General features: G+C 50.1%; 199 protein-coding genes, 2 pseudogenes and 4 riboswitches (2 of these 205 running past the window's edge). Of the genes and pseudogenes, 34 read left to right on the top strand and 167 right to left on the bottom strand.

Going from position 1 to position 230,686, the window contains the following annotated elements:
* From ppsA to JNUCC32_RS08455, 3 genes are all read right to left on the bottom strand, one after another.
* Positions 1 to 2,042, bottom strand: the 5' portion of a protein-coding gene (ppsA, locus tag JNUCC32_RS08465) for a phosphoenolpyruvate synthase (protein ID WP_192571652.1). 574 nt of this gene lie to the left of the window's left edge; the window shows 2,042 of its 2,616 coding nt (coding positions 1–2,042); the start codon lies at positions 2,040 to 2,042; its stop codon lies beyond the left edge, outside the window.
* Positions 2,043 to 2,265: 223 nt separating this feature from the next.
* Positions 2,266 to 2,730, bottom strand: coding sequence for a DUF8821 family protein (locus JNUCC32_RS08460; protein WP_009592531.1), 465 nt, complete (start codon positions 2,728 to 2,730; stop codon positions 2,266 to 2,268).
* A gap of 22 nt (positions 2,731 to 2,752) precedes the next feature.
* On the bottom strand, positions 2,753 to 3,232 hold the full coding sequence (locus tag JNUCC32_RS08455; RefSeq protein ID WP_192571651.1) for a GyrI-like domain-containing protein: 480 nt from the start codon (positions 3,230 to 3,232) through the stop codon (positions 2,753 to 2,755).
* A 109-nt stretch (positions 3,233 to 3,341) separates the two neighbouring features.
* Between JNUCC32_RS08455 and JNUCC32_RS08450 the strand changes: the two genes are divergently transcribed.
* Positions 3,342 to 4,304 carry a helix-turn-helix transcriptional regulator gene (locus JNUCC32_RS08450; protein WP_192571650.1) on the top strand — a complete coding sequence of 321 codons (963 nt, stop codon included), beginning with the start codon at positions 3,342 to 3,344 and terminating at the stop codon, positions 4,302 to 4,304.
* A 144-nt stretch (positions 4,305 to 4,448) separates the two neighbouring features.
* Here JNUCC32_RS08450 and JNUCC32_RS08445 read toward each other — a convergent pair whose 3' ends face one another.
* Positions 4,449 to 4,907, bottom strand: coding sequence for a DinB family protein (locus JNUCC32_RS08445; RefSeq protein ID WP_228468903.1), 459 nt, complete (start codon positions 4,905 to 4,907; stop codon positions 4,449 to 4,451).
* 203 nt (positions 4,908 to 5,110) lie between these two features.
* Entirely contained in the window at positions 5,111 to 5,734 is a 624-nt protein-coding gene (locus JNUCC32_RS08440) for a flavin reductase family protein (protein ID WP_192571649.1), read from the bottom strand.
* A 314-nt stretch (positions 5,735 to 6,048) separates the two neighbouring features.
* Here JNUCC32_RS08440 and JNUCC32_RS08435 point away from each other — a divergent pair, with 314 nt between their 5' ends.
* Together JNUCC32_RS08435 and JNUCC32_RS08430 are read left to right on the top strand one after the other, a co-directional pair.
* Positions 6,049 to 6,792 (top strand): EcsC family protein, encoded by a 744-nt coding sequence (locus tag JNUCC32_RS08435; RefSeq protein WP_096774010.1) that lies wholly within the window; start codon positions 6,049 to 6,051, stop codon positions 6,790 to 6,792.
* Positions 6,793 to 7,101: 309 nt separating this feature from the next.
* Positions 7,102 to 8,451, top strand: a complete 1,350-nt coding sequence (locus JNUCC32_RS08430) for a glycoside hydrolase family 64 protein (RefSeq protein ID WP_192571648.1) — start codon at positions 7,102 to 7,104, stop codon at positions 8,449 to 8,451.
* 164 nt (positions 8,452 to 8,615) lie between these two features.
* Here JNUCC32_RS08430 and JNUCC32_RS08425 read toward each other — a convergent pair whose 3' ends face one another.
* Both JNUCC32_RS08425 and JNUCC32_RS08420 read right to left on the bottom strand, forming a co-directional pair.
* Complete coding sequence (locus JNUCC32_RS08425; protein ID WP_096774011.1) at positions 8,616 to 9,020, bottom strand: nuclear transport factor 2 family protein; 405 nt, start codon at positions 9,018 to 9,020, stop codon at positions 8,616 to 8,618.
* A gap of 93 nt (positions 9,021 to 9,113) precedes the next feature.
* A complete protein-coding gene (locus JNUCC32_RS08420) occupies positions 9,114 to 9,581 on the bottom strand; it encodes a DinB family protein (RefSeq protein WP_096774012.1) in 468 nt (155 codons plus the stop codon).
* A 197-nt stretch (positions 9,582 to 9,778) separates the two neighbouring features.
* Here JNUCC32_RS08420 and JNUCC32_RS08415 point away from each other — a divergent pair, with 197 nt between their 5' ends.
* Positions 9,779 to 10,681, top strand: coding sequence for a LysR family transcriptional regulator (locus tag JNUCC32_RS08415; RefSeq protein ID WP_192571647.1), 903 nt, complete (start codon positions 9,779 to 9,781; stop codon positions 10,679 to 10,681).
* A 40-nt stretch (positions 10,682 to 10,721) separates the two neighbouring features.
* On the opposite strand, the gene JNUCC32_RS08410 is transcribed toward JNUCC32_RS08415, so the two are convergent.
* From JNUCC32_RS08410 to JNUCC32_RS08350, 14 genes and pseudogenes are all read right to left on the bottom strand, one after another.
* Positions 10,722 to 11,117, bottom strand: a complete 396-nt coding sequence (locus tag JNUCC32_RS08410; RefSeq protein WP_036660737.1) for a VOC family protein — start codon at positions 11,115 to 11,117, stop codon at positions 10,722 to 10,724.
* Between the two features lie 211 nt (positions 11,118 to 11,328).
* Positions 11,329 to 11,483, bottom strand: a pseudogene (locus JNUCC32_RS31835) (PLP-dependent aminotransferase family protein); the annotation flags it as partial.
* Positions 11,484 to 11,527: 44 nt separating this feature from the next.
* Positions 11,528 to 12,472, bottom strand: coding sequence for an MBL fold metallo-hydrolase (locus JNUCC32_RS08405; protein WP_430623463.1), 945 nt, complete (start codon positions 12,470 to 12,472; stop codon positions 11,528 to 11,530).
* 241 nt (positions 12,473 to 12,713) lie between these two features.
* Positions 12,714 to 13,262, bottom strand: a complete 549-nt coding sequence (locus JNUCC32_RS08400) for a TetR/AcrR family transcriptional regulator (RefSeq protein WP_228468902.1) — start codon at positions 13,260 to 13,262, stop codon at positions 12,714 to 12,716.
* Positions 13,263 to 13,365: 103 nt separating this feature from the next.
* Positions 13,366 to 13,761 (bottom strand): MerR family transcriptional regulator, encoded by a 396-nt coding sequence (locus tag JNUCC32_RS08395; protein ID WP_213578864.1) that lies wholly within the window; start codon positions 13,759 to 13,761, stop codon positions 13,366 to 13,368.
* Between the two features lie 56 nt (positions 13,762 to 13,817).
* The gene (locus tag JNUCC32_RS08390; protein WP_192572622.1) at positions 13,818 to 14,798 is read right to left on the bottom strand and encodes an aldo/keto reductase; all 981 of its coding nucleotides are present in this window, start codon (positions 14,796 to 14,798) and stop codon (positions 13,818 to 13,820) included.
* 407 nt (positions 14,799 to 15,205) lie between these two features.
* Positions 15,206 to 16,513, bottom strand: a complete 1,308-nt coding sequence (locus tag JNUCC32_RS08385) for an MFS transporter (RefSeq protein ID WP_192571645.1) — start codon at positions 16,511 to 16,513, stop codon at positions 15,206 to 15,208.
* Positions 16,514 to 16,661: 148 nt separating this feature from the next.
* Positions 16,662 to 17,339, bottom strand: coding sequence for an ArsR/SmtB family transcription factor (locus JNUCC32_RS08380; RefSeq protein WP_192571644.1), 678 nt, complete (start codon positions 17,337 to 17,339; stop codon positions 16,662 to 16,664).
* Positions 17,340 to 17,543: 204 nt separating this feature from the next.
* Positions 17,544 to 18,137 (bottom strand): YdeI/OmpD-associated family protein, encoded by a 594-nt coding sequence (locus JNUCC32_RS08375; RefSeq protein WP_192571643.1) that lies wholly within the window; start codon positions 18,135 to 18,137, stop codon positions 17,544 to 17,546.
* A gap of 77 nt (positions 18,138 to 18,214) precedes the next feature.
* Positions 18,215 to 19,324, bottom strand: coding sequence for a hypothetical protein (locus JNUCC32_RS08370; RefSeq protein ID WP_192571642.1), 1,110 nt, complete (start codon positions 19,322 to 19,324; stop codon positions 18,215 to 18,217).
* A 322-nt stretch (positions 19,325 to 19,646) separates the two neighbouring features.
* On the bottom strand, positions 19,647 to 22,061 hold the full coding sequence (helD, locus tag JNUCC32_RS08365) for an RNA polymerase recycling motor HelD (RefSeq protein WP_192571641.1): 2,415 nt from the start codon (positions 22,059 to 22,061) through the stop codon (positions 19,647 to 19,649).
* Positions 22,062 to 22,508: 447 nt separating this feature from the next.
* Positions 22,509 to 23,294, bottom strand: a complete 786-nt coding sequence (locus JNUCC32_RS08360; RefSeq protein WP_228468986.1) for a squalene/phytoene synthase family protein — start codon at positions 23,292 to 23,294, stop codon at positions 22,509 to 22,511.
* Positions 23,295 to 23,525: 231 nt separating this feature from the next.
* Positions 23,526 to 23,885: a DUF4181 domain-containing protein gene (locus tag JNUCC32_RS08355; protein WP_192571640.1), complete on the bottom strand. Its 360-nt coding sequence runs from the start codon at positions 23,883 to 23,885 to the stop codon at positions 23,526 to 23,528.
* A gap of 173 nt (positions 23,886 to 24,058) precedes the next feature.
* Positions 24,059 to 25,309 carry an MFS transporter gene (locus JNUCC32_RS08350; RefSeq protein ID WP_192571639.1) on the bottom strand — a complete coding sequence of 417 codons (1,251 nt, stop codon included), beginning with the start codon at positions 25,307 to 25,309 and terminating at the stop codon, positions 24,059 to 24,061.
* 374 nt (positions 25,310 to 25,683) lie between these two features.
* Between JNUCC32_RS08350 and JNUCC32_RS08345 the strand changes: the two genes are divergently transcribed.
* Positions 25,684 to 26,568, top strand: coding sequence for an aminoglycoside phosphotransferase family protein (locus tag JNUCC32_RS08345; RefSeq protein ID WP_192571638.1), 885 nt, complete (start codon positions 25,684 to 25,686; stop codon positions 26,566 to 26,568).
* Here JNUCC32_RS08345 and JNUCC32_RS08340 read toward each other — a convergent pair.
* The 9 genes from JNUCC32_RS08340 to JNUCC32_RS08300 all read right to left on the bottom strand — a co-directional run bounded on the left by JNUCC32_RS08340 (position 26,563) and on the right by JNUCC32_RS08300 (position 36,908).
* Positions 26,563 to 27,444 (bottom strand): ADP-ribosylglycohydrolase family protein, encoded by an 882-nt coding sequence (locus tag JNUCC32_RS08340; protein ID WP_192571637.1) that lies wholly within the window; start codon positions 27,442 to 27,444, stop codon positions 26,563 to 26,565. The genes JNUCC32_RS08345 and JNUCC32_RS08340 overlap by 6 nt on opposite strands.
* A gap of 169 nt (positions 27,445 to 27,613) precedes the next feature.
* Positions 27,614 to 28,030 (bottom strand): VOC family protein, encoded by a 417-nt coding sequence (locus tag JNUCC32_RS08335; protein WP_036660759.1) that lies wholly within the window; start codon positions 28,028 to 28,030, stop codon positions 27,614 to 27,616.
* A 165-nt stretch (positions 28,031 to 28,195) separates the two neighbouring features.
* Positions 28,196 to 28,705, bottom strand: a complete 510-nt coding sequence (locus JNUCC32_RS08330; RefSeq protein WP_192571636.1) for a GNAT family N-acetyltransferase — start codon at positions 28,703 to 28,705, stop codon at positions 28,196 to 28,198.
* 129 nt (positions 28,706 to 28,834) lie between these two features.
* Complete coding sequence (locus tag JNUCC32_RS08325; RefSeq protein ID WP_192571635.1) at positions 28,835 to 29,728, bottom strand: class I SAM-dependent methyltransferase; 894 nt, start codon at positions 29,726 to 29,728, stop codon at positions 28,835 to 28,837.
* A 436-nt stretch (positions 29,729 to 30,164) separates the two neighbouring features.
* Entirely contained in the window at positions 30,165 to 31,886 is a 1,722-nt protein-coding gene (gene cydC / locus JNUCC32_RS08320) for a thiol reductant ABC exporter subunit CydC (protein ID WP_192571634.1), read from the bottom strand.
* Positions 31,883 to 33,703, bottom strand: a complete 1,821-nt coding sequence (gene cydD / locus JNUCC32_RS08315; protein ID WP_192571633.1) for a thiol reductant ABC exporter subunit CydD — start codon at positions 33,701 to 33,703, stop codon at positions 31,883 to 31,885. Before cydD ends, cydC begins: the two co-directional genes overlap by 4 nt.
* Before the next feature lie 54 nt (positions 33,704 to 33,757).
* Positions 33,758 to 34,774 carry a cytochrome d ubiquinol oxidase subunit II gene (locus tag JNUCC32_RS08310; RefSeq protein WP_009592515.1) on the bottom strand — a complete coding sequence of 339 codons (1,017 nt, stop codon included), beginning with the start codon at positions 34,772 to 34,774 and terminating at the stop codon, positions 33,758 to 33,760.
* Positions 34,775 to 34,780: 6 nt separating this feature from the next.
* Positions 34,781 to 36,136 carry a cytochrome ubiquinol oxidase subunit I gene (locus tag JNUCC32_RS08305; RefSeq protein WP_192571632.1) on the bottom strand — a complete coding sequence of 452 codons (1,356 nt, stop codon included), beginning with the start codon at positions 36,134 to 36,136 and terminating at the stop codon, positions 34,781 to 34,783.
* A 343-nt stretch (positions 36,137 to 36,479) separates the two neighbouring features.
* Entirely contained in the window at positions 36,480 to 36,908 is a 429-nt protein-coding gene (locus tag JNUCC32_RS08300; RefSeq protein ID WP_176502411.1) for a disulfide oxidoreductase, read from the bottom strand.
* A 364-nt stretch (positions 36,909 to 37,272) separates the two neighbouring features.
* Between JNUCC32_RS08300 and JNUCC32_RS08295 the strand changes: the two genes are divergently transcribed.
* Complete coding sequence (locus JNUCC32_RS08295; protein WP_096774040.1) at positions 37,273 to 37,677, top strand: FixH family protein; 405 nt, start codon at positions 37,273 to 37,275, stop codon at positions 37,675 to 37,677.
* Between the two features lie 7 nt (positions 37,678 to 37,684).
* Here the strand turns inward: JNUCC32_RS08295 and JNUCC32_RS08290 are convergent, their stop codons facing one another.
* From JNUCC32_RS08290 to JNUCC32_RS31545, 12 genes are all read right to left on the bottom strand, one after another.
* A complete protein-coding gene (locus tag JNUCC32_RS08290) occupies positions 37,685 to 38,371 on the bottom strand; it encodes a sulfite exporter TauE/SafE family protein (protein ID WP_096774041.1) in 687 nt (228 codons plus the stop codon).
* Positions 38,362 to 40,572: a heavy metal translocating P-type ATPase gene (locus JNUCC32_RS08285; protein ID WP_192571631.1), complete on the bottom strand. Its 2,211-nt coding sequence runs from the start codon at positions 40,570 to 40,572 to the stop codon at positions 38,362 to 38,364. Before JNUCC32_RS08285 ends, JNUCC32_RS08290 begins: the two co-directional genes overlap by 10 nt.
* A gap of 272 nt (positions 40,573 to 40,844) precedes the next feature.
* On the bottom strand, positions 40,845 to 41,747 hold the full coding sequence (locus JNUCC32_RS08280) for an AraC family transcriptional regulator (RefSeq protein ID WP_192571630.1): 903 nt from the start codon (positions 41,745 to 41,747) through the stop codon (positions 40,845 to 40,847).
* 108 nt (positions 41,748 to 41,855) lie between these two features.
* Positions 41,856 to 42,224 carry an iron chaperone gene (locus JNUCC32_RS08275; RefSeq protein WP_096774043.1) on the bottom strand — a complete coding sequence of 123 codons (369 nt, stop codon included), beginning with the start codon at positions 42,222 to 42,224 and terminating at the stop codon, positions 41,856 to 41,858.
* A gap of 116 nt (positions 42,225 to 42,340) precedes the next feature.
* Complete coding sequence (locus JNUCC32_RS08270) at positions 42,341 to 43,045, bottom strand: FAD-dependent oxidoreductase (RefSeq protein ID WP_192571629.1); 705 nt, start codon at positions 43,043 to 43,045, stop codon at positions 42,341 to 42,343.
* Between the two features lie 14 nt (positions 43,046 to 43,059).
* Positions 43,060 to 45,315, bottom strand: coding sequence for an ATP-binding cassette domain-containing protein (locus JNUCC32_RS08265; protein ID WP_192571628.1), 2,256 nt, complete (start codon positions 45,313 to 45,315; stop codon positions 43,060 to 43,062).
* Positions 45,316 to 45,486: 171 nt separating this feature from the next.
* On the bottom strand, positions 45,487 to 45,885 hold the full coding sequence (locus JNUCC32_RS08260) for an SRPBCC family protein (protein WP_096774046.1): 399 nt from the start codon (positions 45,883 to 45,885) through the stop codon (positions 45,487 to 45,489).
* Entirely contained in the window at positions 45,882 to 46,211 is a 330-nt protein-coding gene (locus JNUCC32_RS08255) for an ArsR/SmtB family transcription factor (protein WP_009592507.1), read from the bottom strand. The genes JNUCC32_RS08260 and JNUCC32_RS08255 overlap by 4 nt, the downstream gene beginning before the upstream one ends.
* A gap of 395 nt (positions 46,212 to 46,606) precedes the next feature.
* Entirely contained in the window at positions 46,607 to 47,383 is a 777-nt protein-coding gene (locus JNUCC32_RS08250; protein ID WP_096774047.1) for a TerC family protein, read from the bottom strand.
* Positions 47,384 to 47,809: 426 nt separating this feature from the next.
* Positions 47,810 to 48,241, bottom strand: a complete 432-nt coding sequence (locus JNUCC32_RS08245; protein WP_096774048.1) for a hypothetical protein — start codon at positions 48,239 to 48,241, stop codon at positions 47,810 to 47,812.
* Entirely contained in the window at positions 48,231 to 48,704 is a 474-nt protein-coding gene (locus tag JNUCC32_RS08240; protein ID WP_192571627.1) for a MerR family transcriptional regulator, read from the bottom strand. The genes JNUCC32_RS08245 and JNUCC32_RS08240 overlap by 11 nt, the downstream gene beginning before the upstream one ends.
* Before the next feature lie 211 nt (positions 48,705 to 48,915).
* Entirely contained in the window at positions 48,916 to 49,020 is a 105-nt protein-coding gene (locus JNUCC32_RS31545) for a DUF6254 family protein (RefSeq protein WP_015735743.1), read from the bottom strand.
* A 290-nt stretch (positions 49,021 to 49,310) separates the two neighbouring features.
* Here JNUCC32_RS31545 and JNUCC32_RS08235 point away from each other — a divergent pair, with 290 nt between their 5' ends.
* The gene (locus tag JNUCC32_RS08235) at positions 49,311 to 50,183 is read left to right on the top strand and encodes a hypothetical protein (protein WP_192571626.1); all 873 of its coding nucleotides are present in this window, start codon (positions 49,311 to 49,313) and stop codon (positions 50,181 to 50,183) included.
* A gap of 106 nt (positions 50,184 to 50,289) precedes the next feature.
* On the opposite strand, the gene JNUCC32_RS08230 is transcribed toward JNUCC32_RS08235, so the two are convergent.
* Positions 50,290 to 51,210 carry an arginase family protein gene (locus JNUCC32_RS08230; protein WP_192571625.1) on the bottom strand — a complete coding sequence of 307 codons (921 nt, stop codon included), beginning with the start codon at positions 51,208 to 51,210 and terminating at the stop codon, positions 50,290 to 50,292.
* A 105-nt stretch (positions 51,211 to 51,315) separates the two neighbouring features.
* On the opposite strand from JNUCC32_RS08230, the gene JNUCC32_RS08225 reads away from it, so the two are divergent.
* The gene (locus JNUCC32_RS08225) at positions 51,316 to 51,657 is read left to right on the top strand and encodes a winged helix-turn-helix transcriptional regulator (RefSeq protein WP_096774052.1); all 342 of its coding nucleotides are present in this window, start codon (positions 51,316 to 51,318) and stop codon (positions 51,655 to 51,657) included.
* 23 nt (positions 51,658 to 51,680) lie between these two features.
* Here the strand turns inward: JNUCC32_RS08225 and JNUCC32_RS08220 are convergent, their stop codons facing one another.
* From JNUCC32_RS08220 to JNUCC32_RS08210, 3 genes are all read right to left on the bottom strand, one after another.
* Positions 51,681 to 52,520: a formylglycine-generating enzyme family protein gene (locus tag JNUCC32_RS08220; protein WP_192571624.1), complete on the bottom strand. Its 840-nt coding sequence runs from the start codon at positions 52,518 to 52,520 to the stop codon at positions 51,681 to 51,683.
* A 166-nt stretch (positions 52,521 to 52,686) separates the two neighbouring features.
* Positions 52,687 to 53,322: a glycoside hydrolase family 11 protein gene (locus tag JNUCC32_RS08215; RefSeq protein ID WP_009592475.1), complete on the bottom strand. Its 636-nt coding sequence runs from the start codon at positions 53,320 to 53,322 to the stop codon at positions 52,687 to 52,689.
* 307 nt (positions 53,323 to 53,629) lie between these two features.
* On the bottom strand, positions 53,630 to 54,370 hold the full coding sequence (locus JNUCC32_RS08210; RefSeq protein WP_430623455.1) for a DNA alkylation repair protein: 741 nt from the start codon (positions 54,368 to 54,370) through the stop codon (positions 53,630 to 53,632).
* 669 nt (positions 54,371 to 55,039) lie between these two features.
* On the opposite strand from JNUCC32_RS08210, the gene JNUCC32_RS08205 reads away from it, so the two are divergent.
* A complete protein-coding gene (locus JNUCC32_RS08205) occupies positions 55,040 to 56,503 on the top strand; it encodes an Msr family ABC-F type ribosomal protection protein (protein ID WP_192571623.1) in 1,464 nt (487 codons plus the stop codon).
* Between the two features lie 122 nt (positions 56,504 to 56,625).
* On the opposite strand, the gene JNUCC32_RS08200 is transcribed toward JNUCC32_RS08205, so the two are convergent.
* The 29 genes from JNUCC32_RS08200 to JNUCC32_RS08060 all read right to left on the bottom strand — a co-directional run bounded on the left by JNUCC32_RS08200 (position 56,626) and on the right by JNUCC32_RS08060 (position 95,721).
* Positions 56,626 to 56,847 (bottom strand): helix-turn-helix domain-containing protein, encoded by a 222-nt coding sequence (locus JNUCC32_RS08200; protein WP_015735752.1) that lies wholly within the window; start codon positions 56,845 to 56,847, stop codon positions 56,626 to 56,628.
* A gap of 11 nt (positions 56,848 to 56,858) precedes the next feature.
* Complete coding sequence (locus JNUCC32_RS08195) at positions 56,859 to 57,341, bottom strand: DUF2975 domain-containing protein (RefSeq protein ID WP_096774057.1); 483 nt, start codon at positions 57,339 to 57,341, stop codon at positions 56,859 to 56,861.
* Between the two features lie 174 nt (positions 57,342 to 57,515).
* The gene (locus tag JNUCC32_RS08190; RefSeq protein WP_192571622.1) at positions 57,516 to 57,968 is read right to left on the bottom strand and encodes a hypothetical protein; all 453 of its coding nucleotides are present in this window, start codon (positions 57,966 to 57,968) and stop codon (positions 57,516 to 57,518) included.
* 342 nt (positions 57,969 to 58,310) lie between these two features.
* On the bottom strand, positions 58,311 to 60,929 hold the full coding sequence (locus JNUCC32_RS08185; RefSeq protein ID WP_192571621.1) for a family 16 glycosylhydrolase: 2,619 nt from the start codon (positions 60,927 to 60,929) through the stop codon (positions 58,311 to 58,313).
* Positions 60,930 to 61,360: 431 nt separating this feature from the next.
* Positions 61,361 to 62,572: an MFS transporter gene (locus JNUCC32_RS08180; RefSeq protein ID WP_228468901.1), complete on the bottom strand. Its 1,212-nt coding sequence runs from the start codon at positions 62,570 to 62,572 to the stop codon at positions 61,361 to 61,363.
* Between the two features lie 128 nt (positions 62,573 to 62,700).
* Positions 62,701 to 63,723: an ROK family protein gene (locus tag JNUCC32_RS08175; protein ID WP_192571619.1), complete on the bottom strand. Its 1,023-nt coding sequence runs from the start codon at positions 63,721 to 63,723 to the stop codon at positions 62,701 to 62,703.
* 152 nt (positions 63,724 to 63,875) lie between these two features.
* Positions 63,876 to 65,132, bottom strand: a complete 1,257-nt coding sequence (locus tag JNUCC32_RS08170) for an MFS transporter (protein ID WP_096774062.1) — start codon at positions 65,130 to 65,132, stop codon at positions 63,876 to 63,878.
* Between the two features lie 173 nt (positions 65,133 to 65,305).
* On the bottom strand, positions 65,306 to 66,523 hold the full coding sequence (locus tag JNUCC32_RS08165; protein WP_192571618.1) for an MFS transporter: 1,218 nt from the start codon (positions 66,521 to 66,523) through the stop codon (positions 65,306 to 65,308).
* A gap of 139 nt (positions 66,524 to 66,662) precedes the next feature.
* Positions 66,663 to 67,247, bottom strand: coding sequence for a TetR/AcrR family transcriptional regulator (locus tag JNUCC32_RS08160; RefSeq protein ID WP_096774064.1), 585 nt, complete (start codon positions 67,245 to 67,247; stop codon positions 66,663 to 66,665).
* A gap of 62 nt (positions 67,248 to 67,309) precedes the next feature.
* Positions 67,310 to 68,626: a CehA/McbA family metallohydrolase gene (locus JNUCC32_RS08155; protein WP_192571617.1), complete on the bottom strand. Its 1,317-nt coding sequence runs from the start codon at positions 68,624 to 68,626 to the stop codon at positions 67,310 to 67,312.
* A gap of 22 nt (positions 68,627 to 68,648) precedes the next feature.
* Entirely contained in the window at positions 68,649 to 69,515 is an 867-nt protein-coding gene (locus tag JNUCC32_RS08150; protein WP_192571616.1) for a carbohydrate ABC transporter permease, read from the bottom strand.
* A gap of 8 nt (positions 69,516 to 69,523) precedes the next feature.
* Positions 69,524 to 70,396 (bottom strand): ABC transporter permease subunit, encoded by an 873-nt coding sequence (locus JNUCC32_RS08145; RefSeq protein ID WP_192571615.1) that lies wholly within the window; start codon positions 70,394 to 70,396, stop codon positions 69,524 to 69,526.
* Positions 70,397 to 70,466: 70 nt separating this feature from the next.
* Complete coding sequence (locus tag JNUCC32_RS08140; RefSeq protein WP_228468900.1) at positions 70,467 to 71,909, bottom strand: extracellular solute-binding protein; 1,443 nt, start codon at positions 71,907 to 71,909, stop codon at positions 70,467 to 70,469.
* 13 nt (positions 71,910 to 71,922) lie between these two features.
* Positions 71,923 to 72,936 (bottom strand): LacI family DNA-binding transcriptional regulator, encoded by a 1,014-nt coding sequence (locus tag JNUCC32_RS08135; RefSeq protein WP_096774069.1) that lies wholly within the window; start codon positions 72,934 to 72,936, stop codon positions 71,923 to 71,925.
* A gap of 269 nt (positions 72,937 to 73,205) precedes the next feature.
* Positions 73,206 to 73,616 (bottom strand): DUF6157 family protein, encoded by a 411-nt coding sequence (locus JNUCC32_RS08130; protein ID WP_192571613.1) that lies wholly within the window; start codon positions 73,614 to 73,616, stop codon positions 73,206 to 73,208.
* Positions 73,617 to 74,002: 386 nt separating this feature from the next.
* The gene (locus JNUCC32_RS08125) at positions 74,003 to 74,887 is read right to left on the bottom strand and encodes an NAD(P)-dependent oxidoreductase (RefSeq protein WP_192572621.1); all 885 of its coding nucleotides are present in this window, start codon (positions 74,885 to 74,887) and stop codon (positions 74,003 to 74,005) included.
* A 55-nt stretch (positions 74,888 to 74,942) separates the two neighbouring features.
* The gene (locus JNUCC32_RS08120) at positions 74,943 to 77,279 is read right to left on the bottom strand and encodes a helix-turn-helix domain-containing protein (RefSeq protein ID WP_192571612.1); all 2,337 of its coding nucleotides are present in this window, start codon (positions 77,277 to 77,279) and stop codon (positions 74,943 to 74,945) included.
* Positions 77,280 to 77,389: 110 nt separating this feature from the next.
* Positions 77,390 to 79,489 (bottom strand): hypothetical protein, encoded by a 2,100-nt coding sequence (locus tag JNUCC32_RS08115; protein ID WP_192571611.1) that lies wholly within the window; start codon positions 79,487 to 79,489, stop codon positions 77,390 to 77,392.
* Between the two features lie 152 nt (positions 79,490 to 79,641).
* Positions 79,642 to 81,192, bottom strand: a complete 1,551-nt coding sequence (locus JNUCC32_RS08110; RefSeq protein ID WP_192571610.1) for an extracellular solute-binding protein — start codon at positions 81,190 to 81,192, stop codon at positions 79,642 to 79,644.
* Between the two features lie 157 nt (positions 81,193 to 81,349).
* On the bottom strand, positions 81,350 to 82,231 hold the full coding sequence (locus JNUCC32_RS08105) for a carbohydrate ABC transporter permease (protein WP_096774075.1): 882 nt from the start codon (positions 82,229 to 82,231) through the stop codon (positions 81,350 to 81,352).
* 56 nt (positions 82,232 to 82,287) lie between these two features.
* A complete protein-coding gene (locus JNUCC32_RS08100) occupies positions 82,288 to 83,265 on the bottom strand; it encodes an ABC transporter permease (protein ID WP_192571609.1) in 978 nt (325 codons plus the stop codon).
* Positions 83,252 to 85,369: a family 10 glycosylhydrolase gene (locus tag JNUCC32_RS08095; RefSeq protein WP_228468899.1), complete on the bottom strand. Its 2,118-nt coding sequence runs from the start codon at positions 85,367 to 85,369 to the stop codon at positions 83,252 to 83,254. The genes JNUCC32_RS08100 and JNUCC32_RS08095 overlap by 14 nt, the downstream gene beginning before the upstream one ends.
* Positions 85,370 to 85,759: 390 nt before the next feature.
* Complete coding sequence (locus JNUCC32_RS08090; protein WP_192571607.1) at positions 85,760 to 87,526, bottom strand: glycoside hydrolase family 2 protein; 1,767 nt, start codon at positions 87,524 to 87,526, stop codon at positions 85,760 to 85,762.
* A 37-nt stretch (positions 87,527 to 87,563) separates the two neighbouring features.
* Entirely contained in the window at positions 87,564 to 89,915 is a 2,352-nt protein-coding gene (locus JNUCC32_RS08085; protein WP_192572620.1) for a family 43 glycosylhydrolase, read from the bottom strand.
* A 122-nt stretch (positions 89,916 to 90,037) separates the two neighbouring features.
* Positions 90,038 to 90,874, bottom strand: a complete 837-nt coding sequence (locus JNUCC32_RS08080; protein WP_192571606.1) for a carbohydrate ABC transporter permease — start codon at positions 90,872 to 90,874, stop codon at positions 90,038 to 90,040.
* A gap of 11 nt (positions 90,875 to 90,885) precedes the next feature.
* Positions 90,886 to 91,779, bottom strand: coding sequence for a carbohydrate ABC transporter permease (locus JNUCC32_RS08075; protein ID WP_015735775.1), 894 nt, complete (start codon positions 91,777 to 91,779; stop codon positions 90,886 to 90,888).
* A gap of 93 nt (positions 91,780 to 91,872) precedes the next feature.
* Entirely contained in the window at positions 91,873 to 93,258 is a 1,386-nt protein-coding gene (locus JNUCC32_RS08070) for an ABC transporter substrate-binding protein (protein ID WP_192571605.1), read from the bottom strand.
* 135 nt (positions 93,259 to 93,393) lie between these two features.
* A complete protein-coding gene (locus JNUCC32_RS08065; protein WP_015735777.1) occupies positions 93,394 to 94,470 on the bottom strand; it encodes a GntR family transcriptional regulator in 1,077 nt (358 codons plus the stop codon).
* Between the two features lie 195 nt (positions 94,471 to 94,665).
* Complete coding sequence (locus JNUCC32_RS08060; RefSeq protein WP_192571604.1) at positions 94,666 to 95,721, bottom strand: GntR family transcriptional regulator; 1,056 nt, start codon at positions 95,719 to 95,721, stop codon at positions 94,666 to 94,668.
* Between the two features lie 131 nt (positions 95,722 to 95,852).
* On the opposite strand from JNUCC32_RS08060, the gene JNUCC32_RS08055 reads away from it, so the two are divergent.
* The gene (locus tag JNUCC32_RS08055) at positions 95,853 to 97,454 is read left to right on the top strand and encodes a hypothetical protein (RefSeq protein ID WP_192571603.1); all 1,602 of its coding nucleotides are present in this window, start codon (positions 95,853 to 95,855) and stop codon (positions 97,452 to 97,454) included.
* A gap of 192 nt (positions 97,455 to 97,646) precedes the next feature.
* Here JNUCC32_RS08055 and JNUCC32_RS08050 read toward each other — a convergent pair whose 3' ends face one another.
* Complete coding sequence (locus tag JNUCC32_RS08050; RefSeq protein ID WP_096774084.1) at positions 97,647 to 98,951, bottom strand: hypothetical protein; 1,305 nt, start codon at positions 98,949 to 98,951, stop codon at positions 97,647 to 97,649.
* A complete protein-coding gene (locus tag JNUCC32_RS08045; protein ID WP_228468897.1) occupies positions 98,944 to 99,510 on the bottom strand; it encodes an RNA polymerase sigma factor in 567 nt (188 codons plus the stop codon). The genes JNUCC32_RS08050 and JNUCC32_RS08045 overlap by 8 nt, the downstream gene beginning before the upstream one ends.
* A gap of 147 nt (positions 99,511 to 99,657) precedes the next feature.
* Here JNUCC32_RS08045 and JNUCC32_RS08040 point away from each other — a divergent pair, with 147 nt between their 5' ends.
* Positions 99,658 to 99,828, top strand: a complete 171-nt coding sequence (locus tag JNUCC32_RS08040; protein WP_228468896.1) for a hypothetical protein — start codon at positions 99,658 to 99,660, stop codon at positions 99,826 to 99,828.
* Positions 99,829 to 99,839: 11 nt separating this feature from the next.
* Entirely contained in the window at positions 99,840 to 100,019 is a 180-nt protein-coding gene (locus tag JNUCC32_RS08035; RefSeq protein ID WP_009592545.1) for an H-type small acid-soluble spore protein, read from the top strand.
* A 163-nt stretch (positions 100,020 to 100,182) separates the two neighbouring features.
* Here the strand turns inward: JNUCC32_RS08035 and JNUCC32_RS08030 are convergent, their stop codons facing one another.
* From JNUCC32_RS08030 to JNUCC32_RS07995, 8 genes are all read right to left on the bottom strand, one after another.
* On the bottom strand, positions 100,183 to 102,459 hold the full coding sequence (locus tag JNUCC32_RS08030; RefSeq protein ID WP_096774585.1) for a beta-glucosidase family protein: 2,277 nt from the start codon (positions 102,457 to 102,459) through the stop codon (positions 100,183 to 100,185).
* Between the two features lie 19 nt (positions 102,460 to 102,478).
* Entirely contained in the window at positions 102,479 to 103,720 is a 1,242-nt protein-coding gene (locus JNUCC32_RS08025) for a PTS sugar transporter subunit IIC (protein ID WP_192571602.1), read from the bottom strand.
* A gap of 206 nt (positions 103,721 to 103,926) precedes the next feature.
* Positions 103,927 to 106,422, bottom strand: coding sequence for a GH39 family glycosyl hydrolase (locus tag JNUCC32_RS08020; protein ID WP_192571601.1), 2,496 nt, complete (start codon positions 106,420 to 106,422; stop codon positions 103,927 to 103,929).
* Between the two features lie 209 nt (positions 106,423 to 106,631).
* Positions 106,632 to 108,221: a response regulator gene (locus tag JNUCC32_RS08015; RefSeq protein ID WP_192571600.1), complete on the bottom strand. Its 1,590-nt coding sequence runs from the start codon at positions 108,219 to 108,221 to the stop codon at positions 106,632 to 106,634.
* Positions 108,222 to 108,243: 22 nt separating this feature from the next.
* Entirely contained in the window at positions 108,244 to 109,989 is a 1,746-nt protein-coding gene (locus tag JNUCC32_RS08010; RefSeq protein WP_192571599.1) for a sensor histidine kinase, read from the bottom strand.
* Positions 109,990 to 110,153: 164 nt separating this feature from the next.
* Entirely contained in the window at positions 110,154 to 111,647 is a 1,494-nt protein-coding gene (locus tag JNUCC32_RS08005) for an ABC transporter substrate-binding protein (protein WP_192571598.1), read from the bottom strand.
* Positions 111,648 to 111,751: 104 nt separating this feature from the next.
* Positions 111,752 to 112,654, bottom strand: coding sequence for a carbohydrate ABC transporter permease (locus tag JNUCC32_RS08000; RefSeq protein ID WP_176502412.1), 903 nt, complete (start codon positions 112,652 to 112,654; stop codon positions 111,752 to 111,754).
* A gap of 17 nt (positions 112,655 to 112,671) precedes the next feature.
* The gene (locus JNUCC32_RS07995) at positions 112,672 to 113,598 is read right to left on the bottom strand and encodes an ABC transporter permease (RefSeq protein ID WP_076321666.1); all 927 of its coding nucleotides are present in this window, start codon (positions 113,596 to 113,598) and stop codon (positions 112,672 to 112,674) included.
* Positions 113,599 to 113,833: 235 nt separating this feature from the next.
* Between JNUCC32_RS07995 and JNUCC32_RS07990 the strand changes: the two genes are divergently transcribed.
* Positions 113,834 to 114,796, top strand: coding sequence for a metallophosphoesterase family protein (locus JNUCC32_RS07990; RefSeq protein ID WP_192571597.1), 963 nt, complete (start codon positions 113,834 to 113,836; stop codon positions 114,794 to 114,796).
* Positions 114,797 to 114,946: 150 nt separating this feature from the next.
* Here JNUCC32_RS07990 and nagA read toward each other — a convergent pair.
* The 29 genes and pseudogenes from nagA to JNUCC32_RS07845 all read right to left on the bottom strand — a co-directional run bounded on the left by nagA (position 114,947) and on the right by JNUCC32_RS07845 (position 148,225).
* Positions 114,947 to 116,097: pseudogene (gene nagA, locus JNUCC32_RS07985) on the bottom strand (N-acetylglucosamine-6-phosphate deacetylase).
* Complete coding sequence (locus tag JNUCC32_RS07980; RefSeq protein ID WP_192571596.1) at positions 116,097 to 116,882, bottom strand: DeoR/GlpR family DNA-binding transcription regulator; 786 nt, start codon at positions 116,880 to 116,882, stop codon at positions 116,097 to 116,099. The pseudogene nagA and the gene JNUCC32_RS07980 overlap by 1 nt, the downstream one beginning before the upstream one ends.
* 270 nt (positions 116,883 to 117,152) lie before the next feature.
* Positions 117,153 to 117,626, bottom strand: coding sequence for a GlcG/HbpS family heme-binding protein (locus tag JNUCC32_RS07975; protein WP_096774095.1), 474 nt, complete (start codon positions 117,624 to 117,626; stop codon positions 117,153 to 117,155).
* Between the two features lie 229 nt (positions 117,627 to 117,855).
* Positions 117,856 to 118,773 (bottom strand): prenyltransferase/squalene oxidase repeat-containing protein, encoded by a 918-nt coding sequence (locus JNUCC32_RS07970; RefSeq protein WP_192571595.1) that lies wholly within the window; start codon positions 118,771 to 118,773, stop codon positions 117,856 to 117,858.
* Between the two features lie 30 nt (positions 118,774 to 118,803).
* A complete protein-coding gene (locus JNUCC32_RS07965; protein ID WP_192571594.1) occupies positions 118,804 to 119,379 on the bottom strand; it encodes a sugar O-acetyltransferase in 576 nt (191 codons plus the stop codon).
* Positions 119,380 to 119,515: 136 nt separating this feature from the next.
* Positions 119,516 to 120,547, bottom strand: coding sequence for an ROK family protein (locus JNUCC32_RS07960; protein WP_228468895.1), 1,032 nt, complete (start codon positions 120,545 to 120,547; stop codon positions 119,516 to 119,518).
* A 298-nt stretch (positions 120,548 to 120,845) separates the two neighbouring features.
* Positions 120,846 to 121,202 carry a hypothetical protein gene (locus JNUCC32_RS07955; RefSeq protein ID WP_192572618.1) on the bottom strand — a complete coding sequence of 119 codons (357 nt, stop codon included), beginning with the start codon at positions 121,200 to 121,202 and terminating at the stop codon, positions 120,846 to 120,848.
* A 24-nt stretch (positions 121,203 to 121,226) separates the two neighbouring features.
* Complete coding sequence (locus JNUCC32_RS07950; RefSeq protein WP_192571593.1) at positions 121,227 to 121,901, bottom strand: hypothetical protein; 675 nt, start codon at positions 121,899 to 121,901, stop codon at positions 121,227 to 121,229.
* Between the two features lie 313 nt (positions 121,902 to 122,214).
* Entirely contained in the window at positions 122,215 to 124,488 is a 2,274-nt protein-coding gene (locus JNUCC32_RS07945; protein ID WP_192571592.1) for an FIMAH domain-containing protein, read from the bottom strand.
* A gap of 280 nt (positions 124,489 to 124,768) precedes the next feature.
* Positions 124,769 to 126,124 carry an extracellular solute-binding protein gene (locus JNUCC32_RS07940; RefSeq protein WP_192571591.1) on the bottom strand — a complete coding sequence of 452 codons (1,356 nt, stop codon included), beginning with the start codon at positions 126,122 to 126,124 and terminating at the stop codon, positions 124,769 to 124,771.
* 193 nt (positions 126,125 to 126,317) lie between these two features.
* Positions 126,318 to 127,247, bottom strand: a complete 930-nt coding sequence (locus tag JNUCC32_RS07935; RefSeq protein WP_192571590.1) for a dihydrodipicolinate synthase family protein — start codon at positions 127,245 to 127,247, stop codon at positions 126,318 to 126,320.
* Between the two features lie 40 nt (positions 127,248 to 127,287).
* A complete protein-coding gene (locus JNUCC32_RS07930) occupies positions 127,288 to 128,256 on the bottom strand; it encodes a phosphoglycerate dehydrogenase (RefSeq protein ID WP_192571589.1) in 969 nt (322 codons plus the stop codon).
* Complete coding sequence (locus JNUCC32_RS07925; protein WP_119847941.1) at positions 128,256 to 129,083, bottom strand: carbohydrate ABC transporter permease; 828 nt, start codon at positions 129,081 to 129,083, stop codon at positions 128,256 to 128,258. The genes JNUCC32_RS07930 and JNUCC32_RS07925 overlap by 1 nt, the downstream gene beginning before the upstream one ends.
* A 12-nt stretch (positions 129,084 to 129,095) precedes the next feature.
* Entirely contained in the window at positions 129,096 to 130,022 is a 927-nt protein-coding gene (locus JNUCC32_RS07920; RefSeq protein ID WP_096774104.1) for a carbohydrate ABC transporter permease, read from the bottom strand.
* 106 nt (positions 130,023 to 130,128) lie between these two features.
* Positions 130,129 to 131,457 (bottom strand): ABC transporter substrate-binding protein, encoded by a 1,329-nt coding sequence (locus JNUCC32_RS07915; protein ID WP_192571588.1) that lies wholly within the window; start codon positions 131,455 to 131,457, stop codon positions 130,129 to 130,131.
* A 201-nt stretch (positions 131,458 to 131,658) separates the two neighbouring features.
* Positions 131,659 to 133,305, bottom strand: coding sequence for a response regulator transcription factor (locus JNUCC32_RS07910; RefSeq protein ID WP_192571587.1), 1,647 nt, complete (start codon positions 133,303 to 133,305; stop codon positions 131,659 to 131,661).
* Entirely contained in the window at positions 133,283 to 135,019 is a 1,737-nt protein-coding gene (locus JNUCC32_RS07905) for a sensor histidine kinase (RefSeq protein WP_192571586.1), read from the bottom strand. Before JNUCC32_RS07905 ends, JNUCC32_RS07910 begins: the two co-directional genes overlap by 23 nt.
* Before the next feature lie 33 nt (positions 135,020 to 135,052).
* Positions 135,053 to 136,360: an ABC transporter substrate-binding protein gene (locus JNUCC32_RS07900; protein ID WP_192571585.1), complete on the bottom strand. Its 1,308-nt coding sequence runs from the start codon at positions 136,358 to 136,360 to the stop codon at positions 135,053 to 135,055.
* A 219-nt stretch (positions 136,361 to 136,579) separates the two neighbouring features.
* Entirely contained in the window at positions 136,580 to 137,521 is a 942-nt protein-coding gene (locus JNUCC32_RS07895) for a copper amine oxidase N-terminal domain-containing protein (RefSeq protein WP_192571584.1), read from the bottom strand.
* A gap of 151 nt (positions 137,522 to 137,672) precedes the next feature.
* A complete protein-coding gene (locus tag JNUCC32_RS07890; RefSeq protein WP_192571583.1) occupies positions 137,673 to 138,494 on the bottom strand; it encodes a GNAT family N-acetyltransferase in 822 nt (273 codons plus the stop codon).
* A 42-nt stretch (positions 138,495 to 138,536) separates the two neighbouring features.
* A complete protein-coding gene (locus tag JNUCC32_RS07885) occupies positions 138,537 to 140,027 on the bottom strand; it encodes an arylsulfatase (RefSeq protein WP_192571582.1) in 1,491 nt (496 codons plus the stop codon).
* 137 nt (positions 140,028 to 140,164) lie between these two features.
* Positions 140,165 to 141,010: a discoidin/SUN/FTP domain-containing protein gene (locus JNUCC32_RS07880; RefSeq protein WP_192571581.1), complete on the bottom strand. Its 846-nt coding sequence runs from the start codon at positions 141,008 to 141,010 to the stop codon at positions 140,165 to 140,167.
* A 118-nt stretch (positions 141,011 to 141,128) separates the two neighbouring features.
* On the bottom strand, positions 141,129 to 141,821 hold the full coding sequence (locus tag JNUCC32_RS07875; protein ID WP_192572617.1) for an aspartate/glutamate racemase family protein: 693 nt from the start codon (positions 141,819 to 141,821) through the stop codon (positions 141,129 to 141,131).
* A 243-nt stretch (positions 141,822 to 142,064) separates the two neighbouring features.
* A complete protein-coding gene (locus JNUCC32_RS07870) occupies positions 142,065 to 142,718 on the bottom strand; it encodes a M48 family metallopeptidase (protein ID WP_192571580.1) in 654 nt (217 codons plus the stop codon).
* A 62-nt stretch (positions 142,719 to 142,780) separates the two neighbouring features.
* A complete protein-coding gene (hprK, locus tag JNUCC32_RS07865; protein WP_192571579.1) occupies positions 142,781 to 143,698 on the bottom strand; it encodes an HPr(Ser) kinase/phosphatase in 918 nt (305 codons plus the stop codon).
* A gap of 112 nt (positions 143,699 to 143,810) precedes the next feature.
* The gene (locus JNUCC32_RS07860; RefSeq protein ID WP_192571578.1) at positions 143,811 to 145,184 is read right to left on the bottom strand and encodes a PD40 domain-containing protein; all 1,374 of its coding nucleotides are present in this window, start codon (positions 145,182 to 145,184) and stop codon (positions 143,811 to 143,813) included.
* 126 nt (positions 145,185 to 145,310) lie between these two features.
* Positions 145,311 to 145,640 (bottom strand): chaperone CsaA, encoded by a 330-nt coding sequence (csaA, locus tag JNUCC32_RS07855; RefSeq protein WP_119847928.1) that lies wholly within the window; start codon positions 145,638 to 145,640, stop codon positions 145,311 to 145,313.
* A 176-nt stretch (positions 145,641 to 145,816) separates the two neighbouring features.
* On the bottom strand, positions 145,817 to 146,692 hold the full coding sequence (locus JNUCC32_RS07850; protein WP_192571577.1) for an arylamine N-acetyltransferase family protein: 876 nt from the start codon (positions 146,690 to 146,692) through the stop codon (positions 145,817 to 145,819).
* A 108-nt stretch (positions 146,693 to 146,800) separates the two neighbouring features.
* Positions 146,801 to 148,225, bottom strand: a complete 1,425-nt coding sequence (locus tag JNUCC32_RS07845; RefSeq protein WP_192571576.1) for a MocR-like pyridoxine biosynthesis transcription factor PdxR — start codon at positions 148,223 to 148,225, stop codon at positions 146,801 to 146,803.
* Between the two features lie 257 nt (positions 148,226 to 148,482).
* Between JNUCC32_RS07845 and JNUCC32_RS07840 the strand changes: the two genes are divergently transcribed.
* Together JNUCC32_RS07840 and JNUCC32_RS07835 are read left to right on the top strand one after the other, a co-directional pair.
* Positions 148,483 to 149,007 (top strand): thioredoxin family protein, encoded by a 525-nt coding sequence (locus JNUCC32_RS07840; RefSeq protein WP_267132965.1) that lies wholly within the window; start codon positions 148,483 to 148,485, stop codon positions 149,005 to 149,007.
* 256 nt (positions 149,008 to 149,263) lie between these two features.
* On the top strand, positions 149,264 to 150,196 hold the full coding sequence (locus JNUCC32_RS07835) for an L-lactate dehydrogenase (protein WP_096774118.1): 933 nt from the start codon (positions 149,264 to 149,266) through the stop codon (positions 150,194 to 150,196).
* Between the two features lie 82 nt (positions 150,197 to 150,278).
* Here the strand turns inward: JNUCC32_RS07835 and JNUCC32_RS07830 are convergent, their stop codons facing one another.
* Positions 150,279 to 150,872 carry a LysE family transporter gene (locus tag JNUCC32_RS07830; RefSeq protein ID WP_192571574.1) on the bottom strand — a complete coding sequence of 198 codons (594 nt, stop codon included), beginning with the start codon at positions 150,870 to 150,872 and terminating at the stop codon, positions 150,279 to 150,281.
* 128 nt (positions 150,873 to 151,000) lie between these two features.
* On the opposite strand from JNUCC32_RS07830, the gene JNUCC32_RS07825 reads away from it, so the two are divergent.
* Complete coding sequence (locus JNUCC32_RS07825; RefSeq protein WP_145038126.1) at positions 151,001 to 151,558, top strand: helix-turn-helix domain-containing protein; 558 nt, start codon at positions 151,001 to 151,003, stop codon at positions 151,556 to 151,558.
* A 79-nt stretch (positions 151,559 to 151,637) separates the two neighbouring features.
* On the opposite strand, the gene JNUCC32_RS07820 is transcribed toward JNUCC32_RS07825, so the two are convergent.
* From JNUCC32_RS07820 to JNUCC32_RS07795, 6 genes are all read right to left on the bottom strand, one after another.
* Positions 151,638 to 152,414, bottom strand: coding sequence for an ABC transporter permease (locus JNUCC32_RS07820; protein WP_090908666.1), 777 nt, complete (start codon positions 152,412 to 152,414; stop codon positions 151,638 to 151,640).
* 15 nt (positions 152,415 to 152,429) lie between these two features.
* Positions 152,430 to 153,212 (bottom strand): ABC transporter ATP-binding protein, encoded by a 783-nt coding sequence (locus tag JNUCC32_RS07815; protein WP_192571573.1) that lies wholly within the window; start codon positions 153,210 to 153,212, stop codon positions 152,430 to 152,432.
* A gap of 13 nt (positions 153,213 to 153,225) precedes the next feature.
* Complete coding sequence (locus JNUCC32_RS07810) at positions 153,226 to 154,236, bottom strand: ABC transporter substrate-binding protein (protein WP_192571572.1); 1,011 nt, start codon at positions 154,234 to 154,236, stop codon at positions 153,226 to 153,228.
* Positions 154,229 to 155,683: an aryl-sulfate sulfotransferase gene (locus JNUCC32_RS07805; RefSeq protein WP_192571571.1), complete on the bottom strand. Its 1,455-nt coding sequence runs from the start codon at positions 155,681 to 155,683 to the stop codon at positions 154,229 to 154,231. Before JNUCC32_RS07805 ends, JNUCC32_RS07810 begins: the two co-directional genes overlap by 8 nt.
* 27 nt (positions 155,684 to 155,710) lie before the next feature.
* Positions 155,711 to 156,253 (bottom strand): MarR family winged helix-turn-helix transcriptional regulator, encoded by a 543-nt coding sequence (locus JNUCC32_RS07800; protein WP_192571570.1) that lies wholly within the window; start codon positions 156,251 to 156,253, stop codon positions 155,711 to 155,713.
* 505 nt (positions 156,254 to 156,758) lie between these two features.
* Complete coding sequence (locus JNUCC32_RS07795) at positions 156,759 to 157,739, bottom strand: glycoside hydrolase family 5 protein (protein ID WP_430623462.1); 981 nt, start codon at positions 157,737 to 157,739, stop codon at positions 156,759 to 156,761.
* Between the two features lie 252 nt (positions 157,740 to 157,991).
* Between JNUCC32_RS07795 and JNUCC32_RS07790 the strand changes: the two genes are divergently transcribed.
* The gene (locus tag JNUCC32_RS07790) at positions 157,992 to 159,191 is read left to right on the top strand and encodes an AGE family epimerase/isomerase (protein ID WP_192571568.1); all 1,200 of its coding nucleotides are present in this window, start codon (positions 157,992 to 157,994) and stop codon (positions 159,189 to 159,191) included.
* 138 nt (positions 159,192 to 159,329) lie between these two features.
* A complete protein-coding gene (locus JNUCC32_RS07785) occupies positions 159,330 to 160,334 on the top strand; it encodes a substrate-binding domain-containing protein (RefSeq protein ID WP_192571567.1) in 1,005 nt (334 codons plus the stop codon).
* 141 nt (positions 160,335 to 160,475) lie between these two features.
* Here JNUCC32_RS07785 and JNUCC32_RS07780 read toward each other — a convergent pair whose 3' ends face one another.
* The 5 genes from JNUCC32_RS07780 to JNUCC32_RS07760 form a co-directional block, all read right to left on the bottom strand.
* Entirely contained in the window at positions 160,476 to 161,639 is a 1,164-nt protein-coding gene (locus JNUCC32_RS07780; protein WP_192571566.1) for an MFS transporter, read from the bottom strand.
* A 63-nt stretch (positions 161,640 to 161,702) separates the two neighbouring features.
* A riboswitch (purine riboswitch) is annotated at positions 161,703 to 161,802 on the bottom strand.
* A 32-nt stretch (positions 161,803 to 161,834) separates the two neighbouring features.
* A complete protein-coding gene (locus JNUCC32_RS07775) occupies positions 161,835 to 162,260 on the bottom strand; it encodes a VOC family protein (RefSeq protein WP_009593736.1) in 426 nt (141 codons plus the stop codon).
* A gap of 113 nt (positions 162,261 to 162,373) precedes the next feature.
* Positions 162,374 to 163,066, bottom strand: coding sequence for a helix-turn-helix transcriptional regulator (locus JNUCC32_RS07770; RefSeq protein ID WP_228468894.1), 693 nt, complete (start codon positions 163,064 to 163,066; stop codon positions 162,374 to 162,376).
* Positions 163,067 to 163,262: 196 nt separating this feature from the next.
* Complete coding sequence (locus JNUCC32_RS07765; RefSeq protein ID WP_192571565.1) at positions 163,263 to 163,706, bottom strand: hypothetical protein; 444 nt, start codon at positions 163,704 to 163,706, stop codon at positions 163,263 to 163,265.
* The gene (locus JNUCC32_RS07760) at positions 163,707 to 164,927 is read right to left on the bottom strand and encodes an aminotransferase class I/II-fold pyridoxal phosphate-dependent enzyme (RefSeq protein WP_228468893.1); all 1,221 of its coding nucleotides are present in this window, start codon (positions 164,925 to 164,927) and stop codon (positions 163,707 to 163,709) included.
* Between the two features lie 151 nt (positions 164,928 to 165,078).
* Between JNUCC32_RS07760 and JNUCC32_RS07755 the strand changes: the two genes are divergently transcribed.
* On the top strand, positions 165,079 to 166,284 hold the full coding sequence (locus JNUCC32_RS07755) for an MFS transporter (protein ID WP_192571563.1): 1,206 nt from the start codon (positions 165,079 to 165,081) through the stop codon (positions 166,282 to 166,284).
* A 1,617-nt stretch (positions 166,285 to 167,901) separates the two neighbouring features.
* Here JNUCC32_RS07755 and JNUCC32_RS07750 read toward each other — a convergent pair.
* From JNUCC32_RS07750 to JNUCC32_RS07700, 11 genes are all read right to left on the bottom strand, one after another.
* Positions 167,902 to 168,231, bottom strand: a complete 330-nt coding sequence (locus JNUCC32_RS07750) for a four-helix bundle copper-binding protein (RefSeq protein WP_015735831.1) — start codon at positions 168,229 to 168,231, stop codon at positions 167,902 to 167,904.
* 236 nt (positions 168,232 to 168,467) lie between these two features.
* Entirely contained in the window at positions 168,468 to 169,121 is a 654-nt protein-coding gene (catA, locus tag JNUCC32_RS07745) for a type A chloramphenicol O-acetyltransferase (RefSeq protein ID WP_192571562.1), read from the bottom strand.
* A gap of 357 nt (positions 169,122 to 169,478) precedes the next feature.
* Complete coding sequence (locus tag JNUCC32_RS07740; protein ID WP_192571561.1) at positions 169,479 to 171,722, bottom strand: stalk domain-containing protein; 2,244 nt, start codon at positions 171,720 to 171,722, stop codon at positions 169,479 to 169,481.
* A gap of 289 nt (positions 171,723 to 172,011) precedes the next feature.
* Positions 172,012 to 172,638, bottom strand: a complete 627-nt coding sequence (locus tag JNUCC32_RS07735; RefSeq protein WP_192571560.1) for a histidine phosphatase family protein — start codon at positions 172,636 to 172,638, stop codon at positions 172,012 to 172,014.
* 30 nt (positions 172,639 to 172,668) lie between these two features.
* Complete coding sequence (locus JNUCC32_RS07730; protein WP_192571559.1) at positions 172,669 to 173,043, bottom strand: VOC family protein; 375 nt, start codon at positions 173,041 to 173,043, stop codon at positions 172,669 to 172,671.
* A gap of 84 nt (positions 173,044 to 173,127) precedes the next feature.
* Positions 173,128 to 173,568, bottom strand: coding sequence for a hypothetical protein (locus tag JNUCC32_RS07725; protein WP_192571558.1), 441 nt, complete (start codon positions 173,566 to 173,568; stop codon positions 173,128 to 173,130).
* A gap of 51 nt (positions 173,569 to 173,619) precedes the next feature.
* Positions 173,620 to 174,132 (bottom strand): GNAT family N-acetyltransferase, encoded by a 513-nt coding sequence (locus JNUCC32_RS07720; protein WP_096774138.1) that lies wholly within the window; start codon positions 174,130 to 174,132, stop codon positions 173,620 to 173,622.
* Between the two features lie 190 nt (positions 174,133 to 174,322).
* Positions 174,323 to 175,054, bottom strand: coding sequence for a class I SAM-dependent methyltransferase (locus JNUCC32_RS07715; RefSeq protein ID WP_192572615.1), 732 nt, complete (start codon positions 175,052 to 175,054; stop codon positions 174,323 to 174,325).
* A 161-nt stretch (positions 175,055 to 175,215) separates the two neighbouring features.
* Positions 175,216 to 175,491 (bottom strand): CD3324 family protein, encoded by a 276-nt coding sequence (locus JNUCC32_RS07710; RefSeq protein WP_015735839.1) that lies wholly within the window; start codon positions 175,489 to 175,491, stop codon positions 175,216 to 175,218.
* Between the two features lie 342 nt (positions 175,492 to 175,833).
* Positions 175,834 to 176,580, bottom strand: a complete 747-nt coding sequence (gene map / locus JNUCC32_RS07705; RefSeq protein ID WP_096774140.1) for a type I methionyl aminopeptidase — start codon at positions 176,578 to 176,580, stop codon at positions 175,834 to 175,836.
* 26 nt (positions 176,581 to 176,606) lie between these two features.
* A complete protein-coding gene (locus JNUCC32_RS07700; RefSeq protein ID WP_192571557.1) occupies positions 176,607 to 177,389 on the bottom strand; it encodes a TetR/AcrR family transcriptional regulator in 783 nt (260 codons plus the stop codon).
* A gap of 452 nt (positions 177,390 to 177,841) precedes the next feature.
* On the opposite strand from JNUCC32_RS07700, the gene JNUCC32_RS07695 reads away from it, so the two are divergent.
* Both JNUCC32_RS07695 and JNUCC32_RS07690 read left to right on the top strand, forming a co-directional pair.
* Positions 177,842 to 179,122 (top strand): XRE family transcriptional regulator, encoded by a 1,281-nt coding sequence (locus JNUCC32_RS07695; protein WP_192571556.1) that lies wholly within the window; start codon positions 177,842 to 177,844, stop codon positions 179,120 to 179,122.
* A 248-nt stretch (positions 179,123 to 179,370) separates the two neighbouring features.
* Positions 179,371 to 179,784 carry a hypothetical protein gene (locus JNUCC32_RS07690; RefSeq protein WP_096774143.1) on the top strand — a complete coding sequence of 138 codons (414 nt, stop codon included), beginning with the start codon at positions 179,371 to 179,373 and terminating at the stop codon, positions 179,782 to 179,784.
* A 42-nt stretch (positions 179,785 to 179,826) separates the two neighbouring features.
* Here the strand turns inward: JNUCC32_RS07690 and JNUCC32_RS07685 are convergent, their stop codons facing one another.
* A complete protein-coding gene (locus JNUCC32_RS07685) occupies positions 179,827 to 180,930 on the bottom strand; it encodes a threonine aldolase family protein (RefSeq protein ID WP_192571555.1) in 1,104 nt (367 codons plus the stop codon).
* A 253-nt stretch (positions 180,931 to 181,183) separates the two neighbouring features.
* On the opposite strand from JNUCC32_RS07685, the gene JNUCC32_RS07680 reads away from it, so the two are divergent.
* Positions 181,184 to 182,107 carry a cation diffusion facilitator family transporter gene (locus JNUCC32_RS07680; protein ID WP_192571554.1) on the top strand — a complete coding sequence of 308 codons (924 nt, stop codon included), beginning with the start codon at positions 181,184 to 181,186 and terminating at the stop codon, positions 182,105 to 182,107.
* A 414-nt stretch (positions 182,108 to 182,521) separates the two neighbouring features.
* Here JNUCC32_RS07680 and JNUCC32_RS07675 read toward each other — a convergent pair whose 3' ends face one another.
* The 6 genes from JNUCC32_RS07675 to JNUCC32_RS07650 form a co-directional block, all read right to left on the bottom strand.
* A complete protein-coding gene (locus JNUCC32_RS07675) occupies positions 182,522 to 184,309 on the bottom strand; it encodes an ABC transporter substrate-binding protein (protein ID WP_192571553.1) in 1,788 nt (595 codons plus the stop codon).
* Between the two features lie 180 nt (positions 184,310 to 184,489).
* A complete protein-coding gene (locus JNUCC32_RS07670) occupies positions 184,490 to 185,776 on the bottom strand; it encodes a histidine--tRNA ligase (RefSeq protein ID WP_096774148.1) in 1,287 nt (428 codons plus the stop codon).
* Between the two features lie 253 nt (positions 185,777 to 186,029).
* Complete coding sequence (locus JNUCC32_RS07665) at positions 186,030 to 188,099, bottom strand: catalase (protein ID WP_192571552.1); 2,070 nt, start codon at positions 188,097 to 188,099, stop codon at positions 186,030 to 186,032.
* 250 nt (positions 188,100 to 188,349) lie between these two features.
* Entirely contained in the window at positions 188,350 to 189,210 is an 861-nt protein-coding gene (locus JNUCC32_RS07660) for an RNA polymerase sigma-70 factor (RefSeq protein WP_192571551.1), read from the bottom strand.
* Between the two features lie 38 nt (positions 189,211 to 189,248).
* Positions 189,249 to 190,436 carry an NAD(P)/FAD-dependent oxidoreductase gene (locus JNUCC32_RS07655; protein WP_192571550.1) on the bottom strand — a complete coding sequence of 396 codons (1,188 nt, stop codon included), beginning with the start codon at positions 190,434 to 190,436 and terminating at the stop codon, positions 189,249 to 189,251.
* Positions 190,437 to 190,607: 171 nt separating this feature from the next.
* Positions 190,608 to 192,056, bottom strand: a complete 1,449-nt coding sequence (locus tag JNUCC32_RS07650; RefSeq protein WP_192571549.1) for an aminotransferase-like domain-containing protein — start codon at positions 192,054 to 192,056, stop codon at positions 190,608 to 190,610.
* A gap of 101 nt (positions 192,057 to 192,157) precedes the next feature.
* Here JNUCC32_RS07650 and JNUCC32_RS07645 point away from each other — a divergent pair, with 101 nt between their 5' ends.
* A complete protein-coding gene (locus JNUCC32_RS07645) occupies positions 192,158 to 193,075 on the top strand; it encodes a DMT family transporter (RefSeq protein WP_192571548.1) in 918 nt (305 codons plus the stop codon).
* A gap of 116 nt (positions 193,076 to 193,191) precedes the next feature.
* On the opposite strand, the gene gcvH is transcribed toward JNUCC32_RS07645, so the two are convergent.
* Positions 193,192 to 193,581 (bottom strand): glycine cleavage system protein GcvH, encoded by a 390-nt coding sequence (gene gcvH / locus JNUCC32_RS07640; protein ID WP_036660848.1) that lies wholly within the window; start codon positions 193,579 to 193,581, stop codon positions 193,192 to 193,194.
* Positions 193,582 to 193,750: 169 nt separating this feature from the next.
* Positions 193,751 to 193,873: riboswitch (glycine riboswitch) on the bottom strand.
* 185 nt (positions 193,874 to 194,058) lie between these two features.
* Positions 194,059 to 194,161: riboswitch (glycine riboswitch) on the top strand.
* A 3-nt stretch (positions 194,162 to 194,164) separates the two neighbouring features.
* Positions 194,165 to 194,270: riboswitch (glycine riboswitch) on the top strand.
* Positions 194,271 to 194,378: 108 nt separating this feature from the next.
* Between gcvH and gcvT the strand changes: the two genes are divergently transcribed.
* From gcvT to gcvPB, 3 genes are read left to right on the top strand one after another with little or no spacing between them, the layout of a single operon-like run.
* Positions 194,379 to 195,491 (top strand): glycine cleavage system aminomethyltransferase GcvT, encoded by a 1,113-nt coding sequence (gcvT, locus tag JNUCC32_RS07635; protein ID WP_192571547.1) that lies wholly within the window; start codon positions 194,379 to 194,381, stop codon positions 195,489 to 195,491.
* Positions 195,488 to 196,837, top strand: a complete 1,350-nt coding sequence (gene gcvPA / locus JNUCC32_RS07630; RefSeq protein ID WP_192571546.1) for an aminomethyl-transferring glycine dehydrogenase subunit GcvPA — start codon at positions 195,488 to 195,490, stop codon at positions 196,835 to 196,837. The genes gcvT and gcvPA overlap by 4 nt, the downstream gene beginning before the upstream one ends.
* On the top strand, positions 196,834 to 198,291 hold the full coding sequence (gene gcvPB, locus JNUCC32_RS07625) for an aminomethyl-transferring glycine dehydrogenase subunit GcvPB (RefSeq protein ID WP_192571545.1): 1,458 nt from the start codon (positions 196,834 to 196,836) through the stop codon (positions 198,289 to 198,291). Before gcvPA ends, gcvPB begins: the two co-directional genes overlap by 4 nt.
* 367 nt (positions 198,292 to 198,658) lie before the next feature.
* On the opposite strand, the gene JNUCC32_RS07620 is transcribed toward gcvPB, so the two are convergent.
* Positions 198,659 to 200,308, bottom strand: a complete 1,650-nt coding sequence (locus tag JNUCC32_RS07620; RefSeq protein ID WP_192571544.1) for a YcdB/YcdC domain-containing protein — start codon at positions 200,306 to 200,308, stop codon at positions 198,659 to 198,661.
* Between the two features lie 119 nt (positions 200,309 to 200,427).
* On the opposite strand from JNUCC32_RS07620, the gene JNUCC32_RS07615 reads away from it, so the two are divergent.
* A complete protein-coding gene (locus JNUCC32_RS07615; protein ID WP_192571543.1) occupies positions 200,428 to 201,210 on the top strand; it encodes an arylamine N-acetyltransferase family protein in 783 nt (260 codons plus the stop codon).
* Between the two features lie 44 nt (positions 201,211 to 201,254).
* On the opposite strand, the gene JNUCC32_RS07610 is transcribed toward JNUCC32_RS07615, so the two are convergent.
* On the bottom strand, positions 201,255 to 201,734 hold the full coding sequence (locus JNUCC32_RS07610; protein ID WP_096774159.1) for a nucleoside deaminase: 480 nt from the start codon (positions 201,732 to 201,734) through the stop codon (positions 201,255 to 201,257).
* Between the two features lie 220 nt (positions 201,735 to 201,954).
* On the opposite strand from JNUCC32_RS07610, the gene JNUCC32_RS07605 reads away from it, so the two are divergent.
* The 3 genes from JNUCC32_RS07605 to JNUCC32_RS07595 all read left to right on the top strand — a co-directional run bounded on the left by JNUCC32_RS07605 (position 201,955) and on the right by JNUCC32_RS07595 (position 204,673).
* The gene (locus tag JNUCC32_RS07605) at positions 201,955 to 202,299 is read left to right on the top strand and encodes a hypothetical protein (RefSeq protein WP_096774160.1); all 345 of its coding nucleotides are present in this window, start codon (positions 201,955 to 201,957) and stop codon (positions 202,297 to 202,299) included.
* Between the two features lie 62 nt (positions 202,300 to 202,361).
* A complete protein-coding gene (locus JNUCC32_RS07600) occupies positions 202,362 to 204,068 on the top strand; it encodes an ABC transporter ATP-binding protein (protein WP_015735862.1) in 1,707 nt (568 codons plus the stop codon).
* Positions 204,069 to 204,325: 257 nt separating this feature from the next.
* Entirely contained in the window at positions 204,326 to 204,673 is a 348-nt protein-coding gene (locus JNUCC32_RS07595; protein WP_015735863.1) for a hypothetical protein, read from the top strand.
* A 74-nt stretch (positions 204,674 to 204,747) separates the two neighbouring features.
* Here JNUCC32_RS07595 and JNUCC32_RS07590 read toward each other — a convergent pair whose 3' ends face one another.
* On the bottom strand, positions 204,748 to 205,407 hold the full coding sequence (locus tag JNUCC32_RS07590; RefSeq protein WP_096774162.1) for a response regulator: 660 nt from the start codon (positions 205,405 to 205,407) through the stop codon (positions 204,748 to 204,750).
* Complete coding sequence (locus JNUCC32_RS07585; RefSeq protein WP_192571542.1) at positions 205,404 to 206,231, bottom strand: sensor histidine kinase; 828 nt, start codon at positions 206,229 to 206,231, stop codon at positions 205,404 to 205,406. The genes JNUCC32_RS07590 and JNUCC32_RS07585 overlap by 4 nt, the downstream gene beginning before the upstream one ends.
* Positions 206,232 to 206,475: 244 nt before the next feature.
* Here JNUCC32_RS07585 and JNUCC32_RS07580 point away from each other — a divergent pair, with 244 nt between their 5' ends.
* Positions 206,476 to 207,321: a chemotaxis protein gene (locus JNUCC32_RS07580; RefSeq protein WP_145038061.1), complete on the top strand. Its 846-nt coding sequence runs from the start codon at positions 206,476 to 206,478 to the stop codon at positions 207,319 to 207,321.
* A 136-nt stretch (positions 207,322 to 207,457) separates the two neighbouring features.
* On the opposite strand, the gene JNUCC32_RS07575 is transcribed toward JNUCC32_RS07580, so the two are convergent.
* The 6 genes from JNUCC32_RS07575 to JNUCC32_RS07550 all read right to left on the bottom strand — a co-directional run bounded on the left by JNUCC32_RS07575 (position 207,458) and on the right by JNUCC32_RS07550 (position 215,201).
* Entirely contained in the window at positions 207,458 to 207,934 is a 477-nt protein-coding gene (locus JNUCC32_RS07575) for a GNAT family N-acetyltransferase (protein WP_192571541.1), read from the bottom strand.
* Positions 207,935 to 208,010: 76 nt separating this feature from the next.
* A complete protein-coding gene (locus JNUCC32_RS07570) occupies positions 208,011 to 209,867 on the bottom strand; it encodes an ABC transporter ATP-binding protein (protein ID WP_192571540.1) in 1,857 nt (618 codons plus the stop codon).
* Entirely contained in the window at positions 209,864 to 211,651 is a 1,788-nt protein-coding gene (locus JNUCC32_RS07565; RefSeq protein WP_192571539.1) for an ABC transporter ATP-binding protein, read from the bottom strand. Before JNUCC32_RS07565 ends, JNUCC32_RS07570 begins: the two co-directional genes overlap by 4 nt.
* A gap of 231 nt (positions 211,652 to 211,882) precedes the next feature.
* Entirely contained in the window at positions 211,883 to 212,131 is a 249-nt protein-coding gene (locus JNUCC32_RS07560; RefSeq protein ID WP_036660860.1) for a hypothetical protein, read from the bottom strand.
* Positions 212,132 to 212,344: 213 nt separating this feature from the next.
* Positions 212,345 to 212,827, bottom strand: coding sequence for a tetratricopeptide repeat protein (locus JNUCC32_RS07555; protein ID WP_096774167.1), 483 nt, complete (start codon positions 212,825 to 212,827; stop codon positions 212,345 to 212,347).
* Between the two features lie 136 nt (positions 212,828 to 212,963).
* Positions 212,964 to 215,201, bottom strand: a complete 2,238-nt coding sequence (locus tag JNUCC32_RS07550) for an MMPL family transporter (RefSeq protein WP_192571538.1) — start codon at positions 215,199 to 215,201, stop codon at positions 212,964 to 212,966.
* Positions 215,202 to 215,370: 169 nt separating this feature from the next.
* Here JNUCC32_RS07550 and JNUCC32_RS07545 point away from each other — a divergent pair, with 169 nt between their 5' ends.
* Positions 215,371 to 216,009: a TetR/AcrR family transcriptional regulator gene (locus JNUCC32_RS07545; RefSeq protein WP_192571537.1), complete on the top strand. Its 639-nt coding sequence runs from the start codon at positions 215,371 to 215,373 to the stop codon at positions 216,007 to 216,009.
* 103 nt (positions 216,010 to 216,112) lie between these two features.
* Here JNUCC32_RS07545 and JNUCC32_RS07540 read toward each other — a convergent pair whose 3' ends face one another.
* The 4 genes from JNUCC32_RS07540 to JNUCC32_RS07525 form a co-directional block, all read right to left on the bottom strand.
* A complete protein-coding gene (locus tag JNUCC32_RS07540; protein ID WP_090908614.1) occupies positions 216,113 to 216,754 on the bottom strand; it encodes a nitroreductase family protein in 642 nt (213 codons plus the stop codon).
* 122 nt (positions 216,755 to 216,876) lie between these two features.
* Positions 216,877 to 217,326 (bottom strand): RrF2 family transcriptional regulator, encoded by a 450-nt coding sequence (locus JNUCC32_RS07535; RefSeq protein WP_096774170.1) that lies wholly within the window; start codon positions 217,324 to 217,326, stop codon positions 216,877 to 216,879.
* A gap of 129 nt (positions 217,327 to 217,455) precedes the next feature.
* The gene (locus JNUCC32_RS07530) at positions 217,456 to 219,459 is read right to left on the bottom strand and encodes a Na+/H+ antiporter (RefSeq protein WP_192571536.1); all 2,004 of its coding nucleotides are present in this window, start codon (positions 219,457 to 219,459) and stop codon (positions 217,456 to 217,458) included.
* Positions 219,460 to 219,649: 190 nt separating this feature from the next.
* Positions 219,650 to 220,408, bottom strand: coding sequence for an SDR family oxidoreductase (locus tag JNUCC32_RS07525; protein ID WP_096774172.1), 759 nt, complete (start codon positions 220,406 to 220,408; stop codon positions 219,650 to 219,652).
* 222 nt (positions 220,409 to 220,630) lie between these two features.
* Between JNUCC32_RS07525 and JNUCC32_RS07520 the strand changes: the two genes are divergently transcribed.
* Complete coding sequence (locus JNUCC32_RS07520) at positions 220,631 to 221,239, top strand: TetR/AcrR family transcriptional regulator (protein WP_192571535.1); 609 nt, start codon at positions 220,631 to 220,633, stop codon at positions 221,237 to 221,239.
* Positions 221,240 to 221,427: 188 nt separating this feature from the next.
* Here JNUCC32_RS07520 and JNUCC32_RS07515 read toward each other — a convergent pair whose 3' ends face one another.
* Positions 221,428 to 221,844 carry an Lrp/AsnC family transcriptional regulator gene (locus JNUCC32_RS07515; protein WP_015735878.1) on the bottom strand — a complete coding sequence of 139 codons (417 nt, stop codon included), beginning with the start codon at positions 221,842 to 221,844 and terminating at the stop codon, positions 221,428 to 221,430.
* Between the two features lie 169 nt (positions 221,845 to 222,013).
* Here JNUCC32_RS07515 and JNUCC32_RS07510 point away from each other — a divergent pair, with 169 nt between their 5' ends.
* A complete protein-coding gene (locus JNUCC32_RS07510; RefSeq protein ID WP_192571534.1) occupies positions 222,014 to 222,994 on the top strand; it encodes an oxidoreductase in 981 nt (326 codons plus the stop codon).
* A 230-nt stretch (positions 222,995 to 223,224) separates the two neighbouring features.
* Here the strand turns inward: JNUCC32_RS07510 and JNUCC32_RS07505 are convergent, their stop codons facing one another.
* From JNUCC32_RS07505 to iolD, 7 genes are all read right to left on the bottom strand, one after another.
* Positions 223,225 to 224,235 (bottom strand): LacI family DNA-binding transcriptional regulator, encoded by a 1,011-nt coding sequence (locus tag JNUCC32_RS07505; RefSeq protein WP_176502415.1) that lies wholly within the window; start codon positions 224,233 to 224,235, stop codon positions 223,225 to 223,227.
* 136 nt (positions 224,236 to 224,371) lie between these two features.
* A complete protein-coding gene (gene iolB / locus JNUCC32_RS07500) occupies positions 224,372 to 225,172 on the bottom strand; it encodes a 5-deoxy-glucuronate isomerase (RefSeq protein WP_192571533.1) in 801 nt (266 codons plus the stop codon).
* A gap of 49 nt (positions 225,173 to 225,221) precedes the next feature.
* The gene (gene iolG / locus JNUCC32_RS07495) at positions 225,222 to 226,253 is read right to left on the bottom strand and encodes an inositol 2-dehydrogenase (RefSeq protein WP_192571532.1); all 1,032 of its coding nucleotides are present in this window, start codon (positions 226,251 to 226,253) and stop codon (positions 225,222 to 225,224) included.
* Positions 226,254 to 226,277: 24 nt separating this feature from the next.
* Positions 226,278 to 227,723, bottom strand: coding sequence for a CoA-acylating methylmalonate-semialdehyde dehydrogenase (locus tag JNUCC32_RS07490; protein WP_192571531.1), 1,446 nt, complete (start codon positions 227,721 to 227,723; stop codon positions 226,278 to 226,280).
* Positions 227,724 to 227,775: 52 nt separating this feature from the next.
* Entirely contained in the window at positions 227,776 to 228,789 is a 1,014-nt protein-coding gene (gene iolC, locus JNUCC32_RS07485; RefSeq protein ID WP_192571530.1) for a 5-dehydro-2-deoxygluconokinase, read from the bottom strand.
* A 250-nt stretch (positions 228,790 to 229,039) separates the two neighbouring features.
* Entirely contained in the window at positions 229,040 to 229,954 is a 915-nt protein-coding gene (gene iolE / locus JNUCC32_RS07480; protein WP_192571529.1) for a myo-inosose-2 dehydratase, read from the bottom strand.
* A 209-nt stretch (positions 229,955 to 230,163) separates the two neighbouring features.
* On the bottom strand, positions 230,164 to 230,686 hold the final stretch of the coding sequence (gene iolD, locus JNUCC32_RS07475; RefSeq protein WP_192571528.1) for a 3D-(3,5/4)-trihydroxycyclohexane-1,2-dione acylhydrolase (decyclizing). 1,343 nt of this gene lie beyond the right edge of the window; 523 of the gene's 1,866 nt are visible here — the last part of the coding sequence; its start codon lies off the right edge, out of view — the gene reads right to left on this strand; the stop codon is at positions 230,164 to 230,166.

Below are 230,686 nucleotides of genomic sequence, written 5' to 3'. Positions count from 1 at the left end.
CGATTAACCATGCCGTATTTCGGATACTCCCGATAACCAATGAAATTCCGGATAAGGTCGATCATTCGTTTGGTTTCTGCGGCTTTTTGTTCACCATCCGGCAATCGGCTTAATCGTTCCAGGAGTTCTTGTTCTTTGTTCAGCGCTTCCTGTCGTCCTTGCTCAAACTTTCGATGGCTGGCATTAGGCTCAAAGTTTTTGATGTTACCCAGAATCAACGGGACGAGCGTAGCGGGTTTTTCGCTCCAACGAGTTCTAGTGATATCGATTTCTCCGGCACATCGCATCCCGTATTTGCTGAGAAAATCACGAATCGCGTCTCGGGCTTCACGCCCGCCATCAAACGTAACCAGCTCATCCAAAAAGTCATCATGTTTGACTTTCTGCAAATAATCAATGACTTCCGGATAAGGACGAATCGCATCTGCGACATCGAGCAGCGCCAGACCCATTTCCGAAGTAATATTATGGGGTACAGACTGAGAAAGCGTGTCTGCTGCGTTTTTTTCACCTAGCCACTCGTTCATTTTTTCGTTGATCCATGATGAAGCATTCATGGCAGCCATAAAGACAGCCGAACTTTGCGGGTCGAACAGAATCTTCTTCAATTGCTGGATATCTTCCAGAATGAAATCAAATAAATCCGTCCCGGATTTCGTCCCGATGTTATGTTTTAACTCTTCGATCGATGTTTGACTTCGTTGAATCAGATCATTAACGATTGTCGGCTCGTTTTCGAATTGTGGGGGGGCACCGGCAGACGGCATAGCATTACTGCTTTTAACGGGACTCGCTTCTTTTTTATCAACGGGTAACGATTTTATAAAATCTCCTCGATCTATGATGGTCATAAGTGCGTCTTTCATGAGCGGATCGTGTTGTTCCATGCTATTTAATAAAAATTCTCTGCTGTTAGGCGATGCCAGATGATGTGTGACATCAACAAACAATCTTCCGCCGGCTTTGCGCATGGGTGCAGGAGTCGTTAGCAGGAAAAAAGACAATCCCAGCGGTTTCATGGGATCCGTCATCATTTGTTGATGACCAACAGAGATATAGACGCGATTTTCTTGATCACTCGCTTCAGGAATCGGGTATAACGTCGTGATCGGCCGGCTCTGAACGATATAAAACACGTCATCGGCCAGGCACCATTCGATATCTTGCGGCCGGCCGAAATAAGCTTCAATCTGTCTTCCGATGCGTGCCAGCCGTAAAATTTGTTGTTCGGTAAGGGTTTGGATCTTTTGCTGATCGGGGGCAATCGACTGGGTCTTTGTTCCGCCCTCCTGTCGTCCATAGATCGCCAATGTTTTGGCGGCTATCCTCTTATCGACGATGACCTCATCCTGTACTTTGTAACAATCGGCAGATACCAAACCGGAGACCAGCGCTTCTCCAAGTCCAAAGCTGGCATCGATGGACAGCAGCTTTCGATTGGATGTTATCGGGTCTGCCGTGAATAGTATCCCTGAAGCCTGCGGGAAAACCATCCTTTGAACGATCACGGATAAATAAACTTGACTGTGGTCAAATCCATTTTGCATCCGGTAGATCACGGCGCGATCCGTGAATAGGGATGCCCAGCATTTACTGATATGCTTCAAGACGGCCTCTGTCCCGATGATATTTAAATAGGTGTCCTGTTGACCGGCAAAGGAGGCATGCGGTAAATCTTCAGCTGTCGCACTGGAACGCACGGCATAAGCATGTTCCTCGCCATACCGAGAGAGATAATGAGTTACGGCTTTCACGACGTCGGCAGGAATCTCTGCGTCCATAATGATTTGCCTGATCTTCCTGCCGACTTCACCAATTCGCTCCCGATCCTCTGCTTTTAGCATGGCTAGCTGTCCCAGCAAATCATGATAGGTTTCGTTTTGTTCGATGGCTTTTTGATATCCCGCGGTTGTAACACAAAATCCTTCCGGTACGTGTATTCCTTCGATTTTTGCTAATTCTCCTAGATTCATTCCTTTTCCGCCAACGAGCAACAGCTGGTTTTGTTCCATGTCTTGAAAATCGAGAACCAAAGAACGCATTCAACATCTCTCCTAACCATTAATTTGAGAAAAAAACATTTGACAAGGGTATTTTTAGCGTGGTAAAATTAAATTGTAATATGAGATATTTATACCCTCACATCTGATTGTGCCGCATTCAGATTGTATCATCGTGTCTATGTAATTGCAATAATAAAGAACCTGAAATCAGAGGATTCAGGTTCTTTTTTGGGTTTTCGTTATTTATTTGACTTCTCACCGCTTAGTATTCCTTTTTAATTACAAAGAACGAGCCCCGAATGGTGCCGGCTAATTTGGACTTCTGCCTTGCAAACTTAAACTTCCCTTCCAACTCCTGCGGTACCTCCATCCCCTCCGAAAGCTTAAAACCGACAGCCCGCTTCTTAGGATCATCAACCGTATACATGACATTGACCGCGAGGCCATCCTCATAAAAGACGAAAGCCCACTGGATATTTTCCACTTGAAAACGCGACGTCTCCAAAGGTTTGGCCGCAAACTCAAGATCTCGTTCTTCTTTCAATATTCGGTTCACATAATCCAAAGTCTCCTGGCTATCGCCGGCTGGTACAACCGTAAATTCATGCTTATATTTGTTCATGAAGTAACGCGCCTCATTCGCTCGTAAACCAGCCAGCGCTTCCGCTGCGGGCGAAGACTCCAAACCAACCGTAGATACATTTTTAAAATCAACGATATAAGCCATGCCGCTTCTCCTTTGATCTTATTTATTTCCTTACGACGGGAATCCACAATTCGCCACATACGAAGCCGTCCCGCTCTTCCATCTCCACCGTTGCATTCGGCCCGCCGACATAGGCAAAATCCTTGGCTGACGGCAATACTTGACCAAAGGCAATGCCGGTAAGTTTATTGCTCAGCTCATCCGCCGTTTTCCCTTCCCCTTTTACAACGAGGTATTCCCCTTTAGGAAATTGAATAACTCTAGTGGCCTCTGGTAACGACTCCTCCGTCATGACGCCGGCATAATACATCATCTTGTTATTGACCGCCTCGTTTACGGCAAAAATGTAATCATTCGCAGCTATGGCCTTTAAGGTATCAAGCCTTCCATCTTGCTTCACCGACTCCCAAAATTCCGTTTTTTCCTTGTTGATGCCGGCATAATCCGTGTAATCGCTTTTAAGTTCGGTTCCAATACCTAATACGATAAAGCTGTCTTTTTCCTCAAGCGTATAATTCTCCATATTCAAAACCTTCCTTTTTTAAAATTTTTCAAATGATTTGTCTTTTCACTTGATAGGTTTATAATAACCTTAAATCATGTCAAAAAATGATACTGTTTAGGAGAGTCCGATGAAAAAAGTTGAGCGGATTAATACCATCATGCGGTATATCAACAACCGCGCCCACTTTACCATTTCTGAAATAATGCGCGAATTTAACATTTCTCGCTCGACGGCGATTCGAGATATTCGAGAAATCGAAGCCATGGGGATGCCGCTTGTCGCTGAAGTTGGGAGGGATGGGGGGTATTTTGTCATGAACAACTCCGTCCTGCCCACGGTCCGCTTTACCGACACTGAAATCAAAGCTTTGTTTATCGCCTTTATGGCCACTCGAAATCAACAGCTCCCTTATCTAAAGAGTCGCCATTCTTTGGCTGAAAAATTACTCGGCCTCATCTCGGAGAACCAACAAGACGATCTTGTTCTACTAAATCAAATATTGCTGTTTGAAGGAACCAATCCTCATAATCCCGACTTGCTTGATCTGTCCGACCTGCCCCATCCGATGTTAGAAAAACTCATCCAACTCCTTCTGCTGGACAACTATTTATTGGTTTCCATCCAGGAAGAGAAGGAATTAAAATCTTATCCCATTTATCTCCTGCACCTTTATCGTGAAAAAAGCTTATGGTTAATTGAAGGCTTTGACTTAGCGGAAGAAAAGAGACGGATTATTCCTGTCGACAATCTTTCTGACATAGAACGATTCCATACGAAAAAAAGAGTTGGCAAGAAAAAGATTTTAGAGCAGCTGAGTAAACAGGAAGAGCTCATCAACCTTGTCCTTGATCTTGGTCCAAAGGCGATTGCCCAGTTCAAAAAGTACCATCCTGTAAAGTTTTCCATTGCATATACGAATCCTTACCAAACCACAGCCGTTCTTAAGGCTTTTATCGATGTGAACAAGGTGGAAGAATTGACCGAAATCACGAATTGGCTGCTATTTCTAGGTGGGGATATCAAGGTTAGGGAGATACCCGAACAAGTCGTAGAAAGTTTGAAAGAAAGATTCAGCTTGTACTGCCCATAAACACCGCCAGTGAAACGATTAATTCAGTGATAGCCTTCCCGTGGCCTTTCATCGAAATGAGCAATAGGAGCTCCATCCAAAATTTGGCCCGCGACAATTAGCATAACTTTTGTTCCAGTTCGGCCTTCTGGAGCAGGTGGTATCTTATGATTCGTCCGCGCTCGGGCCATACATCCCCGGTACCGGTATGCCGAGCAGGCGGAGATAGACCGTCAACTGGCCCCGATGATGATAAACGTGGTTGAACATCAGCGTGCGCGCCATGTCGATCCGAGGCGCTTCCAAAACGGTCTCCCCCTTGCTGACGAGCCTCCAGGTATCTCTTAGACCGTCTTCTCCCCATGCCCGAAGCTTGGTCTCGGCGAGTGACATGCTATTTTCCAGTGCATCAAGCAATTCTTGCCGGTTAGTCGGCTCGGGCAATGGTACAACCGGAACCTCGCTGACCGAATCATCCAACAATATAGCCAGCCCTCCGGGTACTCCGGCAATATGCAGGGCAAGCTGCCCCAAAGACATCGATATCGGATGCGGTCTCCAAGAAAAATTGTCTTCCGGGAGCTTTTCGAGAAGCGCCCGTGTCGATTCGGCTTCCCTTTTCAATTCGCTGATCCATTCCTCAATTACGCTGATGGTGATCTCCTCCTCCGGCCTATGCCGTTCATCTCTTCCACCTTATCATCCCATGCGGGTAATCGTTTCTTACGGATTGCGGAAATCGCATTGGATCCCAGAGAACGCAAAGCTCCAAGCTGCGAGTAACGCACCTGTACGCGCATGATCAACGTGTCTTTTTTGAAAGCAGGCTATTTTACGGGATCCGGTCCGAATACCGGCGCCAATTTTGATGCAGACAATTGCTCGCTCAGTCCGAAATATTCGCAAAAATTCATAATCATCGGATTCCATTTCGCTGGATCGATATAATTGGGGGTACCAGTCACAAGAAGTTCTTCTTCAATATGGATTTTTTCTATTCGAACTTCAATGGCAACCAGCGAGCTGGGTTCTTCAAATGCATGGAGCTTCACAAGTTTGGCTTCCAGCTGCACTGGGCATTCTTTGACGCGCGGAGCCTGAACGATTAGGGATGGAAGTGGTGTTAAGCCAGCGACTCCGAATTTATCCGCCTCAAACCTGTAGCCCCTCTGTGCTTTAGAATCAGGGACTGGGTTGCTCCCCGTCAACAGCGTCAGCCGATCCACAGCAGGAATCAAGTCAACCGACGGAAGACTAAGTACGCACTCCCGTTCGCGGATCAAATTTTGAACCGTCTTCGATTTTCTGCTCATACCCAGCATACACGATTGGTTGAGCCACCAGGCTGACGACATCGGAGACAGGTTGGGCGTACCGTCTTCGTTCATTGTGCTGATTAACACAACCGAAGTCCCGAAGTAAAGGATTTTGGGTTCAATTACTTTATGCATGACAGATTCACTCTCCTCGATAATAAGCTTCAAGGGTAATGTATCACAAATTTCCGGATGTTCTGGGGAATATCGAGTAAGAGCACAAGATACTGAAATTATGGATTCACCGCAGATACGACTGCAAAACTTCTGACTTAAAAACCGCTTTAACAACCATTTATAAGTTATAAGAAAGCTGCGAACAGAACTTGCACCCTTAATGCAATTACGATACTGGACTTTAGTCGAGGTCTGTTACCTGCCGCGGTCTGTTCCGAACCACGAAGATATTCGTTACAATATAGCGAAGACGTTTAGAGGAGCGATTGATCATGAATTACGAGCATAAAGTACAGAGGGAGATCGCCGACTGGGAACACCAGATGTTCAAACCGCCGGGCTGGCTGGAAAAAACATCGAAAACCATCGGCAGCCGGATTAATCATTGGATTCCCCCGAAGGTGCACACCATTATAACGACCACCATACGATCGATCGTGCGTACGGCACTGTTCGGAGCAGAATATACGCCTAGCCGGCCGGTCCAGCGTTCTCTGGAACTGGAAGCTGCCGATCAAGAAGCGAAAGCGTTGTTTGCTCTGTACCAAAAAATCGCGGTTGCCGAAGGAGCTGGTACCGGAGCCGGCGGCATCATGTTCAGCATGGTAGACTTTCCGGCTTTAATCGCGATTAAAATGAAATTTTTGTTCGAGCTGGCGCATGTTTACGGTTATGACACCAAACACTTCTCGGAGCGGGTATTCATCCTCAAGGTATTTCAAATGACGTTTTCGGGGCCCGAAAACCGTGCCAGGCTGCTCGATTCCGTCAAGCGTTGGCATATTGAAAAGGAACAATGGCGCTCCGATACCGAATATGCCCGGAATATGGACTGGGAAACCTTTCAGGTCGAGTATCGAGACGCCATGGATTTCCGGAAAATGCTGCAGATGGTGCCCGGGATCGGCGCTTTTGCAGGCGCTTGGGCGAATTACACCATACTTGAGGAGCTGCGCGAATTCGCCATGAACGCTTACCGCCTGCGCAGATTGCACGATTTCGAGGGATTGGGTTAGCCCTATCCCTCCCCCTAAACATCTAAGGTACATGAACGAAGCATACCAAAAAGCAGCTCATCCATAGGATAGCTGCTTTTTGGGTGTTTCCATTGTCATTGCCACGCGCATACTTCCATTTCCGAAATGGCGAACCCCATCCCGAAATTCCGCTACTACTAAATTTTGGAAAACGGAATTATAATCTTTTTGTCATCGCATGGATTGACACTTACAGTCAGCCAACTATCACGCCAAAATAAAGGAGGGATGCCGTTTCAGTCCCGATTGCGAAGTTGTTTTAATCCTAAGTCCAAAGGAGGAAATTTGATGATGCAGAAGGGAATGCGTTACCTGCTGGTTCTGTCGCTGCTGCTGACCTGTTGGTCCGTTTTCGGTACGAGAGCCGAAGCTGCGGACTATACACAGGGGGTTGAATTATCCGGCAGCGCAGCCACCGTATGGTTCAAATCCGCCGTCAACACTAGCTGGGTCGATGTCCATTATCGAGTAAACGGCGGTGAACAGCAAAATTTCAGAATGTCTTACCATGCCGGAAAATCCCGATATGAGCAGGCCATCTCAGGCATTGCTGCCGGCCAAGTGATTACTTATTCGTTTACTTACAATAACGGGATCCCTGCCTATGACACAGGTGTATTTTCTTACACCGCCGGTTCCACGCCGCCTCCCTCTTCTTCCGGCTCCATATATGACATTCTTCCATCCACTATCCCCATGCCGCCAAACGGTGCCGTCTCGGTCAAGATCATGAACGGAACCCATGGCGCTTATACCGACCAGCAAATATACTGGGGCGTTCTCGGCATCAATCCCGTCAACAACCAGTGGAGCTATTTGGACCTTAACGGCAATCTGGTACCGATCTCCAGCGCCTTGAATGATGCGCCAGGCCATTTAACCAAGAACGGCATCAACTACGCCAACATTTATCATAAGGTCAGCGATGCTTCTTGGGTCACATTGCCCCAGATCACATCGGGCCGAATGTTCCTTAGCGTCGGCACTCCTCTGTACTTGAAGACCTTTAACGATGGATTCGCCGGCCCCGATCTGAACAATCCGACCGACCCGAACCGCGATATTTATTTTGATTTCGTTGAATTCACGATTGACGCCGCCGGCTATCACGGCAATACGACACGCGTCGACGGATTCGGTTTTCCCCTTCAGCATCGTCTGGTCAATAAATCCGGTTCCTTCGACCAGACTGTAGGCGAGCTGGAATCCGAAACCCGAAACGGAATCTTCGCCAAATTCCAGGCGGAAGTTCCTGCCGCCTTCAAATCGTTGGCCACGATTCAAGCACCGTATCGCATTGTCGCGCCGATTCACGGTTCTTTTGCCCAGGGTGGCGCGAATGCCAACTATTTCGGCGGGTACGCTCCGTACAGCACCCAGGATATTTTCCGGTGCGACGGCGCTTTAACGGATGCGGCAACTTGTGCCGCCATTCAACGTCATGTTTACAAGGCCAACGACTGGAATAACGTTTCGAATTACTATCAAGCCGCCCCGGCCAATTATTACGCAAAATTCTGGCACGACCACAGCATTAACCGCTTGGCCTACGGTTTTCCGTATGACGATGTCAACGGCCAGGCCGCTTACCTTGAAGTTGGCGACCCGAAAGGCCTGATCATCCGCATCGGTTGGTAAATCCCCCATGATACCTGAGTGACTGAGATTGGAAATAGCCTACTCGCTTTATCTATCATCTTTAGTGCAAAAAAGCCGCGATTTTGGCGGCTTTTCATTCGTTTATACCCAGTAAACCGGTTAGAAACCACATAACGCCGTGGAGAACAAGACCGGCCTGCCCATTAGGGAGCCTCATAGTTTTTTAACGGCATACCTACATATTCGCGGAAGGAGGCAATCCGCTCTCCCTCGAACTCGAAGACGATGGCAAGCTCATTACTAAAAGACCGGCCATTCAACAAACCTTCTGAGCGAAATACCACCATCCCGTGGTCCGCATTCTCAATCAAGACGAGCGGAATCAGCTGCATCTGAAATACGGAACGCTCGAACCTGACCAGCTCCTCGAACCGCTCTTTGCCTTGCTGCTTGTGATCCCACCCATCTAGCGGGAGCGGAACAAAGAAATGAAAACCATCTGTAACCTTATCGAGAAAATCCGCTGTATGCCCTGTTTCTAAAGCCTGCTTAAAAGCTTCAAAACTTTCAGTCGTTCGGGTTGATACGGAGTCTACGGATTTTTGCATGTAGGCTTCCTCCTTATGGTTAATCGTTAAAATGATAGCTCCATTCATGAAACTGTCGATCATTCGCCTTTGTTTACGTTTTCCAAGCTTTGATTAGCGTGTCTGAACCTTTAACTGGCTTGATATCGTTCCGAGGTGAATGGCTTCGTGAAGCAGCGCGAAGTTGAACAGGTCCCCAGCCGTACTGAATTGGAACGGTCCCATGACAAACGGAGTTGAAAGCTTCTCGTCGAGCATATCAGAATTCAGCCCAGATAGGCGTGAAAGCTGAGCTGTTAACATCTCGACCAGCTCTTTTTTCGATGGAGGAGCCACCTTCCATTCCGAGGGCTTGGTTCCGGAGTTAAACAGTAAAGCATACGAGTCCGGTATGTCTGATGGGGAACCAAAGCTCAGGGCAGTATACGTATCCATCCAATAAATGATATGGCCGACATTCCAACGGATGGTGTTGTTAAATCCTGCAGTTTGTATGTCGAACTGCTCCTCCGGTATAGCCTGCACCTGCTGCAGCACCACTTGACGTCCAATCTTCGCCGTATTGATTATCGCTTCGGACATGTTCATTTCCTCCTTTGTCATAATAAACGTTTGTTATGCTCCCAAGTATAGGTCGCACGGAACGTTACATCAATACAGTGGACATTACCGGAACGTTAAGTATAAGTTAACGATAATGAATTGACAGATCAGGAAGATAACGCCACAATAATCGTGAAACATCCATTCAATGATGCAAGGGAAAGCAGGTGTGCAGGATGGAGTTAAAACAACTGCAGTATTTTATGGCTATATGCGAAGAGCTTCACTTCTCGAGAGCAGCCGAAAAAATGGGAGTCAGTGCTCCCAACGTAAGCCAGCAGATCAGGAGATTGGAAGAAGAATTAGGGGTTCTGTTGTTCGATCGCGTGGGAAAAACCATTGTTCTTACGGACGCTGGAGCGATTCTTCATGAACATGCCGCCGCCGTGTTCGGGCATCTGCAGCAAGCGGGCGATGCCATTGCCGATCTGAAGCAGATGCAAGGTGGATCGCTATCGATCGGCGTCTTGCCCGGTGACGCGGATCTCATGTTTAATGCCTTGCTGCTGGATTTCCATCAGACCTATCCCACCATCTCGCTGTCCCTTCTGGAAACCATGAAGGTCACGGAACAGGTTCTGGACCGAAGCATCGATATCGGCGTAACCATCGGACCCGTTAACGATGAACGTCTTACGTCAATCCCCCTGTTTCACGAGGAATTCTCATTGGCTGTACATAGGAACGATCCTCTTGCAGGGGAGAACTTCATCCCATTGAACAGGCTGCGCTCCATGAATATGGTCATGTTTCCACCCGATCATCAATGCCGCAAGCTGATCGACCGCTTCTGCATGGACAACGGCTTTGCATTGCAGCCTCATATGGTGACCACAACATTATCCTCCCTCCTCCAGATGGTACAGAGCGGAGTTGGCGCGTGCGTTCTGCCGCGACTTCTACTGGATAATCTTCGCAATGCGGAGATCAAAGTCGTGCATCTAAGGAATCCTACGCCTTCTCAAGACATTTGTCTGATCTACCGCAGCGACAGATTCGTGGGATACGCCATGCGCACATTCATAAAAAATTTGAGGGCTTATATCGAGACAGCCATCCGTCATTCAAAGTCTTCATGAGATAGGGATCTTTCCGTGTTCAGTTGTGCACATAACTTTTTCAAATGATTTGCTGCGCGATCTCCCACACATGCCCTGCCGGATCTGTGAAGGCAGCGGTTCGGACACCCCATGGCCGATCCATTGGACCGTTAAGCAGGGTAACGCCGCGTGTTTTCAATTCGCTGCATACTGCATCTACATCATCCAACCGGATCGTAAACTGGAACCGAGATCCGGATTCACGGCTCGCGACTGTTCCAGGACGGATCAGACCGTGGGCTTCGGAGATATTCAGGAGGTTAATGCTCATATTTCCGAAATTGAACACCGCAGAAACATCGTCTTCATAAACGGCGGAAAAACCGAATACTTCTTGATAGAACACCTTCACATTGTGCAAATCCTCCACAAACAATGTAATTACATCGACATTCAACGACCCTAAAGACCTCATACATACACCCCTTCACACTCAAATCAACTCATATTCATCATAATAGAATTAAGGAATTGATATTTCTTTTTATTTGCTATGCCATTCCTATGAATATCTCATTGTTTCTTCATATCATATAAATTTCACTTGCGGAACTTTGTTAAGTTGCTCTTTTATAACGCGAGCTATGGTTTGGACTCCGATTTCGATGTGCTCCTCCTCTACCTGCGATACGCTTAAGCCTACTGACATGAGTAGGCTGTTCTACGCAGATATTTTTTTGCCATTAGGAAAGGGAAGCGAAATCAATAGACGAATCGCTTGCTGTGACCCGGATACCACGCAGATTCGGTCAGGAACCGTAAACACTTGCAGTTCTCGCAGACGCGGATTTTTTTATGTATGTTGACAAATTGCCGCTGTTTTTGTTATTTCCACCAAACGACAGCATGATCAGGCTCCGTAGAATATGCCGATGGAGCTATTACTACCGATTCCCCAATTTGAGGAGTGAGTATGTGCACATGTTTTTGTTTAGCAGCCATAGTCACGCGTTCGATCGGTTCATTCCAGTCATGCAAGGCCAACGTAAACCCTGCCCAATGGATCGGAATCAACCATTGCCCTTTCACATCCAGATGAGCCTGTACCGTCTCTTCAGGCATCATATGAATATTCGCCCAACGTTTGTCGTATTGACCACATTCCATGAGCGTCACATCAAATGGGCCGTATTTTTCTCCGATCTCATGAAAATGTGGACCATACCCGCTATCCCCGCTGAAATACACTCGACTCTTGTTGCTGATAATGACCCAAGACGACCATAAGGTCGAATCGCGGTCAAACAGGCTTCGCCCTGAAAAGTGTCTCGCTGGCGTGCAGATGAGTTGTAGACCGTCTAACCCGGATGCATCCCACCAATTATGTTCGGTAACGCTCGATTTCGAAATCCCCCAGCGCTCCAAGTGACCACCAAGGCCAAGCGGCACATAAAAATGCTTAGCCTTCTCCTTTAGCTTCTGAATGGAGCTGAAATCCAGATGATCATAATGATCATGTGACAAAACGACGGCATCAATGGGAGGAAGCTTGTCCAGATCAATAGGAATCTCCCTGCTATAACGTTGATTCCCAAAAACAGGGATTGGGGATGGAGACGTTCCTAACATAGGGTCGAACAGCAGCGTTTTCCCCTCGATTTCCAGCATGAATGCAGAATGCCCAAACCACGTTACACGTGTTAGCGCTTGTTGTTGTATACTTGCGGGATCTACTCGCTTTATCGGTAATGGAGAAGTCGGCTTCCGATTGGGATTCCGTTTCATGTAATCGCGTAACAGTGACATGAAGTCCGTTGTTCCCATCCTCATGGAGGTATGGATTGGATTCACAAAATGATTACGGTCGAAATTCGGGAGTTTGCGAAATTCGTTTCGTTTTTCCCTAGATACTCTTTGGCCGAATGGCGGATAATATCTCAGAAACAATGCAATGGATAGGATTAAAGCAGCGCATATTAAAAAAATGGTCATAGGGTTCTACCTCGATTTGTCCAATCTAGTCTAAGATAAAAGAATCGGATTACATAAATTGTAATGCTCCTTCTTACATTTAAGCTTTCACAGCATCCCAGCTCATAACGATAGCTGCTTCCAATTCCCGATTACCAAATCGGGTTCCGTTCTTCAGATGTGATTTCGCCAATTCGGCTACGGGTAAAATCGAATAAACGATCAACATATCCACATCTTCCGCTTTCAATATATTCTGCTTCTTTCCCGTTTCAAACATCTCGAAAATGGGTTGGAACAGGCTTGCGGTCTCGTCCAAACACCATTTCTGGGGCAATGGAGAATTCATGATTTGCTCTAAAAATAGAAAATAGTCTTTGTGCGTATGTATAAACTCCACATACTTCCGGATGATCGATTCAAAGCGTTCTTTAACCGATCGCGTATCATCGAATCCCTGTAACATGCTCTTACTCATCTTGCCCTTCACCTTTAAGTAAGTCTTAAGCAGCAGATCCTCCTTATTCTCATGATAAATATAGATCGTTGCAGCCGATACATTAGCCTTCTTAGCTATTTTGGATATCGACGTTTCCGCAAACCCAATCTCATTCACTAATTGAATCGTCGCGTCAAAAATGGCTTCCACTTTGTTATCGTCTCTATGTCTCATGAAACAATAATAAACGATCATTCGTTTATAATCAAGAAACCGGGCCGGGAACTCCTCCCGAAACCCGGTTTTTGATAAGTTAGTCTGCCTGCTTCTTGAGTGCATTTTCTGTTTTCATGATGGTATGTTCATATCTTGCGATTTTATCGTTCAAGCGTTCCAGTGTGTTCGTCATTTCTTCGATTTTGTCCCCCAGTCGATTGCGCTGTTCAATCAACAATCCCTTTCGCGTTTCAAGCGTGTCGTCGCCTTGTTGAAAAAGCGAAACATACTCGATCAGTACCTCGACCGGAAGCCCCGCGCTTTGACGCATGCATTTAACAAAATCAACCCATTTGATGTCTTCCTCCGAATAATCCCTGATACCATTTTTGTTCCGGTTTACTGGCGGAATCAACCCAATTCGCTCATAATAGCGCAGGGTATCCTGGGAAAGCCCGAACCTTTCGCTGATTTCTTTAATCGTCACCGTCATGTCTTGATTCACCTTCTCTGTTCAATACCGTTTCCTGAATAAGTCAGTTGTTAAAGCTATAAGGCGCCCACAACCCGGTGAGGTATGTACGGCTCTTCCAGGGAGGCCATCTCCTCCGGCGTGAGTTTGACCGTAAGCGCGGCTGCGGCATCCTCCAGGTGAGATATTTTGGTCGCGCCGACAATGGGCGCCGTGATCGGTTCTTTCTGCAGCAGCCAGGCGAGCGCAATTTGAACGCGCGGAATGCCCCGCTCATTCGCAATGCCTGCAAGCCGTTCCACAATGATCCGATCAGCATCCGCCGTGGCATCATACTTGGATTTCTGAACCATGTCCGTTTCGGAACGCTGCGTCGTCTCCGACCAGTCTCGCGTCAATCTTCCCGATGCTAGTGGGCTGTAGGGGATCACGCCGATTTTTTCGGATTGGCACAACGGCAGCATTTCGCGCTCTTCTTCGCGGTAAATGAGGTTGTAATGGTTCTGCATCGAAACGAACCGGGTCCAGCCATTCTTTTCAGCGGTATGCTGGGCCTTGAGAAACTGCCATGCATACATGGCTGAAGCTCCGATGTAGCGAACCTTTCCGGCTTTCACCACATCATGAAGGGCCTCCATCGTTTCTTCGATAGGCGTATCATAATCCCATCGATGAATCTGGTACAGATCGACATAATCGGTACCCAGCCGCTTGAGGCTCTTGTCGATTTCGCTCATGATTGCCTTCCGGGACAGCCCCATCCCATTGGGGCCCTCGTGCATACGGAAATGAACCTTTGTCGCCAGGACGATTTCGTCGCGATTCGCATATTCTTTCAAGGCGCGGCCGACAATTTCCTCGCTTGTACCGTCCGAGTAGACATTCGCCGTATCAAAGAAATTGATGCCAAGCTCCAATGCCTTTTTAATAATAGGACGGCTGCTCTCTTCATTTAACACCCATTGATGCACCCAGCGCTCTGCTACGCCAAATCCCATGCACCCAAGACAGATGCGGGAAACATCGAGACCGGTGTTCCCTAGTTTCACATACTCCATCATAATCCCTCCTTAGACTTAAGTTTATCACTTGGAGTTAACTCCAGGTCAATACGCAATAAACACTCATGATGTTCCGTTTGACGCTAACCTGCAAAAACAAAAACCCCGCGTTCATCACGGAGTTTTTGCTGCAGGATTATGTATTGCCAACTTATGAATCGCTTTGAACCGTGGATAACGAAACGAGGACTGGACCGGCAAAGTCCGAAGCTTCCTCGCTTTTTGGATTGTGGAGACGGAACAGAAATGCGTCACCCGTTTCAGACTTCTATACGATATAATCGATAATCCCTTTATCGCTTGAGGCTTGAAGGTATAGCTCGGCGGAGCCCAGCGGATGCTCGACGAGTTCTCCACTGTAATCGAGTTATTACCCAAGAAGTGGCAACGAAATCGGGTTCGCGTTAGAAAGAGATGGATTTTTCGTTTTTATCCTGACCTTGCCATAGCATAACCGGGATCAGAAGCAGAGCGAGTATGCTCCCGGCAAATGAAAGTGTGGCATAACTGGAATGAGCAACCACCATACCTGAAAGGGCCCCACCTGATGCCCCCGCGAGGGCAATCAATACGTCAACAGACCCTTGCACTTTCGCGCGGTTTGTTGAGGTTGTTGCATCTACGATCAATGCCGTTCCGCTGATCAAGCCAAAATTCCATCCCAACCCTAGAAGAGATAGGGCGACAATCAATACGGTCATGGAATCAGCCGGTGCCATGGCGGCAATGACCCCTGCAAGCAAAAGCGTAACTCCAGAAGCCATTGCCATTGCCTTACGTCCGATTTTATCGACCAGGATACCGGTTATCAAGGATGGAAGATACATCGATCCGATATGAAAACCAATGACAAGCCCCACTTCGCTTAGTCCATGACCATGATGTCTCATATGTACGGGCGTCATGGTCATAATAGCTACCATTATAATTTGCGTTAAGATCATAACCACAGCGCCGATTGCGATTCCACGCTTTCCTGATCCTGCAGTACCCATTTCTTTTGCAGAACCGGCATGCTCATCCCAATTTCCCTGCATGGCTATAGCATTCGCTACCAGCAAAGGATCGGGACGTAGAAAAATTAGCAAAACGATGCCTGCGAGAATATATGCCGCAGCTGCCAATAAAAAGGGGCCGGCCAAACTCGGTATCCCCACCGACAGGGCGAAATCGCCAGTGACATTGACTAAATTCGGGCCTGCTACTGCACCAAAGGTAGTGAATACCATGGCCGTACTGGCTGCGGTTGCTCGTTGCTTAGAGTTGGCCAGGTCCGTCCCGGCATAGCGTGCCTGCAAATTCGTTGCGGTGCCTGCACCATATATCAATAGTGAGATTAAGAGCAGAGTCAGGCTATTCAACACGGCTGCTAACACGACTCCAATCGCTCCTATGCCTCCCGCCAGAAAACCGAGTCCCAATCCCAAACTGCGTCCATATCGCTGGGAAAGACGGCCAACCAGCAAGGCCGCACCTGCTGAGCCTAACGTAAACAGTGCCGTTGGTATACCCGTAAAGTTGTCGGTTCCCAGCATATCCTGAGCCAAAAGCGCCCCTACGGTAATGCCTGCCGCAAGACCAGCGCCCCCGAAAATTTGTGAAACAACAACGATGTTCAGTGTCCGCCGGTACAATTTACGTTGTTTTTCGGGTGAATCCACATAGCCTTGCAGCGAAGCCGGCAGCTTCGTCATGTCTTTTTTCGAATACATTCAAATGACATCCTTCCGTAGAAATACGATATGAAGTTGCCCGTCTGATTACCTTGAATCGCGGCCGGTTCCACAGACCTTAAGCTCTCCAATTCGTCGTCGTATACCTTCATGATTGGGTGAATTGATAAATTGAAGGAAACTTGTTTCACGAAATGGCCTGCTCTTCGCTGTTTCGCTTATTCGTAAATGCTTCCCAGTCCTGAACCCTCTTGCTTAAGCGAGCCGCATCGATTCCTTTGGACTTTAGCATCTCGATGGCTTTGATAGACATTAAACAGTGAGGACCCCGGCAATAGGCTACGACTTTGGCCTTCGCAGGCAACGTATGTAGCTGTTCGGCCAGCTCTTCTATAGGTATCGAGATAGCGCCAGGAATATGAGCAGCTTCATATTCGTCCTTTGGACGAACATCGATCAGCGTTACTTCCCCTGCTTCCATGCGGCTCATGAGTTCTTCAAACGATACTTCTTCTATATCCGATAGCTGACCCAGGAATTCATTTTTAATATGCTGGACTTCAATAAGTCGTTTTTCAGATAAACCATACAGAGAATCTAAAAAGTGCAAGACTGCAGGATCAGCGATTTCATAAATAACGAAATTCCCTCGTTTCTTATAATCGACTAGTTTGGCATGATGGAGGGTCTGCAAGTGTTGAGAGACATTCGCTATAGACATGGATGTGATTTTCGATATAGCTTCTACGGATTTTGGTCCTTGTGTCAAAACATCCAGAATTTCTAAACGTTTTGGGCTGGAGAGGCATTTTCCAATTCGTGTATATTCCTTGTATAATTCGTCTTTAAGCTCTCTTTCGTTCATCGATTCAACCCCCCTGCAATAAACTATTCAATTGATATATTGAATAGTTTAAGTGGCATTCTGTCTTACGTCAATATTCTTTTGGCAAAGAAAACAGGCTGCCGGTTGAATGAACCAGCAGCCTGTTAACTTGGCGTGTATTCTTGTTTGGAAGAAAGAACTCCGCGGTTAGCGCAGCGTGTAATCCCCAATATGTAAAAACAACTAATCGTTTAATCCCTTTCCATTCAGGATATGCGTGATATATTTTTCAACCCTGGACTCTCGTGTTTTGGCTTGCTTGGGTGCGGAGAAATGCAGAATGTACGCTCTTTGCCGACCTGGCGTCAATGCTTCAAAAGCCTCTTTTAGGTTAGTCATTTCCTCGAACTTATTTTCCAGCTCTACAGGTATGGTGTAATCCGTATTCTTTTTAAAATTTACTTGCAGACCGGCTTTCTCCACTTCAATGGCTTCCGTAATATAGGCTCTCACGAGCAGTTGCATTTCATCTATATCTTGAGCATTGGTAAACCGAATCTGGCGTGCGGCCTGAACGTTCTCCGTTTGCTGGATCAGGATCCCATGGGGATCTTTTAATAATGCGCCTTTGTGAAACAGAAGCGCACAGTAATCCTTAAAACCGTGGATCAACACGATGTTTTTACCGTCGATCGTGTAACAAGGATGCATCCACTTAAAATCCTCGGTCAGCCCGCAGTCCAGCGCAATTTCTCTCAATAGCCCGAACTCTTCCTTCCACTTTTTAAGCTTATTAAAATACGGATCAATCTTTGTATTCCTTTCACCTTTTGTCATCAAGGTGCCTCCTCTGCTTTTGGGGGTTCTGGCTTGCTCGTTTGCGGTTCGATATATCGATCAGTACAATACGGATTCTAATGTACTGGCACAAGCCCCTTTGATCTAAGTAACTCTAATTTCACTAGAGGTATACTTTTTTCAAGTTCGCCATTTGTTACATCCAAGCCCTCACGATCGACAAACACAATAAAGTCTTCAGCAAGTATGAAGTTTTCGGACCAATTCGTTTCATTTAATGAATAGGCCACTTCCTGCCACAACTTCATACCTTCCTCCCACCAATCATCTGTATTATGCCAAAACATAATCAGATTTCTAAGTTTCTGAATTAGTTCTTGATCTGTAAGTTCTTGTTGGTACTTCACAGGATGCTCTCCCGAATTCCAGATGGTCTCATAGTCCTTTTTGTTATCCACTTGCTCATCTCGTATATTTTGCAAGCCAGGTTGGAAAATCGGCGAGTATACCGTATGAGCTTCATCATGTAGAAAGATGGCAAGAAAACAACAGCTTCTATCTACTAATACTCGGGACAAATTACCAATTATCTCTCTTAAAGCTGCTATTAGTCCTTTTTTAACTTCCTCTCGGAGAAGCGCCACCTCTTCAGCCAACATCATCACATAAATTACACCTTTTGTGCCATCTAATACTCGACTGAGAATGCCTTTCTCATCATACTCAAAATAGGTTCGGACTAGGTGATCAAAATAACCTGAATTACTTTCGTATTGAGGCTGATATACTTGGATCAACCGTTCACCCTCATATATGTAATCTTCGTACTGTAATTTATCATTCCGAGCAGAATATTCTATGCATCGCTTGATAAAACCATCGTATATCAAATATTCCTTTATAGAGTCCAATACTCCACGGACATATAATCTAGTGATGATTCGGTTTTCTTCGTAGACGGTATAAGCGTATCCATCAATTAATTCATCACAAGCTGAAATGCGAAGTCTATCATGATTATCGAATTCATAATAAGTGTCCGTCTCCTCTTCAGTAATTTCCCCTGGAACCGTACTTTGTCGCCCATACCAATACGGAGAAATATCATAACGTTTGCTTATGGTATATTCTCTCCTACAAATTGAAGACTCAGCCTCTTCTTTATAAAATTTATAATTATCTTGCGCTTCCTTACTTAATTTCAAATAATATTCTTTATCAACCATTTTGGGCTCCTTTTTACATTATGATTGACAAGCAATTCGACACAAAGCTAAATTTCACCTTTTTTGTCCTCTTGCCCTACAGTGATTATTCACAATCTTTTTTTGCTTGATTGTCATAACAAAAAAATAACCTTGGCCGACTTAAAGGCCAAGGTTATTGACATACGAGCAATTCGGAGACGATTCACGATGAGCGGAGGCTGCATCGTCCCTTCGGCTCCGATCGGTTTGGTTTTGAGTAAAGGGCTTGCGTTGCTCCCTTACCTATTTCTACTGCTCTCATCGTATTCTAGATGGTCTAATAGCCTGGTTAAAGAGCAAATTATGTTGTTTTCTCGTACAAATGCTCAGGCACTGCTTGCACGAACGGAGACCACTCGCCAGTCGCGTAAAGATACAGTCGGTGCATGGCCCGCGTACAGGCCGTATAAAGAAGCTTGCGTTCGTTTTCCCTGCCGTAGGCTTCTGACGAAGCATCATAGACCAAGACCGCATCGAACTCGATGCCCTTTGCGAGATATACGGGGACAACCATCACCCCGTTTTGATAGGTGACGGTCTCCTTCGTAATGAGCTGCAAGGCTTCGAATCCCTCCAACTGTAATGATTCCAATGCTTGTCGGCTCTCGGCCGCAGTCTTCGTAATGATGGCAATAGAGTCGATGCCGTCGGCTTTAAGTGCCGCGATGTCTTTAAGCAACTGCGCATCACGTCTCTCTCTGCCTTCAAACCTAGCAAGAACAGGCTTCGGTCCGCTCCTCTCAAAGGGTACGATGTCCGACTCATCGATAAGCAGTTCTTTCGTGAATTCCACGATCTCCCGTGTAGAACGATAACTGCGCACTAGACGAATCAAGCTTGTATCGGCTTCACCATAAAGCCGAAGCAGAGGCGAATCGTCCCCTTGCAGCTTTGTGGACTGCATGAAGATCGCCTGCCCGAAATCGCCGAGTACCGTCATGCGGGCACGAGGGAATAGTTTCTTGAGATACTCGTATTGAAACGGCGAGTAATCCTGTCCCTCATCGACGAAGACATGCCGAATCTCGGTGTTCGTCCGAACGCCTTCGATCAATTCTTTTAAATACAAATATGGAGTCGCATCCTCATAGAATAATTCGAGCCGATCCAGCTTTTCTTTGGTTTGCTTGCAGATTTCAGGCCACATAGCAGGGACATCGGATTCCTTCGTTTTTTCCCGATATGCAGCTACATCGCCGAATAATTGGACGTATAAGCCGTGGGCATCGATAAACGATAATTTCCTCACGGTTTGCCTCAGCGGTTTGAAACTCTTCTTCACGATCCGCTGGCTGAGCAATTCCTCTTCCCGTCCGGCGAAATCAAAGTCGCCTTCATCTCCCCGGCGTTTATTGCTTTTTATCTCGTTCACTACGGCGTAATGCTCGGCAATGTCAAAGACTTCCCGATCCTTGTGCAGCTCGCCGAACACTTCCGCATAGAGTTCTGTATCGAGGTAACTCAGCTCCTCGACTACCCAGGACGCCTTAAGCTCCTTGCGTTCCAGTAGCGATAGCTCCTTCAGCAGCCATTTCTGTAGCTGCTCGACCCGATTGGCCAAGCTCAAGGAAGGGTCGTAGCTGTAAAATTGGGTCCTCATTTGCTCCGCCGTAATCAGATCACGCTCCCGGAATCGAATGCCTTTGAATAGCATCCCTTCCCGGCCCAGCCACTGCGCATAATTCTGCAAGGCTTTCATGAAAGACTCCGATGCCTTGTATTGAATTCCCTGAAGACGTGTCTCGTAATTCGGGGTTGATTGTGCGGTCAGCACATATTCGATCTGATCAAAGGGATCCTCCAGTCGCAAGGATGGACCCAGCCAGTATTCGAGATATTCCTGCAGCGTCGTCTGCTGCATGTTCTCCTCGCCGAGCTCGGGAAGAACAGAGGATACATAGCTGTTAAAAATCGGGTTCGGCGAGAAAAGAACAATCTGGTCAGCCTTCAGCGAATCGCGGTTTTTGTACAGCAAGTACGCCACGCGCTGCAAGGCCGCAGAGGTCTTCCCGCTGCCGGCCGCGCCCTGTACGATCAGAAGCCGGCTGCGATCGTTTCGGATGATGGCGTTTTGCTCCCGCTGAATAGTGGATACGATGCTTTTCATCTGTGAATCTGCGCCCTTGGCTAGCATTTGCTGGAGCAGCTCGTCGCCGATCGTCAGGTTCGCATCAAACATATTTCGAATTTGACCATTGTGAATCTGATACTGCCGTTTCAGCTCCATCCTACCCGAAATCTGCCCCATCGGGGTGATGTATGAGGCCGCGCCTGGGGAGTGGTCGTAGTAAAGACTTGCGATAGGAGTACGCCAATCATACACCAGAAAGTTCATTCCATCTTCATCGATGAAAGATGATACGCCGATATAAATCTGCTCGCTCAGGTTCATGCCGTCTTCCAGAAAATCGACGCGCCCGAAGTAGGGAGAAGGCAGCAACTGATTGAAGTTCTTCCATTGCTGGGTCAGAAGCCGCTGCCGGCGTTCCCGTTCGGTTAATATCGCGGCCTGTTGTTTGATCGTATAGAATGTTTCTTCGAATTCTTCATCCGTGCTTGTGTTGACCGTTACTTCTTCCCAGAATCGTCTGCGTATCTCAGCAGCCTGATCGCTTAGCCCGGTAACCACAGGTTCCAACTCGCCAATCCTTGCTTTCAGCTTTTCCCTGACCTGTTCCAGCCGTTCTTGTTCTGTCTGCCATTCTTTTGCTTCCATGTTGTTCTGACACACTCCTTTTACCATTTTATGGGGATAAAAAAGAGCATTGACAAATCAGAGGTCACTGGTGTACAATCAAATTAGGAATAGTAATGATAATGCCAGTTAACTTGATTTTTTCAATAGCGCTATTGATTATAACATAGCGTATTTTTCATGTTCAATATTTTTTTATTGTCGCTTGGCTTATGGCCAAGCTTTTTTATTTCTCCATATGACGAACTTCTCCGCTCTCCCTCATAATTCCTTGTCCCTTCTCGTATCCACTTCTCACCAACGATCCATCCGTCCGTTTCATGGAGGAAATTTAATAGTACTTAACAAAAAAACAGCCGATTACGCGTCGGCTGCCTTCTTAATATGGATCTATCGGATTTCTTGCTGTTCATTCACTTGCCTGTGAATAAGTTACTATCATACCCGGTATACATATGAACAATGCGATTAGCCGGTTACGCGATTCACGATTTTCAGTACGGCATCCCTCGTTAATTTGCTTCCGCCAGCAGATATGAGATTTACTGTGGCATGAGCTAAGGATAATGGGATTTTGCAAAATTTCAATGCTGGACCATCCTTCAAATCGGCAATATATGAATCGGCAATTTGTAAATTTCGGCGTGTGTATTGCTGCATCTCCTTAAATCCCCAACCATCCGGATAGAAGTCGACGCCGCGATGAAGATCCTCTTCTCTATTGCGAAGGATATTTACCGCTTGCAGTCCTCTTCCGAAGGCAATTGCTTTGGTTGAATCAGACTGCGTCCCGTCATGCCAGAGCCAAAGCTCGGATAACATTTCTCCAACCATCCCAGCCACGCTATAAGTATATCTGTCCAAATCCTCTTCCGTGTGGATATTCCACCCGCTTTGAACCCACTGCGCCATATGTAACGACATCTTGGCGATGTAACGATATACGATCGGGGCGCCGGATGACGGACAAAGAAGCGCCCAGTCATCGATCTGCATCGTAACGTCCGGTAATATTTCTTGGTAAGGTGAGAGCAAATGTTGTGTTTGGGTTACCATCATATCCTCGGATTTGAATATATCATGAATGCCCAGCAGCAGTTTCACTTTCAATTCGTCCGTGAGTTCTTTATGATCCTCAATTTCGTCAATTGCCCTCATGCATAGATAGGCAGATGTAACAGCCTCCTTTAATCCCAGTTCCAAATAACTAATGGGTATATAAAAAGTCCGGCTCGTCTTCTTTAACATGATCATCGCTTCATTCAGGGTAACGTTACTAATGAGTATTCCCTCCAAGTATCAGGCTCAACTATATATTAATTATTACTATGATAACATACATAGATATGGTTAAAGCAAATTTGCTAACGTACATCGTTAAAACAAAAAAAGCCGCGGTTTCCACGGCTTTCTATGCATGTATAATCTTATCCTATTAAACACGGCGAACTTAGCAGCTTAGCGGATTCCGTTCTTCTTGTCTTGTTATGCAAATAGCTCCAGGCCAAGAAAGAGCAGCAAACCGCTAACACTTGCATAAGCACTGAGGAAATGTTGTTTGGTATCCTTCATATAGCGTCTTTCTACAAGGGAACGGAACGCATGCAGAATAGCAACAACAAGAATAATATCCTGATGAGCCCATACTCTCCATTCCAATACATATCTCATAACGAAAATGGCAATGAGGGCAGCGACTACAAGGATGAGCTCTCCAATTAAATGAAATCGATTGATATGCTTATACAGCAGTCCGTCTGACGAGGATACCTTCAGCTTTTTTTTGATCCAAACATACCCGCAAATGAAGATGATTACATACAATATGATTGTCATGAGGAACATTCTTGAGGTCCCCCTTTCAAAAAGTAGCAGTCATTATCAGCTTAACATCTTCATGATAGGTTTTCCACAATTACATGATTATGGAATAAGTTTGATTTGTAATGCTGAACACCAGATGTCAAAAAAAACCGGCCATGATCCTGGCCGGTTCTTCCGCATGAAAATGTTAAAGCTTAGGTTTGTTGTGCAAGATGTCCGTGATCCGGCGCTTTTTGATTCATGATCGGCACCATGACCAGTGAGCCAAGAAGAAATAATAGTCCTGCCCCGCTATAGATCGTGCTCAGTGAGAAGGCATCCTTTAACGCGCCGGCGAAAGACATCGAAATGACCATCATGCCAACGAACATCGGATTCAAAACCCCGTTCACCCGTCCGACGATGGAAGCATTGGACCATTTCAGAATCATCGTGCTGATCCCGATATGAATGCAAGGGAACACGAGTCCATTTAGAAATTGAACGGTCAGTGTCAGCGGAATGCTCGTCGAATACCCGACAATTGTCGTGCAGACGGCGCCTGACAGCATGCCTATGGCAAGAAGTAATTGCGGCGGTACCCGCTTCGCAAAGACGGCTACGATCCCGCCGCCGATCAGCATGGCTGCACCATTCACCATCAGCAGATATTGCAGGAACTCCTCGCTCCTGCCCAGCCGCTCGGTTACGATAAACAGGTTGAGGGCTTGAGCTACGCCAACCGCAAGTCCCGCGAGAACAAACGCGAGTCCAAGCATTCGCAGCACCTGGCTTTGCCACACATAGCGGAAGCCCTCAACGAAATCTCTACGGAACTGGCCTTTAGCCGCGATGGTCTGCGGCTTCATATTATCCTCCGGCAGACGAACAAGGACGAGTGCGGACAGCAGAAATACCGCGCCCATGATCGCAATCGATGTTTCAAGGCCGAACGTGCTGTAAACGAAGGTGCCAAGCATAGGGCCGAGCACCATGAAGATGGCCATCAACGATTGGAATAAAGCCATCCCTTGCTGCAGTTGTTCTTCTGCCACATGATACTTAAACAAACGCATGCTTGACGGCTGCGAGAATTGTGAAAGGATAGCCGAGATAAACGCAACGAGGTAGACGGAATGCCAAGAACCGTAATGTATGGTCAGAAGGACAACGAATACCGATACCGCGGATAACAAGTCGCACCAGATCATTGTTCGCTTAGGCCGCCAGCGGTCGGCAAATGTACCTCCGATGAACGAAAAAACAAAAATAGGAGCGAATTCTGCTACGCTGATTAACGAAATCGCATATGGATCATTATTCGTTCGATCCGCAACGTACAGGAGAATAGCAAAATTACGAACCCAGATCCCGATCTGCAGGAGCACGCTAGATAATAAAATCGTCTGCAGGAACCGATTGCGAAGCAGGCTTGGTGCTTGGGTGCTTTTATCGTGCCTAGTCAATCTTTTCTACCTCCAATTTGTCAATGAAAATGCATTTCTTGTGTAATGGAATGACTCTCCTTTCATGATCTAATTATACGGACCGCATCATCGTTCACCTCCTACTTAAGACTGAATTTTTACTTATGTAGTTCCGCTAAATTAAGTTCAATTACAGCTTTTTTTATACCCATTCTCTCCCTTGTACCCGTTCGGAATCGGGAATTATAATGATGGTACCACGCCAGCTCGTTGAATAAACTCCGTAAGCTTGCTTGCATCAATCGGCAGCTTCGGTGAATGGATGCCAACGAAATCCAGAATCTGAAACGGTGTGTATTGAATAAACCAACTGTTGACTTTTATAAAAATTCACCCTAGGAGGCGTTGAGCGTATGTTTGAAATTACCACCGAACTTGTACGCCGGTTAATCCATAGTCAATTCCCCCAATGGAAGGATTTAACTATCAACCCAGTGGAAAAAAGCGGACACGATAATCGCACCTATCGGCTGGGTAACGATATGACCGTTCGTCTGCCAAGTCACGAACGCTACGCTTCAGCTGTCGAGAAAGAGCTGACATGGCTCCCTGTCTTCAAACCCCATTTGTCCTTGCCCATTCCGGCTCCGGTTGCAAAAGGAGAGCCAACGGAAGAGTATCCTCTTCCATGGTCGATCAATCGCTGGATTGAAGGCGAAACCGTAACGCATGCCAACATTTCGGATGTTAACGAATTTGCCGAAGACCTCGCTGCATTTTTGAAGGAGCTGGAGGCGATCGACGCAAGCGGCGGCGTACCGGCGGGCACCCAAAATTTTCATCGCGGAGGAAACCTTGCCGTCTACGACAATGAGACCAGATCCATCATCGAAACGCTTTCCGACGAATACGATCAAGTGCTTTTAACGGAAATTTGGGAACTCTCCCTTACGACAAAATATCAATCCGCACCGATGTGGCTGCACGGCGATGTGGCGGTAGGCAATCTGCTCGTAAAGGATGGACGGCTGTGCGGCGTTATCGACTTCGGGACGATGGGTGTCGGCGATCCTTCAAGCGACCTCGTGATGGCATGGAACTTTTTTGACGACGACAGTCGCCGGATTTTCCTAAACCGCATGAATTTTGATGATAACACCGTTCATCGCGCACGAGGATGGGCCTTGTGGAAAGCACTCATCACCTTCGCTTGGAACGAGCATGGCTCCGAAGCCTCGAATTGGGGGAAGCACGTGATGGATGTCATTATCCGAGACTATAAAAAGCACGGTTTATGATGATGTTTTCAACTCATACAGCTGCGAAACCGTCCTGTCGAGCCGATCTTTAATGAGAATCGCTTCCGCATATCGGGCTGGTATGCCTTCATACCCGTAGTAAATACCCGCCAGCCCGCCGGCGATGGCGCCGATCGTATCGGAATCATTCCCTAAATTGGCCGCCTTCTGTACGACTCCTGCAAAATCTGATGTGTTGAGCAAAATATGCAGTACCCAGCGGAAGGTATGCACCACAAAACCGCTTGCCGGACAATCGGGCTCGGCTTCAATCAAGTGTTCGTATTCGCTTCCCGCCACCTCGGCCATGACGGCAGCCCTTAAGTTTTCACCCTGCAAAAGGCGCCACGCGATTCGGTTGTACATGAGGCAGGCATCGGCGCACCTTGGATCGTAATGCGTCATCCTCGACTGCAGAATCGTCACTCGTTCCATGTCCGCCGGATCCTTATAGGCCAGTGCCGCCGGCAGGCAGCGCATGAGGGATCCATTCCCCCCGCTTTGCCCCATATCCATATGCGCAACAAAAGCCGCTTCGAGCCAATCCCCTTCGTAGGTTTGAAAAACATGACGGATGATATTCCCGATGTCTTTGGGACGCGATTGATACCATTCCATAAAGAAACGCCCGATCGCTTCCATCGGCTCTGCAGGATTCTCGATAATGCCTGCCGCGACGCAAAGCGTCATCATCGTATCGTCGGTCACTTCTCCCGGTTCCAGATTCCAGACCCCGCCGCCGATGATTTCCGTCAAATAACCGTACTGTGCTTCGATCTCCCGCGTACTCATAAACTCTGTCGTCCCGCCCAAAGCGTCGCCCACGGCCACCCCGTATAGTCCGCCCTTGATGCGATCGAAATATTTGTTGTCCATGCAAACACCTCACATTCTGTCCGTGTAAAACCACTCGCAGCATTATATCAAAGTTATAGAGGCGGATGTCATCCCACACAAGCGATACTCTGTAAAAAGCAGTAAACCCAGCCTTGGTAACGGACTAGGTTTAGTACTTAAAGTCAGTTTCGCACTTCATGAAAAGGCATTAATCCTCAGTATAAATCTGGAAGGTCACGCCGAATTTATCGGTTACATCGCCAAAGCCTGGGCTAAAAGGGGCTTCCTCGAACGGCATATTCACTTGACCCTCTTGCTCCAAGGCTTCAAAAAATCGTTTGGATGTCTCCACGCTATTCGTTGAAATGCAGATGGTGACCTGTTTGCCTTTCGGAATCGAGGTGCCGGTCGGTGCATCCGAGAACATGAGTTCAGCTTCGCCAATCCGCAGCTTCGCATGTGCGACAAGCTGATTTAATGCATCCGTGTATGTGTTCGGCATTTCCGGCATGTCTCCGTAAGTAATGATGGAAAGGACTTCGGCATCTAAAGCTTGTTCATAGAAGCGGATAGCTTCCCTTGCATTCCCTTCCATATTTAAATAAGGGGTAAGTTTGACTGTCATCCTCAATCAACTCCTTTTTTTCAATCATAGCAAAACAACCAAGAATGGGTTTCTTATGGATTGCTATCTTGAAAATCAGGCTAGCCATCCCCTTTATAAAAGCAACCCAAGCGAATGGGCTTGGGTTGCATCGTTTTTTTCAGCATGGATATTAAGCCGTGCACTTTATGAAACCGAAATTTCCTTTTCCATTATATAATCGTCCATCACGAATCCATTCCCGATATCCGCGATTTGTTCCCTCACGGTCCGATAGCCTTTTTTCTCATATACGGCGATGCTGGATTCATTATGTCGATTGACCGTCAGCCAAATATGGCTCAAGCTTCGGTTCTTACACAGCTCTTCCAGGAACACCATCGCTTGACTGGCATAGCCGCGTCCGCGTTGCTCCTTGCTAATGTAAAACTTGCTCAGGAAGAGCTTGTCCTCTTCTTGTCTGACCGACATATAACCGACGGTGGAGGAGTCAGCCGAATGGATCAAGTAATATTCGTAGTCCTGATTCCGGATCTGATCCGTAATCGCCGGGACAGCTTGATATTTGCCGATCATATATTCGATCTGCTCCATAGAAATGATGGATACGTAATATTCGCGCCAAATTTCTGCCGCCAGTCTGGCAACCTCTGCGATTTCTTCCACCGTTTTCACTTGTGTAAATTTCATTTTCATGACATCTTCACGCCTCTCCCGGATCGTTGGTTCACGCACTACTACCATATCATCCGATCCCCGGCAGGTTCAAGAACGGTTGGTTGAGCCGGGAAAGATTGTTATCGTAATACTCATCAGGAAGATACCTTAAGTCCGTTCTCCCGAGTACATGCTTTCATCCTGCAATCGAACCAATACCTTGCCGTAACGCCCACTCTGCCGGATCGTGACGTTGCCGGACGGATAAGCTTGCTCTAAATAATCCGTTATCAATTTACGCTTCTGATCATCTGGGGCTTGACCATGACCGCGAAGCCAGTTCATGATTTCCTGCAGCGCAGCTTCGCTTGAGACTTCCGTCGTTTTCGTTTCCCGCGTTACAAGGGACTCGTAGGAATATCCTTTGAGGTATAGCAGGTGAAGCAAATACCCGAATTCCATATGTTTCGATCGGTAAGGCTGATCGGTGATGAGCGGCCGGATTTCATTCATCAGGCTGATCTCGGTGGAACCTGCGGGCATACTGATATAACAAAACTCCCGGGCGCATTGCAGTACCTTCTCTACGCTCTGCCAATCCACGATGACCGGGCACATCGAGAGAAAAACGAGATCGAACGCCTGGCTCCACCCTTTGGCCTGTACGTCAATATCTTCAAAACGTTCGGGAACGATCTTCACCTGATCCTGTGGAAAATTTGTTATATTCTCTTTCAGCAGATCGATCAAGGGCTGCGAAGACTCCACGGCCGTTACATCAGCCCCGCGCTCCGCAAACGGAACCGAAAACACGCCCGAAGCGGCCCCGATATCCAGAACGGAGGCATTATCGAATCGAACGCCTTGCCCTTCAAGCCAGTTCATGATGCGCGAAGTCCTTTTTCTCCCTTCTTCATTAAATGATTGCTCATTGAAAGTCCGGGCCTTATGATCAAATGCTCGGGCCGGTTCGATTCCGGCTTTTTTCATTTTGTTGATGACGCTGTCGCCATGTTCCTTCCAAGCTTGTTCCCATATGGCTTCATTAAAAAAATCGTTCAAGACATCCCTCTCGCTTTCCGTTATGGTTTATGGTGCATGGTATTACAGTTATGGATATTACATATCCATAATTGTCGCGCACGAAAAGTATATTACTTCCCGTTTCAGCATACTGACAAAAGTTAATTACGGATCTACGTTATCCATAATATATGATTCATTCCCCATTTGCAATGCCCTTTTTTGATTAATCTGCGGTTGGCACACTGCCGCTGGCAACATAGCTTAAAACATAGCCGCTCATAAAAAATGCTCGCCTATTCCACCAATCGTCTGAAATCAATATCTCCGTTAAAGTTATACAGCCGATCTTCCTCCGGAGGAAAATCGGCTGTGCTTCTGAAATTTACTTAGGGATCTTGCGTTGTTGTACTTTGCTAGCCTTACATGTCGGTGACGCGAAGGTAGAAATTCACCCGGCTCATCAATGGCAAGATCAGGCTTCGCTTATCATTTGCCGCTCAATTTGTTTCATTTCATAGAAGTAGCCCTTTTGCTCCATCAGCTGCGAATACGTGCCTGCTTCCAAGATCCTGCCTTGATCCATGACCACGATCCGGTCCATTTCTTCCAAGCCGGTCAGCCGATGACATATGAGAATAAGCGTATCATCCTGCGCTTGCTCCAGCAATTGTCTGAAAACGCGCTGCTCGGTGATGTAATCCAATGAAGACGTCGGTTCGTCCAAAAGCCACAAACGCCTTTTCCGAAGCATGGCTCGCGCCAAGGCCAGCCGTTGCTTTTCTCCGTCGGACAAGTTCTCGCCCTTCTCATCTACCGCAGCGTCCAGAGATTGATTCGGCAGTTGGACTTTATCCAGTATAGCGGACAACTCATGATCGTCGTGATGTTCGGCATCCAGCAGGAGGTTGTCTCGAATGGTTCCGCGGAAGAAATGACTGTGCTGCAGCACTACATTCGACGCTTCCCAAATGCTCGCTTCATCCAATTCCTGAATCGAAACATCATGCAAACGAATCTCGCCTTTTGTCGGTATGCGCAGCTTGAGCAGCAATTCGACGATCGTTGTTTTCCCTGACCCGCTCGGCCCGACAATGGCCGTTTTGGAACCAGCGGGAAAATGGAGGGATACGTTTTGGAGTGCAGGACGCCATTCATCTTCATATTGGAACGTAACCCTGCGCAGCTCCACCGAAACGGCTTGATTGACGGATAGCATGCCGCTCGGCTGCGGCGCCATCACATCGGCAGCATGAACGATTTCGGCGAGCCGCTTGGCCGCGTGCTCGCTGTCCTGCTTATAAGCCGGCAGCGTGGCCATTGGCGCCGCCTCTTCGAACACCGTAAGCGAAGCCATGACCAGCATGGCGAGAAACACGCCGGCAAGGGAGCCGTCCATGATCAGATAAGCTCCGAGAATGAGCACGCCCCAAGAAATGAGATACGTCACAAAAGTATGCAGCGATTGCCCTCGCAGCAGGTGCACGGCAGATGACTGCTGCTCCGCTGATAAAACTGCCGAGGCATGCTGCAGCAGCTCCTCTCGCTGCTTCAGCTGCCCATATACTTTTAAATCACGGAACCCGTAGAGCAGTTCGGTCACTTCCGTGGAAAATGCCGCCCGCTGCCGGCGAACGCGACCATGAATTCTTCTCTGTCCAAGCAATACCAGCGCTGGAACCACAAAAGCCGTTCCCAGCATCCCCGCCACAAACAAACAGGCAATCCAGATCGAGAAAGCGGAAGTAAACAACACCGTCGCCAAAAACACCATGACCACGATGATAGGGGGATAAGCAACGCGCAAAAAATAATGCTGCAGGCTTTCTACATCCCCGACGATCCGCGCGAGCAGCTCACCGCTCCGCTTCTTGCCCAGTATCCCTGGCGTTAACGGAACAAGCTTGGCAAAAAAAGACGTGCGCAAACGGCTGAGCAGAGAAAACGTTGCCCGATGGGAATACAAACGTTCTGCATAGCGGCTGCCGGCCCGCAGCAGACCCAGGATTTTCACCAGAGACGTCAGCACGATCAAGGTATAGAGCGGCGGGGCAAAAACCGTCTGCGAAATGAGGTATCCGCTAAGTGAAAAGAGACATACTCCTGCGATGCCGGCTATGAATCCGCCGATGATGGCCATGGCAATATCCTTGCGTTCCTCAATCATCGCTTTTGTTAGAATTGCCAGCTCTTTCATGCGAACCTCCCTTTCCGATGGGCATCCACCATTTCGGCGTATTGCGGCAGCCGAGCAAGAAGCTCTTCATGGCGCCCGCATCCAAGCAGGGCTCCGTTGTCCATAAACAGGATCTTGTCGGCATCTTTTATCGTATACAAGCGGTGCGCAACGGTAATCATGGTCGCTTGGCTTGCAAGCTCGGCAATGGACAGCTGCAGCACGCGTTCGGTGTGGAGATCCAATCCCACCGTGGGCTCATCAAACAAAATGACGGCAGGCCGCTTCAAAAAAGCGCGCGCCAGCGCAAGCCGCTGCTTCTCGCCGCCTGACAACCCCCTGCCCCCTTCGCCGACGAAGGTGTCATAGCCATGCTCGAGCTCGGCCGCAACCGCGGCAAGTCCGGCAGCTTCCGCCGCCTGCTCGACGTCAGTCCTAGAGACGTCCCTGCCCGCGCCAATCGCAATATTCTCGGCAAACGTGCCGGCAAAGATATAGGGATGCTGGGTAATGTAGCTGACATGATCAAACCATGAAGCCTCATCGTCTGAATTAAGCGCCCTTCCGTTCACCAGCACTTCACCTGATACCGGCTTCAGCAGCCCGGCCACGAGATGCAGCAAGGTTGTTTTGCCGGACCCGCTTTTACCGACAATCGCAATATGCTCTCCTGGTTCAAACGATATGGAACCCACCGCAAGCTCGAAGGAATCCGGCGCATACTGAAACCGGACATCCCTCAGCTCGATGGACGGGGGCATTTGAATGAACCCCCCACCGGCTGTCCCTGGCTTGTCCAACGCAATCGTCCAATCTAACTCGCCTGTTCCATCCCTATGATCAGCACCCTCACGTCGAGTGCTTAACGCTTCTTCATCTTGCGTTTCCTCAAGCATCTCTTCCACCTTACGGATCGCCCCCATACTGGTGCGGCCCCCGTGAAAGGCGGTTCCCGTGTTTTTTAACAAACTGTAAAACTCGGGTACCAGCAGCAGGATCAAAAAGGCGGTGTGGAAGGAAAGCGATTTGAAGACCAGGAGCTGAAGCGCCAGCTCAAGCGCAACGATGCCAATGCCCAGCATGACGATGGATTCCAGCATGAAGGTATTGGTGAACGCAATTCGCAAAATGTCCATCGTCGCATCCCGGTACCCCAGGCTGCTGCGTTCGATGTCCTGCTGATGATGGCGAGCACGGCCGAAGAGCTTCAATGAAACGAGTCCTTGCAGAGAGTCGAGAAATGTGCCGGAAAATTCAGCCAACTGCGCGAATTTCTCCTCCGATTTGTTCTTCGTTTTGAGCCCCACCAAAACCATGAATATCGGAATAAAGGGAGCGGTAACCAGCATAATGAACCCGGAATTCATATGCTGCGTAAATACTACGGCCAAGATCAGAATAGGAATGATGGCAGCTTCCATCATTCGCGGCACATACTGGCTGAAATAACTGTCCGCCTCATCCACGGCATCCAGCGCCACGCTCACCTTTCCGCCTGTTTGCCCGCGAAGCGCCATCGGCATGGAAGCCTTGGTCAGCTTTCGCAGCACGGCCGCTCGCATATCCGTTTTGGCCCGGGCAGCCATCTGCAAACCGATTCGTCCATTGCCATACGACAGCAGCGTACGCGCAGCCATGACGCCCAGCAGAATAACAAGAATGACGGCAACCGACGATAACGAAGCACGCTGCACAAATATCTTCTCCACCGATTCTGCGAGCAGCACGGCCTGGCCCACGATAGCGGCACCGAGCGCAAGCGACACGCCACCCATGAGAACAAGGGGTCTTCTTTGCGCGGACATTTGCTGGGAGATCAGTCCCGTTTTTTTCTTCATGATGACGTCCCTCCTTCATGCCGACCTCTGTATGTGATTTCACAACGCATCAGTTTATTTTTTGCCTTTTACATAATCCGCATCAAACAAGAATAGCCTGAAGACCAGGATAAGGGACGGAATCAGCAGACACAGTCCGCCGATAAAGGCGATCACCAGCGCAACGCCCATCGACTCGTGCGTGGCACCGCTTTGAATGGTGATATACGGATCCAGAATATACGGATATTGTCCGATGCCGTAAGCAAAAAAGGCACAGAAAAACTGAAGCATCACGCAAATAAAGGCTAGTCCGTAGCGCCGCCCGCTGTACAGAAGCCATACGGATATCATGAAAAAACCAACGGAAAGCGCCAGCAGCCACCATAAGTCCATCATGTTTTGAAAATGCCGCTCATTATGCTGAGAGAGATAAATGAATGCCGTTAGCGCGGCAATGATGGTTGGCATGCTCCAGAACAGGGCATAAGTCCGCATCAGCTTGAGCGCAGGCTGGTCGTCCGCCCGGGAAGCGTAATAAGACAGGAACGAACCACTGATAAACAGCACCGATACAATGGCCAATGCGACGATGCTCCACGACAACGGGCTTGTCATCAGCGACAAGTACTCTAAAGAAACGGCCCCGCCTTCCTCCACGATAAAGCCGCCCTCGGAAAGGGTCAGTGCCACCGACAACGATGCCGGGATCAGCAATCCCGTGGCCCCGTATAAAAACAGATACACGATGTTTTCTTTGGAGCCATAGTTCTCAAATGCGTAAAAGGACCCTCGAATGGCCAGCAAAATGACGGCGATGCTTCCCGGCACAAGCAGCGCAGAACCATAATAATAGGCCGTATCGGGAAAGAACCCGACGATGCCAACGAAGAAAAAGACAAAGAACACGTTCGTGATCTCCCAGACCGGCGACAAATAACGAGAGATCAAACGATTGAGCAGATGGTCCTGCTTCGTCAAGCGGGCATAGAAGGCAAAAAATCCGGCGCCGTAATCGATGGAGGCCACGATCAAATAGCCGTACAAAAACAGCCAAAGCACGGAAATGCCTATCAACTCGTAACTGATCATAACGGCTCACCCTTTTTCCATGGAATGAATTTGCTTCTCTTTGGACAGTTCTTCAAGCTCGGCTTCTGCCGGCTTGTTACGGAATAAGCGCCGCAGCACAAAAATACACATGACGCCCAGCACGATATACAGAAGGAGGAAAAGGAAAAAGAGAACCCTCACATTCGGCGAGGAGGTGGCAGCTTCCTCAACCCGCATGTATCCGCGGATAATCCACGGCTGTCTACCGACTTCGGCATAGAACCAGCCCAGCTCTACCCCTAAGAACGCCAGCGGCGCGCTAAGAACGATGGCCCGAAGCAGCCACTTGTTGAGCTCGTTCCGTTTCTTCCACATCACGAACAAGAAATACAAGAACGCAACGCCGAGCATCACAAAGCCGATGCCGGCCATCATATCAAACAAATAATGCACGAGCAGCGGAGGGCGCTCATCGAGCGGAAACTCCTCCAGCCCCTTCACCTCGGCATTAAAGTCGCCAAAGGCCAGGAAGCTGAGCGCCTTCGGAATGTGAAGAGCCCCCATGACCTTCTGCTCGGCGTTCAGCCATCCCAACAGGATCAAATCCGCGCCGCGTTCCGTTTCAAAATGCCACTCTGCGGCCGCCAGCTTCTCCGGTTGATGCTCCGCCAAAAACTTTGCGGACATATCGCCGGCAATAGTGGTCAGCATACTGAAGACCAGCACCGCGCCCATCATCAGCTTCAACGCTTTTTTGTAATACGCCGACGCTCCTTTTCTGAGGATAATATAAGCCGCAATGCCCGCCAGCAGGGCTGCCCCCGTCAAGTAGGCTGAGGATAATACATGGAACACCTTGGAGGGCGTTGCCGCATTAAACATCGCCTGCAGCGGATTAACCGCCGTAAAGTGACCGGCTTCCATCACAAAGCCTTCAGGCTGATTCATAAAACCGTTCACCGACGTGATAAAAAAAGCGGACATGCTTGCGCCAGCTACAATGGGTAACGTTAGCAGCCAGTGAACATACGGATTGCGGAAGCGATCCCACGTGTACAAATAAATGCCGAGGAAAATGGCTTCAAAAAAGAAAGCAAAAACCTCCATGAATAATGGAAGAGCGATCACGTTTCCTGCCAACTGCATAAAGTTCGGCCATACCAATGCCAGCTGCAGGGCAATCGCCGTTCCGGTTACAACGCCGACGGCCACGGAAATGACAAATCCTCTCGTCCATCTCTTGGCCATCAGAATGTAGTGCGCATCCTTCTTTCGTATGCCGACGAATTCGGCAATTGCAATCATTAATGGAACACCGACGCCGACCGTGGCGAATATGACATGAAATGCCAAGGTTAACCCTGTTAACCATCTGCTCCACAGCACCGTATCTACGACCATGCCAGAATGTCTCCTTTCAAACGCAATTCATTCGAATCGGGTCAGACCCTAACCTATACTTACCCGATATTCAAAGGCTATTATAACGAAGCATGATCACAATTGAATCACATCAGCGCTCCGTTCATGAAAGGATCGAATCTTTCTGACATCTCGGTGAAAAACAAGAAAACCACTCGTTCGAGCCATTGCATTGTCAGACGATACATGGTATTCGCGGCAGTGGTAAATTATCGAAAAAGAACCCCATTTCTAGCCCATGAGCGGGTCAAGAAACGGGGTTCTTACAACTACAATTCTTTTTGTGATGACGGATAACCATCCACCTGTTGATGTTACAAATTCATGCTTGAGCGGCTTCTTGTTTCTGCGAGCGCTTAGCCTGTAACAATGCAAAGGTTATGAGTATAAATGCTGCGAGTGCCAGCATCGGGATGGTCAACCAACCGAACCAATTCAAGTAGTCGTCCTTACAGGACACCGGCCCGCATGCCGCCGCGCTCAGATCGTGCGGAAGTTTTTGGATGACGATATGGTAAGTCGATATCCCTCCCCCAATGAGAACCAGTGGCAGGATGTACGGGACGATATCTGTCTTTTGCCGGTACGCTGCGATTCCCAGCACAATGACTAACGGATACATGAAAATCCTTTGGTACCAGCATAAGACGCAAGGCGTAAAATGCCAAACTTCACTTAGAAACAAACTTCCGCTAGTGGCCACTGTGGCGACCGTCCATGCAAAAAACAACCAGACTCCGGTTTTGTTCATGGTTTCAAACTTCGTCCCTTCTATTGTTGTTTCGACATCATATCGAAATGGATGTATCTTATGGTCAGCGACTCGGTCCCACACTTCCTTCGAGCTGATGACATTTCTCATTTTCGCTTAATTATAAATATAATAAAATGGCTCCTTTGGGCTATAAGCTGCTCTGGCCAGCTTGTTCTGCGAATGGACACATCATGTTAACGTATCAAGTAAACCAGCGAATAAAAAAAGATTTTGCCGCTGATAGGGACAAAATCTTTTTTGGTTTGTACACTCCATTGATGAATACCCACTTTGCATGTTCTGAGCTTTTGTTACATACCTATGAGGGAAACCTATGCTTTCAGGTGAAGGAAGGGATAGAATGAAGACCAGATGGGGGATAGCTCTGCTGATCTGCACGATCGCGGCCATCCTGATGTTTCGACAGGTTCAGGATCGTACTCCAACGGAGGATCTTTATACCGATGGACAGCTGCGTATGGAAATACAAACCGTTTCGTCTGCTGCTGAACCCATGCAGGAAACCGTTTTTGAGCTCTTCGTGACCGAGCTTCCCGAGAAGCCGATTACCGATGCTGACATTGAACTTCACATCGCGATGCCGGATATGTTTTGCGGCGTGTTCCCCGCAGAGGTCGTCGAATCCAAGCCAGGCGTTTACAGCGCGACGGCAATCCCTGTGATGCAAGGCCTCTGGGAAGCCGAAGCCGTTCTACGTTGGGAAGATCGCCATGTCGAAGTAAGGACGTTGTTCAAAGTTCGCTGAGCCCCTGTTACCATAACCACGGGTGAATGCCCGGTATCCATCCATTGGCGCTTAGTCCTTTTAAAATAGACAGGATTCCCATCAGAAAAGCTAGAAATCCGCCGAATTTCCGCATGCCCCTGCGCCATTTTTTCGTCAGGCTGCCGGCAGACATCGCCACCACGAACAGGATCGGAAATGTCGCAAGTCCAAACACCAGCATAATCATAATACCTTCCAGGCCGGAACCGGATGCCGCTGCATTCATCTGCATCGCATAGGTTAAGCCGCATGGAAGAAACCCAAGCAGAATGCCGGTTAAAAAAGTCGCAAGCATCTCATAACGCTGACCAAGCCGTGCCAGTTTCGCTTGAAAAAATGGATGTCTCGGCAGATGAGCGTTATATATGGGCAATGTGTAGCGGCGAATGGTCCAGAGCAGAATGAGCATTCCTCCAATGATGCTGGCTGCTCCTTGGAAACCGACAAAGCTGCCGGCCACATCCAGGAAGGAGCCCACCACTCCCATAAAACCGCCAATGGCCGTATAGGTGATAACTCTGCCCGCATTGTAGGCCAATACGGATTTCAGCGGAGAGCCTTGGTTTCCAAGTGCCAGAGAAGAAACGATTCCCCCGCACATGACCAGACAATGCGGCGCACCCATTAATCCCGCCAATGCCACTAACGGTAATCCGCTTCCGGTCAAGGCCATGCTCTCGCCCCCCGTTTTCCCCACAGTTGGAGCCGCAGCGAGTTGCCGACAACCAGCAGCGAGCTTGCCGCCATTCCAATACATGCAATGCGCGGGTCCAAATAACCGAATGCAGCCAAAGGTACGGTCAGGACGTTATATAATAGTGCAAAGAGTAGATTCTGATGAACATTCCGCATCGTATAACGACTCCAGGTGTAGGCTTCCGGAATTCGGGATAGCCTGCTTCCGATCAGGACGACGTCTCCTGCCTGTTTGGCTGCATCCGTTCCACCGCCCATGGCGATGCCGACATCGGCGGCGGCCAGCGCAGCCGCATCATTAATGCCGTCGCCGACCATGGCCACGGAACGACCTTGCTGCTGAAGCTCGCGTATGAACGCAAGCTTCTGTTCAGGAAGCATGCCGGCGCGTACCAGCTCAATGCCTGTCGCGGCAGCCACGGTCAGCGCCGTTCGCTCCTCATCGCCAGTTACCATCCACACTTCGGCTTTTTGCTTCAGCTCTTGTACGACGCCTCGCGCATCCCGCCTGAGTTTGTCAGCCATATCAAACGTACCGATACACGTCCCGTTCACGGCTATATAAAGTCTTATATGACCGGAGGCCGCTTCCTGATGAAATCCAAACCTTTTATTCTCCGAAAAGCGTATGCCCATTTCCTCCAGCCATTTCCGGTTCCCCACGCATACGTTGTTTCCTTCCACATCGCCTTCCATTCCCTTTCCCGGCCGTTCGTGGAACGAGGCTGCTTCCGGAATGGGGACCTGTTGGTCTTTCGCCGCTTTCACAATGGCTTGCGCCAGTGGATGCATGGACAGAGAAGCTAGAGCCGAGGTCAGGCGAAGTACGTCTGCGTCACGTTGTCCAGCCGCTTGGATGGCAACAAGCTGCGGCAAGCCTTCGGTCAGCGTTCCCGTCTTATCCAGCAATACGACATCGATTTGCCGCAGCCTTTCCAGGGAGCGCGCCTCTTTGAACAAAATGCCCTTTTGGGCAGATGATCCGGTTGCAATCAGGATGGAAATCGGGGTTGCCAGTCCAAGCGCACAGGGGCAAGCGACCAGTAAAACAGATAACGCGTGACGCATTGCGGTTTCAGAGAGATCAGGGCCATGGGAAAACAATAGCCATCCTGCAAATGTTATCGCCGCACAGCCCAGCATAACCGGTACAAAAACCGCCGCAATGCGGTCAACCGTTCTTTGAATGGCCGGTTTGCTCTGCTGCGCGGCTTCGATCAGTGCAATCATCTGGGAAAGTCGGGTTTCCTTATGCTTCTTATCGACCATGATATGCAGACTCCCGACCAAACAACGGGTTCCGGCATATACGCGGTCTCCGCTGCATTTGGTCACCGCCGTGCTTTCGCCTGTCATCATCGATTCATCCGCATCCGCCGTTCCCGAATGAACCACACCGTCAACGGATATCCATTCTCCGCTCTTCACCACAATGCGGTCCCCTGTTTGTGCCTGATCTGCCGTAATCCATTCTTCGCCATGCTGTCGCAACACCCGCACCAGCTTCACCTGAAGCGAATATAAGGCACTCAGTTGTTTCAGCGCTTTTCCCTTGGCAATGGTCTCCAGCCACTTGCCTAACAAAACCACGGTCATAATCATGGCAATCGTATCGAAATACAGGGTGGGGTGAGAGGTATCGTGTGCGGCATGAAACATCGCGTAGTGGCTGTAGAAGTAAGCAACGGACGTGCTGATGGCAACCAAGGTATCCATGTTTGCGCTGCGATGGATGAAGGCTTGATAAGCGCCGTAATAAAATGGATAGCCCACGCCAAACTGAAGAAACGTCGCAATCAGGAATTGAAACATGGGCTCCATGAATAAATTCGGCGTCCATGGTTGAAACCACACGAACATATGGGCCAGCATCGCCCACAAAAGCGGAATGGACAAACACGCAGCGATCGCGAACCGGGTGCGATAGGCGCGAGTTTCGGCTTCTATTCCTGCTTGGGGATGCGAGAGCTTGCCCGTTGCCTTATAGCCGAGCTTAGCAATTTTGGCGGTGATCGCCTGCATTCCAATTTCCCTCGGTTCGTAGTGAACGGTAGCCCGAGACAAAGCCAAACTGACATGAACAGCTTGAACCCCCTTCTCCTTGCGAAGCGCTTTTTCGATTCGGGTTGCGCAAGCCGCGCATGTCATACCACTTACTTGTAGTTGCTCCAGTTTCATATTCGCTCACCTCCGGCGCTCGTTCATGGGATCGCTCGTCCATAAATTGTATGAAGGTGTTCGAATATTAAGAATAGCTATAAAGAGCCATGCAAATTACACCTGTCCTATCAACATGGCAAAGGCGATCAATCACAAAGACTGGCCGCCATTAAAAAGATAGCTTTATTGTTCTTGAATCGAAAAAGCCGCGTATTACGTTACGCGACTTTTTTGAGTCATAATATGTTGTCTCATCTCGATCCATTATTTCCTTAATGACAGCTTAGAAATTAAATTAAAGCTATCTTCCTTACGGCGAACCATAGTTCAACGTAATTAAGACCGTCTCTGCCGCCGTAGATTTCAAATTCCATTCCATCGACTTGTTCATATCCCGCCGTAGGAAGCCACTCAGAGAAGAATCGTCGATATAACGTCTCGATGATCTCATCAAAGCTGTCCCATGTGAATGGATCCGACGAAAAAACAGCCCAAGTATGCGCGGGTATCGTTATGTTCGTGTATCCGTTTGCATTACTGGAGTCACTTTTAAAAGCGCACAACATGTACGGAAAAGAGTCATTTTCCGTTTTTCTGTAACTGCAAACCGCATGTACTTTATATAAATCCTTGTTTAAAAAAGAAGGCAAATCGCCTGCATGGACAGCAAGTCTTTCAACCTCGCCATTAGCATGGCTTTCCTTCCAGAATTCTGCGGGCGAAGCCACCGATTCGCCATCTCCGTTTATTGGAAACACTCTTTCGATTCCAAAGATCTGTAAGGCTTCCTTCGTTTCAATACGATAATTCATAGCCTCTGCCCCTTTGATTGAAATGAGGAAGGAAATCCGAGGATAGGCCTTTAGAGCGGTCCCTTCTTGACGAGCTATTGCTGGATTGACACCATGCAGCATGTGAAAAGCCCGCGAAAAAGAAACCGGTGATTCATAACCGTATTTCAGGGCAATATCAATGACTTTGGCGTCGCTATTCTGCAATTCAAAAGCCGCAAGGGTGAGACGTCTTCGCCGAATATATTCCGCAAGTGTCACATTCGTTATGAACGAGAACATTCTCTGAAACTGATGTGACGAACAGCAAGCTTTACGAGCCACTTCAGCCAACTCAATTTCATCGGATAAATTCATCTCGATGTAATCTAATGCCCGATTCATCCTCATAAGCCAATCCATGTGGTTCCCTCCTCTCAACCAAAGTATAGTTTTGCTATGGCATTGCAGCGCAACTATTTGTGCGCAGTAAAGTTTCGTCTTCTGTTTCTACGGCCTAGAGCTTTTTTCTCATCGCCAAAACGTCGTACAGTTTGCCTTATCCAGCATATTAAACTCGATCATTCTCTCCAGCAATGAGAAATCAACCGGACGATCCCACCGAATGCGGACTAGCTCCTTGGTGTGATCATAGCCGGCCTTGACGATTTCATCCGAAAACTGATGTATCCCTGCCTTTTCAGGGGCAACCGCCAAGTGAGGTTTGGCTACGCTAAAGCCAATGATAAATGTGCCGTGGTCGGTGAACATTGGCTGATTCCACGCCATTTTCGGCATCAGATTCGGAAATTTCTCAGCGACCCACCCCAAAACTTCTTCGGTTCGCGCCCGATGCTGCGGGTTTTCGATTTTCGCTAAAAAATCTGCAAAAACCTCCATGTTGTTTCCTCCTTCTAAGACGCCAGCTTATGCGGCGTTCATGCTTAAGCTATTCTCTATCCACGATTTCTTTGCTATGCATGGATTCCGCTCTCTACGATTAGTACATTCAATTGCTAATATCCAAAAAAAGCATCCTTTTTGATATTCCGCTTGGATACACCCTTACTTTGCAAGTACGCAGTAACCGACTCCACCATGGATTTCGGCCCAGCGACCAAATACTTGCCATGATCCTTATGCCGGGCGATGAACTTATCGATTTCCTGATCTAAATCATTTCTTGAATCAAGATAAGATACCTGGATCGAAGGATGGCTGGCTATTGCATCAAGTTCATCTTTATATAGATAGGACTTCTTGCTATCCATATAGAGAAGTTGTATGGGTTTCAACTCATTTCCGGCTGCCGTTATTTGTTTTAAAATTGACCGAAAAGGCGTCATTCCGATTCCGGCCGCGATCAGGAGCGAGGGACTTTGAGGATCCAAATGAAAGGACCCTACAGGACCGCTCATTTTCATATGCATGCCTGGTTTTAATTCCAGCAGCGCTCTTTTGAATTCGCTTGGGTTATCCCCGATGCGCGTTGTTATGTTAACGACGTTCTCTGTGGGAACAGAACTGATGCTGAATGGCTTTGTAGCATTCTTCATGGTTTTATGCGTAATGCTGAACAAACCGTATTGCCCTGCTTTCCATGTTAAATCTGGTCCTTTTTCGAACGAAAAAGTGTACACGTCTTCCGATTCTTTGCTGCTCTCTATAAATATCATTTCCCGCTTTTGGATTATGGATAGAAAATCTTTAATAAAACCCATGATCTCCCCCCTCGTTACATCAAATATCTTCCCGTAATCGACAGCTCCGCCTGAGTGATCTGCGCCGGCGTGCCCTCGAACACCACTTGCCCGCCCTTGCTGCCTCCGTCCGGCCCCATGTCGATGATCCAGTCCGCTTGGCTGATCACCTCGAGGTTATGCTCGATGACAATTACCGTATTGCCTGCGTCCACAAGACGGTTCATGATCTCCAGCAGGTGGCCGATATCCGACATATGCAGACCGGTGGTCGGCTCGTCCATCACGTAGATGCTGCCTTTCTTATGCAGCTCGCTTGCCAGCTTGATGCGCTGGCACTCCCCGCCCGAGAGCGTGCTGAGCGGCTGGCCGAGCGTAATATAGTTCAATCCCACATCGCTCATGGCCTGAAGCTTGCGAACAACCTCTTTGAGTTCAAAAAAGTCCAGTGCCTGCTCCACCGTCAACTCCAGCACTTCGGCAATCGACTTGCCGTTCAGTTTGTACTCGAGTACCTCATCCTTGAAGCGTCTCCCCCCGCACACATCGCATGGCAGCTTTACGCTGTCGAGGAAGGAAAGGTCCGTATACAATACGCCAAGCCCTTGGCAGTTCTCGCAGGCTCCCTTCGAGTTGAAGCTGAACAAACCCTGGTTCACCTTGTTCGCCGAAGCAAATGCTTTACGAACATCATCCATTATGCCCGTGTACGTTGCTGGATTCGAGCGCGTGGATACGCCTACCGCCGATTGATCGATGACGATTGCATCCGGATGCTGTCTGAGAAATACTTCGTTGATCAGGGTGCTTTTGCCCGAGCCGGCGACACCCGTAACAACGGTCAGCACTCCGGTCGGAATATCGACGCTCACGTTCATTAGATTGTGCAGCGTGGCATCCTTGATGGACAGCTTGCCGGATGGCTGCCTGCAGTCGTGCTTCAGCTGGAGCGGCCGCTTCATATGGGTCCCTGTTAAAGTAGCGGACTCCAGAAGTCCGGAGTAGCTTCCCTCATATACGATGGTACCGCCGCGGCTGCCGGCGTACGGCCCAACGTCGACGATATGGTCCGCCAACTTGATCACATCGGGATCATGCTCAACGACAATCACGGTGTTGCCCTTGTCGCGCAGCTTCTGAAGCAGTTCATTTAACCTGTGTACATCGCGGGGATGCAAGCCAACGCTGGGCTCATCGAAGATGTAAGTGACATCCACGAGGCTGCCGCTCAGATGCTTGACCATTTTGACGCGCTGCGACTCGCCGCCCGACAAGGTATCCGTCTCGCGGTCCAGCGTCAAGTAATCCAAGCCGATATCCACCAGATGCTGCAGACGCTCCGTTAACGATTTGATGATCGGTGCGGCGATCGGATCATCGATCTCGCGTATAACGCGGATCAGCTGGCCCACTTCCATGGCGGACATCTCCGCAATGTGGAGTCCATTGATTTTGCAGCTCAGCGTCGCTTGGCTGAGTCTTGCGCCGCGGCAGCTGGGGCACGGACCCTCCGTGATAAATGGCATCACGGCTTTCTGCGTGCGTTCGGACTTCGTTTTCACATCCTGCTTGATGTATTTGTTGGTGAACTTCTCAATGACGCCTTCCACCGTAATGTTCGTTGCCTTACCGGCGAAATCCATCTTTACTTTTCTTGCCTTGGCATACAGGAGATGCTCCAATTCCTCATCGGAATAATCGCTCAGCTTTTTGTCCGGATCAAAATCGCCCGATTGCAGTATCATGTTCCACTCCCAGCCGTTCACCGAATAGTCCGGCAGCATCAGAGCGCCTTCATTCAGCGACTTGGTCATGTCCACCGCCTTGCTCATGTCGACGCCAAGCTTGCGACCGATTCCGTTGCACTCCGGGCACATGCCTTGCGGATCGTTGAAGGAGAATAAATGCGCGGGTCCGATATGGGGCTGACCCACTCGGGAGAATAAAAGACGGAGAATGGGAGAAATATCGGTAATGGTGCCCATCGTGGAATGGGAACCGCCGCCAAGCCGCTTCTGATCCACGATAACGGCCATGCTCAGATTCTCGATTGCGTCCGTATCCGGCTGGGGAACGCGGGGCAGGAACGTACGAACGAACATGCTGAAGTTCTCATTCAGCAGTCGCGTGGATTCTGCGGCGATCGTATCGAAGACAATCGACGATTTGCCGGATCCGGATACACCGGTGAAGATCGTGATCTTCCGCTTGGGAATGCGCAGGGATACGTTCTTAAGATTGTTTTCCCTCGCACCCGAGAGCACGATATACTCCTGATTTGTTTCGCTCATGCATAACATCCTTCCGATATGGGTGATTTAAGCAATTTTTCAAATGAATCGTTCAAGACTTAAACCGGCTGCAAGCAGCATGCAGCCGGTTATATCGATGCGGGCCGGCAGGTTCAATCAACGTCCTCTATTCATTTAGCGCTTGGGTGCGTAACGTTAATATGGATGCGGTTAATCTGCCAATGCCTTTTCAAGCTTGGCGACCCATGCACTCCATCCATGCTTAGCCCCCTCGAGCCCATGAACGTTGGAAAATCCGATTTGTTCGAGATGGAGGTTAACCTTTCCGCCTCCTAAATCCTGCAGCGTCAAGGTAACCGTATGTCTTTCCTCACCGGTGGCCCAGGTATAGGATAGAAGATTAGGCTCGTCCACGATAAGCACTTCGCCTTCAACAATCCCATCCCACCATTCTGATGGCTCATGGCGAAACTGAAATCGGTGCCCTACGACGGGTTTAAAATCATTTTCCGTAATCCACTTGGCAAGCTGGTTTGAATCGGTGATGGCTAACCACAGCTTCTCGATCGATGTCTTGAACGGAAAATCCATAGACAATGATAAGCTCATTCATCTTCCTCCTCTAATAGCTGGCTTAAACGCAGCATGTTGGCATTCCAGTACTTGTTGTAAAAAGCCACCCAATCTTGAACTTCTCGGAGTGGCGAAGCGTTAAGCCTGAAACGCGTTTCTCTGCCGACTTTTCGGTCATGTACCAGATCGGCTTCCTTAAGTATTGTTAAATGCTTGGACACTGCAGTACGGCCCATGGGAAACTGTGCCGTTAACTCATGCAGCGGCAGCTCATCGGCTTCCGCCAACAGATGGATCAGTTGGCGCCTGGTCGGGTCTGCAATGGCGTTAAACACATCGCGAGACTGGTAGTTCTCGTTCACAACACCCTCTCCTCCATATTACTGCCGAGGGACAGCCGTTCATTTTCCATCCCTATAGAGTGCGGCCCTGCGGACGAGCGTTCGCGGGGCATGTCCTTGCGAATCGAAGCAGCAAATAAACGGCAAATTTAAAGCCCCGTATCCTGCCACGCGTCCATGAAATGGAGTTGTGTCCGTCTGATCAAAGTGTAACCCTATCATTGATAAGCTGCTCCTCGGTGCTGAATTTCTACATATTCGATATTTTTGATAATCGGACACCATTTAGTGACATTTTGATTATAGGTCACCATTTGGTGTCATGTCAATCCATCGGGCTCGGGATTTTTATGAACGAAAAAGTATAAAACGAGGCAGTGGAATTCGATTCCACTGCCTCGTTTACTTAGGTCAACCTAAAGCGGATCAGGTTGAGTGTGCCTTTTATTCGAGGGGGCAAACCAACCGAGAAGGGCGATGGCGACCAAGACCCCGTAGAAAACGATGGTCCAACCTGTGCTGTGCGGGAAATGATGAGCCAATACGCCAATATCTTCATGGGCCAGGGTGATCACAGCGAGCTTGACGCCGACCCATGCCACGATGGCATATGCCGTGGTCTCCAGTGCCGGCCGTTGAGCAAGCAGCTTCACAAACCATGTGGCCGCGAATTTGATCAGGACAAGCCCTGCGATCCCGCCAAGCACGACAACCAGGAATTGTCCTCCGTCCATCCCGCCGAAATCCGGTAGCGGCGAATCCGGGAGGCCCAGTGCCAGAGCCACAGCAGCAAGAATGGAATCAATCGCAAACGCGAGATCCGCAACCGCAATCTTTCCAACGGTCGGCCAAAAGCCTTTTCCCGCGGCATCTTTCTTTATGTCCTCGCGAATATTTTTGTTTTCCTTGCCAAAACGGGCTTTGATGATGTGCTTTAATCCGAGGTATAGGAGATAAGCCGCTCCAATCGCCTGTATTTGCCAGACGTTCGCGATAAACGATATCGCAAACAGGGCGGCGAAGCGAAATACAAAGGCCATGATGATTCCGTAATTGATGGCTTTCTTCTTTTGTTCCTCCGGTAAGTGCTTCGCGATAACCGCCAGCACAAGGGCATTATCCGCCGATAATAAACCTTCCAAACCGATAAGAATCAGTAATGCCCAGGCATACTCCAACCAAAGTGATTCCAACGGTACTTCCCCTCTCTTATGTTAGAATGTTCAGGACCCATTTGTTGCTTCAAGCTCCACGTTTCAGCTCTTGAATTTTGATTGCACCGCTGCTCCCTGTCGTTATTACGTTGTCAAGTAATGTCTCGTTTCATTCATTAGGCATCATAATGAAAAAAATTTTATAGGTTATGCTATTTTGAAACAAAACGCTTCGCATTATTCGGCGGGCCAAAACATCAAACCACATTTTGGGCTGATGGTAACATCACTTGATCGAACATGGATCGATATGCTCGGGGGTTATTACAACTGCACCCTATGGCTAATAACTACAGCCGGCCTTTGGGCCGGCTGCTGTGCAATGATTGATTTTATGAAAGAATACTGGAATCATGTTCAACAAAATCCAATGACCTCTCTCAATATGGTTATCTTTCGCTAGCGCTAATTTGATAGTAGCTTCGAATCCTTGAGCCCTTTTGGTTTCATTCTAATGCCCAATAGGATGAAGATGACATAAATTACGATGGCAACCGAATCGACTACCGTGTCCGTTAATGCCGAAACATTTTGAACTGCCGTTATGCCTAGAATGACCATCAGTCGTACGATCAGCAGCGATACGATCATCCATGCAACGGCCCGGATTTTCGATCGTTCGCGTTGGAATGCCATGCAAATGAACGCGATACCGAAGACCAGATTCTCCGCCGTGATGATATGCCAGACATACGTGAATATGATCTCGGAATCCAAGGCGATCTCGCTCGCGCGAAGTGTCGGCAGTACAGCGGATTGCCCGTTCCAAGCATGCGTAATGGCAAATAGCACGGCAAGGATACCGGCAATTAAATAATATGGATTCTTAATCTTCATGTCCAAAACATCCCTCCTCGGATATTCCATTCTCCTTCCTGCGAATCGTTTGGTATATCTCGCGAACGAACGCTGCCAGCCGCTGGTCGCTTTCATGATTAAGGTCCCTTAGCGTTTCGGCTGCTAGCTCAAGCAATTGACTGACCTTTTCCAGACGAGCAATCTTCTCGCGCGTTTCCGCATTCTTGGCATCAAGGAACGAAGCTACCTTCAGGCATTCTGCTGGGTCAACCTCCTCCATTCTGTGGAATCCAAACTTCCCCTTGATTTCGTTAAGCGACAAGTCAGCAAACTGCAGGATTTGAATATTCATTAAATCCATGAGGTCACTCCTCGAATACCTGCGGTACCGATTGTCTTCCCGGGCCGGCGATACGATTCCAATTCGGTCATAGTAGCGAAGTGTATCCTTGGGAATTCCAAGGATCTGCGAAACTTCTTGTATTGAATATAATGGTTTCATGCATTCAAAATAACATTGGAGTAAACTCCAGTGTCAAGTCGCTTTTTTACGAGATCACCATTGCCTTATGTCATATCTCATTTAGACCTACAAGTGCCACCATGATTAGAAGAACAAACAAACGTCGCGGAAAGGAGTGTTGAGGATAAAAAAGACTGCCGGTACCTTTCACCGGGCAGTCTTTTGATTTCCAAGTAGTATGCTCTCCAACCTATTCGCTGGACAGTTCCTTGAGCGATTTGATTTTACCATGGGGATGCTGTTCTTGCTTACGCGACTTCCAGGCAGCTTCTTTCCTTCTCTTCTGGTGAGCCATGACAGATATCCTCCTTTGGAAACAGAGATGTATACTACCATCTTATATTGTCATTCCCCGGCTTGGTTCATTCATGAAAATAGGATGCACAACACCACGCGTTATACTCGCGTGAAGCCCAGGACCTTCAAGGCATTATGAAGCTCATTGAATCGCTCATCTCTCGCTCAATTCCGCTTGGTCCTTTAAGCGCATGTCCTACGCTGCTTGTTCCGTTTATAATGGAATAATGACAACCCGTCGTTACCGGAAGAACGGATGCAACCCGCGTCGAATGAAAGGAGCAATCCATGGACAACAAACAAATGCGCATGTTGAAAAAGCTGTATCACCATACCAATTACAACTATGACCGGGAGCGTGAGGTAAGCGTATATAATACAGAAACGCTTACTGCGGCAGAGCAGGAGCTGCTGGAGGCCAGCGGATGGGTCGTAAACGATCTGCAGTATATTCGGCATGACGAAATCATAGGCCGACTGATCGAGCTGCGTTCGAACGTTCGCTTGACCTGGTCCAGCATAGGCAAGGCCTTTGTTGCTGGGGTGGGTGGAAGCTGGCCCCGAGGCATATCCACGCTGGCCAGTTATCACGCCATGATTCATGCACGCCCCCACGCTTACGAGGAACCCGAATGGCTTCGGGCTTGCAAGGTCTGTGGCTTCAGCCACAGCCATGAAGGCTGGGACAATCTGTCTTACATACGTTACGCGATGCATTTGGGCAACAATTACAGCGGATCAAGCTTCGGCGCATACGTGGATATGGCCGAGTTGGTCGAACTGCTGGAGCAAGAGCCCGTTGAGGCAACGGACAATGACAAGCACGCCTTCAGACAGCTGCTGCAGAGCTTGGACCGGGCCGAGGCTGGCGAAACGCCGGGGCAGTATGAGAAGCGGTTAACCGGCGAAAAAATCTTGAAGGGTCATGCGGGCATTCGCCGTGGCATGCTCCAGGCGCTAGCCAGGGTCGGCGTGCTCCCCAACCGCATCCTGGAGCTCTCTCCGGACCGCTGGACGGACACGGCAACCATCATCCATGCCGAGTTTGAACTGGACAACACCAAGGGCCGTTCCGACATGGAGATGCCTTGGGCTGGCTGGCAAGGCAGCTTGGGCGTCGATTGGAACAAAGCCCGCACGATTTTCGGCGATTGGGTTTGAATGTCGGTTCAGGAGGTTTCCTATTAAGTTTCGCAGGAAGCCTCCTTTTTGATCATGGCGACTTCTGTCCCGTATGATCCATCTATGATAAAACGGTTTATGGCTTTTAGTTATTTAAAATAGGCATCTCGCCCAGCAGTTTCTTCAAATAGATAGAATCCCATGGCAGATGCTCCGTGATCCCTAAACCCACGACATCGGTCTCTTCAGACAGTTCCTTCAGCAGATGAAGCAGTTGGGGCAATTGCATGGTTCCCTGGGGAGATAAATTAAAGGGTTCTTCAGGGTTCGCGAACAGCAAAGACCGGAATGCCTTGGGATCAAGCACGTCCAGATCGAGGTGAATCGCCAGGTGCTTAATGCCGCGTTCTTTAATCCACGCTTTAATAGGCGAAGCACTGTTCTTCAACTCCTCGGTGCCAGCAGTACGAATGCCCAGCCTCTGAATCATGTCCGTGTCCTGCTCCGCAAAACCGATGCCTAGCTTTTGGAATCCTTCCGAGATCACCTTGGCTTCTTGTTCGGTAGGCGTTGCTAATCCTGCAATAAAGACGTTTTCGGGTTTTAGAGGGATGTTCACATGTTTGGCAAACTCCTCATCCCCTTCTCCCAACAGATTCCCAAGCGGTACCGTATGCCCGTTGTCATAGCCTACATACCTCACCAAATCACTGTGAGCATCGATCCAGATTAAACCTAACTCCCCGTCGTATCTTTCGTTCAAATAGGCAAAAGGAGCTTGTTCGACCAAGCAGTCGCCGCCAAACATGACAATGCGATCCGGCTTATGTGCATGGATAAGATGATGAGCCGCCTTTAACTGTTCGAGCAGCTGTGTTCTGCCATTCATACCGTTCTCGTTTTCAAGAGGCGTTCCATCATAGGTTTGGACGGGAACATGGATAAGGGGTTGATCATTATCCGGAGCCAGCCAAGCAAGCAGTTCGGCTCCAAAAGAGTAGTTGGGGTTGTTCCCCCCTTGCCATTGCGGCATTAACAGGCGTATCGTTTTCGTTTTTTTAGTCATGCTGTCGTCTCCTTTACTTCAAAGTAAGGTTAGTATAGACTGAGCACAAATAAAAAAGTAGTACGCACTTATTTGAAAGGTACTACCCGAAAGGATAGTGTAAATATGAGCATGGCTGAATTTAAAGGTAAAGTTAAGAATATTCAAGATACGCCTTTTGGTTATACGGTGTCCGTGATCGGCGGCAAATGGAAAATGGTCATTATCTACCTTCTTGCAGAAAACCAAACGGTCCGCTTCAATGATCTGAAAAGACAGATCGGCGCCATTACTTACAAAACATTGAGTTCGCAGCTTAAGGAATTGGAGGCGGACGGACTCGTGAAACGGAAAGAATACCCTCAAGTCCCCCCTAAAGTCGAGTATAGCCTCACGGATAAAGCGGTAACGCTATTACCCGTTTTGGAAGGGTTATGCGAATGGGGAGTAAAGAATCAATACGAATAAAATCGGAACGGCTGGCTCCTTGACTACGCTCCGCGAACGACCCGAAACCCTTGATCCGGGCCAAAGCCATTGGCATCGAATTTGCCTCGGAACGAGATCTCGTTGTTGCTGACGTCGCCGATCCAGCCGCCGCCCTTCACCACCCGAAAGATGCCGCTCTGGCTGTTCGAGTCGCCGTACCAGTCCCAGCACCACTCCCTAACGTTGCCTGACATATCGTATATGCCTAACTCGTTGGGCTTCTGGGTGCCGATCGGTTTGGTTTGATTATGGTTGTTCTCGATGACGGGCCAGTTCCAATCTCCGGTTAAGTATTGATCTCCGGCGTTTCTCCAATACCATGCAACCTCGTCGGCATTATGGCTTCCGCTGTATGCGTAACCCTTGCTCACCTGGCCACCGCTTGCAGCATATTCCCACTCCGCTTCAGTAGGCAACCGGTAGCCGTCAGCTCCCTCATTGATCGTGACGGTCCATTTGATATGATCATTATCATTCTTATTATTTGCGTCTTTTTCATCCTTGTGGATGTTGTAATACGGTTCGAATCCTTCCTGTATGCTTCTTCGATTGCAGTACTCCACAACGTCATACCAACTCACCATTTCAACCGGCAATTGATCCCCTACGAATTCCGAGGGATTGCTCCCCATGACTTCTTCCCACTCTTTTTGAGTGACCTCATATTTGCCGATATAAAAGCTCGATAACGACACGCTTTGTCCAGCGTAGTTGGACTTGTCGTTCTTAATAGGCCCGCCTTCTACGAACACAAGATCTTCCTTCTTATCAGGTTTATCCTGCGAACAGGCGCCGATCACAAGCATTGCTGCTATGAAAAGAAACATGCATAGCTTTCTCATGGATAGATCTCCTTTAAGCTGATGGAAGAACCGATAAGTCATGCCCCGGTCTGCAACTCGCCTCCGGCAACGTCGAGGCCGCTGCTCAGACAGAGAACGGCCTGCAACGCATCCGGATAACGGTTTGGTTAGGATGACGGCTTACTTATGATTGATGGTCAGGAAGTTACCACACCGTTACGTTGGAGCTCCCGCTGCTTTGATAGCCCTCTGTCGCTAACACCTGGTAAGACCAGCTGCTTCCCAAATTCATTCCTTTGCTTGCCCATGCGTTCACGTGGTTGCTGAACGTGATGCTGGAGTTTACGCCTGTAGCTCTCTTCGATTGCCGAACGCTCCAATACTGGGCAAATGTTTGTGTGCCGTCAATCGAGGGCGCGTTGTATCGCATCGTTGTATAGATGTCATAGGTGCCCCCATCGCTGGTCACGGTGCCTTTATGCGTTCCGGTAGGCCGGTAAGTACCCCAGCTGTCAACGACGTAATATTCGATCAGCGAGTTTCTCGTCCAGCCGTAGAGCGTCAAATACCCGTTGCCGGAAGGCGCCCAGACGCCGGCATTGTAGTTAATCGTCCGGTTCGGCGATCCGGTATTCCAGCCTTTGCCGACAACGAAATTCCCGGTATTTTGCCACGTTACGCTGTAATTGCCTCCGGAGCCGTTAACGGCATTGACCGTGCCGCCGCCATCGGTCCAATTCTGCCAGTAGTCCGTCGCTGCGTTTGAGGTTGTTGCAAACAAACCAAAACTCATGGAAGCTGCCAGCACCAGCGTCATTACCTTTTTACTAAACTTAATCATAATCTACCTCCTCTTTTGTGTTTGCTCTGTACAACCGAATGTCGAATGATTCTCTTTTTTTTACTTTCACCTCCTTTCTAAACAAATTATAGGATGACAGCGGTTACATAAAAAATTAACAAATTAAATATGATGTCTAGATTATCTTGGTAATTATAGTAAGTAATGGGGCGATCAGGATTCGTTGATAACTTGCCGCTAACCTTGCCGATAACATAAACAAAAAAAGCCGCGTTTACCGCGACTTATGCATGCTTATATTTTGTCCCTATTCGATTGAGCTCGATTCTTCCTATTGCAGACGTTCCTAACACCTTACATATTTGCGTTTAAATCCGATCTTCCCTCTCTCGATCTCTTTTTGAATATTGTCGGAAGCCAGCAGGATGCTGCTCTTCTTCTTGTCCCTTTTGATTTCGACTGGTCCGACGGCCTTCGCGATTTCTACCGCCTTATCATGGCTTGGCAAATAAGAAACCCCTACGGTGTATATAAAATTGTTCATAGCGGATTTCGTTCGTTCAGGGGAGTCGTGGATCGTGTTTTTCACCTGTTCGAGCATGCTCTCGATCTTGACGGTATCAAATGCAGCGTCCGCACGGTTACCCAAAAGCCAGCAGTAGCAGCTCCAGCCTGCCGACATTTTAAGCTCTTCACCGCTAGCGATCCACTTATCGGCAACAGCTTGCGCAATTTCCGTTTCGGCCAAAGTCACGGCAACCACATAATCTGACAACATATAAAAATAAGCGCGATCCATCCAACGATCGAAATCGGCTTCCGTCATGATCATGGGGTCTGCAATAATGCCGGCAAAATACATCGCATCATAATTGCCGGTGGCGTAAAGCTGCTCTGCTAAAGGTTGATTTTTCTTGATTTGCTTTGCTAATGGCTTCATTGCGCCAGTAGCAACCCCAAAAAGCGGCTCCTGGGCACCATTGCTCATATAGGTTTTTTTAATCCGTTCCTTGCCGAGTGCCTCCAGTTCCTGCATAACCACGTCGAATTCCAATATAATCCACTTCCTTTTTTGTACAGTATTCATTCACAAATCACGTAGATATCCGGGTAAGGATGGAAATATATTAATTACGAAGAATTATATCATAAGTCGGCTTGTGCAGCCTTACCACCAAAGTTAACCATGTTGCTTCTTTCTCTTTAAAAACACCCCGCTTCTCCTTATGGTGGACTGACCCATCTTCATTGACAGGTATAGCCGTCAATGTTAGAATTCAACGTATCATTGATGAGGAGGCTCGTGATCTATGTTACATTCCATGCGTATAAGATAAGCTGGCAATCAAAAAGCGGATGTTCCAACCACAAATGTGGGCTTTTTTTGAGCTGCTTATTTCCTGCGTATGTAGACATAGATTGCGACACGGTTAGCTTTTTTGCTTTGCCTTTGTGTCGCCATCTTCTCTCGTTATCCATGCAGATTTAAGCCCCGTTGTGGACTCGGATCTGCATTTTTTATTGCCAAAAAACGGCCGAACATCGGACATGGTACAATCCAACCTCATGGGAAACGACATCCCTGCGATTTGGGCTGGACAGGCGTTTTTTTCTCTATCAGGCGTATGGTCAATAAAAACGTAAAGGGGCAAATCTTATGAGATCCATGCATTGGTTCTTCTTCATTTAATCCTCTCTTCTTCAATCGCAGGCGATCCTGCGAACAGAAACTGCGATTTTTGAAGGAGGAATCCATATGGGATTTTTGATAAAAGCAAAAGATATGGTTGTGGAATATTCGGGGCGCGATGTACTGGACATTGATGGACTGGAGCTTTACGACTATGACCGAATCGGTCTCGTAGGCGCGAACGGAGCAGGTAAAAGCACACTGCTAAAAGCCTTGCTGGGGGAAATTCCTTTGTCCCAAGGTACTGTCATTCGGGAAGGCAACTTCCGTTATATTCCCCAATTGGATGATGTCATTGTACAGGAGATTCAAGATTACGCTTTAATCGGCAAGCTGGGAATTGAGAGCTGTGAAGCGGAATATATGAGCGGCGGTGAAGAAACACGGCTAAAAATAGCACAGGCCCTCTCCGGAGAGGTGCACGGAATTTTTGCCGATGAGCCGACATGTCACCTGGATCGGGATGGCATAGACTTTCTGATCCACCAGCTTAAATATTATTCCGGCGCCTTGCTCATCATCAGTCACGACCGTTATTTCCTTGACCAAGTCGTCGATAAGATCTGGGAGTTGAATGAGGGGAAAATCACGGAGTACTGGGGCGGATATTCCGATTTCCTGCGCCAAAAAGAAGAGGAGCGGCATAGTCAGGCTGAAAAATACAAGCAATTTACTGCGGAACGGGAGCGGCTGGAGAAAGCCATTACCGAAAAGCTTAGCCAGGCTCGAAAAGTGGATCAAAAGGCCAAAGGCGCTTCACGAAAAAACAGCTCCGAAGGCGGCGGCCGCCTGGCTCATCAAAAATCGACGGGAAGCAAACAGAAAAAGCTCCATAATGCCGCTAAAAATATGGAGCATCGAATCGAAGCTCTTGGTGAGGTGAAACCTCCTGAAGCCATGCGATCCATCCGTTTTCGGCAAAGCAAAGCCTTGGAGCTTCATCATCCGTTTCCGATTACAGGGAAAGACATTTGCAAACAGTTTGAGGGCAAGGAAATTTTCGAGGAGGCCTCCTTCCAGTTTCCATTGGGCGCCAAGATCGCGGTCACCGGCGGGAATGGATCCGGGAAAACGACGCTTTTCAAGATGATACTCCATCGTGAGCATGGTATTTCCGTATCCCCTAAAGCGGAAATCGGTTATTTTGCCCAAACGGGTTACAAGTTTGACCCTGATCAAGGGGTTATGGAGTTCATGTTGGAAGACAGTGATTATGAAGTGTCGGACATCCGAGCCGTTCTGGCATCGATGGGATTTTCTCAACAGGACGTAAGAAAGTCTTTATCCGTGTTGAGCGGCGGAGAAATCATGAAATTGCAGCTTGCCAAAATGCTGTTAGGACGGTACAACATCCTGCTGATGGATGAACCCAGCAATTTTCTGGATCTTCCTGCGGTGGAAGCGCTTGAACAATTGATGAAGCACTATGCGGGAACGATCATATTCATATCGCACGATGTCCGTTTGATCGAGAATGTAGCCGATACCGTATATGTAATCGAGGACAAAAAAATCATTCAGAGGGCTTAATCACCGATCGCTCTTCAAGCGGATGATAGGGTATGTTGTTTCGCTGTGTAAACCGTTTGGCTTAGGGCAGCCTTTTATGGCGGGTCCTAAGCCTTTTTGCGTTTAATTAGGATGCTCCATTTTTATTCCAGCTGGTCTTCGTCCATTCGATATTCTAAAATATCTCCGGGCTGACATTCCAAAGCCTTACAAATCGCCTCTAATGTCGATAATCGAATCGCTTTCGCCTTTCCGTTCTTCAATATGGAGAGATTGGCCATCGTTATTCCAACCTTCTCCGAAAGCTCCGTAACGCTCATTTTTCGTTTAGCCAGCATCACATCGATATTGATTATTATGGCCATGTCGTTTCACCTCAGATTATTAAGTCGTTTTCCGATTTGATATCAATCGCTTCTTGTAACAGCCTTTGAAGGACGGCGGCAAAAACGGCAATCACCATGGAGGCGAAAATCAAGACCAATCCGATCAAGATGATGCCCGGGGCATCGTCTTTCTCCGCGACAAGATAGAACAGCGGCAGGCCAACCACGAACAAGCTGCTGATTGTGATTGCACAGTATTTTATACGCTTTAAAGCTCGTACAGACCATTCCGAGAACGCCTTGTTCTTATCAATATAACTTAAAAGCTTAAAGGCTTGATACAGCGCATAGTAAAACGGGATCGCCGCGGCATAAAAATCGATGAATACCAGATATTTAATATAACTCATATCCGGATACAGCTCGGCAGCAAAATTCGCGATCTCCGGCACCAAAAAGATGCACAAAGCAAGAATCGGAATACCGATAAGAATAACAGCCACCTTTAAAAAGAGCGTTGAAACTTGTTTCATCAAGAGCACCTCACTTCGATATTTTCATTTTTGACTTTAACATATAATTTATCGATTTACAATAAATCATTGTTGTTTTTGATTATATTATTACTGTTACTCGATTACACCTTGTATTCTGCAAAAGAAAAAAAGCATTCTTCAATACGAAGAATGCTTTCATCCAACAATTTGTCACCGGAACAGGGATTCAAGGATGCCTGGAGCAAAATCGCTCACGATTTTATACTCCTTGCCGTATCTTTTATGCTTGCTCGAATGGTTATAAATCAGTATATGGTCCGGACTATTAACGACTAGCGTGAAGGTCGGCCCGTTTTCGGTACTCAACAGGATCTCATATTCGTCGCCGCTGTGATCCCTTACGCTGTTCTTACGCAGTTTGAGATCCGAGAAGCCGTTCACGATGCGATCAATCTCCGCTTGATCCGTCATTTTCAGCTGCTGCTCCTTCGGGCGGTTCCGGTTTCTTACAATGTCCAGCTCACGGATCGAGCCGGACTCCTTCAGCTGATCAAGGACCAGCTCCTTGAACGAGGTACGGTTTTGACTTGCCGAATATACCGTCGCGCTAAGCAGCATCAGGACGCAAATTGCCAAAAAGACATACCAAAAGCGCTTGCTCATCCGCATCTCCTCCCTGGTGGCGGGTCATAAAATTACAAGATTGTTTTCGAGTGTTCGCGGCAGCTTCTTCCATAACTATATCAAAACACAAGGCTTATCGTTTGGTAAAGCGACTCAAAAAAATGGTTCCTGTTAAGGAGTTATTGAACCCATGCGTTTCTTCCCGATGTTTCAAGCCGAGTTGCAATACCCGCGTGATGATCTATAAGAAAAACAAAATAACAGACGGAGGAAAGTCGTAAGACTTCGCCCCCGTCTGTTAGAGGATGTGAATTGTACTCCTGCAACCGAAATAAATAACCGTATCTCCAGTTAATAGCAATGATCTGCCGAAGTATCGATTTACTCCGGCGTTCCTTGGGTCACGCCATGGATATAGGTGAGCCAAGGGGTATCCAAGGCTCCTTGTCCCGGGTTATAGGTGAAAAAGTACTCGACGGTGTCCCCTTGCTTGAGATTGTTTACAGGGTAAGTATAGTTGCCGTTCCCCGTTGGGGTCATGGCTACGTTCAGCTGCCCGCCGTTATTGATCTTGTAATGCAGATCGGCAAAGGTTGCGCCGTTGATATAGAACAGCAGGTCATTGCCGATTTTTTTCAGTCCCCTCACCTCATCGCCGATGACAATCACGCTGGATGGCGCCGGTACCACCGTGATCGTGGAAGAAGCGGTTTTCTGGCCATCGACGCTTGTAGCCGTAACGGTTGCCGTACCCGGAGCGAGCCCCGTCACGACGCCTTCCTGACTCACAGAGGCAACACTCGCACCCGAAACGGACCAAGTGACCTGCTTATTCGTTGCATTGGAGGGCGCTATGCCGGCGTTTAACTGAAGACTCTGCCCCACTTCCACTTGTCCGGAGGTTGGATTCAGCGTGACGCCGGTAACCGGCACATTTCCGGGATTTCCGCTGCCGTTTTCTTTATAAACCCGCACATAATCGACCTGCATCGTAGCAGGAATATCGGACGGATTCGGAGAAATGCCGCCGTCAAAATTTCCGCCGAGCGCCAGATTCATGATGAGGTAGAAAGGCTGATCGAAAGGTGCGTTCGGATTGTTCGGTGCCGCCAAGGAATACCATTGTTCATTCGTCACCTTGAAGAAGAACTTGCCATCCACATACCATTTGATGTTGTCCTCTTCCCATACGACGGAATAGACATGATAGTCATTGTTGATGTTCTGCCCTTCCGGGAAATGATATTCGCCAGAAATATGTTGGTTCGCCGGCCATGTTCCACCGAAGTGCACGGCACCGCTCGTCGAGCCTGGCAATCTCCCTCTCGCTTCCATCACGTCGATTTCGCCGGATGCTGCCCATGTTCCGTAAGGGCTGTCTTGCGGCAGCATCCATAGTGCCGGCCATACGCCATTTCCTGTTGGCAGTTTGGCACGGAAGTCGACTCGTCCGTACTTCAGGGTAAAATGATTCTTCGTGTTAATCTTACCGGAGGAGTATTGGGCATACCGGTTTGGATCCTGCGGGAAAGACTTGGGATCGTTCAATGCGCGGATGTTCAGCTTCCCGTCCTGCACGAACACATTTTGCGCACTATCGGTATAATGCTGCAGCTCCGCGTTGCCCCAGCCCCAGGTGTTTGGATCATCATTGAGATAATAACCTTGTTCATAGTTCCATTTGCTTGTATCCAATGTCGTGCCATTAAATTCATCCTGCCAAATGAGGTTCATGCCTTGAATGGCCGGGTCGCTTGGTGTCCCGATCGCAATATCCTCTTGGTCGCTTACATCCGGACGAGGAGCATCGGGATTGCCGATCAACGTGTAGTTGACGTAATTGCTGCCCACGCTGCCGCCTTTTTGCCCGTTCAGTGGATAGCCGATCCGGATCTGCATATCTTCCTGGATGGGCTGAAACCACAGGCCGTAAATATAATCGGCCCAATATCCCCACTGATTCGCATCGGACATGTTGTTGTAGCCATTGGCAGCGTATGTAAATCCGCTCTGGCCGGAATTCCCCAGCTCAACCCACTGCCCGTTGATGTTAATCTGGTATACGAAATTATCAAGCTCCTTGCCTATCGGCGCTCCCCCGTCAATCTTAGGCAGCGGAATGCCGATCGAACCGTTTGCATCTGCCGTAAAGGTCGTACCCTCATAAGGCGTAATGACATATGAGTTTCGTACGGCTTCATTAAAAGTGATGGTATACACAACGTTAACCCCGGAGGCTTTCGATTCCAATTTGACGTGGATCGACTCCGTAACGTTAAACCAGTACCCGCCGCCTCCATCGGTGAATTGTCCGAAATTATGATCATAGATCCAGCCGCTTGCAGCGTTGTTGTCGATGTCGATCCAGGTGCTGCTGTTAACCGGTTTCACATACACCTTCAAATCATCAGCGACGGCTGCATAGGTCACGGCAGGATCGTTATTGAACGTAGGGTAGGTAAAACCGGCGCCACCCGTAAAACTTGCAGTAATCTGCGGCCCCTGGGTCGGCGTCATGGCTGTGATCGTGGTTTTGTTAATGTTCTGAAACACCAGCCTGTAATCCAGGGTAACCCCATTCGCTTTCGAGTACAGCTGAATCTCTGTCGTTGCAGAAAGCGTGAACCAATAACCTGTAAATCCTCCGTCGCTCCAATGTCCCCAATTCTGATTGTAAATAAAGCTGCTCACACTATCGATATCGACCCAGCTGCCGCCCACTTTCACTTTAACGCCCACGTCTTGGGCTACATCATTCCAAGTAGCTGCGCCTCCGTTGAATATGGGCATGACAAAGCCATAGCTGGCCTGTCCGACTCCTGATTTGGAGATGACCGGTCCGTCAGCCGCCGAAAAGTAATCCATCGAGGTAACCGTGGAATCTGCTGCCTTGACCTTCGAAGCTGGCCATAATCCGACACTTGCCAGCATGACAACCGCGAAGAACAAACTCAATCCCTTTTGCAAGTACCGCCTTTCCGCCGCGTAAGATCTCTTCATGAATACCCTCCCTTGTTCATATTGTGTGCTCTCAGCATGAGCGCCTGTAGGAAAACGCTTACAGCTGACGACGTCTTCATTCTATCGAATTCCTAATCTGATGAATAGGTACCATATTTAGGGTGAGGTCTCAATATTTTGGATAACCCAAATACAAGACTTGGCTTTCCGTCAGAAATTAATGAATCATGGTGCGTAGAGTTATTTTCCATACGACAATGAACAGAAGGCTGCCTCTTCGGCAGCCTTCTGTCTTTTGGATCAGTTGACATAATATCAATTGGGTAAACTTTAAAGTTCATAATCGCCTGATATCGATTCCCTCATTTTTCTTGCCCTAATAGATAAAAGATCTGTAGACCTAATGCTCATTAGCTCCTTTTTCTTATAGCACCAACTTTGTGGTTATCATGTGGTGGACGCGCCAACAATTACGTCCTTTGGTTCGCTTGCTTGCTCAAAATTCGGTTCACTTTCTCGGCGCTTAGCCACATGAAGATGAGGAAGGCAAGCACAACGGAAGGGAACAATCCGATGCTTGTCTGCGAAGCGACCAATCCAAACATGGGGGGAAGCAGCGTGGTCCCCGTATAGGCGACGGCCATTTGATAACCCATCAGCTTGGCCGAATGTTCTTTTCCGAACCGAGACGGCGTTTCATGAAGAAGTCCAGGATAAATGGGCGCAAGGCCAAGTCCAATCAGCATGAATCCCGTCAGAGAAAAGGAAGCACTAAGAGGTAGCACAAGGATAATCCCTCCTAGAATGGTGATGAGCTGTCCATAGCGGATCAACAGACGATTGCCAACCTTCAGCGTGATAAAGCCGGTAATCAGTCTGCCTAGCGTAATACCTCCGTAATATAAAGAAATCCATATGGCAGCCGTATCGGCTGAAATATGTTTAGCACCGACAAGGTAACTAGCTCCCCACAACCCCACCGTGGTTTCGACTCCACAATAGAATAAAAATGCCGTAAGCGTTGGTTTAACGCCTCTGATTCGAAATATGCCTGCTTTTACGATCTGCTCCTGTTGGCGCTTTTCATTATCGACTACATTTTCGGTTTGCGGCCGGTCAATCTCCCGCATAGCTGCGACGCGTTTCCATAAAGGGAGCGTAATGAGCAAAATGATTACGAGCGAGAACTGGATTATGGATACAGCTGTATATCCGCTTCTCCAAGAATTATGATCTGCAATGTAAGAGGACATAATAATGGGCCCCATTGTTGCCCCGACACCCCAAAAGCAATGTAACCAGTTCATATGATGCGCCTTATAATTTTCAGCAACATAATGATTCAAAGCGGCATCCACAGCACCCGCCCCTAATCCCAGTGGAATGGCCAGAACGACAAGCCATGCCATAGAGGGAGCCAAGGAGAAACCAAGCAGTGCTCCTGCAGTCAGGAAGCAGCTGAACAGGGTGATTCTCCCTGTTCCTAACCGCTTTATCATAGAGCCGCTTGCCAGACTAGAAACAATGGTTCCTCCTGCAATAACCATGGACACGATTCCTGCAGAGCCGACGGAAGACCCGATGTCGGGCCATATCACCGGCCAGGCCGATCCAAGTAAAGAATCGGGTAGTCCCAAACTAATAAAAGCCAGATAAATGATAATCAAAAACCAGGTTGCCAAGCGTACACCTTCTCCCATTATAAATGCATCGTTTCCACTAAATAAACTGTCTTTATAAAGTGTATTTATTTAATATGCAGCAGCATCTTTTTTTTGTCAAGATTCTAGACGCAAAAACCCCCGGAATTTCAATTCCGAGGGTTCCGGTCAACTGTAAGATCAAGGGTCGGTTCCAATTCTTGCAGGGTTAGCCAGCGCATGCCTGCTTCAAAGTCCTCTTGAAACGTCTGCTTCAACACCACTTCGGGGTAAGAAGGCATGGGATGTTGAAGCCGATAAGCTTCCCAAGCCTGAGACCAGGCATCTGCCTCCATTCGGTATTGATATATCACGATTTTGTCAGGTGCCAGGACGGCATTAACAGTATGTATGATTTTACACACAGCTTGCACAAACTTCTCCGTTGTCATCTCTTGATTCCAATCAAGGCCAATGGGCAGAAATTTGATCTCGCCCGACATGCCGTTCTTCCCTTTAACGATCCTCCCATCGAGATAAATAGCTAGACCGGGTGGATATTTCATAGGAAAGTACATGCCTAGCACGCATTGGTCCCCTTCCAAATCTTCCTTCATCGAATAACCGCTAATGGCTGCATTCACATCATTCTCGACCATTACGGGCAGCCCGAATTGAGATTCGATCTCTTCAATCATGCGAAACCCGGTTAATTCTCGATGACTGCTTACCGTAATTTCTCCATTGACGGCCTGTCCCGGTATGCCGATGCCAATCACCTTGATGGAGGGATAAAGCCCAATGTAATGCTCAATGATTTCATAGAAGCGCTGTCGATCGAATACAGGCATGGTGTATTCTTCTTTGGCCAACAGATCATTTTCCAAATTCACGACGGTTGCCGAGATCAGCTCTTCTCCCTGTTTCTCCTTCAAATAAACGACAAGAGCCAGGCTGAAATTATAATTATATCTATAGGTAAGCGCGGGCCTCCCGCCGTTGGACGGAACGATATCGTCTTCAAACAATTCCCCAAGCTCGTACAGCTCCTTGACCAACGAATTCACCGTAACCACACTCAGCTTGGTCAATGACGCCAATTGGGGCTTCGTCGCCGTTTCTACTCGCTTCATGGTTTTGCGAACATTATTTAAATTGATTTCTTTCATTAAGTTAGCGTTTGCTTTTTTCATAAGCCCCCCTGCACACATGTTTCAACTTAATCTATGTTATCCCTATGATATACTACTTTTCCTGGTATACAAAACGGCATAATTATGCGTTAAGAACAAAAAAACCGCATATGTCATGCGGCTTTCATGTTACTGAGATGAGATCCGGTAAATTAATTCGGTGAGGCTTCTTCCTGCGGCAGCGGCATGCCCGCTTCAACCAATCGCTTATTGCGCATGAAGAAAACGGTAAGCACGAGCATAAACAATCCGGTACCGACCAGCAGCCATTCGATTTTGACCACGTCGGCAAGCGGACCGAATATCAGCATCCCGATAGGCATCATGGAAGTCGAAATCATCCCGAAGACACCGAATATACGCCCCAGATAATTTTCATCCACCTTCTCCTGCAGCATGACGGTTGTTGGCGTATTAAATATGGGCATCGCTACTCCGAATACAGCCATGATGGCCAAATAAATCCAGAAAACAGGCACAATGCCGAGCGCAAACGTGGACACGGCCATGACGAAGCTGGCTATAGCCATCGTGTACACTTTATTATTAAAGCCGCCCCAGGAAGCAATGATCCCCCCTCCAGCCATCATGCCGACGGAAAACGCGATTTCGATTGCCGTCAAGCGCCATACATCGTCCCCGAAGCTGCGGGTAACCTGCAGCGGGGTCAGAAAGGCTGCAGGCGCCATAAGCACGAAGAAAAAGGCGAAGAAGATAAAAAACGACTTGAGAAAAGCATGCTGTTTAATGTAGGCCAAGCCCTCTTTGAAATCGTCCAGATAGCCCGTGCTTTGCGTGTCCGACGCCTTTTTGTGCAGCGGAATTTTGAGAAAGGCAAACAATGTGAAGATCGCGATCGCAGCCGTAACGACGTCGATAAAAAAAATCGCTTCGATCGTTGCTACGGTGAGCAATCCCGCGCTGACGATGGGCGCTACGAACATGATCAGCGCTTGTAGGCTGCCGTTAATACCGTTTACTTTCGTCAGCTTATCTTGCGGCACGATTTGAGGCAATATGGCTCCGACCGCTGGAGTCTGAATGCCGGCCCCGAGCGCGCGTACGGCGGAAATGATAAACAGCAGCCAAACCGCCTGATAGCCAAGCATAAACGTAATGGCCAACATCAGCGTAACCACCGCGATCATGGAATCCGCGATCATAATGAGCGTTTTACGGTTGAAGCGGTCCGCCCATACCCCGGCAAAAGGCGACAGCAGGAACGTCGGAATGAATCCGCAAATAATATACAGCGTCATCATGATGCCCGACTGCGTCGTCAGCGTAATGTGCCACATAATGGCATATTGAACCAAGGCAGACCCGAACAGCGAGAGTGTTTGGCTGCTTAAAAAGAGAATGATGTTCCTTTTCCAATGGATTTTCTGGGCATCTTCGGTTTCTGACATCGTCCCACCCTTTCGTATGGTCTCGCTCACGCGAATTACACTCATTATAACGTTTAACGTTAGGCGACATTTCTTTTTAATTGCTCATTATGGATTATCTACGATACATATACCCTACATATTATTTATAATTTATCCTTTAACCGCTTGATGAAAACATGCTTCGCTTTTTCTTATTTGCTGCCGCGCTCCACCCTGCGTTCCGTCAAAAAGTAGAGCAATGCCAAGGCCGGAAAAAGAACGCCCAGCCACATCGCCGCTTTCCAGCCGCCCATAGCGTAGGCCCATCCCCCGGCTGCGGAGCCTATGGCCCCGCCGGCAAAAAAGATCGCCATATACAAGCCGTTCAGCCGGCTCCGCACCTCGGCTCCCAACGTGAAAATCGCGCGTTGTCCCAACACCAAATTGGCGGACACGCCCATATCCAGCAGGATGGCGGCAAGTACCAGGATCACGATAGAAAGCAGAGAACCGCCGGCAAACACGATCGGCAAAAGTCCGGATAGTATCACCAGCACGATGGCAATTCCGGTTGCGGGCCGGATCAGACCCTTATCCGCAAAGCGGCCGGCAAGCGGTGCGGCGGCAGCGCCTGATACTCCAGCCAAAGCAAACAACGCAACGCCTGCAGAGGAAAAGTGATACAGCGGACTTGTTAATACAAGCGGAACCGTTGTCCAGAACAGGCTGAACATCCCGAACAGAAAAGCGTGATACAGCGCCCTGCGACGTAGTATCGGCGTCGTTTTCAGCAGCCCCAGCATGGATGTGATGATTGCAGGATAATTATCGGTTGTTTGCGGCTTCCTTGCCGGCAGTACTTTGATCAAAACCAGAGCCAGCACGAAGAGAATGGCGGATGACATCATAAAGATAGCATGCCAGCCGAAGTAATTTTCCACCAAACTCGAAACCGGACGGGCCAGCATGATTCCTAACAACAGTCCGCTCATGACATTACCGACATTGCGTCCTCTCGTCTCCTCCGGGGAGAGATGCGCTGCATAAGGGACCAGGATCTGGGCCGCAACGGACCCCACGCCGATAAACAAGGAGGCGGCAAGAAACAGAGCGGCGTTTCGGGCTGCGGCGGCAAAGATTAAGACGATGGCCGTCAGCATCAGCAGCGTAACCACCAGTTTGCGATTTTCAAGCAAATCTCCCAAAGGAACGATGAACAGCAAGCCGATCCCGTAACCGATTTGGGTCAGCGTGACGATAACCCCTGCGGCTCCTGAAGATAATCCTATAGATGAACTGATCGACTCAACTAAAGGCTGCGTATAGTAAAGATTGGCAACGATCAAGCCGCACGCAACAGCAAGAATCAGCATAATCCAGGGGGACGCGGAAATCTCCAACTTGCCCTTTGCATTTCCATTAACATTCATGAGAAGCACTCCTTTTATAAAAATGATAGTGTAATCATATTGGAACGTTCATTCCAATATGGGAATACGTTCCCCCTGCATGCTTAAGCAAGGGGGATCCAATCGGAATGATTGTTCCGGAATGATGAAAAAAAAAGCTCTACAGCGACTCGATAACGGCGTTCATCATGCCGCGGACTTTATCGCTGTCGCTTTGGATCCTGGCCATCACGTTGATGCCGTGGTTGAGATTAAGCAGCAGGAACGACAGCATCTTTATGTCTTTCTCGGGGGAAATTTCGCCCGTTTCCTGGCCCTTTTTTAATTTCTCGTAGAACAGCTGCTCCAGCTCCGTAAAGCTTTGGCGAATCGTATTCTGCAAGGGCTCATCCATGGCATCCAGACCCACGGAAGCGTTCGTAATCAGACATCCGTTCGGGTAAGCTTCACCGTGCGTCGCAAACGCGTTCGTGATATGCAGTTCAAAATATTGGCGGATCCCGGCGATCGCAGAAGGGGCATGGTTCATCAGATCGCGTTTTTTTTGCGACATTTTTTTGTATTGCTGGATGGCCTCATAATAAAGCGTTTGTTTATCCTGAAATGTTTCGTACATGCTGGACCTGCTTAATTCCATCGCTTGCAATAAATCCGGTATGCTTGCCCCCTCGTACCCTTTCTCCCAAAAAACGATCATCGCTTTGCGAAGCACCTGCTCACGGTCAAATTCTTTGGTCCGTCCCATTCATACCTCCTCCTTCTCAACACGAGTATAGACTATTCGGAACGAACATTCCAGTATTTTTTTCAATCACTTATTTTCGCCGTACCTCCATTCGAAGCAAAATAGATGGGGTTTGTCACTACAGCCATCGACATGCCATCCGCCTGTCCGAACTGCCGCCAAACCTCTGCCCGTAAGAAGCATCTATGCTTTGCGTCAAACGTCAGTATAACGCCACCTTCCGAGTCGACAGCAGTTTCTGCCTCAAGACCGCGCTCGCTGTACAGGCGAATCAGATCGCCCGCCATTAAATCATCCAGTTGAACGACCACCTCGTGACTGGCTTGCTCATATGGCACTTCATCTCCAATCCCGTAATCACCGCACTGAAGGTTGGCAAAAGGGCCGTCTGGCGAATTGGTAATCACGACGCGGCCATCCTTAATACCGTTTAGAACACCCTCCACCGTTTTTTCATGGGTCCAGACCCATACGCATGGCATCGCATGCTTCACATAGGAATCCGGTCGATGCACATCGCTTCCGCCTACGGCTACCAGGCGTCTCCCTGCGACAAGCTGCTCCTGCCACCAAGAAAGCGCGCGTCTGTTGTGCTCTCTCCATGGCCCGTTCCAAATTTCTACCCCGTCGTAATCCACATCGAAATCCCACTCCCACGGGCAGTGATCACAGTGCGTATGGTTCAGCACAATCTTGGCCCCCCGCTCGCGGGCGATTCGAAACTTCTCGTGAACATCGGATATGCCCGATACGCGAAAATCATCCATGGGGCTCGACACGCCAAGGAAATTACTATGACCATAATTCGTCGTAAACTCCGTACCCGGTATCATAAGCACCGAGGTCCCGCGCGGATAGGCAAGGTTCTGGCTGCTCGTATTATGATCGGTCATGGCCATAAAATCGCAGCCTAGGCTTTCCAAGATGGCCGCATTTTCTTCCAGCGTATAAGACCCGTCGCTATGAACGCTGTGCGTGTGAAGATCTCCCTTCAGCCAGCGCCATGTTTTGTAGGTAAACTCGATTTCGATCGTGACCAAGCAACCCTCAGCGGGCACCTTGTAGGCATTATGGAGAATAGCCCATTCTCCTGTGGCCAATAGTCCGGGCAGATAACCCGGGGTGGCTGTATTCGGACCGATATTGAATTCCTGACGAGCCCCTCCGCTCCAGCCTCTTACTTTCTCGGCGTCCCGTATCCCTAGATCAATGACCGCTTCGGCAGGGTCGCCGCCACGGGAATCCACCAGATAGCTTACGTGAATTTCTTCGACATCCGGTGGCATTTGGAACGGAATTTCAATGTACGAACTTTGTTCCGAATGTTCAATGTATCGTTTGTAAACCGATGTGGTCCTCCGCTCGATTTGTTGTGTCATATGAATTCCTCCTCTTCTCTGCCTATTCTTTATTTGCGCCGACAAACATTCCTTTGACAAAATACTTTTGCACATACGGATAGATGATGATGAGCGGGAGCAGGGCAATGACAATCCCCGCCATTCGGACATTGGTCGTGATCATGAAATTGCTCGAGGTCGAATCGGTATCGACGATGAGCGATTTCAGCGCGATTTGCAGCGTATATTTGGACGAGTCGTTGATATAAAGGACGGCCGGCGTGAATTGGTTCCAGCGACTGACGAACTCAAACAGCGTAACCGTTGCCAGTCCTGCGCTCGCAAGCGGCAAGTACATCGTAAAGAAGATCCGAGGATCTCCGGCTCCGTCAATCCGGGCAGATTCCGACATTTCGTAAGGAACACTCAAAAAGAAATTTCGCATGAGGATGACACTGAATCCGGATACGAAACCTGAAAGTATTAATGAGGACAGCGTGTTAAGGAGTCCTAAATCCTGATTCACGATATAGAGCGGTATCATAATCGCCTCGCTTGGAATCATCATCGTTAGCAGGATCGCGGTTAACATCCACTTTTTACCGGGAAGTCCTTTCTGTATCAGGACATAGCCCGCCATGGAACTTAGGAAGACATGACCTAAGGTACCGACAACGGTCACAATGACATTGTTCGTAAAAGGCAAATAAAGCTTCATGCGGTTCCATACGGTGGAGAATCCCTCGAGGCTGAATTCCTTGGGCCAGAGTACGATCCCCGGCTGCATGGAAGCAAAATTGGATGAGAATGCAAGCGCGAGTGTATTTATGAACGGAATAACCATAGTCAAAACGAGCAGAAGGAGGAACAGAACATTGATCGTATCAAACAAACGGCCAGGCAAGCTTATTTTATTCATTGATTTCATATACCGACTCACCCTTCATCATAGCGGATCACCGCTCTTGTTACATACGTCAGCGTGAATGTTGCCAAAATCACCAGGAAGCCGGCCGCCGTTGCAGGTCCAACGCTAAATTCCAATATCCCTTTTTGATAGGTGTACATCATAATGACGTCAACTTTCTTGGCAATGGCGCCATTACTCATCACGAATATTTGATCGAACAAACGCAGGATACCCAATACATTTAACATGATGACCACTTTCATGGTGGAACGAAGCATCGGAACGGTGACGTAACGGACCTTCTGCCAGCGACTGGCGCCGTCCATGCTAGCAGCCTCATACAGCGAGGGATTAATGTTTACGATGGCGGCCAGGTACATAATGCAGGTATATCCCATCTCCTTCCAACCTGAAGTAAGGATCATGACGGTGCGGGCATAACGATCCGAAGAGAGGAACCCGACCGACTGGCCGCCGAATAGCTGAATGATCTGGTTCACGATGCCTGTATCCGGAGACAACAGCAGAATCCACATCCCGCCTACGACCACCCAAGAGAATAAATGAGGTAAATAGACAATCATCTGGGTCATTTTTTTGAACCAGGCGGAAGCCACTTCATTTAAGGAGAGCGCAAGAATCAGCGGCAAAAAGAAGTTGATGATAAAGCCTCCCGCGCCGATCACGATCGTATTTTGAAAAACTTCCCAAAACACCGGATCCTTCAGTACCCTCAGATAGTTATCGAAACCGATAAAGGGCCGGTCACCGATCAGCCGGTAATCTTGAAAGCTGATGGCAAGTCCCCGGGCCAGCGGATAAAAGGAAAAGATGAGGAAATAGGCCAGGATGGGAAGCATCATAAAATATAGAGTTTTGTATTTGAATACGGCTTTCACGGAAATTCACCACCATGATCGAAAAATAAAGAGGGAGCGGCGTGATCACCGCCCCCTGCTCTTAAAGCTTTTAATCGATATACCCGCCGGCTTTAAGTGCTTCCCGCATTTTCTTTACGGCGTCGGCTGCCGGCATCTCGCCCATGATCGCTTTGAAGGAATGTTCATTGATGATCTTCTCGGCATCTGCCCAATGGGAAGGCGTCATTTCCAAAGCAGCGTATTGATCGACGAGATCCTGCGCTTCCTGCACGCCCGGCAGTTTACCGAAAGGCGCTTCGACATTACGGTTGTACCAGAAAGGAACGCCATGATCGGAAGCATGCTCTTTACCGGTTTGCGTCAGCGTAAACTTGCCGTTGTCAACCGTGTAATCCACATCCTTGATGCCTAAGCTGCCCAGGGTTATCCCTTCCTCGGAATGCCACCATTCAATGAATTCGAAAGCTGTTTTCGGATGCTCCGCATTAACGGGTATAACCCATACGTCCGGATCGCCCCTGCGCAGCATGTGGTTGCCGTTCGCATCGGCTGCACCCGGCAAGCCCTTCGCTTCGAATTCCGTATTCGGGTCTTGTTCATGGCGCGTGTTGTTCAGCATGCCCACCCAAGCGTCCCAATACGTAATCATGCCGACGCGATCGGCAAGGAACAGGTCGCGCATTTTACCGGTGTCATTCGTGGTGAAGTTCGGATCCAGAATGCCTTCCTCAAACAGCTTGTTCAGCCATTCATAAACCGGGATGGCCGCATCCGTGGAATACGGAACGTCCAGCTTGCCGTCAGCGGTTTCGACATATCGCTGTTTCAGGCCTGCGGCGCTGAAGAAGCCCTGCAGTTCGTACATGCCGGCCGTGCTGAGTCCGTACGTGTCTTTTTTGCCGTTGCCGTCCGGATCTTGTTCGGTGAAAGCTTTGAGGACGGTGTAATAATCGTCCAGCGTTTCAGGCTCGGGCAGATTTAATTTGTCCAGCCAGTCCTTGCGAACGATCGGCATCGTTCCTCCTTGGTACTTGGTGAACACGCCGTAGATCTCGCCATCCTTCGTCTTGACTTGTTCCCACTCCTTGGCCGGAATGACATTGGGATCCGAAAGCACCTTGGAGCCGTTCACTTGATCGGTCAACGGTGTAAGAATTCCTTGATCAATGAACGTGGACATTTTCTCCTTGCTGATCTGCAGCAGATCGAACTTTTCCCCGGAAGCGATGGCTGCCAGCAGCTTCTGGTCATAGTCGGCAGCCGGCTTGTTCATCGTAACCTTGATGCCGGTTAGACGCTCGATTTCCTGCTCGAACTGCGTATTCTCCTCAGGCGTTTTGCCGCCGATGACACCCGTCATGATTTTGAGCGTGCGTTCTTCGGCATTCGATGCAGCTTGGGACGCGGCATTGCCGCCTTCCTGTGTGCTACTGCTGCCGGCGTTCGGGGAACAACCCGCAAGCAGCCCGCCGAACAGAGATACAGCCATGATTGCACTCATGATCTTGATTCTTTTTACCAAGCTAACCACTCCTTCATTGTCGTTAAGAAAGAAATTTGCAGGATTCCCTCACAACCAGCTGCGCGGGTATGATGATTTGCCTGTGGATACGTTTATCGCTTATTTTCTCGAACAACAGCTTGGCTGCTTCCGCTCCGAGCGTCTCTGCCGACAATTCCACGGATGTCAGCTTTGGATTCATATCCTGAGCCAGAATAGCATCATTGCTGAGAGCGATGACCGACAGCTGTTCGGGCACCTCGATATCCAGCTCCCTGGCAGCCCTCAGCACGCCAAGCGCCACTCGATCCGTGTCCGTAATGACTGCCGTATAATTCATGTTTCCATAAGTGTTCATGATGGACATATATCCGTATTCCGTTCCGTTGGCATGCAGCTTGTGGTCATAGTACACCACATACTCTTCGGGCATCGGCAGGCCGTGTTGGCTATAAGCCTCCGCCAAGCCAAGTTGTCGATCGTAGGACACGGTCATATCGGAGGATGCATTCAGGAAGAGAACAGTTTGATGTCCGCTCCGGAGCAAATAATCTCCAACCATTTGAGCCACGTTTGCATTGTTGTTATCTACGTAACTGATCGTATCGTCATAAGGATCCGACCGCCCCACCAGCACTAAAGGAGTGCCCATCATCAGGTACCGTTGAATTCGCAAATCATTTTTTCGCGGGTTGAGCAGAATGACGCCATCGACAGGATCCTGCGAATACAAAGTGGGATCCTCCTGCTCGGGCAAGGTGTCCAGAACTAGGCGGTACCCTTGCTTGGAGCATTCCTTGATGACACCGTTAATCAACTGAGTATCGAATGCCGTCATCGTCCCATCAGGCGGGAGAGGTATCTTGAGGCCGATGCTCATCGTCCTCTTGATCGCCAGGCTTCGGGCCAGGTGATTCGGGAAATATCCCAGCTCTTGGGCTACCTCTAATACCCGCTCCGTCACTTGTTGGCTGATCGGCCTTTTTTTGCTGAACACACTGGACACGGTTCCCTTGGATACTCCAGCCATCCTGGCAACGTCATCAATGGTAGCCATCTATCGTTGTTCCTTTCTCTAGCAGATTCTGATGGATTGCTTGATCATTAAACCGGTTTAATAACCCTACGTGATTGATTTTAAAAAAGAATAATTGAATAGAATGCAGGTTTATGTTAATTGAAAATTAAATCTTAGGTATAAAACTCGTTTCTTTTTGACAAACCAAAAAAGCCGCCTATCAGGCGACTTGGTATGCACGTATATGATAGAAAAGCTATCCCTACTGAGCTCAATTACCGTTAAAGTTTATCCTTCCCGCGTATCTCCTAGGCTTTCTTTGAGCGCATCGCTTTACATTGAGTAATGCTTTGATCGTTCATGAGTTTGAGGTATTCGTCTGACTCTACGGCGTAGATTGCGACTTTCCCTTCAGCGTCATGATGAATCCCCCAGCCATAGCGCTTGCCTAAGGACGAGGTTCGGAGACAAGGCTGCCCTTTCGAAAAAAACTTCTCGCGAGCGGCTGCTCTTTCCGTTTCCGGAATCTGATTACGCTCGGCAAACACTTCGAACAATACATCTTCTTGCGTGTATCGGTAAGGGTGGTTCGACAGCAGCTCATACTGAATCACCGGTATGGTCTTAGACTCGCCTTTTGCTTTCGGAATGACGGCCTCGCTGACAGGGCAGTCTTCGGCAATTTGAATAAAGGTGTCGTATTCATTCATGTCTTTCATATGTAAGAATAACCTCCAATTCTAATTAACATTCAGTATACATCATATCGTAGCATCATCTACAGACTAGCGCTTGAATCTTGAATCTCTTCCGCCTTGTATCCGAAGCAGCGGCTCCAGGCAGCGGATGCTGGCTTCGACCACTCACTTATTGGAGATCAAAACAGTTGTATGGGCAAGAACAATCCCTTTTCAATCAACGGTCCGAATATCAACATCCCGACGGACATCATGGACAGGCTTCTCTTAAATCGTAATCGCCAAAAATGAAGTGCTCATGACTTTATCCTGATAAGTTTCCTAATGTCCTGGAATAAATAACAGCCTCAATCCGTCCTTCCGGGAAATTGAGACTGTTATGTTATTGAGGCACAAGAATCCGAATCTCATTCACCCGTATAATATCTAATCAAAGCCTGCGTGCCTTTATCCTCAAGCCCCTTCTCGGCCAGCTGGCTGTACAGCGATTCGGCTAGGGACAAGCCCGGCGTAACCAAGTTCATCGCCTTAGCGGATTCCAGCGCGATTCCCATATCCTTGATGAAATGCTTGATATAGAATCCCGGCTCCAGATTCCCGGCAATCATGCGAGGAGCCAAATTGCTAAGCGACCAGCTGCCCGCCGCTCCGCTCTCGATGCTCTTGAGCACGATTTCGGGATCCAGCCCGGCGCACTCCGCATAGGCCATCGCCTCGCAGACTCCCATCATGTTAGAGGCAATGGCGATCTGGTTGCACATCTTCGTATGCTGTCCGGCGCCGGCTTGCCCTTGATGGACAATATTGCTTCCCATCGTCGACAGCAGCGGCTGCACCGCCTTGACGTCTCCCTCTTCCCCGCCGATCATGATGGACAGTCTCGCCTCACGTGCCCCCACGTCACCGCCGGAGACCGGAGCATCCATGGCATGGAGCCCTTTCGACGAGGCGGCTTCATAAATACGGCGGGCTAGCAGCGGACTGGACGTCGTCATATCGATCAGATATGCCCCTTCCCTGGCATGCGCCACCAGCCCGTCCGGTTCCAAATAGAGTTCCTCGACATCCTTCGGGTAGCCCACCATCGTAATGATTACGTCGCAGGCCTGCGCCAGCTTGGCCGGGGTATCGTGCCATACGGCGCCGTCCGCCACCAGCCGCTCCGCCTTGGAGGCGGTTCGCGTGTATACGTGCAGCGGGTAGCCGGCTTTCCGGATATGCCCTGCCATGCTGTGGCCCATTACGCCCAAGCCGATAAACCCTACGGTCGTTTGATTCGGTGCGATTGTCATCATGTGATCCTCTCCTTTTATTCTATATAAGCCTGAGTCTGTAAAAGCAGTTTTCCTATCTTACCGACAGCCGATACTGCCGTGGAGACATCTGCAGGAATCGCTGAAAGGCCCGGTTCAGGTTTCGTTCGGAATAACCGACGATTTCAGCAATCTCCGTGACCGTGTAATCCGTATCCTTGAGCAGCTGTTTCGCCTTCTGCACTTTGAAGTTCATGACGTATTCAACAAAGGATATGCCCATCTCCTTCTTGAACAGCCGGCTGAGATACGATGGGCTCACCCCCACCAGCTCGGCACAGTCCGCCAGTGAATGAGCACCATCGGGATGACGGCAGATATGGCTGCATACCCGCTGAACGATTAGGCGGGTGGATCGGGTGCGCAGGTCATGGCTGATTTCCTGGTACAGCGGGAACAGCACGCCGATGAACCAGTCATGCATTTCACGGGAGGTCTGGTTCTCCTTCAGCTGGTCGAACAGGTTACCCCCCAGCAGCTCCAGCACGCCGGGACCTTTCTCCTCCATCGACTGGACTATGGCCGAGAGCAGCACGTAATAGCTCTGGGAGGTCACGTTGTACGATTCCGACACCCGAATACGCCGGGAAAATTCATGAAGCGACGCCTCGGCCTGCGGAAGATCCCCGTTCCACAAATATTCGATCATCTCCGATTCGATATCCTTCGGATACATGAACACGGGATTACGCTCGATTCGGATCATGTCTTCATAAAACAGTACGGTATCCGCATCATGGAACAGGCGATATTGCAGAGCAAGCTGCGCCTCCTTATAGGATTCAGCCGCCCGGGTCAATGTTCCAGTATTGCCGATGCCGATGGACGCGGAAAATGAAAGATAGCGCGCCAGGGACTGGCTGACGGATTCCGCATAACATGCGAGGAGGTCGCGGAACTCCTGGGGGGAAGCCCCGGGCTCTCCCGGCCTCAGGATCGCCGCCGCTTCACGATCCTCCCGGTCCACCACGTAGCCCTCCAGCTGCCGGTTGTTTGCCAGCAGCTCGGACATGACGTTTTTGACCGCAAACACGATGACCGGACCTTCGTTAGGCAAGAATCGTTTTTTCACCGGATTCTCGACTTTCACCACCATCGTGGCATATGGTCCGCTCATCGGGATCTTGTGCTTCGCGCACCCCTCCTCCAGTGTGCCGGACCGCCATGAGCTTCCGGACAGCAGCAAACGCTGCAGAAACCGTTCCCGTAAATCCGGTTGAATTTTTCGAATGTAGCTGTTCAGGGATTCCGCCTGCTCGTTTAAGTAGCTGAGGGAGGAGCGGATGTATTCGATTTCATTCTCTTTGACGGAGCTCTCCACCCCACTCCTGCCGTTTCTTCTCAAATGCTCCCCGTAACGAAGGAGCTGCTGAATCGGATTGTACGCGATTTTGGACGAGAGCCAGGTGAGCAATACCGCGATCAGCATGAAGACGGTCACCGACATGACGATCAGGACGCGGATCCACCTCAATTGCTCGATCATCTCCCGCTCCGGCATCCGGGACACGTATAGACGGCCCATAGACGTCTTGTAAAAGGCGATCAGTTCCTTGCCGTCCTCCCCGGTCATGACGTCATGGCCGGACGTTTCCCCGTTCTCTACCAAAGATCCCAAAATGGGGTCTTCATCCGCGGTTTTGCCGATCTCGCTGCGTCCATCCGTATGCAGCATGACCCGGCGATCGGAGTCCAGAATGGCCAGCGACTGCTCCTCCAGGGAAAGGGAATAATTGTTCAAAAGGCTGCGAAGCGATTCCTCTTTCACGTGTATTAGGATGGTGCCCCTCGGTTGGCCCTGCACCATAACGGGAAGATGGCGGACGTAAGAGACGTATCCGTTCTCCGACGACTTCGGGAGGTGCATCCACCTCGCTCCCCCTTCCTTCGCCAGGGCTTGCTCAATATCTTCTTTTCCTTTATACCCGTCCAGGTGGACCAGGCCATAGGAATGCGACAGCAGCAGCCGGTGCCGAACATCGTAAAACAGGATGTCTTCGATCAGGTTATTAGTATTTTTGTGCAATTGAAACAGCTTGAGCATATCCAATTGCTGCATGTAGTCCGTCTCATATTCGGGATTTTCCAGCGCGCTGCGAATCAGCGGACCGCTGGCAAGCTGAAGCGATTCATGCTCGATGCTTGTTATGATATTTTCGACGCGGTCCTTCAGCTGCATCAAGGAAGCCATATTATTTTCCTGGAACTGGACCGTCAGCTTTTTCATGGAGAAATGGTAGTACGCGCTTCCGGCTAGGATCACCGGAATTACGGCCGACAGACATCCGAGCCAAATCAGACGCTTCAGATAGCGGTTCGCGGAGAACCAGCGGAGGAACGATGCCTGAATATGCTGCCAAAGAGACCTCACGATTTATCACCTCCGGTTCCCGCGGCAGGAACTGCCCTGCGGATCACTGTGCCATCCGCAACTCTCTACGGATGATCCTACACCTGTTATACTTCGTCCTCCCGCTTCCTCTATCCTTCAACAACAGCGTTAACGGTGGGATTCAGCGGAATCCGAATGCACTCCCAAACCTCCAGCCGCGGCAGGGTGAAGTTCAATTCGTCGTTCGCTGCGAATCCTTCTATACAGCCTCCGCCGATCAACATCTCCAGTTTAAAGCCGCTCCCTGTAGGCCATCTAGTCCCCGGTCTCAGCCGGACCTCGATGTCGTGCAGAGGCAGCGCCACTGCAAGCGGCCGGCGGCCGGCTCCGTTCACGAAGTGGAGCAGCAGATCACTGCCGCTTCGGAACAGGGTCGTCTGCAGTCCGGGATACGAAGTCGTTACAGACAGCAGCGGCCTCCCGTCAAGCAGGTGGTCAATCGCGTTAGCCAGCAGCATCTCATGCTCGGGCAGCCTGAATTCGCGGAGCAGTGCGCCCAGCGAGAACGCGAAGTACATGGCGCGGCCCGATCCCCACGAATGCTCCAAAGCCAGCGGCAGATCGGTGCGGGAAACGGGCAGCGAAGCCCGCTCCGGAGGAGCTCCCACGCTTTCCGGCGGAGAAAACGGCGGTACGAGCGTCGCCAGTACCCGAACCGCTTCACTGTGCGGCTGAACATAAGCGACATGGCCGCGGTGAGCGATCAGCGCCGTCGTATCCATTCCCTGCTGAAGCGGGTTGATCTCGCACGGCAGCTCCTGAAACCGTAAATAGGAGGCAATCAGGTATTCGCTTTTGAAGGCTTCCTCCGAAATGCCTAGCAGCTCATGGAGCGGCTTGACGCCGGCGTCGGCTGCAGCGGAAGGAAGTGCCCCTTCCGTTAGCAGTTGTCCCCCACCATGTACGTACGAACGCAAGTCGTGGATCAAGGACGGGGTATATTCCGTTCCTTCGGGAATCAATACAACGCGGTAGCGGTCCAACTCCCAATCCTTCCTGCTCTGGGGAAGCAGCACGTCAAACGGGATTTGCCGGTTGATCATCGTTTCGGCCCAGCTCTGCGCCTCGCCGCGCTCGTTCCAGAGCAGGGCGGTTTCCGCAGCCGATACGGCTCCGTCCATATAAGCATCCAGCTTGGCGGCATGATGATTCAGCTCGGCTACGGTTTTCATAATCCGCTTGTCTTCGATCGTATCGGGTATGCCCGTGACGGAGTGCCAGATCTGACCGCCGTTGGCCGGAATTTGAGCCAGCCAGAAGCGATATTCCGCTACCGGAAGCCCGGTATGGCGCCAATCCATGCCCGGGCAGGAATGCACGATGCCAAACGGAGCCGGCCTGCCCGGAACCGACCGCCCCACCTTGATGCTGAGAGCCGGCTTCCAGAATTCAGGGATCCGGGCATGGCCGAGCGAGAGTACGTCCTGCGGCTCCGTACACAGCATATCAGTGATCTGAACGCGCTTCGACAGATTGTCACGGTGGAGGTTGTAGTATAGAATCATGGGCACCTCCGGCCTCTCCAGCTTGATCAGGTCATACATCGCTTCCATATTGTCATCGAAGCTTCTCGCCGCGAAATCCGGCTCCAGCTCCCGCGAGGAATCCGGCAATTCCTTGCCGTACTGCTCCGCGTATTTACGCCTGCATCGCTCGCATCGGCAGAACACATAACCGGGGTTATTAAAAAAAATGCCATCGATCGGATACCGCGACAACGCTTCGCGGAGCACCGGAGCGGCGACATCCGCATTGCGGTAGCCGCCGTTGATGCAGGTGGACATCAAGAGCGGCCACGGTCCGGGCCGTTCAGCCCCGATGATCTCCGGGCGGCCGCCCTCCTTGCGGACGAACCATTCCGGCCTTCGGAGATACGCACTGTCATCCGCTTTGCTGAAGTCGAACCTGGCGATAAAGCGAAGGTCCTCACGGTGACAGGCCGTGATCAGTTCCCCGAGCAAATCGCGCCCCTCAGGGAGATATCCGTTCACGGTATGGTATGGAACCTGCGTGTCATACCAGGCATATATGCCGCCTGTATTGAAGACCATCGCATTCGCCCCCATCTCCTTCAGCTGCGCGGCAAGCCGGGGAGGGTCGATGCAGGCGGTATCCTGGACCTGCATATTGGGCTGTATGACGCGCAGCGGCTTGTGCCACCAGAAGCGTTCCTCATTAACCTTCGTCATTGCCTTACCTCCTTCTCATTTCAAACTGGCAACAAACGGGCGATTCGCAAGGCGGAGACAGCCGGTTTGAACAGAGGCTTCAACGATGCTGTCTCCTCCCGTTCTTCAACATATTCGCTCCAGAATGCGAGACCGCCCGAGCCGACTGTCCGTTACTCCCCGTTGAACTGCTTGTATGCTTCGGCCATTTGTTGGTACGCTTCCTGAATGTCCGGCTGGTTGTTCAGCTGATCAACGTATGCGCGGAACTCCTCCATTGGAATATGCCCGACGATCGCCTTTGTCACCATGGAAGCATATTCGTCGCTGTATTTAGGCCATGTGCTGCGCCAGCCCTCGGACGTGATGACGCGATAGTGGTCGATTTTTCCGATCTCGTCGTAATTTTCCACCTCTTTGATTTTGGCATCGTTAAAGGCTTTATCGCCGGAAGCGCTGATCACCTTGCCCCACTTGGCATAAGCCAGTACGCCCGCTCCCTTGCTCGTCGTATTGACTTCTTTGACCCCTTGTTCCGTCAGCACCTTCTGCCCGTCCTTTTCGGTGTAATGGACGCCTTCAATGCCGTAATAGGCAAAATCGGTCATTTCCTGGGACGCCGTCTGGTCGAAATATTTGAGCAGCTGCTTCACCTTCTCCTCCGGCACCTTCTTGGAGATGTAGAACCCGCCGGCTACGCCGGTTTCCAGACCGACCGCATAATCCCCTTTCGGTCCCTTCAAGGTCACGTTCAGGATTTTGGCATCAGGCTGACCGGACTTCTTCATCGCCTGCTCCCATTCATGATCCCACCAGATCGGACGGCCATAGGAAGCGGCGCGGTTCGTCTTGAAGAGTTCCTCCGCCTGGCTTTCCTTCATGACCGCGTATTCCTTGGACATCAGGCCGTCCGCGTACAGTCCGCGCAGCCATTCCACCATCTCGACGTACTGAGGCGTAAGGGACGGGCTCATCAGCCCGCCATCATCGGTATAGGTCGGATTGTATACGCCGAAGCCGGCCTGGAATGATGCGGGCGGGTTTTTGATATATAGGAGACCTACCGTATCCTTCTTCCCGTTGCCGTCCATATCGGCATCGACGATCTTCTTCAATGCTTCCTTGTATTCTTCGAAATCGGTCGGAACCTTGATGTTCAGCTTCTTCAGCCAGTCCTCGCGTATTTTCAGCCCGCCGTCGATCCGCGAACGGGACCGCGGCACCGCATAGATGCTTCCCTCGACCGACAGATATTTCAAGGCATCCGGGGCCAGGTTGTTTTTCAGATTCGGGTATTCGCTGAGATCCCCCAGGAACGGGGTCAAATCCCAAAACGCGCCGTTCTGGATAGCCGTAATCAGCGTAGGGCGGATCGGGTTCTGATAGGCCACGACTTCGGGCAGATCGCCGGAGGCCAGCAGCAAATCCAGCTTCGTGTCCAGATCCCCCGACGGCACCCATTCCACGTCCAGCTTGACGTTGGTGCGGCGCTCCCATTCCTTCCAATAGTCATTGTTCATGTCGGGGATCTCGTTATAGAGCCCGGCAAACATTTTGATTGTCATCGGCTTGCCGTCATTGCCTTCTGCTTCCGATCCTCCGGCGTTCTGCGGTTTCTCGCCCGCCTGCCCCCCGCAGCCTGCCAGCATGACGACGGCCATGAGGGCCGCGAGCCAGGGCTTCCAGCTTCTATGCGAGCTCCCCTTCTTTGATGTGTTTTTCATGTAAACCCCTCCTTATGGATGCTCATCATCCATGTATTGTTCTTGAACAAAATCCTAACTCCTTCCCGTCATTCGCGGCGGGATAACGCTTTCAACCTAACCGATCGCATTTTGATCGCAATTCCGATGCGTAAGGGGATCGTTGCCGCATCCTTCCTCAACCTTTAATCGACCCGAGCATCACCCCTTTAGCAAAATGCTTTTGCAGAAATGGGTAAACAACCAAGATCGGTACCATCGCTAGTACAATTGAGGCCATCCGGATGGTCTCTTGCGGCACCACGTTTTCGTCGCTTGCCCCGGCCTGGGCCACCGCCACCGAATTGGAATCGATGACCAGCGTTTTAATCAACAGCTGAAGCGTCCACTTGCTGGAATCCGATAAGTAAATCAAGGCGTTAAAATAGGCGTTCCAATGCCCGACCGCAAAGAACAGGGTGAAGGTGGCGATCGCCGGCATCGACAGCGGGATTATCATTCGCAAAAAAACGCCCATATCCGAGCAGCCGTCCATTTTCGCGGAATCCTCCAATTCGGATGGAAGCGAATCCAAGAAGCTTTTGATAACGATCAAGCTCCAGGCGTTGGTCAGGCCCGGCCAGATCATGGACCAGTAGGAATTCAACAGGCCTAGTTCCTTGACCAGCAAGTAGTTGGGCACGATACCCGGGCTGAACACCAGCGTGAAGATGACGAGCCCCATTACCCAGCGATTCCCGGGCATGGACCGTTTCGTCAGCGCGTAGGCCATCGTAAAGGAAACGACGATGTTGAGCGCGGTACCGACGACCGTGATGAAAACGGTGCTTTTAAACGCATTCATAAAGCTGTTGGTCGATAGAATGTACTTGTAGGACTCCAGGGACCACTGCTCGGGAAACAAATAAAATTTAAGCGGAACATAGACCTCGGGATCCGTAAAGGAAACGCTGAACACGTATAGAAACGGAAACAAGCATGCGACCGAGAACAAGGTGATTAGACTGTAGTTGACCCAATCGAACAAGCTTAGCCCTTTTTTTCGGATAACGAAGCTCACGCGGAATTCCTCCTTTCGTTTAGCATAATGAGTATTCGGCAGACGCCTTTGGAGGCTTAATAAATGCCTTCATGGCCGAGCCGCTTTACGATTTTGTCGGCGGCCACGATCAGGACGAGCCCCACCAGTCCCTTGAACATGCCGACCGTCACCCCTACGCTGATTTTCCCTTGAAGAATGCCGTGCGTGTAGGAGTACGTATCGAACACCTCCGCCACCGAGCGCACCAGCGGATTCATCATCAGCAAAATCTGCTCGAAGCCAGTGTCCGCCATGCTGCCCAGCCGAAGAATAAGCAAAATGATGATCGTTGGCCGGATGGCCGGAAGCGTGATATGCCAGATCTGGCGGAACCTGCCCGCCCCGTCCACGACGGCGGCTTCGTAGCGCTGGGGATCCACGCCCGCCATGGCCGCCAGGAAGATAATCGTTCCCCATCCGGCCTCCTTCCACATGCTTTGCGCGGTCAGAAGTCCCCAGAAGTAATTGGGGTTGGACAGAAAGGAAACGGTATCCCTGCCGCTTTCGGCAATGAGTTTATTGACGATCCCCACGTCCGTCGACAACAGAAAGAACGTCATGCTGGCCACGACGACCCACGACAGGAAATGAGGCAGGTATACTATGGACTGGTTCAGGCGCTTGAAGCTCTCATGCCGGATTTCATTCAGCATCAGGGCCAGCAGGATTGGGAGCGGAAAATGGAAGATCAGCGCGATCATATTGATCGCAAACGTGTTCCGCAACATAATATAGAAGTTGGAGCTCGAGAACAGATCCGCAAAGTGCTTAAATCCAGCCCATTCGCTTCCGGCAAAGCCAAGAAACGGATTGTAATCTTTGAAGGCCAAAAGCAGCCCCCACATCGGAGCGATTTTGAACAGCAAGAAGAAGAGCAGCCCGGGCAACAGCAGCAAATAAATGACGCGGTGCTTGACGATGCGGGACGCGAGACTGCCCGGGCGAAGCGTTAGGCCCGGCTTGAAGACCCTGCCGGCCCTTTGGGTAGGTATAGCAGATTTAGGCTTTGGCATCGCTGGTGATCAGCTCCTTTCGATCGCCGACAGGCGCGGCCTGAAGCCAAACCGCTTCATAACGGCCGATTTGCGGCAGCGTCACCGTCACGCGATCTTGCGAGGTTTCCACCTGCGCATCGGATTCGGCACGGAGCAGCCTGCCCCTCGCTACCGCGTTTCTTGGCAGCATCCACTTTTGCGGCCAAGACCCCGACGCATTCGCTACAGCGGTTTCGTCCACGCGATCAACGGTCAGTTCCACCTGAACATCATATAACGGAAGCGGATTCATAAAAGTCGTCCCGTTATATCCGGAGAGATTCAGCAGCTGAACCAGGCATCCGCCCTCCTTCAAACGGTGAACGAACAACTCTAGACATGGAGGTGCGTTCGTAGTAGCAACCCGATTCGGCACGATGTCATGTAGAACGTCCGCCATTACCTGCCTGTAGTCCTCGAACCCGTGGCGATAGTAGAGCTCGCCTGGATTCCAAGGCATATACACGCCGGTTCGGACCGTTCCCTGCTTGCCGACCCGCCTGTGCAGCCCCAAACCGTAATCTGCTCCGATGCGGTGGCCGTAGGCACGCTCCGGCGGCCCGAACGTGGACGGTTCGATGAATGGCAATCGGCACTCGGTCGTATCCGGGTCAAAGGCAACGCGGGCAAAGCTTCCGCCCGCGACGATCCAGTCCCGGCCATGGGCAAATCCGGGGAAATGCGACTTGTCCGAAACGTCCAGGTAAGCGCCCGGCTCCGATTGTTTCACGCCGGCGAACGAGGCCGCGAACCATTCCTTAAGCAGCTCCGGCTGCCGCTCCAGCGCGGTTCCCGTTGCGACCAGCACCGCGCCGGCATCCGCCGCCCGATGCAGCGCTCGCGCCGCCGCCACCGACAATCCCTGAACGCCGGGAAGAATAACCGCTCGCATATGCATTAGTTTGGACTCCATGGCCACCAGCTGTTCTTCCATCACCACGTCGAAGAGGACGTGCTCTTCCTTTAGCATTTTGAACATACCGTGATACTCCGCTGCTGCTTCGGGGGCCGCTGGCTTGACGAGCGCCGCTTCAGCCATGGAGCCGAGCTGTCCGAACAGCTCCTCGTGCTCCGCATGGTATCGGAAAATATCCTTTACCGTTTCGAAGCTTGCCCGGTCCGGGTATCCTTCGAATGCCCCGATAATACAGAAATCCAGCCCCGATCCGCTTCCGATGCTTTGATATAAACGGATCGCATTTTCATTCTCGGATACTCCTGTGAAACGGTAGGCCAGGTCGATGGCATTAATGCTGCAGTTGCTGACCAGCTTGTCATCCCAGCTGTCTTGTATGGACGCAACATTCTCCGAGGCTGAATACAGCCAAGGCTGGCCGCTCCTTTTCAGCGACGTATTCGATTCCTTGCGGACGATATCGACCCGGTGTGGGTGATACGTGCTAATGGCCACATCGGACCGCAGCGACTTCACGAATCCGTGAATGCGCTCCAGCATTTCCCTTGACGTCCGTTCCTGGAAGGACCTGTACAGCTCGTGCATCGGATGTTCGGGACCGGTATACGCAAGCAAATCTTCGCCGGTTACTTCGCGAAACCGCAAGCGGCAGTTTGGGCAATAACAAGGACCATAGAAATTTCCGCTGTAATCCCAATGCTGGTAGCCGAACATATTGAAGAAAATCCCATCCACCGGATAACGCTCCAGCACTTCTTGAATGCTCTCCAGCGACTTCACCTGCTGATAGACTCCATTCAGGCACGTATGAACGATGCCGTGATAATTGACCTCCCGCCCCTCCCGGTCCCGGTAAAACCATTCGGGATACCGCATCCACAACGATTCATGCGCTTTACTGAAATCGAACCGCGCAATAAATCGCAATCCATTAGCATGGGCTTTTTCTACCGCTTCCCCCAGAAGGTCCTTGGTTAAATAAGGCGTTACATATTGATGCATAAGCGATGATGGATAGAACGCAAATATGCCTCCTGCATTCATCATGAGCACATTCGCTTGGAACGACTTGAGCTCGCGAATCAAAAGATCCACATCCATATCGGCGTCCGTCTCGCGAAGATTATTTTGAATCAATCGGAGACGGTTCGTTGACCACCATTTCATCCCCATTCCCTCCTTTGCTTGTGGTGTATGTCTACCATAATGAAGCTGAGGGCAGCAGAACAGGGACAATTCTTGCATGAGCACGTTAGGAAAAATATGTCCGATCCGGCATGGGGCGATATCCAGCCCGAGGTCCCCTATACCTGACAGATCCGCAAGGTAAGAACAGGAGTTTATCGGTCATTTCTTGTTTGGCAGGAAAACTGCAAAAAATGTCCCGTTCCAACCTTCTCTTGTACGGCGGATTATGTCTGCATGATCGATTGAGTTTACGGTTAGGCATCCAAACGATGGGTATGTATTTTCTTTGTACTCGCAACAAAAAAACTCACCCTTGGGTGAGTTTTTTCAATCATGCGCGATTAAGCGAGAATACGTCTCCGGCTACGATTATGCCAGATTGATGCCTCGGATCGCTTCCACGTTTACTTTCGGTTTACGGTCTTCCGTCAGCAAGCCGTTCACTTCCTGCTGCACGTCCGTAATTTGCGTATAACAGAAACCGCACACATAAGGCAAATTCTTGATCGCTTGTGTGATTCCTTCGTACCGCTTCAAGAATTCGTCCTCGCTGCGAACCTGATTGCCGTAACCCCAGCCCTCTTCGCTTGTAAAAGCGATGCCGCCGTATTCGCTGATGATGACGGGCTGGCCCCGATAGCCATATCCCTGCGCGAATGGATAACGGTGTGTATTATGCGCGATTTTGTTGCCTAACAGCGCATCCTTGTCCCGATACCGCTCTTCCAGCATAGCGCCGATTTCTTCATAATCATGGAGCGTAATGATATCCGAAACCGTATGCTCCCAGCCGTCGTTCACGATCACCGGCCTCATCTGGTCGAAAGCCTTGGTCAGATGATAGATCGATTCCGTAAATTGCTGCTGCTTGCGGTTGGTCGCTATATCGGAAATTCCCCAAGACTCGTTGAACGGTACCCAGGTGATGATGGAAGGATGGTTGTAATGCTGCCGGACGACGTCCATCCACTCTTGCGTGAACCGCTCGACCGCATCGTCTCCGAATTCGTAAGTCGACGGCATTTCCGACCATACCAACAATCCTTTGCGGTCACACCAATATAAATAACGGGGATCCTCCAGCTTCTGATGCTTGCGCACGCCGTTAAAGCCGAGCGCAATCGTTTTGTCGATGTCTTCCAGCAGCGCTTCCTCCGACGGAGGGGTCAAATGCGTATCGCTCCAGTATCCTTGATCCAACAGCAAACGCTGATAAATCGGCGTATGGTTCAAGATAATTTGATCCCCTGCGATCCGAATGCTCCGCATGCCGAAATAAGAATAGGCGGTGTCGATCGGCTTTCCATTTTGCTTCAGAATCATCTCGACGTCGTATAAATTCGGATGGTTCGGATGCCACGGCTTGACTTTCCATTCGCCCACGGCTTCGTTTACGACGCTCACATCGACCGTTACCGTTCCGCGTTCCACGCTCGTTTCCGTCGAACGGATCAGCTTCCCGTCAAACCGGATGATGGTCTGGAGGGTTAACCCGTCGTAGCCGTGCGCGGCATTGCCCAGTTCATAGCCGAAATTCGCCGACCCGCGTTCCAGTTCCGGCGTTATCTTCACCCGGCTGATGTGAATCGGATTCACGTATTCCATCCACACGGTTTGCCATATTCCGGTCGTCTGCACGTACCAGCACCCGAAGTTGTCCTTCATCCATCGCTGCTTGCCGCGCGGCTGCGTACAGCTGTTGCCGTCCACGACTTGAACGGTAATCCTGTTCTCGCGTCCAAACTCGACTGCTTCCGTAATATCGAAGGCAAAGGCTGCGTATCCGCCTTCATGCACGCCGATTTTGCTGCCGTTGACCCACAGGGTCGCCGCGTAATCGACCGCTTGAAAATGTAAAATGATCCTTTTGCCTTCTGCCTCGGCAGGTACGGCTACACTACGTTCATACCATACGCAAGGATGAAATGTTTCATCCGCGATGCCGCTTGCTTTGGTCTCGTACGCAAAAGGCACCGTGATTTTACGGTCAGCTTGAAGGCGTTCGTACCACTTGGCGCTTTCTCCTTCTAGAGCATCGTCGAAGCGAAAATCCCATTCCCCGTTCAGATTTACCCATTCCTCGCGTACCAATTGCGGTCTGGGATAGTCCTTTATATATTTGTGCGAGCTAGACATTATGTTCCACTCTCCATCTTCTGTTAGTTTATCGTTTCTATTTGGTTCCTATGGATTCCACCGTTAAATCGCCAAGCCCGATCTGTTCAGCATGAACCGATCGAATGCCGACCCTCCCCTGCATGAAGGCCTGGGGATCGTCATACGTCAGGACAGGCTCTTCTCCATCCTCGACGAAGACGCGGATCGTCCCGTGAACTGCTTCGATGCGCAAGCTGACGGGCTTGTTCCGTTCCAGCTCAACTTTGATGCTTTGAAGCAGCTCGGAATCGTAATTATGTTTGTACAGTTCCAGTTTCGTGGCGGTGACCGCGAGGAAATATCCCATCAGCGAATCGCTCACTTGATCCCTGAAATCCGACTCGTTTGTCACCCGGAAGAGTACGCCCGCTTGACCGGACGGATCATCGCCCAGCGTTACGGTCGTCCGGATGCGGTAGTCGGACCAAAGGCGGCTGCCTCCATACATCTTGGCATCGGCATCGGCTGCCCCGGCATAACTTCCGGCGGTTTCGTTCCAACGGCCGTGAACATCCTCGGAACTTGCTTGTTCCAATAAACGTTCGATCTTGAATGCTTGATCATCGACCAGCTCGAATTCCATCGTTTTCCACTCCAGCTGCCCATAGTCCAATTGAATGGCGAGGCTATGTAATCCCTTTTCGAGCTTTAGGGATCCTACCCGAATTTTTACCCAGGGTTCGCTGCTGGCGTCATGGCTGCCGTCGATTTTATAGCTTCCGGCTTTTTGATCGTCCACGAGCAGCTTAAAGGCTGCCGGCCCCGCGTCAGCCTTGACCGACAAGTCCAGCGCATAGGTGCCCGATTCCGAAACGTTTACTGCATAACGCAGCCAATCGCCTTTTTCCCTAAGCGCAGCCGAATAGCTGCCATCCTCCGCCTGCCGGATCGCCGTTCCGTCCGAATGACGCCATGCGGCGGTTTCCGACGGTTGACGAACCGCATACCCCCTGCCTTCGCCGCTAAGATAATGCACGGCTTCCATGCTGCCGGGAAGCGGCTTGGCCGTTTCGAAGTCACTGCTGCCGTCGGCTTGATTCGAGAATGCGGTATACGACAATCCCGGTACGCCGTTATCGTACCGATACCCGATACGGCCAGGTCCGAACGTTTCCGAAGATTCATCCAGCTTCACTACGCCGTCCAGGTAAACCCGAAGCCGCTCGTTCCCTCGTTCAATACGAATCGTGTGCAGCTTCGACCAATCCGTATCTTCCGGAAGCTCCGCGGTGGCGAGCACTTTACGGTTGCCATCCTCCATCCTGCCCAAGGATAGTCGGTTTAGTTCCGGTTCGATTTCTGCGAACCCGAAACGGTTGGTCTCCTCATAGGCAAACAATGCGGCGACCCGCGTCTTTGACGGCACCAAATTATATTCCGCCGTATAGATGCGATCCGTGCTCTCCTTGGTGATGATTCGAGCGCCTCCTTCCGATTTCTCCGACTCCCACCGGCTCTCATCGATGGCGTCTGCGTCCAGCCGATCGGCAAAGACCGGCCCTCTCGGGATAGGCTGATCGTAATTCGTAGGACCCAGAATCTCCATCTTGTCTCCGTTGAATACCAGCCGGTCGATGTTCATGCGACGGACAGGCGGGCCTTCCTGGGATCTTCCCGTCAAGTTATGATAGACGAGATAATAAGAATCCAGATCGGGCCCCATCACCGTCGAGCTGTGGCCAAGCCCGTAAAAGTCCGGCTTAGTGCTGATGACGAGCGGATTGTTGGCCGGAATGCTGTACGGACCGAGCGGCGAATCATGCGATACGGCATAATGAATGCGGTAGCCTTTGCTGAATACATGATTCCCGGTATATGTCATGTAATAGGTACCGTTCCGCTTGATGATCATGGACCCTTCCGTCCAATGCCCCAAATAGGGCCCGGGAATCGTCTGACCGACGCCGAATTCGGCGGGTCCGTCCATCGGAACGCCGACAATGCCCGACGATCCAGCATGGGTAAACAGCCAGGAGCCGTCATCGTCGATAAAGACCGAGCCGTCGATGCTCATTCCGACATTCTCGGAGATTCTTTCGAACGGGCCTGTCGGCGATTCGCTTCGGAACACGTAATGTCCCCTTCCCGCCGGAGAAGTGTATAGATAAAACCACCCGTTCGAGTAAATCACTTCGGGGGCATAGGCTCCGGTCGATACAGGATCTTCCGTCACAAGCCCCGCATAGCTCCAATCGACCAGATTGTCCGATATCCAAGCCTTGATTCCCGTCCGATGATCCTTAGTGCTTACATACAGATAATAGCGGCCGTCATGCCGCAGCACATACGGATCCCCATTGCCGTAATCCTCCCATTCTTCCTCCAACGACTGAAAGGGATTGGCATACATTTCATTGTATATTTCCATATCGACCGCCTCCGGTTTCGTGGTTGTATCGCATCCCGACAATGCCAATCCGGCCGCTAAACCTAACGCTCCGATACAACATGCGATTTTTGACAGGCGCGGCATTCTTATCCCCATGCGCCTCACCCCTTGATTCCGCTGATTGCCATCGATTCGATAAAGTATCTTTGGCAGAAAAAGAACACGATGATCACCGGCACCATGGAAATGATGGCTGCGGCCATGATCATCGGATAATCCGACTGGCCGATGTACATCGCCTGCATGGAAGCGATCAGCACTTGAATCGTTTGCTTCTCGGGCGTATGCAGGTAAATCAGCGGGCCGAGGAAATCGTTCCAGATGCCCATAAAGCCGAGAGCGGCTTGGGCAGCGAGCGCCGGCTTCATGATCGGCAGCGCGATTTTGAAGAAGATGCCCGGAAAGCTGCAGCCGTCGATCTTCGCCGCTTCGATCAATTCGGTCGGCATCGCGCTCTGCAAATATTGGCGTATAAAAAAGATGACGACGATGTTGCCGAACAGGCCGGGTACGATGAGCGGCAGCAAGGTGTCTACCCAATCCAGCCTGGAAAACCCGATATACTGCGGTATCATTACCACCGAATACGGAATCATCATCGTTCCGAGCAAGCCCATGAAGAGCATGCCTTTGTAAGGGAATTCGAATTTGCCGAATGCATAGGCCGACATTGCGGATACCAGCATTCCTATGGTCAGGACGATCACCACGATGATCAAGCTGTTCATGAATCCATGCAGCAAAGGCGACTCCAGCCAAACCTTCGCATAGTTGCCGAACGTAATCGGTTCGGGAATCCATTGCGGAGGAATTTCGAATACGTTTCGCCGATCCTTCAACGAAGTCGAGATGGTCCAGATGAACGGAGCGACCATAAAGATCGATCCGAAAAGCAGCAGCAGCAGCGACCAGAGGTCCGTCATTTTTTCCCGTTTCACAGATTTCCCCCCTAGTCTTGGTAAACCCAGCGATTGGAAAGCTTGAATTGTATAAGCGTGACAACAAAGATGAGAATGCCCAGCACCCAGGCAACCGCGCTTGCATAACCCATGTTAAAGTACTGGAACGCATGCTGGAAAATATAATAGACCACCGTGGCCCCGCTGTATTCAGGCCCGCCGTCTACCGCCAGCACGTAAATTTGGCTGAACGACTGGAACGCCCCGATGATTCCCATGACCACGACGAAAAAATGAATAGGCGTGAGCAGCGGGATGGTAATCCGCGTCAGCTTGTGCCATGCGCCAGCGCCGTCGATTTCCGCGGCTTCATAATACGTCGAGGAAATGGATTGCAGACCTGCAAGGTACAGCACCATGTTGCCGCCGATGCCGCTCCAAAGCCCGATCAGGATTAACGAAGGCTTCACCCACTCCGGCTTACCCAGCCAGTTAGGGCCGGCAATGCCGAACGTTTCCCACAGAAAATTGTTGAGCAAGCCGTAATCCTGATTTAATATCCACTGCCACAACAGCGATACGGCGATGACCGGCGAAATGACCGGAAGATAATAGATCGTGCGCATGAACGAGATGCCGGCGAATTTACGGTTCATCAGGATGGCCAGCAGCATCGAAAGCACCATGCCGATCGGAATGCCGATCATTAAATAAATCGTATTGTACATTGATTTGTACACTTTCTCGTCGCCCATAAGATCCTTATAGTTGGCGAGTCCCGCCCACTGCGGATCGGATAGCATATCCCATTTGTGAAAGCTGATATATATGGAGAACAAGATCGGCACAAGGCCGAACAAAAGAAACCCGAGAACCGGCGGAGCGACGAACAGATACAACCATGCCAGTTCTCTTCTGCGATACCCGCCAAGCTTGGTACCCATATTCCATTCCACCTTCGCCAGTATTCGATTGATCAGGACGTCTTGATACGGCGGGAGGCGCCGATATCCATGGCTGGCGCCCCGCCTGCTTCATTATTTATTGCCTTTGTCGTAGAGTTCCTGCATCTTCGGCTGGATTTGGGCCGTAAAGTCTTTGGCCGACATCTCGCCGTTCCACACTTTACTCGCGTTCTGATTGAACGTATCCATCCATTGCGTATCCTTGGAGAAAGCTATAACGTTTGGTCGTCCGTAATCTTGGATAATGTCCAGAAAGACTTGGCGCGTCTGCGGTCCTTTGTCCATTTCCTTAAATTCGCCTTCGGCCATGTTGATCAGGTTGGGAACCGCCTGGCCGAGCTGGTAGTTTTCGCGCTGGCCTTGCTCATCCAGCGATAAGAAGGCGGCCAAATCGAACGCTTCCTGCGGGTGCTTGGATTTTGCCGATACGGCAAATCCCATTGAGCCGAGCCAGGTCGCCGTTTGTCCCGTGTTCGGGCTTGCAGGCCATGCCGCAATATCCCAATCGAAAGGCAGCTCCCAAAATGCCGGCTGATCCCACGGACCCATCGCAAACATGCCTAGCTGTCCGTTAATGAAGCGCGTATACGCATTCATCGCTTGTTCGGCTTCCTGATTCGGGCTGACCTTATACTTCAGATTCAGGTCGGCAACAAATTGCATCGCCTCGTAGAATGCGGGCTCGTTGACCTTTACCGTGCCGGTGGCGTAATCGATGAATTCGCCGCCGTTGCCCCAAACCGCCGATTCCAGACTGTAAGCGCCTACACCATACTGTTCAGCCTTTCCGTCTCCGTTGTTGTCGACCGTCAGCTTCTGGGCAGCTTCCAGCATGTCGTCCCAGGTCCATTCCCCGGCTTTGGCCGAAGGATACGGCACATTCGCTTTGTCAAACAAATCTTTATTGTAGACAAAAGCCCACGGACCTACGTCCTTCGGCAGGCCGTACAAATCGCCCGCCCCGACCTTGCTGCCGTCAAAACGATAGCGGTCCATGGCCTGCTTCCATACGTTATCGGGATTAAACAATGACGTCTGATCCAGGTATGACTGGATGTTGAGAAGGGTGCCGGCTTCGGCGAAACGGTAAAACTCCGGACCGCCGACATAGAATACGTCCGGCACTTTGCCTGAACTGATCAGCGTTGTCATCTTCTGCGAGTATTCGCCCGGCGGCACCGAAGTGTATTTAACGGTGACGTGCGGATACTTCTCCTCAAAGGAAGCGATCAGCTTTTCGAAAATCTTTTTTTCGTTCGGATTGCCGTGGCCCATAAACTCAATCGTGACGGGTTCCTTCTGGTCCGTACCGGTGGACGCTTCCTGACCTGGCTTCGACGCGTCCGGGTTGCTTGTAGCAGTCCCTTCGTTTGTTCCGTTGCTGCCCCCGCTGCAAGCGGATAGCGCAAACACCAGCAGCAGCATCAACATACCTGCAAATTTGCTTTTCGTTTTCATGCGATCCCCCTCTTCTTTAACAAATGATTTGGTTGTAAGCGCTTTACGGAATCATAATAACTTATATTATTATAATTTTATATACTATATTTATTATAAAATTAGTGGTTTTCAGTGGCTTCACGGACGAACCTTTCATTCGTTTACCAGCATGACCGGCACCATAATCCTTCTTGCCTCAAAGGCTCCTTCAATTTGCTCGATCAGCAGCTCGACGGTCAGGCGGCACATTTCCTCTTCATTTTGACGGATAAACGGCACGTGCGGCAGATCCGGCGGATCGAACGTAATCAGCTCCAGATCCTCCGGTACGCGCTTACGGGATGCAACCGCCGCTTTATATGCACTTCGGCATAGCTCCGTATTGGCCGTAACGATGCCGGTAATTTCGGGATTGCCGTCTAAAAACTCCCTGATTTTATCGACGGAGTTGCCCGAGGCGATCTCCTCTAACGGGATTAGGCACCATAAGCTTTTGTCGATCGACATCCCGCGTTCCAGAAAAGCCTGCTCGAACCCTTGGGCTCTCTCGTCCGTCACGGTATTCGTAATCTCCGGTGAGATGAACGCGATCGACGAATGGCCATTGTTAATTAAATACTCCACGGCTTCCTTTGTCCCGTTGACGTTGTCCGAGCTTACGCTGTACGTCTTGATTTCCTTCAAAAAACGGTCGATCAGGACAAAAGGGAAGCGGTCCAGCGACAGCCTTAAAATCGAATCGTTGTATGTCTCGTTTTCAACCGGAAAAATGATGATGCCGTCCACCCCCTGGTTCAAGAAGGACGAGATGACCTTGGACTCCTCGACCTGGGATTCTCGCGTAATTCTCAGCATCAGCTCAAAGCCGGCGGCGGTGGCATATTTCTCGATGTTGTCCAAAAATCGCTGGTCCACTTTCGTTTTCATCGTGGGCAGTACGAGTCCGATCCGTCCGCTTCTGCCCGGACCTGCCGTCCATTCGCCTAACTGATCGAGTGCGGAAGCGTTCTCCGGCCTGCTCATCACGAAGGTACCCTTGCCCTGGATCCGGACGAGCAAACCTTCCTCCATGAGTCCGACCAGCGCGTTTTTGCTTGTAATTTGACTGACGCGGTAACGTTCAGACAGTTCCTTCTCGGAAGGGACCCGGTCCCCTTCCCGCAGCTTGCCGATGGCGATCAGCCGCTTGATGTCTTCCTGAATTTTTTTATATAGCGGCAACGATTTCAACGCGCATCACAACCTTTATATTGTAAATAGTATATTTAGTATATTATTATAATATAACTTTCGAAATGTAAATATAAAACTGAACAAACCAGTGATTTGCCTCAAAATATACGAAAAAAACGGCTGAACGAAGTTCAGACCGTTTTCACGATGATATTTCTCCTGTGTATCAAGCCAGTATCCTTGATGAACGGATCATTCCGGCCAAATCCATTGGACCGGGACGACCTCCCTTCGAGGCTCGTGCTTACCGGCCAGCTGTTCCGACAGCAGATCGACGGCACGCCGGGATACTTCATCCGGTTGCTGCCGGATATAAGGAATGCCTTCAATATCCGGATCGTCAAAGGCGGCGAGCTGCGGTTTGCTCTCCGTCGCCGGCCAAATTTCCCGCATGGCGTAATGGGCATAGCGGGCCAGCTCCGCATTCACGCAAAAGACCGCGGTTACATCACTGCAGCCCTGCAAAAAACGGAGGACCTCCTGCGGTCCGTGTCCCTCCTGAATCGTAACCAAATCCAGCAAGCACCATAGCCTTTTGTCTATCGGCAAGCCCTGCTCCAGAAATGCGGCTTCGAAGCCTTTGGCTCTTTCGTCCGTAACCGAATTCGTAATCTCCGGAGACAGGAAGGCAATGCGCCTGTGCCCCTCCGCAAGCAAACCGGATATGGCTTCGCGTACGCCCTCGTAATTATCGGAGCTGACGCTATAGGTCCGGATCTCCTTCAAAAAACGGTCGACCAGCACCAGGGGGACCTGATCAAGCGACAAACGCAAAATTGCGTTATTGTAGCTTTCCTGCTCGACCGGAAATATCAAAAAGCCATCGACTCCCCGTTCCCGGAACTGCTCGATCGCCCGGGATTCTTCCTCCTGCGATTCGCGTGAAATACGGATCAACAGATCGTATTCTCTTTCCGCGCAGTAGCGTTCCAAGCCGTCCAGCAGCTGCTGATCGATCTTGGTTTTCATCGTTGGCAATATGATCGCAATCGTTTTTTTCGTATCCGTCCGGGGCTGCGGTCCTTCCGAAGAGCCCTGCTCCCTAACAAAGGTGCCTTTTCCCCGGTAACGCACCAGAAAGCCTTCCTCCACCAAACCGTTGAGCGCATTTTTGGATGTGATCTGACTTACGCCGTACCGCTGAGCCAGCTCCTTCTCCGACGGTACCAAGGCACCTGCCGGAAGCTCGCCGCTCTGAATACTGCGCCGTATATCGTTCTGTATTTGTTTATATAACGGATGCTCCATGTCATACCTCGCTTTTTACGACTGTCCAAACTGAAAAATAATATATATTTAGTATATCTTAATTTATACTAACTGCGATACAATCCATTTTAGAAAGCGCTTTCTAATCTGGATTGGAAGGATTGTTGCTTATGGAACGGAACAAACGCTTTTGGAAGAGACCGCTTGCCTTTATCGTGATGCTTGCGCTTGCTTTAACGTCATTTCCGTTGTCGCCGGCTCATGCTGCCTCATCCGGTATGGCATGGGCTTCGCAGAAGATTGCTGTCTATACGCCGCCTTCAGGCGGCGTATGGTATCCTCGGCTGCTCAAACTAACGCCGAGCGAATGGCTCGTATCGTTTGACACCAACGCCGGCGGAGGGAACACCCGCATCGTGGTTTCCCGGACGCAGGACGGCGGCTACACATGGAGCAATCCGGCTACGGCCGTCTCAAGCAGCGCGGGAAATGTTGGGAACGGACAGATGATGAGGCTGCCGAGCGGAGAAATTTGGTTAGCCTACCGTCGTGTCGTGCAGAGCGGCTCGACCTATGATATCCAGCTAAACGTCCGGCGGAGCGTCGACGGCGGGTATACTTGGAGCGATTTGCCTGGCGGCTTGATCGGAAGTTCAACCGCCTCCAGTTTTAAAGGTCTGTGGGAGCCGCATTTGGAAATGATTAACGGCACGATAGCCGTCCTTTATGCAGATGACAGTCCGGCGACGGTAGGTACGACCGGGCGGCAAAATTTGTACATGAAAACGTGGAACGGAAGCGGCTGGGGCAGCCGGATTACGGTCAGCGACGGCGTTGCCGCCGGTTCTCGCGATGGCATGCCGGTCATCACGCGGATGCAAGACGGCCGTTATATGACCGTATTCGAAGCGTCGGACGTCGCAGGCCACCCTTTTGTCATTAAATATAAAATATCCCCGGACGGCTTGAATTGGTCGGTTCCGCGCCAAACGCTGTACGTGCCGGTCGGCAACGGCAAAAAAGCCGGCGCTCCTTTTGTCGTAACACTTCCCGACGGCCGTCTGATGGCCGCATTCCAAACCGATGAGAGCAGCGCCAATACAGGGGATCCCTACACTTCGATGTTTACCATGATCAGTTCCGACAACGGTGCGACATGGCAGTACAAAACCAACGTTTTTCCGGTATCCGATACGAAGTCTTCCAATTGGAACTCCCTGATGACCGTCGATTCGACCCGCGTCGCAGCCGTGACGAGCGCGACTGATCCGGTTAGCGGAATCTATCTGCGCTTTGGCTATACCGTTACTCCTTCGCAGACGAATCTCGTTAACAATCCCGGATTTGAAACGGCGAACGTAGCTGGCTGGACCACGTACGGCGACGATTACCCGAACCGCATCCTGATTCACGGAGCCAATGACGGCGTCGGGCTTCCCGCGGCGGAAGGCTCTTACTTTGTTGGACTTGCGGGCACGAGCGGGCCTGCAACCGCCTACGTCGGCCAGACCATTACCGGTCTCGATAACGGTACGTATACGATGAGGGCCCGCATGCGTAGCAGCGGAGGCCAGAACAGCTGCGTCATGGAAGTGAAGGACTATGGCGGCGGGATGCGCCAAACGGGCTGCCCGGTCACGACGGCGTGGACGCCTGTCACGATCTCGAATATCCAAGTGACGGCGGGCAAGGCAACGATCGGGTTTTACGTGTCGAACTCCTCCTCTTCCCAGTGGGCAGATATCGATCAGGTTGAGTTTTTTCGTAACTGAATGAAGTCAGCTCTCTGCCGAATCCCATCCGGGTCAAACAAACATTGGCAGACTGTCGTAAAGGGACACGCCAGCTAATAAATCCATGAAAGCGAATAATGAAAACTAAAAAGCCGCTCTAAGCGGCTTTTTAGTTTCCTCTTTTTCCAGTCAGTCTGATAATCATGATGGTTCCCGCACTTCACGCCCCTCTTAAATCTCCTCTAATGTTGCCTCCGCCACAAGAAACGTGTTCCCGTCGTATTCGTAGCGCAGCCGGACCTCTGCCGGAAAGTTGCCCGGCGATACCTGGATCGGCACCGAAGCATAGAGGGTGTTTTCTTCCACGGAATACCTGACAATGCTGCCAAGTGCGGGCTGGTCCAGCCAAAAACCGGCGTCCTCCTCTTTGTATTCAAAGCTGCGGGTTACGCCGCTCAACGTAAGTTGAAATATCCTTTTCCCGTCTTCCGCCGTCATATGGTAGCTTAGTCTGGATTGTGACGCAAGGACCGGGTCGGCTGCCATCACTTCGATGAGATCGTCGGTAAGAAGTTTCAATGCGGATTCGCGCATCCCTGTTCCGTAACCGGTTGTCAAAACGATTGCCAGTATATCCTTCTCCTTCCCGCTGCTGCCTGGGGACAGTATCGCGGTTTCCGGATAATAGGATTCGTTACTCACGCTGCTCCAATCTGCGAAGGTTCGTTCACTGTCGCCATATTGAACATTGATCGAACGAATGGTTCCTGCCTCCTTGAACAGAGTACCCGTAATCTTCAGATCCAAGGCTGCATCTTCCTTTAAAGTAACGGTTGTTCCTTGATCGTCTCCAGCCTCGAAATCGTCCCGTGGTGTTCCCTTTTCGTCAGTGCTTATTAGTTGGATTTGCGAGATTCGGTGGGTATCATTACGAATCGTTACATCTATCGTTTCCTCATATACCATCGGGATCGAATCCCGGAGCAGCAGACGGAGCTTGTATACCGTTTGTTCAGCATCTGTCGTAATCTCGTTTACGTATATTTCATAAACCCAGGGACTGGACACATCATAGCGTTCAAGCGGCCATTTAACCTCGGGATGCTCCCAGATGTCCGGCGTCGGGCCGCCCCAGATGCCAATCTCCCGCTTTAAAAGCGCTGTTGCCAGCGTCACGATCGTACGGTCACTCTCCTGCGAGACTTCACGGTCCGCAAGGTTCCACCAATCGAAATCGCCTCCTGACCCGGATACGAAGCCGGATTGGAACGTCCCGCCCTTAGGTACAACCGGACCTGGGCTTACCGGATTAGCGTTGGGTACAGACTGGTAACCGAACCAGATTCCAACCCCGAACAAGAGCAGCACTACGGGAACAAAGGCACCGATAGTTCGGATCCAGTCCCTGCGGAATCGTTTCTTTTCAACAGCCTGAAGACGTTCCTCCACGGCCTCCATCATGTCCGTCCGGAAACGCTGGTTCTTAAATGGCGGATCAGCCAGCCTTCGATTCCAATCCGGTCTCCAATCATTCATCCTCGATCGCTCCTTTCCATGCGGCGGCCACCTTCTGTTTGGCCCTGAAAATTCTGGACTTTACCGTGCCTGGCGAAAGGCCTGTAATGGCGGATATTTCATCTATGGATAGCTGATGATGCAGACTAAGCACGAGCGGATCTCGAAATTTAGCTGGCAGCTTCAGTACCTGCTTCCACAATTCATCGGCCTCTGCCCGTTCCAAATATTCCGCTTCGGCTGATGGCGAAATCGGGGTCCGTATCGTCCCCTTCTGCCCGGTGCCGGGAGGTTGCTCGCCCATCAGCACCACTCTGCGCAGGAACGCTCGCTTCAGATAGGAAAGCGCGGTGTTGCGCGTGATTTTCAAAAGCCAGGTCTTGACGGAAGCCTCCCCCCGAAAGGAAGCAAAATGTTGATAGGCTTTAATAAACACATCCTGCGCGACATCATCTGCCGTGTGCGTGTTTCTAGTTATGACGAAAGCATAGTTCCAGACGTCCTCCCCGTAGGATTCCATAAGCATCCGAATGTCCGAAGTTTTCAGCTCCGCGGAATGCTGCATCTGCATTTCCTTCAAAGCAGTTCTCCCCCCTCACCAAAACAGACTCCTTAGGGTCGATGAAAGTTCCCGAAATTATATAAATTTGCATAGGTTCATACATATTGGTGCATTGTAGTAATGCAGCTTTTTACAATGGATATATCATCACATGGAGGGATCATTTTGGCAAAGAGCAAACAACAACAGGAAGCACATGGGATCGGACAAGTCGAGCAGCAGCTCAATCATCAAATGGAGGCTGCCGAAGAAATTCAAGGAACGCCGAAATTGGACCGGGAAATTAAAAAAGCCGTTAACCGGCAGGCTGATCCATTGAATGACCTTTCGGAATAAGGAGAATTGTCATGAATAAACAACGAGCGATTGAAATTTCGGAATCGGCCATTATGAAACATGTAACTTATCAGGATACCCCCATCTATATCCAACATGTGAATGAGGATGAAACCGCTCGGGTTTATCCGATCGGCAACTCGGAGCAGGAAATGACCGTCCCTTTATCCAGTCTCACGGAGCATCCGTAAGATAGAAGATATAAGCTTCTACAGCCCATTCAAACCTTCAAAAAAAAATCCCATCCAGATTCAGTGGATGGGATTTTTTATTTCTAAAACGACTTTCTTATAGGCATCAAAAAGCTTGGAACCTGTTCTGGTCCCAAGCTATAATAAGGAATATTATCTAGTCTTATACGTTGATGCGTCGCTCATAAACTCTTCTTATAAGTTCTTCAATAATTTCATCAGGCGACCGGTCACCCAACCAGGTTTGACCATACATTTGCAATATTTTAATGAGTGGACCATCTTCCCAAAATCCGACGAATTCATCATTGAGGTAAATCTTTTCAACGACATGCTGGTTCATCTCATCGAGGCATTCTTCCAATACTGATTTCGCGACTGGATCGCTAATCCAATCGCTAATCAGGCTGAATTTATGAAATGATACTTCTTCCTTTCCAAAATCACAATACAATCGCTCCGTAATTCTTATATCGCGAGAAGAGCTGCCAAGCGCAATTTGGAAATAACCGCTCTCCGCTACCCAGCGGTTATACTTGGTGTTGTAATAAGCAAAGTCTCTTTCTTCAAGTTCAAAAACAATCTGCTGTTTCTCCCCAGGAGCCAACTCGATTTTAGAAAATGCCTTCAATTCTTTCTCCGGACGCGTCCAGGTGCATTCTTCGTCATGCACGTAAAGCTGAACGACCTCTTTCCCTGTTCGGTTCCCGATATTCTCCAGCCAGAAAGAGACCGTGATCCCTGTCTCTGTTTGAGTTGTCTTCATATCCCTATAGGCAAACGAAGTGTAGGATAAGCCATGGCCAAACGGAAACTGCGGAGCGAGTTCCTTTCGATCGTAGTATCGATAGCCGATGAACAGCCCTTCACGATAATACAGCTTGCCGTTTTCACCGCGAATCCTCATATGTGAAGGATTGTCTGAAAGCTTAACCGGAAACGTCTCGGACAGTTTACCGGAAGGACTCACCTCCCCAAACAAGATTTCAGCAATCGCTTTACCCATGCCTTGTCCGGAAAGCCATGAGTGAATGACAGCGGGAACATGCTGAACCCAAGGACGCATCGCCAAAGCTGTACCACTGGTGGTCACCACAATGCACTTCGGTTGTACGGCTGCAATCGCCTGAATAAGCCGAACCTGCTGTTCCGGCAAATCAATGCCCTTCAAATCACGCATCTCGGATTCTGCGTATTCAGGCTGGCCAACGAAGATAACCGCAACATCAGATTTTGCCGCCAATGCAACACTTTCCTTAATCACTTCCTCATGAACGGAGTCATCTTCAGGATAGCCCTCGGCATAACTCAACTCAACGGAAGCTCCAGCCAACCGCTTCATTTCATCAAATGGAATATCAACGCGCGTAGGCGTAACTTTTGCGCTGCCGGCTCCTTGAATTCTAGGTTTTTTGGCAAAACGGCCGATCACTGCAATGGAATGGGTTGATTCTGCCTGGATCGGAAGGATGCCATTCTCATTCTTCAACAGCACAATGCTTTCTGCCGCAGCTTTTCTCGCAAGATTGTGGTACTCCATAGGGGATGCCGGAACAGCTTCTTCCATACCGGTTACACGTTGTACGAGTTTTAGAATACGGGCAACGCTTTTATCGAGCTGCTCTTCTGCAAGAACTCCGCTCTCAACGGCTTTGATAATCGCTTTCGTGTTATAGCCGGCAGGTCCCGGCATTTCGAGATCAAGTCCTGCTTTCAACCCACGAATCCGATCATTCACGGCCGTCCAGTCCGAGATGACGACCCCCTCGTATCCCCATTCTTCTCTCAAAATATCATGCAATAAGTGTTCATTCTCGCTGGTATACGAGCCATTAAGCAAATTATAGGAGCACATGACGGTCCAAGGATCCGATTTTTTGATAATTCGTTCAAAGGCGCTTAAATAAATTTCGCGCAGCGTTCGTTCGTCTACTTCTGAACTCGTCACCATCTTCTCGAATTCTTGGTTATTGCAAGCAAAGTGTTTAAGTGAAGCCCCGACTCCTTTGCTCTGGAGGCCATTAATGAAAGCAGCGCCCAGTTCCCCTGTCAGGCAAGGATCTTCGGAGTAATATTCGAAATTTCTTCCCCCAAGCGGAGTCCGTTTCATGTTGATCCCTGGGCCGAGCAGCAATTCTACGCCCATCTCTTTGGATTCATTACCGAGTGCTTCCCCGACTTCGCGCAGCAGTTCCGTGTTCCACGAAGAACCGATAGCTGAGCCCGTGGGATAACATGTTGCCGGAACATTCTCAGTCGTAATCCCCATTTCATCGTCACTGTTCGTTTTGCGGATCCCATTCGTTCCGTCATACATATGAACCGGCGGAATGTTGAGTCTCTCGATCCCCTTGGTCATCCACATGTTTAATCCCGCGCAGAGGGATGCTTTTTCAGTAAGTGTCATTTCCTTTATCCATTCGTTAATCGATGCATTCATTTGTATCCACCCTTTCATATCAAGCTTCTTCTTGGTACTCCCGCTCTTTCTTCAATTCCTGCGCATCGTACAGTTTAAAAAACGGAAACCATACGGCAAACACAATCAGTAAGACAACGGCGAGCAGAATAAGTCCATTGAATCCGGACATGAGATAAGTCGACACACCGATCGGCGTATACCACAGCTGGAAGATTTTACTCGGAATTTGTGCAAACCCCATATCAAGAGCTAGGTAGACGATGATGGGTGTAATAAGACCATTGATCCACATAGGCACCATCAACAGCGGATTAAAAGCAACCGGCGCTCCATACACAACAGGCTCGTTAATATTAAATAGAGAAGGAATCAAAGTGGCTTTACCAATGGTTTTCAGCTTCTTGGATCTGGCAAACAGGAACCATATCACAAGCGGCAAGGTTGCGCCCATCCCTCCGATTCCAAGCCATCCGGAGAAGAATGTTTCAAAGGTATTAATGTTGACGGGATCCAGCCCCTGCGCCACCAATGCGGCATTTTCCTCAATCGCCGGAATCCATATGGCATACCAGATGGGCATCAGAACCCATGGGCTGACTCCGAAGGAATACAATACAACTCCAATAAAGTTGAACAGAACAAACCCAATCAGGCTTTGCCCCATAGCATTAATAGGCTCAAACACGCTCACAATCAGTCCAAAGATATCAAAGTGGAGCTGATATACAAGAACCCAGCCGATGCCCATGATCACGGCAATCGGTACCAGGAAGTCAAACCAATCCATAATAAACTCTGGCATGGAAGACCCTTTTTTAAAAAAAGAGAACTTAGCGCAGACATTCATGATGACGGCAATGAAGACGCCTACAATGAGTGCCGTTACCATACCCGCAGGACCGAAACGCTCCAGAACGAACTGAACGGTACCGTCCTCGTTTACGACGGGATTAAGCAGCATGAGGAATAAGGATATGCCGGTCATTCCCGCCAGCAGCTTGATTTTATGTCTCTCCTTCTTCTCCATGACCGTATACGGCGTTAAGAATGCAATAAACAAACCGAGAAGACCGAAGCTGAATGTCGTAATTGGCGTTAAATCCGGCATTCCAGGAATGAAGTCTTGCAAAATTGAAATCAAAGTAATAATGGAACCAATAAAGATCATTGGGATGGCAACCATAATGGCTTCTTGAATCGATGCTATCCAAATGTTATTTGTAATCGCATCCAATCTTGGCGCAAAGGATTCCGTCATCCATTTCATGAAACGCTTCATCTGTTTATTCCCTCCTGTGTTTCTGTTGTGGACATAGCTATAGTATAGATTTCATTGTTAACGCTTACTCGTTGTATATTGCCTCGTCTATGGTCGTTTTTTGTTTATTTCTCGTTTTTGGAGCCAACAAATCTAAGCCGCCAGGATCGGACAGCAAAAAACACCCCTCTCTTATAGAGCGGTGGTGTTCTTGAAGCCTTTAGTGTTTAAAACTGTTTCTCTAAGGTGAGCAAAAGGACACCATGCGGTGGAAGAACGATCTCTTTATACCAACCCTGATCCTCTATTGTCTCTATTCGGATGACAGGGCCGCTTCTTCCGCGAAGATACGCGAGTTCCTCCTCCGTCAAGATTTCGGGTGCTCCCATACGGACCCACTCGTCAAAAACGGATCCATGATCTCTGTCCATCTGATAAGTCGTGCACTTATAGGTTCCTGAAAGATGAGGAATGTTGACTTGAAACTCCTTGCTGCCCTTCTCCTCGAACACGCCGTAACGGTTAAGATTGGACATTTCCGACCAGTCTCCGCTTGAAAACATATGATCCAAATGGACGTAATGATACAGCAGAAGCTGCATGCTCCCATCTTGATTCTGAGTGCCCACATAGCCTTCACCCTTAACGGTTATCTCTTCACCCAATTTCTGAAGAAGCTCAAAGGCGTAATAACTCGGCTTCTTAAGTCCATCCCGATTCATTAAACCAAAACCTCCGTAAAACGGAGAGGATGGAACAAGACTTTCCTCAAACACATCCGTAAAGCACCAAAATGCCATGGCCTTTACGTCTCCCAGTGTATTCATCGCATGATACATCACAAATGGGGCCATAAACATGGTATCGTGCAGCAGGTGCCGGTCATAGAGCGAAAAGTTCCATTCGGTAATATGCAGCTCCATATCCCGGAAAGAGGCCACCTCCATTTTTTCCTGCAGTCGATGGATGCTCTCTTTATAAAAGGTTGGCGGCATCATTCTCGTCAATATGTTTTGCTCTGCTTTAAGCTGAGGATATTCCGAATAGATATGAAAGGAAAAGAAATCGACCGGAACTTGGTGCCTTTTGCAATATTCCATAAACTCCTCGGTCCATGTGTCGTTCCAGAGTGACCCATAACCTAAAGCCGGGCCCCCTGTTTTTAGTTCAGGCAGAACCGACCTGATCACTCGAACGGTAGACTCATAAAACGAGAAGTATTCCTCCTTGCTGCCTGCCCAGCATACGCCTGATAAATCCGGTTCGTTCCAGACTTCAAAATACCATTGTTTTACTTCCTGAGCCCCATAGCGGTTTAAGCAGTGCTGGACGAACTCACGAACCAGTGCCTCCCATTTTGCCTGATCGGCCGGAGGGGAAATATTCCCTCTCCACCAGAATACCGTTTCGCTGGAGCGGCTGAGCAGGGTCGGCATGAAACCAAGCTCCACGAACGGCCGGATGCCCAGCCCAATAAGAAAGTCATACAGCTTGTCAACATAGGCCCAGTTATAGACAGGGGTCCCGTCATCCTGTTCGTTATATACCATCATCTCATCATTAAAGATGCCATGGAAGCGTATGTATTCAAAAGGAATTCGGGCTTTAAGCTCGGTCAGCTGCCGACGCCAGTCATCGCGCAGCCCTTCAACTGCCCTGCCCGCTGTTGTAATAACGTTCCAGTGCTTTTTGTACGCTGCTGACGACATTCCCGGCTGAATCTGTATTTGCTCATGATCCGTAACAACCGCTGTTAAAGGGATTGCTCTCTCCCGTTCTTGATCCGGCTTCACTTCCAGGTACCGATATAACGACCCCATCGCATTGATCGTATCTAATTCATAATAGTCTCCGCTCGAGGATTCTTCATAGGTAAGCGGTTTTCGATTAGGCTTATCCTGAAGCGAGGCAGCGGCTTCACGGTACGAGCTCGGTGTACAACCGTACTTCTCCTTGAAGTACTTATTGAATAGCTTTACGTTCGCAAAACCGCAATCCATCGCAATTTCGGTAATGCTCTTTTCACTTCCCGAAAGCTCCGACTGGGCCTTCTCCAAACGGATCAGCGTTAAATACTTTTGAAAAGGAATACCGATTTTATCGGTGAAGAAGTGAGAAAAATAATGCAAACTTAAGTGCTCTTGCTCCGCCATCGTCTGCAGTGTAATCTTCTCTTTGTAATTTTGATCGATATAGGTTAGAACCCGATTCAACCTTTTATAGTCATAGCTCTTGCCGCCTTCTTCAGCTTCCGGGTTGATTCCTTCCGAAAAATATCGCAATAAATGTCCACATAACGTTTGCAGCCTTCCCAAGGTAAAGCTTCGATAGCCTGGGGACTTCTTGTTCATTTCCCATACCATCTTCGCAAGCTCTTGCTTGATCGTGTCCAATCGGAAACCGACCGGCTCAGGCTCATTCGCTGAATTACAAGAAATAAAAACGTTATTTTGAAGCCATTCCGGCCCAAACTGAAGCGTTAATAATATATTGTCATGGTCATTCTGCTCAAACTTATGGATCGACATGCTGTTCACCACTACGACGTCGTCCTGATGTAGAACATACTCCTTCTGATCAAGATGCATGATAACAGAACCTTGGAGAACATAGACAATCTCCACCTCTTTATGCCAGTGAAATGGAACATGTTTCACGCTGTTGACAAACAGTTTAAAGGGCATATCCTCTTGATGCTCGATAAATTCATAAAGGTAACGCATAATTTGCCCTCATTTCTAATGAACTGAAACGATATAGCTTTGTTTTAAGTTGCGATTGGATTATTCAGTGTCTCATAGATTACAAACATATTCTTAGATTTTAGAAGCTTATCATTATAGCATGTATCGTTTACGACTTATACATACATTAGAAAACAGGCCCTCCGGTACTAGTTTGACGGCTTATCGAATGAAAATCCTCGTTAAGATTAAGATTGCTGTCTAAACTCCTGCGGAGAAACTTGATATACTTTTCTGAACATTTTGGAAAAATGCGAGAAATTATGATAACCAAAGGTCTTGGCTACTTCGGATATGGGGATGGTCGATGTTAAGATCAAATCCTTAGCCTGCGACATCCGGACATGCAATATGTAATCTGTAATCGATTCGCCCACCTCGCGTTTGAATAGACGGGACAGATAAGCTGGATTGAGATGTACGAAGCCGGCAAGCTGTTCTCTTGTGATCGATTCGTGCAAATGTTCCTTAATATAGGATTGTATGCGTTGAATCACGGAGCAGCTTGGATGGAGCTGATCATGAATGACCTGAACGACTTGGAGAACCGTTGCTTTCAATTGTTCAATATTTCGCGGTTGAGCATACAGATGAATTCCTGCCTGATCCTGAAACAACTCCAACGCGGACAGTCCATTTTTATGAAGAATATAATGCACCATTTGCATAAATTCTTGCCGGAAGCCTTCAAGCTCACTAACCGAAAGCTGCGGGTATCGGCTCAGCTCTTCCATGCGTCCATGTATCTCTCGCTGCATTTCTTCGAGTTGGCCATGCTCCATAAGGAGGGTCCAGGTGGATATTCGCGGAATCATCGTCTTCATGGATTGGGTGCCTAGTGAAGCCAGCCTGTACACTTGGTTGGATTTATTCAGATTGTTGTATTCCATCTCCAGCAGCTGCCTGTACGTATCGGCAATTTCATACAAAGTGGACCGATTGCCGATATAACAGGAAATGTTACAGCCAAAGTAGGTATAACAGTCCTGAATGTATTTTTCACAGCGCAAGTTCAGTTCATGTGCGGCTTCTCCCTCCGCCCCCTCTTCTCCAGCAATAAGGACGACGTTCACCCCCTGCTTGGTCTGAATGACCTCTCCATGGCCGGCGGGCAGCAGCATTTCGGATGCGCCTTTGCGGATAGCATATTCCATAATTTCTTCATCCTTTGTGCTGAGCTCGCGAAGCCACGATTCCACGCTCACCAGAACAGGCATGAATACAGCCTCTTGCAATCCGCTAAGCTCATGCTCCTCAAGAACATCCGTAACATTAGCTGGGGTGCAGACGATCCTTCCCGAAAATACATCATTCCAAAACTTATCCGTGATCAGGCTTTTTTTCTTCTGCCACAGCTCATAATACGGTTTGTAATGCTCTCGCATATGACGGAGCTCCCGCTCCTGTTTAATCGAATGCAGCGCTTTGGCTATGGTTGCCTGAAGCACATCAAATTCGATCGGTTTTAACAAATAATCGAAGCCATCCAGCTGAATTGCTCTCTTCATGAAGTCAAATGCGGAGTGGGCGGTTAGAAAAATGGTCTCTGTATCGGGAGAAATATCATTCACCCGCTCGAGCAGCTCGATTCCTGTCCCTTTGGGCATTTCGATATCGCAAATCATAATATCAATCGGTGTGCGTTCAAAAACCTGTAATGCATCGCGCATATTATAAGCCTCATACACTTCAGATACCTGCAGTTCCTGCCAATTCACGCCGCTCTTAATTCCCATTACTGCATAGATCTCATCATCTACTATAAGCGCCTTATACATGCGACTACCCCCATACAGATCATCAATATGAAGTAAACTGCTCTACCGTTCGGAAAGGAAGTACAATTCTTATTCTGGCGCCTGAATTCGGAGCATTGTCAAACTCCAGGCGAGCCATATGTCCAAAGATATGCCTAAGACGGTATTGTACATTGGTGATTCCTAAATGCTCCCCTGTCTGATTCTCCATGAAACCGCCCGATTGTAATTTCTCCAGCACTTCCCGGGAGAAGCCGCTCCCGTTATCGGAAATCACGATCTCCAATTGATCATGGATAGGAAGGCTGATATGTATGGCAATATGAAAAGGATGATCCATGAAATCAAATCCGTATTTGATTGCATTTTCAATAAACGGCTGAATTAAGAGCGGCGGAATTGCCGCTTGGTCTGCCCCCTCCGAAATGTCGATTTCATAGGTGACTCGCTCTGGAAAACGGACCTGCTGGATTTTGATATAACTCTCCATATGCTCCATTTCTTCAGCAATCGTTACCGCGATTTGATTCGTCTTCGTTGTAAAACGGAAGTACTTGACGAGGTTCATGCACATGAGCTGGATCACGCTATAATTCTTGATTTCAGCCAAATTGTAGACGATATTGATGGAGTTCAATAAAAAATGGGGATTGATTTGGAGCTGTAAATGCTTAAGTTCGGCCTTATGCGCCTTGATCTGTTCCTCGTAAACGCTGATCTTCAGCTCATGAATCTCGGAGGCCATGCTGTTGAATGTTTCGTTGATCATGGTGAATTCCTTCGCTTTAGACGCATGAAGCCGCGTGTCCCAGTCCCCGTGCTTGATCCTGCGCATCCCGCGGACAAGATTGTTCATGGGCTTCAGGATGATCTCATTGAGATAAACCAAATAGATAATCAGAATGATGAATGCCACGATGGATATGATGATAATCCCTCGACGAAAGTGATACAGATTCTTCAGCATTTGGGACTCGGGTACAAAAGCGCTGAGTATGACATCCGTGCCCTGAATTTGATTCATGACTACGATATATTTTTGATCATCCTTCTTTACGATTTGATAGACTTCGTTGGATTCAGAGGCAAGAGCGGTATTCAGGCGGTTCGTTCCGATAGCCGACGTATTGGTAATCAATTCACCCTGCTCATTCACAAAGCTGGCAAAGCCATATTCCAGATGAATCAAGTCCAGCGGAATCATCAGGTTCTCCAGTTCCACAAACGCCCCGAGGTAAAAATCATCTCCCGTATCCACCAGTCTGATCAATGCGTATTTATGCTGGCTGTACTCAATCGCCTTCCATTCGCGGAAATAGGCGCTGTCCGGTCCAACCTCCTTGACCAGCTGTTCAATGGTCGTTTTGATGGACAACAACTCATCGTAAGATTGGGTCTTGATCGGTGTACTGAATAAATCCTGCTTCTGCACGGAGTAGATAAATTGAAGATCGACGCTGTTGTCAAAACGATGATAACGCGTAAGCGTATTCAAAATTCTGGCCTTGGCAAGAAAGTACTCGTCAGGATCATTGAGAAGCTGTGAGAGTGCGGCAATATTAGGATCTTCAACAGCAATGTTGTACAAAAAATTCGTTTCCTTGTTCAGGGCCGCCTCGATCTGATGCGAATAAAGAATCATCGAATTTTTATTCGAGTCCGCCACCTGCTCCCTGATCGTATTGGATGCATAGTAGTTGTTGTAGAGAAGCAAGGCAACAAGAGGAACCGCGATCGTAACGAAACCGATGATTAGCTTAAAGCGAAGCGAGTCTTTAATATTCAACATAGCATACACTACCTCGGCTCCATGGAAAGGTTGGCAGAATGTGCTTCTGCAGTATAGCAGGCCATCTACACTCTGAGTATAGTCACATACAGGAAAAAAGGGAATCCCTTATAGGACATACAACGATAGTCCCGATTCGGAATCCCCCTATTCCCTTAGCTTCGTTATTTCTGAGTTTCTGCCCATGCGGCCAGCTGCTTTTCAACCTCAGCTTTAACCTTGTCAAAGCCGGCAGATTTCCGTTTTTCTTTCCATTTAGCAATAATTTTCTCCGGATCAACGGCTCCCGATTTTAAAGTAGCCCCGAACTCTTTCTCGACATTCGCTATGGAGGCCATCTCCGATTTAACCGGTTCTTGATCAAAGGCAAAGCCAAGCGCGATAGAATGCTCCGCTCGTTCATTAAACTTCTTGAACTCTTCCCATTTATTCGGATCTTCATTTACCCATAAATAAGAATTGAACTGGTTCCCGAACATCCAGCCTCCCGGATTAGGATAGCCTTGCGTGTCCGCGTTCACGCCTTCAGGATAATCGATCACGTTATCCGATTTCTTCACATAATGTTTGCCTTCGATCCCCCAGTACAGCATATTGAGCAGCTTAGGATCACTGTACAGCAGATTAAGGAACATCATGGCTCTTGCAGGATCCTTAGAGGTTCGCGAAATTCCGAGCATCGCCCCCTGCGCGTCACCTGTCGTCGTAAACGGCTCCGCCGTCTCTACCTGCACAACTTCTACACCCGATGTTATGCTCATTTCCTTGTCTTTCCCCGGCTTTAAGGATTGGGCAACCGCAAAGGCTTTGCCCGCCTTAATCATATTCATGCCCTGATCCGCGTCTGATGTCAGGATATCCTTATCAAACCAACCGTTCTGATTCCACTGATGCATCCGTTTGTAGAATTCGATGAATTTTGGATCCTCCAGGGTATCCACGGCTTTCAACTCCGAACTTCCCCGCGGAATCGAAAGATTGGCAACGATGCCATCATAATTGGCTGCATCCCAAATATTCGTAAACTTGCTTGAAACAATTGGAATCACGCCAGGCTCATTGTCTTTAATCGTTTGGAACATCGCTTCCATATCTTCCAGGGTCTTAACCCCATTAATATCGAACTTGTATTTATCCACAAGCTTCTTGTCGAGAAGGAATCCGAATCCCTGTCCGAATTCTTTCTTGGTCGGAAGCGCGTACAGCTTGCCGCCGATTCTGGAGCCTTTAATAAAATCCTCCCCCAGAATGCCCGGAATATCTTTGCCGTGTTGGGCCATTAATTCGTCGAGGTCCAAGTACTGCCCTTTGGCGACATCTTTCGCGTATGAGAACCAGCTGGCTGTGAACATCAAATCAAAAGGCTCATTGGAGATTTTCATTAAATTGGTTTTATCATCCCAGGAAGCCCATTCGATAGGCTTGAGCTCAATCGTCGCATTGATCTTCTCCGTCAGATATTTGCTCATTTCTTCCTGAACAAGCTGCAAGTCTTTGGGAGCGGTTGCCGGATATACGAGCGTTATTTTATAGGGTTCCGTTTGGGCTTGTTTCCCCCCTGTATCCGTAGCATTTTCGGTCCCCCCCTTACTGCAGCCTGTTAATGCAAGCATTCCGCAAAGCATGATCATAAGCACCAGATAATGCGCTTTTTTCATATCCCTAAGTTCTCCTCTCAACAATAAACTTTAATCTAAGGCATGAAATGGAGTGCAAATCGCCTAACCTGCCCCACCTCCTCTATTGAACGATCAAATGACTGCTAACCTTTCACGGCACCGGTTGTAATCCCGCTGATGTAATACTTCTGGAAGAACGGATAGGCGAACATCAAGGGGGCAATGCCGACAATGGCAAGTGCCATGCGGACGGTTTCCCTTGGCATCTTGGCGAGCAGGTCCCCGACTTGAGCCGAACTGTTAGACTTCATTAGAAGATACTGAATGTTCGTGAGCGTCTTTGTCATCAGATATTGGATGTTATACAGCTCGGGTTTATCGATAAACAGCATGCAGTTGTACCAGTCATTCCAATAGGACAACGTGTTAAACAGTCCAATCGTGGCCATAATCGGCAAAGAAAGCGGAACGACGATTTTAAAGAAAATCTTCAGTTCGCTTGCACCGTCAATCGTCGCGGATTCAACCACGGATTCCGGGATGGTCGAGGCGAAAAAGCTTCGCATGAGCAGGACATTGAAGGCACTTAACAGCAGGTTGGGAATGATCATGGCGAATATCGTATTTTTCAGGTCAAACATATTCACATACGTGATATACCAAGGTACCATACCGCCGCCAAACAGCATAGTGAAAAAAATATAAAAGGAAATGGTACGGCGAAACGGCAGCTCGGGTCTGGATAACGGATAAGCAAAAAGCGCTGTTATCAAAAGGCTTACGACGGTTCCAACCAGCGTGGTCAAAATCGTAACGCCGTAAGCTTTCGCTATTTCCGAAAAATCATTGAATAAAAATTGATAGGCCGCAAAGCTGATTTGACTGGGAAACAATGAGTACCCGTTCTGCAGGATGGAATCTTCACTGGAGATCGACACCATAAAGACCAGGATGAACGGAATTAACGAAGCAACTGTAAATGCCCAAAAGAACAGGTGAATCGATGATGCGCCGATCCATTTTTTCGTACTCAACACTTTCACCATCTCTGCCTCCCTCTCTGTTAAAATAAAGCGTCGCGTTTATTAATGCGCCTTACTGCCGTATTCGCTACCAGGATGAGCACCAAACAAACGACGGATTGATAGAATCCAGCCGCTGTCGACATGCCGATATCTCCAGATTGAATCATGGCACGATAGACAAAGGTATCGATGGTGTTCGTGGTCGGGATCAAAGCGCCTGTATTCATAGGTACCTGATAGAACAATCCGAAATCCGACCGCAGAATGCCGCTGACGGCGAGCAGGGTCATGGTGGTGATGACTGGCAAAATAAGCGGGATGGTGATCCGGGTCATCTGCTTCCACTTGGTTGCACCGTCAATTGTGGCGGCTTCATAATATTCTTTGTCTATTCCGATAATGGAAGCGAAATAGATGATGGATAGATAACCAACGTTCTTCCATGCATTGACGATGACCAGGATGTAAGGCCAATACTTCGGTTCCCCGTACCAAGATACCGCCTCAGAACCAAACCAATTGATCAATAATCTGTTCACAAGACCGCTATCCACGTTCAAAAAGCTGTAGACCAGATAGGCGACCACGACCATCGAAATGATATGCGGCAGCAGGAATGTGCTTTGATAGAACCGGCTGATCGCTTTATCCTTAATTTCATTAATCAGCAGCGCTACCAGAACGGCTAACACCAGGTTGAGCACAATAAAAACGAAATTGTAAAGGAAGGTATTCCGAGTAATGATGTACGCATCCTGTGAGTTGAACAAGAACTTGAAGTTATCGAACCCTGCCCACGCACTTCCCCATATACCATCGACATAATTATAGTTTTTGAATGCTAGAATCACGCCGTACATGGGGACATAGTTGTTGATGAACAAGTAGACGATCCCCGGCAATGTCATTAGCAGCAGCCACTTATACTTCTTTAGCCTCTTCCGTAAATGAGACGAACCCCTCATGTTCCAGCCCCTTCTTATCACGTCATGTAAACCTTTGCATCCTCATTCTATAACCGATGTTTCCGGTCAACCACTATCCATATGACTTTCTGATACCACAATGGTGACTTCTTCTCCCCCGGCTTCAAATGGCAATTGACAGCTTCAACCAGACTCATTATGCTAGGGGCGTAATCGCTGTCATGGCTCATATGAAGATCCGTACAGATGGTATGAATAAGGGGTGTTGGCGCAAATGAGAAAATCATTGCATTTTAAGTCGAATGGCACGTTTAAGATCGTACAGTTCACCGACACGGAATTTTGTGAACCGGATGAGGAAGAAATGCAGATGAAGGCCATGATGAAGAGAATTCTGGAGAAGGAACAGCCGGATTTGGTGATTTATACCGGGGATGTCATTGCAAGCAATAAAAGTCCGAATCCCATTCAAGCTTTTAAAGATGCGGTATCGGTCCCCGAAGAAATGCACATTCCATGGGCCGCCGTATTCGGCAATCATGATTCCGAAGCTGCTGAAATGACTCGTGAGCAGCTGCACTATCTCCAGCTATCACATCGGTACTGTTATGCACAGCCTGATCCGCCGAATGTCCACGGGGTAGGCAATTATGTGCTTGAAATTCTGGACGGGCTTCACCAGCCGGCAGCCGCCTTGTTTTTTCTGGATTCGGGGAGCTACTCACCGCTTGAGCATCTGCGGGTTGGATTCTATGACTGGATTCGCCGAAGTCAGATCGCATGGTATACGGAAGCGTCTCATCGTCTGACCGCTAGAAACGGAGGTGAGCCCCTCCCTTCACTCGGCTTCTTTCATATTCCTCTGCCGGAATACAATGATATCTGGGATTTCTCGGTCTGTTACGGACAGAAGTTAGACGCCTATTGCTGCGCACCGCTCATCAATACCGGATTTTTTGCGGCCATGCTGGAAATGGGCGATATCGCGGGAACTTTTGTAGGCCATGACCATGGGAACGATTTCTGGGGAACGCTGCATGGAATCCGTCTTTGTTATGGTCGTACGTCCCGCAATGCTTATCTGGATCGACCATTTCAACCTGGAGCAAGGGTGATCCAATTAACGGAAGGCCAGCGGAGCTTTGAAACATGGCTTCATCTAGAAGATGGAAGCATCGTTCATGATCAGCCTGCGCATATACCCGAAGGGCGCGCTCTTAAGATCGAATCGACTTAGACTGAATTGTCTGTATCTATTTATATCGCACTAAAAGGCTGTTAAAGTTTTGGATGCAAAAAAAGGGAGTGCCCCAAAAGGTCCATTGACCTGGGGCGCTCCCTGTCTGTCGTATGATAATGCGTGAATGAATAAGAAGTTACGTGTCCTTCATTGGTACATGTTACCCTCAATCATCGTCCACTGCACTTGATACCTTTCATCCATCAGAACGAGATCCGCATCGTATCCAACCTCGATTTTTCCTTTGCGAGATAAACCTAGAATATGGGCAGGCGTTGTTGAAGCCATGCGCACGGCATCCTCCATCGAAATGCCGTTGGCTTCGGTCAGCCGCAACGCTTCATTCATAGTCACGGTACTCGATGCCAAAGTGCCATCCGCAAGCCTGGCAATCCCCTCGGAAACGGTGACGTGATGACCACCAAACATATAATTTCCATCACCTAATCCCATCGCCTGAAGCGCATCCGTAATAAGCACCATGCCTTCCGGCCCTTTGAGACGATGCATTAATCTGACAATGGCCGATGAAGATGGACTTGATCGACAATCGCTTGCAGGCTTACATGCGGTTCTTCGAACGCGGCTACAATCAGTCCGGGATCTCGATGGTGAATCGGTCTCATGCCGTTAAAGCAATGGGTTACATGACTCGCTCCGGCTGTAAAAGCCAGCTTTGCTTCCTCGTAAGTAGCATCGGAATGAGCTACGGCAATCACGACACCCTGCTCTTTTAGAAAGGATATAAGCTCCAAGCCTCCAGGCAATTCCGGGGCGATCGTTACCATTTTGATCAGCGAGCCCGCTTCCCGAATAATCAACTTCATTTCTTCCAGATTCGGGTGGCGAAGATATTTCTCGTTTTGCATCCCTTTACGCTTCGGATTCAAATAAGGGCCTTCCAAATGAATGCCGGCGATCCTTGCCCCTTGTTCTCGTCCGATGACAGCTTTTACGCTGCGGATCATGTTCAACAGATCCTCTATCGTAGAACTCACGGAAGTTGCCAGAAACGAGGTGCAGCCGGTTGCCGCACAAGCGCGTGACACTTCTTGAATGCTGTCCTCGGTTCCATCCATCATGTCATAGCCGTTGGCCCCATGGATATGAACATCAATCATCCCCGGTATAAGCCACATTCCGTTTCCATCAATCCGTTCAGCATCGCCTTCGATTGTTTCAATTTCTTGCGTTGGTTCTATTCTCTTCAACTTTCCGTTCGAAATCCAAACCGTTGCAGAAGGAAGTATTTGATGAGGCAGGTGGACTTTGACATGTTGAATGATTTTGTTGTTCATTATGGCTCAACTCCGTCCTGTGGATTATGAGTCTGACATTCTATGAGCGTAATATTTTTCTGGTCTAATATTTCTTGTATGTCAGCGGGGATCGATTGATCGGTTACAATAATATCCACATGATCAAAGTCCAGCTTGAACCTTGATTTCACCGTGAATTTGGTATGATCCGCAACAAGTATGACCTGATCCGAGCGCCGGGCCATCTCCCTCTTCACCCGGACATCGTCTTTATATGGATAATAGAGTCCGTCAGTCTGGATTGCCGTCGCACCGATGAACGCTTTGTCGGCGCGGATTTCACTGATTTTATCGATGACGGAAGGACCGTATAATAATCGATTTTGGGTATGCAGATAACCGCCGAGCACGTAGATGCTCAGATCTTCTCGTTTGGAAAGTATCCCTACATTATCTATGGAGTGCGTAACCGCTGTTATCTGTTTCGCTTGAATATGCTCCGCAACAAATTGTACGGTCGTAGATACGTCCAAGAATACCGTTTCGTGGTCCCGAATCAGTTTAGCGGCATGCTTGCCGATCACGTTCTTGCCTGTGGGCTCATCAATAAGTCGTTCCTGATATGAAGTCAGTTCCTTTTGCAGATCAGGCAAGGCTACCCCTCCGTGTGTTCGAACAACCACTCCTTCTTGTACTAATCTGACAATATCCCTGCGTGCGGTATCCCGCGACACTTGAAAAAACGAGCATATCTCGCCAACACTCATCGTTTTATGTTGTTTTAAATAATCCAGGATTTTTACGAGTCGTTCTTCTTGGAACACATCTCATTCCTCCTCTGTTTAAGCATTTGCATTATATCCATAAGTATATATAAGCAGTTAAAAACAAACAATAAGTATTTATAAGTTTATTCGTGTTATTACAAACACTAAAAAACCACGATCATCGTGGTTTTTTAGTAGACATATGTTAGCTCTTCGACATTTCCCGTTCCGGTAATCGTGATGTAAGTCACTACTCAGAGCTTGGATGATGATAGACTCCTTCTTGAACGGAAGCAGCCTGCCCTTACCGTCGATGCATGGAACCCGTTAATAAGTAAATGATTGCTGGATTGTACCGATCCTTGCATTTAAATATTGATTTTCTTGATATCTCATATTTTCGAACGCCTGCACAGCGGCATTGGCTACATCGATGTCTTGTGCGCTAGTTCCTCCGCTTACACCAATGCCGCCGACAACCCTGCCTTCGTGAACGAGCGGAATCCCTCCGCCAAGTATGACGACTCTACCCTGATTCGTTGTATTAATGCCAAATGTAGCTCCGCCCGGAAGCGCAGATTGCGCTAAATTCGCCGTCGGCATTTGCATCGCTACGCTGGTCCAAGCCTTGCCAATGGCGATATCGATGCCTGCTATTCTCGCGTTATCCATCCGATGAAAAGCTATGAGGTTCCCCCCTTCATCAACGATCGCTACATCAGAATTAAGACCCATTTGTCGTGCTTGGTGTTCAGCAGTTTCCAATAACTTCTTAGCCGCAGTTAAAGTGAGTTTGTACATGGTAGCTCTCCTTTGCTTAAAAGAAATACTACATTATATTGCCATTGCCTATATAGGTGAATTGCCCAATGCCAGTACTTCCGGAATACGGCGACATTAGAACAAGCTAATAACAAAAAAAGCCGCGATGTTCGCGACTTATTTGGCACCATGTTGAGTTCCTCCCGCTTTGAAAGAAGGCTGCGTACTCCTGGTGCAATGCTATTCGACTAGTGTGGCAATACTGAAGTTAGGCATAGGCAAATGCCGGTCCCAACCGTTCGATAACTCGATCCAATTGTCCGGTTAAATAAGGCGAGACCTCACCCAGCCCGGCTAATGCTTCTAACAAGGGGAAGGTTTGCCCACCCCAAGGGCCATGTGGATCATGGACCTGTCTGCCGATCCGCAAGCCATCCTCTTCAATGTAAATCTTCAATCGTTCCACACCTTCCACAAGCAGGTCGACCGGCAGCGCTTTGTTTCTGCGCCGGGACCATTCTGCCAAGAAGGACATCCCGCGTAGGATATCATATTCAAAAAAACGCGGAAAGCAGGGCTTCAGCCAATCCATATCCAGAACGCCGCCATGCTGTTTCGAACACACCAGACGATGCTCGATCAAATACCGGGCGCCTTCATCCAAGAAAGCGGCTTCCTGTTCGGTGAATTCACGGTCTGTATGCCATAAGATCGCTTCCAGCGGGGGAAGCGTTGAAATGATAGAGCTTTTTCTTGAATGAATATAAGCTTCCGGCTCGCAGTTCAATCCGCCGTCTGGCAGCTGATGCTTTAAGAGCCATTCGCGAATCCAGGGAAGCTCCGTGTCCACATCACAGCCATATGCTTTCAGAATCATATAGAATACGGCAAGTTCACAATGGCAGCAATCCATCTTCAACCGGTCACTATCGTTGGTTGGCTGGTCATCGGCTGTAATGACGAAGGTCCGCCAAACCTGGGTTTCGAGTAGATGTTTAGCCCTGGCGATAACCGATTCCGGGATCAGCTTCACCTCTCCCATTTCGTATAGAGCGGCCATATGCCACCAAGCGCCATCCCATTTATGGCGGCTGTTCTCGCCGTGACCCGTCTCCCATTGCGAAGTAGATTCAAGGAATTGGATCGACTCTTCAATTGCCAAACGGATTCTCTGATTAGACTCCATTCTACATCCCCTTCATTGACATTTTCCGGTTCACGCTTCCGTCATTCGGATTTCGATTTCCTTAATCACCCTGGCTGGATTGCCCCCGACGACCACGTTATCCGGTATGTCCTTGGTAACCACTGCCCCGGAAGCAATCACGACATTATTGCCTACCGTGACGCCTGGATTGATGGTTGAGCGTCCTCCGACCCATACGTTGTTTCCGATGGTTACCGGCTTTCCATATTCCGGCCCTTTAATTCTCTCGAACGGGTCCACCGGATGCGTTGCCGTATACACATGAACGCCTGGGCCGAACATGCAGTTATCGCCGATTCGCACTTCACACACATCCAGGATGGTACAATCAAAATTCGCGAAGAAGTTCTCGCCTACGTGTATGTTGTAGCCATAGTCGAAACGAATGTTAGGCTCCATTCCTATGTGATCGCCAGTTGATCCCAGCAATTCTTTCAATATTTGAATTCGTTGTTGATCTTCCATCTCCGTAGTCTGGTTAAACAGCCGTGTCATTCGCCTTGCATATGCCCGGTCTCGCATTAGTTCAGGATCGAAAGCGATATATAGTTCTCCATCCAGCATCTTTTGTTTTTCTGTTTTCATCCTGATAATCCAATCCTCTCTCATCTTGAAGTCAAGTCTCTGTCCGACAAACTAGTTGTGTCATAACGTCCTGTCTAAAGCGGCATAGCTCTCTGCCAATAAGACCCGCCCCACAAAGGAAGTCATTAGATAGATATCACTTCCCCTTCTCCACAAGCTCAAGCGAATAAGCAAGGCTTTCCAAGGTCCTGGCAATTAACCCGTACATATAGTCCTGATCCGGATGTTCCAGTAATATCATTTGAGGCATGTGCATTTGCGGAATATACTTCAGACATTCCTGCCGGATGATGTTCACATCATCCGGCTGCACCAGGCTCCCAGTCAAAGCAATCGTTTCTGGATTTAATATGGCGATCAGGCTTGCCACTGAATGCGCAGCCAGTACATGAAAAGTTTTCCGATCGTGCAGCTGTTGGAATTGAGCCTCTTGGGATATGCCTAACGGCAAAAAAGCAATTTCGCCAGCAAATCGTGTAAAACCTCGATGAATACGCCCATCCACCATCATGCCTGCACCGGGTAAGCTGCCATCGATGAAAGTTACGACGGCAACCGTCTGTTTCTCATCATACCCTTGTTTATGGTAGAAGCCATATACGGTCAAGTTCATGTCATTTTCAAGAATGACCTCAACCTTATGCTTATCGCGAATGAACGCTTCCAAAGGAACGTTAATCAGTTCCGGTATATCACTGACATTGATGACCCCCTGGTCGACTGCACCGGGGACGCCGATCCCAACCGCCCGTATTTGCGGATATTGCAAGATAAGCCTCTCGATTACCCGATCGATTAAGGCGGGATCTATTCGATTATGTTCTTCATACCCTTGGTCTACAATCTCCCCGGCCATATTGGCGATTGCATATGTAAGAGAGCGGGATCCCGCTTCGGTTTTGACAATGGCAGCAATAATATATGAATGATGCATGTTATACTGGTACATTTTGGCTGGACGTCCGCCCTTCGAGTCATCCACAGCCACTTCCAACACTTCACCGGCATCCAGCAACTCGTTAAGAATATGATTACAAGTGGCGATGCTTAAGCTGGTAGCTTGCGCAACCATGGCCTTCGTAGCCGTTCTCATCGCCATGAGCGCCTGTCGAACTTTCTCCTGATTCATTTGTTTAACCAACATGGTGTTGTTTGTAATGGAGTTCATAATTCAAACCTCAAATAGTTTTTATAACTCTTATAATAAGTACTATATTATATCGTTATTCGTTTGTCTACCAGTAATCATTCCAGCCCTCTATCCATAAAATTCAGGTAAAACAAAGACGGCAATTGATAACGCTTCGTGATCCTTTTTCCAATCCTTCGTTCAAAAAAGAAAAGGCTGGCAACCGACTCTACACCATGATTGCCAGAGTTGTGCCCAGCCTCTTAATCGGGCATCCACTTCCTTTTTCAAGTGTCTGCTAGCCCGGCTAATGAACATTGCATTTTCATTTTTAGGATCATGTTGGAAAATTCCCTTTGAGATAGGAGTCCCATAGGTTATTGATAAATTCAATCTGAATGTTGTTCTCCAGCGCCGTGGAAATCAGGCCGCAATCGTCGGATACATAACCCGCCAGTTCAGCATTCCGTGTGATCCTGAACGTTTGCTTGAATGCATATTCCCGAATATCCCGGGTTGTCTGACTTTCAGAGGGACAAAGTTCATGCAATTTCTCGTAACATGAATTCCATGCCGAGTCAAATTCATGCGTGTCCCGCACATCTAATTCGGCATTCCAATCCACTTCTTTATCAAAGACATATTCAAAAAAGCTGCCTGCGCTGATCATCGAAAACATCTCGGCCGCTGTCATCAAGACTTCTCTCCTCCTTCTATGCTATGTGCCGATATACAGCTTCTCGCCTGAGAAAACAGCCGAATACCCCAACCTGTGCAGCTCGAAATACGGCGCCATCGGGTCGCCTTTTAGCCCGTAACGGTGCCACTGCAAATAGTAGGAGATCCAGTAATCGCAGGCAATCGAATAAAAAGCCTCGTCCAGAATCTCTATAGGCTCCTCTTCGTTTTTGTGCTCCATAATCACTTCGGACAGCGCCTCATAGACATCGGGATCATAGGATTCGCGAACGCTGTCTATTTTCCCTGGAGGAAGAAGCTCGATTTTTTCGATTCCATCCAGGTAGGCGACCGCTTCCGCTGCACGTTCCCATTTCGCAAAAATATCCAGCAGCTGCTTTAACTCCCGAATAAACTGCTCGCCATAACCTCTCAATACGTCCTCGGATACCTCATCCCCTTTGCCGTTAAAATAGGCCGGCACTGTTCCTCCGGTAAAATCCTCCGGGTCCAGCATCTCGTAAATCCGGGAGATCCGCCGCAAGTAAGCATGTCCATCCTCAAGCGGCTCAAAGGTGGCCTCCACCCCTTTTCCGCTAGGCATATACATTTGAAAATATCCATATAACGCTGCTTCTTCAATCACGGCCTCATCGGAATCTGCTTCTTCATCCATCAGGTTGAGCAGATACCGTGCATAAGCCTGCTTATCCATATGTACCCTTCTCCTTCTCGCCGTTAAGCTGGTTATTAAGGTTCTGGTAACAAAAGTTCACCGACCGAATGCCCCTCAGCTCCTCAGCTAAACACGTTACTATATTAACACACAAATCTCCTTCATTGGCTTCGGTTAACAATAAGCCATCACCTTAGACGGCTGTGTTGATAGGTTCGTCTCTCTTCTTATCGTCCAAAGGTAAGCACCTGCATCGCAGGAACAAAAAAAGTCGCCAGATTGGCGACTTTTGTCATGAAAAATTCCGTTATGGTTGCGGTAATTTCAACCTACCACCATCTCCTTGATTCAATCAGGACCATTCATCAATGAACGCTTGAATGCGCTGCTTCACTTCCGAACGCTTCTCTTCGGTTATCCCGCCGATTTTAGCTTTATTCAGGTGCTTGATCGCATCATTCAGGTGTTTCACGGCCTGTTCCTGCTTCCCTTGCTTCTGCTTCAGCTCCGCTTGTTTCAGCGCATTGCCGATCTGCTGGCTCAGCGGATGGCTGATATCGCCTTGTTGCTTCCAGGACTGAATATCGTCCATCAGTGCCCCAATCGTATCCGATGCTGCAGCATCCGACACTTCAATCTTCATCAATTGCGTATCATTCGTGTAGTAAATATGGCCGTCGTGTCCGAGATTCACATGCTGGGATTCCGCCAGCGTCTGAAACTCCATCGTAACCGGGTCAACCACGGTGACGTGACCGGCAAGCGTCAGATACATGAGGCCGTCCTCGCCCCAGCGAATATACACCGGACGCCAGTTGCCGTATTTCTCCACGCCTTCGTATATCGTTTTGCTTTTTACGATTTCCAGGGTATCCGGATCTACGGCAAAGAGCGTCCCGTCGTAAGCCGCCCACAGCAGTCCGTCCGGACCGAAGCTGGTTCCGCTAATAATATGCGGCGTTGGAGAAGCACCTTCAATAGAAGGAACCCATTCCTTCTCCACCTTGCCCGTCGCGATATCCCAGACAAACATTTTGGCAGCCGGCTCGGAAGGCGTGATGCCCAGCCCGCCGGCAACGGTGGTTGAGCCATATACCTTACCGTCTTTTACCGCAATGCCGACAATCGATTGATTGTTGATGACGTTTTTGTATTCGGTATACTGGCTGCCGTTTGCCGGATCATAGATCGTCAGGGAGCCGCCCAGCTTGCCGTAGTCCGGAATGGTTCCGATGAACAGTTTACCATCCGCTGCTCTCATGATGAACGGACGGTCCTGACCGGTAATTTTGAACAGGCTCTTGCGCTGGGTCGGATTTTCCGCATTGTATTCGAAAATATCCGCACCCGGATATACGCCCATATACATCTTGCCGTTCATGGCGACCATGCCCTCCGACTGACCCATCGGGAAGGTCTCGAAGGTTCCGGTGTCGATGGAATACGCGGACCCTGTGCCGCCAGGGTAACCGCTGATAAACAGCCGTCCATCCGGACCGTTCTCCATGGTTTGAACAGGAATCGGATTGCCTTTCACCGGATAAGGTACGGCTTTGACCTGCTTGGTCGTCAGATTCATGTAAGCGACGCTGCCTCCGAATTGAACGGTTGCAAGCGAAACACCCGGTAGATCCGGATCGTTCGGCACCTCCACCCAGGCCGTATTGCGCAGGAACGTTCCGTACACGACGCCGGTGTCAACCGCAGCAAGGGTATTCAAATCCACTTCCATCAGATGGTTATTCTGGACGAAATAGATTTTATTGCTGCCCTCCGGCCCGTAAGAGAGGCGGATGCCTTTATTGTTCAGATGGTAGGTATCGCTCCATTGCTGCAGCTCCAGGTCATAGAACAGAAGCCCGCTGTTCCCTTTGCCGATGCCGGCAACCAAATATTTGCCCGCAACGTCCAGCTGGTTCACCATGCCGAGGTCTACCGCTCCGTTATAGGACGGAAGCTGGATGGTTTCCTTCTCCCCAGTCGCCACGTTCACTTTTACAATGCTGCCTTCAATCCCGATGCCGACATACAGATATCCGCCATGATATGCCGTGGAACGGCTGTAGCTTTGACCCGTGCCTACGATGCCATAGTCCTTCATTTCCCCTGTAGCTGGATCGTATCGGCCCGCTTTCGCATTCGGGTAAGAACCGAAGTAGACACGGCCCTGTTCATCGTGAGACAGGCCGTAAACAACCTGCTCACCGATGCCGCCCAGATTTTTCAGCTGTTTCGTAACCGGAGAGTAGGCGTACAGCGTGCCGTTGCCCCCGATATACACCGTGCCGTCCGGGGTCGTCAAATGCGTCCACGAGCTTTCGGAACCCGTAAGCGGATGCGTGCTCAGCACCTCTTTGGTTTTCAGATCAATGACATGAAAAATAGCCGGCTTGCCGGACACCGTCGTATAAATAACCTCCCGTCCGTCTTGTATGCCAAAGGCCCCGTCATATATGGCAACGCTTTGCATCGGGGAGCCCAAATCGATAGGGTCGCTGTAAGTTTTGCCGATTTCCGCCGAGGCGCTTGCCGGGAAGAAAACCGCAGTCAGCAATGTGATGCAAATGGCGAGACATAGATGACGGAGTCCCTTCTTCGCTTGAGATTTGCTGTGGGTAACGTTCATCAATTCATCCTCGTTTCTGGTATGGAATGTACTGCCAAATCAATCAAATGGACCGACCTATAAGGGCAACTCGAGCGTTTACCTAGCAAGGATCGCGGCATCCCTCCTCCGTTATGAAGTGTTGTTCATGCTTCTCTGGTATTTATGTAGTTCATATGTTCGCAAAGAATTTAGCATACACCCCACCGTCTGTCAACTGGTTCTTATCTGGTTATTCAAATGGAAAACGATAACTCAAAAAAAAAGCCGCGACCTCATCGGTCGCAGCTTTCGTAACCATTTAGGTTCCTGCCGTTTTCCTGCTCAGCACGGATATCAGTTCCCTTTCGTCTACAAGGTAGGAGAAATATTGCTTCAGCCGTTCCCGGAACAGCAGCATCTCGTCCAGGCTAAGCCCTACATCTCTGCAGGTCTTATACAGCGGGGCTATTTCTCGATGCAGGTTGAGACGGGACGGCCGGCCTTCCATCTCCGGATCTACGTTCTCGGTGATGTAACGGTTCGCCGGAATGCTGTAGGTATGCCTGCGAATGTATTCCTGCACTTCGTCAGAGACTAGGAAATCGGCAAAGCTCTGGGCCAGCTCCCGCTCCTTGGAGCACGCGCTGACCCCGATTCCGGTGCCCAATAGCAGGGTTGTCCCATGATCAAAATGCGGCAGCGGCGCGACGTCATAATCAAAGGTCGCTCCCTTCAGCTGGTTGAGCAGATAATAGGTCGTCAGAATGACAGAGACCTTTTGCTCGCGGAACAGCTTCTCTGCTTCAAAAGCCCCTTGGGCCAAGGCCAGCGGGAACATGCCGTCCTCGTGAATCAATCCGCGAAGCCAAGACAGCCCCTCGACCGCACGGCTCCACGAAGCATCGATCTCAGCATTGCCCCTTCGCTGCATGAGGAATATCGGCCAGCGGTTCAACGAGTACAATTGCAAGGCCAGGCTGTAGCGCCCGGGGCTTCTCAGCTCACGCAGCATTCGCTGGAGATCGTCCCAGCCCCAACTGCTGTCCGGCTCAAACTGGCGCTTTTCCCGCAGATGCTCTTTATTGTAGGCCAAGAGGACGGGAGAATGAATGAACGGCTGCGCCGCCAGCCGGCCTTCGGCATCCATGAACGGGCTGTGCAAAAAAGTATAAGTAGACGCGCGCGGCTCCTGACGGTAAAACAGACCGGTACTGCCGTTCTCCTGAAAATGCATCATATCCTGGATGTTGACGGACAGCACATCCACAATGCCAAGCCTCATCAGATTGGCGATGCTTTCCGGATGTTCGTAGGGAAGGTCCACAATCTCCACAGCCACCCCCGGATGCCGCTCCTGAAATAAGGCGAGCACATCTTCCATTTCGGCCTCCGCATATAGGGAAGGGTACAAACCGAAACGAATCTTACGAGTTTGCCGGGAAGCTGCAACTACTTGGGTGCCTACGCGAGGCACTTTCACGATCAATTCTTCCTGAACCAGCCGATCCAGCGCCTGCCGGACTGAATTTTTGCTCAGTCCATACAGCTCGATCAGGGTCATCTCCGATGGTAGATATTCGCCTTGAGCGTAAGTGCCGCGTTTAATTTGTTGGCGCAGGTCGGTGACCATGTGCTTCATTTTATTTTGATACGTATACCGGTCGGATTTAGCCATATGAGACCACCTTTATTTACCATAACTGGTTTGCTGCATCAATCCATTCTTATAGTATAATCACTCTTCAGTTCGTTTGGCAAAATGAAATCCTGTGGAAGCTGTATCCAAGCAGACAATCTTGAATTAACAATACTAAAAAAGCCGCCATGGTAGGCGACTTTACTCTTCAACGTATTTTTCCGATATCGCTTTAAGTAAAAACGGGATACTTCCGGGCATATTGTTTGGACACCCGGTATAATTGCTCGATCTCCAGCCGTTGGGTGGCACTGAATTCCTCATGATTTTTCGAACGGCAGCGATAGTTTGTCAGTATGCCCTCCAGCATGAGGTAATACTTGGCATTCACCGGGTAGAGCTGCTTCTCAAGAAATGACGACACACTAAGAAAATCAGACAGTTCCCCTGCCGCTTCCGGTTGGCTTTCCCAATTCCTGAACAGCCATGTATACAACTCGGGGTGGAAGTTGGCCATCACGCCGCTGAAGCCGAAAGCGCCGAGCCGGTAGCTGTCCAGAAGCGTCGCCGTATTGGCGTTGAAGATTTTCAGACTTCCGCCCAGGACCGCCTTGAGTTTATCCCCGATCAGCTGCAGGTCGCAGCTCACGTCCTTGATAAACCTGAAGCGTCCGGTATCGGAGCATTTCTTCAGCATCTCGGGCGTCAGAAGCCGCCTATACGGGGCTGGACACTCATATAATCCGAGGGGGACCTGTTCTGGTAAACGCCCGAGCAGCTTATCGAGATTCGCCAGCCACACATCATCGGATTCCTCAGCGGCGGCAAGCCTGTTCGTGATTAGTACGACGGCATCGACGCCGGTTTCGGCCATGGCGTTCAGCTCTGTTACCTGGTCCTCAAACGCATCCGATACATGACCCGATGCAATGACCGGTACCCGGCCGGCAGCCTTCGCTTTGACGAAGGCTGCAATCAATACGCGCTCCTCCAGAGTCAATGTATACATTTCGCTGGATTGACAGACGGCAAAGAGTCCGTCCGCCCCCCGTTCGATATACCAATCGATAAGGCGCTCCAAGGCCTCGTAATCCACATTGTTCTGCTCCGTAAACGGCGTTAGCATAACCGGCCAGTTGCCATCGGTGATGATCTGATACATATGCGTCCCCTCCTGAATGGTTCGTATCATTGGTTGTGCTTTATTCTTTTGCAGTCAGTATATTTTGCGGTTCCCTTCCTTCGAATATATCCAGCAATGCCTGAGCGGTAATCATGCTGACCCGCGTATAGGTCTCGAAAGTCTCGGCTGCGGTGTGCGGCGTCGTTATCAGGTTCCCGATTTGCAAAATCGGATGGCCGGGGGTTACGGGCTCGGACTCGTAGACATCGATGGCCGCCCCGGCGATGACTCCAAACGACAGCGCCCGGGAAAGCGCCTGTTCATCCACGACGGCTCCTCTCGCGGTGTTGATGAAAATGGCGGATGGTTTCATCCTGGCAAAAGCCTTGTCATTCATAATATGGTGCGTCTCTTTCACGCTGGGTAAATGCATGCTGACGATATCGCTATGCGCCAGCACATGCTCGAAAGTTGTCATTGTAACGCCGTATTCCGACGCTTTAGCTGTATCTGGATATTTATCATAAGCGATAATCTCGACATCAAAGCCCTTCAACTTCTTCGCGGTGAGCTGTGCGATATTCCCGAAACCTAAAAGGCCGATCGTTCCTCCAGCAAGCTCAGAGCCGACAAAACGTTCCCAGCCGCCGTTCTTCGTCGATCGATCCAGCTCGGGAATGTGACGACGGACCGAGATCATCAATCCGATCGCCAGCTCGGCCACCGCGTTGGCATTGCCTCGTGGTACATTGGTTACTTGTATCCCATACTTTCTTGCAGCCTCCAAATCGATATTGTCCACGCCAACGCCGAAACGGGCGATGCCTTGAAGCTGCGGCGCAAGCTTGAATACCGCCTCATTCCAAGTATCCACGCCGGCAATGACGCCGTCGACCGATCCCACCACTTCCTTCAGTTCCTCGAACGTCAGCGGACGTCCGAAACGATTCTCGATGATCTCGCATCCATGGCTTTCGAGCAGCCGCTTCGCATCCGCGCACAGTTTGGAGTAATTCGTAGCCGTTACTAACACTTTTTTCGCCTTCATTATTTAACTCCTCCTACCGTCATTCCGCTTACCATATATTTTGATGTAAACAGATACATCACGATGACCGGAATCGATGCAATAATGGAGCCACCCATCAGGGGTCCCCATGCGAAGACGTCGCCGACGATCATATCCGACAATCCCAGCGTGATCGTCTTGTCAGCGCCTTTTGTGACAACAACCAATGCATACAGATATTCGCTCCAGCATAACGTGAACGAAAAAATGAAGGTAGCCGCAATGCCCGGAGCCGATAACGGAAAAATGATCTTGGTCATCGTACGGATTCGCGAACATCCATCGATCATGGCCGCTTCCTCGATCTCGTCCGGGATGGATCTAAAATAGGAAATGAGCATCCACGTAGCATACGGAATCGTGATCGTCGGATAAATCAGCATGAGACCGTAAATGGAATTGTTGATGCCGATGGCCGTCACCAGCATGTACAGCGGGATAAACAGAACGGCTCTCGGCATCAGGTACGCATACAGAATGCTTTTGGAGATGAAGCTTCTTCCTCGAAACCTGAGCTTGGAGATCGCATATGCAGCCAACATGCTGACCGTGATCGAGAACAAGGATACGATCAACGAGACGAACAAGCTGTTTTTGATATTCGTCATAAAGCCCTTTTCGTTGATCAGCTTATCGTAGGCGGTTCCGAGAAATTCCTTCGGCCAAAACGTAGGCGTCATGGAATAGATCTCCCCGTTGGATTTGAAGGAGGTAATCACCATCCAATATAAAGGGAAGAGCGCGAATATTAGCAGCAGCGCGAGCGTCGAGTATACCGTAACTTGCTTGCCGAGCGAATTCTTCATTAAGATCACTCCTTACTTGTCGGACGCCAGCGAACGCTTGGTCACATAATTGATCAGCATGATAAGCGGCGGCAGCGTAATGAGGGAAATCGCAATTGCTTTGCCGAGACTCATGTTCAGAAAGCCGACGGTATAGCTAAGCGTGGATAACACCTGCGTGCCATTGTCTGGACCGCCGCGTGTCAGCAGCCAGATAATCTCGAAGTCGTTCAGCGTCCAGATGGTGGTGATGACGGAAGACAGTATGGTCACTTCTTTTACCGAGGGGAGCGTCATGTAGAAAAAGCGCTTGATCGCTCCCGCTCCATCCAGCATAGCGGCTTCATACATCTCTTTGGACACCGTCTGCAGTCCGGCCAATATGGCAATGCCCATGAACGGAATGCCCCGCCACACGTTGACGAGAATGACCGAGAACATGGCCAGGTCCGGTGTGGCCAACCAACCGACGGGACTGTCGATGAGCCCTGTTTTGAGGAGCATGGCATTCAGCACGCCGCCGACGTCGGAGTAAATCCACTGCCAGGTAAATACGGAGACGATCGTGGGGATGGTCCACGGAAGAAACAGCATCACCCTGAAAAAGTTTCGAGCAACGATATTCTCGTTAAGCACGAGCGCCATAATCATCCCGAAGACCGCTTTCAAAATGACGGCCACCATCGTAAAGACAACCGTATTCCATACCGCCTTCCAAAACACGGAATCGGTAAATAGCTCCGTATAGTTGCGCAGGCCGATGAACGTTTCGGGAACGCCGACCACTTTATTCGTCAAGCTAAGATAGACCGCCCAGCAAAAAGGGAGCGCCATGACAGCCAGCAAATAGATTAGCACCGGACTCATGAGAAGATAAGCCAGCCTGCTGCTTGTATCACTTCGTTCCCGCCTAGGCGCCCGGGTTTTCCCCGGCGTTGTTTGGACTTCCAAGCTTTTCATTGAGAGCACCTTCTTTCTGACGCCTCAGGCTCATCCGCAGCCACGGACCTTGCATCGATGCCTTGTAATCGGACTGCGGAGCCTGATGCGCGGTTAAGTCATAACCCTACTTCGCGTATACCGCCTCGATCTTGCTCTGTAATTCGTCCACTGCTTGTTGAGCCGTGAAGCCGGAATCCAGAAGCATCTTTTGGAAAACGTCGTTGACATATCGAAGGTTATAAATCTCTCCAGCCTTCGGGCTATACTCCGCAGGGTATCCAAGGAAAGCGAAATGTGCGATGGAGTCGACGAATCCTTTGTTCTTCTCCTCCTGCCATACGGATTCGTTTGCCAGGTCCGTGTAAATCGGACCGGTCAATGGAGCTCCATTCTGCACCCACTGGCCGTACCACGCTTTGTCCGTCATATATTCGATGAAGGATTTGGCAAGCTCCTTGTTCGCAGATGCCTTGAATATGCCTAGATTGTTGCTAATGCCAGGCACTACCGCTCCCTTCGGTCCTGCGGGCAGCATGGCGATCCCCGTATTCTCGTACAATTCGGGATTATCGTTCTTGATCGTCGCAGCCAAGCTGCCGACGTTGAAGATCATGGCCGACTGGCCGCTTAAATACGATTTGTTGTTGCCGCTGTCATCCCATCCGATGGAGCTCGGAGGCGTTACCTTATCTTCGATGAAAATGTCCCTGATCAACTGAACCGCCTGAAGAGTTTCGGGCGTATTCACCGCTACATTCTTGCCGTCCTCGGTATCGAGGGAACCTCCGTAGGACCAGATGATCGCCCGGGTCAGCCATTCGGCATCGGAATTGCCTTTCCCGTACCCGAGTCCTGCGCCGTATATCCCTTTGGAAGAATCCGTGAGTGCCTTCGCCATTTCGCGGAATTCCTCCCAGGTTCCAGGCGGCTCGCTGTAACCGGCTGCCTGAAGCATGTCCTTGCGATAGTATAAAGCCGTGGACTCGGTCCAGAACGGCACTCCGTATAACTTGTCCTCGAACGACACGGAGGTTTTCAGGCTGTCCTGTATTTCCCCGTTTACGTTCTCCACGCTGCCCACAACGTCGGTAACCTCCTCAAGAACGTCCTTGGCATAGAACTGTCCGACTTCCTGGTAGCCGAAGAAGGAGACGTCCGGCGTAGTACCCGATTCGATGGCTGCCGACCATTTCGGATAAAAGTCCTCGTAAGCGATAAACTCCACGTTGACATTCACATCATGCTCTTCCCCGAACTGTTTTGCCCTCTCTTGGATCATCTGGTTTTGCTCTTCGAACATCTGCTTCTTCATCCAGAATGTCAGGGTTTCCTTGCCCGGCTCCTCACTCCCTGATCCGCTGCCACCCGTTCCCCCTACGCTGCATCCTGCCATCAATATCATGACTAAAGCTGCCGTTACCCATCGTATGGAGTTTTTCTTCATCTTCATCATGTTCACCCCTCAGCATATAGTGGAATGTCCTTACACCATTCATTGTAAGGGCTTCATAAACTGGGTTAAATGATATAGGCTTAACATCCGCTCTCCTTACTTAACATGATGCCGCAATCGAAAGCAGCGGCCGAATTAGACAAAAAAAGCCCGCTTCCAGCCCAAATGCATGGCTGAAAACGGACGGTATTACAGGCTTTATTACGGCATTCCGGTTTCCAAACTGTTTCGGTATTCTTGCGGCGTCACGGAATAATACTTTTTGAACACCCGAATAAAATAATTCGGGTTGTGGTATCCCAGCTTCAGGGCAATTTCGAAGTTTTTCAAGGAGTGGTCGGCCAGCAGCTCGGCCGCTTGCTCCATTTTCAATCGGAGCACATAATCGCTCACGTTCGATCCGGTCTCCATTTTAAAGAGGCGGGACACGTGAACCGGATGCATATACATATGGTCCGCAATGGCTTGCAGGGAAATATCCTGAGACAGATGATCCCGTATGAACCGTTTCATCCGGGACACGGCAGCGCTCCGGTCGCTGCGCGTTGCCTGTTCGGCGCTTGACTCCAGTAGAGGCAGAACTTGGCCCACCCATTTGCCGAGCGTGGCCGCAGTCGTGCATTGCGAGAGTCCCGTTACATCCGCAAGGGACGCTCCGACGATATCGGCCAGACTGCGTCCGTTCTTGTGCGCATATGCGCTTAGCGAGGAATATATATAGAAAAAGGCTTCGGTTACATGCTCTTGAGATTGGCTGTGCGCGAGCGACAATTCCTTCAGGATCTGCTCAAGTTTCTCTTGGATTTGCTTCCAACTGCCGGATTCCAGCAGATGAGGGAGCAGCGGAGGCTCATAACACTTTTGCAAGGAACGGACCGGATGCAGCTCCTCCTCATCTTCTGCGTAAACGAACATATCACTGTGGCTGCCAATATGGCGGCGCAAAGCGAAAAGACTGTCTTGATACAGCTTTCGGACATCTTCCGGGAAGGAACCTCGCTTTCCTATCAAGACGGAGATTGTTCCTTTCAGGTAACGGCTGACATTCATCTGCAGCTGTGCAGCGAAATGCTTGAGCTCATTCTCCTCCGAATGCTCATGAGGGTGCATTCCAGCAGCCGAATCATCGCTTTCAAAAACAAAAAAGACCAGATATCCATGTATGTCCCTGCATCGCCACAATCGAAACCGTTCCCCGAAGATCTCGTCCGCCATGTTTCCGATCGCGTACTCCATGATGGAGGAGTCATAAGGGCTCATTTCCGTCAGACGGTCCTCCATGCGTACAAGCATCAGAGCCGCTTGGTTTCCGATGGCGGATTTCATTTCAAGCAGCTCCAGTTTTTCGGCCCAAACGTTCTTTGGTGATTTCATGCCTTGAAGCAGCTGATTCAGGAATTCGCCTCGAATATGTGGCAGATTAACCCGAAAAGCCTGAACCGCGCGATTATAGGTTTCGCTGGACTCACGCTCCTGCCGCAGCGATTCCACAGCTCCGCCTACTTTTTCAAGAACGACTTCGTCGCTGACGGGTTTTAGCAGGTACTCATAAGTGCCAAGCGTAATGGCTTCCTTCGCGTAAGCAAAATCGGCATACCCGGACAGCAGGATCGTTTTGATATGCTTCCATTTTGATTTCGTGATCTCGACAAGCTCGAGGCCGTTCATCCGTGGCATCGTGATGTCGGAAATCATGATGTCGACCGGCTGCGTCTGCAGTATTTCCAGCGCTTCGAAAGCAGAGTATGCCTTGTGCACCTCATCGATCCCGATTTTCTGCCAAGGTATCGTATGCGCAAGCCCCTCCACCACGCTTGCTTCATCATCAACGATCAGCAATGTATACAACGTTATCCCTCCCTTCCCTACTCGGTATTTCCCAGCATATTTCCACGCGAAGTCCTCCTGACGGCGATTCTGAAAAGGCCAGGCCCGCATGTTTGCCGTACCGGGTGACCAGTCTCTGATGAATGTTCCATAGACCGAATCCTCCGCTTTCGTTCAAAGGCTCTTCGACCTGTCGATTCAGCTTGTCGATGATGCCTACGTCCATGCCCTGGCCGTTGTTGTCAATTCTGATCCTGCATCGACTCCCTTCGATTTCACCGGAAATATGAATCATCGCGAAATCCAACTGATCCTCAACACCATGGATGACGGCATTTTCCACGATAGGCTGAAGCAGAAGACGCGGAATCTCGAGCTGCATCATGCTGTCAGGAACCTCGATCTCGAAGGTTAGTCGCTGAAGCCGCAGCATCTGAATCGTTAAATAATTGTCAACCAGCTTCACTTCCTCTTCAAGGGGCGCGGTCGGTTTTTCCAGTCGCGTCGTGTACCGGTAATACTCCCCCAAGTTCAGGGCCATGGCCACGACAGCTTCCTTATCGCCAAGATTGGCCATGTTTTTGATGTAGAACAGGCAGTTATACAGGAAGTGAGGGTTAATTTGCGATTGGAGCTGCTTAAGCGTGGCTTCCTTGGATCGCAAAGACTCTTTGTATACCCGTTCGATGAGCTCCTCGATTTGCTCTGCCATGTTGTTGAAGGAGTGAAACAGATACATGAACTCGTTCTTCGGCACATCCTTCAGGCGCGTCTTGTATTGACCGTCCCTAATCCTTCTCACCGCATGAAGCAGGCGGGAAATCGGACGCTGGACATTGCGGTACAACAACAAGGTCAGCAGTAAAACGAGAACAAGCAGGAGCGATACGGAAATATAAAAGAGGGCGCTGCTTAAGGTGATCGGGGAATATACGCTGTCCAGCCGGACGAAATCCACCAGATACCAGCCCAAACTGCTGGACAAGACGTAATTCATTACATATTTGCCTTGCCCCGATTGCACGATTCGGCTGCCCTCTTCCCCGAGTCGCAATTCGTTCAGGGTGCCGGCGGCCATTCGTATCGTTTCTTCGACCGATGTGCTGTTGGCAATAACGGTTCCGTCAGGTGCATACAGGAATGGCTCGCTGTCCCCGTCCTGTTTCAACCGATTCAGCATATTGACCAGATTCTGGTCGGTGAAACGGACCTCCACGATCAGATCCTGCGAAGAAGCGGACGTTCTCATCCAGCTAAAAAAAGCTTGTCCTCGCGAATCCCGTTGATAAGTCCAGTTTTGCTTATGGGCATGAGCCAAGTATTCGGCATCATACCTTGCCGACAAGTCGGTTGTCAGCAATTCACGATACGGCGTCAGGTACATTAAGATTTGGCTGTCCCAGCTGCTAGTTGCAATCTGCATGTTCAACATATCCGTGATCCGCTGCTGGCTGTCGATTCGTTCCATGGGAGTGCTGCCTGAGCGCTCCGCCAGATAACTCTTAATCCCGTCATCATTGCTCGCGATCACCGAATATTTCGTTAGCTGGTCGATCATGGTGTCCATCTGACTCATGAAAAACGTCAGTCGGTTCCGCTGGCCCTCCTCCACAGCCGAACGGACGACGTTGATGCTGACCTGATGGGAGTAGGCATACAGCAAAATAATCGGAATAACCAGGACCGCCAGCAATGTTGTAAGCTTGGCAAACGTACTTGTTCTTAACCGCTTCATCAAAAACATACCCCCGTGTCAGAGCGATTCGCTCTACTTCTCGCTGTCGATCAGTTCTTGCAATTGAACGTTTGCCGACTCCGCAGCAATTCCGACATCTTCGCCGATAATTCCTTTCACCACGATACCGCCGATAATGTCCCGTGCTTCCTTCACGTGAATGACTTTTGGACGGTCGTAGCTCATTCCGATCGGAATGGATTCATTGATGACCGGAATCAGCTCATCCGGAAAGCCGGAGATTCCTTCCTTGTCATGCCACAGCGAGCTCCGCGCTCCCGGATTACCGATCTTCTGGGCTTGCAGCACCATGTCCCTGCCCGAAGCCCACTCGATGAATGCCCAGGCAGCATCCTTGCGGGCAGAATTCGCATTGATGCCAATGGCCCATGCAGTGGTGCTATACGGCTTGCGACCGGCATCACCTGCCGGAAAGAGCGCATACCCGATCTTCTCCTTGGCTAATCCCGATTGCGCTAGCAGGGAGTAGATCGCGCTGGCATCGGTGAAAAATACCGCTTTTCCTTGCGCAAAGAGATCTGCGGATTGCGGCCAGCTGTAACTAAGCGCATCGGGCGGTCCATAGTTTCCGAGCAGCCTTACATATCGCTGAATCCCCTTGAGCGTTTCCTTTGTGTTCAATGCCGCTTTATCTGCGCTTAGAAAATTCCCGCCCTCGGAGTAAACGAATGACGATAGCTGGGTTACGAGAGCGCTTCGCTGCCCTCTAGCGACAAATCCGTACATGCCATGCTCGGGATCATGCACCTGTTTAACCGCCGCTTCCAGCTCTTCTAAGGTCTGCGGGACTTCGATCCCTTTTTTCTCTAGCAGGTCCTTGCGATAGTATAGTATCTGCTGCTCCGTCGATAGCGGGACGGCAAGCAGCTTCCCGTTCACCGTTACCGATTCCAGCGCCGTTGAAGAGAAATCGGCGAAGTCGTAACGCGGGTCCGATACGGCATACGATTCCAAGGGCGTTAACCAGCCGTTGTTCTCATACAGACTTAGCTCTTCCAGCGGCCGGATCATGAACACATCGGGACTTTCGCTACCTACCGTCATCTGTACGAACATCTTTTGGCTGAGCTGCTCATTGGTCAACGCTTGAAAATCCACCTTGATACCCGTCTGCTTCTCAAATTCGGGAAGATGGGCGCGAAGGATATCCGCAACCGGATTTTTAGCCATATAAGCGGTAATCCGCACATCGTCAAACGGGCGTTCCGGTTGGTGAGACATACTGCTGTCGGCCCCGTTCCTCCCCGCCATGCATCCGGTCGCCGACACCATGATGACGACAATCCATAACACCATGCAGAAACGTCCTGCAAACTTCATAACTTCCCCTCCTGTCAGTCGGTCATAAATCGATATTAAAGCGTTTACAATGGAGAAGACACTGAAAAAATTTAACATATGGTATACATATTTAGCCTTTCATGCATGGACCTAATTCTCATTCGGCATTACGACAGACGAAATGGCCCTCTTTATCAAAGACTTTATTAATAGAAAAAAGCCGCTGATCTCGTTCCGATTAGCGGCTTAGAAATTCACCTATTCTGCTTTCTCTTCATAGACAACGACGGTCTGACTTTCCGATTCCCACTTGACGGTAGCATTCAATGCCTCGCTAATAAAGCGTACGGGCACATACGTATTGCCCTTGGTAACGGTAGCTGGGGCATCCAGCGAAATTTTCTTGCCATTGACGGACGCTGTTTTACTGCCAACCAGGAGTTGGATGCTCACTCCGTCCTTCGAGACGGTGATGGAACGCTTTTCAGGATTCCATATAACCTCAGCCTCCAAAGCCTCGGCTATGGCGCGAAAAGGAACATATGTATTGCCTTTTTTGACAAACGGTTCGGTGTCCGAAGCTTCGCCGTTCACATACAGCTTAACTCCATTCTTTTTACCTGCCTTTTTATTGAGCTTTCCCATGGTTTTGTAAAGATCCAGGTTTTTAAAATTGGCTTTGATGGCTTCTTCTTGCAAATACACGGCTTCAGTCACGCTGCCGTTTGTTTCGAGCATGTCCGCTGCCGCTTCTAACGCCTTGTCCTTTTCAATAATGGCCTCAAGTTGTTTTTGTTGCTCGTCCGTTAACTCGGCCGCATATTCGGTAAGCAAAATATTGGCTAGAACGGCGCCTGCCGGTTTATCCTCAACGTTTTGAATGGCATTTAGCAAACCTTTGTATCCTTTGTGTCCTTTGTTCTTGGAATCGACTTTATCGGTGGAAGGGTCGTTTGCTTTCTCTGTTTCCGGCGTTGTGGATTCCTGAACCTGGTCCTCTTCTTTGCTGGACTTATCAGAGGAATCGACTTCCTCGGTTTGCTGCTTGTCATTACGAGTTTCTTTTTCTTTTGGTCCCTTTGGCGATGCCGCGTTACTTGTCTTGCCGGGGGGCGTGTTGCTTGGTTTGGCTGAGATCGTGCCTGCGGCGGTCGCAAACATCAGGGCCGCGCTGGTTAGCAGGATGACTGTTTTTTTCATGATGATTCCTCCTGAATGATCAGATATGCATGCTCCATTCTTTATCGGCAGAAAAAATAGACTTCAATAGATCATCGTAAAGATTTGAATAATGCGGTGAAAATCAAAAAGCCGCCATAATGGCGACTTTTCTTGCACATCTATTTTGTTATCATCTGCATTCATATTGATAATAGTCTTGTGCATGTATGGCTTGAAATCCAACCGACTCGTATAACCTCAGCGCATGGTCGTTTTTCGTTTCGACTTCCAAGTGCACCGAGTATCCGGCTGAGCTCTGTTCCTTCACGATTCGCCGCAACGCTTTTCTGCCTATTCCTCGGCCCTGATATTCCGGCAATATGGAGAAACCATAAATCCACGCCTGCCCCTCTTCGCGGCTGACTCGCAGCTTCCCGACCGTTTCTTCGTTTACGTCAATCATGAACATACCCGTATTATCAGCAAAATGATGGCTCTCCATCGCCCTGGCATCTTCTTCGTCCAATCCGAATGCTTCCACGGATAAGCGCACGCTTGTTTCATAATCTTCCCATGTTGCCTGCCTCAGCAGAATACCGTCCGAATCCTCAAGCGGCATTTCCTGCCACGTCATTTGATGCTCCGAGAAAGCATGCTCCGCACCTAGTTGATGCAAAAATGCCTTTGCCGCATCGGATCCCGCTGGCGCGTTCAACAAGATTTTCTTGTATCCGGCGAGTTTTACCTGTTCCATTCCGAGATGAAACAACTGCTGAAAATGCCCTTTTCGTCGTTCGGCAGGCTTTACCATGCCGCATACTTCGACGGTCGAGCCAAACGGATATAGCCCAAGAAACGCTACAAGTTCCTTTTCCTCATAATGAAAAAAATCCAGATTCTCCGTTTTGCGTTCTCTGAGCATTTCCCAATTCAGCTTTAATTGGACATGGTCATGAAGTTCGCACTCGGCTTGCAATCGTTCAATGTCTTTTAGCTGTTGTGTCGTTAGCATGTTATCTCCTAATCGGTTCTGAATGTAATTTACGGTCTCGCGCTATTTCAAAATATGGGATAATACGGCTACCGGCTTCCGGCCGGTGATCAGCTGTTGGCCATCCGTATAACCCTCTTCGCGTCCTTCAAGCTCTCCGATGAGGACCGAACGCCAATACCGGATTCGTTCCTGCCGATCTTCATCCCCGATCGCGTTGTGCAGCTCATTGGGATCTTCAACCAGATCGAAGAACTGCTCCTTGCCTGTTTGGGAGAACCAGATGTATTTCTCCTTTCCGTCGGTAACCCAATGATTGGACTGAAGCCCTTGAGCGTGCTCTCCATGAAGATGTGGACGCCAATCCGGCTTGCTTCCTCCAGCCCTTCCTGCTGACGCTAGTCTCCAGATGCTCTCGCCTTCAACCGTTTCCGGTATAGGCACGCCGGCCGCTTCCAGCAGCGAGGGCATGATGTCCCGCATTTCCACGACATGATCTGAAACCGTGCCGCTCTTCAGGCCTAAACGGTTGCCGGGATCGTTGACGATAAACGGCACGCGGGTGCTGCCTTCGTACGGAAGAGACTTTCGGAATAAATGATGGTCCCCCAGCAGCTCGCCATGATCGGAAGTAAACAGGATCACCGTGTTGCCTAGCTCCCCATATTCGTTCAATGATTGCAAAAAGCGTCCGATTTGGTGATCGATATGCGTGATCAGGGCGTAATAGGCAGCCATCGCTTTACGCAGACGGCGTTTCGGGACCAGTCCCCGCCCCGTTATAGGGGAGTATCCGGCCAGATCCGGGTCCTCCGTCTCTGCCCAATCGCCAACCGGCGGCTCCGGAATATCGGCATCCTCATACAGATCCAAGTAGGCCTGCGGAGGGTCGAACGGAGGATGCGGCCTGACGAATGACATCCACAGGAAGAACGGCTTCCCGGGGTCCCGTCGCCGCAAAAAGTCAATCGACTGCGTTACCACCCAGTTGGTTGGATGCTGCATTTCCGCCAAATGCCAAGGACGAGCGACGGTTGATGAATTGCAGTCCAAACCAAGATCGGTCATGTCGGCGCCCGGCACCCTCTCGCGGAGCCACTGCAAGTAATCGTCAACTTGATCGTAATGCTCCTGCATCGGAATGCCGTGGTTATTGCGGTTGTGATGCAGGTAACCATCGTGAAGCATTACGTTGTGGAACCCCAGCAGATTGCGTGCAGGGTAAACATGCATTTTACCGATACACTGCGTGTGATAACCGGCTTTAGCCAATTCCCCAGGCAGCGTCTCCTTGTAATTCCACGGGACGCAGTCTTGATAGCCGACGCGGCCGTGGGCGCGCTGGGATTGGCCGGTGAAGATCGCCGCTCTTGCAGGTACGCAGGTGGGTGTGGCAGAATACGCACGGCTAAACCTTACGCCGCTCCTTGCAAGCTCGTCCAGATTGGGCGTTTCCACCACAGGGTGACCTGCTATGCTAAGGCAATCAAAGCGCATCTGATCGACCGTAATGAGCAGCACATTCGGCCTTCCCTGGCATTGAGTCGAATTCATCATATTCCCTCCTCGGCATGATACTGATATCTATTTGATCATACCTTGTTGCTGAGGGTTGTCAATTGCTCTGCGATTATCCTTAATGGCCCCGGATGAATTACGACGGTTATGAATCCACCAATCCTTACTCTGCTTTACCACTCCGTTACGTCTACGTTTTTGCCATAGGCTTCAAGCTGCGTTAATGCCGGAAAAAGCGCCTCATCGCCTTTGATCAATCGTTTGAGCACCAACCATTCCACTTTGCGGGGTTGAATCTCAAAATACTGGATGCTCCGGCTTTTCACGGGATAGAGCTGCTCCGTTGAACCATCGGAGAATGCAATCGTGACTTCCTTCCACCAGCTGTCATGAGGAAAATCGCCGCGTAAAACAAGACCGATCCGGTCAAGCTCAACCGTTCGCCCGAAATCCAGCGTCAGCTCCGCATCCGACTGCTGGTTAATACCCCAGGATTGATATGGATAGGAGCCGTGATTGTGGTTGGCATAAATGCCGTCGATCGCATTGCGCGCAAAGAAGGTGGGATCATTTCGGGTTTCCACGTTAGCGTGAGCATGCGGGTAAGCGTTGGAATCATGCTTCTGGTCATGGGTATTCAATGCCAAATTCCGATATTGGCTAATTTCGCTATCCGCCGCATAGCGTACCGAAACATAATGTTTTGTCCCCGTAAATGCCTTCTCTGGGTAGGCTTGCTTGAACGACAACGGTATTTCGTATTCCCAGCTGGTTCCCTTGACATATACCAGGGACGGAAAGAGTGCCTCATCCAACTGAACCACCAAATACCGATTCGGGTGCTCCGTCGTAATTCTAAATTTGTCGCCGGCGGCGTATTCCAGCTGTTGACAGGCCAGATAAGTGAAATCCTCGTCTTCCCGCTCCATCACGCGGTCATGCGAGGATTGCGAATGACGGTCACCTTCCACCCTCACGTTCTGTTCACGATTCAGCAATTCAATTTTGATTCTTGGCATGATCCTTCTCTCCTTGTTCAAGACATATAATGAACTCAAATGGATTTATATGAACCCATACGAACATTATACATCGAACGAAACGAACAGCAACTCCTACGACAATAAACATCAATGATTATTTTTCAAGTGCAAATAGGGCTGCTGTTGTTCCATGAATCTGAGTCGTATCAAAAACAGGAATATTTGTATCTTCCTGTTTAATAAGAAGACCAATCTCAGTACAGCCCAGTATGACTCCCTGGGCACCTTGCTTCTGTAATTGGTTGATCACACGCAAATATTCGTCCTTGGATCGTTGAGAAATAATACCCAAGCACAATTCGTCATAAATGATATGGTTGATAAGTTGTATGTCATCTTCATCAGGAATCAGCACATGAATGCCGGCTGCAATCAGTTTTTCCTTGTAGAAATCCTCAGTCATCGTGTATTTGGTTCCAAGCAAAGCTACGTGATTTATGCCGCTTTCCATGAGCTTCTTCGAAGTGGCATCTGCAATATGAATAATGGGAATACGGATTCTTTGCTGAATGATTGGAGCAACCTTATGCATCGTATTGGTGCAGATTACGATAAAATCCGCACCACCCCTTTCAAGGTTTACGGCAACATCTCCTAAAATTTCTGCGCTCTTGTTCCAATTCCCAACGGCCTGGCATTCTTCAATTTCTTGGAAGTCCACGCTGTATAGCAAAATTTTTGCGGAATGCAGCCCACCCCGTTGTTCCTTTACGACCTCATTTATAATCTGATAGTACATCACGGTGCTCTCCCAGCTCATGCCTCCGATGAGTCCAATTGTTTTCATCATTGCCTCCGTAAGTATCAATTTTTCTGTGTCATTACTCTAATGTAAATAGATGTTATGATCAACGCAAGCAGCAGCCGTCGTGCCGAAAGCCAGGAATCCGTTACATAATGAGCAGCAGCCCTGGCGCAACGCTGCCAGTGGCCAATGGAATCAGATCAGCCGATCAGCATCCATTCAAAAAAAGGACACTGCCCAAATCAGGCAGTGCCCTAACTCTCTCTATGACTCATAATCAATGCATTACAAAGTCATGGCATGTCCATATTTCGCGAGGAAGGCTTCCTTAGCTTTGTAGTCCTTCATCACGCTGCCGACGCATCGCCAGAAAGATCGGTCATGATTCATATGCAAGAGATGACAGAGTTCATGAATGACCACATAATCAATGACCTCGATGGGCGCCATCGCGAGGCGATAGTTGAAAGTGAGATGCTTCGCCGAGCTGCAGCTGCCCCATTTCGTTTTGGACTCCTCGATGATGAAGGATTTCGGCGTGACTTTGAGCTGCTTCTGATAAATTCGGATTCGTTCCGCGATCACCTTCTTGCAGCTTGCGAAGTAAAATTTCTTAAGATCCCGTTGAAGCTCCTCTTCCGTTCGCCCGTCCGTTTCGATTAACTCATGCAGCGAATAATACTGCCCAAGATGAAGGAATTTGCCTTCATCCTCGTATGCCTTGACCTTCGGAGCCGTTCGGGCTGCCTCGATCGCTTGCAATTGCTTCACGATTTTGCTCCCATGCCGCCTTACGGCGTTGATCACCGTCTCATCGCTTGTACGATTCGGTGCCTTCACCGTGATCAGACCCGATGGGTGGACATGGATCGAAAGCTTTTTGCGTGTACCGTATTCTACATGACATTCGATTTGTTGTTCTCCTACTTGGATTTTCATCTATCACCAACATCGTTTCCGTAAGTTTTTTATTATCAGGCGGCCGAAAGTTCGTTTAAGCCTCACGACTGCATCTCGTTTTCGATTCGGTTCATAAAGTCTTCGGCCGCACTGTAGCCGAGTTGTTTAAGATACCAATTGTTGGCCGCCGCCTCGATCAGACTGGCAACGTCGCGTCCCGGCTGAAGCTGAACCTCGATATGAGGAATTTGGATGCCTAGATATTCCGTAAATTGAGGCACGGCCTCCAGCTCGTTGTTTAGGGAATTTTCACGCCAAGGCACCAATTCAATGTCGAGCACGATTCGCGTCTCATCCTGAAAAGCCGTGCGCCCGTATTGACGCACCACGTTGATCAACCCGATGCTTCGCAGCGCGAGAAACTCCCGGGTTGTCTCATTATGCGTTCCGAGAAGAGTCGAAGGGCCCAGCTTTTTGAGCACCACGATATCGTCCGCCACAAACCGGTGGCCCCGCCGGATAAGGGTGTGGGCCGTTTCGCTTTTGCCAATACCGGATTTGCCCCGGAGCAGGATTCCAATGCCGGATACATTCACGCACACCGCATGGATCGACATCTCCGGAGCCAGCGTCTTCACCAAATAACTGTTCAACTTGGCAATAAACTCCGTTGTCGTCTCGGTTGTACGCAACAACGGTATGCCTTCCTGATTGCAGAATAGAGTCAGATAAGGGATCTCCTGCTGTCCTGAGGTGACAATAAAGCACGGCGGATGATATTTGACGATATTTCCGATATGCAGTTTGCGTTCTTCTATGCTAAGCGTCAATAAATAGTTAATCTCCTTACGGCCGAGCACCTGCACTCGCTCCATCGGAAAAAAATCGAAATACCCGACAAACTCCAGACCCGGTCTGTGCGTCTGCGGACGGGTAATCATTCGATCCATGCGATTGGCGCCTGCAAGCACTTCCAAATGAAATAACTCCGTAAGACTTTGAACGGTGATCGACTTCATGTTGTTCTCCTCCTGCGGCTATAAGTGTTCCTGAAAAGGCCTGATCATTATTGCAGCATTCGGATATATTCAACGGCCGAGGGGTACTTTCCTGCAACTCATTGCTCAAACGCTAGATGAACGACAGCCTCGCGCCGATTTGACCGATATGGTTAACGTCTGCCCACAAGATGAAATAAGCGTAGAACATATCCCCAATTTGGACAGGGCTCGGATATCTCACAATAAGGGCTGCTTGGTTATTCATCTCCGTTGGCTGGTCAGCTGACGGATAAATGAAGCACGCTTCTTGATTTTGTATCATAGCAGGGACAATCCTTGGAGAAGAACCGTAAGGCATTAATGGATGAAAAGCTTCGGAGCTGCATACATCGGCAATCCGGTCGCCAGACGAAATCGCGGATACCTGGAAGAAACCGTCGAAGCCCTCGTATCTCTCTTCACTGACCGGCCGCCAATTTGCGGGATACGGGAAGGACACCCGGTATACAAGGCTTGTGAACATGCTTTTCGGAACCTTCCTGCCACCTGGGGACCACTGCAAGGCAGTAATCCTACCTCCGCTAACGACGTGCATCGGCATCTGTTCCCTGATATCGACGATCCAAAGCTGACTAGCGAATTCTTCAACAGTGCACCCGGACAAATAGGCGATTTTGGCACCGTCCGGCGACCAATCGACGGGCGTGGCGAAACAGTTGGAAACTGCAACCGTCCTTTGATCCTGACCGGTACGGCTGTCAATCTGGATGAGCGAATAGTAATTTGGCTCGCTGTAGGCTGTTGCGCTGTAAGCGATGCTTTTAGAATCAGGAGACCACGCGGGAAAATAGTTTTTCGCGAGTGGGCCGCCTTCCAATGCATAGATGGTGCCGTTTGCCAAATCCACCGTCGAAATCAGGGAGATGCTTGCTCCAGGGGATGTATACAACGCGAAGGTTCCATCCGGGGAAATCCGAACGTCGTGGAGCGGACCGTCCGTTAGATGTGTGATTTGTCTCCGTTCCGTGCCATCGGTCCGAATGCGGTAGAGCTGCGTAACCCCGCCAGAATCAGGAGACGCAAATAGAAGCTCCATGCCCGAAGGGAACCATTGGGCGTCCGTTGCTCCGGTCTCCGGGATGGAATAGCTTCGATGAGAGGCCGTATCATAAATGACGATCCGATCATTCTTGACATACGCCAAAGACCGGCTATCGGGAGACCAGTCCAGCAGCGTGTACGGTTCGATTTGATCAATTCTGGCTACAGTGAACGATACGGTATCCAGCACATGGACCACATTGCCGATACCGATGAATGCGATACTCCTCCGGTCGGGCGACCAATAGGGAACCGAAAATTCCGCGCCGAGCCCTTGAGTAAGTTGAAAATCAAAACCGTCCCGAGGGCGGTACAGCCATATGTCGAACGATCCGCCGCGGTTCGATGTGTAGGCAATCCACACTTGAACGATACCATGAGAAACAGTTTGCAAGGCCAACATCCTCTCTTGAATCATCTGATACTTCAGATATATTCAAAGGAGGACGGTTAGGCGACCGTCCCGGAACGCAATTATGAGCAAAGCTTCACCATAAAACCGAAGCCTGGATCGGTAAATGGAATAAGCTTAAGCGATGGGCGTTCCATTCGGCAGATCGAAATCCGGCTTCAGAAGCACCACGTCCCCTTGCTCCGGTACGCCGCCGAGCACAAGCACCTCAGATTGATAGCCGGCAATGCGTCTAGGCGGGAAATTGACGATGGCCACGACTTGCTTTCCTACAACGCTATCCGCGTCATACCGTTTCGTAATCTGCGCACTTGTACGCTTGATCCCGAGCGGGCCGAAATCAATCTTCATTTTAATGGCGGGAACGCGCGCTTCCGGGAAGGGCTCTGCTTCCACGACCGTCCCGATGCGAATATCCAGCTTGGTAAAATCATCGATGGTTGCCATGCATTTAACTCCTTACAGGTAGGTTATGGAACATGTTCATGTGCTTCGCGACATGAAATTTAAGTACCATCTTACCACCTGGGGTTGCAGGCATTCAAGAGACAGATTGGTTTAGATCGTTCTATGACGAAGGAGAGATCAGCTTAGGAGTCACACGAGATGCCGGACTGGCCCCTCTAAGATCGTTGATCTTCCACAAGCCTCAGCCAATTCTGATGATGCTTGCACACCTTTGCCCAAATCTGATCCCGTTCTAAAGTGGAGTAGTTGACGAGCGGCTCGTAAAATACGTCCGCCAGGATCTCGAACCACTCCGATTTCGACGAGACCTCTACGGTATCCAGCATGCTGCCGTTCCATTTTCTCCAAATGCAGCCTTTAAGCTCGTTCATGCCCACATCGTGCCGCTGCCTGACAACCAATAGATCCATCCATGGGGATTCCGGCGATCGGCTGTAAAATTCATGATTTGTTTTAAATAATTCCAAGCTGTTTACAACCTCAGGCGCATAATCTACCCCTACATAGGAATATTGGGGATCATGAATCAACCGCCAGCCCTGATCCGTTATGCCGGACGGCTCAAGCACATACGTGAACGGCCCCTGTTCATATTTCCCGAATTTCAATGGAATCGGCTCCCATGGCATATCCCCGAGACCGACGTCGACAAGCCAAGACTCTTCTTCCCCAAGTTCTTCGTTCATGAGGCTGACCGTTAACCCAAGATGGAAGCCGTTAATCCGTGGCTCTTGTCCTAACGGCTGTACGCCGGCCTTATGCCAACTAACCGCATACCCCAAGGCTCGAAGAAGAGCGGTAAAAGCTCCATTCAAATGAAAACAATAACCGCTTCGTTGATGGATCAGCAGTTGCACCGAATTTTGGATATCCAAGGGAGTCGGTTCCCCGGCAAAAATATCCAGGGTCTGCCAAGGAATTCTTGCCACGTGCGCTTTATGCAGCTCGAATAAATATTCCTTTGTCGGAGCCTTGATTTCGGATATTCCTAATCGGTTCAAATACGCCTTTACCTCGCTATGCGTGATCATAAATACCTGCTCTCCTTCTCCTGTTGTTAGCTTATCATAACTAACAAATTGACCTGCATGGAATGGTCAGTTTGTTGGTGTTATAAAAGACAGGAGGGTCCCGAGTGGTTAGTTCATGTCCCAGGCTTTTTGCAGCAGCCGAATGCCCGTTTCCATTTCGGACGCATTCAAGCTGGCAAATCCCAAGTATATCCTCGGGTACTGTCCAGCGTCTTGACGCTGATTTATCCACGTCTTCCGCAAGTCGTATACTTTCACGCCGGCTTTCGCAGCCTCCTGAATCAATTCCTCCGAGGTAGCTTCTTTTTTGACGAGCAGTTGAAGGTGAAGTCCGGCATTCTGACCCGTAATTTCAACAAAGTTACCAAGATGAGCCTCGATCAGCTCGATCAACCGATGATGTCTTTTCTTGTACAGGTTACGAACTTTGCGAATATGGCGAAACCAATGCCCCTGTTCGAAAAAAGCGGTCATGGCCCACTGCTCCACACGCGATGGGGCAAAAAACACCTCCTGCTGCATTTGGGTCAACTGATGCTGCAGTGCCTGTGGAAGAACCAGATAGTTCATTCGCAGTGCGGGGGTGAGCACTTTCGAGAAGGTGCCGGCGTAAATCACCCGTCCGTTATCGTCCAATCCTTGCAGCGAAGCAATCGGCTTGCCTTGATAGCGAAACTCGCCGTCGTAATCATCCTCGATGATGTATGCATGTTTAGCATTCGCCCACTCCAGCAATCGTTCCCGCTCCGGATACGGCATAATGCTTCCTGTCGGGAACTGGTGAGAATGCGTTACGTACACGAGCTCTGCATGACTTTGCTCCAATCGGTCAAGCGAGATCCCCTTATCGCCAAGCGATATCGGAAGAATCTCGCAGCCATTCAGCTGAAATTGATCCCGTACCAGGCTGTAACCCGGTTCCTCAACGGCAACATGCTTCATCCCTTTCAGCATCCTGGAGAGGAGACCTATGCTATATGCCGTTCCGGCACCGATAACTATTTGATCCGGCGTCGAATTGACCCCTCTGGAATTCCGCAAATATTCGGAAACCACGCGCCGAAGGGCGTATTCGCCTTGTGGATCCCCATACCCTCCGATCTCGCATACATGGTGGTCCAGCGCTTCCTTGAGCATTTTATTCCAAATTCGTACCGGGAAGGCAGCTTGATCTAATCGGGTTGGATTGAAATCGATGACATTGGGATTGGTATGCGCATGGGAACGAATAACCGGTATCGTGGTCATGGAGGGCGGCTGTTGATGCTGTTGGGAGTAGGAGAATTCCTTGTAGGGATTCATGACGTATAGCCCCGACCTCGGTTTGCTGATCACATACCCTTCTGCCGTCAGCATCTGATAAGCCGTCTCGATCGGCGTCTTGCTTATATTAAGCTGAAGCTGGAGGGATCGCACGGATGGCAATCGTTGTCCGTCGGGAATGGCGCCGTTTCGGATACCCTCACGAAGTTGAAGGTATAATTGCTGGTATAACGGAAACTCGCTTTGCTCGGGTAAAAGGATATCAAACATAATGGACCACCTCAGGCTTTTTAATATAAATTCACGACCCACATTCCATTCAATCTGACTTGCATAAACAGCTCCAAAGTGACCATTTCTATGTGGTCAAATATATTCTAAGCTAGCTATAGGCTGAATGTACACTAAAACTACCCGTTCAGTACGAAAGGACGAATGAGCCAATGACAACGCTTATCCATCTTCGGCACAAAATAGGGCAAGGCATATCCCCCCGTCAATTTATGGAGGGCATGAGGAGCCTGGAAATGAAACTGAGCCGAATCCCCAACACCAAGGAACAGTTTAGGCAAATCTATGACCGCTTTCAATGGGACGACCAAGAAGTTCAACGGTTCTTCGCTGAACGTAACGAGCATGGCCAACTGCACTGCCTTATCCTCTGTACGGATTGGTGTCCGGATGTGATCTGGAATGTTCCCGTCTTGTTCCGGGTAATGGAATACAGCCGCATACCGACCGAAGTGCTCATCATGGAAGAGCATCTGGAAACGATGGATCTCTTTCTTACGGGCGGTGGCCGCGCTCAACCGATCGCCCTCTTCCTTAATGCGGCAACAGGCGCGGTTCTTGGACAATGGGGCGCACGACCGGCATACATCCAAAACGTCATGGACGAGTTCAAAAGAAAACACGCTGATAAACAAGCCGATTCGTATCAGGAACAATTGGATCAGGTCTACACAAGGATCGGTGAACTCTACCATGACGGGAACGATTACCGGAAGGTCATGCTTCAGGAGCTAAAGGAGCGGTTTACTTCATTCGCATGATATGGAATCGCACTGACTGCGGTTCGACATCGGCATCTAGGACATATAGAAGATAACGTGCGATCAAAACCTTCTATAGTGAGCATGAACGTAACTTAAATCACACTCCCACTGCTTAAATCTTCCTGAATATGTTATCATTACTATCGAAAGCGCCTAATGGAGTTGTTGTGTATACAACTGCTTATTAGGGTAAGTAATTAGAAGCTTTCCATGTATAGGATTCATTAACTGAGTGCAAGGGAGAGAAACATGGATGACAAAAAATGAAGCTCAGCGCCCGTCCCGCGTCGTAATCATTGGTACAGGAGCTGTAGGAGCAACGACTGCGTACACCTTATTCTTGCGGGAAAGAGTATCTGAACTGGTATTGATCGATGCCAACCATGACAAGGCTCTTGGCGAAGCCTTGGATATGAACCACGGCCTCCCTTTTGCCGGCGGGGTGAAACTTTGGGCTGGAGATTACAGCGATTGCAAGGATGCAGACATCATTGTCATTGCCGCAGGCTCCAACCAAAGACCGGGCGAGACGCGAATTGATTTATTGAAGCGGAATACGGCCATATTTGACGATATTATTCAAAATATCGTGAAATACAATGATCACGGCATCATTCTCGTGGCTACGAATCCGGTTGATATCCTGTCTTACGTCACATTGAAAAAGAGCGGCTTCCCGGTTAATCGGGTAATCGGTTCCGGTACCCTGCTCGACAGCGCCCGCTTCCGTTATTTGATCGGGCAAAACAAAGGCATCAATCCGCGCAGCATTCACGCCCATATCGTCGGCGAACACGGCGATTCCGAGCTGCCGCTCTGGAGCATCGCCAACATTGCCGGTATCGGGATCGATCTGACGGACGAGGAAAGGGAAGATATCTTTGATCGTACCAAGAACGCCGCATATGAAATCATAAACGCCAAAGGCTCCACTTCCTATGCTATCGCATTGGCGCTTGACCGGATCATCGTCTCCATTTTGCAAAACGAGGGTTCCGTTCTCAATGTGTCCACGCTGCTTACAGACTACCATGGCGTGTCCGACGTATATCTAGGGGTGCCTTGCGTGGTTGACCGCACCGGCGTGCGGGAAATTCTTAGCCTTGAGTTTAACGACGAGGAATTGACCCAATTCCATGCTTCCGCTAACAAACTGAAAGAACAGATTTCCAAAATCTTCGAATAACCCAAACAAGGCTTTCCGGATGAACGTTCCGGAAAGCCTTGTTTTATTTGGTATGGCATCCGTGCACGCCGAGGCCCGCTTGCTATCCATTCGCTGCATAAATTGAGAATGCGCTGTATATCAGAAGCAGTCCCATCAATACATTAAACGTACGTTCATATCGGGACAACAGGTTCTGGAACAGCGAACCGCATAGCGCCCAGGTCATATTGGCGCAAATGCCAACGATGGTGAGCAGTATCGAGAATAATAACAGCTGCACATGGGTTGTTGCGATTGGCATCACGAAGGTCGATACGGCCGTAATCCCGTATAAAATGACCTTCGGATTCATGAATTGAAATATGAATCCGAACGTAAAGCTGTTAAATCCGCCTGGCTTATCATCTGCATCCCCCTGCGGCCTGCTTCGCATGATTTTTACGGCAAGATAAATCATATACAGGAAACCGATCATATTCATAACCGATCGAATCTTCGGGATATATTGATACATGGCCAAGTTGAAGTAGCTGGACAGCAGCATGATGATCAAACACCCGGCTGCAACCCCGCCGATAAAGCGCATCGTTGCTCGAAAACCGTAACTTCGTGCATTGGTCATCGAAATAATGTTGTTGGGACCGGGCGTAAATGAAGCTACAATGGCATAGGTCAACAGCGGAAGGATAAACAAGCTCTTAACTCCTTTCTTGTTTGTATGTTATAGTGATTCTAATCGGTCGTTATAGCGACCGTGCGTTATCATTATACATCATGTATGTTATAACGCACAATATGTACAATATAGAGGTGAACCAACATTTGAAGCCCATCAATTTGATATTGGCGAACAATTTAAAGATGCTCCGGGAGCAGAGAAAGCTGAGTTTGGATAAAGTCGCGGAAATGACCGGCATCAGCAAGACGATGCTGGGTCAGATTGAACGCGGGGAATCGAGCCCCTCCATAACCACCGTATGGAAGATCGCCAACGGATTAAAGCTTTCTTTTTCGTCGTTGATCAATGAGCCGCATTCTGGTACCGTCGTGGTATCACGGGAAGAGGTGCAGGCATTGGTTGAGGATAACGGCCGCATTCGAATTTATCCGTATTTCCCGTATGAAGACGGGCGGCGCTTCGAGATGTATTCATTAGAAATGGAACATGGCGGTTATTTAAGTGCAGAGGCCCATATCGAGGGTACGGAAGAGTTTATTACCGTTTTCGATGGTGAGGTCACCATTCGTGTCGATCATGAGGAATATACGGTAAAGCAAGGTGAATCCATCCGCTTCAAGGCAGACAAACCACATGTCTATCACAATTCGGGTAATTCCCTGAACCGGTTAAGCATGGTGATCCATTATTCCGGATCATGATGTCGATGGAAGAACAGCAACGGCACCCTTTTCATGAAGGGTGCCGTTGCTGTTTTGATGCTGTTGTATTATAAACGTTTTACCGACGCAGCGAATTAGCGCTGACCACCCCATACCGGGACAACAGCTTGCGGCCAAGCAGCCCCACGGCCCGGTCTGTCAGGAATCCCATCAACCCCAGGCAGATCAAGCCGACAAATATCCAATCTGTACGGAAGAACAATCGTGAATTCCATATAAGATAACCAACGCCTTCATTGGATGCAATCATCTCGGCCCCGATAATCGCCATGAACGAGGTTCCCATGGCAAGCCGAATGCCGGTGAACATGAAAGGGACGGTTGCAGGAATGACGACATGCAGCACAATCTGCCATTCGGACGCCCCCATGCTGCGGGCGGAGCGGATCTTATCCTCCTCAACGGATAAAACGCCCGTCAGCGTATTCAAGACCACGATGAAGAAGGTTGCATACAGAATAAGCATGATCTTCGATGTCTCCCCGATGCCGAACCAGACCAGAAACAGGGTTATGAACGCAATAGGAGGAATGAACCGAATGAAATTGAGGAAAGGCTCGGCGAAAGCACGGATCGGTCCGACCTTCCCAATCATGATTCCGACCGGGATCGCTAGCAGACTGCCAAACGTCCAGCCAAGCAGCACGCGGTACGAACTGATTCCGATATATTGAATCAAGGTGCCGTCCGTCAACAATTCGTATCCGCCCTTTGCCGTATAGACGGGACCGGGCAGAATTTCCGGGCCATACGCAAGGGACAGCAGATGCCAGACGCCAAGTCCTACCATCCATAACAGGATATGCAGGGACCATTTTTTTAGATGATTGCTCACGGGAACGCCTCCTCACTACTCGTCAAAATGCGATTGGATTTGGTTGTACAGGGCATGGAAGGCGGGGTCTGACAAATCTCTCGGGTATGCAAGCGGCACCTCATAGATATCCGTTATTCTAGAGGAAGGTCCTGCAGACATAATGCCGATGCGTCCTCCCAGTAGAAGTGCCTCCTGAATATCGTGCGTCACGAAGATGACGGTTTTGTCCGTATCCTGCCATATACGGACCAATTCCCTTTGCATCGTGCGTCTTGTCATCGCGTCCAATGCGCCGAACGGTTCATCCATGAGCAGAATCGAGGGATCATTGGACAACACCCGTGCCAGCTGTACCCGTTGTTTCATGCCGCCAGACAGTTCGCGCGGATATTTGCTTTCATGTCCCGCAAGGCCCACGAGCTCAATAAATTTGCCGGATATCTCCCTTCTCTTCTCAGCTGGCATCCGTTTCATGCGGAGGCCGAACTCCACATTCTCCCTAACCGTCAACCACGGAAACAAGGATGAGTCGGCTTGCTGAAATACGACGGCACGATCCTGGCCGGGGCGCTCCACTTCCTTTTCCCCTACCCTTACTTGACCTGATGTCTTGGAGACGAAGCCGGCGATCAGACTGAGCAGCGTCGACTTCCCGCACCCGCTTGGTCCCAGCAGGACGAAGAACTCCCCGCCTTTAACCGCCAGGTTGACGTCCTGGATGATATAATGTAAACCGCCTGCCGATGCTGATGCCTGCATGTAACTTTTATTCAACTGCTCAATATGGATTTCATTCTGCCTTGACGCTGCTCTCATTTTCATCATCTCCTTACTTCAAATCAATGACTCGATCCGGGAAGGCTGTTCTTACCAAATCCAGATTCAATTTATCATTCAGCTCGAAATCCTTCTCGATGATACCGTTAGCGACCATGTATTCCTTCTGTCCCCGCAATCCCGCATAGGCTTTGTCCGTAAATCCAATGCTCCATGGATTCTTCGGCAGATCCTTTAAGGTCGCTTCCTTCGGCTGCTTGACTTCCTCGTACATCAAATCCGCTGTTTCCTCCGGATGGGCTTGGGCATAAGCCGACGCTTCATCCAGCGCTTTCAGAAGCGCTACGAATCCTTCCTTGTTGCTATTGATTAATTCATTTGAAGCGATCAAACCGGTGCCAAGCCTTACCGGCGTCTTCGACATATCCGATAGCTCTCTGGCTTCGGCAAGGGCACCGAACTTTTCGTTCAGCACTGCGCCATATACCCATGCGGCGTCAATTTCTCCTTTTTTCAGCGCCACGTAGGCCTCGTCGAAGCCTCCTTGCCCGATCAGCTCCACATCCGACAATGCAACCCCGTTATCGGCGAGATAAACATCCCACAGATAGGGAATGAATGTGCCTCTGGAGAAACTCAATTTCTTGCCCTTGAGATCGGCAGCGCTGGCGATCTCTTTACGGACGAACAGTTTCCATTCGCTTGCGCTCAAATCCGTGGCTGTTCCGGTTGAGGCGAATAAAGAGTAATCGCCTTTGCTGACAGCATTCAGGAGTGGGAAGTCTGCACCGAATGCAACATCCACCTGCTTAATAAACAAGGAGTTCACGCCTTCGGCCGGCGTTGCGAAGTTCACCAGCTCGGCATCAATCCCGTGTTTGTCGAAGATCCCCTTGCTCTTAGCTATACGAAACACCGCATTCGTGGAAATATCGGCGATTTTCAATTGAAATTTACTCTCTTGACTGTCACCGCTGGCCTTACCGCATCCGCTAAGCAAACTCATTGCCAGCGTCGATATCAGAAACCAAGCATGCCATCGTTTCAAATAAGGTCTACGCATCGCGATCCCTTTCTTTCTGCGTTATTTCATCGGTCCTGGCCACGCATAACGCTCCCTCCCCGTAGGAGATCGTGCCTTCTACTTCCACGGTACTAACGGCACCTCTCGGTGCGGCACCTGGCAGGCGGTAATCTGCCACATCAAGCGGAGCAATCTCGGTCTCTACGGGCAATTCAAGCTGTGGCACCCATTCATAAGGAACCCGGTATGCGCGGTAGACCATATTGGAGTTGCGGATATTTTTATAAGGCGAAATATATTCCCATACCAGTTCAAATTCTCTTGTCACCTCGAATATTCGGCCGTCGGCTCCTTCGGTAATCAAGGTGTTGCCGTTGGGCAGACGCTGTGCTGAGCTGATATACGGACTGTAGAAGCGGTAAGAGTCCAGCGGAGCCTGAAAGCCGGCCTCCGTGGGCGTATACTGCCATTCAATCTCTAAGGTTACGGGATTGATTTCCAGAATTCGCGAATGGTCGCGCCGCGCTATTTTCAAGCCATCTGCCGCTTCCGGATTCGGCTTTCCGTATCCGCCCCAGCCGCCGTTGTCGAAGATCAGAATATTGCCTTCGCCCGGAAGTCCCTTCGGTATGAGGTGAGCATGATGCTGGCCGATAATCCAGCCAATATGCTTCGTTTCTTCCGTGGAATAGTCAGGGCCAAGCTTCCAGACAATGTTCCCGGTTTTTTTGTCGATGATGGCAATAATGTTCGTTTCCCGTGCATCCCAGATCATATTATCGGGATGGAAGCGTTCGTCCCCCGCATCATAAAACCGGTTAGGACCAAGCACAGATACCGAGTTAATATGCATCCAATCCCCGGCATGGGCTCCGAAGCCGCGGGTATTCGGATCACGGGATAACGCTAGCTTCGCGTCTTCATCAAACCCGAGTTCATCAAAGTGATCGCTAACCGCCCATTCCCAAATGACATTGCCTTCCCAATCCACTTCGATGATCATATCGTCCAATAGTTCGATGTCGGAAATTTCGGGACGCTTCACATTTTTGTGAGCAAGAATAAGCGTATTGCCGGAACCTACCTTCGGATCCTGCCCGGGTACATAATAACCGACGGGATTGCCCTCCCGCTGGTAATCATGATGCTGTCGAGCCATCCATTGTGCCGGATGACCCGGGTCCTCTATGTATTCATAACGATCGAATTTCCAGACGATATTGCCCTCCCAGTCGACCTGTACCAGATTGGTTTCATCCTGAAACCCGTACTTCGGATCGCGCTCTGAGGTGCTCCCAAGCACATAACCTCCGGGAAAGAGCTTGTTCGGAAATCCCCGAAGCCCTTTCCATAAGTGAACCTCCCTGCCGTTCATGTCAATCAGGAGGGCGCCGGTATCCGCGGCTTGATAAATCGTGTAGCCGCTCCACGCCTTCCCCGGTTGAAATACGGTTGTACCCGTTGGATAAATCGTTGGATGTCCCATCGTTCAACTTCCTTTCTAATATGAATTTTAGTAAGAAATGAATTTGTTCGAGCGTTTCAGTGAGCCTGGTTTGCTATGATCAATTGCTGCCGGCATATCGAAAGATGGGCGGGGCGGCCGAAGCACGAAATCCGAGAAGCCCTCCAGATGATCGTTCAACCGTTCAAAATAATGGATCAGATATTGCAGCTCCTCCTGCGAGAATATTCCGAATATTCGTTCGATCGAACGCCCGCCTATGTATTCGTTACGCTTCACCATTTCTCTTCCAGCATCCGTGATGTCCAGCACAATCGATCTCCGATCGCTCTCGCTCCGTCTTCTTACCGCGAACCCGCAAACCTCAAGTTTATCGCACAAGGCCGTTACCGCTCCGGACGTAAAATCGAGCTGTTCCGCAAGCTCCCCAAGCTTCTGCTCCCCATCCCGCAATATGGTGTTCAGGATCAACAAACCTGGCAGCGATACGCCTTCTATCGAGATTTTGTCACGCTCCTTGACAAATCTCCGCACCATTTTGCGAAAATGCCAATCCGCCTCTTCCATTAATGCCCAATCCGTTTCTTCCATGCCGCTCCTTCCTGTGGAACGATAGCCTCAGACTCCAAGTCATAATCCGTAACGATGTCCGGAAAATACAGAAAGGCTCCCATTTCCCCCTTCCGTTAAAATAACGAAATCGAGTAAACAGGAGCCTTTGGTAGACCAATCGGCTGATATATCGTTCAATACTAAGATAATGAATGATCATTTAATGAGGACTGAATGAATTTGCTTGTGGCTAGATTAAACCAATTAATACCACCTGTCAAGTAGGAATTAAATATATATTTAAACCATCAAAACAAAACCCCGCACTAGATGCAGGTTTCTCCAAAGCCAAGCATATTGATATCGCATAAAGGTTGTTCCTCTACTTTGTCGATAGGTCTCGAAGAGGATGCAAGAATAGGCTGTATGTCGATTCAGAAAATCCTATAGAAAAAAGCCGTCGAGACGGTTCCTCGACAGCCTGCATGCATCCATATGTTTGAGCTTGCTGTTAACATGCAATCTCATCTACCTTAACCCGATTTTAATAAATGCCCGCTTTCTTGGAGGTTTGCTGAATCCCGTCGGTTCCATGAACCACCGTGTTTCCCCAGCCGGTCAGGTTTCCGCTTGGCCCTGCAGCCAGATCCAAATCGTTCAGCTCCGGGCTGTTTCCGTACCAGGACCAAGCCAGCCAGCCCACTTCCTTCTGCTGTCCGTACTTCATAATAGCAATCTCATCGACATCGGCACCTTGATGATAGCCGCCGAACTCCCCAATGATTAAAGGCAATCCTTTGTTTAAAACATCGTCCATATTCGTTTTCACCGTAGCGGCATCCTTACCAGCATACTCATACATATGGATGGAGAAAACCGTATTTTTCAGTTGATCGGAAGCAAATACCGCGGCCCCCTCATCCACGATGGATTGCGGGTATTGCCCCCATCCCGCTGCATCAACGATCAACGTATTCTTAATGCCCGCGTTTCTTAATTTGGGAATGGCCTGCTTATAACCATCGGCCCATCCGCTGCTGTTCCAATTTCCATACCATTCATTAGCAATATTGACGATGACGCGGTCTTCTTTTCCGATCAATGCCCCTTTGATGCTGATCCAATAGTCGACGGCCGCTTCAAGGGAAGCATACTCATCTTTGCCTGTCGCATCATGCACCTCCAGAACGGCTATCATTTGATGCTGCGACACCAGCGAGATGATACTGTTGACGGCGTTCAGGTCATCCTTGGTCCATTGCGACCCGTTCGACAAGACGACTCGTACGGTATTGGCTCCCGTTTGCGCGATAGCCGGAATAGCCGCGTTCAGATCATTCTTGTACCAGGTGTGGGGATGATTTACACCCCTCATCACAAAGGCCTTGCCCGTTGAATCATACAGCTTGGTACCGTTTACATAAAATCCTGTGGCTGCTTCTGGATTAGGAAGTCCACCGCCTACTGACACAAACGCCAGGATCGCGACTAGAATAGACTTCCATCCCTGCATCCATATCAACATCATCTTCCTCCCTCTGGATTCATATCATTTGATTTCTAGCCTCGGTACTAGATGAGAATCAAAACCGAAGTGATTAGATTATTTAGGTAATCGTTTAAGTAATAATTCGAATTTTATATGCCTCACCTTCACCTGTCAATGGTATATATGTTTATAATAATGTTGCGTGTAAAAGATTTCGTTGACATCGAACGATACTCTTTCTTAAAATATTTTCTAAGGTTAACGATAACTTAATAACGGAGGCTTTATATGACAATGACTTTACATACCCTGGGTTCTGAAATCCGAAAAGAATGGCTGGAGCATATCCTGCCTTTTTGGGGAGGATTGAAGGACGAAACCAACGGCGGGTTTTACGGCCAAGTGAACGCCGATTTAAAGATTGATGAACAAGCAGCCAAAGGCGGGATTGCCTGTTCAAGAATTTTATGGAGCTTTAGCGCAGCCTATCGGACGACGGGGCACGAAATCTACGCAGAGCATGCCAGGCATGCCTTTCAATTTCTCGCGCGCCACCTCATTGATCGCCAATATGGCGGACTGTATTGGATGGTGGATTACAAGGGAGTCCCGACAGATACGAGGAAACATATCTACAATCAAGCGTTCGGCGTATATGCATTAAGCGAATACCACCGCGCTTCCGGGAACCAAGAGGCATTGGATCTGGCCAAAGAGCTGTACCGTCTGATCGAGAGTAATGGGTATGATGCGAAACGGCAGGCCTACAAGGAAGAGTTCGACCGGGAGTGGAACGAGCAGCCCAACGAAATGCTTAGCGGCAACGGCGTGGTCGCGCATATCACGATGAATACGCATATTCACGTCCTGGAAGCTTACTCCACGCTTTATCGGGCTTGGCCCGAGGCGGTGGTCCGAGAATCGCTTCATAACCTGCTGTCCATTCTGTACCATCATATTTTCGATGCTGATCGGAGACGTTTAGGGGTGTTTTTTGACAAGGATTGGAACCCGCTCGTGGATGTCACTTCATTTGGCCATGATATCGAGGCCAGCTGGTTGATGGATGAGGCGCTTGATGTCATCGGAAGCACGAATCCGGATTATAAGCGCATGGTTCTGGACTTGGCGTATGCCGTTTCTGAACGGGCCGTGCAGCAGGATGGTTCGCTCATGAATGAGCAAGAAGGCTCACGTCTGGATACCTCCAGAATCTGGTGGGTCCAGGCTGAGGCTATGGTCGGTTTTTTCAATGCCTATCAGCGTACGGGAGATATTCAATTTCTTGAACAGGTCTTCAGAATGTGGAATTATACGAAAAAAAATATTATCGATTCCCGCCCGGGCAGCGAATGGTTTTGGTCCGTCAATGAGAACGGACGGCCGGATCAGCACGAGATGGCCGGACCATGGAAATGTCCGTATCATAACAGTCGATTTTGCTTGGAAATCTTAAATCGAATCGAACATGTAAGCAGCAAGCTCTAACAGAATAACAATCAGAAATGCGCCTTCGCCTTTATTTGTCTCAGACGAGCAGGTATACTGTACTTGGATCATGGAATGATTGCATACATACTCGGACAGATGGTCTACTTCGACTGTAGATAAAAGGAGACAAACGCGATGAACAAAAACATAACGATGAAGGACATCGCGGAGCAAGTTGGCGTCAGCACGGTGACCGTCTCGAAAGCCCTGAACGACAAGGAAGGCGTAAGCGACGAGTTAAAGGCAAGAATCAAAGCCATCGCCAGCGAAATGGGCTATCGGGTGAACACCGTTGCCAGGTCCATGCGCGAAGGGCTGACTTACAACATCGGCGTCATCATTCCAGAACGTTTTACCGGACCCGACCAATCGTTCTATCTTCGCGTCTATCAAGAAATCTCCAAGGGATTGGAAGACTACGGGTATTACGGCATACTTCATATTTTAAGCAGCTCGGATGAACAGGCCTTGCAGCTGCCGCGCATCTATTATGATCGCAAAGTGGACGGATTCATTCTGCTGGGACAGATCAGCAAACCTTACATCGAGATCATGCACGCCATCGAACCGCCGATTCTGTTTCTGGACTTCTACGATGACCATTCGGATATTGATGCGGTGGTTTCGGATAATTTTTACGGTGCCTATGAACTTACCAATTACCTGATCCGGCAAGGACATCGCAACATTGCCTATGTGGGCAGCTTGCATGCCACAAGCAGCATTCAGGATCGGTTCCTGGGTTACTATAAATCGCTGCTGGAGCATCAAATCGCGCTTCGGCAGGACTGGGTAATCAACGATCGGAATGAGCACGGCAATTATCTCGACATCGAGATACCGGATGAATTGCCAACAGCTTTCGTATGTAATTGCGATCAGGTCGCCTATTTGGTTGTGCAGAAATTGCAAGGCATGGGTTACCGCATTCCCGACGACTGCTCCGTCGTCGGTTTTGACAACGATATCTACGCTACGCTGACCGTGCCGCACCTGACGACGGTTGAAGTCAATATGAAGCAGCTGGCTCAAACGTCGATCCAGTCCATCTTAAGCAAAATCAGCACCCCTGATACCAAATTCGGCAGAATTGTGGTGAAGGGCAAGATCATCTATCGTTCTTCCGTCGCCAAGATGTAAACCCTCCCACCATCAAACATGCCCCGAACCACGCATCGTGCACACAGGGAGCAGTGCGCACGATGTACAAAACGATTGCAAAAGAAAAGACAGCTGCATGGATGCGGCTGTCTTTTAAATTCGTAAAAAATTTACGGCTATTTATTTGCTTGTCTTCCACGTTAGCGCAGGTCTCGTCAAAGAATAAACGGCACAAACCAGGGACACGATGACGATCCCCCCGCCGACCCAGGCCGTGCTGGCTACGGTGCCTCCCTGCTCTAACACGAGGCCTCCAATGGCAGAGCCCAATGCAATGCCGATTTGCAGCGCGGAATTGTTAAAACTTTGCTGGATATCGGACGAACCCGGATCCACTTGAATCAGATAATTCTGCAGAGGCGGAGCCAGGCTCCAGCTCAATGCCCCCCATATCATCATCACGACTAAAAACACGCCAATCGAAAATGTGGATAATGGAAGCACGAACAATACCAGCATGAATGACGTAATGATGATCACGATGCTCTTATGCGATCCGAGCCGATCCGCAAGCGCCCCGCCGAACGCCCCGCCGCCGACGGCGGATAGTCCGAACAGGAAGTAACAGATGCTGATCCAATAAGGACTCAGCCCAAGCTCCGATTCAAGAAACGGCGTGAAGTACGCATATATGGTGTAATGTCCTGCAAGCATGAACAAGGTGGCCAGATGCGCACCGGCGATTTTCATCTTGCCCAGCGCCTTGATCTGAACGGATAACGGCGTAACATTTTCAGGCTTGATCCGGTCCAGGAACATATAGATCAAAATCATGGAACCGATCGACAGGAAGCCGATACCCAGGAACAACACCCGCCATCCGAAAGCCTCGCTGATCAGGATGCCGAGCGGCACGCCTAGCACCAATGACGAACTAATCCCCATATAGATAACGCCCAAGGCTTTAGCGCGATGTGCAGGCTCAACCACCTTGGCGGTAATCGTCAAAGATAACACGATAATCAATGCCGTACTCATCGCGGTTAAGATTCTGGCTGCCATGAGCAGCGTAAAGTTCGGACTTACATAAGCCAGCAAGTTACCAATAAAGAAAATAAACAAGGAAATCATATAGAGTCGTTTGCGCTCCACTCTTGCCGTCAGCGCAAGAAGCACCGGTCCCGCTATCGCATAGACCAGGGCGAACACGGTAATCAGCTGACCCGCCGTACCGAGTGAAATATGCAAGTCGTCCGCAATGAGCGGCAGTATCCCGCCAACAATAAGTTCAACCAGCCCGACGGATATCGTCGAAATCGCTAGAATTAATACTTTCAGATTCATCTGGAATGAAATCCCCTTTCTTCGATGTCATGTTTATAATCAACAAAAAAATCCTGATTACAAAAAATGACAAACATTTTCTGTAATCAGGATTTTACGGTTCCTGGTAGAGACCCTCAGACCATATTAATGAGGTTATACATTCAAATAAAATATTCAGTTGCGCAACAATCGTTGATTAATTTATCACATCCGTTACGAAAGATCAACCTCCCATGCAGGATTCCAGCAAATCTCCCACAAATGTCCGTCCGGATCGAGAAAATGACCGGAATAGCCTCCCCAGAAGGTGTCTTGTGCCGGTACGGTTACGGTAGCGCCCGCTCTACTGGCTTGCTCCATCACCTCATCCACTTCTTCCTTGCTGCCGACGTTGTGGCCGATCGTGAATTCCGAAGAACTCGGGGACGATAAGGGAACATTCGCTTCAACCGACAGATCCTTGCGATTCCATATCGCCAGCTTCACACCGGCTTGCAAGTCAAAAAATGCTACAGCCCCATGCTCGAATTCAGTGCCAATGATTCCTTCGGTCGGGAGCCCGAGCCCGTCACGATAAAACTTCAGGGACCGTTCCAGGTCATCAACGCCAATCGTAAGTACGGATATGCTTGCTCTCATTTTACATTACCTCCTGTAAATCATCATTGTTACTTATACCCCATTGTCGTTCAACACCGGAATGAAAGATTGTAAAAAACGGACAAACCTTGCCGCCGCCAAGCATACAAAATTTATGGTTGAAAAGCCTGCTTCGGCGACATGCCGTATAAGCGTTTGAAGGTGTTAATAAAATGAGGCTGATCATAATATCCGTATTGGGCAGCGATTTCAGGAAACCGGTTAGGCTTGGAACGGCGCATCTCCTGCAGCAAATTCTGGAATCGTATGATGTCCGTCATTTCCTTCGGCTTCATGCCCAATTCCTTCTGAAACGTTCTTCTTATGTTTCTCTCGCTGTAATTCATTTTTTCGGCCAGGGCATGAATCGTTATTCTCCCCTTGGAGGCGTATAAATGCTGCATGCCTTGCTCCACCAGCGGCTCAGAACGTATGTTACTCCGTCTTAACGCGTTGAATAAAAACGTCTCAATCAGCTCGATGCGCCGGGCGGAGTCAAGAGCTGTCACCATTTCTTCGTTCAAGTGATTCACCTCTGCCCCCCACGCTTCATCCAAGAGGACGGGACCCTCCCGAAATTCGGAAGCGGGAAATTGGATGAACGGACGAACGGTTTCCGCAAAGAAGCGAATACCAAACAGAGACTGCTCCTGCGTGAGTATCGCCGCTTCATAACGGGACATCAGGCCCGTAACGAAACCGGAAGCCGAGGCGGTCCGTGCCTTCAAATTAAATATGATATCCACGCAGCCGTCGGGAAGGATGCGATGGAGCGGAGCTTGAATGGACGTGACTCGGTATTCCAAGCTCCAATAACAGGCTACATATGGCATCAATGGCTGGCACGGCCTATATTCCGTATAGGCATAATCTGAAACAGGAGATTGAATCTCTATGGCCGGTGCTTGTACAGGCATAAAATTCCGCAATGCGCTCACCCTTAATTATGCTTGAATTAACAAACAACTTGATAAGAAAGAAAAAATGTAGTCTTAGCGTCTATCAATCATGCTGTCCTGCTCGTATCTGCAGGTTCATAATTTGCCCGTCTCGCGACGTAATGTAAACCTTCCAATCCCCCGTTACTCCACGCCCGTCATGCATGGCGAATGTCCGGGTTCCCTCCGTGCGGGCTTTGACATCTGCGTATCCGAATTCCTCCGTTCCCCGGTAGACCTTCAGCATCACGTGGCTCGTGCTGTTCTTGTTATGAACCTTAACGGTTAATTTGCTGCCCTGCTCCGGCATGGTGGTAAACGTGTTTTCGTACGCATTGACGCCCTGGTACTTATCCAAGTCTATATATTGCACCTTAAAAGGCGTGTTGCTGTCAGCACCATCAACTTCCTCTATGTACGGTGCCTGATAATGAACGAGTTCGCCCGCACTCTGAGGGAACAGCGTCAGCGCCAGAAACATGGCGAAGCCGACTCCAAGCCATTTCATTTAGGGCGAAACACCTCCAATAAATTTCCCTATGCGCACCGCCGCCTCGCGCAGAGCTTCCTCTTCCTGCACCAGCGCGATTCGCACGTATCCTTCACCTTCAGAGCCAAAAGCATCTCCTGGTATAACCGCCACGCCTGTATTCAACAGCAATTCGCGGGCGAACCGCCGCGAACTCCATGCTTCCTGGCGAAAAGCTTCTGGCATCCGAGCCCATAGAAACATCGTGGCCAGCGGTTTAGGAACGTCCCACCCCGCTTCGGCCAGGGAAGCTGCGAGGACATCACGGCGTTGTTCATACAGCGAAGCAACACCGCGTTCTTCGTGGGAAGCAGCCATGGCTTGACGCAAGGCATGGACCGCCGCCGTCTGAACCGGCTTGAACACGCCGAAATCGATGTTGCTTTTGTATTCCCGCAGCGCGCCGACAGCTTCCTCATGACCGGCAAGAAAACCGATGCGACAGCCTGCCATATTAAAGCTTTTGGAGAAGGAGTGAAATTCCACGGCTATGTCGATGGCGCCTGGAGCCTGCAGTACGCTTATCGGGCGATAACCGTCAAAGCCCATTTCGGAATAGGCCAGGTCATGGACGATGAGCACGTCCCATTTTTTCGCCAAACCGACCAGCTTTTCAAAAAAAGCAAGATCGGCCTGAACCGCAATCGGATTCCCCGGAAAATTCAGCAGGATGAAGGTTGCTTTCATCCAAATCTCGTCCGGTATGCTGTCCAGATCGGGCACGAACCCCCGCTCTTCTTTCAGTGGCAAATACCAAGGCGTTACCCCTGCGATCGCAAGGGCTCCGGCATAAATCGGATATCCCGGATTCGGCACAATAGCCAAATCCCCCGGATTGCATATGGCTTGAGCCAAATGCGATAATCCGTCCTGAGAGCCCATTAAGGCCAGTATTTCCGTATCTGGATCGACGTTCACGCCAAAGCGGTGCTTCATCCATGCTGCCGACTGCTCTCGGAATTCCATGGTTCCTCTGGTGCCCGGATATGTATAGTTATCTTCTTTTAGCGCTTCTTGGCTCAGGATCTCGCGTATATCGTCAGAAGGACCACGGTCAGGACTGCCAATACTCAAATCGATGATATGTCTTCCCGCCTGGGCAGCTTCTTGTTTCCATTCGCTGACCTCGGCAAATATCGAAGAACCGATCTGTGATAATTTGTCTGCACGCCATGATCGCTTAGAAGTTTGATTCGGCATGGTATCCACCCACTCCACTTTTTTTTCCTACATTATAGCATGAAGCCGGCTTTAGCTTCTCTTGGAATTCCGATCTGGGGCTTGACTTGAAAAGCCTTTCATATCGTAAGATCGAACCATACAAAAAGAGAAACCAGGAGAAGAGACAACCATGACCAGATTGAGAGAAACCATTTTTATTATCGCGTTTACGTTTGCAGCCTTTGTGCTGGGTACCACCGAATACGTCATTGTTGGATTATTGAAGGACATTAGCGCAACTCTCAGCATTTCGCTTGCGGCTGCAGGTGTCCTCGTATCCTGCTTTGCTATCGCTTATGCGCTCGGAACGCCTTTTGCAGTGACGCTGCTCGGACGCATTCCACGGCATGTTACCATCCTGTCAGCGTACATTGCGGTGTTGGTGTTTAATTACTTGACCATCTTCGCCACCACGTATCCTGTCATGCTGTTCATTCGCATCATCACCGCCATTCTGTGCGGATTGACCTTGTCGCTGGCCATTGCCGCAACCAGTGAGCATATGAGCGCTTCCCGCAGGGCTGGCGCGGTTGCCTGGATCATTGGAGGTTTTTCCATAGCGAATGTCCTGGGCGTTCCCGTCGGGACGCAGATCGGCCAAATGGCTGGATGGCAAACCGCTTTTATCGTTACTTCACTTGTGGGGATCATCCCGCTTGCGTTCATGTTGGCCGTTATGCCCAAGAGCAATACGATTAGCGTAAGCTCCATGAAGCAGCAATTTGCCTTATTCAAAAACCAACGGATTCGTCTTGCGTTCTTCATTCCGGTTTTCGGCGTAGGCTCCGTATTTATCGTATACACGTACATCACGCCGCTGTTTGAGAACGTGCTGGGGATTCCGCAGCAATGGATCAGCACCGTCCTGCTGGCTTACGGCGCTTTCACGATTCTAAGCAACTGGCTTGGCGCCAAGGTAGCGCAAGGCAATTCCCGGGTTAAATTGAAAGTGATTTTCACCATCCAAGCGATGATTATGACGGCTCTGGCTCTCACCCTATCGCTCCCGTGGATGGCATTAGCATCCTTGATGCTGGTCGCCTGCTTCTCCTTTGCGCTCAGTACCGCCGTTCAGTTATACCTGATTGACTTGGCAGATGAATCTTCGCCCGGCTCCAAGGACTTCGCTTCCACGCTCATGCCGGTTGCATCGAACATGGGAATTGCGCTCGGCTCCCTTCTGGGCAGCCTGGTCGTGGACAGCATTGGCCTGGCCTACCTGCCGTGGGCCGCAGTTGCATTCGCTATGGGAGCTTTTGTCATAACTTCCCGCTGCCATCAGCTCGACCAAGAGCAATCGGAGTTAACGCTCCTGACATCGGTTAAAGCTTCATAGAACTATTTTAATCCTTCTCATTTTAGGTGAGAGGGATTTTTTTGAACGGCGGAAATCGGTCATTCTCGCTATAACAGATACCTTATCACTAAAATTGTACAGTAAACTCGTATTCATTCGATAGTCAACTAATCCAAAGCCTATTTGGAATTCAAAAAGCTTACCCGTTATGTAACGGTGTAAGCTTTTTGTTATCCTGTCATTCAGTTCGGCAGGAATCGGCATGAGTCCAATATCATGCCGATTCCGATTCCAGCAAATAGCGGATCCTCTGTCCATACAATCTCCCTATTCGGCTGATTTCACCAATATAGGGGTTGCGTCGCATTACCAATTCCCTAATTAGGATAACGCCATAGATACAGCTTTGTTAAACCCCATGGATTTGTGATATTAACGGACACTGGTTCCGCTATTCCATTGTTTTTACCTATTTCATGGCATTATGCGGACAAGAGTTCCGCTATTGTCGGATTTAGCGTGGATTCGTCCGTGATTATGGTGCAATAACGGATCCTGTGTCCGCTTGATCACCATAATAGGCCCATTTCGGCGAAATAGCGGATCCTCTGTCCTCATGAGCTCCATTTCGGTGAAATAACGAATCCTCTGTCCTCATCGACTCCATTTGGGGCAATTTCCAGCAAGTAGCTGGGCCTTCTTTTGTGTACATGTGTCCAATTACAGGCCCATTCTAGCAGATAGAGATTCCTCTACTTCGATATGTGAGGTTAACGGACACTGGTTCCGCTATTCCATTGTTTTTACCTATTTCATGGCATTATGCGGACAAGAGATCCGCTATTGTCGGATTTAGCGTGGATTCGTCCGTGATTATGGTGCAATAACGGATCCTGTGTCCGCTTGATCACCATAATAGGCCCATTTCGGCGTAATAGCGGATCCTCTGTCCTCATGAGCTCCATTTCGGCGTAATAACGAATCCTCTGTCCTCATGAACTCCATTTCGGTGAAATAACGAATCCTCTGTCCTCATCGACTCCATTTGGGGCAATTTCCAGCAAGTAGCTGGGCCTTCTTTTGTGTACATGTGTCCAATTACAGGCCCATTCTAGCAGATAGAGATTCCTCTACTTCGATATGTGAGGTTAACGGACACTGGTTCCGCTATTCCATTGTTTTCACCTATTTCATGGCATTATGCGGACAAGAGATCCGCTATTGTTGGATTTAGCGTGGATTCTTCCGTGATTATGGTGCAATAACGGATCTTGTGTCCGCTTGATCACCATAATAGGCCCATTTCGGCGTAATAACGGATCCTCTGTCCTCATGAGCTCCATTTGGGGCATTTTCCAGCAAGTAGCTGGGCCTCTTCAATAAGCATGAGTCCAATATCGTACCAATACCAGTAAATAGCGAATCCTCTATCCACACAATCTCCCTATTCGGCTGATTTCACCAATATAGGGGTTGCGACGTATTACCGACTCACCCATTAGCTGTCCTCACAATCACCATAACAGTCTCACTCCAGCAGGCAGCGGTGCCCCCTCATTCTACATCTGCCCACTTAGTCTACATGTATCCAATTATAGGACCATTCCAGCATATAGCGAGCCTCCGCATCGTCCAACTGCTCGATCGTTCCCCTGCTTAAGCTGCCATCTCCCGGCATGCCTTCGCACATCTGAAGCAGGCTTCCGCACATTCCTGACAGTGCTTAGCATCATGCTTCTTGCACTCGTTTCCGCAAGCTTCACAAACATCGGCACAGATCCTGCATATTTCTCTGGCATACATGCTGTTCGTGGACATGGCCTGAGCCGCAAAATTACATATATCCGCACACTGTCGATCCAATCGTATGCATTCCTTCATCATCGCAACATCCTGTTCCTCCAAACATGCGGTGTAACAATGGTTACAAGCTACCATACAGCGCAAGCATTCCTCGATGCATTTTTGAAATGATTCGTGTGACATACAACATTCTCCTTTCGGTCTTAGCAATTATAGGATTACCTTGTACCAAGGTTGTATGTTATTAACCAAAACTTGTGAAGATTCTATGAGGATTTTTTGGAGCATCGAGTTGTCGAGCTTAAAGGTGTGACTAGATTAGATAAAAAAAGACGACTGCGCAGCAGCCGTCTCTCCTTTTTCATGATGCCATGAATGCACCATTTCCCGTTCGAGTTGGGCATTCATCGAACATCCCATTATTTTAGCCAGTCCTCACAGGAATCCGCCATTTTTTGCAAAGCTTGAAAGAACATGCTGGCATGGTAACCATCACACACCGCATGGTGCACCTGCATTGAAACCGGCAGCAGCATGCGCCCTCCCTGCTCGGCGTATTTGCCGCCCGTGATGATCGGCAGCAAATATTCTTTATCATGGGCAATATTCAGGTTGAACCCGCTAAACCTTGCCCAGGGGATCATGGATATGGGAAACGTATTGGGCGGTGGATTCTCCTTAACGAAGATCCCTTTGACATCCCGATAACGTTCCATGTCCTGCTCATATAGATCATGGAATCGATCAAAATCGTTCGCAAATTCAGTCCATAAGCTGGAGAAGGTATGATCATCCTTGTGAAAAAAAGTATAACTTGGCGTCATGGAATCCCAGTACCCCAGTTGTCCCTCTGGGCTATACGAGGTTTTGAATTCTGCGCGTTCATTGACAACCCGGGTCACCATGTAAATAAAAGCCGGGTAAAGCTTATACCCCCGAATCTTCAGTGCTTGAAGCAACAGCGTGATATCCGTGTCGACAGTCATGCTGTAGGTGCATTGATTTACGTTTGTGTAATGCTCGAAATAAGGGAGTCTGTTCCACCGCTCGATATCAATGGTATGGAAATTCATTTATTTGCCCTCCTAAAATAAAATCGTTCTATTTCAGGAGGGTACATCCACCGCTTTAACCACAAGCCATCACTCCAAAGTTTTATATATCCGTCAGCAAGCTCAACGATTACATCTAAAATCCCGTATGACTTTCACGCTATCATAGAAAAAGGCCGTGTTGAACGCTCATATTGTGTTGTGTCCCTATTATAAATCATCACGCTCTTAAAAAATAGAGAATGACAATCCATGCTCCCGCCTGCTTATGTACCTTTGAACTCAACTCAGCGCGTCTCGTCGACGGGATACGCTCTAAAGAAAAGGCTTCGCTCCTCAAGCAGAAGCTCAAGTCGCAAAGCCTTTATCCTTCCAATCTTAATGAATCACTTCCGGCAATTGGGTAAACAGCAGGTTTACCGGCAAATTGCTTCCCGGCGCAGCCGTCAGCATGATTTCAACCTTTTGCTCAAAATCGCCTGTACGGTAGAGAACCGCTTGCTCTCCTGGGGATACCTGGCCCAAGGAATAAATCGGTACGATCGTTCCGTTCATCATGGCATAACCCGAGTACTTGCCGCCCCGCGGGTTAAACGAGATCAGGGTATTCGGCGCTACGCGATCCAGCGTGATTTTATACAGGACCCCGAAGTTGCCGGTATTGTGCGTAATGTCGCCAACCATTGGATCCATGCCTTGCAGGTTAGGGTCATCCTGGTTGTCTCCAAGAACGAGACGCTGGGATTCTGCCCCCACCAGCTCGGAATAACGGATGATCCGCGTCGAATCCGGATAGGTGCCGCGGTTATGAACGCCATCGCGATCCAGGATCGGCAGCGTGCTCAGCACCTTCAACGGATCGGATTTTTCGTCAATCATTACGACGTCGAACTGGATCGGCAGGTCGCTATACATATCCGAGTACAGGGAAATGACATGCCCCTGCTTCATTCGAATCTCGCTCAGCTCCGTCATGACCAGCTTCTGTTCGCCAGGTGCAAGCGTTACGGAAGTTCGCTTCGAATCGTCCTGCATGGATTGGAAATAATTCAGCACGGACTTTTTGCCTGCTGCCGTCGCGATCGGCGATGGACCTGCAAATCCCAGGTAATCTTGTCTGAGCGTTACCGGGGTACTGTTCTTGTTAGTTGCAATCACGTACATCTTCACGTTTTTGTTCAGATTGTTCACGTGGTGAATCATGAAGCGCATGTCGCCTACCGCTGTCTCTTGATACACGATGCCCTCGCTGTTTACGGTTTCCGGGCTGTTACTGCGGATCAGCGTGCTTGGCTCGTCGTAAAAATCATAATTGATCTTCGGACGCGAAGTGACATTGCCGAGGAACGAGAATTTCTCTCCTTCCGGAATGAACAGCATATTGAAGTCGTCTTGCTCATACAACGTCTCGTTCGTTACGTTGATGGTCGTCTCGTAGGAGGAGCTAAGTCCCTTCTTATCGGTGACGGTCAACTTGATGGTATACACGCCAGGCGAGAAGAAGGCATACTCTTTGTTCTCCCACTTGTACGTCAGGTCCTCGTTCTTATCTTGGTCGTCGTAGCTTTGATCCGTATAGGTGATCAGCTCGCCCATTTTATATTCCATCTTGTCGGTCTCGAACATGGCTACAGGCGGAAGGTTCGGCTGAACGACCGTAATCGTTTGGCTGTATGGTTCACTCCAAGCTCCCGTCGAATCCTGAACCGAGTAAGTGACTATGTATTGACCTGGCGCATCAAATATATCTTGCTTGCCTTCCCAACGCTCGTCGATGATTTCACCTTGTACATTCTCAACCTGAGGTGTATAGGTAACTGTAGTCTGCCCTGCAAAGATCTCTTTAGGTCCTACCGTAAACTTGGCAACCGGCTTGCTTTCCAGACTCATGATGACGCGCTTGCCAACATTGTCCACTTTATATTGAATGTCCAGCGCTTGCGTGATGGCTGTCAGCGGAACCATGAAGGTGCTCTTGGTTTGGTAAGAGGTGCCTTTCATAGTTTTGGTTACGCCGTTGACGGTATACTTGCTGCTGTCCGTTTTGAAGCGGAGCTCATTGCTTCCTTTAGTGATAATCGTTTCTTTGGTCTTCTTATCGTAAGTGACCTTGAAGCCTACACGATCCACAAGGGCACGGATGGGAACATAGGATACTCCCTTCTTGACTTGCATCGGCTGCGGTGCATTGTAGGTAACGCCGTCTTGAACCATCTTCGTGCTATTAAAATAAAGAATAAGTTCCTTGCCCGTCACGGATGGCGTGTTATTCTGGTTATCCTGCCCTACCGTAGTCGTTCCCGGATCTTGGACTTCACCGGACTCCTCCACCGGCACTTCGGTCGTTCCTGTTTCGGTTGTACCTGTTTCAGTGGTTCCTGCTTCATCCGGCGCTTGAGTTCCTTCTGTCTCTGTCGTATCGGATGTCTCTTGAGCAGCGCCTGAAGCGTTTGTACCCCCGGATTTTAGTGATTTCGTTGCCGCTGAATTTTGCTCATACACTTCTTGGGTGACTGACGGTTGCGTTTGGTCTGCGGCATTGGCATCCGCGCTCGCCGGATAAGCTGCGGCCAATTGGGCAACAGCCAATACGGTTAGCAATGATCGTTTCTTCAGTTTCATTCCATAACTCCTTCTAATCCTTTTTGATATTTTAATGAGGTCATACTATTAGACGTAAATTTTGGTAAAAAAGTTTCTCTGAACTGCGAATAATATTTAAGATGATGTAGAACTTTGTTAAAAACCTATAAAAAATCCCGAAACAGCATCAACGCTGAAACGGGACTTATTGGTCACACGATAGAATTCATATAAATGTTCCTAGATTTCATAAATCCATTAACCTTCCTAAGGTTCCGATTCATCATCATTTTGGAATATACAATATAGGCATTGTAATCAACCGAGCTCATTGTTCGACGTTCAAATGCTCCTGCAAATTCGTAGCCGCAATAACCTTTCTCCCGCTTGCCGGGTCATATTTCCACAGATGAAGACCCGTATCTCCTGTCGGGACATGAATGTCGGTATGATAAGGAAGATTCAAGAAGCTCCGAAATAACATCGAGATCATCCCGCCGTGAGAAACAATGCAGACGCTTTTCAACTCGGGTTCGTTATCGAAGGTAGTAAACAGCTTGGACATGAATTGCTTGGCCCTTGCTCTGAGCTGCACTTCAGATTCTCCGCCTTTAATGGCATCATGCCGCTTCCTTCCGCCCAGGGGCAGAGGGTACTTTATCAATGCCTCTTCCCTTAACATACCCGCGATAACCCCATTATTTTGCTCCATCAAATCAGGATCATAGGTAACGGGTACTTTTGTCGTTTCGGCGATCATGATAGCGGTCTGCTTGGCCCGCTGAAGCGTGCTGGAAAAAATCGCATCCAACGCATATGCATGATGAATCCAATCCGCCAGCAGTCGTGCTTGCTGTTGACCGAGGTCTGTTAAAGCATAATCCGCCCATCCTTCACACCGATTCAGAATATCCGCTTCCGACTGTCCATGTCTGACGACTAGAATTTCAACCATATGCAGTCCCTCACTTACATCCTTCAGTGATTATTGTTTGTTGCCAACGGCGATCCAGCGCCCGTCCACATCCTCAAACACAAGCTCATGATTGTTATAATCCGTTATGGTTAACGGTCTGACAATCTTCACGTTCAATTCCATGAGCTCCTGCTCGATCTCTTGTAGTCCATACGCAACAAAATAGGCATCGTACCCGTAACCGTAACGGATTCGATTCGGCACGACCTCCACGTCTGTCATCGTTAATACGATTTCAATGGAATCCCTGTATAAGCACACATGCGGTTCGTCTGCATCAAGATAGTTCACGGCACGGAACCCGATTTCTTCATAAAACTGACTTGTCCTCTTGATATCAGATGTCGGAAAGATTTGCAGGCAATGGGAAAACCCTGTACCCATGGTTCTATCTCCTTATCTCCTGTTCTAGCCCTCTTCATAACGACTAAACTGCTTATCCTTCATTTCCCGTATATCCCGGATCGCTCATGTGACCGGATCTTCTCCCGGTTCCACAGAAATTGACGCAATGCCAAACAGATGAAGAATCGCTAAGTAGAATGGGTAAAGCGCCAATCCCGCTATGGCAATGAGTCCTGTTACAGGGCTGGGTTTGTCGGCCGGATTCGTGATCGGGAACCATGCAGCCGTAATGTAAACCAGCATCATGAAATAGGGAATCCATAAAATTAGAGCAAAAAAACTTGCTTTGCGACCGTTTAACCAATATCGGACCAGCTTCGGAACCCCCCAACCCGACAGAATGAATCCAGCAACGCAATAGACTAAGGTCAGCGCATTCACGTGATCCAGGTCCCACCCTGTCAATCTGCCAATCCGGTACACGTTGACCATCAGTTCAATCCCGGCAAAAGGGAACAGCGCATACAAAGCAGCCGCCATATTTAATCGAATGATGAAGTTCATATCCACTCTCCTTGCACGCATTCAACTGTAACCGATATGCGGCAGGCCGCTTTATGAAATCAGCTCTTTAATCAAATACAAATTCAGATCATCATCCGCGCATACCATGTCGCCCGGCACCACAGGTTCGTTGTTGTACATGATCCCGTTGCCGTCCGGAATATAACCGCGCCGTACATAGATTCTTTGAGCCGCTCCATAGTCCCTGTATAATCCCACCCCGATGCCGATACGCGGCAGTTTCTTGCTCACGATGATCTCGAATTCTTCTATGATCCGATTGGCGATCCCGTTTTTTCGATACTCGGGAAACACGTTCAGATCATTGATTTCCGGAATGTTCTGATCCCGAAAATACGGATAAGCCGACTCATATTTCAAATGCGATACGCCGGCCAGCTCACCCTGTACAAAAGCCAACAACGTGATGCGTATGCCGATTTGGTTTTCAAATTCACAACGATCATAATACTCATCCGAGCGTTGTATTTTTTGCTGTTCAAATGCATCTTTCCAAATACGTTTAAGGTCTGCGTTATCCAAAACTTTCAATGTAATGTCCATAGGGTTACCTCGCTGTTATGTATTGGTATGGTGAGTACCGTCAGCCTCTATTTTAATGCTTTTCCTTAACTTGGTAAATCATTCCGAAGCAATTGATGCATGAAATCAAAACGGCCAAGACGAATGTCCCGGCCGCTGCCCGATTTTTACCACAAATAACCCTGTTGCTAAGCAAAAAACTCGGTCTCTGCTACTTTCTGGCCGACATCAGCATAAACATCGGACGGTGACCTTCTTCCTCCCATTCGGGATGTGCCGCCAATTGTGCCTCAGAAGGACCCCAGTCCTCAACATGAGTTATGGTAAAGCCAAGCCCGATCAACATATTGAGATAGGTGCCCATCGTCCGATGCTGCTTAATTACGCCTTCGGCAAGCCAATTCGTTGTACGCGGTCCTTCTTGCTGGTAATGATCAACCGGCCAAGTTTGATGCCCGCTGGGATGCTGAATCCATTCGGGACGGCTTGAAGCCGTGTATATCGGATGCTCGACGGAGCATACCAGGCTTCCGCCGGGCTTAAGTGAACGGTGCACTTCCTTTAAGAGGCCCTGCAAGTTTTCAATATAATGAAAAGCGAGCGAGCTATACACCAGATCATACTTTTCAGAATCCAGCTCCAACGTCTCCAGATCCGCTTTGATATAGCTAATGTTGGAGTCCTGCGTTTCGGCCTTCCCCCGTTCCAGCATATTCTCGGACACGTCAACTCCGATCACTTTCTCGGCGCCGCCATGCTCCCTCGCCCATCGGCTGAACCAGCCGAACCCGCAGCCTAAATCAAGAACGCTGGCACCGCTCAGATCCGGCAGCATCGATCGCAGCGTCTCCCACTCGGGAGCGCCGTCCAAGCCATGAACGGAACGACTTAATTGGCTGTAACCCTGAAAGAATCCTTCATCATCATAAATGTTTTGCGTCATCACCGTTATAGCACTTCCTTCGTCTAGAATATCTCTCCTAAACTTACTTTCTTCATGCGTGGTTCTCAAGTTTATGTTTGTTTCTGCCTTAAACAGGATCAAACACCCATAAAAAAGCGATATCTGAAGATCGCCACCGATCCTTCAAATATCGCTGCATTCTAACTTTTCCTTCGTTCGGCCCGAATAATTCTTCGTATCGATTGCTCCGTTAAATAATAACGTTCAGACAAGGTACGAATGGAATCACCCTTCATATGACACTTGAAAATGTTCCGATTCCGCTCGTCCAGATCTCGCTTGGCTCCGGTTTGTTCTCCCCAGCCCTTGCGGTTCTCCGACTTTCTGGGAATATAAATATAACTTCCATCAATATACTGCTGAATGGTTTTGATTACGTGTTCCGGCAAAATATGTTGTGCTTTTTCGTATTTCATACCCCTTGCCCCTATCTACATGGAATCGTGTAAATAGTGAGCAAAGCCTGCACAAATATAACAGCGGCTAATTCATGTTGGAAGTAGGCTCCGAACAATTTCTCTGCCCGTTATTTCCGTGCAGCTTTGCCCGGAGCCTGATTTAACCACTTGAACGGTCGTGCTCCTAACGTGAGCCATCATCATTTTCACCTCGCCCGATTGGATGATACAAAGTTCGTTCGCTTCCCTCTATTGTAACAAATTCGATTTCCTTTGTGTCAGGTTCGAATAACGAGATGACGAGTTCTCCCGATCCCACACCTACCCAGCAACCTAGTAGACAAACGAATGTAAAAAAGCTTACTGGGCCGTTAAAATCAGAGGTCCATCCTTCGTGATAGCGATCGTATGCTCATATTGCGCCGACAGCTTGCCGTCGGCCGTTCTCGCCGTCCACTGATCGTCGTCGATCGTGATGCGGAACGTACCTTCGTTGATCATCGGTTCAATCGTAAACACCATGCCTTCCTTTAACCGAATGCCTTTGCCGGCTACGCCGACATGCTCGTAGTTCGGCTCCTCGTGCAGGCTCCGTCCGATCCCGTGCGCCAGCAGATCGCGCACGACCGAGAACCCGTTCGCTTCCGCATGCTGTTGAATCGCCGACGTTATATCGCCAAGCCGGCCCCCGGGGAGTGCCCGGGCGATCCCCAGATCCAGGCATTCCTTTGCCACCTTCATTATGTTTCGCGCCTCCGGCCGGATATTGCCCACTGGATAGCACCAGCACGAATCGCCGAACCATCCGCCGTATTCCACGACGATGTCGAGCTTCAGCAGGTCCCCATCCATCAGCGCCCGGTTCGAAGGAATGCCGTGGGCCACCACATCGTTGACCGATGTGCAGGTTTCGGCGGGGAAACCGTTGTACCCTTTCGTAAACTGCTTGCCGCCCAGCTTGGTGATGTGTCTGGCAACAAAGTCATTGATCTCCCGGGTGGTGATCCCGGGCTCGATCAGTTTGGCCACCTCGCGGTAGCAGTCCGCAACGATTTGGCTCGCCGGCTTCATCTCTTCGATTTCCTTAGGTGATTTTAAAATGATCATCTATGTTTATTCGCTCCTTATCAGCTCTATAGTTTTAAAAACCGCACGATATCCATGGCCTCCTCGTGCAGCTTTCCGCGGCGAAGCGAGAGCGAGGCGCAGCCGACCAAGGCGGCCAGCAGCATTTCCGCGCGCTGCAGCCGATACGGCGGCTCCGCCGCGTTTGCGCCGGAAGCGGCAGCCTCGTTCGCCGCCCGCCCGGTTTCCAGCAGCGCGGCAAGCGGCACAAGCACCTCTCGGCGAAAGGCGGTCGTAAGCGGGGCCGAGCGCGCTTCAGGCAGCGCGGCAAAGCCCTCACCGGCCAGCTTATGCAGCAGGAATAGGGCGTGATCCTCCGCCCAAAGCTGCAGCAGCCGGACGCCGGCGGCGGCGACGGGGCCAAGCTCAGCGGCAGCAGCCGTTTCGAGGCTTGCGCTGCGGGGATCCGCGGCAGCCGAATTGCCGATGTCAGCCGCCGCAGCCAAGCCGAAAGGCCAGCCCACAGGCGCCTCTCCCGAAGCAGATGCGCGCGGGATCTCTGGCGGGACCTCCCGTTGAGCATCCGGCGAGACCTTCGGAGGGACATTCAGCGGGACCTCCAGCCATTTCCCGGCCCGCTCCAATGCGTCCCACAGCAGATCGTGAAGCAAATCGCCCTTATTGCTGTAATAATGGTATACCGTTCCATAGCCGAGTTCCGCCTGCGCAGCCACATCGCGGATTTCCAGTAAAGGCCCTTTATTCAAAAACACATCGGCAGCGGCTTTACGGATTTGCGCCAGACGCCGCAGCCGGATCTCTTCGTTTTGTTCCTTCGTCCGTGGAGTCATCTCGTCCGTTCACCTCTTTTGTTTTTTGACCTACTCTTATGTCAATATAAAACATCAGCTTGCGAATAACAAGAGTATAGCTGGAGGATTTGCGGTTCAGCCTAGAAATCGGTGCTTGACCACAGGTTAACCTTAAACGCGCGGACCTGTTTAGAACATTGCTGCGCTAACGTTTCTCATGGCCTTAATCGGTTCCAAAACTCAAATCATGGTCACCAACAACCATTAGATATTTCCCCTCTTTTACGCACCCGCATACACTCTTCCGGCCAAGCACCGATTGATCGTTTCGGGCCGGAAATCCAGCTAATCCCCAGGCTGAGGCTAAAGCACGTTTTATTTCAGAATCTTAATACTAGGACCTTTCTCCTCTTTTAAACGTTCATTCCGGCCGGCGGACACCGAGCATGGTATACTCTTCCCAACCATTCAATGATTAAGGAGCCTGTACCGTGCTAAAAGAACGTATTGACTACTTGTGCAAGAAGAAAGGAATATCCCGCAAAGAGCTGGTTGAAGGATTCGTGACCACTGCCCACTTTGCGAACATCCTTGCCGAACGATATCCATTGCCCGAAGACCTTGCCGGGCATCTGGCGCAGCGCCTTCAAGTGTCTCCTTCCTACTTGGTGAAGGCAGGTAACACCGATCAAGATACGCTGGAGACCGCAAATCGCATTTTTGAAGAGCTTTCCCAAGCGGCTTCGCTTCTATCAGAAGAGCGTATCCACGATCTTCCGGATCGCCATGACTGTTTAACGGTGGAGCTCACCGTAGCTTTGATGAAAGCCGTTTATTACCAACAAGTGAATGATGCGGTATCCCATGATTACCTGCACCAGAACTATCTGAATTTTTACCTCGAGAAGTATGGGCGCCCCGATGAAGCCGAGCTCCCGCTGCCTGCGAAAAAAGCGATGCTTTTCTACAAAATCCAATTCTACCGGTCCAAGAACCGTTATCATGAGGCTTTAAGCCACGCGAACCGGTTAAGCGAATATGTGCGGGAAGGGACCGATTTATGGCTGACCACGCAAAACTTCAAGATGGAGGCCAGCATTTTTTTGAAGTTATACGACCAGGCCAAGCAGGTGTTTGAAGGAACGATGCGACGGGTTTATGAAGAACGGCTATTTCACCGCTTGACCGATCTGTACATCGCTTACAGCGGTTATTGTTACTCGATGGGATTGTATCAGGAAGCGCTAGTCACCCTGTCGATGGCGGAAGCCAATCTGGTGTATGCGGTAAACCAGGGGAATATGTTATCCACCATCATGAACAACCGGATCATCATGCTGACGATGCAGGGAGAGCATGAAAAAGCGGAGGAAGAAATCCGGCGCTTTGCGGAACTTCTCGAACGGGAATCGGCGGAGGTACGGGAGCAATTCCGTCCGATCCTATTGATTTACCGCTGCGAGTCGGCTGCGGCTCAAAAGCAATGGGGGCTATTAACCCAGTACATGCAAGAGTTCCAATCGTTGGAGCTGACAACGGATCAAGAGATGTCCGCATTTTTTTATCAATGCCAGCTCGCCTTGGCTCATGGACACCATGAAGAATTTATGGAATATGCCCTGAAATGCCTGCCGTATTACGAATCCGCTCAGCTCACCATGCGACTAGAATCCTTATATGAAGCATTGGCGGCCGTATCGGAGGAATCAAGGAAGTACAAGGAGTCGACCGTCTATTATAAAAAGCTGGTCTACCTGCTTCGAAACAAATAATTCATGCGTTAGAAGGTCGAAACGACCAACTTCATTCGCAAAACTTTCATCATGACTTACCGTTCATTGGCTTTGCAACCGAATCAACTTGATTGAACCCTATGAATACCGCAAAAGTTTTTCCGAAACGATGAGGTTCATCCCATCATATTGCCCGAAGTTTTGTTTCCTTGCGAAACCATTGTCGCCACAGCTCACCGAGGCTAACATTGAATTATAAATAATTCATCTAAGCGAGGTGCTCGATTATGGGATGGTTTAGCAAAAAGAAAAGTCCGCAGGATGCGCTGGAGAAAGCAGATCAAATGATGAACAAAGGTTTGACGGGTATGATGATGAAGGGTTTAGTGCCGAAAGAACATCGACACGCCATCAATCAAAGTCTGGAGCAAGCGAAACAGGCACAGATGGCAGCGACAGGCGCCCTTTCGTTAACGGCGACCGCCAACGTACGATCCATACGGGATACCGGAAAGCTGATCAATTTCGATCCCGTCGTCATCCTAGAACTGGATGTCACCGAGAACGGAGGAAAGCAATATACCAAAACGCTGGAAACGCTCGTATCGAAACTGCAAATTCCGAGAGCCGGTGATACCATCGGCCTCGCTCAGCATCCAGCCAATCCATCGGAACTGGTCTATATGGGGCTGATAAGCTGAATGCGCCACGTAAAAAGGACCTGAATCAGGTCCTTTTTGTTGTTATATGCCTGCAGCTTCCTGCAATTTTTCGTTCAACATTCGGAAGGCTTCGTGAATGCTCTCTTTTGGCGTCTTGCCGTACCTCTCCCCGATGTTGACTTCCGAGTAACACTGATCTTCCCCTGCCTCGTTCAGATAAGCGACCAATCCGACCCCCGTCGCACGGTACACATCAATCAGGATCGGTTCCAGCTGTTCCTTGTCCATTTCAAAGTACACATGGAACATATTCGATACGGGCACGGCAGGCTTCGTCTTCACGCCTCGGCACTGGCCGAACATCGCTGCTAGCTCTTTGGCTTCTTCGTAATACCGGCCCATGCTGCCTATTCTTTCCGCATAATAATAATATGAGCTGATAATATACGGGTAAAGACTGACCAGATCGCCGCCATGCCGTCTCTTCCACACTTTGGACTTTGCCGTGAAATCGGTCCCGCCGGCCAGAATGGCGCCGGCAATCCCGCCGATGCCTTTATAGAAAGATACATACACGCTGTCAAAAAGAGCACAGATTTCTGCAGCCGTTTTCTGATAATACGGTGTAATCTCGAACAATCTTGCCCCGTCCAGATGCAGCTTGATGCCTTGAGTACGGCAATAGGCCGAAATGGCCTCCAACTCCGCGTAATCAGGCAGCTGCCCTCCGATTTCACGCTGCGGCAATTCCAGAAGCAGACATGCAATGTCACGATCCAAACCCAGCACGTCCTCAAGCGTAATCAAACGCTCCTGATCGCCAAGCAGAATCGGCTCGATATGATGCAGCTCTTTAAGCCCGTCCTCCTCGTGAATCTCCAAATGGCAAAGCGGGTGATACGCCACTCGCTTCAGATCCGCATCATCGCACCAGATCCGCAAAGCAATCTGCTGCGCCATCGTTCCGCTGGGAAAGAATACCGCCGATTCCTTACCCAGAACCTCTGCCATTCGCGTCTGAAACTCTTCGATGATGGCGCCCTTGCCGTATGTATCCCCCATCTGCGACCCATCCGCGCTGCGAAATGCCTCGAGCAGAACTTCAACATTCCTGCGGCTATGGCCAATCAATGGGTATGCTGTTTCGCCGTAAGCCTCGCCAAGCGATTTCCGCTGTTCTCCCATGTCGCAATAACTCCCCTTGTTCCATCGATTTTGAGCCTATTCTCTTTACATTGAATGAACCACCCTTTAAGCATACTAGATAAATGAGCAAGTGAAAAATAATTTGGATGACCTAACTTTTCGGAAAAACTTGACAACAGGAGCAGTCTGAAATAACATTGTATATGAGCATATGTTCATATTAAAATTTAATTGGCTTTTTTGAATCATTCGTTCAACATTCTTAGGGTTTATCTGAAGGGAGTTTTCGATTATGCACCATCACAACCACCAGCACGGTCATGACCACAGTCACCATGATCACGCCCGCTCAGGGAATAAGAAAGGTCTTGCCATCGCCCTGATCATCACGCTCGGCATTATGATTCTAGAATTTGTGGGAGGCTTGCTTACCAACAGTCTGGCCCTGTTATCCGATTCCGGCCATATGCTAAGCGATGCCAGCGCTTTGCTGCTCAGTCTGGTCGCTTTATGGTTTGCCGCAAGGCCCTCATCGCCGAACAAGACCTACGGCTTTTACCGTTTCGAAATACTGGCAGCACTATTGAATGGCGTCGCCCTGTTTGTCATCGCCGGCTTTATCGTCTGGGAGGCGATTCAACGCTTTGATGACCCGCCGGCCGTTGCCAGCGGCAGCATGATGCTCATTGCATCCATCGGCTTGTTGGCTAATCTTTTGAGTGCATGGTCCTTGATGCGGATGGGCGACGTGAAGAACAATGTGAACCTGCGAAGCGCCTACCTCCATGTCATCGGCGATGCGCTTGGCTCCGTAGGTGCTATTGTCGCCGGGATTCTCATGATTGCATTTGGATGGTATATTGCAGATCCTATGATTTCCATTCTGGTTTCGATCCTGATCCTGAAAAGCGCCTGGAGAATTATACAGAATACCGTTCATATCCTGATGGAGGGTGCACCTGCAGCGATTAACCCTGATGAGGTAACGAAATCCCTGCTGTCCATTCCGGGAGTCACGGGCATCCATGATCTCCATATTTGGACGATTACGTCCAATTTCGACTCCTTGAGCTGCCATCTTGTCGTGAAAGATGACGTGACTGGTTATGAGATCCTTCAACAAGCGATTGATCTTCTGGAAAGTCGATTCCACATTGAGCATTCAACCATCCAGATTGAGAACAGCGCCATCGCTCATAAAGAATATAAAGTGTGATCTGGTTCCTGCGGTAGTCCTTCCGTTCATGAAAAGGGGAAATCCGGCTGCCGAGGTTTACACTTTTTACAAGCTCGGTTGACCTCCATAATGAGACTATCAAGACATTCTACGTAAGTTACCGCGAAATCCTGAATGTCTGATAGGGAGGTTGCCATGAATAACGATATATATACGCTGGAGAAGCTAAATGAATATCGGCAAGCACATTGGGACGAACTGGATCGTCAAGGAAGATTCATTATTCATGATGAGATCGGCGTTGGTGAATCGGAGTCAAATGCGAGGAATCGTCGACTTATCGATAAGCTTTACGGGTTCTTTCGAAAGCGGAGATCACGAAAAACCCATTCAAAATCCTTATAAGCCAAAAGAGCAAGCGCGGTTGTACGCGCTTGCTCTTTTTTACGGGAATCACGCCCGCCAGATCTGCTTAAAATCCAGCCATCCCAGATTATTAATGACGACTCCCTTGTAAGAAGGATGCAAACTTGCGAAGAATCTCGTATGAATCAGGAATGATACATGCGCTTCTTCCCGCAGCCTCTCCTCGATGTTCGATAAAATGCTCAACCGCTCCTCGCACCGTTCGCTGGCAAGCGCGTCATCGATGCATTCTTTTACCCAATCCTGCAGGGACGGATCCAGGAACTCTTTGACAATGCTGCCCTCCTGCTCGTAATTCTCGATGATGCATACTTCTTCGCCCGGAAGAACTAGGCCGTGCAAAATGCAGTCCATACTATTCACCACGTCGGGATGCAGCATGGTATCCATACGTATCTCCCGGATCATCAATGAAATCCCAACGGAAGCACACTGATTCTGGATCCATTCGGCATCCTTGATATGATTGGCCAGCGTTGCCATGATGACGGGGGAACCGTCGTAACCCGACTGCCTCAACAGCGACTTGGCGAACTCGGGATCATAACGGTCTTTGCGGTAAGGCGCTTGTTCATCCATAATGAACCCTCTGGCCGGATAAAGACGATTGTCGCCCAGCTCCCGGATCATCTCCGAACGGTTCAGGATCAGATTGAATGCGCGGCGAAATTCGACGGATTGAAACGGCCCCTGTTTTTTCATATTCCATGTAATCAAAGTCGTGCAGCCTTCGGAGGATTCTATGATATCCACAGCATGATGGTCGCCGCCATGACCGAATTGCTCCGAATCCTGCAGCAGCCGCTCCCAACTGACGTTGCAGTGCTCGGCATCTTCCGGCATCATAATGATTTGGATGCTGTCCAAATGCGGCCGCCCTTGATAATAGTGGGCATTCGCATGAATGGTCAGCCTTTCCTCGGTCCATTCCTCCACCTGAAAGGGCCCCGTTCCGACAGGAAGCCTCCAGAACTGTTCTTCATCCTGAATCAGCAGATGTTTAGGCACGATGGACATGCATATGGAACTGAGAAACCGGATGAAAATCCGATTCGGCTTATTCAGGATAAAATGGACCTCGCGGGGCGACACCGCCTCTACGCTGTGAAGTTCTCGCACGATCCAAGCATTCCGTCGATCCTGACCCAAGCGCTCCACCGTGAATTTCACGTCCTCTGCCGTTAATTCCTTGCCGTCATGGAACAGAATCCCTTTACGAAGATGAAACGTCCAGCTCGTTCCATCCTCGCTGCTCTCCCAATGATGCGCAATCACAGGCATGTATTGATCCTTTGCTTTATCGTATACCACCAATCGATCGAATATTTGCTGGATCATATGAGCTTGAAAACTGTAATAGCACTCGGCGGGGTCCAAGGTTTCGATCAGCCGATAAACCGGCAGCCGCAGCGAGTCCCTGGCTTCTTCCTCCCCTTCCTTCATCTCCTTGCAAAAGCCAAAATGCCCGTTCATCCACTCCACGTAGGAGTCGTTGGTCCGAATGCCTTGTCCGTAGGTACGAAGCAGCTCAAAGGCTTGCTTGTATTCCCCTTTTTCCGCGAGCTGCTGTGCCGCTTCCTGAAGCAGCTCTGCTTGATCCGCTTGAAAGGTCAGCTTGGACCGGTTTCCTCGCCCGCGTCCGGCTTTCCACAGAATCCAGCCCTTCTCTTCGAGCTTGCGCAAAACGAGCTTCGCGTTGCGCGACGTGCAATAAAGCGTGTCGGCAATCTGCTCAAGCGTCACTTCCGTAGCGGTATGGACTGGAGCGTTAACAGCAAGCTTCCGGTGCAGCATGAAAAATTGTTCGTACAGCATTGCGATCCGCTCCCCCCTTGGTAATATCCAATACGTTTATTCTACTTGGAGATCGTTTCGAGCGCGAGTACCTTTTCGGTAGAAATCCATTATATTCAAAAAAGAACGGCTCCATTCCCCCTAAACCGTTAGCCTTAAACTGCACATCCTTGTTACATCACAGAAGCCCTTCGTTTCATATCAAGCCATCAAGTTCCGGCTTATGAACTCCTCCGCTTCCTTCAATTTTAATGTAAGCTCCATGCCGTCGGACATGTTCTTCAATCGAAGCACGCCGGCCGCCGCTTCATCTTCGCCGATCAGAATGGCATAAGGGATGCCTTCCGCCGAAGCTGAGGCTAAGGTCTTTTTCAATTTGCGCCGCTGGGTAGCCAATCGGGTACGAATCCCGCGATTCCGAAGTGCCGCAGCAGCCATCAATCCTTCCGGGACAGCTTCTCCTATCGGGATGACCACAACGTGTGGCCTGTTCGTTTCAACCACCCGGTCCCGAAGCATCTCCATGATGGATTCCATGCCGAACGAAAGCCCTACCGTCGGATATGCCATATCTTCCCGTCCAACAAGCTGCCCGATGATCGCGTCATATCTGCCGCCGCCGCCCAGGCTTGATCGAAAAGCATGGGACGCGTCGTAAATTTCGTAAACGGTTCCCGTGTAAAACGACAACCCCCGGGAAAGAAACGGATCAAATACGCAGACGTCCTGCAAACCGACACGCTGCAGCAGGCTTTGCAGGATTTGAACTTCGCGCGCGCCCCGCCCCGGCTCCAGGTTGTATGTTCTGGTAATCTGCTCGAACGTCGGTTCCTTGAGATCCACGAAACTCAGGACGCTGCGGCAAATTTCCGGATCAATCACCTTATCCGCGAGCTCTTTCCGAACCCCTTCCCTCCCGATCTTGTCCAGCTTATCCAGTGTCAACATGACGGATGAACTTAGGTCGGCCGGTACACCCATAGCTCCCAGGAGTTCACCCAGAAAGCCACGATTGTTCCACCTGAGGACGATCGGAATTTCAAGTCTTCGGAACACCTCGGCTGCGAGCTGCATCAGCTCCGCTTCCGCTTCCGGACCCGCAACCCCCACCACATCGACGTCGCACTGCAGAAACTCCCGCAATCTGCCCCTTTTGACGGGGCCGTCCCGAAATACCTTCCCCATCTCATATCGCTTGAATGGCTGGCTGATGCCTGGGTTCAGCGCGATCACCTTGGCGAACGGTATCGTCAGGTCGTAGCGCAACCCCAGCTGTCGCGCTCCCTGATCCGTCAGATGATACATCTCCTTGAGTATTTCTTCTCCTCCAGCATACTTGGAAGACAGCAGCTCCAATTCATTCAGGATGGTTGACTCCATCTCCGCGAAATCGTAACATTCAAACACTTCGCGTAGCGTCGATTGCACCTTTCTCCTTACAGCCTGTTCCTGTCCAAAATAATCATATGTCCCTTTTACGTTCTGCATCGCTGCTCATCCTTTCGTTCCGAGAAAATAAAAAACGCGCCGGACCTCATGGTCCCGCGCGCTTGGTATGCGGCAGGGAGGCCAACGCGAACAGCGTTAGCCCGCCCTGTAGATTTACAGGCGTGCTAACGCTGCTTGTGATGATGAAGTTGATTCGATTTGATGCTGTTCATGTCATAATCCCCTTCACTTTGAGCCATTGATTAAGGGGAATTATAGCGCAGCTGATCTATATATTCAAGGGCAATTCCTCTTAGATGGTTCGGGACCAATGGCGATGTGCCGCAATCGCATCAATGAAGGCTTGGCCGAACAGCTTCGAATCCTCATTCTCTTGAGCGACCACGATCCCTTCACCGCTCGCCGCCGGAAGCAGATTCATTCCTTCGGCGATGGCCGCGATCGGTTTGAAATGCTGATAAGCTTCCTTGATGAAGTCCAGCACCTTCTGCTCCGTCAGGAGCTCTGACACGCTTAGCGCCCCGCCCGCCACAAGCACCGCGTCGAATAACACGGAATCCGCCCCCAGGAGCGAATGTTTCACTTCCAGTTCTCCGCCGGATTTGCCTGTAATGACGCCAAGCTTCGGGCTAACCACTTCGGTGATGATGCCGGCTTGCTGAAGCTGCGCAAGCACGAACGGAAGCTCGTCCGTGAATCCATTGCCTGCAAGCACAGCTACCTTGCGCGTTAACGGGAGCTTCACGGTGTTCATCATGCTGAGAGCCGGAGAGGAGTCTTTGGAAGCGGAGCCGCTGGTTTGGGGAGGAATGGTTCCTAACCCTTCCGAAATTCTTGTCGCGAGTTCGCTGTCCACATTTGCAAACAGGTCGACGATCTGCTGGCGGATCTCCTTCCGCTGCACTTTGCCAAGCTCGAACTGGAATGCGGATACGATATGCTGCTTCTCCACCTCGGACATGCTGTTCCAGAACAAAGCCGCCTGGCTGAAGTGATCCTTGAAGCTGTCGCTTCGGGCTTGCACCTTGCGACCCTCTACCTTCTCGGTATAATGCTCGTAGCCGCCTCGTTCGGCTGGAACGGGCTTGGGCGTGTTGCCCGCAATGCCGTTCTTATGATAGCTGACCGGCCCCTTATTGATGGTCATGCGGTGCATCCCGTCCCGTTGGTTGTTATGAACCGGCGCAATCGGACGATTGATCGGAATTTCATGGAAATTCGGCCCGCCCAGACGGGACAGTTGCGTATCGGTATAGGAGAACAGACGTCCCTGCAGCAGCGGATCATTGGTAAAATCGATGCCGGGCACGACATGACCCGGATGGAATGCAATCTGTTCCGTCTCCGCAAAGAAATTATCCGTATTGCGATTAAGCGTCATTTTTCCGATGATTCTGACCGGAATGATCTCTTCCGGCCATATCTTCGTCGGATCGAGGATATCAAAATCAAAATTGAATTCCTCGTCCTCCCCGATCATTTGAACGCCAAATTCGAATTCCGGATAGTTCCCCGTGTCGATGGCATCCCATAGGTCGCGGCGGTTAAAGTCGGGATCCTTACCTGCCAGCTTCTGCGTTTCGTCCCACACGAGAGAATGAGTGCCCAGCACGGGCTTCCAGTGGAATTTCACAAAATGCGCTTTTCCTTCCTCGTTCACGAAACGGAAGGTATGCACGCCGAAGCCCTCCATCATTCGGAAGCTTCGCGGAAGCGAACGGTCGGACATCGCCCACATCACCATGTGCGCGCTTTCCGTGTTGTTAGCTACAAAATCCCAGAACGTATCGTGAGCGGACTGCGCCTGCGGAATCTCGTTATGGGGCTCGGGCTTTACCGCGTGAACGAAATCGGGAAACTTCATCGCATCCTGTACGAAGAATACAGGCATGTTGTTGCCAACCAGATCATAATTGCCCTCTTCCGTATAAAATTTAGTTGCGAAACCGCGCACGTCCCGCACGGTATCGGCTGAGCCCCTGGAACCCGCCACCGTCGAGAACCGGACAAATACGGGCGTCACGACGGAAGGATCCTGCAGGAATTTGGCTTTGGTATAATCTTTCATCGATTCATATAACTGAAAATAACCATGGGCTCCAAAACCGCGGGCATGCACAATGCGCTCAGGAATTCGCTCATGGTCGAAATGCGTCATTTTCTCTCTGAAATGGAAGTCCTCCATTAACGTCGGACCGCGTTCGCCGGCCTTAAGCGAATGCTCGTCCTCAGAGACCGTAAGCCCCTGGTTCGTGGTCAAGTTCTTCCCGTCATTGTCTACCGTAAATTGTTCCAGCTGTTGGTCCTTGCTCGTCTTGTTGTTGCTGTTGTTGACATTCGAATTGGAATTTGAATTGTCCATGATCGGAACCTCCTGGTATGTAGTAGATGAGTCTCTGACAAGTGTTTCCCTTGGTAACAGGTCCGCTTGCGGACCCGACATCTAATTACCCTGCAATATGGAATACGAATCCAGTTTCATGCGACCTTCATAAAAAGCTCATGCAATCGAGCTGCAGGCTTAGCGCCGGGACATTCAACGTCTTTCCCTTGCCAATAAAAAAAGCAGCCTCCCTCTTCAAAAGGTCGGCCGCAATGTAAACTGTAATGGCTTAAATCCCTGTCAGTTTATCCGGATTTCTCACGATATAGATATCCTGCAGCAATCCATTCCGGATATTGAAGAAAACGACGCCCGTTACGTTCCCGGCTTGCCGGAAAACAACCCCGGTTTGATGGTTCAATTCCCTGACCTCGATCTCCGGCGCAACACCATCCTCCAGCAGTGCTTGGCGCAGAATGCCGCTGAGAAAACGGGCAACCCGCTCCCGGGTTTCGACCGGCCTTGCCGCGGCGATCACTTTACCGCCGCCGTCGGACAGAAGGACGGCATCGTCCGCCAGCAGGGACAGGACATGTTCGGCGTTTCCCTCGGACAGGGCCGTGAAGAATCGGTTTACCCATTCCTCCTCAACGGACCCTACGCCAATCAGGTCTTCCTCCGTGATCCCCATTTTTCCTCTTGCCCTGCTCATGAGCTTGCGGCAGTTGGCCTCGGTTTTATCGATCAGCCCGGCGATTTCCGGGTAATCGAATCCCAGGGCTTCCCGCAGGACGAATACGGCCCGCTCCGAGGGAGACAGCCGTTCGAGCAGAACCAGCATGGCATAAGAGAGCAGCTCTTGGTTCTCGACGGTCTCATAGGTCTCGCCGTAGGATTCCGGAATCGGCTCGGGAAGCCAAGGACCGAAATACTGCTCTCTCCGATTTCTGGCTGACTTGATCTCGTCGAGACAGCGATTCGTCACCATTTTGCACAAATAGGCTTTGGGCTCCCGTATTTGTCCGATGGGAAGGCTTTGGACCTTCACGAACACATCCTGTACCGCATCCTCTGCATCCGTAACCGTTCCGGTCATTTGATACGCCAGATGAAACAGAAGACCCTTATACTGTTCATACAGCTCTAACATACCGTCTTTTCATCCTTTCAAGCAGGATCGTCCCATATCTAACGAACCATGCTGGAATAATTCCACATGAACGATTTGACCTTGTAAGCCAGCTTTCCTGTGATCATCAGATCCATTCCCCAGGCACGGGACCACACCAGGCCGTGTCCGGGTCCCAATCCAACCGTATACCCTTCATTTACGCTCCTGTGCTTGGCGGCTGGGGTTCCGGTTACATCCGCCTGCACGATGCCGCCAAGCCGCGCCGCTTGCGGAATCGCTTCCTTGCATGTCATCCGGTCTGCAGCACCGCTTGCGGGATCGACCACATGCGCGCAATCGCCAATGCCGTATATTCCCGGCGCATCCTTGACACGGTAGCTTTCATCCACAACGATCTGCCCGTCCGCCGTCACGGGCAGCCCCAGGTTAAGCAGGGCGGGATTCGGAGCCAGACCAAGCGTCCACACCGTAAGGCCGACAGGGATGGGAGCTCCTTCAAGAAAATGAAGCTGCCCCTGTTCCTCCTTAAGCGCTCTTCTCCCCTGATGAAGGACTATGCCAAGCTCGGTTAGATATCGTTCAAGCCGTTTCCCTACTTTGGCAGACCCTTCGAGGAACAAGCGATCCTGAGCATTGAACAGATGCACCCGAATATGTTCCGGGTCTAAACGGAGCTTACCCGCCTCAGCCCGCATCGCGTAAATCAGCTCGGCCGACGTCTCGATTCCGGTAATGCCTGCACCGGCTACGGCAATACTCATCAGCCGCTGCTTCTCCTGCGCATCCGTTTCTGCTGCCGCAAGCCTAAGATTGGACTGCCAGCGTTCCCGGATACGTTCCGCCGCTTCCATGCCTGTCAGCGATATGCCGCCTTGTTCCGGTGCTGCCTGGCGCACGACGCTTCCAACCGCCATCACAAGGACATCATACTCCATCCTATGCTCCTGCCCTCTGCCGTCTTCCAAGTTCAGCAGCTTGCTCTCCTTGTCAATGTTAGTCACCCTGCCCTGTATGAAGCGGGTGCCTTCCGGCATGACCTGTTCCCACGGGACGGTTATGCTTTCCCCACTTACGGCAGGGCGGAATAAAAGCACTTTCCGCACATGGGCGGAACCTTGATCGATAAGGAACAATCTTAGCTTTCTTCCGTTCAGCCCTTTCTGGCAGCCTTTATGAATGGCTTTGAGGGCATGTATGCCGGCAAAGCCTCCCCCTACGACAACGCATGTGAAATCCTTTATCAATACAACCCATCTCCTTTGGTTTATGCGATTTGCACATAACACGAGGAGGGGGCTGCTTTTGTGACATGACCGCCAACCTTTTTTAAGGAAACCGGCTGCTCTTCATCAGCAAGCCCCATAAATACTCTCTTTGCTGTCCGATTCATCCTTAAAATCATGCCAATATGTCCGCTAATTCAGCTTCATACGGCCCGATATCTCGACGAGGCGACGTATTCCCTCATCCAGCTGAACCTCGCTGATATAAGAGTAACTAAGCCTGATCCACGATTCCATCCGATCCAGCGGATCGCATATCCGTCCGGGAACAAACGCTACCGATTCCGCCAGGCATTGCTGCAATAACGCATCCACGTTGATCGTTTCCGGCAGCCGTACCCATAGATTCAAGCCGCCTCCCGGGCTGCTCCAGCTCCAATCCGTAGCCGCCAGCAGGTTCTCCATCCTCGCTTTTCGAAGCTCCAGCGCAATCCGAAGCTTGGCCACATGCTCCTGCAGCCTGCTGGAGAAGAAATAATGCTGAAAAATCTTTTGCGTCAACAAGGGCGTACCGTTGTCCGAAAGCGCCTTGACCGGTACGATTACCTTCATCAGCTCCGGACGTGCGGCCAGGACCGATATCCGCAGGCCAGGGGCAACGTATTTGCTGAAGCTTCGAATATGAATGACGTAACCCTCGGTATCGTAATAAAAAAAGGGCAGCGGCGGCGGATCTCCAAAATAAATGTCATGATAAACCTCATCCTCCACCAGAATGCATTCATATCGTTCGGCTAGTTCAACCAGCGCCTTGCGCTGCGTTACCGGTACCGTATATCCTGTCGGGTTTTGAAACGTCGGGTTCATGTAGAACAGCTTCGGCTTCTCCGTCCGCATCATATATTCGATATGTTCCAGGTCGTATCCTTGCGGCGTAATCTCGATGGGGAGCAGATTGACATTTTGCTGAACAAAAACATCAATCGCCGGGCTATATGTCGGCCGTTCGATCAATACAGCATCTCCGCTTTTGACGAGCGAACGCGAAATCAGATCAATCGCTTGCTGGGATCCCGTCGTAATCAGCAGTTCTTCCGGATGAACCGCTATGCCCTGCTTCTCCATGAAATACCGGGCCATTTCCTCGCGCAGCTCCAAATCTCCGGACACCGAAGAATAAGTGCTTAATACCTTCGGATACATGTCAAACACTTGTTTGACGTGGTTGGACAAGAATGCATTCGGCAGCAGCGCAGGATCGATGAGCGCTTCCGACATCTGGTAATCGACCTGATGCCTGTGAATGTCGGACAAGCGGCTGCGATTGACGTACAGCGATCTGGCCTGATATTCCCAAGGCGGGCTGAATGCAAGGGGTTCCGCCGAAACGTCTTCTGCCTTACTCGCCACAAAATACCCTGATTTATATTTCACTTCCACGATGCCATCCTCTAACAGCTGCTGATAAGCCTTCAACACCGTTAATCGATGAACCTTCAAACGCTCCGCCATGACCCTAACTGACGGCAGCTTGTCAGACTCCTTCCACTCCCCTGTTGCAATGCCTTTTGCAATGGTGTCGTAAACCAGCTGCTGCAATGACCCTTTTCCTGCCTTTTCATCCATCATCGAAAGCTTCATCCGTTCTTTCCCCCTGACCTATTTGCAGGCGTATCTGTTCTATCAGACCCAAATCTGTTCTATTAACTACCTATTATAGTATAGAAAAAGGAGGATGCAGCATGATTATTTTTAACTACTTATTAATGTGCGCCATTTTCAGCACCACGTTTCTCTCGATCAAAATCGGCGTGGAGGCTGGGCTACCGCCATTTCTCTCGGCGGGGCTTCGATTTCTTCTGGCGGGCGCCTTCATCTTCCTGTGGATGATATTGCAGCGCAAGGCAAAACCGAGCCTGCTCTTGCGCAAGGAATTCCTTCTGATCGGGATGACCAGCACGTTTCTGACGTTTGCGACGCTGTATTGGGCCGAGCAGCATGTAGCTTCTGGCATTGCCGCCATTCTGTCGGCTACGGGCCCCATGATGATCCTGATGATTCAATCCGTAGTCATGCGGAAGAAAGCCCGGCGCAGCGATTACTGGGGCTGCGCGGTCGGATTTGCGGGCGTGTGCGTGCTCATCATGCCCAAGCTGGCGATCGGGAGCGACCTCATCTGGATTCTGAGCTGCATGGTCATCCTTATAGGCGAAATCGGTTACAGCGTGGGCTCGCTTGCTACCCGCAAACTGTCCTTTGACATGCCGGATATCTCGCCGATTACGATCAATGCGGTGCAGATGATGCATGGGGGCTTGGCTTTATTGCTTCTATCCTTGTTCAGTGAACGCGGGCAATGGACTGGGCTGACAACGATGCCGGCCATAGGATCCGTCTTATATTTGACAATCGTCGGTTCGATGCTGGGCCATAGCCTGTATGCCTGGCTGCTAAAAGCGACGAATGCCTTTTTCCCGTCCACCTGGCTCTTCGTGTCGCCGATCATCGCGCTGGGACTCGGTGCATTTCTGTACGGCGAAACGATTTCACTTTATTCGGTCCTAGGCAGTTTGTTCATTATCGGCGGGATTCTGATCGTGAATCTGCCTGAGCTCCGGACACGTTTCATGTCGCGCCGCATGGCATCAAGCTCAGGATAAAGCGTGGCATGGTTCCCCGAATGAATGGACAAACGGAAACGGCTGCGACCCGTAATTCTCGTTACGTGTCGCAGCCGTTATGCTATGCGTTCGTTCCTATTGTTATGTTACGATTCCTAATCCACTTTGGCACGATAAGCATCCGCGGTCAGCAGTTTGCCTAGCGCTTCGTCCAGATCGCCTTCCACCTCTACCTCCATAATCCATCCGCCTTCATACGGCTCTCCGTTCACAAGCTCAGGCTGGTCTTCCAAGGAGGTATTCACTTTCGTAATGGTTCCGGAAACAGGGGAATACAGCTCCGAAACGGTTTTGACCGACTCAATGGTGCCGATGCTATCGCCTGCGGAAACCGCAGCGCCCGTCTCGGGAAGCTCTACGAATACGATATCGCCCAGCTGGCACTGCGCATGATCGGAAATACCGACGCGCACCACATTCCCATCGACCCTCAATGCCCATTCATGATCGTCGCTGTACACCAAATTCTCTCTGATTTCGCTCATTTTCGAATACTCCTCTTTTCTTAAAAAATGAAATTAAGGTGAATGAAAAAAAGGACGCGAAAAAAGGCTTTCGCCTTCTCTCTGTCCTCGGTACCTGAGAGTTTGTGATCGGCCGCCTCTTAACGGTTCGATCTTTCCCCTTGGGTGGCTTGCGCACTCTCCAGAGCTGCGTCGGATGGCGGTTCGTTTACCTGAGAGATTACTCGTCAGCCCGGCAGGCATAACGGTTTGCTCCTTCGGTGCCGCTCGGGTTATCCCCAACTCGTTAGCGGTCTCTCCCATCCATCGTCATTCGCATATTCGGTTGGCTTATTCTCCCACAGAATAAAACAGGGACGAGTCGATGTCAAGATTTCTAACAAAAATTTTAAACATGAACAAATTTTTGATGAAATAAAGGTTGACACTTTATGGAGAGGCACGTTTATAATAATCACAAGAACGTAGGAAGATGACAACTCAATATGTTTCACGCGGATGATGGTATTGGGAGAGATTACCGACAGACTGACAGGTAGCGCCGAAGGAGTAAGCCGGATCACACGGTGAATCTCTCAGGCAAAAGGACCTTTACCGGACGCACCTCTGGAGAGAATTCTGAATAAGGAATCACCCACGGGGAAACTCACACACGCTTGACACAACACTAACATGACATGTGGGGTAACTCTCAGGTACAAAGGACAGAGCAGAAGGATTACGCAACGAGCGGGCTTTTTGGGCACGGCTTGTTATCCTTCTGTCTGTCCTTTTTTGGTGTTTCCCCGATAGACCATGCCAATTAAAGAGGTGAAGAGATGAGTTCATTACAACGTACACCGCTTTACCCGCTTTATTCCGATTTTCCTTCTACTCGCTGCATCGATTTCGGCGGCTGGGAATTGCCCGTGCAATTTTCCGGCATCGTGCAAGAACATGAAGCCGTACGCAAGCACGCCGGCCTGTTCGACGTCTCCCACATGGGCGAATTTATGATCAGCGGACAAGACGCCGAAGCTTTCATCCAGAACATGACCACGAATGACGTCACCCGAATTACGGTCGGTCAGGCCCAATATACGCTAATGTGTAATGACAACGGCGGTACGGTCGATGACCTGCTAGTTTATAAACTGTCGTCGGATCGATTCATGCTGGTTGTGAACGCATCCAACATCGATAAGGATCTTCAGTGGCTTCATGAACACGTCACAGGTGATGTCGCCATCCGGAACGTATCCGCGGAGACGGCACTGATTGCACTCCAAGGACCTGCCGCCGAGAACATCTTGTCGAAGGCAACCTCGGAGACGCTCGGCGTTCTCCCCTCCTTCCATTTTATTCAGAACGCGCAAGTATGCGGCCATGCCGCCTTGCTCTCACGGACCGGTTATACCGGTGAAGACGGCTTTGAAATTTATTGCTCCGCCGGGGATGCGCCGGATATCTGGAGAGGCCTGTTAACCGCGGGGAAAGACCATGGACTCATTCCGGCCGGACTTGGTGCGCGCGATACGCTCCGCTTCGAGGCGAAACTGCCATTGTACGGACAGGAGCTTTCGAGCACGATCTCACCCCTTGAAGCCAGCCTCGGTTATTTCGTGAAGCTGGACAGCGGCGATTTCATCGGGCGGGAAGCGCTTCAACAGCAGAAACAAGACGGTGTGCCGCGTAAGCTGGTTGGCATTGAGCTTATTGATCGCGGTATCCCGCGGTCCCATTACCCTGTATTCAACGGTAATGGTGAACCGATCGGTGAAGTGACCAGCGGTACTCAATCTCCCTCGCTTAAGCGAAATCTCGGATTGGCCTTGATCGAAACCCCTTATGCAAGCTTGGATTCCGAGGTATGGGTCGAGATTCGCGGTAAGAAATTAAAAGCCAAAGTGGTTAAGACACCATTCTATAAAAGAGGAGCTGCCTTATCATGAAGCATCGTTACTTGCCTATGACAGATCAAGATCAGGCCGACATGCTTGCCGCCGTCGGAGCGGAGACCATCGAAGACCTGTTTGCCGATATCCCTAAATCCGTCCGATACAACGGCGTCCTCCCGATGTCGAAACGGCTGGGCGAGCCAGAGCTGCTGAAGCATATGCGCCGCTTGGCGGATCGAAATGCCGATTTCGACCGGTATACCAGCTTTCTCGGAGCCGGATTGTATGACCACCACATTCCCGTCGTCCTCAATCATGTGATTTCCCGCTCCGAATTTTACACGGCGTACACGCCCTACCAACCGGAGATCAGCCAAGGCGAGCTGCAAGCGATCTTTGAATTTCAATCTTATATCTGTGAATTGACCGGCATGAAAGTAGCCAATGCCAGCATGTATGACGGTTCAACGGCACTGGCTGAGGCAGCGGCGCTTGCCAGCGGGGCGACCAAACGAAAGAAAATCGTTATTTCCCGAGCCGTTCACCCGGAAGCCCGGGAGATCGTTCTGACTTCGGCTCACGGTCTCGATCTGGAAGTCGTTGAAGTCGGCATCGTTAACGGCGTTACCGACCCGGATGCGCTCGCCGCTGCCGTTACGGATGACACGGCAGCCGTGCTTCTGCAATCGCCGAACTTCTTCGGCTGCATTGAGGACGTGAGATCGATCGAACCCTTGGTTCATGACAAAAAAGCATTGCTCGTGCTGAGCGTAAACCCGCTGTCGCTCGGGCTGCTCGAATCCCCTGGCGTGCTTGGGGCCGACATCGTTGTTGGCGATGCCCAGCCGCTTGGCATTCCTGCCTCTCTCGGCGGGCCGACCTGCGGATTCTTTGCGGTATCCGAACCGCTGATGCGCCGCATTCCCGGCCGGATCGTGGGCCAAACCGTCGATAAGGACGGAAAGCGCGGCTTTGTGCTGACGCTGCAGGCACGGGAACAACATATTCGCAGGGAAAAAGCAACGTCGAACATCTGCTCGAACCAAGCGCTGCTCGCGCTGTGTGCCTCCGTTTATATGTCTACGCTGGGTAAAGCCGGCATGCAGGAGGCAGCGCTTCTGAATGTGCGCAAATCCCATTACGCTGCCGACCTTGTCGCCAAGGGCTCCCTATCCCTCCCATTCAGCTCTCCGTTCTTCAATGAATTCGTAGTGAAGCTGCCTGAGGGAACGAACGTGAAGGAGGTCAACTCGAAGCTGCTGGAGGCCGGTTATATCGGCGGTTACGATCTTGGCTCTTCGTACCCTGAGCTTCATGGATGCATGCTGATCGCCGTGACCGAACGGCGGACGAAGGACGAAATCGACCAGTTTATTGGTGAAATGGAGGCGATTGTATGAAACCGGAAAAAGCCTTGATATTTGAACTCAGCAAGCCCGGCCGCGTCGCCTATTCCCTGCCCGAATGCGACGTACCGGAAACCGACGCCGCTTCATTCATACCGGAGAGCCTGCTGCGCAGCAAACCGGCCGAACTGCCGGAGGTATACGAAGTGGATGTCATCCGTCATTATACCGAGCTGTCGCGACGGAATTTCGGCATCGATAACGGTTTCTATCCGCTCGGCTCATGCACGATGAAATACAACCCGAAGATCAACGAGGATGTTGCCCGTTTTGCCGGTTTTGCCAAGATTCATCCGTACCAGCCTGAGGAAAGCATTCAAGGCGCACTAGAGCTGCTGTATACCCTGCAGAACGACCTAGCCGCATTGACCGGCATGGATCAAGTAACGCTGCAGCCTGCTGCGGGTGCCCATGGCGAATGGACGGGGCTGATGCTGATTCGCGCCTACCATGAGAGCCGCGGCGAGAAACGCACCAAGGTCATCGTACCCGACTCCTCTCACGGCACAAACCCAGCCAGCGCAACGGTAGCCGGTTACGACACGATAACGATTAAATCCAATGAACGGGGCATGGTGGATCTGGATGCCCTCCGCGCCGTCGTTGGTGAGGATACGGCGGCCCTTATGCTGACGAACCCGAGTACGCTTGGCCTGTTCGAGGAGCAGATCGTGGAAATTGCGGAAATCGTGCACGACGCCGGCGGTCTGCTGTATTATGACGGAGCCAATTCCAACGCCATCATGGGAATTACCCGGCCAGGCGACATGGGCTTTGACGTGGTCCATCTCAACCTGCACAAAACGATGAGCACACCCCATGGCGGAGGCGGCCCCGGCGCAGGCCCTGTCGGCGTGAAAAACCTGCTGATCCCGTTCCTCCCGAAACCGATCGTGTCCAAGCGAGAGGACGGCACCTTCTACTGGGATTACGACCGTCCCCAGTCGATCGGCCGCGTGAAGGCGTTCTATGGCAACTTCGGCATTCTGGTTCGTGCCTATGCGTATATTCGCACCTATGGACCGGAAGGACTTCGCCGCGTCTCCGAGCTCGCCGTGCTGAATGCGAACTACATGATGCATCGTCTGGCTCCTTATTACGAAGTAGCCTACCCGGGCCTATGCAAGCACGAATTCGTGTTGTCCGGCAGAAAGCTGAAGGAGTACGGCGTGCGAACCCTGGACGTTGCCAAGCGGTTGCTCGATTTCGGCTATCATCCGCCAACCATCTATTTCCCGCTCAACGTGGAGGAATGCATCATGATCGAGCCGACCGAAACGGAGAGCAAAGAAACGCTGGACGGTTTCATCGACACGATGATCCAAATCGCAAAAGAAGCAGAGTCTACGCCTGACGTTGTCATTAACGCCCCTTACACCACGGTTGTGAAGCGACTCGACGAAACGACGGCCGCGCGCAAACCGGTATTAAACTGCACCTGCGGATAGCGCAGGAGTTGATCCGTTATAATAGCTTAACAGCTATCGACATGCCTTCTGAGAAGCCAGACCGCATACAGCGGCTGTTTTCTTGCAAGCTAAAGATTAGATGTGGAACGTCTCTGAATTTCATGCTCTCTAATCTCATAAGAAAGGGTGTCCCTCACCGCACAAGCGGCTGTTGGGACACCCTTTTTTATGTTGCATAATATAAGGCTTAAAGCATCTGTAGGATCTCAGACACACAGCAGCCCACTTGCCCCCACATGATGCTCTGACACCCTAGGGACAATGGCTGGCCCTTTCCATCTATCTCAATAAACCTACGGTCATTCCTGGTACTACCCATGCCAACGATTCAGCATCGCTCAATGGCTCACAATTTGGACCATATCAGTTCTCCGCTCACGGCATCTATATATTCCAAAAGATACTCTGAAACGCTTACTCCTGTTTTGGCTCGTCTCTTGTGCACGGGATCATAGATTAACCGGTAGCGGGCCGGGCCGTCATCACCATCCATATACCACCTGAGCGACATCTCCAGCCGTTCCGCATATCGTGCGAGTGCCGATGCCGCAGAAACCGCAGCCTTAAACCCGCAAGCCTCCAGCTCACGGATTTTCTCATGAGACACACTGCGGTACAGAAGCACTTCTCCCGTCATCGTGCTTACGCAAATATTTACACGCTCCAGACGTACCCGGTATTGATCGATATACAGCGGCAAGTGGAAGAATTCCCGATCTCGCTTCTCTGCTTCGCCCTCATCTCCCTCTTGCTCACTGTTCGTTACCCCGTCTTTCCAATCCCATTTCACTTCCAGTCGCAAATACTTGGCGTATGACGGAAAAAATCTCTGCAAGAACAGCTCTGCTCGTTCCCAGCATTGCTCGCGAGTGAGCACCGCCTCTCCGTCGGAGCTTTCCGGTTTATAATGGTACGCCTCTAATCTGCCTGTGGCCTTATCTATATGTATCATGTAAGCTGCTTGAAGATTGCGAAGCGTTTTTCCCCATCGTCGTTCAAAATATCGGTCCACCGATAACGGATCGGTTGCCGATTGATCCGCTTCATCCTCGTTCATATCGCTTTTATCAAAGTACAATAAAATCAGGTTTTGATCGTCTCCCCTGGGCTTATCCAGAACATACCGCTCCGTATCAATGCCCAGCTGGGCCTCCCAGAATGGAATTAAATCTGAATCTTCATCTGGGCTTGAATGTTCGGTTCCGGTCCTTGATGGGAGAACAGGCTTAACAGTATAGGCGTTATCTAAATTACCGGGATCCGCAGGCGTGATTGAAACAGTCGGCGGCAGCAAATCATGCTGCAGGTTATGTAAGGGCTCGCCCGTAACGGCATCGATCTTACGACGCCCCTGAATCGGTTCATAAACCAGCCGATGTTGATCCTCCTCCCCCTCCATGTCATATATAGAGGGATACAGTGTGGTTATGATGGGCTGCATCTCCATATCCTGAAGGATCCTTTGCTTCGCAGCCTCCGCACTAACGAGCAGCCTGTCCGGCCAAACCGGCAGCTCCATTCCCGTGAATTCTTCCGCCTTGTAAAGCACGATATTGAAATCGGCGTCAAGCCGGATCTCACAACCGGAGCGCGGCAGCGGCAATCCGCCGACCTCTGCCCTAAACTCAATCTCAACATAATTTCGTTTGATCTCTGATCGAATCCAGGTAAGCGCTGCATAATTCGGATGATGCCGGATCATGAACGCTTTAGCTATGTCCGCTGCCTGCTCCGTCGTGCTTCCTGCCTCTATCGCGCTTCCCCGTATCGTGTCATCACGCTCTTGATCGATTTGAAGCCTCATCAGCTGACCGGTCTCCAGGCTTAATGAAACCTCAATTCGGCTGTTCTCGGAATGAGGGTCCTCCCAAATAAACGTTCTCTCTTTTTCATCGAACCCCTTAGGGGTGTTATCCTCCATGACAAGTTCATAATGCTCAGGTATGAAGGTGATCGTTCCTGCAGCTGCCCGGAGCGCCTGGATATCCATGGTCATATCCCGCTTTGCCTCCTTCTCCTTCTCTATTAGAAAGCTCTATTTTATGATATAAAGTATATAATTATATACGGCTTACTTCTACCAAGCTGACAATTTACGAAAGATGCGGTGATCGAATGAGTAACCCGACATATGGCCTGGACGTTAACCAGTATCTTGACCGTATTGGATATACGGGCCCGATTGTGAACAGCGCTTATATGCTCGCCAGGCTGCAGGAGCAGCATGTGCATACCGTCCCCTATGAAAATCTCGATATCCTTGACCGAATTCCGCTTTCCCTGGATGTTCCCCATCTCTACGATAAAATCGTCACCCGCCATCGCGGCGGCTACTGCTTCGAGCTCAATGCGTTGTTTGGCTGGCTGCTGCAGGAACTGGGCTTTAAGGTCACTCATTACTTCGGTCGCTTCTGGCGGGATGAGACCGATACGCCTGCTAAGCGGCGGCACCATATCCTGCAGGTGGATATCGAAGACCAGCGATATATTGCCGACGTCGGAGTGGGAGGCGCCGGACCTCGCCACCCTTTGGAGTTGGTAGATGGCCTGGAACAAACCCAGGGGAACGAAACCTACCGGCTGGTTCAGACCGAGGCTTATGGCTGGATGCTCGAGGAGTGGAAAAAAGATGCCTGGGATCCGGTCTTCTCTTTTACGGAAGAACCTAATCTACCGAAAGATTTCATCACCACCTCCTTCTGGTGCGAGCATGCCCCCGATTCACCGTTTAATAAAACGGCCCGGGTATCCATACGTACCGCTGAAGGCAGAAACACCGTGGATGACGACGAGTTCAGAATCTACAAGTCCGGCGGCGTCCACACCTTTAAACCGGGAAATCCACAGGAATATGCCGAAGCGCTTCATACTTATTTCGGTATCCCTATCGATAAATAACAATAAACCGGGCTTCCCCCTAGCAGGGAGCCCGGTTTTTACGATTAATATTCAATTTTTCGCTCCGCAGAGCTCCACGCTTGGAATGGCAGCAAATAATCCGCTGTCCGAACCTGCTTCATGGGGATGGAACGCTGATCCATCGGCATGGCGATTTCATCGTATATGAAATGATCATCAAACCCGATCTCGGCCGCATCCTGCTTCGTGCTTGCATAATAAACGGCATCGGGCCTTGACCAGTAGATAGCCCCCAGGCACATCGGACAGGGTTCGCAGCTGGTATAGATCGTGCAACCTTTCAATTGAAAATCCTCTAAATGCAGGCAGGCTTCCCGTATGGCTTGCACCTCGGCATGAGCGGTAGGGTCGTTCAACGCAGTAACCAAATTACGGCCCCTGCCGATCACTTGGCCATCCTTAACCACAATCGCCCCAAACGGACCTCCTTCCACATGTTGAACGTTTCGATGGGCTTCTGCAATCGCCTGATGCATCCAGTACTCATGATTATGATCATTCATTATGTACAGCTCCCTTCCCATGTTCATCCCGTTCCCGGTGTGCGTAATCAAACATCCTGATCGACCGGGCGGCTAACTCTCATCATAGCATATCTTCTTTCGATCTCCTTCATTTTCCAATCTTTTCGCTAAAATGGATTGACGAACCGTATACAAACGTATACAATCACGAGTATTGGTATACAAACGTATACATTTGAGGTTGAAGGAGGTTGGTTACATGCGGCAAGAGGAACCACCTATGCCGGGCCAGAGCCGGTCGGAGCATCGCGACCGGGACAGCCACCGGCAAGGCGGACGCCACGGAAGACGGCGCGAGGAAGGGCATGGCGGCAGGGAAGGCGGGAAGATGGCGCAAACGTTCCGCCGGGGACGTGCGCTCTCTTTTCTGGACAACCTGGTTGTGAAACGGGAGACCCTGAAGAAACAGGTCAATGATCCGGACCTGCAAGCTATTCGGGACGTGGTCAGCGGAGAGCTGAAAGCGGTGGACCAGATCATTCAGGAGTACATTCAGGCTTTTGAATTGTATGATACGAGGCAGTCTCAGGACGGCCAGCAATAATGGCCCAGGCCATTGATAAACCAATAACCATGACAGAGGTAGGACTTGGAGCGTGATGATTTTTGATTAGAAAGTTTTTTTCATACTATCGGCCCTATAAGGGACTTTTTGTACTGGATTTTACGTGCGCCGTCATTGCGGGACTGCTGGAGCTTGCTTTCCCGCTTGCCGTCAGCAAATTCATCGACGAGCTGCTGCCCAGCCAGGATTGGCCGCTTATCCTTATTGCCTGTATCGTCCTGCTGTCCATCTATGCGCTGAATACCGCGCTGCAGTATATCGTGACGTACTGGGGTCATATGCTCGGCATCAACATCGAGACGGACATGCGGGAGAAAATGTTCTCCCACATTCAGAAGTTGTCCTTCCGCTTCTTTGATAACAACAAAACCGGCCACCTGATGGGCCGTATCACGAACGATCTTAACGACGTCGGCGAAGTGGCCCACCATGGCCCGGAAGACGTGTTCATCGCCGTCATGACGCTGCTCGGTTCCTTCTCCTTGATGGCCTACATCAACCTGGAGCTTGCGCTGCTGACCTTTATTATCGTGCCGCTGATGGCATGGCTGATCATTAAGTTCGGCGGCAGAATGACCACGACTTATCGTCAATTGTTCCGAAACGTGGGCAATTTCAATGCCCGCATCGAAGACAATGTCGGCGGCATCCGCGTGGTTCAATCGTTTGCGAACGAAGAGCATGAGAATAAGCTGTTTCAGGAAGAGAACAAGCAGTTCCGCGCCACCAAGCTGCTGGCTTATAAAACGATGGCAAAAAGCACGTCCGTCAGCTATATGCTGATGCGTTTGATCACGGTATTCGTGATGATCTGCGGCGCATGGTTCTTCATTCAAGGCAAAATCGAGATGGGCGAATTCATGGCATTCCTGCTGCTCTCCAACATCTTCTTCCGTCCGATCGAGAAGATCAACGCGGTTATTGAGAGTTATCCCAAAGGCATTGCCGGCTTTAAACGCTACCTGGAAATCATGGATACCGAGCCGGAAATCGCCGATGTGCCTGATGCCGTATCCCTTTCATCGGTACGGGGAGATATCCGCTTCGAAGGCGTCACCTTCGGGTACGAGCCTTCCCGAACGATACTGAATAACATTCACCTGACGATCCGTGCCGGAGAAACGGTTGCATTCGTTGGGCCGTCCGGTGCCGGAAAGACCACGATCTGCAGCCTACTCCCCCGTTTCTATGACGTGGATCAGGGCTCGATCACGGTGGACGGGATCGACATCCGGAATATCAAATTGCAAAACCTGCGCAAGCATATCGGTATCGTGCAGCAGGACGTGTTCCTGTTCTCCGGCACGATCCGTGACAATATCGCCTACGGCGACTTGAATGCAACCGACCATCAAATCTGGGAAGCCGCACGGCGCGCTTCGTTGGATGAACTGATCCGAAGCCTGCCGGACGGCATGGAGACGGTCATCGGGGAACGCGGGGTTAAGCTGTCCGGCGGCCAGAAGCAGCGTCTGTCCATTGCGAGAATGTTCCTGAAGAATCCGCCGATCTTGATTCTGGATGAAGCTACCTCGGCACTGGACACGGAGACGGAAGCGCAAATCCAAAAGTCCCTGGCTGAGCTGTCCGTCGGCAGAACAACGCTAGTGATCGCTCACCGACTGACCACCATTCAGAGCGCGGACCGAATTATCGTCGTCAATTCGGAAGGCATTGCCGAACAAGGCACGCATCAGGAATTGATTCACTCCGGCGGTGCGTACAGCAGACTTCACCAAGTTCACTAATGAAGCCGATGAATGGTTTGGTTGTGGATGAAGATTCGCCTGCAAGAAATGAACATCCCGCATTAATACTGAAAAGGATGGCTCCCAGCGAAAGGGAGTCATCCTTTTTTTGCCGCGCACCTATAAGAAGCATCCTGCTGATTTTGAGCAATCAGAATATTGTTGAGAGGATCCTTGCAAATTGTACATGGATAAGAAAGTTGTCACAGGGAAACATTAATGGCGTACTACAAAGACCATCGTTACAGGAGGGCTATATGTTTTATATCTACAGTGTCGGTTTGCTCTTCGGCGGACTGTCGATCATCAATCTGGTCTTCTCGTACCAAACCAAGCATATCCAGCATCTGTTCTGGCCTACCCTGCAGTTTCAGTTGTGGATGCTTCCGCTCTTTGTCATTGCCAATATGTGCATCGGGTACGGGATCCGCTTTGGTTACAAAGCCACCGATCAGCTGGGGTACACGTTGATCTTCTCCAAATGTCTGGAGATCCTGATATCGTTGGGCGTGGCTTACTTGTTCCTGAAGGAGGTTCCCACCTGGAAAAACTGGGCGGGGATCGGCATTATTGCGCTCGGGATCTTTCTGGTGAAGCAGAAATGAGCGCCCGTGCGCACGGATGCCTGTTTTGCCTAAATTCATTCTTCGCCAACATCCTTCGGACATCGGTACCTTGCTTATCGCTGTCTCTTCCCCATCCAGCCTTGTTCGAAGGCATAGCGGGTCAGCTGTACCCGATTTTCCAAATGCAGCTTTTGCAAAATGTTCTTCAAATGGTTCTTGACCGTATTTTCGGAAATGCAGAGGTCGCTCGAAATATCGCGGTTGGACAATCCCTCGGCGACGAGTCCCAGAATTTCCTTTTCCCGCGCCGTTAAGGGACTTTTGCTCGGGTCCGGCTTGTCGTATTGCGAAAATTCCTTCAGGATGCGGAATGCGAGTTCCCTGCTCACCGGTGCTTCGTCCACCGCAATGGCTTTCAGGTACTCGTGCCATGATTCGGGATTCAAGTTCTTTAACAAATACCCCTGGGCTCCACGCTTCAGGGCATCAAACAAATGGGCGATGTCGTCGGATACCGTGACCATAACGATCTTAACGTAAGGGAACTTGTCCTTCACCCGCTTGGTCGCTTCCAAACCGCCCATGCCGGGCATCTGAATATCCATCAAGATGATATCGGGCATCCATATTTCGGTCAGTTCCAGGGCATCCTCACCGCTTTGCCCTTCCGCCACGACCTCAAAGGTCGGATCGCTGCTCAAAATGGTGCGAATTCCTTCTCTTGCCAGATCGCTGTCATCGATGATTAACACGCGAAAAGGTTGACTGTTCATGCTGTGCTCTCCTTCCTGATGTTGATAATCGTCTGGTCGTGCCGCCTTTCCATCTTGAACTTCCAGCCCATGGCCTCCGCCCGATCCTTCATGATTTTGATACCATACCGGTTGCTGCCGAGCGGCTTGTCCAGATCAAAGCCTTTTCCATCGTCGGTGACAGTGCAATGCCAGCCCGAATCCGTTGTATTCGCGGTAATCTTGACGTGTTTCGCCTCGGCGTGCTTATGGATATTCAATAAGGATTCCCTGATCGAAGCCAGCAGCTCCACCTTTTCTTTGGCTGACAGCATGGCGTCCGGAATTCCCCACTTGATGTCGAAATGCAGGTCCGTCTCCTGCTTGATTTCCTCGATCAGGCTGCTCATGCTGTGCATCCACGGAATGGCTTGCGGATCTGCCGGGTAGCGGAGATTCGCAATAGCTTCTCTTACGTAGGTATTGGTACGATGAACGCTTTCCTTGATTTCCTGATACGGAATGTCTCCCGTACGGCCTGACTTCTCGATTCGGTCGATCTGGGCGTTCAGCAGGAACAAGGATTGGGCGATTCCGTCATGGAGCTCCCGGCCGATCTTCTCCCGTTCATGCATGGCTGCTTGCAATGCCCTCGATCGGTTCAACTCCTCTTGATTCCGTTCAATCAACGAAAATAACTGGGTAAGGAACAGTATGGAAACCAAAAAAACGATGACAGGTGCCAGCAGATTGCCAAGATCCATCGATATATAAGGCAGCAGGAACTCATGGCGAACATATTCCCATATGCCAATCGTCAAGGTTGGAATGATGAGTATCAACCATTTCATTTGTTTATAAGACATACCCTGCCTCCTATTTCAATATAAAAGTAATGTAATGACCCCGCCTTTCTTCCTACCATGTTACCATTGGTTATCCCTTCATTGTAACCAAAATCGTTCATGAGCGGAATGACTCAATAGAGCTACGAATAATCACCGGATTCTCTCGTGCTGTAATAACCTATTTACAATTCAAGTGCTAATCGCTTATAAAGAGTAAAAGATATCCATTCATTCCATTTCCGATGAAGGGGGCTGCAGTTGGATGACGCAAAAAATTGCAGTGATCATTGTACACGGATTGGGAACACAAAAGAAAAGTTATGCGGATAAATTCATGAAAAACTTGAGGGACACCTTCTCCCGGACCTCCGGCATCCCGCATGAGCAGTTGGCCATGGAGGCCGTGCATTGGGCCGATGTTTTTGCGGCACGCGAGGATGAATTAATCGGCAGCAGCATTAAACCTTACCGTTTACGTTATCAGCACCTCCGGCAGTACGTAATCAACAATCTGGCGGATGCCGTGGCTTATCAGCCCGTGGAATCCGAAGATCAGAACTACGAGGCCATTCATCGGACGATTAGCGAGGCGCTGCACCGCCTTGCCCTGTCAGCCGGCCCCCGTGCTCCGTTATGCGTAATCTCCCATAGCTTGGGGTCCGTGATCGCCAGCAATTTTTTCTACGATCTGCAATTTTCCTCCCGCGGGCATCGTCTGGTCGTTAATCCCGAAGCACCGCTGGAGCGAGGAGAACTTCTGACCTTGTTCTATTCGCTCGGAACCACTTTGCCGCTGTGGAGCATGCGTTATCGTGACTTTGACAAGCCGATCGTGGTTCCTTCAGCTCAGCTGAAGCTCTATTATGAACATCTGCTGGGTGAATGGGTCAATTTCTATGATAAGGACGATATCCTTGCTTACCCCCTCAAAAGCATTAACGAAGAGTATGACCGCACGGTACGCCAAGACATATCCGTTAACGTGGGTAACTGGCTGACAAGCTGGAATCCGTTGTCGCACAGCGGATATTTCTACAGTAAACCGATTCTCGAATATATCGCTTCGCAATTGGAAGCGACCTGGCGGAGCATAAATCAGGTTAAATAAGCAATGCCGCAAAGACATAGGATCTTTGCGGCATTGCTCCTATATGATGATCCGATCATAGAATGAACTTAAGCACCAATTCCAACGTTGATCGAAGATGGCAGCATGTTTTTCACTTTAGAAAGCTGCTGTTATATCAGATGGTTAGATTCATCACCCATTGCTCTCCGATCGGCCCCATTCTTCTTCTGCCTGTATCTTTGAAACCAACACTTGCATACAGCTGCTGAGCCGGTACATTCTTATGATTCACGACCAGCACCACCTCATTGCAGGAAGGAAATTCTCTCCTAATGAACGCTGGCAGCGCAAGCATCCCTCGTTTGGCGTAACCTTTACGCTGCTGTCGATGATCAATGGATAAAGCAGTCAACAGCATCGCATGAGAATGACTTGTATATTCCTTGACGCGCTCCGTAGCATGCAGGATAAAGAAACCGACAGGATGACCATCAGCTAAAATGACGATGGGAAACTGACCTTCCCCTAGGTGTAAAACTTCTTTCGGATGAGAGGTGAATTGGACTTGGTCCTCCGGTAGCTCGAATTCTTTCAAGACGGGCAGATGTTCTGCCGTGCGGACAACAAGCTGGATTTGTTCTGCGATTGGCATGGGCCCTCACTCCTCTGTCTAAGGTGACGTTGATTTAATCAAGTCTTCTTCGCGTTGAACATTTGTTCCCGCCTAATTATCCTGTTTCTTCGCCGTACCATAGCTGTCGGAAGCTTTCGCTGGAAGCCAGCAGCTGCTCCGCCGTGCCCTCGGCCTCAATCTCACCGCCGTTCAACACGATGATATGGTCAGCATGGTTAAGCGCAGCCTTCCGATGCGATACCACAAGACAAGTCGCACCTCCGCGCTCGCTGAACAGCCTCTCCCATAACTTGCGCTCCGTCTCAACATCCAATGCACTGGATAAATCGTCGAATACGTAGAGTTCCGCATCCCGTACCAACATTCTTGCCGCGGCTGTCCGCTGCGCTTGACCGCCGGACAGCTTGACTCCGCGCGGACCCACCATCGTCTCCAACCCATTTTGCAGATGTTTGATATCTTCTTCCATTACGGCCGCATGAAGCGCGCGTTCCAGACTGCCCGGCTGCTCGGATATACCCAACAGAATGTTGTTGCGCAGTTTGTCGCTGTACAGCCTTGGGATCTGCGCAGTATAAGCACTTTGTGGCGGTATGAAGAAATCAGCCGGCTCCGTTACCCTTTCGCCGTTCCATCGGATTTCGCCCTTTTCGGCTGGCAGCAAGCCCAGCAATGTGCGAACCAGCGTCGTTTTTCCGCTGCCTATCATCCCGGTTACGACCGTAAAGGTACCGCGCGCGAGTCTCAGATTGATATTCGAAATGCCCCGTCCGGTTTCGGGATACTGGTACGACAGCCCTTGCGCTTCCAGCAGCGAGAGCGGAGGTGCCTCGATATATGCCGTTTCCATCCCGTCTTTGATCGGAGCGCCGGCAGCGTGATTGGATGCCCCATGCGGTTGCCCATATCCTGCGGCATGATGACCGGAATTCTCTTCATGGGTTCGCTTGCTCTTAACCTTGCCGATACCAATGTAATGGGCTGCGGTAAGCAGAGAAGCCGGTGCTCCTTGCAGCATGGATTTGATGCGCTGAAAGCTGACGCCCATCTGCTTGTAATACGTCATGAAATTGCCGACGTTCGATATGAGCTGGGTAACAAATGTTAAATAATATACAAAGAGGGACAAATCCCCGACGGTAAAATCGCCGTTTCGCATCTTAAGGCTTGCGAGCACGAGGATCAGGCCGGTACCGAGGTTAACGGAGTTCGTGAATACGGAGGACAAAGTTTCCGTCAGAAGTTTATCCTTCACCATGGATTGGCGCCGTTTCTCGCTCAGACTTACGAAACGCTCCACCACGCGTTTCTCCGCTCCTGCGACCTGGATCGCCTGCACGTTGGCAAACATTTCGCTGATCGCCCCGGTTACCTTGGCGGTCGATTCCCGGCTTGCCGCCCTGTATTTCTGGATGCGCGCGGTTGCGATCTGGGCTGCGGTCACCACCAGAATCAAAGGAACGAACACGAGAATCGTAAGCTGCAGATCGATGGATATGAGAATCCAGCTGGCGACAATGACGAAACCGACAAGCCCTAATGTATCTACTGACCAGCTCGTCGCTTCTTCGGCCTGATCCACGTCATCCCGGAAATTGCTGATGGCTTCTCCGGGCGAGCAAGGGATCGCTCGCGCGCCGGGCTCCTTCATGACATGCGACAGCATATTACGGCGGAGCAAGGTGCTGATGCGGAAGCGGAAATGCACGTCTGTCATAAAGCCGCCGAAGATCAGCGCAATCCGTGCCAAGGCAGCGCCGATAAGCAGCACCGCAATCGCCCAAACGCCGTAAGGAAAAGAATAAGTGCCTTCCAAATGGTCGAAGAAGGCCTTGGTTAACAGTCCGGGCACAAGCGGGGCCATATGGATAAGGGACCACGCGAACAGGTTGATGAGGTACAACCCCGGGCGGTACATAATCAACCGCCAGAAAAAATGCCTAGTTTTCATGCCAGCACCTCCTCCATTCCAACGGCAAGCATGCGGCTGAACCGCGATTGCGGATCTGAGGCCAGCTCTTCCCTGCGGCCGCTTTCGAGCATTCTTCCGTTCTCCAGTATGAGAATCCGGTCGGCGCGCTGAACCGTAGCCAGACGATGGGCAATTATAATGCAGGTCTTCTCCTGCAGCAGACGCGAAATGGCTGCTTCGATCCGGTATTCCGTTAACGGATCAAGCCGGGAGGAAGCCTCATCAAGAATGACAAGACCCGGATCCGTCAAAAATACGCGTGCAAACGCCAGCAGCTGGGCCTCGCCCGCAGACAGGCTTCCGCCTCCAGAAGCCAGATTGGTATCCAGCCCTTCGGGAAGCGAGCCGTACCAATCCCCTAGTCCAAGCTCTTCTAACACGGATATAATACGGGTATCGGCTATGCCTTCATCAAACAAGGTCAGATTATCCCGGACGGTTCCCTCAAGAATCTCAATATTCTGCGTGACCATGGCGACCTTCCGCCTTAGTTCATGGAGCTTGCAGCCTCGAATATCGGTTCCCGCCAGCTCGATGCTTCCCTCCTGTGGATCATAGAAGCGTAGCAGCAGGCGTGCGATCGTCGTTTTGCCGCTGCCTGTACGGCCGAGCAGCCCAAGAGTCTGGCCCGGCTCAAGGCGCAGCTGCAGATTTTCAAGCGTAGCCTGCCCGCCCTCTTCGTAAGCGAAGTTAAGGTTCCGGAATTCCACCGACAATGGGCCTGACGGAAGCGGCGCGCCAGGGCCGTCTTTGATCCTGGGCTCGGTTGCAAGCAGGTCGCGGACCCGCATCAAGCTGGCATCCGCTTTTTGCAAATCCTCCAATTGGGTGCGAATCTTCTCAATAGGCTTGGCCAGCAGCTCCGTATAATAAAACACGAGATAGATGGAGCCGATCGTCAAGCCGCCCTGTCCGTTCTTCCACAGTATGGCGCACACGATAAAAGCCGCTGCATTGCCAAGCGCAAACACCAATATCGTGGTGCTCCACATCAAGAAAAATCCGATGAACGCACGAACGCGAACCGGCAGCATCCGCCTGGCCATCTCATAAAATCGATTCATGACATATCCGGCCGCCCCGTTGGCACGCGTATCTTCGGTTCCTTCAAGGTGCTCGCCGATGAATCCGTAGAAATCCGCATTCAGCTCGCGCCACCGCTTCCAGATCGGTATCGCAAATCGCCGGATATGTTGAATGACGTAAATGCTGCCGACCACAAACACCGTCATGACAAGGCCGATCCAGAAGTTCTCCCGATACAGCAAAGCCAGGATCCCGAGCATGAGGATCAGATTGCCGAACAGATGGATAATGAAACTGGAGAAGAAATTGGCGAGCGCATTCACATCGCCATCCACCCGTTCAATTAGAGATCCGGAGGTTTGGGTTTTGTGAAAGCTCATATCCAGCGACAGGCAGTGCTCCGCCAACTCGGCACGAAGCTTGTTGGTGGTCGTCCAGCCCAGGTTCTCGCTATAATAAGCAGCCGCTATGGAAACGCCTTGTTGAAGCAATGAAAAGAGAATAAAAAATCCTGCCGCATAATAAAGGGAGGTCAGGCTTCCCTCTCCTTGAGCCGTATCGATGAAATACCGGATGATCTGCGGATTGATCAATTGGAGTCCAATGGAAAATAACAGCAGCACCGTCAGGGCTGCCAGAAGCTTCTTATGGGGGAATACGTACCTGGCGAGCATCTCCCGATACATCCCAATCCCCGTGGTCCTTCGCTTGCTGTTTAACGTGTGATCGCTTTGCATTTCGTTTATAATCCCTCCGCTTCGGTTAACCCTATTGATAATAATAAGCTCCATGGTAAGATATGACAAGAACGTGGGTTCCCGTTTTTCAAATAAATTACTAGAAATCGTTATGGGACGCACCAGCACCAAGTAAAACCTGAGCCCTAGCTTCTGGATCACGCCAAGAAGACCAGCCCCTCGGCATGGGAGCTGGTCTTCTAACAGATTACGTATAGGAATCAAGATTTCTTATGTCTCTGCAACTATTTTCAAGAATTGATTGATCATTTCAGGGGTTATTTCCTGCTTCTCAGGCATGGTTGTAACGGCTGCGTTCTTGTCGACAGATTGAATGGCTACGTTGGATCTGACTCCATTCGAAGCGATACCGGTTCGGGCTTGACCATCATGAACGTTATCATGGTTGGCTAACATCATCATCAAAAAAGCACTTCCCAATCCGATCGACCACATACTCATTTTGTTTTTCTTGTTCATCGTCGTTGCTCCTTCCATCACTTGTAGTGACATACTTAGTATAAGGTCCAAACCTTAGTGAGAGATGAAAGCAATCTAAAATTCAGTTAAGCAAGTGACGATAGGATCAATTTCATGATAGTCCGTCTTTGGGCTGGATGCATAACATTGTTTTTTCATAGACTCGAACGAATCGTTCGCCTAACAAGAATAATAAAGTGATGCCGATAACGTTTATTTCCAAACCTGATCAAGCTTATCAGAATAAAAAGCAATGGCTCTCTGGTAGCTCCTGGTCCCCTCGTCATTACTGGTTTCGCTTAATTCTCTAAGCAGCAGTTCCATCGCCTTGTCATACTGTCGCAAATTGTACAAGGTCATCGCGTAGAACACCCTGAACTCCCGCGCCCCGGGGTAATCCCGCAGTCCCTGCTCGAATGTCTCCTTGGATTTGCCGTACATCCCCAATGTGCGGTATGTGCTTCCAAGTCCAAGCAAGGCGCCGCACCGTTCGGGATCCTTCAGCCCTAAAGAGATCGCCTTCTCGTAATAAGGAACCGCTTCGCTCTCAAGGCCCATCATATCATGCACCCAGGCCAGCTGATAATGGATATCCGGATCATCCGGGGATTGGGGCAGCAGCTCAAGGAGAATTTTTTTCGCTTCCTCCGGTTTGCCTTCGGCACGAAGTTCAATGGCTTGTTGTATCGTTGTCATGGGGCACATCCCTCTGAGTTTTATCCGCGTTTCCTACCTTATCTTACCAGACGCCATCCGCACTGGTCAAAATGCAACACCCGCCTCATCTTATAAATAGTCTAAAGATGAGGCGGGTGTCACAGGCTGCTAATGTTTATGCTTTGTTCTCAACGTTCAAAGCTGGCTTTTCCTCAGCCGCCATATGGGCTTTGCCCGGCCAGAACGCCCACTTGCCCAACAGCGTCGTGATTGCGGGTACCAGGAAAGGTCTCACGATGAACGTATCCAGCATAACCCCGATGGCCGTGATGATCCCAAACTGTACCAGCACTTGAATCGGAAGCGTGGCCAGTACGGCAAAGGTTCCTGCCAGGATCAAGCCGGCCGAGGTGATCACCGAGCTGGTCTCTCCAACGCCTTCTTTGATCGCTTGCTTCAGCGGCATTTGCTTCCGCTTTTGCCATATGCTCGAGATCATGAAGATGTTGTAATCCTCGCCTAACGCAACCAGGAACACAAACGAATACAACGGAATCGCTCCCTGGATGGCTTCGGCGCCCAGGCCGTAATGAATGATGATCCAGCCAAGCCCGAGGGCCGAGAAGTAAGACAAAATGACGGTTGCAATCAGATAAACGGTAGCTACAACGGATCTCAAATACACCAATAAGAGCAACGTAATCAAGCCGATAACGACGGGGATGATCAATTTGGCATCATGCTCGCCAGCGATCTCGGTGTCGTACTGGGTAGCCGTTTGACCGGAGATCCACACGGCTTCGGCCGGATTGCCGACACCTGCCTTCTCCAGTGAAGCCTCCGCGATCTCCCGAAGATCCGGAATGTGCTGCATTGCTTCCATGGAGTAAGGATTCATGGACAGCTCGATTTCATAACCGATGATATCGTTATTCTCGGCCCCATTCTGCGGCTCGGATACGCGATCCACGTAATCCAGCGCTTTCAGCCGCTCCTCGAGGTCCAAAGCTTGCCCCCCGCTGTCCACCATCACGCGAACCGGCGCAAGCTCTCCTTCCGAGAACTGCTCGCCGATGACGGCGAATCCTTCACGCGAAGGTACATCCTCAGGGAAAGAGGATAAGAGATCGTAAGTGAACTTGATTTGGGACGAGAACGTCGCGAGTCCACCCAGTAATACCAATGCTGCCAAAACGACGGTCCAAGGCTTCGTTGTCACCAAGCGGCCGATCCGGCTCTCCTTCTCCTTGTGAGGGGCAGGAACCGGCTTTCCTTTTTTCCGGGCGCGTTCCGCTTGCATCTCCGGGGTTCTCGGAATGAAAGGATAGAACGAACCTCTGCCGAAAATAGCCAACAATGCGGGCACCAATGTCAGACTGGCTATAAACATGATGAGAATCGACAAACTGAAAGGCACGGCAAAACGTTGATATGCCCCGTACTGAGCCAGCAGCAGCGCGAACAGAGACAATACAACCGTGAAGCCGCTCATCGCAATAGCGCCTGATGAGCTGGTAATCGCCTGAAACAAGGCCTTGCGTTTATCGGGCTCGTGCCATAACAGCTGGCGGAATCTCGAGATCAGGAACAAGCAATAATCCGTTCCGGCTCCAAAGAGCAGCACGGTCATAATGGCGATGGACTGGGAATCCACCGTGATCCAGCCTTGATCCGCCATGAACCCGAGAATCGGGCTTGTTACCATATACGCAAAGCCGACCGCAACCAAAGGAATCAGGGCCAGAATCGGTGAACGGTAAATCAACAGCAGCAATATCAGAACAAGAAGCACGGTTGCAATCATGAGCGATACGTCGGCATCCTCAAACAATCCGGTTGCATCAATAGATATTCCCACCGGTCCCGTTACGCGAGCGCTGATTCCGTCTCCGCTCTGAACGGCAGCCTGAAACGGATTGCTGCCCAGCAATTGTTCCGACCGCTTCTCCAGCTCGGCCGTTCCTTCCTTAAGCTGGTCCGTCTCCTGATCTTCTTCAAAAAATACAGGCATCACCAGCGTGCTCCGATCCTCTGATAACTGTGCGCTTAAGGCTTGCGGAGGCAGCTGATGGAAAGGAACGACGAACGTCTGATACGGGAGCGGATCGGACTCAAGGCTTGCCGTCAATTCCTGCAGCTTGGTCAGATCCTCTTCGTTTAATCCGCTTTCTTTATGCCATACGACGAGAGCCGGCACGCCGCCGTTGCTCGGAAATTCCTTGTCGGCCATCGCTTCCGCTACGACGGACGGAACATCCTCCTTCAGATTGGCTGCATTGTTATCCTCTTTATCTCCAACAGCCGGCCATAGCAAATTCAACGCCAGCGCGATGAGTATCCATACACAGAGCGTGACCCATTTGCTTCGCTTTCCCGCTACCCATTTTCCGTAATTCGGTCCTGATCCGTGCATATGCAGATCCTCTCCATTCCTACGTAGTCTTTGTACTTCATCATGGTTCTTCCTTCGTAAACCTTTCGATGCAACATTGCAAATTAATTATATATACCGGTCGGTTAATATTCAATATTTATTTTGAAAATGCGCCCCTCATGTCTTACACTATACACAGGAGGTCATCATGACAAAAATACGTAACCCCCGAAATCCCGGACGTCCCAAAGCAGCTGCCGATCAGATTCCCATCCAGGAAACGATCCTCTGGACCGCCTCCAAATTGTTCATGGAGAATGGCTACGAGTCCGTATCGTTGCAGCAGATCGCGAAGGCTTGCCAAGTGACCAAGGCTTCCATCTATTATCATTTCACAAGTAAACCCGAGCTGTTTAAAATAGCGGTAACCACGATTCTAGATAAAGCTTATGCTTCTACACATCGCTTTTTGCAGGAAGCCGATACCCTAGAGGCTGGATTGATCCGGGTAGCCGAAGCGAAGATTGCCAAGCCTCATGCCGAAATGGAGACCATGATGCGGGAAGCGGAGCCTTTCTTGTCTAAGGAGCAAATGGCCGCTATCCGTGAGGCGGAACAGCGGATTCATGAAGTCCTTGCCGAACAGATTCATCAAGCCATGCAATCGGGCGAGCTTCGGGAAGGCAACGCCTTGCTAATGGCACAGGCTTTCTCGGCCATGCTGATGCTGGGCAATCGTGAAGACACCCGAAGCGGTTATGCCAGCTCCCGTGATATGGCTGTTGACATCGTTGATTTATTCCTGCATGGGGCTGTAAGGCCTTCCAACGAGAATCTCGATGTGTAATTCCAAGCATAATCGGGCAAATTTCTAGACTAGAAGAGTTTCAACGACTACAACCAAAAAGAACGGAGGTCTGTTAATGACCTCCGTTCTTTTTGATGCCTGTTTAGATTTCATTCCAGAACGCAACGTCTTCCAGCGGCAATCTTACCGTCGGACGGCCTGGAGCGGCTGCTTTCCCGATGGCGATCAGCATCACGCTGCGGTAATGGGAAGGAATATGGAACTCCTCCACAAACCGATCCTTGTTATATCCGCCCATCGGAACGGTATCGTATCCTCTGGCGCGAGCGCTCAGCATCAGCTGCATGGAGATCAGTCCGGCATCCACGTCCACGATGCTTTCCTTAATGGACGGAGCCAGGTTCGCATACATATTTTCGGCCGTATGAATGAAGCGCTGCTTCACCTCTTCGGTCATATAACCGGCTTCTTCAGACATGGAATAAATTTTCTCGCCCTTCTCATACCATTTCAGATCGCCCAATACAGCGATGACGGCCGATGCTTGAAGAACATGCTCCTGATTGTTGGCAATCGGATGCAGCTTCTTCAAGAGGTCCGCATCATCGATCACAAGAAAACGCCATGGCTGCAGGTTGCTTGAAGAAGGCGCCAGTGTAGCATCCTTCAAGATCGCTTCCATCTCTTCTCTTGGAATCTTCACCGATGGGTCGTATTGACGAACCGAGTGGCGTTCCTGAATCACCGTTTGAAAATCGGGTTTTGTTGTCGTTGTTGCAGACATGGTTATCCCTCCAAATTTATATTGTGCAATATTCTGCACAGTTTATATCGCGACTTAACTGTGTTGTTTAATGCACAGTATAAAGCACACCTAAATTCTTTGTCAACCCAATTTAGAAGGGTTCATTGAGCGATGTCCGCGATCGTGCGCGACTCCAGTATTTTCAAGGTGCTCTCCTCAATCTCGGACAAGATGCCGGCAAAGGACTCCTTGATTTCCTCGGCAAAACAATGCCCTGCTGCCGCGTCCAGCATGCTGTCGCTAATCGAGCTGTGAACCTGAAGAATCGAGTATACTTCAGCCAGCGAAATATCGTGGGCATTCTTCCTCAGACGGTATCCCCCGTCCCTTCCTTCACGCGATTCAATCAGATCCGCTTGGGCAAGAGTTTTCAGCACGCGCCGAATCAACGTCGACTCCGAGTGGAGATACGATGCGATATCGCCGCTAGAACACTTGCCGGAGTGACGCTCAAGGGTCACAAGCGCTTGCACGGCAATACTGAAGGTTTTATAGGTGGACGGGCAGGCCATTGTCGATTTTTTGGAGGCCGCTTCTTTATTTATGCTCATGTTCCTACCCCCTTTTTAGAATAAAAAGCCCTTGAATGGGTACTCACCGGCAGAAGCAGATGTTCCCATCCAGCTTTTCATTATTGTAACGTAATCCTGACACTCCTTCAAGAACATAAGGGCCGCTGCTTAATGGCCCTCGTCCTCGACCAGCGCTTGCGACTCAAACAAATTCGCCTCCCGGTAATTCACGTCCATTCTAAGCTGGCTTGCCTGCGTCCGGTCTATATCGCCTTGCTCGAACATGCTCTGAATCTCGTTACGCTCGGATTGAATCGCTTTAAGTTCCAGTTCCATGCGTTCACTGCTCAGCTTCTGTTTTCTTCGGCTCCAAACGCGATCGTTCTGGAGAAAATGCTCCATTGCACGATAATCCGCGATTACAGCTTGCAAGATTTCCTTCTTCTCCGCCGGCTTCACCGCTTGAATCTCGACGATCGCCGCACGAATGGCCTCGAGCTTCAACGCCTTATACTGGTCCCAATCCGGATGATCCGGAGACATCGGCACTTCTTTGGGCTCGTTGTTTGTCAGCAAGCGCTTCAAATTCTGCCATAATGTTCTCATTAACAGCTTGATTTTGTATCGGCTGGCAAGCAGCATTTCGACTCTGTCAAGCGAGGATAGGAACAGCTCGGCTGCTCGCGTTGAGGCTTTATGTTCCTTAAGCCATGCTTCGGCAACGCTTCGCTCCGCCGCCAGGCCGATTTTTCTAACTGCGATCGTGGCTTCCCAGAACTCCTTCATGTCGCTCTTATCCGTGATATGAGATTGCTGAAGCCGCTTGGTATACGCATAGATGAGCTGGACTGCCTCTTCCTTGTTCTCGTCGGTCATTTCTTCCCGTACGGTGCGAAGACCCGCCTGGAGCATTTGAATCCGTGCTTCTTTTCCAGGATCGATCATCGTCGCCGTATCGGCATTTTTTTCCCGGGTCAACAGCGGGAGCAGGACACTCGCGATCACCAGGGTTAAGAGAATGACGCCCGCACAGATAAACAGCATCAAGCTTCTCTCCGGAAAAGGACGGTTGTCCGCAAGGGTCAGCGGAATGGAGAAGGCCGCGGCCAGCGTCAATGCTCCCCTAACGCCCGAGAGGGCCGTCAGCAGGGAAGATTTGAACTGACGGTTCGTTGATACCCATACCCATGCGAATCGCAGCAATATCAGCACAGCCGTTATCAAAAATATGTAACCGACGACTTGTCCGTTATTATAGGCAGGGTCACTCCATATTTGATTCACGACGCCCGGAATTTCATGCCCTAGCAGAATGAACACTAATCCGTTTAGCGTAAAAAGAATGACGGACCAGGTGCTGTCCGATACCACTCTGAGCTTGATGGACGCCGAGCGCATGCGATCCCTCTCCACTGCGTGGGTGACGCCCGCCGCAACGACGGCCAGAATCCCGGATACATGAAACTCCTCGGCTATGAGGTAAATGATAAACGGCGTCAGGATGATGATCAACATATGAAGCGTGACATCCTCCATACCGAGCCGGCGCAGCAGCATTCTGAACCAGATCACAAGAAATCCCAGCAATGCACCGATGATGATTCCTCCGACCGCGATAACCAAAAAACTGCCGATAGCCTTCGTCAGGGAGAAATAACCCGTCACCGTTGCTGCAATTGCAAAGTTGAATGCAACCAGACCGGATGCATCATTCATCAGAGCTTCGCCTTCAAGCAAATGCATGATTTTACCCGGCAGCTTCACTCTACCCGACAAGGAGCCTACCGCTACCGCGTCCGTAGGCGACAGTATCGCTGCCAGGGCGAAGGCCGCCGATAACGGGATTGCCGGAATGAGCCAGTGAATGAAAGGCCCCGCGATGAAGACCGTAGCAAATACGAGACCCAGCGCCAGCAGCAGGATGTACGATCTCAGCTTCCATAACTCGTCGCGCGGGGTCAGCTTTCCATCATTGAACAAGAGCGGCGCGATGAACAGAACCATGAACAATTCGGGATTCAGCGGCACATGATGAAAACCTTGGACATAGGCCACCCCGATTCCGAGGGCGATCTGGATCAGCGGGACCGGAATGAACGGCAGAAATCGATGGATCATATTGGAGATCCCGATCAAAACCAGAAAAATAAGGACCATTAAAAATATTTCCACCCTGCATTCGCTCCTTTTCTGAGGGGATTCATCTATGTAACATTCACTGCCTTTCAATAGACGGGTTTAGGTTGTGTAGAATAACGATGGTTTATTAATGACGCGGTAAAGTTTCAGCCTTTTGCCTTGATCATAAAAAGGCCCCCTAAAGAGTGTCCTTTAGGAAGCCTATTTAACCAGCCGTTTCGTATTAATAAGCAGTCCAGCCCGCATCGGCTGTGACGACGGTGCCGTTGACAAAGCTGGCTTCGTCCGAAGCGAGGAACAATACCACCTTCGCGATCTCTTCCGGTTCGCCCGCCCGCGGGTTCAGGTTCATGCCGGCCATGGCTCGTTCCATGCCGAACGAATTCGGCGCGTTGATGGTGGTGCCGATATTGGTGCTGACGCCGCCCGGAGCAACCGCATTACAGCGGATGCCCTGCGTCGCATACTGGAAGCCGACATTTTTGGTCAAGCCGACCACGGCATGTTTGGCCGCCGTATACGAAGCGCCTGCCCTGGACCCCATCAGGCCTCCGGCAGAAGCAATGTTCACAATGACTCCGCTTTTCTTCTCCAAGAAGATCGGCAATGCTTTACGAATGGTTCTCATCGGCCCCGTTGCGTTGATGGCGAATACGCGGTCCCACAGCTCATCCGTCACGTCCGCTGCCGGCACGAAATTGTCCATGATGCCGGCATTGTTGATCAAGATATCAAGTGTTCCGTATTCTTTAACGGTGGCGTCCACCAACTGCTGCACTTCTTCTTCCTTGGCAACATTCGCGGCCACAGCCAAGGCCGTGCCGCCATTCGCTGCGATTCCGTCCACTACGGCTTGCGCCGCCTCAAGCCGAAGGTCGGACACCACGACTTTTGCGCCTTCTGCAGCAAACAATTCTGCCGTCGCTTTTCCCATTCCGGAAGCAGCCCCGGTTACAATCGCAACTTTACCAGATAATCTCATGCTTCATACCCCCATTATTCGTTGATCAAATTTTAATATCAGGCACAATATATCAACAGCTGTTCAATACCAGACATATGTCAAATCTAGTATAATCAAAGTATGATATAGGTCACAATCATTAAAAAACGCAAAAGTGTGCGTTAACGAACAAAATACGGGGATCTGTTTATATTTGAAATAATTAAATACGTTATATTTTCACCGAAAGGACTCTTGCCTATGCAAACGAACAGAAAAAGGAGCGACCGGCGCATCGTCCGCAGCAAAGAGGCTTTAAAGCAGTCGCTGCTGTCGCTGCTCTCGCAAAAAAGCTTCTCCAGCATTTCCATCACGGAAATCGTCGAATCGGCCAACTATAATCGAGGTACCTTCTATACCCACTATGACAACAAAGAGGCTCTGCTGGATGATATCCTGACTCCGCTCATGGAGGAGCTAATCGCTTCATTTAGAGCTCCATACGGGGATGTCGACGTTTTTCATATCGATGAGCTGCCCGCCAACGCGGTCAAAATATTCGACCATATCCATCAAAATGCCGGCGTGTACACGTCCCTGTTCAAAAGCGATGTGCTGCCGCTGGTCCGGGATAAAATGTTCTCCGCCCTTAAGCAAATCGCCTTGGAGGATTTGGACTATCCGGGCGAAGAGCTCAATCATGAACTTCTCATCATTTATAATATGAACGCCTTAATCGGCCTGGTATTCCACTGGATCGAGAACAATTTCCACTATTCCGTCCCTTATATGAGGGATCAGCTGATTCTTATGATCAACTGGAGGCCGCGAAGCGTTAGGACGCAGATCAAGCGGACGGACCCTACATGAAATCGGCGTTGATAACCTTGATAAGTAAGTAGAAAAACCATGAGCCCTTTCTTAAGCAAGTGAAAGGATTCATGGTTTTTCAACGTCGATCTGCCATAGAACACCATTTAAAATACGCTTTCTCCTTTCCTTCACAGGTTCCTCAGCGGTTAATCGATCATGAACCCGCTTTTCTTACAACCGGATTCTTATTCTTGTTGGTCTAAAGGCATGGATAGGACCGTCATCGTCGTTGTATGCCCATACTCGCTGCACTGATAGATAAAGGTTTCGAGAGACTTCATCGAACCTGTTTCGATTTTCATCAGAAAATTGTATTGACCGCTGACTTGGTATATCTCGACGACCTCCTGCGATTGTTTGGCGAATGTCGTCAGACGGCCGCAATGACTGGCCTGGATCAGGATGAAGGCCGTTACGCCCTTCCCCATTTTTTCAGCTGAAAGAACCGTACGATACTCTGTAATTACGCCTTTCTCCTCCAAACGCTTCACACGCTCGGATACCGCAGGCTGCGTCATGTTGACCTTTCTCCCCAATTCGGAGAAGGAGATTCTTGCATTATGCTTTAACAGCTCCAAGATTTGAAGATCAATTTGATCCATGATTACACACTCCCTGCCTTCCCAACTACAATTTCCAAGTCGAATGTACGAAACAGCTATGATTTCAAAGTATTACGGTAGGAATTCCTTGATTATCATCTGTAACTATCCGGCTCTGATTTATACAATGGAACTAGGTTAACAAGCCACATTCTAGGAGGTAAATACAATGATGATCAGCCTACACGATTCCATACGAATCGGAACCTTACAATTGAAGAACCGAATGATCATGGCTCCTATGCAGCAAAATCAAGGAACGCCGGATTCTCATGCAACCGATTATCATGTGAAATTTTACAGTGAACGGGCGGAACATGTCAGTATGATCATTATCGAATCTACCGTCGTGTCGGCAAACGGCCGGTTGTTCCCGGACGATATTGGAATATATACCGAACTGCATGCAGATTCCCTACGCAGAATTGTCGATGCGGTCCATGCGAAAGGAACGCCGATCTTCATCCAATTGACCCACGCTGGCAGAAAAGCATGGCCTACCGTCACCGAAAAAAGTCTGGCTCCTAGTGCGATTGCCTACGATGATCAATATGGACTTCCCGAAACGATGTCCCAAGCGGACATTAACGCGGTCATCGACCAGTTCCGGATGGCTGCCCGCCGAAGCCTCCAGGCCGGCTTTGATGGAATCGAGCTTCATGCCGCCCATGGTCATCTCCTCCACCAATTCCTCTCTCCGCTGTCGAATCGGCGAACGGACGCATATGGTGGGAGCCTTGAAAACAGAGTCCGCTTCATCCATGAAGTTCTGGCGGGCATCCGTACCGAAGTAGGAAACGCCTACCCGGTGCAATTGCGGGTTTCTGCATCCGACTTTGCCGATGGCGGCCTGACGCCGGCAGAGGTTGCGCTGGCCTTGACGTACCTTCAGTCCGAACTGGATGCCGTGCATGTATCTTCAGGCGGTCTCGTTCCTGCTGCGCCTTTAGCCACGCCGGAAGGCTACCAAACACCTTATGCGGCGGTGATCAAACAATATGTAAACATTCCGGTAATCGCGGTCGGCAATATACGCACCCAGGCGTTCGCCAATTTCATTCTAGCAGATGGGATGGCAGATATGATAGCCATCGGCCGCCCATTGCTGGAAGATGCAAATTTCGGTAAAAAAATGCTGACCTTAGTTTAATGACTGCGAACTCAAGCAACTTAGTCGTTAACTTGCGCAATTCAATAGAAAAGCCAAAGGCCGTCTCCACAGGGAGCTTGAAACTCCCCTTGGAGACGGCCTATTCTTGAAGCCGATCAATTTTGCATCTGAACCAATTTGCCGATCCTCCTCAATAAACCGTGATCATACGCCCCCATTGCTGTAGCAAATGGACAGGAGGTTTAGATTACCGTCAGGATCGAAACATCTTAAGCCGGCGGCAGGGTCGTCGATTGGCGGACGATCAGCTCCGGGGGGAGCACGATTCGACGGGCAGGATCACCCTTGCCGGACAGCCCCCTTACGACAAGATCAACCGCCATGCGGCCCATCTGCTCGATCGGCTGGGCAATAACGGTCAGCGGCGGATCGGTGACGCTGGCCAGAATCGTATCGTCAAAGCTGACGACCGAACATTCCTCCGGTACGCGCAGTCCGAGTTCGCGGGCCGCCCGAAGGGCACCGACCGCCAGCAGGTCGTTGCAGCAGAACAGTGCCGTGGGTCTTACCGCTAGCTCCAGCATGGCTTTAGCTCGTCGGTAACCATCCTCGATCTTATGGTCACAGGCCGCAATACAGCCGGGGGACAGCTCCAAACCGTGTGAAGCGGCAGCTTCAACAAATCCCCTTACCCGCTCGCTGCTGCTTGTCACCCGTTCATTCTCAGCAAGCACTGCGAGTCTGCGATGACCCAATTGTAGCAGATGCTCCGCAGCCAGCCGTCCTCCCTCCAGGTCATGTACCCGGACGCTGCTGGCATCAAGCGCAGGATTGTCCCGGGCAATAAGCGCTATCGCCAGCGAATGCTCTTGAAGCGGCTTAAGCAGCTCGCCATGGGATATACCCGTCCCGATAATCACGCCATCCACTTGCTTCTGCCTCAACAGATTAACGTAGCGCTTTACTTTCTCTTCTTGGTTGTCCGTGCTGCAGATGATCACGCTGTAACCGAGCTGATGTCCTTGATCCTCGACGGAGCGAGCCATCTCGGCAAAAAACGGGTTGGAGATATCGGGAACGAGCAATCCAAGAGTAAAGGTTCTTTTGCCGGCGAGGGCGGAAGCAATCGCGTTCGGCCGATAGTTCAGGCGCTTCATGATATCCAGAATTTCCTCACGCCGTTCGCGGCTGATCTTGCCCTTGCCGTTGATGACATGAGAAACGGTGGCAATGGAGACGCCGGCTTCGCGCGCAACGTCATAAATAGTCGCTCTTATCATCCCTTGTGCTCCATTTGTTTAATTTTGGAATTTCAATTTATTATGCGCCTTCCTCTCTTTTAGCGCAAGGCCGATTTATCGTTAATGCCGCCTGCAAACATTCAATCAAGAACCCTTGCCTGGATCTTATCTGACTTTATCTCATCAGCCAGTCATGATCCGGGTCGTTGCGGAATTTCCATATTCGCTTCGGACCTGCCATGACGTTCAGGTAATATACGTCATAACCCGGAGGGGCGGAAACCGGATGGTAGCCTTCAGGGACCATCACGGCCTCGCCGTCTTTGACCGCCATCGTTTCGTTCAGCGACCGGTCATCCGTGTAGACCCGCTGCACGGCAAACCCCTGCTCCGGCTCAATCCGGAAATAGTAGGTTTCCTCCAGCAGCGACTCCTCCGGCAGCTCGTCGCGGTCATGCTTGTGGGGCGGGTAACTGGACCAGTTGCCTCCGTCCGTGAACACCTCGACCACCAGCAAACTGTCGGCCGGCTTTTGCTCCGGCAGAATATTGTGCACCAGGCGCGACATGCTGCCGCTGCCCCGGTTCTCGACGCCCACATCCTGCGGCTCAATCAGACGTGCCCGATGATTCCCTTGCCCCGGGGCAAGGCACACCGCCAGCTCCGTTTCAGTAAGAGCCTTGACCTCATATTGCTGTTTCGAAGGCACATAAACGGTAAAGGGGGGCGTCTTTTCGAACACGCTCATGCGTTTGCCAATGTTGTCCCAGCCTTCTCCCGCGGCCTTCACGTCGGCCCGCCCGGACAGCAGAACAAGGGCCGCCTCCTGATCTCCCGTGGCCCGGCTCAGCGTCTGGCCTTCGCTCAAACGGAAAACCTGGAAGCCTACGTACTCCCATCCTGCCGTCTGCGGCGTAATCGACAGCACGCATCCCTCCCGGTCCGGAGTCGTTGCGGGTACAATGAAGTTCGGCATGGTCTTTCTCCTCCTTTGTCGTGGATCAGATCTGATAATCACGAAGCTATTAACCCACTGAAGTACCGGCGGTCAGCTCGGCCAGCTTCACCGGACGGCCCTGTTCCAGCGAGCGTTTAGCCGCCAGCGCAATCAGCTCCGCCTGCAGGCCGTCGTGACCGTTAACCGGCACTGGCGTGCCGTTCTGAAGGCTTTCGATAAACTGCTTCGCCTCGTTCATGTACGCTTCCGTGTACCGTTCCAGAAAGAAATACAACGGCTTGTCACGGGTGACGCCTTCCGGGCCGCTGACCACCGTGGTGCTCGGATAATCGTTGTCGGCGGTCACGCTGCCGCCGGAGCCGAATACCTCCACCCGCTGATCATACCCGTAGACGGCTTGGCGGCTGTTGTCGATGACGCCGAGCGCGCCGTTTTCAAACCGAAGCATCGTCACGGCTGTGTCAATATCGCCCTGCTCGCCGATGGCGGGGTCCACCAGCACCGCGCCTTGGGCAAACACCTCGACCACCTCGCTGCCCGATAGGTAACGGGCGATGTCAAAATCATGAATCGCCATATCCATAAACAGGCCGCCGGAACCTTTAATATATTCCGGATGCGGCGGGTTCGGATCGCGCGAGGTGATCTTGATCAGATGCGGTTCCCCGATCCTTCCCTCGGATACAATCTCCCGAACGCGTCTGAAGTTGTGGTCGAACCTGCGGTTGAAGCCGATCTGCAGGCTAACGCCTGCCGCTTTTACGGCCGCCAGCGCTTCGAGGGTCTGGTCCACGCTCAAACTGACCGGCTTCTCGCAGAAAATATGCTTGCCGTTTGCGGCGGCCTGCTTAATGAACGGGACATGCGTATCCGTCGAGGAGCAGATCAACACGGCATCGATATCCGGGCTTTCCAAGATTTCGATGCTGTTGTTTGTGACGACGGGGATGCCCCGCGACGCCGCCCAGGCACGCAGCTCATCGCCGGCGAACAGGTCGCCGATGGCCGAAATTTTCGCGCCGGGGATGCGCAGCAGGTTATCCGCATGGATTTTGCCGATTCGTCCGGCACCGATGATTCCGATATGAATGGTTTTCATATGAACGTCTCCTCTGCTTCAGGGCTACCAGCGCGCCGTCACCATTTTTTTGCGGGTATAGAATTCCACGCCGTCCGTGCCGTTGGCATGCAGGTCTCCATAGAAGGAGTTTTTCCAGCCGGAGAACGGAAAGAAAGCCATCGGCGCAGGAACGCCGAGGTTTACGCCCAGCATGCCGGCATCGATATGTTCGCGGAACTGGCGCACATCGCTGCCGTCCTGCGTGAACAGGCAGGCCCCGTTCGCGAAGTCCGAGCGGTTGGAGATTTGAATTGCTTCCTCCAGCGTTTCCGCCCGCATGATGGACAACACCGGGGCGAAAATTTCGTCCTTCCAAATCTTCATTTCGCTTGTCACTTCATCGAAAATCGTCGGTCCGACGAAATATCCGGCCCCGTTCACGGCCTCGTCCGCGCGGCCGTCACGAATCAGCTTCGCTCCTTCCCGCTCGCCCGCTTCGATATAAAAGAGCGTGCGCTCCTTGTGGGCTTGCCGGATCACCGGCCCCAGGAAGACGCCTTCGTCCGCTCCGTTGCCGATGGAGATTTCATCGGCCGCCTGCTTCAGCTTCGCGATCAGCGGTTCGGCTACGTCCCCTACGGCCACCACCACGGAGCAGGCCATGCAGCGCTCACCGGCAGAGCCGAAGGCAGCGCTGACGATCTGGGTGACAGCGGCGTCCAAATCGGCTGTCGGCATCACGATGCTGTGGTTTTTTGCTCCGGCCAAGGCCTGCACGCGCTTGCCATGGGAAGAAGCGGTTTTGTACACATGCTCCGCCACCGGTTGGGAGCCGACGAAGGACACGGCGGCGATGCCGGGATGCTCCAGCAAAGCGTTGACTACATCATGGGCGCCGTGAACGAGGTTCAGGACGCCGTCCGGCAGGCCCGCTTCCGAGAACAGCTCTGCCAGGCGCTGAGCCAGGAGCGGCGTACGTTCCGAAGGCTTCAGCACGAACGCGTTGCCGCAAGCGATGGCGAGCGGAAACATCCAGCATGGCACCATCATCGGAAAATTGAACGGCGTGATGCCGGCCACAACGCCGACCGGATACCGGTACATGCCGGATTCCAAATGGGTGGCGATGTCCGGAAGCTGTTTGCCCATCATCAGCGTCGGCGCGCCTGCGGCAAACTCGACGCATTCGATGCCGCGCTGGACTTCGCCGTAGGCTTCGGCATAGCTTTTGCCGTTCTCCGCCGTAATCAGGCGTGCCAGCTCCTCCCAGTGCTCCACGAGCAGCTGCTGATACTTGAACAGAATCCGCGCGCGTCGCGGCACGGCGGTCTTGGCCCAGTCGCGTCCAGCTTTGGCGGCGGCCTGCACCGCCTGGTCCACATCCTCCTTGGTGGAAAGCGGAACGTAAGCAAGGATTTCTTCCGTCGCCGGGTTGTAGACCGGATCGCTGCGTTCCGATCGGGATGGCACGAATTCTCCGCCGATATAATTGTTCAGGATTTGCGTCATACGCGTTGGCTCCTTTCGATGAATCAGTCAGAATAAAATAATGAATGCTCCTTCAAGAATTGGCGGTAATTTCGCCTCGCTTGCAGCGCTCGATATAATCGAGAACGGCGGCGCTTGTCGGCATCGCATCGGAGCAGCTGTGGCTGGAGATGACGATGCTCGCTGCAGCACTTCCGAACTCCATGCAGCGTTCGATGGCCCAGCCCTGCATCAGGCCGTACAGGAGGCCGGCGGCATACGAATCCCCCGCTCCGAACGTCTTGATGACCTTCGCCGGAAAGCTTTGGGCCGTATGGCTGGCACCGCCGGGGGTATAAGCGATGGACCCCTCCTTGCCGTGCTTGATAATGACGATTTTGGCCCTGTAATCAAACCAATTGGCAGCCGTGACGCGGTCGCTTCGTTCCGGGTTGCCGCCGAACTGCTCCATCATATCGAACTCCTCGCGCGTGCCGAGGACAATGTCGCATTTTTCCGCCGCTAAATTGTAATAGGTTGCCGTCTCCTGCGGGGATTTCCAGGTGTACGGACGGTAATCGAGGTCGAACGCGATCACGGCGCCGTGGCGCTTGGCATAGTCCAGAGCCAGAAACACGGCTTCCCGGGAGGGGCTGGCCGCGAGCGCGGTCCCGGAGATGAGTACCATTTTGGCGGATGCGATCAGCTCCTCGCTCACTTCCCCCGTCTCCAGCAGCAAGTCCGCGGCGTTGTCCCGATACATCAGAATGCTGCAGTCACTCGGGCTCTTGATCTCGGTAAAAGCCAGACCCGTTACGGCCCGCGTGTGGTCGGTGGAGACGCCGTTCGTCGCAATCCCGTTATCCTCCAGATATTTGGTAATAAAACGCCCCATCTGATCGTCCGCCACCTTGCCGATGAAGCCTGTATTCAGGCCCAGGCGGGCCATCCCGATACAGATATTGGCGGGGGATCCGCCCACATATTTGGTAAACGTGCTCGTCTCTTCCATCGGCCGGTTAATCTCATTGGCGTTCAGGTCGATGCACAGTCTGCCCACGGCCACGAAATCCATCGGTTTTTCGTTATTGAACGTGATTTCACTCATGGATAAACCTCCTCGTTCGGATCGGCCCTGGCCGAGCAACCATATGATTCTGACTCCATGGCTCCGCTCTTCTATGGACCGTATCGCTTACAGCTCGTAATACTTTCAGTTAAAAACTTCCAAACGGTAAATACTCCCCGCTCAAGCCACTCACATTTGAGTTCGTTACTGGGGGATGAGTAAGTTACGATTCCTCCCCAAACGGGAGTCATGTCGCCTTGAGCCAAGCTCGACCCTCGAGAGGTGGACTTCAACCCTGTATCTTCTTCAGTCCGTCCAAGCTGTCCAAGTATTCAATCGCCCGTTGAGCGTACTCCTTGGCCGGATGCAGCACCGGATCCTGCTCACCCTCCAGCATCGCCCAGCCGTCATAGCCGCGTTCAACGAGCTCTCCGATTATCGGCGCGAAATCGATGCATCCATCGCCGGGAACCGTAAACACGCCCCTGCGGATGCAGCTTACGAAATCGCAGTTGTCCAGTCTCGCCTGTTCCAGCACATCAGGCCGGATATCCTTCAGGTGGATATACGCGATCCGGTCATAATGCTTGCGGAGCAGCTCCAGCGGGTCGTTCCCCCCGTAATAGGCATGACCGGTATCGTACAGGAGAGACACCAGCGAAGCGTCGGTCATGGCCATCAGCCTGTCGACCTCGTAAGGCTGCTCCACAACCGTACCGCCATGATGATGATAAGCCAGCTTCATGCCGTAACTCGCCGCAATCTCCCCTGCCTGGTTCAGCCCTTCCGCCAGGCTTTCCCATCCGGCGTCATCCAACCGGAGCACGATGCTCTCATTCGGCGTCCGGCGGGGATCGAAATGCAGCGAGCCGCCTACCTCCGCCGTGCTGATGACTTTGCTGCCGAACCCCGCCAGAAACTCCGCATGCCGGCGGTAGTCCTCCAGCTCCTGCTTCCGGTAATCGGGATCGGAGAACAGCACCGATTTCCACTGGGAAACCAGCTGGATACCGCGGGCATCCAGCTCCCGCTTCAGAACCGCAGGATCCTTCGGGAATTTACGGCCCATCTCCGTGCCTTTCAGCCCCAAAGCCGCAATATCGTCCACAATCGTCTCAAACGCCGTGCCGTCTCCATGCTCTTTTACATCCTCGCCGACCCAGTTGATGGGATGGATCCCAAGCTTAAACAGCCTGTTGCTCATTTTCAGCACTCCTTTGCTTTGTGAGGTAGGGGCATGCTTCCTTGCTCAAGTGCCCTTAGCAGGCGGCTTTCTTGCCCCGAACACCTTCATGGCCTTCCGTCTATCGGGCTACCTTGACAGCCTTTCTCCGGCGCAGATGTTTCGCGTTGGATGACGGTCATCAACCACATCCTTAGGCTATAAAGTTAAAGGCCTTTCAGCGCAGCCGCTTAGTAGGGCCTGGCTTCCTTGCTTCGAGCCGCCATCTGGCGCTGCGCATCGGTTACCTTGCTTGAGGCCGACACCTCCGGCACCTCCACGCGCCACCAGGACTCGTAACCGTCGGTGTTCGTTCCCGGAACGACCGGAATTTCGATCAGCGTTGTCACCGTTTCCTTCCGTGCCTGAAGCAGCGCTGCATGCAGTTCTGCCGGCGTGCGGCCCTTGTAGGCTTTAGCCCCTAGCGCGCGTGCGTGGGCGGCAAAATCAATCGGAAGATAATCGCCGGTGAGTCGTCCCGTGCCTTCCTCGCGGCGGCGGAACTCGTTGCCGAAGCCGTCGCTGCCGTTGCTCCGCTGCAAATTGTGAATGCATTGGAAGCCGTGGTTGTCGAACAGCAGTATCGTTATCTTGCGGCCTTCCTGCAAGCTGGTGACCAGCTCCGAGTGCATCATCAAATAACTGCCGTCCCCCACCAGCGCGTAGACCTCGCGGTCCGGTTCCGCCAGGGCCACGCCCAAGGCGCCGCTTACC

It is taken from the genome of Paenibacillus sp. JNUCC32 (genome assembly GCF_014863545.1).
GTDB classification, from domain to species: domain Bacteria; phylum Bacillota; class Bacilli; order Paenibacillales; family Paenibacillaceae; genus Paenibacillus_AQ; species Paenibacillus_AQ lautus_A.
This window is presented reverse-complemented; position numbering and strand designations above follow the sequence as displayed.

Coding starts and splice junctions, on each gene's coding strand:
- JNUCC32_RS08460 (WP_009592531.1), bottom strand. CDS start 2,730: ATGGCTTATATCGTTGATTTTAAAAATGTATCTACGGTTGGTTTGGAG.
- JNUCC32_RS08455 (WP_192571651.1), bottom strand. CDS start 3,232: ATGGAGAATTATACGCTTGAGGAAAAAGACAGCTTTATCGTATTAGGT.
- JNUCC32_RS08450 (WP_192571650.1), top strand. CDS start 3,342: ATGAAAAAAGTTGAGCGGATTAATACCATCATGCGGTATATCAACAAC.
- JNUCC32_RS08440 (WP_192571649.1), bottom strand. CDS start 5,734: ATGCATAAAGTAATTGAACCCAAAATCCTTTACTTCGGGACTTCGGTT.
- JNUCC32_RS08435 (WP_096774010.1), top strand. CDS start 6,049: ATGAATTACGAGCATAAAGTACAGAGGGAGATCGCCGACTGGGAACAC.
- JNUCC32_RS08430 (WP_192571648.1), top strand. CDS start 7,102: ATGATGCAGAAGGGAATGCGTTACCTGCTGGTTCTGTCGCTGCTGCTG.
- JNUCC32_RS08425 (WP_096774011.1), bottom strand. CDS start 9,020: ATGCAAAAATCCGTAGACTCCGTATCAACCCGAACGACTGAAAGTTTT.
- JNUCC32_RS08420 (WP_096774012.1), bottom strand. CDS start 9,581: ATGTCCGAAGCGATAATCAATACGGCGAAGATTGGACGTCAAGTGGTG.
- JNUCC32_RS08415 (WP_192571647.1), top strand. CDS start 9,779: ATGGAGTTAAAACAACTGCAGTATTTTATGGCTATATGCGAAGAGCTT.
- JNUCC32_RS08410 (WP_036660737.1), bottom strand. CDS start 11,117: ATGAGGTCTTTAGGGTCGTTGAATGTCGATGTAATTACATTGTTTGTG.
- JNUCC32_RS08405 (WP_430623463.1), bottom strand. CDS start 12,472: ATGAGGATGGGAACAACGGACTTCATGTCACTGTTACGCGATTACATG.
- JNUCC32_RS08395 (WP_213578864.1), bottom strand. CDS start 13,761: ATGACGGTGACGATTAAAGAAATCAGCGAAAGGTTCGGGCTTTCCCAG.
- JNUCC32_RS08390 (WP_192572622.1), bottom strand. CDS start 14,798: ATGGAGTATGTGAAACTAGGGAACACCGGTCTCGATGTTTCCCGCATC.
- JNUCC32_RS08385 (WP_192571645.1), bottom strand. CDS start 16,513: ATGTATTCGAAAAAAGACATGACGAAGCTGCCGGCTTCGCTGCAAGGC.
- JNUCC32_RS08380 (WP_192571644.1), bottom strand. CDS start 17,339: ATGAACGAAAGAGAGCTTAAAGACGAATTATACAAGGAATATACACGA.
- JNUCC32_RS08375 (WP_192571643.1), bottom strand. CDS start 18,137: ATGACAAAAGGTGAAAGGAATACAAAGATTGATCCGTATTTTAATAAG.
- JNUCC32_RS08370 (WP_192571642.1), bottom strand. CDS start 19,324: ATGGTTGATAAAGAATATTATTTGAAATTAAGTAAGGAAGCGCAAGAT.
- helD (WP_192571641.1), bottom strand. CDS start 22,061: ATGGAAGCAAAAGAATGGCAGACAGAACAAGAACGGCTGGAACAGGTC.
- JNUCC32_RS08360 (WP_228468986.1), bottom strand. CDS start 23,294: ATGATCATGTTAAAGAAGACGAGCCGGACTTTTTATATACCCATTAGT.
- JNUCC32_RS08355 (WP_192571640.1), bottom strand. CDS start 23,885: ATGTTCCTCATGACAATCATATTGTATGTAATCATCTTCATTTGCGGG.
- JNUCC32_RS08345 (WP_192571638.1), top strand. CDS start 25,684: ATGTTTGAAATTACCACCGAACTTGTACGCCGGTTAATCCATAGTCAA.
- JNUCC32_RS08340 (WP_192571637.1), bottom strand. CDS start 27,444: ATGGACAACAAATATTTCGATCGCATCAAGGGCGGACTATACGGGGTG.
- JNUCC32_RS08335 (WP_036660759.1), bottom strand. CDS start 28,030: ATGACAGTCAAACTTACCCCTTATTTAAATATGGAAGGGAATGCAAGG.
- JNUCC32_RS08330 (WP_192571636.1), bottom strand. CDS start 28,705: ATGAAAATGAAATTTACACAAGTGAAAACGGTGGAAGAAATCGCAGAG.
- cydC (WP_192571634.1), bottom strand. CDS start 31,886: ATGAAAGAGCTGGCAATTCTAACAAAAGCGATGATTGAGGAACGCAAG.
- cydD (WP_192571633.1), bottom strand. CDS start 33,703: ATGAAGAAAAAAACGGGACTGATCTCCCAGCAAATGTCCGCGCAAAGA.
- JNUCC32_RS08310 (WP_009592515.1), bottom strand. CDS start 34,774: ATGATCAGTTACGAGTTGATAGGCATTTCCGTGCTTTGGCTGTTTTTG.
- JNUCC32_RS08305 (WP_192571632.1), bottom strand. CDS start 36,136: ATGGTCGTAGATACGGTGCTGTGGAGCAGATGGTTAACAGGGTTAACC.
- JNUCC32_RS08300 (WP_176502411.1), bottom strand. CDS start 36,908: ATGAACAAAACCGGAGTCTGGTTGTTTTTTGCATGGACGGTCGCCACA.
- JNUCC32_RS08295 (WP_096774040.1), top strand. CDS start 37,273: ATGAAGACCAGATGGGGGATAGCTCTGCTGATCTGCACGATCGCGGCC.
- JNUCC32_RS08290 (WP_096774041.1), bottom strand. CDS start 38,371: ATGGCCTTGACCGGAAGCGGATTACCGTTAGTGGCATTGGCGGGATTA.
- JNUCC32_RS08285 (WP_192571631.1), bottom strand. CDS start 40,572: ATGAAACTGGAGCAACTACAAGTAAGTGGTATGACATGCGCGGCTTGC.
- JNUCC32_RS08280 (WP_192571630.1), bottom strand. CDS start 41,747: ATGGATTGGCTTATGAGGATGAATCGGGCATTAGATTACATCGAGATG.
- JNUCC32_RS08275 (WP_096774043.1), bottom strand. CDS start 42,224: ATGGAGGTTTTTGCAGATTTTTTAGCGAAAATCGAAAACCCGCAGCAT.
- JNUCC32_RS08270 (WP_192571629.1), bottom strand. CDS start 43,045: ATGGGTTTTATTAAAGATTTTCTATCCATAATCCAAAAGCGGGAAATG.
- JNUCC32_RS08265 (WP_192571628.1), bottom strand. CDS start 45,315: ATGAGCGAAACAAATCAGGAGTATATCGTGCTCTCGGGTGCGAGGGAA.
- JNUCC32_RS08260 (WP_096774046.1), bottom strand. CDS start 45,885: ATGAGCTTATCATTGTCTATGGATTTTCCGTTCAAGACATCGATCGAG.
- JNUCC32_RS08245 (WP_096774048.1), bottom strand. CDS start 48,241: ATGAAGATTAAGAATCCATATTATTTAATTGCCGGTATCCTTGCCGTG.
- JNUCC32_RS08240 (WP_192571627.1), bottom strand. CDS start 48,704: ATGAAACCATTATATTCAATACAAGAAGTTTCGCAGATCCTTGGAATT.
- JNUCC32_RS31545 (WP_015735743.1), bottom strand. CDS start 49,020: ATGGCTCACCAGAAGAGAAGGAAAGAAGCTGCCTGGAAGTCGCGTAAG.
- JNUCC32_RS08235 (WP_192571626.1), top strand. CDS start 49,311: ATGGACAACAAACAAATGCGCATGTTGAAAAAGCTGTATCACCATACC.
- JNUCC32_RS08230 (WP_192571625.1), bottom strand. CDS start 51,210: ATGACTAAAAAAACGAAAACGATACGCCTGTTAATGCCGCAATGGCAA.
- JNUCC32_RS08225 (WP_096774052.1), top strand. CDS start 51,316: ATGAGCATGGCTGAATTTAAAGGTAAAGTTAAGAATATTCAAGATACG.
- JNUCC32_RS08220 (WP_192571624.1), bottom strand. CDS start 52,520: ATGAGAAAGCTATGCATGTTTCTTTTCATAGCAGCAATGCTTGTGATC.
- JNUCC32_RS08215 (WP_009592475.1), bottom strand. CDS start 53,322: ATGATTAAGTTTAGTAAAAAGGTAATGACGCTGGTGCTGGCAGCTTCC.
- JNUCC32_RS08210 (WP_430623455.1), bottom strand. CDS start 54,370: ATGAATACTGTACAAAAAAGGAAGTGGATTATATTGGAATTCGACGTG.
- JNUCC32_RS08205 (WP_192571623.1), top strand. CDS start 55,040: ATGGGATTTTTGATAAAAGCAAAAGATATGGTTGTGGAATATTCGGGG.
- JNUCC32_RS08200 (WP_015735752.1), bottom strand. CDS start 56,847: ATGGCCATAATAATCAATATCGATGTGATGCTGGCTAAACGAAAAATG.
- JNUCC32_RS08195 (WP_096774057.1), bottom strand. CDS start 57,341: ATGAAACAAGTTTCAACGCTCTTTTTAAAGGTGGCTGTTATTCTTATC.
- JNUCC32_RS08190 (WP_192571622.1), bottom strand. CDS start 57,968: ATGAGCAAGCGCTTTTGGTATGTCTTTTTGGCAATTTGCGTCCTGATG.
- JNUCC32_RS08185 (WP_192571621.1), bottom strand. CDS start 60,929: ATGAAGAGATCTTACGCGGCGGAAAGGCGGTACTTGCAAAAGGGATTG.
- JNUCC32_RS08175 (WP_192571619.1), bottom strand. CDS start 63,723: ATGAAAAAAGCAAACGCTAACTTAATGAAAGAAATCAATTTAAATAAT.
- JNUCC32_RS08170 (WP_096774062.1), bottom strand. CDS start 65,132: ATGTCAGAAACCGAAGATGCCCAGAAAATCCATTGGAAAAGGAACATC.
- JNUCC32_RS08165 (WP_192571618.1), bottom strand. CDS start 66,523: ATGAATGTTAATGGAAATGCAAAGGGCAAGTTGGAGATTTCCGCGTCC.
- JNUCC32_RS08160 (WP_096774064.1), bottom strand. CDS start 67,247: ATGGGACGGACCAAAGAATTTGACCGTGAGCAGGTGCTTCGCAAAGCG.
- JNUCC32_RS08155 (WP_192571617.1), bottom strand. CDS start 68,626: ATGACACAACAAATCGAGCGGAGGACCACATCGGTTTACAAACGATAC.
- JNUCC32_RS08150 (WP_192571616.1), bottom strand. CDS start 69,515: ATGAAATCAATGAATAAAATAAGCTTGCCTGGCCGTTTGTTTGATACG.
- JNUCC32_RS08135 (WP_096774069.1), bottom strand. CDS start 72,936: ATGGCTACCATTGATGACGTTGCCAGGATGGCTGGAGTATCCAAGGGA.
- JNUCC32_RS08130 (WP_192571613.1), bottom strand. CDS start 73,616: ATGAAAGACATGAATGAATACGACACCTTTATTCAAATTGCCGAAGAC.
- JNUCC32_RS08125 (WP_192572621.1), bottom strand. CDS start 74,887: ATGACAATCGCACCGAATCAAACGACCGTAGGGTTTATCGGCTTGGGC.
- JNUCC32_RS08115 (WP_192571611.1), bottom strand. CDS start 79,489: ATGACGAAGGTTAATGAGGAACGCTTCTGGTGGCACAAGCCGCTGCGC.
- JNUCC32_RS08110 (WP_192571610.1), bottom strand. CDS start 81,192: ATGAAAAACACATCAAAGAAGGGGAGCTCGCATAGAAGCTGGAAGCCC.
- JNUCC32_RS08100 (WP_192571609.1), bottom strand. CDS start 83,265: ATGCCAAAGCCTAAATCTGCTATACCTACCCAAAGGGCCGGCAGGGTC.
- JNUCC32_RS08095 (WP_228468899.1), bottom strand. CDS start 85,369: ATGAAATGGTGGTCAACGAACCGTCTCCGATTGATTCAAAATAATCTT.
- JNUCC32_RS08090 (WP_192571607.1), bottom strand. CDS start 87,526: ATGTCTAGCTCGCACAAATATATAAAGGACTATCCCAGACCGCAATTG.
- JNUCC32_RS08085 (WP_192572620.1), bottom strand. CDS start 89,915: ATGGAAATATACAATGAAATGTATGCCAATCCCTTTCAGTCGTTGGAG.
- JNUCC32_RS08075 (WP_015735775.1), bottom strand. CDS start 91,779: ATGGGTACCAAGCTTGGCGGGTATCGCAGAAGAGAACTGGCATGGTTG.
- JNUCC32_RS08070 (WP_192571605.1), bottom strand. CDS start 93,258: ATGAAAACGAAAAGCAAATTTGCAGGTATGTTGATGCTGCTGCTGGTG.
- JNUCC32_RS08060 (WP_192571604.1), bottom strand. CDS start 95,721: ATGGAGCATCCGTTATATAAACAAATACAGAACGATATACGGCGCAGT.
- JNUCC32_RS08055 (WP_192571603.1), top strand. CDS start 95,853: ATGGAACGGAACAAACGCTTTTGGAAGAGACCGCTTGCCTTTATCGTG.
- JNUCC32_RS08050 (WP_096774084.1), bottom strand. CDS start 98,951: ATGAATGATTGGAGACCGGATTGGAATCGAAGGCTGGCTGATCCGCCA.
- JNUCC32_RS08035 (WP_009592545.1), top strand. CDS start 99,840: ATGAATAAACAACGAGCGATTGAAATTTCGGAATCGGCCATTATGAAA.
- JNUCC32_RS08030 (WP_096774585.1), bottom strand. CDS start 102,459: ATGAATGCATCGATTAACGAATGGATAAAGGAAATGACACTTACTGAA.
- JNUCC32_RS08025 (WP_192571602.1), bottom strand. CDS start 103,720: ATGAAGCGTTTCATGAAATGGATGACGGAATCCTTTGCGCCAAGATTG.
- JNUCC32_RS08020 (WP_192571601.1), bottom strand. CDS start 106,422: ATGCGTTACCTTTATGAATTTATCGAGCATCAAGAGGATATGCCCTTT.
- JNUCC32_RS08015 (WP_192571600.1), bottom strand. CDS start 108,221: ATGTATAAGGCGCTTATAGTAGATGATGAGATCTATGCAGTAATGGGA.
- JNUCC32_RS08010 (WP_192571599.1), bottom strand. CDS start 109,989: ATGTTGAATATTAAAGACTCGCTTCGCTTTAAGCTAATCATCGGTTTC.
- JNUCC32_RS08005 (WP_192571598.1), bottom strand. CDS start 111,647: ATGAAAAAAGCGCATTATCTGGTGCTTATGATCATGCTTTGCGGAATG.
- JNUCC32_RS08000 (WP_176502412.1), bottom strand. CDS start 112,654: ATGGTGAAAGTGTTGAGTACGAAAAAATGGATCGGCGCATCATCGATT.
- JNUCC32_RS07995 (WP_076321666.1), bottom strand. CDS start 113,598: ATGAGGGGTTCGTCTCATTTACGGAAGAGGCTAAAGAAGTATAAGTGG.
- JNUCC32_RS07990 (WP_192571597.1), top strand. CDS start 113,834: ATGAGAAAATCATTGCATTTTAAGTCGAATGGCACGTTTAAGATCGTA.
- JNUCC32_RS07975 (WP_096774095.1), bottom strand. CDS start 117,626: ATGTACAAACTCACTTTAACTGCGGCTAAGAAGTTATTGGAAACTGCT.
- JNUCC32_RS07970 (WP_192571595.1), bottom strand. CDS start 118,773: ATGGAGTCTAATCAGAGAATCCGTTTGGCAATTGAAGAGTCGATCCAA.
- JNUCC32_RS07965 (WP_192571594.1), bottom strand. CDS start 119,379: ATGAAAACAGAAAAACAAAAGATGCTGGATGGAGAACTATATATCGCT.
- JNUCC32_RS07960 (WP_228468895.1), bottom strand. CDS start 120,547: ATGAACTCCATTACAAACAACACCATGTTGGTTAAACAAATGAATCAG.
- JNUCC32_RS07955 (WP_192572618.1), bottom strand. CDS start 121,202: ATGACAGCGGCCGAGATGTTTTCGATGATCAGCGCAGGCAGCTTTTTT.
- JNUCC32_RS07950 (WP_192571593.1), bottom strand. CDS start 121,901: ATGGATAAGCAGGCTTATGCACGGTATCTGCTCAACCTGATGGATGAA.
- JNUCC32_RS07945 (WP_192571592.1), bottom strand. CDS start 124,488: ATGAACGTTACCCACAGCAAATCTCAAGCGAAGAAGGGACTCCGTCAT.
- JNUCC32_RS07940 (WP_192571591.1), bottom strand. CDS start 126,124: ATGGCTAAATCCGACCGGTATACGTATCAAAATAAAATGAAGCACATG.
- JNUCC32_RS07935 (WP_192571590.1), bottom strand. CDS start 127,247: ATGTATCAGATCATCACCGATGGCAACTGGCCGGTTATGCTAACGCCG.
- JNUCC32_RS07930 (WP_192571589.1), bottom strand. CDS start 128,256: ATGAAGGCGAAAAAAGTGTTAGTAACGGCTACGAATTACTCCAAACTG.
- JNUCC32_RS07925 (WP_119847941.1), bottom strand. CDS start 129,083: ATGAAGAATTCGCTCGGCAAGCAAGTTACGGTATACTCGACGCTCGCG.
- JNUCC32_RS07920 (WP_096774104.1), bottom strand. CDS start 130,022: ATGAAAAGCTTGGAAGTCCAAACAACGCCGGGGAAAACCCGGGCGCCT.
- JNUCC32_RS07915 (WP_192571588.1), bottom strand. CDS start 131,457: ATGATGAAGATGAAGAAAAACTCCATACGATGGGTAACGGCAGCTTTA.
- JNUCC32_RS07905 (WP_192571586.1), bottom strand. CDS start 135,019: ATGAAGCGGTTAAGAACAAGTACGTTTGCCAAGCTTACAACATTGCTG.
- JNUCC32_RS07900 (WP_192571585.1), bottom strand. CDS start 136,360: ATGAAGTTTGCAGGACGTTTCTGCATGGTGTTATGGATTGTCGTCATC.
- JNUCC32_RS07895 (WP_192571584.1), bottom strand. CDS start 137,521: ATGAAAAAAACAGTCATCCTGCTAACCAGCGCGGCCCTGATGTTTGCG.
- JNUCC32_RS07890 (WP_192571583.1), bottom strand. CDS start 138,494: ATGCTAACGACACAACAGCTAAAAGACATTGAACGATTGCAAGCCGAG.
- JNUCC32_RS07885 (WP_192571582.1), bottom strand. CDS start 140,027: ATGAATTCGACTCAATGCCAGGGAAGGCCGAATGTGCTGCTCATTACG.
- JNUCC32_RS07880 (WP_192571581.1), bottom strand. CDS start 141,010: ATGCCAAGAATCAAAATTGAATTGCTGAATCGTGAACAGAACGTGAGG.
- JNUCC32_RS07875 (WP_192572617.1), bottom strand. CDS start 141,821: ATGAAAACAATTGGACTCATCGGAGGCATGAGCTGGGAGAGCACCGTG.
- JNUCC32_RS07870 (WP_192571580.1), bottom strand. CDS start 142,718: ATGAAAATCCAAGTAGGAGAACAACAAATCGAATGTCATGTAGAATAC.
- hprK (WP_192571579.1), bottom strand. CDS start 143,698: ATGAAGTCGATCACCGTTCAAAGTCTTACGGAGTTATTTCATTTGGAA.
- JNUCC32_RS07860 (WP_192571578.1), bottom strand. CDS start 145,184: ATGTTGGCCTTGCAAACTGTTTCTCATGGTATCGTTCAAGTGTGGATT.
- csaA (WP_119847928.1), bottom strand. CDS start 145,640: ATGGCAACCATCGATGATTTTACCAAGCTGGATATTCGCATCGGGACG.
- JNUCC32_RS07850 (WP_192571577.1), bottom strand. CDS start 146,692: ATGATCACGCATAGCGAGGTAAAGGCGTATTTGAACCGATTAGGAATA.
- JNUCC32_RS07845 (WP_192571576.1), bottom strand. CDS start 148,225: ATGTTTGATATCCTTTTACCCGAGCAAAGCGAGTTTCCGTTATACCAG.
- JNUCC32_RS07840 (WP_267132965.1), top strand. CDS start 148,483: ATGAAACTGAGCCGAATCCCCAACACCAAGGAACAGTTTAGGCAAATC.
- JNUCC32_RS07835 (WP_096774118.1), top strand. CDS start 149,264: ATGACAAAAAATGAAGCTCAGCGCCCGTCCCGCGTCGTAATCATTGGT.
- JNUCC32_RS07815 (WP_192571573.1), bottom strand. CDS start 153,212: ATGAGAGCAGCGTCAAGGCAGAATGAAATCCATATTGAGCAGTTGAAT.
- JNUCC32_RS07810 (WP_192571572.1), bottom strand. CDS start 154,236: ATGCGTAGACCTTATTTGAAACGATGGCATGCTTGGTTTCTGATATCG.
- JNUCC32_RS07805 (WP_192571571.1), bottom strand. CDS start 155,683: ATGGGACATCCAACGATTTATCCAACGGGTACAACCGTATTTCAACCG.
- JNUCC32_RS07800 (WP_192571570.1), bottom strand. CDS start 156,253: ATGGAAGAAACGGATTGGGCATTAATGGAAGAGGCGGATTGGCATTTT.
- JNUCC32_RS07795 (WP_430623462.1), bottom strand. CDS start 157,739: ATGTTGATATGGATGCAGGGATGGAAGTCTATTCTAGTCGCGATCCTG.
- JNUCC32_RS07790 (WP_192571568.1), top strand. CDS start 157,992: ATGACAATGACTTTACATACCCTGGGTTCTGAAATCCGAAAAGAATGG.
- JNUCC32_RS07785 (WP_192571567.1), top strand. CDS start 159,330: ATGAACAAAAACATAACGATGAAGGACATCGCGGAGCAAGTTGGCGTC.
- JNUCC32_RS07780 (WP_192571566.1), bottom strand. CDS start 161,639: ATGAATCTGAAAGTATTAATTCTAGCGATTTCGACGATATCCGTCGGG.
- JNUCC32_RS07775 (WP_009593736.1), bottom strand. CDS start 162,260: ATGAGAGCAAGCATATCCGTACTTACGATTGGCGTTGATGACCTGGAA.
- JNUCC32_RS07765 (WP_192571565.1), bottom strand. CDS start 163,706: ATGAAATGGCTTGGAGTCGGCTTCGCCATGTTTCTGGCGCTGACGCTG.
- JNUCC32_RS07760 (WP_228468893.1), bottom strand. CDS start 164,927: ATGCCGAATCAAACTTCTAAGCGATCATGGCGTGCAGACAAATTATCA.
- JNUCC32_RS07755 (WP_192571563.1), top strand. CDS start 165,079: ATGACCAGATTGAGAGAAACCATTTTTATTATCGCGTTTACGTTTGCA.
- JNUCC32_RS07750 (WP_015735831.1), bottom strand. CDS start 168,231: ATGTCACACGAATCATTTCAAAAATGCATCGAGGAATGCTTGCGCTGT.
- catA (WP_192571562.1), bottom strand. CDS start 169,121: ATGAATTTCCATACCATTGATATCGAGCGGTGGAACAGACTCCCTTAT.
- JNUCC32_RS07740 (WP_192571561.1), bottom strand. CDS start 171,722: ATGAAACTGAAGAAACGATCATTGCTAACCGTATTGGCTGTTGCCCAA.
- JNUCC32_RS07735 (WP_192571560.1), bottom strand. CDS start 172,638: ATGGTTGAAATTCTAGTCGTCAGACATGGACAGTCGGAAGCGGATATT.
- JNUCC32_RS07730 (WP_192571559.1), bottom strand. CDS start 173,043: ATGGGTACAGGGTTTTCCCATTGCCTGCAAATCTTTCCGACATCTGAT.
- JNUCC32_RS07725 (WP_192571558.1), bottom strand. CDS start 173,568: ATGAACTTCATCATTCGATTAAATATGGCGGCTGCTTTGTATGCGCTG.
- JNUCC32_RS07720 (WP_096774138.1), bottom strand. CDS start 174,132: ATGGACATTACATTGAAAGTTTTGGATAACGCAGACCTTAAACGTATT.
- JNUCC32_RS07715 (WP_192572615.1), bottom strand. CDS start 175,054: ATGACGCAAAACATTTATGATGATGAAGGATTCTTTCAGGGTTACAGC.
- JNUCC32_RS07710 (WP_015735839.1), bottom strand. CDS start 175,491: ATGAAATACGAAAAAGCACAACATATTTTGCCGGAACACGTAATCAAA.
- map (WP_096774140.1), bottom strand. CDS start 176,580: ATGATCATTTTAAAATCACCTAAGGAAATCGAAGAGATGAAGCCGGCG.
- JNUCC32_RS07700 (WP_192571557.1), bottom strand. CDS start 177,389: ATGACTCCACGGACGAAGGAACAAAACGAAGAGATCCGGCTGCGGCGT.
- JNUCC32_RS07690 (WP_096774143.1), top strand. CDS start 179,371: ATGGGATGGTTTAGCAAAAAGAAAAGTCCGCAGGATGCGCTGGAGAAA.
- JNUCC32_RS07685 (WP_192571555.1), bottom strand. CDS start 180,930: ATGGGAGAACAGCGGAAATCGCTTGGCGAGGCTTACGGCGAAACAGCA.
- JNUCC32_RS07680 (WP_192571554.1), top strand. CDS start 181,184: ATGCACCATCACAACCACCAGCACGGTCATGACCACAGTCACCATGAT.
- JNUCC32_RS07675 (WP_192571553.1), bottom strand. CDS start 184,309: ATGCTGTACGAACAATTTTTCATGCTGCACCGGAAGCTTGCTGTTAAC.
- JNUCC32_RS07670 (WP_096774148.1), bottom strand. CDS start 185,776: ATGCAGAACGTAAAAGGGACATATGATTATTTTGGACAGGAACAGGCT.
- JNUCC32_RS07665 (WP_192571552.1), bottom strand. CDS start 188,099: ATGGACAATTCAAATTCCAATTCGAATGTCAACAACAGCAACAACAAG.
- JNUCC32_RS07660 (WP_192571551.1), bottom strand. CDS start 189,210: ATGTTAGAGCTGTATGAACAGTATAAGGGTCTTCTGTTTCATCTGGCG.
- JNUCC32_RS07650 (WP_192571549.1), bottom strand. CDS start 192,056: ATGAAGCTTTCGATGATGGATGAAAAGGCAGGAAAAGGGTCATTGCAG.
- JNUCC32_RS07645 (WP_192571548.1), top strand. CDS start 192,158: ATGATTATTTTTAACTACTTATTAATGTGCGCCATTTTCAGCACCACG.
- gcvH (WP_036660848.1), bottom strand. CDS start 193,581: ATGAGCGAAATCAGAGAGAATTTGGTGTACAGCGACGATCATGAATGG.
- gcvT (WP_192571547.1), top strand. CDS start 194,379: ATGAGTTCATTACAACGTACACCGCTTTACCCGCTTTATTCCGATTTT.
- gcvPA (WP_192571546.1), top strand. CDS start 195,488: ATGAAGCATCGTTACTTGCCTATGACAGATCAAGATCAGGCCGACATG.
- gcvPB (WP_192571545.1), top strand. CDS start 196,834: ATGAAACCGGAAAAAGCCTTGATATTTGAACTCAGCAAGCCCGGCCGC.
- JNUCC32_RS07620 (WP_192571544.1), bottom strand. CDS start 200,308: ATGACCATGGATATCCAGGCGCTCCGGGCAGCTGCAGGAACGATCACC.
- JNUCC32_RS07615 (WP_192571543.1), top strand. CDS start 200,428: ATGAGTAACCCGACATATGGCCTGGACGTTAACCAGTATCTTGACCGT.
- JNUCC32_RS07610 (WP_096774159.1), bottom strand. CDS start 201,734: ATGAATGATCATAATCATGAGTACTGGATGCATCAGGCGATTGCAGAA.
- JNUCC32_RS07605 (WP_096774160.1), top strand. CDS start 201,955: ATGCGGCAAGAGGAACCACCTATGCCGGGCCAGAGCCGGTCGGAGCAT.
- JNUCC32_RS07595 (WP_015735863.1), top strand. CDS start 204,326: ATGTTTTATATCTACAGTGTCGGTTTGCTCTTCGGCGGACTGTCGATC.
- JNUCC32_RS07590 (WP_096774162.1), bottom strand. CDS start 205,407: ATGAACAGTCAACCTTTTCGCGTGTTAATCATCGATGACAGCGATCTG.
- JNUCC32_RS07585 (WP_192571542.1), bottom strand. CDS start 206,231: ATGTCTTATAAACAAATGAAATGGTTGATACTCATCATTCCAACCTTG.
- JNUCC32_RS07580 (WP_145038061.1), top strand. CDS start 206,476: ATGACGCAAAAAATTGCAGTGATCATTGTACACGGATTGGGAACACAA.
- JNUCC32_RS07575 (WP_192571541.1), bottom strand. CDS start 207,934: ATGCCAATCGCAGAACAAATCCAGCTTGTTGTCCGCACGGCAGAACAT.
- JNUCC32_RS07570 (WP_192571540.1), bottom strand. CDS start 209,867: ATGAAAACTAGGCATTTTTTCTGGCGGTTGATTATGTACCGCCCGGGG.
- JNUCC32_RS07565 (WP_192571539.1), bottom strand. CDS start 211,651: ATGCAAAGCGATCACACGTTAAACAGCAAGCGAAGGACCACGGGGATT.
- JNUCC32_RS07560 (WP_036660860.1), bottom strand. CDS start 212,131: ATGAACAAGAAAAACAAAATGAGTATGTGGTCGATCGGATTGGGAAGT.
- JNUCC32_RS07555 (WP_096774167.1), bottom strand. CDS start 212,827: ATGACAACGATACAACAAGCCATTGAACTTCGTGCCGAAGGCAAACCG.
- JNUCC32_RS07550 (WP_192571538.1), bottom strand. CDS start 215,201: ATGCACGGATCAGGACCGAATTACGGAAAATGGGTAGCGGGAAAGCGA.
- JNUCC32_RS07545 (WP_192571537.1), top strand. CDS start 215,371: ATGACAAAAATACGTAACCCCCGAAATCCCGGACGTCCCAAAGCAGCT.
- JNUCC32_RS07540 (WP_090908614.1), bottom strand. CDS start 216,754: ATGTCTGCAACAACGACAACAAAACCCGATTTTCAAACGGTGATTCAG.
- JNUCC32_RS07535 (WP_096774170.1), bottom strand. CDS start 217,326: ATGAGCATAAATAAAGAAGCGGCCTCCAAAAAATCGACAATGGCCTGC.
- JNUCC32_RS07525 (WP_096774172.1), bottom strand. CDS start 220,408: ATGAGATTATCTGGTAAAGTTGCGATTGTAACCGGGGCTGCTTCCGGA.
- JNUCC32_RS07520 (WP_192571535.1), top strand. CDS start 220,631: ATGCAAACGAACAGAAAAAGGAGCGACCGGCGCATCGTCCGCAGCAAA.
- JNUCC32_RS07515 (WP_015735878.1), bottom strand. CDS start 221,844: ATGGATCAAATTGATCTTCAAATCTTGGAGCTGTTAAAGCATAATGCA.
- JNUCC32_RS07510 (WP_192571534.1), top strand. CDS start 222,014: ATGATGATCAGCCTACACGATTCCATACGAATCGGAACCTTACAATTG.
- JNUCC32_RS07505 (WP_176502415.1), bottom strand. CDS start 224,235: ATGATAAGAGCGACTATTTATGACGTTGCGCGCGAAGCCGGCGTCTCC.
- iolB (WP_192571533.1), bottom strand. CDS start 225,172: ATGCCGAACTTCATTGTACCCGCAACGACTCCGGACCGGGAGGGATGC.
- iolG (WP_192571532.1), bottom strand. CDS start 226,253: ATGAAAACCATTCATATCGGAATCATCGGTGCCGGACGAATCGGCAAA.
- JNUCC32_RS07490 (WP_192571531.1), bottom strand. CDS start 227,723: ATGACGCAAATCCTGAACAATTATATCGGCGGAGAATTCGTGCCATCC.
- iolC (WP_192571530.1), bottom strand. CDS start 228,789: ATGAGTGAAATCACGTTCAATAACGAAAAACCGATGGATTTCGTGGCC.
- iolE (WP_192571529.1), bottom strand. CDS start 229,954: ATGAGCAACAGGCTGTTTAAGCTTGGGATCCATCCCATCAACTGGGTC.